The organism is Hyphomonas atlantica corrig., from assembly GCF_000682715.1.
Lineage (GTDB): Bacteria > Pseudomonadota > Alphaproteobacteria > Caulobacterales > Hyphomonadaceae > Hyphomonas > Hyphomonas atlantica.
Map to the genome: position 1 here is coordinate 52,617 of NZ_AWFH01000056.1, position 179,828 is coordinate 232,444.

Annotated in this window: 188 protein-coding genes and 1 tRNA gene (1 of these 189 only partly in view); 103 read left to right on the plus strand and 86 right to left on the minus strand. The window is 59.0% G+C overall.

All coding sequences use genetic code 11. The annotated features are described in order from the left end of the window. A protein-coding gene (locus tag HY36_RS14255) for a helix-turn-helix domain-containing protein (protein WP_035554240.1) crosses the window boundary here: on the minus strand, window positions 1-65 show its 5' end (the start). Its footprint begins 331 nt before the window's first position; only the first 65 of its 396 coding nucleotides appear in the window; the start codon lies at window positions 63-65; the stop codon falls past the left edge of the window. A gap of 290 nt (window positions 66-355) precedes the next feature. Then, a complete protein-coding gene (locus HY36_RS14260; protein WP_241764218.1) occupies window positions 356-1,285 on the minus strand; it encodes an N-formylglutamate amidohydrolase in 930 nt (309 codons plus the stop codon). Between the two features lie 150 nt (window positions 1,286-1,435). On the opposite strand from HY36_RS14260, the gene cpdR reads away from it, so the two are divergent. From cpdR to HY36_RS14280, 4 genes are all read left to right on the plus strand, one after another. Continuing rightward, window positions 1,436-1,795: a cell cycle two-component system response regulator CpdR gene (gene cpdR / locus HY36_RS14265; protein WP_035554241.1), complete on the plus strand. Its 360-nt coding sequence runs from the start codon at window positions 1,436-1,438 to the stop codon at window positions 1,793-1,795. Continuing rightward, window positions 1,795-2,115 (plus strand): hypothetical protein, encoded by a 321-nt coding sequence (locus HY36_RS14270; protein WP_035554243.1) that lies wholly within the window; start codon window positions 1,795-1,797, stop codon window positions 2,113-2,115. Before cpdR ends, HY36_RS14270 begins: the two co-directional genes overlap by 1 nt. Window positions 2,116-2,159: 44 nt before the next feature. Continuing rightward, window positions 2,160-2,234, plus strand: a tRNA-Val gene (locus HY36_RS14275). A gap of 65 nt (window positions 2,235-2,299) precedes the next feature. Next, complete coding sequence (locus HY36_RS14280) at window positions 2,300-2,575, plus strand: hypothetical protein (protein WP_035554245.1); 276 nt, start codon at window positions 2,300-2,302, stop codon at window positions 2,573-2,575. Window positions 2,576-2,584: 9 nt separating this feature from the next. Here the strand turns inward: HY36_RS14280 and HY36_RS14285 are convergent, their stop codons facing one another. From HY36_RS14285 to HY36_RS14325, 9 genes are all read right to left on the minus strand, one after another. Beyond that, window positions 2,585-3,877, minus strand: a complete 1,293-nt coding sequence (locus tag HY36_RS14285; RefSeq protein ID WP_035554247.1) for an adenylosuccinate synthase — start codon at window positions 3,875-3,877, stop codon at window positions 2,585-2,587. 156 nt (window positions 3,878-4,033) lie between these two features. Then, window positions 4,034-4,261 carry a hypothetical protein gene (locus tag HY36_RS14290; RefSeq protein ID WP_035554249.1) on the minus strand — a complete coding sequence of 76 codons (228 nt, stop codon included), beginning with the start codon at window positions 4,259-4,261 and terminating at the stop codon, window positions 4,034-4,036. A gap of 63 nt (window positions 4,262-4,324) precedes the next feature. Beyond that, window positions 4,325-4,504 carry a hypothetical protein gene (locus HY36_RS14295; protein WP_035554251.1) on the minus strand — a complete coding sequence of 60 codons (180 nt, stop codon included), beginning with the start codon at window positions 4,502-4,504 and terminating at the stop codon, window positions 4,325-4,327. A 69-nt stretch (window positions 4,505-4,573) separates the two neighbouring features. Then, window positions 4,574-6,073: an alpha/beta hydrolase gene (locus tag HY36_RS17915; RefSeq protein WP_051602825.1), complete on the minus strand. Its 1,500-nt coding sequence runs from the start codon at window positions 6,071-6,073 to the stop codon at window positions 4,574-4,576. Window positions 6,074-6,205: 132 nt separating this feature from the next. Beyond that, entirely contained in the window at window positions 6,206-7,675 is a 1,470-nt protein-coding gene (locus HY36_RS14305; RefSeq protein ID WP_035554254.1) for a flavin-containing monooxygenase, read from the minus strand. A gap of 81 nt (window positions 7,676-7,756) precedes the next feature. After that, the gene (locus tag HY36_RS14310; RefSeq protein ID WP_035554256.1) at window positions 7,757-8,338 is read right to left on the minus strand and encodes an acyloxyacyl hydrolase; all 582 of its coding nucleotides are present in this window, start codon (window positions 8,336-8,338) and stop codon (window positions 7,757-7,759) included. A gap of 64 nt (window positions 8,339-8,402) precedes the next feature. Further along, window positions 8,403-8,990, minus strand: coding sequence for a flavodoxin family protein (locus HY36_RS14315; protein WP_035554258.1), 588 nt, complete (start codon window positions 8,988-8,990; stop codon window positions 8,403-8,405). A gap of 114 nt (window positions 8,991-9,104) precedes the next feature. Beyond that, on the minus strand, window positions 9,105-10,700 hold the full coding sequence (serA, locus tag HY36_RS14320; RefSeq protein WP_035554259.1) for a phosphoglycerate dehydrogenase: 1,596 nt from the start codon (window positions 10,698-10,700) through the stop codon (window positions 9,105-9,107). A gap of 95 nt (window positions 10,701-10,795) precedes the next feature. Then, a complete protein-coding gene (locus HY36_RS14325) occupies window positions 10,796-11,959 on the minus strand; it encodes a phosphoserine transaminase (protein WP_035554262.1) in 1,164 nt (387 codons plus the stop codon). 90 nt (window positions 11,960-12,049) lie between these two features. Here HY36_RS14325 and HY36_RS14330 point away from each other — a divergent pair, with 90 nt between their 5' ends. After that, entirely contained in the window at window positions 12,050-12,931 is an 882-nt protein-coding gene (locus HY36_RS14330; RefSeq protein ID WP_241764219.1) for a TauD/TfdA dioxygenase family protein, read from the plus strand. Here the strand turns inward: HY36_RS14330 and HY36_RS14335 are convergent. Together HY36_RS14335 and HY36_RS14340 are read right to left on the minus strand one after the other, a co-directional pair. Beyond that, window positions 12,928-13,581, minus strand: coding sequence for a lysoplasmalogenase (locus tag HY36_RS14335; RefSeq protein WP_051602826.1), 654 nt, complete (start codon window positions 13,579-13,581; stop codon window positions 12,928-12,930). The genes HY36_RS14330 and HY36_RS14335 overlap by 4 nt on opposite strands. 4 nt (window positions 13,582-13,585) lie before the next feature. After that, window positions 13,586-13,987 carry a YkvA family protein gene (locus HY36_RS14340; protein WP_035554266.1) on the minus strand — a complete coding sequence of 134 codons (402 nt, stop codon included), beginning with the start codon at window positions 13,985-13,987 and terminating at the stop codon, window positions 13,586-13,588. Window positions 13,988-14,052: 65 nt separating this feature from the next. Here HY36_RS14340 and HY36_RS14345 point away from each other — a divergent pair, with 65 nt between their 5' ends. Continuing rightward, the gene (locus tag HY36_RS14345) at window positions 14,053-14,832 is read left to right on the plus strand and encodes an SDR family NAD(P)-dependent oxidoreductase (RefSeq protein ID WP_035554268.1); all 780 of its coding nucleotides are present in this window, start codon (window positions 14,053-14,055) and stop codon (window positions 14,830-14,832) included. A gap of 112 nt (window positions 14,833-14,944) precedes the next feature. Here HY36_RS14345 and HY36_RS14350 read toward each other — a convergent pair whose 3' ends face one another. Together HY36_RS14350 and HY36_RS14355 are read right to left on the minus strand one after the other, a co-directional pair. After that, a complete protein-coding gene (locus tag HY36_RS14350) occupies window positions 14,945-15,706 on the minus strand; it encodes a vWA domain-containing protein (RefSeq protein WP_035554270.1) in 762 nt (253 codons plus the stop codon). A gap of 197 nt (window positions 15,707-15,903) precedes the next feature. Beyond that, window positions 15,904-16,797 (minus strand): stearoyl-CoA 9-desaturase, encoded by an 894-nt coding sequence (locus HY36_RS14355; RefSeq protein ID WP_035554272.1) that lies wholly within the window; start codon window positions 16,795-16,797, stop codon window positions 15,904-15,906. A gap of 222 nt (window positions 16,798-17,019) precedes the next feature. Here HY36_RS14355 and HY36_RS14360 point away from each other — a divergent pair, with 222 nt between their 5' ends. Beyond that, the gene (locus HY36_RS14360) at window positions 17,020-18,225 is read left to right on the plus strand and encodes a hypothetical protein (protein WP_035554274.1); all 1,206 of its coding nucleotides are present in this window, start codon (window positions 17,020-17,022) and stop codon (window positions 18,223-18,225) included. A 256-nt stretch (window positions 18,226-18,481) separates the two neighbouring features. Further along, entirely contained in the window at window positions 18,482-19,039 is a 558-nt protein-coding gene (locus tag HY36_RS17920) for an acyl-CoA thioesterase (protein WP_051602827.1), read from the plus strand. On the opposite strand, the gene cdd is transcribed toward HY36_RS17920, so the two are convergent. Next, a complete protein-coding gene (gene cdd / locus HY36_RS14370; RefSeq protein WP_241764220.1) occupies window positions 19,036-19,443 on the minus strand; it encodes a cytidine deaminase in 408 nt (135 codons plus the stop codon). The two genes, HY36_RS17920 and cdd, sit on opposite strands and share 4 nt — an antisense overlap. Window positions 19,444-19,528: 85 nt before the next feature. Here cdd and HY36_RS14375 point away from each other — a divergent pair, with 85 nt between their 5' ends. From HY36_RS14375 to HY36_RS14385, 3 genes are all read left to right on the plus strand, one after another. Then, complete coding sequence (locus HY36_RS14375; RefSeq protein WP_035554278.1) at window positions 19,529-20,452, plus strand: nucleoside hydrolase; 924 nt, start codon at window positions 19,529-19,531, stop codon at window positions 20,450-20,452. Continuing rightward, window positions 20,449-21,285, plus strand: coding sequence for a ribokinase (locus HY36_RS14380; protein ID WP_035554280.1), 837 nt, complete (start codon window positions 20,449-20,451; stop codon window positions 21,283-21,285). Before HY36_RS14375 ends, HY36_RS14380 begins: the two co-directional genes overlap by 4 nt. 88 nt (window positions 21,286-21,373) lie before the next feature. Continuing rightward, window positions 21,374-22,177 (plus strand): S1/P1 nuclease, encoded by an 804-nt coding sequence (locus tag HY36_RS14385; protein ID WP_035554281.1) that lies wholly within the window; start codon window positions 21,374-21,376, stop codon window positions 22,175-22,177. 2 nt (window positions 22,178-22,179) lie between these two features. Here the strand turns inward: HY36_RS14385 and rpoN are convergent, their stop codons facing one another. The 6 genes from rpoN to HY36_RS14415 all read right to left on the minus strand — a co-directional run bounded on the left by rpoN (window position 22,180) and on the right by HY36_RS14415 (window position 26,932). Continuing rightward, window positions 22,180-23,670: an RNA polymerase factor sigma-54 gene (gene rpoN / locus HY36_RS14390; RefSeq protein ID WP_081806212.1), complete on the minus strand. Its 1,491-nt coding sequence runs from the start codon at window positions 23,668-23,670 to the stop codon at window positions 22,180-22,182. Between the two features lie 20 nt (window positions 23,671-23,690). After that, window positions 23,691-24,425 carry an LPS export ABC transporter ATP-binding protein gene (gene lptB / locus HY36_RS14395; protein ID WP_035554283.1) on the minus strand — a complete coding sequence of 245 codons (735 nt, stop codon included), beginning with the start codon at window positions 24,423-24,425 and terminating at the stop codon, window positions 23,691-23,693. Window positions 24,426-24,523: 98 nt separating this feature from the next. Continuing rightward, complete coding sequence (locus HY36_RS14400) at window positions 24,524-25,048, minus strand: LptA/OstA family protein (protein WP_035554285.1); 525 nt, start codon at window positions 25,046-25,048, stop codon at window positions 24,524-24,526. Further along, on the minus strand, window positions 25,032-25,715 hold the full coding sequence (locus HY36_RS14405) for a hypothetical protein (RefSeq protein WP_035554291.1): 684 nt from the start codon (window positions 25,713-25,715) through the stop codon (window positions 25,032-25,034). The genes HY36_RS14400 and HY36_RS14405 overlap by 17 nt, the downstream gene beginning before the upstream one ends. 88 nt (window positions 25,716-25,803) lie before the next feature. Next, the gene (locus HY36_RS14410; protein ID WP_035554295.1) at window positions 25,804-26,418 is read right to left on the minus strand and encodes a ribonuclease D; all 615 of its coding nucleotides are present in this window, start codon (window positions 26,416-26,418) and stop codon (window positions 25,804-25,806) included. A gap of 55 nt (window positions 26,419-26,473) precedes the next feature. Continuing rightward, window positions 26,474-26,932 carry a YaiI/YqxD family protein gene (locus HY36_RS14415; RefSeq protein WP_035554297.1) on the minus strand — a complete coding sequence of 153 codons (459 nt, stop codon included), beginning with the start codon at window positions 26,930-26,932 and terminating at the stop codon, window positions 26,474-26,476. A 96-nt stretch (window positions 26,933-27,028) separates the two neighbouring features. On the opposite strand from HY36_RS14415, the gene HY36_RS14420 reads away from it, so the two are divergent. Together HY36_RS14420 and HY36_RS14425 are read left to right on the plus strand one after the other, a co-directional pair. Further along, window positions 27,029-27,967, plus strand: coding sequence for an NAD(P)H-dependent flavin oxidoreductase (locus HY36_RS14420; RefSeq protein WP_035554299.1), 939 nt, complete (start codon window positions 27,029-27,031; stop codon window positions 27,965-27,967). Window positions 27,968-28,033: 66 nt separating this feature from the next. Then, window positions 28,034-30,229 (plus strand): M3 family metallopeptidase, encoded by a 2,196-nt coding sequence (locus HY36_RS14425; protein ID WP_035554301.1) that lies wholly within the window; start codon window positions 28,034-28,036, stop codon window positions 30,227-30,229. A gap of 80 nt (window positions 30,230-30,309) precedes the next feature. Here the strand turns inward: HY36_RS14425 and HY36_RS14430 are convergent, their stop codons facing one another. Both HY36_RS14430 and hpf read right to left on the minus strand, forming a co-directional pair. Further along, the gene (locus HY36_RS14430; protein WP_035554302.1) at window positions 30,310-30,780 is read right to left on the minus strand and encodes a PTS sugar transporter subunit IIA; all 471 of its coding nucleotides are present in this window, start codon (window positions 30,778-30,780) and stop codon (window positions 30,310-30,312) included. 23 nt (window positions 30,781-30,803) lie between these two features. Continuing rightward, on the minus strand, window positions 30,804-31,397 hold the full coding sequence (gene hpf / locus HY36_RS14435; RefSeq protein WP_035554304.1) for a ribosome hibernation-promoting factor, HPF/YfiA family: 594 nt from the start codon (window positions 31,395-31,397) through the stop codon (window positions 30,804-30,806). 311 nt (window positions 31,398-31,708) lie between these two features. On the opposite strand from hpf, the gene HY36_RS14440 reads away from it, so the two are divergent. The 3 genes from HY36_RS14440 to HY36_RS14450 are packed head-to-tail and all read left to right on the plus strand — an operon-like array spanning window position 31,709 to window position 33,855. Continuing rightward, window positions 31,709-32,299, plus strand: coding sequence for a PAS domain S-box protein (locus HY36_RS14440; RefSeq protein ID WP_035554306.1), 591 nt, complete (start codon window positions 31,709-31,711; stop codon window positions 32,297-32,299). Beyond that, window positions 32,242-33,480 (plus strand): HWE histidine kinase domain-containing protein, encoded by a 1,239-nt coding sequence (locus HY36_RS17925; RefSeq protein WP_155841948.1) that lies wholly within the window; start codon window positions 32,242-32,244, stop codon window positions 33,478-33,480. Before HY36_RS14440 ends, HY36_RS17925 begins: the two co-directional genes overlap by 58 nt. Window positions 33,481-33,489: 9 nt before the next feature. Next, on the plus strand, window positions 33,490-33,855 hold the full coding sequence (locus tag HY36_RS14450) for a response regulator (protein WP_035554308.1): 366 nt from the start codon (window positions 33,490-33,492) through the stop codon (window positions 33,853-33,855). 10 nt (window positions 33,856-33,865) lie between these two features. Here HY36_RS14450 and pspF read toward each other — a convergent pair whose 3' ends face one another. After that, window positions 33,866-34,954 (minus strand): phage shock protein operon transcriptional activator, encoded by a 1,089-nt coding sequence (pspF, locus tag HY36_RS14455; protein ID WP_035554310.1) that lies wholly within the window; start codon window positions 34,952-34,954, stop codon window positions 33,866-33,868. 209 nt (window positions 34,955-35,163) lie between these two features. Between pspF and HY36_RS18840 the strand changes: the two genes are divergently transcribed. The 5 genes from HY36_RS18840 to HY36_RS14475 all read left to right on the plus strand — a co-directional run bounded on the left by HY36_RS18840 (window position 35,164) and on the right by HY36_RS14475 (window position 37,101). Beyond that, window positions 35,164-35,295, plus strand: coding sequence for a hypothetical protein (locus HY36_RS18840; protein ID WP_273013136.1), 132 nt, complete (start codon window positions 35,164-35,166; stop codon window positions 35,293-35,295). Between the two features lie 29 nt (window positions 35,296-35,324). Next, on the plus strand, window positions 35,325-36,017 hold the full coding sequence (pspA, locus tag HY36_RS14460; protein WP_035554312.1) for a phage shock protein PspA: 693 nt from the start codon (window positions 35,325-35,327) through the stop codon (window positions 36,015-36,017). A gap of 113 nt (window positions 36,018-36,130) precedes the next feature. Further along, a complete protein-coding gene (gene pspB / locus HY36_RS14465) occupies window positions 36,131-36,388 on the plus strand; it encodes an envelope stress response membrane protein PspB (protein WP_035554314.1) in 258 nt (85 codons plus the stop codon). 11 nt (window positions 36,389-36,399) lie between these two features. Next, window positions 36,400-36,846 (plus strand): envelope stress response membrane protein PspC, encoded by a 447-nt coding sequence (gene pspC / locus HY36_RS14470; protein ID WP_035554315.1) that lies wholly within the window; start codon window positions 36,400-36,402, stop codon window positions 36,844-36,846. Between the two features lie 45 nt (window positions 36,847-36,891). Next, window positions 36,892-37,101: a hypothetical protein gene (locus HY36_RS14475; RefSeq protein WP_035554317.1), complete on the plus strand. Its 210-nt coding sequence runs from the start codon at window positions 36,892-36,894 to the stop codon at window positions 37,099-37,101. Here HY36_RS14475 and mnmC read toward each other — a convergent pair. Continuing rightward, window positions 37,081-38,931 carry an FAD-dependent 5-carboxymethylaminomethyl-2-thiouridine(34) oxidoreductase MnmC gene (gene mnmC / locus HY36_RS14480; RefSeq protein ID WP_035554319.1) on the minus strand — a complete coding sequence of 617 codons (1,851 nt, stop codon included), beginning with the start codon at window positions 38,929-38,931 and terminating at the stop codon, window positions 37,081-37,083. The two genes, HY36_RS14475 and mnmC, sit on opposite strands and share 21 nt — an antisense overlap. 137 nt (window positions 38,932-39,068) lie before the next feature. On the opposite strand from mnmC, the gene HY36_RS14485 reads away from it, so the two are divergent. The 4 genes from HY36_RS14485 to HY36_RS14500 all read left to right on the plus strand — a co-directional run bounded on the left by HY36_RS14485 (window position 39,069) and on the right by HY36_RS14500 (window position 40,364). After that, on the plus strand, window positions 39,069-39,254 hold the full coding sequence (locus HY36_RS14485; protein ID WP_035554322.1) for a CsbD family protein: 186 nt from the start codon (window positions 39,069-39,071) through the stop codon (window positions 39,252-39,254). Between the two features lie 104 nt (window positions 39,255-39,358). Beyond that, window positions 39,359-39,646, plus strand: coding sequence for a GNAT family N-acetyltransferase (locus HY36_RS14490; protein WP_035554324.1), 288 nt, complete (start codon window positions 39,359-39,361; stop codon window positions 39,644-39,646). Continuing rightward, window positions 39,643-39,918: a GNAT family N-acetyltransferase gene (locus tag HY36_RS14495; protein ID WP_035554326.1), complete on the plus strand. Its 276-nt coding sequence runs from the start codon at window positions 39,643-39,645 to the stop codon at window positions 39,916-39,918. Before HY36_RS14490 ends, HY36_RS14495 begins: the two co-directional genes overlap by 4 nt. Then, window positions 39,897-40,364 carry a YcgN family cysteine cluster protein gene (locus tag HY36_RS14500; RefSeq protein WP_035554328.1) on the plus strand — a complete coding sequence of 156 codons (468 nt, stop codon included), beginning with the start codon at window positions 39,897-39,899 and terminating at the stop codon, window positions 40,362-40,364. The genes HY36_RS14495 and HY36_RS14500 overlap by 22 nt, the downstream gene beginning before the upstream one ends. On the opposite strand, the gene gcvA is transcribed toward HY36_RS14500, so the two are convergent. Beyond that, the gene (gene gcvA, locus HY36_RS14505; protein WP_035554330.1) at window positions 40,361-41,293 is read right to left on the minus strand and encodes a transcriptional regulator GcvA; all 933 of its coding nucleotides are present in this window, start codon (window positions 41,291-41,293) and stop codon (window positions 40,361-40,363) included. The two genes, HY36_RS14500 and gcvA, sit on opposite strands and share 4 nt — an antisense overlap. 107 nt (window positions 41,294-41,400) lie before the next feature. On the opposite strand from gcvA, the gene cysG reads away from it, so the two are divergent. From cysG to HY36_RS14535, 6 genes are read left to right on the plus strand one after another with little or no spacing between them, the layout of a single operon-like run. Next, window positions 41,401-42,807 (plus strand): siroheme synthase CysG, encoded by a 1,407-nt coding sequence (gene cysG / locus HY36_RS14510; RefSeq protein ID WP_035554562.1) that lies wholly within the window; start codon window positions 41,401-41,403, stop codon window positions 42,805-42,807. Next, entirely contained in the window at window positions 42,804-43,109 is a 306-nt protein-coding gene (locus HY36_RS14515) for a DUF2849 domain-containing protein (protein WP_035554332.1), read from the plus strand. Before cysG ends, HY36_RS14515 begins: the two co-directional genes overlap by 4 nt. Then, window positions 43,109-43,738 carry a glutathione S-transferase family protein gene (locus HY36_RS14520; RefSeq protein ID WP_155841950.1) on the plus strand — a complete coding sequence of 210 codons (630 nt, stop codon included), beginning with the start codon at window positions 43,109-43,111 and terminating at the stop codon, window positions 43,736-43,738. The genes HY36_RS14515 and HY36_RS14520 overlap by 1 nt, the downstream gene beginning before the upstream one ends. Next, window positions 43,738-45,396 (plus strand): nitrite/sulfite reductase, encoded by a 1,659-nt coding sequence (locus tag HY36_RS14525; RefSeq protein WP_035554333.1) that lies wholly within the window; start codon window positions 43,738-43,740, stop codon window positions 45,394-45,396. The genes HY36_RS14520 and HY36_RS14525 overlap by 1 nt, the downstream gene beginning before the upstream one ends. After that, window positions 45,383-45,871, plus strand: coding sequence for a DUF934 domain-containing protein (locus HY36_RS14530; protein ID WP_035554336.1), 489 nt, complete (start codon window positions 45,383-45,385; stop codon window positions 45,869-45,871). The genes HY36_RS14525 and HY36_RS14530 overlap by 14 nt, the downstream gene beginning before the upstream one ends. A gap of 5 nt (window positions 45,872-45,876) precedes the next feature. Then, window positions 45,877-46,620, plus strand: a complete 744-nt coding sequence (locus HY36_RS14535) for a phosphoadenylyl-sulfate reductase (RefSeq protein WP_035554338.1) — start codon at window positions 45,877-45,879, stop codon at window positions 46,618-46,620. On the opposite strand, the gene HY36_RS14540 is transcribed toward HY36_RS14535, so the two are convergent. Next, window positions 46,617-47,429, minus strand: a complete 813-nt coding sequence (locus tag HY36_RS14540; protein ID WP_035554339.1) for a TrmH family RNA methyltransferase — start codon at window positions 47,427-47,429, stop codon at window positions 46,617-46,619. The two genes, HY36_RS14535 and HY36_RS14540, sit on opposite strands and share 4 nt — an antisense overlap. 242 nt (window positions 47,430-47,671) lie before the next feature. Here HY36_RS14540 and HY36_RS14545 point away from each other — a divergent pair, with 242 nt between their 5' ends. Continuing rightward, window positions 47,672-48,271 carry a hypothetical protein gene (locus HY36_RS14545; RefSeq protein ID WP_155841954.1) on the plus strand — a complete coding sequence of 200 codons (600 nt, stop codon included), beginning with the start codon at window positions 47,672-47,674 and terminating at the stop codon, window positions 48,269-48,271. A 9-nt stretch (window positions 48,272-48,280) separates the two neighbouring features. On the opposite strand, the gene rpoH is transcribed toward HY36_RS14545, so the two are convergent. Then, window positions 48,281-49,195, minus strand: coding sequence for an RNA polymerase sigma factor RpoH (gene rpoH, locus HY36_RS14550; RefSeq protein ID WP_035554343.1), 915 nt, complete (start codon window positions 49,193-49,195; stop codon window positions 48,281-48,283). Between the two features lie 282 nt (window positions 49,196-49,477). Here rpoH and gntA point away from each other — a divergent pair, with 282 nt between their 5' ends. The 4 genes from gntA to HY36_RS17930 all read left to right on the plus strand — a co-directional run bounded on the left by gntA (window position 49,478) and on the right by HY36_RS17930 (window position 53,163). Then, window positions 49,478-50,173 carry a guanitoxin biosynthesis heme-dependent pre-guanitoxin N-hydroxylase GntA gene (gene gntA, locus HY36_RS14555; protein WP_035554345.1) on the plus strand — a complete coding sequence of 232 codons (696 nt, stop codon included), beginning with the start codon at window positions 49,478-49,480 and terminating at the stop codon, window positions 50,171-50,173. Continuing rightward, a complete protein-coding gene (locus HY36_RS14560) occupies window positions 50,170-50,763 on the plus strand; it encodes a DUF1989 domain-containing protein (RefSeq protein ID WP_035554347.1) in 594 nt (197 codons plus the stop codon). Before gntA ends, HY36_RS14560 begins: the two co-directional genes overlap by 4 nt. After that, window positions 50,763-51,311, plus strand: coding sequence for a DUF421 domain-containing protein (locus HY36_RS14565; protein ID WP_206741210.1), 549 nt, complete (start codon window positions 50,763-50,765; stop codon window positions 51,309-51,311). The genes HY36_RS14560 and HY36_RS14565 overlap by 1 nt, the downstream gene beginning before the upstream one ends. Before the next feature lie 136 nt (window positions 51,312-51,447). After that, window positions 51,448-53,163 carry a putative bifunctional diguanylate cyclase/phosphodiesterase gene (locus HY36_RS17930; RefSeq protein ID WP_051602829.1) on the plus strand — a complete coding sequence of 572 codons (1,716 nt, stop codon included), beginning with the start codon at window positions 51,448-51,450 and terminating at the stop codon, window positions 53,161-53,163. A 76-nt stretch (window positions 53,164-53,239) separates the two neighbouring features. On the opposite strand, the gene zapE is transcribed toward HY36_RS17930, so the two are convergent. From zapE to HY36_RS14585, 3 genes are all read right to left on the minus strand, one after another. Further along, window positions 53,240-54,367, minus strand: a complete 1,128-nt coding sequence (zapE, locus tag HY36_RS14575; protein WP_035554349.1) for a cell division protein ZapE — start codon at window positions 54,365-54,367, stop codon at window positions 53,240-53,242. A 150-nt stretch (window positions 54,368-54,517) separates the two neighbouring features. After that, window positions 54,518-55,123, minus strand: coding sequence for a rhomboid family intramembrane serine protease (locus HY36_RS14580; RefSeq protein ID WP_035554352.1), 606 nt, complete (start codon window positions 55,121-55,123; stop codon window positions 54,518-54,520). Between the two features lie 101 nt (window positions 55,124-55,224). Continuing rightward, entirely contained in the window at window positions 55,225-55,659 is a 435-nt protein-coding gene (locus HY36_RS14585) for a response regulator transcription factor (protein ID WP_035554354.1), read from the minus strand. Between the two features lie 241 nt (window positions 55,660-55,900). On the opposite strand from HY36_RS14585, the gene HY36_RS14590 reads away from it, so the two are divergent. Beyond that, window positions 55,901-56,803 (plus strand): GNAT family N-acetyltransferase, encoded by a 903-nt coding sequence (locus HY36_RS14590; RefSeq protein WP_035554570.1) that lies wholly within the window; start codon window positions 55,901-55,903, stop codon window positions 56,801-56,803. A gap of 2 nt (window positions 56,804-56,805) precedes the next feature. Continuing rightward, window positions 56,806-57,495, plus strand: a complete 690-nt coding sequence (locus tag HY36_RS14595; protein WP_035554355.1) for an SOS response-associated peptidase — start codon at window positions 56,806-56,808, stop codon at window positions 57,493-57,495. Here HY36_RS14595 and HY36_RS14600 read toward each other — a convergent pair. The 4 genes from HY36_RS14600 to HY36_RS14615 are packed head-to-tail and all read right to left on the minus strand — an operon-like array spanning window position 57,492 to window position 61,517. Beyond that, complete coding sequence (locus HY36_RS14600) at window positions 57,492-59,039, minus strand: GNAT family N-acetyltransferase (RefSeq protein WP_035554358.1); 1,548 nt, start codon at window positions 59,037-59,039, stop codon at window positions 57,492-57,494. The two genes, HY36_RS14595 and HY36_RS14600, sit on opposite strands and share 4 nt — an antisense overlap. 30 nt (window positions 59,040-59,069) lie before the next feature. Next, the gene (locus tag HY36_RS14605; RefSeq protein WP_162176005.1) at window positions 59,070-60,365 is read right to left on the minus strand and encodes an ATP-binding protein; all 1,296 of its coding nucleotides are present in this window, start codon (window positions 60,363-60,365) and stop codon (window positions 59,070-59,072) included. A gap of 4 nt (window positions 60,366-60,369) precedes the next feature. Further along, on the minus strand, window positions 60,370-61,053 hold the full coding sequence (locus HY36_RS14610; protein ID WP_035554362.1) for a response regulator: 684 nt from the start codon (window positions 61,051-61,053) through the stop codon (window positions 60,370-60,372). Continuing rightward, window positions 61,050-61,517 (minus strand): MarR family winged helix-turn-helix transcriptional regulator, encoded by a 468-nt coding sequence (locus tag HY36_RS14615; protein ID WP_035554363.1) that lies wholly within the window; start codon window positions 61,515-61,517, stop codon window positions 61,050-61,052. The genes HY36_RS14610 and HY36_RS14615 overlap by 4 nt, the downstream gene beginning before the upstream one ends. Window positions 61,518-61,573: 56 nt before the next feature. Here HY36_RS14615 and HY36_RS14620 point away from each other — a divergent pair, with 56 nt between their 5' ends. From HY36_RS14620 to HY36_RS14640, 5 genes are all read left to right on the plus strand, one after another. Beyond that, window positions 61,574-62,452, plus strand: a complete 879-nt coding sequence (locus HY36_RS14620; protein ID WP_035554365.1) for a branched-chain amino acid aminotransferase — start codon at window positions 61,574-61,576, stop codon at window positions 62,450-62,452. Between the two features lie 68 nt (window positions 62,453-62,520). Further along, the gene (locus HY36_RS18685; protein ID WP_051602830.1) at window positions 62,521-64,341 is read left to right on the plus strand and encodes a hypothetical protein; all 1,821 of its coding nucleotides are present in this window, start codon (window positions 62,521-62,523) and stop codon (window positions 64,339-64,341) included. Between the two features lie 56 nt (window positions 64,342-64,397). After that, window positions 64,398-64,853 (plus strand): dUTP diphosphatase, encoded by a 456-nt coding sequence (dut, locus tag HY36_RS14630; protein ID WP_035554366.1) that lies wholly within the window; start codon window positions 64,398-64,400, stop codon window positions 64,851-64,853. Window positions 64,854-65,018: 165 nt separating this feature from the next. Further along, window positions 65,019-65,210, plus strand: a complete 192-nt coding sequence (locus tag HY36_RS14635; protein ID WP_035554368.1) for a hypothetical protein — start codon at window positions 65,019-65,021, stop codon at window positions 65,208-65,210. A gap of 84 nt (window positions 65,211-65,294) precedes the next feature. Continuing rightward, a complete protein-coding gene (locus tag HY36_RS14640) occupies window positions 65,295-65,525 on the plus strand; it encodes a hypothetical protein (protein ID WP_051602831.1) in 231 nt (76 codons plus the stop codon). Here the strand turns inward: HY36_RS14640 and HY36_RS18455 are convergent. The 3 genes from HY36_RS18455 to HY36_RS14650 all read right to left on the minus strand — a co-directional run bounded on the left by HY36_RS18455 (window position 65,522) and on the right by HY36_RS14650 (window position 67,768). Further along, window positions 65,522-65,695 (minus strand): hypothetical protein, encoded by a 174-nt coding sequence (locus tag HY36_RS18455; RefSeq protein WP_155841958.1) that lies wholly within the window; start codon window positions 65,693-65,695, stop codon window positions 65,522-65,524. The genes HY36_RS14640 and HY36_RS18455 overlap by 4 nt on opposite strands. Window positions 65,696-65,782: 87 nt before the next feature. Beyond that, a complete protein-coding gene (locus tag HY36_RS14645; protein WP_035554371.1) occupies window positions 65,783-67,123 on the minus strand; it encodes an ATP-dependent DNA helicase in 1,341 nt (446 codons plus the stop codon). A gap of 117 nt (window positions 67,124-67,240) precedes the next feature. Further along, a complete protein-coding gene (locus HY36_RS14650; protein ID WP_051602832.1) occupies window positions 67,241-67,768 on the minus strand; it encodes a GcrA family cell cycle regulator in 528 nt (175 codons plus the stop codon). Between the two features lie 275 nt (window positions 67,769-68,043). Between HY36_RS14650 and HY36_RS14655 the strand changes: the two genes are divergently transcribed. Both HY36_RS14655 and HY36_RS14660 read left to right on the plus strand, forming a co-directional pair. After that, window positions 68,044-68,880 (plus strand): ABC transporter permease, encoded by an 837-nt coding sequence (locus HY36_RS14655; RefSeq protein ID WP_035554374.1) that lies wholly within the window; start codon window positions 68,044-68,046, stop codon window positions 68,878-68,880. Window positions 68,881-68,972: 92 nt separating this feature from the next. Next, window positions 68,973-69,587, plus strand: a complete 615-nt coding sequence (locus tag HY36_RS14660) for a hypothetical protein (protein ID WP_199285772.1) — start codon at window positions 68,973-68,975, stop codon at window positions 69,585-69,587. 115 nt (window positions 69,588-69,702) lie between these two features. On the opposite strand, the gene HY36_RS14665 is transcribed toward HY36_RS14660, so the two are convergent. The 7 genes from HY36_RS14665 to HY36_RS14695 all read right to left on the minus strand — a co-directional run bounded on the left by HY36_RS14665 (window position 69,703) and on the right by HY36_RS14695 (window position 78,778). After that, a complete protein-coding gene (locus HY36_RS14665; protein WP_155841960.1) occupies window positions 69,703-71,817 on the minus strand; it encodes a caspase family protein in 2,115 nt (704 codons plus the stop codon). Between the two features lie 105 nt (window positions 71,818-71,922). Then, window positions 71,923-72,897 carry an endonuclease/exonuclease/phosphatase family protein gene (locus HY36_RS14670; RefSeq protein ID WP_051602833.1) on the minus strand — a complete coding sequence of 325 codons (975 nt, stop codon included), beginning with the start codon at window positions 72,895-72,897 and terminating at the stop codon, window positions 71,923-71,925. 648 nt (window positions 72,898-73,545) lie between these two features. Then, on the minus strand, window positions 73,546-74,598 hold the full coding sequence (locus HY36_RS14675; protein WP_051602834.1) for a DUF262 domain-containing protein: 1,053 nt from the start codon (window positions 74,596-74,598) through the stop codon (window positions 73,546-73,548). 1 nt (window position 74,599) lies between these two features. Then, window positions 74,600-75,202 carry a hypothetical protein gene (locus HY36_RS14680; RefSeq protein WP_162176006.1) on the minus strand — a complete coding sequence of 201 codons (603 nt, stop codon included), beginning with the start codon at window positions 75,200-75,202 and terminating at the stop codon, window positions 74,600-74,602. A gap of 77 nt (window positions 75,203-75,279) precedes the next feature. After that, window positions 75,280-77,478 (minus strand): excinuclease ABC subunit UvrB, encoded by a 2,199-nt coding sequence (uvrB, locus tag HY36_RS14685; RefSeq protein WP_035554382.1) that lies wholly within the window; start codon window positions 77,476-77,478, stop codon window positions 75,280-75,282. Window positions 77,479-77,535: 57 nt separating this feature from the next. Beyond that, the gene (locus tag HY36_RS14690; RefSeq protein ID WP_155841962.1) at window positions 77,536-77,919 is read right to left on the minus strand and encodes a hypothetical protein; all 384 of its coding nucleotides are present in this window, start codon (window positions 77,917-77,919) and stop codon (window positions 77,536-77,538) included. Further along, window positions 77,888-78,778, minus strand: a complete 891-nt coding sequence (locus HY36_RS14695; protein WP_162176007.1) for a ParA family protein — start codon at window positions 78,776-78,778, stop codon at window positions 77,888-77,890. Before HY36_RS14695 ends, HY36_RS14690 begins: the two co-directional genes overlap by 32 nt. A 504-nt stretch (window positions 78,779-79,282) precedes the next feature. Between HY36_RS14695 and HY36_RS14700 the strand changes: the two genes are divergently transcribed. The 3 genes from HY36_RS14700 to HY36_RS14710 all read left to right on the plus strand — a co-directional run bounded on the left by HY36_RS14700 (window position 79,283) and on the right by HY36_RS14710 (window position 82,255). Next, window positions 79,283-79,609, plus strand: a complete 327-nt coding sequence (locus tag HY36_RS14700; protein WP_273011696.1) for a nuclear transport factor 2 family protein — start codon at window positions 79,283-79,285, stop codon at window positions 79,607-79,609. Window positions 79,610-79,675: 66 nt separating this feature from the next. Continuing rightward, window positions 79,676-80,032 (plus strand): hypothetical protein, encoded by a 357-nt coding sequence (locus HY36_RS14705; RefSeq protein WP_035554388.1) that lies wholly within the window; start codon window positions 79,676-79,678, stop codon window positions 80,030-80,032. A 762-nt stretch (window positions 80,033-80,794) separates the two neighbouring features. Continuing rightward, the gene (locus HY36_RS14710) at window positions 80,795-82,255 is read left to right on the plus strand and encodes a sigma-54-dependent transcriptional regulator (protein WP_035554391.1); all 1,461 of its coding nucleotides are present in this window, start codon (window positions 80,795-80,797) and stop codon (window positions 82,253-82,255) included. Window positions 82,256-82,321: 66 nt separating this feature from the next. Here HY36_RS14710 and HY36_RS14715 read toward each other — a convergent pair whose 3' ends face one another. After that, on the minus strand, window positions 82,322-83,293 hold the full coding sequence (locus HY36_RS14715) for a bifunctional helix-turn-helix transcriptional regulator/GNAT family N-acetyltransferase (RefSeq protein WP_035554393.1): 972 nt from the start codon (window positions 83,291-83,293) through the stop codon (window positions 82,322-82,324). Between the two features lie 97 nt (window positions 83,294-83,390). After that, window positions 83,391-84,290 carry a hydrogen peroxide-inducible genes activator gene (locus HY36_RS14720; protein ID WP_035554579.1) on the minus strand — a complete coding sequence of 300 codons (900 nt, stop codon included), beginning with the start codon at window positions 84,288-84,290 and terminating at the stop codon, window positions 83,391-83,393. 119 nt (window positions 84,291-84,409) lie between these two features. Between HY36_RS14720 and HY36_RS14725 the strand changes: the two genes are divergently transcribed. The 12 genes from HY36_RS14725 (at window position 84,410) to murG (ending at window position 97,393) form a co-directional block, all read left to right on the plus strand. After that, entirely contained in the window at window positions 84,410-84,970 is a 561-nt protein-coding gene (locus tag HY36_RS14725) for a peroxiredoxin (RefSeq protein ID WP_035554395.1), read from the plus strand. 229 nt (window positions 84,971-85,199) lie between these two features. Further along, window positions 85,200-85,742, plus strand: coding sequence for a carboxymuconolactone decarboxylase family protein (locus HY36_RS14730; RefSeq protein WP_035554397.1), 543 nt, complete (start codon window positions 85,200-85,202; stop codon window positions 85,740-85,742). Between the two features lie 421 nt (window positions 85,743-86,163). Next, on the plus strand, window positions 86,164-86,676 hold the full coding sequence (locus tag HY36_RS14735; RefSeq protein ID WP_051602835.1) for a division/cell wall cluster transcriptional repressor MraZ: 513 nt from the start codon (window positions 86,164-86,166) through the stop codon (window positions 86,674-86,676). Continuing rightward, complete coding sequence (gene rsmH, locus HY36_RS14740; protein WP_035554398.1) at window positions 86,676-87,704, plus strand: 16S rRNA (cytosine(1402)-N(4))-methyltransferase RsmH; 1,029 nt, start codon at window positions 86,676-86,678, stop codon at window positions 87,702-87,704. Before HY36_RS14735 ends, rsmH begins: the two co-directional genes overlap by 1 nt. Beyond that, the gene (ftsL, locus tag HY36_RS14745) at window positions 87,701-88,042 is read left to right on the plus strand and encodes a cell division protein FtsL (protein ID WP_051602836.1); all 342 of its coding nucleotides are present in this window, start codon (window positions 87,701-87,703) and stop codon (window positions 88,040-88,042) included. Before rsmH ends, ftsL begins: the two co-directional genes overlap by 4 nt. Beyond that, complete coding sequence (locus HY36_RS14750; protein WP_035554400.1) at window positions 88,039-89,670, plus strand: peptidoglycan D,D-transpeptidase FtsI family protein; 1,632 nt, start codon at window positions 88,039-88,041, stop codon at window positions 89,668-89,670. The genes ftsL and HY36_RS14750 overlap by 4 nt, the downstream gene beginning before the upstream one ends. Beyond that, window positions 89,667-91,106: a UDP-N-acetylmuramoyl-L-alanyl-D-glutamate--2,6-diaminopimelate ligase gene (locus HY36_RS14755; RefSeq protein WP_051602837.1), complete on the plus strand. Its 1,440-nt coding sequence runs from the start codon at window positions 89,667-89,669 to the stop codon at window positions 91,104-91,106. Before HY36_RS14750 ends, HY36_RS14755 begins: the two co-directional genes overlap by 4 nt. Further along, the gene (locus HY36_RS14760) at window positions 91,103-92,536 is read left to right on the plus strand and encodes a UDP-N-acetylmuramoyl-tripeptide--D-alanyl-D-alanine ligase (protein WP_035554403.1); all 1,434 of its coding nucleotides are present in this window, start codon (window positions 91,103-91,105) and stop codon (window positions 92,534-92,536) included. The genes HY36_RS14755 and HY36_RS14760 overlap by 4 nt, the downstream gene beginning before the upstream one ends. Further along, on the plus strand, window positions 92,536-93,729 hold the full coding sequence (gene mraY / locus HY36_RS14765; protein WP_035554405.1) for a phospho-N-acetylmuramoyl-pentapeptide-transferase: 1,194 nt from the start codon (window positions 92,536-92,538) through the stop codon (window positions 93,727-93,729). Before HY36_RS14760 ends, mraY begins: the two co-directional genes overlap by 1 nt. 10 nt (window positions 93,730-93,739) lie before the next feature. Next, window positions 93,740-95,155: a UDP-N-acetylmuramoyl-L-alanine--D-glutamate ligase gene (murD, locus tag HY36_RS14770; protein WP_035554407.1), complete on the plus strand. Its 1,416-nt coding sequence runs from the start codon at window positions 93,740-93,742 to the stop codon at window positions 95,153-95,155. Between the two features lie 38 nt (window positions 95,156-95,193). Then, window positions 95,194-96,303 (plus strand): peptidoglycan glycosyltransferase FtsW, encoded by a 1,110-nt coding sequence (locus HY36_RS14775; protein ID WP_035554586.1) that lies wholly within the window; start codon window positions 95,194-95,196, stop codon window positions 96,301-96,303. Continuing rightward, window positions 96,296-97,393, plus strand: coding sequence for an undecaprenyldiphospho-muramoylpentapeptide beta-N-acetylglucosaminyltransferase (gene murG / locus HY36_RS14780; protein WP_035554410.1), 1,098 nt, complete (start codon window positions 96,296-96,298; stop codon window positions 97,391-97,393). Before HY36_RS14775 ends, murG begins: the two co-directional genes overlap by 8 nt. Here murG and HY36_RS14785 read toward each other — a convergent pair. After that, on the minus strand, window positions 97,390-97,878 hold the full coding sequence (locus HY36_RS14785) for a DUF3291 domain-containing protein (RefSeq protein WP_035554588.1): 489 nt from the start codon (window positions 97,876-97,878) through the stop codon (window positions 97,390-97,392). The two genes, murG and HY36_RS14785, sit on opposite strands and share 4 nt — an antisense overlap. 190 nt (window positions 97,879-98,068) lie before the next feature. Here HY36_RS14785 and murC point away from each other — a divergent pair, with 190 nt between their 5' ends. Both murC and HY36_RS14795 read left to right on the plus strand, forming a co-directional pair. Beyond that, window positions 98,069-99,493, plus strand: coding sequence for a UDP-N-acetylmuramate--L-alanine ligase (gene murC, locus HY36_RS14790; protein WP_035554412.1), 1,425 nt, complete (start codon window positions 98,069-98,071; stop codon window positions 99,491-99,493). Window positions 99,494-99,585: 92 nt separating this feature from the next. After that, window positions 99,586-101,088 (plus strand): MFS transporter, encoded by a 1,503-nt coding sequence (locus HY36_RS14795; protein ID WP_051602838.1) that lies wholly within the window; start codon window positions 99,586-99,588, stop codon window positions 101,086-101,088. Window positions 101,089-101,100: 12 nt separating this feature from the next. Here the strand turns inward: HY36_RS14795 and HY36_RS14800 are convergent, their stop codons facing one another. The 3 genes from HY36_RS14800 to HY36_RS14810 form a co-directional block, all read right to left on the minus strand. Further along, entirely contained in the window at window positions 101,101-101,706 is a 606-nt protein-coding gene (locus HY36_RS14800) for a TadE/TadG family type IV pilus assembly protein (protein ID WP_035554413.1), read from the minus strand. 5 nt (window positions 101,707-101,711) lie between these two features. Next, window positions 101,712-102,269 (minus strand): TadE/TadG family type IV pilus assembly protein, encoded by a 558-nt coding sequence (locus HY36_RS14805; RefSeq protein WP_035554590.1) that lies wholly within the window; start codon window positions 102,267-102,269, stop codon window positions 101,712-101,714. Window positions 102,270-102,388: 119 nt separating this feature from the next. Continuing rightward, window positions 102,389-102,829 (minus strand): pilus assembly protein N-terminal domain-containing protein, encoded by a 441-nt coding sequence (locus HY36_RS14810; RefSeq protein WP_081806214.1) that lies wholly within the window; start codon window positions 102,827-102,829, stop codon window positions 102,389-102,391. Window positions 102,830-103,134: 305 nt separating this feature from the next. On the opposite strand from HY36_RS14810, the gene HY36_RS14815 reads away from it, so the two are divergent. From HY36_RS14815 to HY36_RS14855, 9 genes are all read left to right on the plus strand, one after another. Further along, a complete protein-coding gene (locus tag HY36_RS14815; protein ID WP_035554415.1) occupies window positions 103,135-103,314 on the plus strand; it encodes a Flp family type IVb pilin in 180 nt (59 codons plus the stop codon). 141 nt (window positions 103,315-103,455) lie between these two features. After that, entirely contained in the window at window positions 103,456-103,971 is a 516-nt protein-coding gene (locus HY36_RS14820; RefSeq protein ID WP_035554417.1) for an A24 family peptidase, read from the plus strand. Window positions 103,972-104,071: 100 nt separating this feature from the next. Further along, window positions 104,072-104,914: a Flp pilus assembly protein CpaB gene (cpaB, locus tag HY36_RS14825; RefSeq protein WP_035554419.1), complete on the plus strand. Its 843-nt coding sequence runs from the start codon at window positions 104,072-104,074 to the stop codon at window positions 104,912-104,914. Between the two features lie 2 nt (window positions 104,915-104,916). Beyond that, window positions 104,917-106,476, plus strand: a complete 1,560-nt coding sequence (locus tag HY36_RS14830; RefSeq protein WP_051602840.1) for a type II and III secretion system protein family protein — start codon at window positions 104,917-104,919, stop codon at window positions 106,474-106,476. A gap of 10 nt (window positions 106,477-106,486) precedes the next feature. Further along, window positions 106,487-107,197 carry a CpaD family pilus assembly protein gene (locus tag HY36_RS14835; RefSeq protein ID WP_035554423.1) on the plus strand — a complete coding sequence of 237 codons (711 nt, stop codon included), beginning with the start codon at window positions 106,487-106,489 and terminating at the stop codon, window positions 107,195-107,197. Between the two features lie 27 nt (window positions 107,198-107,224). Beyond that, window positions 107,225-108,619 (plus strand): AAA family ATPase, encoded by a 1,395-nt coding sequence (locus HY36_RS14840; protein WP_035554430.1) that lies wholly within the window; start codon window positions 107,225-107,227, stop codon window positions 108,617-108,619. A 19-nt stretch (window positions 108,620-108,638) separates the two neighbouring features. Continuing rightward, on the plus strand, window positions 108,639-110,153 hold the full coding sequence (locus tag HY36_RS14845; protein WP_035554432.1) for a CpaF family protein: 1,515 nt from the start codon (window positions 108,639-108,641) through the stop codon (window positions 110,151-110,153). 3 nt (window positions 110,154-110,156) lie between these two features. Next, on the plus strand, window positions 110,157-111,188 hold the full coding sequence (locus HY36_RS14850) for a type II secretion system F family protein (protein WP_051602841.1): 1,032 nt from the start codon (window positions 110,157-110,159) through the stop codon (window positions 111,186-111,188). 9 nt (window positions 111,189-111,197) lie between these two features. After that, the gene (locus HY36_RS14855; protein ID WP_051602842.1) at window positions 111,198-112,220 is read left to right on the plus strand and encodes a type II secretion system F family protein; all 1,023 of its coding nucleotides are present in this window, start codon (window positions 111,198-111,200) and stop codon (window positions 112,218-112,220) included. A gap of 72 nt (window positions 112,221-112,292) precedes the next feature. Here HY36_RS14855 and HY36_RS14860 read toward each other — a convergent pair whose 3' ends face one another. Continuing rightward, a complete protein-coding gene (locus HY36_RS14860; RefSeq protein WP_035554434.1) occupies window positions 112,293-113,255 on the minus strand; it encodes a hypothetical protein in 963 nt (320 codons plus the stop codon). A gap of 120 nt (window positions 113,256-113,375) precedes the next feature. Here HY36_RS14860 and HY36_RS14865 point away from each other — a divergent pair, with 120 nt between their 5' ends. Together HY36_RS14865 and HY36_RS14870 are read left to right on the plus strand one after the other, a co-directional pair. Next, window positions 113,376-114,737, plus strand: a complete 1,362-nt coding sequence (locus HY36_RS14865; protein WP_035554436.1) for a leucyl aminopeptidase family protein — start codon at window positions 113,376-113,378, stop codon at window positions 114,735-114,737. 19 nt (window positions 114,738-114,756) lie between these two features. Continuing rightward, on the plus strand, window positions 114,757-115,668 hold the full coding sequence (locus tag HY36_RS14870; RefSeq protein WP_035554439.1) for an alpha/beta hydrolase: 912 nt from the start codon (window positions 114,757-114,759) through the stop codon (window positions 115,666-115,668). 9 nt (window positions 115,669-115,677) lie between these two features. Here HY36_RS14870 and HY36_RS14875 read toward each other — a convergent pair whose 3' ends face one another. After that, window positions 115,678-116,358 carry a tetratricopeptide repeat protein gene (locus HY36_RS14875; RefSeq protein ID WP_051602843.1) on the minus strand — a complete coding sequence of 227 codons (681 nt, stop codon included), beginning with the start codon at window positions 116,356-116,358 and terminating at the stop codon, window positions 115,678-115,680. A gap of 62 nt (window positions 116,359-116,420) precedes the next feature. Between HY36_RS14875 and HY36_RS14880 the strand changes: the two genes are divergently transcribed. Next, window positions 116,421-117,275: an SDR family oxidoreductase gene (locus HY36_RS14880; RefSeq protein ID WP_035554441.1), complete on the plus strand. Its 855-nt coding sequence runs from the start codon at window positions 116,421-116,423 to the stop codon at window positions 117,273-117,275. A 47-nt stretch (window positions 117,276-117,322) separates the two neighbouring features. Here HY36_RS14880 and HY36_RS14885 read toward each other — a convergent pair whose 3' ends face one another. Further along, the gene (locus HY36_RS14885; RefSeq protein ID WP_035554443.1) at window positions 117,323-117,901 is read right to left on the minus strand and encodes a type 1 glutamine amidotransferase domain-containing protein; all 579 of its coding nucleotides are present in this window, start codon (window positions 117,899-117,901) and stop codon (window positions 117,323-117,325) included. Between the two features lie 135 nt (window positions 117,902-118,036). After that, window positions 118,037-118,795: an alpha/beta hydrolase gene (locus HY36_RS14890; RefSeq protein ID WP_035554445.1), complete on the minus strand. Its 759-nt coding sequence runs from the start codon at window positions 118,793-118,795 to the stop codon at window positions 118,037-118,039. A 55-nt stretch (window positions 118,796-118,850) separates the two neighbouring features. On the opposite strand from HY36_RS14890, the gene HY36_RS14895 reads away from it, so the two are divergent. The 3 genes from HY36_RS14895 to infC all read left to right on the plus strand — a co-directional run bounded on the left by HY36_RS14895 (window position 118,851) and on the right by infC (window position 121,700). Further along, a complete protein-coding gene (locus HY36_RS14895) occupies window positions 118,851-120,011 on the plus strand; it encodes a glycosyltransferase family 4 protein (RefSeq protein WP_035554446.1) in 1,161 nt (386 codons plus the stop codon). 17 nt (window positions 120,012-120,028) lie between these two features. Continuing rightward, on the plus strand, window positions 120,029-121,063 hold the full coding sequence (locus tag HY36_RS14900) for a glycosyltransferase family 9 protein (protein WP_051602844.1): 1,035 nt from the start codon (window positions 120,029-120,031) through the stop codon (window positions 121,061-121,063). Window positions 121,064-121,160: 97 nt separating this feature from the next. Beyond that, window positions 121,161-121,700, plus strand: a complete 540-nt coding sequence (gene infC / locus HY36_RS14905) for a translation initiation factor IF-3 (protein ID WP_081806217.1) — start codon at window positions 121,161-121,163, stop codon at window positions 121,698-121,700. 317 nt (window positions 121,701-122,017) lie between these two features. On the opposite strand, the gene HY36_RS14910 is transcribed toward infC, so the two are convergent. Continuing rightward, on the minus strand, window positions 122,018-123,529 hold the full coding sequence (locus HY36_RS14910; RefSeq protein WP_035554448.1) for a S10 family peptidase: 1,512 nt from the start codon (window positions 123,527-123,529) through the stop codon (window positions 122,018-122,020). 229 nt (window positions 123,530-123,758) lie between these two features. On the opposite strand from HY36_RS14910, the gene rpmI reads away from it, so the two are divergent. From rpmI to pheT, 5 genes are all read left to right on the plus strand, one after another. Beyond that, window positions 123,759-123,962 (plus strand): 50S ribosomal protein L35, encoded by a 204-nt coding sequence (rpmI, locus tag HY36_RS14915; RefSeq protein WP_035554449.1) that lies wholly within the window; start codon window positions 123,759-123,761, stop codon window positions 123,960-123,962. Window positions 123,963-123,999: 37 nt separating this feature from the next. Then, complete coding sequence (gene rplT, locus HY36_RS14920) at window positions 124,000-124,362, plus strand: 50S ribosomal protein L20 (RefSeq protein ID WP_027839517.1); 363 nt, start codon at window positions 124,000-124,002, stop codon at window positions 124,360-124,362. A gap of 124 nt (window positions 124,363-124,486) precedes the next feature. Next, entirely contained in the window at window positions 124,487-125,563 is a 1,077-nt protein-coding gene (gene pheS, locus HY36_RS14925) for a phenylalanine--tRNA ligase subunit alpha (RefSeq protein ID WP_035554451.1), read from the plus strand. Window positions 125,564-125,573: 10 nt separating this feature from the next. Further along, window positions 125,574-126,194 (plus strand): hypothetical protein, encoded by a 621-nt coding sequence (locus tag HY36_RS17940; protein WP_051602845.1) that lies wholly within the window; start codon window positions 125,574-125,576, stop codon window positions 126,192-126,194. Between the two features lie 3 nt (window positions 126,195-126,197). Next, complete coding sequence (gene pheT / locus HY36_RS14935) at window positions 126,198-128,591, plus strand: phenylalanine--tRNA ligase subunit beta (RefSeq protein ID WP_035554453.1); 2,394 nt, start codon at window positions 126,198-126,200, stop codon at window positions 128,589-128,591. A gap of 47 nt (window positions 128,592-128,638) precedes the next feature. Here pheT and bfr read toward each other — a convergent pair whose 3' ends face one another. The 5 genes from bfr to HY36_RS14960 form a co-directional block, all read right to left on the minus strand. Next, window positions 128,639-129,130, minus strand: a complete 492-nt coding sequence (bfr, locus tag HY36_RS14940) for a bacterioferritin (RefSeq protein ID WP_035554455.1) — start codon at window positions 129,128-129,130, stop codon at window positions 128,639-128,641. A gap of 232 nt (window positions 129,131-129,362) precedes the next feature. Then, on the minus strand, window positions 129,363-129,563 hold the full coding sequence (locus HY36_RS14945; RefSeq protein WP_035554601.1) for a (2Fe-2S)-binding protein: 201 nt from the start codon (window positions 129,561-129,563) through the stop codon (window positions 129,363-129,365). A 96-nt stretch (window positions 129,564-129,659) separates the two neighbouring features. Continuing rightward, a complete protein-coding gene (locus HY36_RS14950) occupies window positions 129,660-130,457 on the minus strand; it encodes a GGDEF domain-containing protein (RefSeq protein ID WP_051602846.1) in 798 nt (265 codons plus the stop codon). Between the two features lie 78 nt (window positions 130,458-130,535). After that, window positions 130,536-130,763, minus strand: coding sequence for a helix-turn-helix transcriptional regulator (locus HY36_RS14955; protein ID WP_035554457.1), 228 nt, complete (start codon window positions 130,761-130,763; stop codon window positions 130,536-130,538). A 2-nt stretch (window positions 130,764-130,765) separates the two neighbouring features. Then, window positions 130,766-131,188: a hypothetical protein gene (locus HY36_RS14960; RefSeq protein ID WP_035554459.1), complete on the minus strand. Its 423-nt coding sequence runs from the start codon at window positions 131,186-131,188 to the stop codon at window positions 130,766-130,768. A 349-nt stretch (window positions 131,189-131,537) separates the two neighbouring features. Between HY36_RS14960 and HY36_RS14965 the strand changes: the two genes are divergently transcribed. From HY36_RS14965 to HY36_RS14975, 3 genes are all read left to right on the plus strand, one after another. After that, window positions 131,538-132,317, plus strand: coding sequence for a hypothetical protein (locus HY36_RS14965; RefSeq protein WP_035554462.1), 780 nt, complete (start codon window positions 131,538-131,540; stop codon window positions 132,315-132,317). Between the two features lie 156 nt (window positions 132,318-132,473). Further along, window positions 132,474-134,066 carry a lysine--tRNA ligase gene (locus tag HY36_RS14970; protein WP_155841964.1) on the plus strand — a complete coding sequence of 531 codons (1,593 nt, stop codon included), beginning with the start codon at window positions 132,474-132,476 and terminating at the stop codon, window positions 134,064-134,066. 160 nt (window positions 134,067-134,226) lie between these two features. Continuing rightward, on the plus strand, window positions 134,227-134,565 hold the full coding sequence (locus tag HY36_RS14975) for a hypothetical protein (RefSeq protein ID WP_035554468.1): 339 nt from the start codon (window positions 134,227-134,229) through the stop codon (window positions 134,563-134,565). Between the two features lie 3 nt (window positions 134,566-134,568). On the opposite strand, the gene HY36_RS14980 is transcribed toward HY36_RS14975, so the two are convergent. After that, window positions 134,569-138,030 carry an indolepyruvate ferredoxin oxidoreductase family protein gene (locus HY36_RS14980; RefSeq protein WP_035554469.1) on the minus strand — a complete coding sequence of 1,154 codons (3,462 nt, stop codon included), beginning with the start codon at window positions 138,028-138,030 and terminating at the stop codon, window positions 134,569-134,571. A gap of 128 nt (window positions 138,031-138,158) precedes the next feature. Between HY36_RS14980 and HY36_RS14985 the strand changes: the two genes are divergently transcribed. After that, window positions 138,159-138,659, plus strand: a complete 501-nt coding sequence (locus HY36_RS14985; protein WP_035554470.1) for an Lrp/AsnC family transcriptional regulator — start codon at window positions 138,159-138,161, stop codon at window positions 138,657-138,659. A gap of 31 nt (window positions 138,660-138,690) precedes the next feature. Beyond that, window positions 138,691-139,794: a serine hydrolase domain-containing protein gene (locus tag HY36_RS14990; RefSeq protein WP_035554471.1), complete on the plus strand. Its 1,104-nt coding sequence runs from the start codon at window positions 138,691-138,693 to the stop codon at window positions 139,792-139,794. On the opposite strand, the gene HY36_RS14995 is transcribed toward HY36_RS14990, so the two are convergent. The 9 genes from HY36_RS14995 to HY36_RS15035 form a co-directional block, all read right to left on the minus strand. Next, entirely contained in the window at window positions 139,791-140,861 is a 1,071-nt protein-coding gene (locus tag HY36_RS14995) for a DUF2332 domain-containing protein (protein ID WP_035554472.1), read from the minus strand. The genes HY36_RS14990 and HY36_RS14995 overlap by 4 nt on opposite strands. Before the next feature lie 9 nt (window positions 140,862-140,870). After that, window positions 140,871-142,052 (minus strand): thiolase family protein, encoded by a 1,182-nt coding sequence (locus HY36_RS15000; RefSeq protein WP_035554474.1) that lies wholly within the window; start codon window positions 142,050-142,052, stop codon window positions 140,871-140,873. Window positions 142,053-142,176: 124 nt separating this feature from the next. Further along, entirely contained in the window at window positions 142,177-142,539 is a 363-nt protein-coding gene (locus HY36_RS15005) for a DUF1801 domain-containing protein (RefSeq protein ID WP_035554476.1), read from the minus strand. Window positions 142,540-142,549: 10 nt separating this feature from the next. Further along, window positions 142,550-142,780, minus strand: coding sequence for a dodecin family protein (locus HY36_RS15010; RefSeq protein ID WP_206741213.1), 231 nt, complete (start codon window positions 142,778-142,780; stop codon window positions 142,550-142,552). Window positions 142,781-142,884: 104 nt separating this feature from the next. Beyond that, complete coding sequence (locus HY36_RS15015) at window positions 142,885-143,253, minus strand: PilZ domain-containing protein (RefSeq protein ID WP_035554478.1); 369 nt, start codon at window positions 143,251-143,253, stop codon at window positions 142,885-142,887. Between the two features lie 109 nt (window positions 143,254-143,362). Then, window positions 143,363-145,585: a M13 family metallopeptidase gene (locus tag HY36_RS15020; RefSeq protein ID WP_035554481.1), complete on the minus strand. Its 2,223-nt coding sequence runs from the start codon at window positions 145,583-145,585 to the stop codon at window positions 143,363-143,365. A 72-nt stretch (window positions 145,586-145,657) separates the two neighbouring features. Then, window positions 145,658-148,879, minus strand: a complete 3,222-nt coding sequence (locus HY36_RS15025; RefSeq protein WP_035554482.1) for an efflux RND transporter permease subunit — start codon at window positions 148,877-148,879, stop codon at window positions 145,658-145,660. After that, a complete protein-coding gene (locus HY36_RS15030) occupies window positions 148,876-150,141 on the minus strand; it encodes an efflux RND transporter periplasmic adaptor subunit (protein WP_035554484.1) in 1,266 nt (421 codons plus the stop codon). The genes HY36_RS15025 and HY36_RS15030 overlap by 4 nt, the downstream gene beginning before the upstream one ends. A gap of 17 nt (window positions 150,142-150,158) precedes the next feature. Continuing rightward, on the minus strand, window positions 150,159-151,613 hold the full coding sequence (locus HY36_RS15035; RefSeq protein WP_051602848.1) for an efflux transporter outer membrane subunit: 1,455 nt from the start codon (window positions 151,611-151,613) through the stop codon (window positions 150,159-150,161). A gap of 677 nt (window positions 151,614-152,290) precedes the next feature. Between HY36_RS15035 and HY36_RS15040 the strand changes: the two genes are divergently transcribed. Then, window positions 152,291-153,208 carry a sensor histidine kinase gene (locus HY36_RS15040; RefSeq protein WP_370265338.1) on the plus strand — a complete coding sequence of 306 codons (918 nt, stop codon included), beginning with the start codon at window positions 152,291-152,293 and terminating at the stop codon, window positions 153,206-153,208. Here HY36_RS15040 and HY36_RS15045 read toward each other — a convergent pair. Beyond that, window positions 153,205-153,510, minus strand: a complete 306-nt coding sequence (locus HY36_RS15045; RefSeq protein WP_035554486.1) for a hypothetical protein — start codon at window positions 153,508-153,510, stop codon at window positions 153,205-153,207. The genes HY36_RS15040 and HY36_RS15045 overlap by 4 nt on opposite strands. Before the next feature lie 123 nt (window positions 153,511-153,633). On the opposite strand from HY36_RS15045, the gene murI reads away from it, so the two are divergent. Beyond that, on the plus strand, window positions 153,634-154,506 hold the full coding sequence (gene murI, locus HY36_RS15050) for a glutamate racemase (RefSeq protein WP_035554488.1): 873 nt from the start codon (window positions 153,634-153,636) through the stop codon (window positions 154,504-154,506). Here murI and HY36_RS15055 read toward each other — a convergent pair. After that, complete coding sequence (locus tag HY36_RS15055) at window positions 154,452-155,645, minus strand: type III PLP-dependent enzyme (RefSeq protein ID WP_035554490.1); 1,194 nt, start codon at window positions 155,643-155,645, stop codon at window positions 154,452-154,454. The two genes, murI and HY36_RS15055, sit on opposite strands and share 55 nt — an antisense overlap. 269 nt (window positions 155,646-155,914) lie before the next feature. Between HY36_RS15055 and HY36_RS15060 the strand changes: the two genes are divergently transcribed. Next, window positions 155,915-157,021 carry a substrate-binding domain-containing protein gene (locus tag HY36_RS15060; protein WP_035554491.1) on the plus strand — a complete coding sequence of 369 codons (1,107 nt, stop codon included), beginning with the start codon at window positions 155,915-155,917 and terminating at the stop codon, window positions 157,019-157,021. Window positions 157,022-157,027: 6 nt separating this feature from the next. On the opposite strand, the gene HY36_RS15065 is transcribed toward HY36_RS15060, so the two are convergent. Beyond that, window positions 157,028-158,134 (minus strand): glycosyltransferase family 4 protein, encoded by a 1,107-nt coding sequence (locus HY36_RS15065; protein WP_035554493.1) that lies wholly within the window; start codon window positions 158,132-158,134, stop codon window positions 157,028-157,030. Between the two features lie 226 nt (window positions 158,135-158,360). Here HY36_RS15065 and putA point away from each other — a divergent pair, with 226 nt between their 5' ends. Together putA and HY36_RS15075 are read left to right on the plus strand one after the other, a co-directional pair. Further along, entirely contained in the window at window positions 158,361-161,495 is a 3,135-nt protein-coding gene (gene putA / locus HY36_RS15070) for a bifunctional proline dehydrogenase/L-glutamate gamma-semialdehyde dehydrogenase PutA (RefSeq protein ID WP_035554495.1), read from the plus strand. Window positions 161,496-161,507: 12 nt separating this feature from the next. Continuing rightward, entirely contained in the window at window positions 161,508-162,377 is an 870-nt protein-coding gene (locus tag HY36_RS15075; protein WP_035554497.1) for a DUF3298 and DUF4163 domain-containing protein, read from the plus strand. A gap of 24 nt (window positions 162,378-162,401) precedes the next feature. Here HY36_RS15075 and HY36_RS15080 read toward each other — a convergent pair whose 3' ends face one another. Genes HY36_RS15080 through HY36_RS15090 form a run of 3 tightly spaced genes read right to left on the minus strand, consistent with a single transcriptional unit; the run spans window position 162,402 to window position 163,810 of the window. Beyond that, window positions 162,402-162,860 carry a DUF6265 family protein gene (locus HY36_RS15080; protein ID WP_035554500.1) on the minus strand — a complete coding sequence of 153 codons (459 nt, stop codon included), beginning with the start codon at window positions 162,858-162,860 and terminating at the stop codon, window positions 162,402-162,404. Between the two features lie 30 nt (window positions 162,861-162,890). After that, entirely contained in the window at window positions 162,891-163,331 is a 441-nt protein-coding gene (locus HY36_RS15085) for a PaaI family thioesterase (RefSeq protein WP_051602850.1), read from the minus strand. Next, the gene (locus tag HY36_RS15090) at window positions 163,331-163,810 is read right to left on the minus strand and encodes a PaaI family thioesterase (RefSeq protein ID WP_051602851.1); all 480 of its coding nucleotides are present in this window, start codon (window positions 163,808-163,810) and stop codon (window positions 163,331-163,333) included. The genes HY36_RS15085 and HY36_RS15090 overlap by 1 nt, the downstream gene beginning before the upstream one ends. A gap of 91 nt (window positions 163,811-163,901) precedes the next feature. Here HY36_RS15090 and HY36_RS15095 point away from each other — a divergent pair, with 91 nt between their 5' ends. From HY36_RS15095 to HY36_RS15130, 8 genes are all read left to right on the plus strand, one after another. Then, window positions 163,902-165,233, plus strand: a complete 1,332-nt coding sequence (locus tag HY36_RS15095; RefSeq protein WP_035554502.1) for a flavin-containing monooxygenase — start codon at window positions 163,902-163,904, stop codon at window positions 165,231-165,233. A 32-nt stretch (window positions 165,234-165,265) separates the two neighbouring features. Continuing rightward, window positions 165,266-165,958: a M23 family metallopeptidase gene (locus HY36_RS17945; protein ID WP_162176008.1), complete on the plus strand. Its 693-nt coding sequence runs from the start codon at window positions 165,266-165,268 to the stop codon at window positions 165,956-165,958. Between the two features lie 17 nt (window positions 165,959-165,975). Continuing rightward, a complete protein-coding gene (locus HY36_RS15105) occupies window positions 165,976-166,575 on the plus strand; it encodes a hypothetical protein (protein WP_155841966.1) in 600 nt (199 codons plus the stop codon). After that, window positions 166,572-167,258, plus strand: coding sequence for a DUF6498-containing protein (locus HY36_RS15110; protein WP_051602853.1), 687 nt, complete (start codon window positions 166,572-166,574; stop codon window positions 167,256-167,258). Before HY36_RS15105 ends, HY36_RS15110 begins: the two co-directional genes overlap by 4 nt. Before the next feature lie 60 nt (window positions 167,259-167,318). Beyond that, window positions 167,319-167,945, plus strand: coding sequence for a TetR/AcrR family transcriptional regulator (locus HY36_RS15115; RefSeq protein ID WP_035554511.1), 627 nt, complete (start codon window positions 167,319-167,321; stop codon window positions 167,943-167,945). A gap of 73 nt (window positions 167,946-168,018) precedes the next feature. Next, the gene (locus HY36_RS15120) at window positions 168,019-169,053 is read left to right on the plus strand and encodes an alpha/beta hydrolase (RefSeq protein WP_035554513.1); all 1,035 of its coding nucleotides are present in this window, start codon (window positions 168,019-168,021) and stop codon (window positions 169,051-169,053) included. Continuing rightward, window positions 169,050-170,024, plus strand: a complete 975-nt coding sequence (locus HY36_RS15125; protein ID WP_035554515.1) for an NADPH:quinone oxidoreductase family protein — start codon at window positions 169,050-169,052, stop codon at window positions 170,022-170,024. Before HY36_RS15120 ends, HY36_RS15125 begins: the two co-directional genes overlap by 4 nt. A 26-nt stretch (window positions 170,025-170,050) precedes the next feature. Then, window positions 170,051-171,187: a zinc-binding dehydrogenase gene (locus HY36_RS15130; protein WP_035554517.1), complete on the plus strand. Its 1,137-nt coding sequence runs from the start codon at window positions 170,051-170,053 to the stop codon at window positions 171,185-171,187. A 6-nt stretch (window positions 171,188-171,193) separates the two neighbouring features. Here HY36_RS15130 and HY36_RS15135 read toward each other — a convergent pair whose 3' ends face one another. After that, on the minus strand, window positions 171,194-171,934 hold the full coding sequence (locus HY36_RS15135) for a type I pantothenate kinase (RefSeq protein WP_051602854.1): 741 nt from the start codon (window positions 171,932-171,934) through the stop codon (window positions 171,194-171,196). Between the two features lie 75 nt (window positions 171,935-172,009). Next, the gene (locus HY36_RS15140) at window positions 172,010-172,912 is read right to left on the minus strand and encodes an SDR family oxidoreductase (protein ID WP_035554518.1); all 903 of its coding nucleotides are present in this window, start codon (window positions 172,910-172,912) and stop codon (window positions 172,010-172,012) included. A 61-nt stretch (window positions 172,913-172,973) separates the two neighbouring features. On the opposite strand from HY36_RS15140, the gene HY36_RS17950 reads away from it, so the two are divergent. Then, window positions 172,974-173,399 (plus strand): DUF2147 domain-containing protein, encoded by a 426-nt coding sequence (locus tag HY36_RS17950; protein WP_051602855.1) that lies wholly within the window; start codon window positions 172,974-172,976, stop codon window positions 173,397-173,399. Here the strand turns inward: HY36_RS17950 and HY36_RS15150 are convergent. The 4 genes from HY36_RS15150 to HY36_RS15165 all read right to left on the minus strand — a co-directional run bounded on the left by HY36_RS15150 (window position 173,389) and on the right by HY36_RS15165 (window position 176,614). Then, complete coding sequence (locus HY36_RS15150; RefSeq protein WP_162176009.1) at window positions 173,389-173,760, minus strand: DUF6460 domain-containing protein; 372 nt, start codon at window positions 173,758-173,760, stop codon at window positions 173,389-173,391. The two genes, HY36_RS17950 and HY36_RS15150, sit on opposite strands and share 11 nt — an antisense overlap. An 18-nt stretch (window positions 173,761-173,778) precedes the next feature. Beyond that, window positions 173,779-174,615: a mechanosensitive ion channel family protein gene (locus HY36_RS15155; RefSeq protein ID WP_035554519.1), complete on the minus strand. Its 837-nt coding sequence runs from the start codon at window positions 174,613-174,615 to the stop codon at window positions 173,779-173,781. A 26-nt stretch (window positions 174,616-174,641) separates the two neighbouring features. Further along, window positions 174,642-175,784, minus strand: coding sequence for a mechanosensitive ion channel family protein (locus tag HY36_RS15160; RefSeq protein WP_155841968.1), 1,143 nt, complete (start codon window positions 175,782-175,784; stop codon window positions 174,642-174,644). A 62-nt stretch (window positions 175,785-175,846) separates the two neighbouring features. Beyond that, complete coding sequence (locus tag HY36_RS15165; protein WP_035554521.1) at window positions 175,847-176,614, minus strand: hypothetical protein; 768 nt, start codon at window positions 176,612-176,614, stop codon at window positions 175,847-175,849. Between the two features lie 116 nt (window positions 176,615-176,730). On the opposite strand from HY36_RS15165, the gene HY36_RS18235 reads away from it, so the two are divergent. Next, window positions 176,731-177,210, plus strand: a complete 480-nt coding sequence (locus HY36_RS18235) for an HU family DNA-binding protein (protein ID WP_081806221.1) — start codon at window positions 176,731-176,733, stop codon at window positions 177,208-177,210. 127 nt (window positions 177,211-177,337) lie between these two features. On the opposite strand, the gene HY36_RS15175 is transcribed toward HY36_RS18235, so the two are convergent. Beyond that, on the minus strand, window positions 177,338-178,951 hold the full coding sequence (locus HY36_RS15175; protein WP_035554523.1) for a cisplatin damage response ATP-dependent DNA ligase: 1,614 nt from the start codon (window positions 178,949-178,951) through the stop codon (window positions 177,338-177,340). Window positions 178,952-179,001: 50 nt separating this feature from the next. On the opposite strand from HY36_RS15175, the gene HY36_RS15180 reads away from it, so the two are divergent. Then, window positions 179,002-179,616, plus strand: coding sequence for a glutathione S-transferase family protein (locus tag HY36_RS15180; RefSeq protein WP_035554525.1), 615 nt, complete (start codon window positions 179,002-179,004; stop codon window positions 179,614-179,616). Between the two features lie 29 nt (window positions 179,617-179,645). Here the strand turns inward: HY36_RS15180 and HY36_RS18690 are convergent. Then, window positions 179,646-179,828: hypothetical protein (locus HY36_RS18690; RefSeq protein WP_206741214.1), on the minus strand; the 183-nt coding region annotated here is incomplete at its 5' end.

Below are 179,828 nucleotides of genomic sequence, written 5' to 3' on the forward strand. Positions count from 1 at the left end.
ATGCCCAGAAGGCGGCGGCGGCGGCGAAGGCGCTTGCCTACGTGAAGGTCTGTTTCATCAGCCATATTCAGCTCCTAACGGATGGGACCGGTATCAGTCCCAAAACGGGATAGTTTGGCTGGAGCGACGCAAATGGTGTGCCGTTGGGCACAAATGCCCATTTTTTGGCCTGTAATCTCAAAATGCAGAGAAATCCCGATTCAGTGGTTGCGTTTTGTGCGGCGCAACATAAACCTGTCCTTGCACTCCGGTGCAGACGCCTCTGGCGTTTCCTCCCTTTGACCTTGGCCGCGCTTTCGTAGCGCGGCCCTTTTTTTTGAAAACAAGGTCTTGAGGTTGAAGTGCGTGTGTTGCCTCAGCGGGACGTGATGAGGTCGGCCACGCTCAGGATCTCGGTGACAACGTCGGACAATTTTTGCTGCAGCGGCTCAAAGCCTGCGCTCTGCGTAACCGCATCCTCATTCATATAGAGACCGCGATTGATCTCGATCTGTATCGCGTGGAAGCCGCGCTTGGGCCGGCCATAGCGACGGGTTGTATATCCACCGGCATAAGGCGCGTTGCGTGCGACGCTCAGCCCGAGCCCGCGGAACGCCCGTTCTATCCGGCTGGTCAGACGCGGATCGCAGCTTGATCCGAACCGGTCTCCAAGCACGATATCCGCCAGATTGCGTCGCCCGGGTTGTGTGCTGGGCATGGAGTGGCAATCGATCAGGAAGGCTTGACCGTGTCGCTCCTTCAGGCTGGCAAGTTCGGTGGCCAGGCACTGATGATAGACATCATGAATGCCAGCCAGGCGGGCTTCGCCCTCCGCCCGGGTGAGGAGGCGTGCATAAATGGCTTCGCCGCGGGCAGCGACCCGGGGCAGGCACCCCAGCCCTGCCTCAACTCTTGCTGTCGGCAGTCCGCAAGCGCGTGGTACGCCGTCACTGAACATGCCGGGATCCAGTTCTCTGGGATCGCGGTTCAAATCTGTGACAGTCCGCGCGTATTTTGCGGCAATCAGCAGGCCACCCTGTCCCGGAACGCTCGAGAACAACTGGTCCACGAAGGCATCTTCGGTGCGTCTGACGAGCGCAAGCGGCACGCAAAGGGCCGATTGCATGTCTTGCGGATAGAGGTTTCCGGAGTGCGGGGAGGCAAAAACAACAGGTGCACGCATTTTTTCTGGCGGCTCTAGCCGGAATGGTATGGCGTATCTTGGCAGGCCACGCGTGTTGCCTTCTGGCGTTTGCGAGGTCTGAAAATCCTCAGCCCTGTCAAGAAATTGCGGAGCATCTGTCATCCGGCGCATCGTTTCCCTGTTTGCTTGAAGGTCAAGCCTTTTCGCTGAGCTGCGCCAATATTTGAGCGGTGGATCCTGACAATATTCACGCCTGATTTACCGAACTGCGTCTTTATGCTTAGGGTTATATTGAGAAGAGGGACATTCAGCGTGACCAAGATTCTGCTGGCTGAAGATGATGATTCCATGCGCATGTTCCTGGCCGCCGCCCTGCGCCGGGCGGGACATGAGATTCAGGACTATGCCGACGGCGAAAGCGCCCTGTCCGCGCTGGAGCGTGAAGTGTTCGACCTTCTCCTCACCGATATCGTGATGCCAGGCCTTGATGGCATTGAGCTGGCGCGCCGCGGCGCTGAGCTCGATCCTGCCATGAAAATCGTCTTCATCACCGGGTTCGCCGCTGTTGCCCTGTCATCCGGTGCGCCGACGCCTGCGGGCGCCAAGGTCCTTTCCAAGCCCTTCCATCTCCGCGAAATCGTGGATGAGGTGGACAAGGTCATGGCTGCCTGATGGACCGGGGCGACTCCAACGAGACGCCCAAACTGCTGAAATCTGTGTCGCGTGATGCCGGGCGTCATTTCTTTGATGCGCCCGCCAGAATGAATCTGGATGATTGTATTCTTCGGCTGAAAGATCTCGCCGGCCTGGAGATCATTTCTCTCACGCCGTCCGAACTTGGCCACTGGCTATCTTTTCGGTTTGAGGGGCACGCCTTTTCCGCAAATGATCCATTCGGAGAGGTCTGGTTCTTTGCTGAAGATCCCGAGACGCCGGATGCGCTACTGCAGAAAATTGCACTCTGCGTGGTTACAACGACAAAGCCGTCTTGACGCCGGGCGCTGAATTATCCATTACCCCTGCTTCCGACTGGATCGGGCGGTTAGCTCAGTGGTAGAGCACTACGTTGACATCGTAGGGGTCACAAGTTCGAACCTTGTACCGCCCACCATTTTCCAAAAGCTGTGAAACAAATTCCTGTCCGCTGCGTAGGTTGCGAAAACAGCGGGTTTTCTCATGCTTGATTCCGACTGGCCTCAGTCAGACATGTTTATCGTTTACTACAAGGGCGGCGACGTGCTGGAGGCGGAAAACGTCTCTCATTCGGCGCGCAAGCTGGAGGATCGTCTGTTTCTGGTGTCCACGCCGGAAACCCAGTCAAAGCTCTATCACCACGTTAAACGGCTGGCTCAGCCGGATGCGCTGTTCGTCGGGCGGTTGGCAGCCTTGCCCAAGTTCAAGGGCATGAAAGCCGGTACCACGAAATGGGTCGGAAGCCTGATGAGCGCCTGAGCGAGACCTCTAGGCCTCAAACGGGTCTTTCATCAGGATCACGTCTTCGCGCTCTGGCGAGGTGGAGACGAGGGCGCAGGGCTTTCCGACAAGTTCTTCTAGACGGCGAACATATTTCACCGCTTCGGCCGGCAGATCGGCCCAGGAGCGTGCGCCCTTGGTCGAATCTTTCCAGCCGGGCATGGTTTCATAGATCGGTTCGACAGCGGCCTGGTCGGTGAGGCCAGCAGGATAGTAATCGATTTCCTTGCCGTTCAGCTTGTAGGCGACGCAGACCTTGATCTCGTCAAACCCGTCCAGCACGTCCAGCTTGGTCAGGGCGAGGCCGTTGACGCCGGAGGTGGCGCAAGCCTGACGGACCATGACGCTGTCAAACCAGCCGCAACGACGCGCACGGCCCGTGTTCACGCCAACTTCGCGGCCGATCGTGCCGAGGCGTTCGCCAATCTCATTGTCTTGTTCTGTGGGGAAGGGGCCCGCGCCGACGCGGGTGGTGTAGGCCTTTGCGAGGCCGAGAACGTAGGAGATTGCGCCGGGGCCGACGCCCGATCCGGCAGATGCGTTTCCGGCGACCACGTTTGAAGAGGTCACAAAGGGATAGGTGCCGTGGTCAACGTCCAGCATCACGCCTTGAGCGCCTTCGAACAGGATTCGCTTTCCAGCGCGGACTTCCTCATCCAGCAGTTTCCAGACCGGCTGTGCGTAGGACAGGACCTTGTCAGCAATTTTCAGCAATTCAGCCTTCAGCGCCGGGCCGTCTGGCTCTGGCAGGCCAACACCGGCGCGCAGTGGGCGGTGGTGGGCGAGCAGGCGCTCGATCTTCAGGTCCAGTGCGGCCGGATCTGCCAGATCTGCGACGCGAATGGCGCGGCGGCCAACGCGGTCTTCATAGGCCGGGCCGATGCCGCGCTTTGTCGTGCCGATCTGGCCAGCGCCGAGCGCGCCTTCACGGGCAGCGTCGATGTCCTTGTGCCAGGGCAGGATAAGGGAGGCATTGTCAGACAGGATCAGGGTTTCCGGCGTCACATCAACGCCTTGCGCGCGGATGCCGTCGATCTCTTCCAGCATGTGCCACGGATCAACCACGACGCCATTGCCAATGACGGAGAGTTTGCCGCCGCGCACGAGGCCGGAGGGCAGCAGCGCCAGCTTGAACGTCTTGCCGTCAATGACCAGCGTGTGGCCGGCATTGTGGCCGCCCTGAAAGCGCACCACGACATCGGCGCGGCTGGATAGCCAATCGACGATTTTGCCCTTGCCTTCGTCGCCCCACTGGGCCCCGACAACCACTACTCCGGCCATGATTCCTGCTCCTGAAAGTCCGCCGGGACTTGGGCAGGATTTGAGCGGCAATTGCAAGGGGAAGAGTGAAATACCTTTGTCGCAGGTGGGAGCGGATTCTCCTGTGACCGGAGACGCGGTGTGCGTTCCGGCAGGGTGGGCGCATTGTCGGCTGGCTCAGCCGGAATCAGTCCAGGCCGATATCAGCCTTGCGTTCAGCAGACCGGGAAGGGCGGTCGAGAGTGCGCCAAGCTCGGCGTTGAGGCGAAACGCATTCGGCGCAGGACCCGCCACCGGGCTGGGGCGGCCCTTTGCCTTGAGGCGCTGGAAGCTGCGGGCGAGACGTTTGGCGGCAGCTTCAGGAGATTTCAGGAGGCGATGAAGCGCCCGGACGCGGGCGAGCAATCTGGCCGTGGAGACCGGGCCGGCACGCGCACAACCATTGCGTGCAATTTCTGGAAACGGATCTTATAGGTTGAGTTGTTGTGAGGCTGGCAGGAGGGTGAGATGATATTCCACCGCGCCGGGAAATATGACTATCTCCACGCCGTCCGGCAAATCTGGCGAGGGCGCGCGTTGTTTCGGCGGTGCAAAGACAACATGCAGGCCGAGCGCCATCATGGCGATGAAGGAGGAATCCTTGCTCATGCCACCAAGTGTGGAAGCAGGACGTCTCAGACGGATAAGGCGCGGAACTGCGTGCTGGGATCTGCCCGGTTATGCGATGCCTGAAAGGCCTGCTTCGGCGAGTTCCAGCTGCATGAACTCCCGCCATCTGGCGCCGACCCGCAACATGTCCGCCGTCTTTGCATGGAGGATTGCGGGCGAGAGGTCGAGCGGGGTGTCGCGCTGGGCCGCTACGCGATGATCCCAGAAGGGATGGAAGATTGCCATGTCGCGGCACGTGGACCATGCCCTGATCAGGTGCGTACCATCATCCTGCGGTGCCAGGTCCGGCAGGTCTTCATGATGGGCTGGCGGTACGGCGGCGGTCGCTGTGTTTCCGGGGATTTTGCCAGCGATGGCGCCGCCGAGGCCACGGCCAGTGAAGCCGGCATGGTCGAGCCCAGCAGATTTCAGGCCGAGCTGAATGTAGGTGGCGAGCGTGTCCAGGCTGATCGTTCCACCTTCAGGCAGATCGAATGAGCCGCCATGATGGGGCAGGTCAATCACCCAAACCGGGCGGTCCTTTGCCAGCTCCGCGGCCTGCCCCAGCATTTGCCCGCCGGATTGCCCCGCAGCATGCAGCAGGACCAGGGGCGTCTGACTGCCACCGCCAAGGCGGTAGGCGTGAAGCTGGCCGAAATTCGTACACAGATAGGTTCGGCGGAGATCTGTCGACGGGTCAGGTTTGACCAGCGAACCTGCGTTCGTAGACGGAAGGGCCTGCGTCGCGATCTGTTGTTTCAGGGCGTCTGCCTGAACACCGTAGCGCGCATCAAGACCAGCGCCAGCATGATGGACCGTGATGCACTCAGGCAGGCCCATGTTTATGAGGTCATCCGCAATGTTCTTTACCGGGCTTCCTTGCCAGCGGGTCATGATGGAGGGGACATTCAGCCCATCAAGATGCGCTCGCTTCTCGGAGTGGAGCGCAGCCTTGTACGCTTTGGCGTAATCTTTCCCCGCGAGCAGGTATCGCAGGAATATCGCATGCGTCATGTCAGCCGGCGCAAGGTCCAGCCCCAGGCGTTCGGCCGGATCATCCGAGTTCCACGGGAAAGAGAAGAACAATTGGCGACACATGTCCCAATAGGTCAGCAGGTGGCCGCCATCCCGGCGCGGCGTAACATCCGCGAAATAGCCATTGTCGATCAGGCGCGTCGCCATTTCATCGGAGATGTGGCCGTTGGAATCCAGCATCACGAATCTGGCGCGATCCGGATAGAGCTTGCCGAGTTCTGCCGCAAACTGCGCACCTGTGGCGGCGCCGTAGACAAAGTATCTGTCAAAGCCGAGCGCCGTCATCACGTCATTGAGCACGACGGCGTAGTCGGAAACCGTGGGCGTTTCCAGCGCGATCGCATCCGACCAGCCATAGCCGGGCGTATCCATCGCGATACAGGTGCAGAGCGGGGAGAAGGCGTTGAGGGCGGCGCCCATCGCCCCGGAATGCTGCGGCGAAGGGTGCAGGACGAGCAAGGGCGGGCCGGAGCCTTCGGCGCGGAAGTGAATCTGGCGCCCATTGGGCAGGGTTACATATCCACAATTCGCCATTCACGCGTCTCCGATCTCGCTCGAACTCATATTGTTATATGAATATATCAATTGAGCAGGAATGGCGACACGGAATTTTGGCGGGCTTTATGTACGGCGATGCCCGTGATTGGGGCCCAGTGACCGGGGCCCTTATGGCACCAGCTCATAATCCTCCAGCTTCACCTCCGCGACGGCGTCGGCGTAGGCGCGGGTGTGGCCGGACCAGTTCTGGGTGATCTTGCCGGTGCCGGTCTTGTACCAGCTGTTGCAGGCCGGGTCGGCCCAGACCGTCTTGCCGAGCTTTTCCTGAAGGTCAGCATTGTAGGCGGCCTGTGCGGCTTCGGTCGGCACAAGCGCGGCGGCGCCTTTTTCGTCGAGCGCCTGCAGCGCCTTGAGCGTGTATTCCACCTGGCGCTCCAGCATGAAGGTGATGGAGTTGTGGCCGAGATTGGTGTTCGGGCCGTAGAGGACAAAGAAGTTCGGGAAGCCCGTCACGGTGATGCCGAGATAGGCTTCGGGGCCGTCTTCCCAGGCGTCGGTGATCGACTGGCCATCGCGGCCGATGACATCGACCGACCAGCGCCAGCCTGTGGTTTCGAATCCGGTGGCGAACGCCAGCACGTCGTATTTGTAGGTCTTTCCGTCCACGGTTTTGATGCCGTCCGGCACAATCTCTGCGATGTGATCCGTGATCAGGTCGACATTCGACTGCATCAGTGTGGTGAAGTAGTCGTCCGAGATCAGGATGCGGCGGCAGCCGACAGGATAGTCCGGCGTCAGTTTCTTGCGCATCTCTTCATCCGGCACTTGCTCGTGCAGATGATCCGTGGCGAGGCGCGTAAAGTGCGCCCGGCCCTCCGGTGTCCATTCAAAGGCCTGCCAGAAGAAATAGTCCGCATTCTCATAGATCAGCTTGCGGTTCATTTCTGCGAATTCCATCGCCTTGTCCGGAATGGTGAACATCAGCGCCATCTCCTCTGGCGAGATGAAGCGGTCATTGCGTGGGATGACCCAGTTGGGCGAGCGCTGGAAGACCCCGACATTGGCGCAGGTTTTCGCGACTTCGGGGATAATCTGCACGGCGCTGGCGGCCGAGCCGATAATGCCGATCCGCTTGTCATCAAGTTCAACCGAATGATCCCATTCGGCAGAATGCATGATGGCGCCCTTGAAACTGTCCTTGCCGGGAATATCCGGCCAGAAGGGGCGGTTCAACTGGCCCAGCGCGCCGATCACCGCGTCAGCGGTCAGCGTTTCACCCTTGGAGGTGGTGATGGTCCACATCTTCGTCGCTTCATCCCAGACAGCCTTTTCTGCGGCTTCATTCAGGCGGAGGTTCGGGCGCAGCTGGTAGCGGTCCGTGATCTCTTCGGCATAGGCCTGGATTTCAGGCTGTTGTGGATACACGCGGGTCCAGTTCATCGACTGGGCGAATGAGAGCTGGTAGGCGGCCACAGGCACGTCGCAGGCGCAGCCCGGATAGGTGTTTTGAGCCCAAGTGCCGCCGACACGGCCCGCCTGTTCCAGTATTGTGAAGTCGTAGCCGGCTTCCTGCAGCTTGATGGCGGCGGTCAGCCCACCAAGGCCAGCGCCGATAATGACAATGTGCTTGTCCGGCATGCGTGTTTCCTCCCATTATTTTTATGGGAGGAAGAGTGTCACGACGCCTGCGTTTCACAAGGGGTTCCGCAGCGGGAGGGCTTAATTCCCGAATGCGTAGGTGGCGCGCAGCCCGATATTGTCGATGCCCTGATTGCGGCCATTGCCGAGGATCTGACCGTGGCTGAGGTGCTCGTAGAGCAGCTCCGCCCCCCAGGTCTCGTTGATCTCGTAATGAAGGCCGAATGTCGTGCGGAACAAATCCCGCGAGCCGAACAGGACGTGTTCCTCGGTGAACGCGTCGCCGCGCGGGTCGCCTTGAGGGAAGGGGCTGGCCAGTTCGCCATCATGGATGACATAGCCGACGCTCGGCTCGAAGGTCCATTTGTCGGCAAAATCGAACGACCAGTGCAGGCCGAACCCGCCGAAGCTCGTGTCGCCCTGCGTGTTCAGGCTGCCCATCACATAGGGCTTCGGGCTCCAGATCAGGTCGAGAAAGTCAGGAGAGGCGAAGAGGAGCTCGGCGCTGATGTTCTGGCCGGGCTCCTTGTTCGCATTGTCGCAATCGAGGATGCAGATATTCTCCTGCATGACGCCGAAACGCGCTTCACTGAGAATGTCGGCGCTAGCGGCACCTGAAGCAAGAATGGACGAGCAAAGCAGGAGCGAGACGGCGCGTTTCATATGTTAACCCTATGTAATTTTCCCCAATGAAGGGAGCGAACGCCGCGCCGTCAACTCCGTTCCGTCAGGCTGCGCCGCGAACCCAGCGCAGGGTGGCATTTGCGACACGCTCGCCAAACAGCTCGGCTGTCTTCAGGTCTGAGGCGTCGGGGCCTTCCTCAGCGGACAGGTCAGTCATCGCCTGGGTTGCAAGTCCGTTATAGAAGCCGGCACGGTTCAGGGCGCCGGCGAAGTCGTGTCCGGAGGCGTTGAATCCTGATTTCAAACCGAAATTCACCCAGACCATGCCATGCTGGGCGGCGATGGTGGAGAATTGGTTCAGCGTGCTGGATTTGTCACCTGCGAGCGAACCGGAATTGGTGAAACCAGCAGCAATCTTGTCTTTCCAGGCGTCGGTGAACCATGCCTTGGAAGTGGCATCGAGGAATTGTTTCATCTGGGCAGAGGCCGAGCCCATATAGGTCGGCGCACCGAAAATGATGCCATCTGCGGCGTTCAGCTCATTCCAGGGGCCTGATTCGGGGGAGGCGAGATCTTCGGCTTTGTAGAGCGTGACCTCCGCACCGGTGCTGGCAGCGCCTTTCCGGACGTGTTCGGCGACCTTGGCTGTATGGCCGTAGCCTGAATGATAAACGATGGCGATCTTGGCCATTTGAGAACTCCTTTGCGTGTTGAAAGGAGCAAATAGGGCGGGCCGATCCGCCGATCAGCCCGCCCTTGAAGCATAGTATCTATGCGCTGCGCGTATGAAACGCGCCGCTCTGGCTTAGAATGTCAGCGCTTTCGCATAACGAACTTGCGGCAGCGCATCGAGCTTCTCGATCATGTCGGTTGGCGGAACAGCGTCTACTCCGACCAGTGCGATCGCTTCTTCTCCAGCAGCTGTGCGGCCGAGATGGAAAGTGGCGATGTTGATGTTGGCTTCGCCCAGCATCTGGCCCAGCGCACCGATGAAGCCCGGCGTGTCCAGATTGTTGATGTAGAGCATGACAGGCGAGAAGTCGCCTTCCAGCGCCATGCCCTTCACTTCGACGATGCGCGGCTGTCCGGCGATGATCGTGCCGGCCAGTGTCCGCCAGCCGCCTTCGGGGGCGTTCTTGGTCGCTTTGGTTTTCACCTTGATGCGGATCAAGCTGTCATAGACCGGGCTGTCCTCAGTCTTCGTCTCGGTCAGCTTGACGCCGCTGTCGGCCAGTATGGCCGGGGCGGAGACCATGTTCACATCGCCGCGGGAGGCGCGCAGCAGACCTGCGAGCAGGGCGGCCGTCAGCGGCTTGCGGTTCAGGTCAGCCACTTCGCCTTCATACTCGATGACGACTTCGTCATAGCCGAAGTCAGAGATCTGACCGGCGAAGCTGCCAATTTTTTCGGCCAGCGTTGCGAACGGCTTGATGCGCGGGGCTTCTTCAGCGGTGATGGACGGCATGTTCAGCGCATTCGTGACCGCGCCGGAAAGCAGATAGTCGGCCATTTGCTCCGCCACCTGAAGGGCGACGTTTTCCTGTGCTTCAGTCGTCGCCGCGCCAAGGTGCGGCGTAGCAATGAAGTTTGGCGTGCCGAACAGGGCGTGCTCTTTCGCCGGTTCCTCGGCGAATACGTCGAAGGCTGCAGCAGAAATATGGCCGCTTTCCAGCAAGTCTTTCACCGCGAGTTCGTCGACCAGGCCACCCCGGGCACAGTTGACGAGGATGACGCCCTTCTTGGTTTTCTCAAGCGCCTCTCGGGACAGGACATTACGGGTTTGATCTGTAAGCGGAACGTGCAGCGTGATGACATCTGCGCGGGCGAGCAATTCTTCAAGCTCGACTTTCTCAACGCCCAGTTCAACGGCGCGCTCTTCCGTCAGGAACGGGTCATGTGCGGCCACTTTCATCTTCAGGCCAATGGCGCGCTCCGCAACGCGGCTGCCGATATTGCCGCAACCGATCAGGCCGAGCGTCTTGTAGGAAACTTCCGTTCCCATGAAGTCTTTCTTCGGCCATTCGCCAGCTTGTGTGCGGGCATTGGCGGCCGGGATCTGGCGGGCCGCAGCAAACATCATGGCGATGGCGTGTTCTGCCGTCGTGATGGCGTTGCCGAATGGCGTGTTCATGACCACCACGCCTTTGGCGGTGGCGGCTTTGATGTCGATATTGTCGACACCAATTCCGGCGCGGCCAATGACTTTCAGATTGTCAGCGGCGGCAATGACATCTGCATCCGGTTTACAGGCAGAACGAACGGCAAGGCCGTCATATTGTGGAATGATCTCGATCAGCTCTTCTTTTGAAAGGCCAACCTTGATGTCGGTTTCGATTCCGCGCGCCTTGAAAATATCGACGGCGGCGGGGCTGAGTTTGTCAGCGATCAGGACTTTGGTCATGTGTCTGTCTCTTCATGAGCATTGAGGGCTGCGTCCCCCATCCTCAGCAGGGCCGAGGATGAGAGAGGGCAGGAAAAGCAAGTCTGGACGTGGCCTTACAGTGCCGCGACTTCTTGAGCGAAGGCCCAGTCGAGCCACGGTGTCAGCTTGGCGACGTCGGATGGCTCAACAGAGCCGCCACACCAGATGCGCAGTCCCGGAGGGGCCTTGGCGTAACCGGCAGCGTCATAGCATGCGTTCTCAGCTTCGAGCCGTTTCATCATCGCCTTGACGAAGGCACGCTGGCCCGCTTCGTCCAGACCGGCAACGCGCGAATCCGTGATTGTCAGTGTAACGCCTGTGTTCGAACGAAGATCCGCATCCGGACAGAGGAAATCGATCCAGTCGGTTTTCGCGACCCAGTCCGTCAGATGGGCAAGGCTCTCATCGGAGCGAGCCTTCATGCCCGTCCAGCCACCAAGGCTCTCGCACCAGTCGAGCGCCTGAAGATAGTCTTCCACGCATAGCATGGAGGGCGTGTTGATTGTTGCGCCCTGGAACAGGTCTTCGTTCAGCTTTCCGCCCTTGGTCATGCGGAAGATTTTCGGCAGCGGACGGTCTGGCGTGTAGGTTTCCAGACGGCGGACGGCATTCGGTGACAGGATCAACATCCCGTGAGCTGCTTCACCGCCCAGACATTTCTGCCAGGAATAGGTGATGACATCGAGCTTTTCCCATTCGATGTCCTGTGCAAAGGCAGCAGAGGTCGCGTCGCAGATCACGACACGGTCCGGGTTTGGCTTGATCCAGTCGGCATTGCGCACGCGCACGCCGGACGTGGTGCCGTTCCATGTGAAGATGATGTCGGCATCGTCGCGTGCCTTTTCGAAAGGCGGCAGCTCGCCGTAATCGCCGACATAGGTGTTGCAGTCAGCAAGCTTCAATTGCTTGGTCGCGTCGGTAACCCAGTCCTGGCCAAAACTTTCCCACGCGAACACGTCCACAGGCTTTGCGCCCAGCATGGACCACATGCACATCTCGACCGCGCCCGTATCGGACGCCGGCACGATGGCCACGCGATAATCATCCGGAATGCCCAGAATGCTTTTCGTGCGATCGATCGCGGCTTTCAGCTTCTTCTTCGCATCGGCAGAGCGGTGCGAACGGCCCAAGGCGGCGGTTTCAAGATTTTGAAGGGAAAATCCGGGACGCTTTGCGGTCGGTCCGGAAGAAAAATGCGGGCATGCTGGCAGCACGCCGGGTTTGGCGACATCGGTCATCTGTTTTACTCCTATCCTCACAGATAGGCTGAGCGCCGTTGGGGGCGCCTGGCCCGCCGCGTCTGTCTCACATTTCCTTGGCGGGCGCAAATGACAATATTGCGTCGTGTGCAGGTCGGTGGTTCAGTAGAGCGCATGACCCTGACCATTCAGCCATTGTCGGGCACTCTCGGCGCCGAAATCTTCGGGGCAGACCTTCTCAGCGGCCTGTCGAATGCCGAGTTCGATGAGATCCATCAGGCATTTCTCGATCACAAGGTGATCGTTTTGCGCGGCCAGAACGGGCTGACGCCGGACCAGCAGAAGGATTTCGCGCGGCGGTTCGGCACGCTGAATATACACCCATATGTGAAGGGCATGGACGGCCATCCGGAGCTGCTGGAAATCATCAAGGAACCGGACGAGAAAACCAATTTTGGCGGCGGCTGGCATTCCGACATGAGCTTTCTGGAGGAGCCGGCCCTAGGGTCTGTGCTGCACGCCATCGAAGTGCCGCCCTATGGTGGGGACACGCTGTTTGCCGACCAGCAGGCGGCTTATGATCGCCTGTCAGATGGGCTCAAGGCGACGCTGGAGGGCATGACGGCGATCCATACGGCCAGCAAGGAATACGGCGCCGATGGGTATTCGGCGGCGGTGCGCCAGTCGATGGACGCGAAATCAGCGCCCGATGCGCCGGAATTCGAACATCCCGTGATCCGCACCCATCCGCAGACGGGCCGCAAGGGCCTGTTTATCAATCCTGCCTTCACGCTGCGCTTTGCGGGCTGGAGCCGGAAGGAAAGCCGGCCGCTGCTGACCTATCTGTTCGACCTGTCCCGCGAGGAGCGCAATACATGCCGCGTGCGCTGGCAGGCGGGGGATGTGACCATGTGGGACAATCGCTGTGTCTGGCACTACGCTTTGAATGATTATCACGGCTATCGACGCCACATGCGCCGCGCCACGATCAATGGCGACCGACCCCGCTAATCGAGGTTGCTGAGCACGCCCCAGGCGATCAGGGCCTGACCGCCATAATAGAGAAACCAGAGTGCGATGGAGGGCAGGGCGCGTTTCGGCGCATCTGCTGGCCTGACAAACAATTGAAACGACAGGATCACATCTGACGCGATGAACATGAGCGCACCCAGCAGGACGGGAAGATAGGCGGGGTCTAGCCGAAGCGCTGCTGCGCCCATCATCAGGATGATCGCGCCATATCCGATGACCGGGAAACGCATGTCTTTCGTTACCCATGGCGCGAGCCAGCGGATAAAAACGACGCCGCAGGCGATAAGGCCAATCTGTGCGGCGAGGATCAAGAGCGTCCGATCAGCCTGTGGCAGGGCCCAGAACAGCGCAATATAGGCAATATGCGCCGCGAAGAAGGCGCCCATGCCGGGCAGCAGGAATTTGTCGTTCTCATCAGCCTCAAGGAAGAAATCGCCAAGCGCGCTCAGAGCCAGCCCAGCCACCAGCAGGACCGGGCCGCCAAGCAAATATGCCCACAGCGCGAGCAGGGCGGTGGAGCCGGTTTTCACAATCAGTTTGAGCAGGCTGTGCGGACGCCAGCAGAATGCAACGCCGTACAGGGCGCCGAGAGCGATCGATGCGAGCAGGACGCCGGTTGAGAGTGTCACTGGATCAGTCTTCGCGTCTGACTGGTTCGGGCATGCGCAGCAGGCGGCGCGCCATTCCGCGATGTACGTCCTTCACATGCATGCCCACAATGCCGAGCGCTGTGGCGAGCACGGTTGCGTCGTCCGTAAAGCCAAGCCCAGCCAGGAAATCCGGCATCAGATCGATTGGCATCACGAAATAGGCCGCCGCTGCAAACAGAACGCCTTTTGCCTTGAGTGGCGTGTCCGGATCGCGCGCCGCGAAATAGGCTGCCGCTAGGTCATCCGCAAACGGTATCTTTCCGGCGACTTTCAGCAATTTCGGCACGAGGCCTTTCGCGCCGCGCTCCATACGCTCCACCGATTGCGGCGTGAACCGGCCATCGGCGTCCTGCACCATGTTTATTATTTCCGCTGCGTCAGACATTGCGAACTCCTGTCAGCACTATAGACCAATAGTGTATCAACAAAAACAAGGGAGGGCAGCAGCCCATGGAACTGAACTCTAACATCTCTGCAGTCATCACCGGCGGTGCGTCTGGTCTCGGCGCAGCGACAGCCCGCAAACTGGCCGCACAAGGCGTCAAAGTTGCCCTGTTCGACCTGAACGAAGAAAAAGGTGAAGCTCTCGCCAGCGAGCTTGGCGGCGTTTTCTGCAAAGTGAACGTCACCGATGAGGCGTCTGTTGATGCCGGCTTTGAAAAGGCTCGCGCGGCAAACGGCCAGGAGCGTATCCTTGTGAACTGCGCCGGCACCGGCAACGCGATCAAGACCGCCAGCCGCAACAAGGAAACCGGCGAGATCAAGCATTTCCCGCTCGATAAGTTTGACCTGATTATCCAGATCAATCTGGTGGGTACCTTCCGTTGCATCGCCAAATCTGCCGCTGGCATGATGTCGCTGGACCCGATTGACGGGGAGCGCGGTGCGATTGTGAACACCGCATCTGTCGCGGCTGAAGACGGACAGATGGGGCAGGCTGCCTACTCTGCCTCCAAGGGCGGCGTGGTTGGCATGACGCTGCCGATCGCACGTGACCTGTCGCGTGAACTGATCCGTGTGAACACGATCCTGCCGGGCATCTTCGACACGCCGCTCATGCAGGGCGCACCGGACAATGTGAAACAGGCGCTGGCCGCTTCCGTGCCGAACCCGGCCCGTCTTGGTAATCCGGACGAGTATGCCTCGCTCGCCTGCGAAATGATCAAGAACGGCTACTTCAACGGTGAAGACGTCCGCCTCGACGGCGCGATCCGCATGTCGCCGCGCTGATCGGCCAAAGCCCTTCAGGAACGCTTCAAGGCCCGCTCCCGAAAAGGGGCGGGCCTTTTTAATGGAAGCGGGCCGCGAGGAAGACAGGGAGCCCGGCTCCCGGTCGTCCCCGTTACTGTCCCTTGCGTTGTTTCACGCCTTCCTCATCAGCAATCGCACGATCTTCTTCGTCGAAGATGATTTCTGCTTCTTCTCCCTTGCCATAGGCCCGCGACTTCTTCGCGAGCGCAGACATGGACTCTCTCATCGAGCCCTGTCCAACGGCCATGGTCTTGGATGCAGATACGCCGACGGCCTCTGCATCATCGAACCGGGCGAATTCTGCGCCCAGGAAAACGACTTCCCAACCCTTGGCCTCGGCGCGATCGAGCGCAGCTTTTGCGCCATCCCTGGTCAGTTCACGGGAAGAATTCTCAAGGCCATCGGTCATGATTACGATCACGGCCTTTTCAGGATTGTCTGCCTCGGCGCGGGAGACGATGCGTCCGATGGCATCGAACAGGGGGGTCATGCCGCGTGGATTGGCTTCGTCGTTTGTGACGTTTGTCCAGTTTTCTGCCGTCACCTTGTCGCGCAGCACGTCAAACTGCATGCCATCCTGATAGTCAAATATGGCGAGCGTGACATCTGTCTTGATGTCATCGCCTTCGATCTCTCCCTCGTCGGCTTCGCCAACGCTGGCGGCGTAGGCGTTTACAGAAGTGAGCGCTTCATCCCAGATGCTGCTCATGGAGCCGGTTCGGTCCAGCAGGATGTAGGAATGCACCGCCCCCGGATCATCTTCGGGTTCCGGTGCGGGTATCTTGGCGGAAGCCTGTCCCATCAAGGAGATGGCGGCTGCGCCAGCGGCGAGCGTGGTGATGAGCTTTTTCATGCGTGCGTCCCTTCCCAGTAATCAACGATCTGGCCACCCGGCCTGATGTAGATCAATGTCTGGGCGAAATCAGGCACACATGTGGCATTAACGCGTTGTTAGGAAGGTAATCGGGTGCGAATGATGGTCCGCACCCGGTTAATATGACTGACTGTTCATTTTCAGCAGCCAGCGTCTCCCGATGTTGATAGGATTGATCAGGCGAATTGTGGCGCGATCTTCAGATTTCGCACCCAGCCGATCTTTTCCATCGCGAGCAGGATGGTGCCGTTATAATCGACAATCCGGTTCCACAGGCCGCGGCGCGGGCGGTGCAGCGCACTGACCGGCTGGTCGTGGTGATGATCGTGGAAGGCTTCCCCGCCGGTGAGCAACCCGATGACGTGATCAGCCCAGAGCGGAGTCTTCAGGTGGCCGAGCACATTGATGCCATAAACGGTGGCGTGGAACTGAATGGCGCGACCGATCACGACCGAGGCGTGGATCAGCGCGGTCAGCAGGAGCGAGCCACCGGCGGCCCATACGACGAGATAGATCGCCGCCGGGATGACGAGGTGCACCACCAGGCTGATCTCATTATAGAAGCGGTCCATCCAGACGACGGCTGGCTGGTTCTTCAACCACATGGCCAGCGGGCGCTGTGTGTCCTTCTTGTCGCGCCACAGGATCCAGCCAACCCACGCCCAGCGCTTGGACTCGAAGGGGTTGTGCGGGTCGCCCGGCTTGTCGGAGAAGCGGTGATGCTGCGAGTGATAATTCACCCAATCCTTCACATTGCCCTGCATGGCGATCACGAGATTGATCATGGTGACAATCTGGCCCGGCATGGCCAGTTCGCCGGCCCGGTGCTGCAGGATGCGGTGAAGCGGCCCGATGCCAGCATTACAGACAAAGATCGACGCGCCGATTACGGCAACGGCCAACGGAATGTACCACCAATGGAAGGTCAGCTGGGTCAGGGCGAGGCCCAGCACGATCATGGTGATGAACAGGGCCAGGCCAAGCGCGGGATAACCGAAGGCCGAGAAAAAGCTCGCATAATTGAAATTTTTCCATGTCTTTGGAATGGCGAGCGAGCGGGGCAGCGTCATTGAGTTCCTCCAGTGAACCCGCCTGAGGCGGGCCGTGTTTTATAGAAGTGTCCGGCAATGCGGATTGCTAAAGACTTAAGGTGAGGGGGCCACCCTCGTAAAGGTGTAACAACATCGCTGGCGCAAACGTTATCGATACGTGTGGTGTGGGGGTGACGAACCGGCCTCGGATTGGCTAGAACACGTGGGGAACATGTGCCGGGAACCTGTAGGAGGCGCTGCATGGCGGACGATCGTCGCCAATTTGACTTGCAACGGCTCCGGGAACTCGGGCTCGATCTTGATTCCAGTCAGGATGAGGCAGAGGTAAAAAGCACATGCCGCCTGACGCAGGATTGCATCGAGGCAGGAGACAACAGCCTGACTCTTAACCAGGTCAGTGAGCAATTCAGTTGCAGCAATTGTGGCGCGTCGGGTTCGTTCCGGGAATTGGTTCGCGCGCTTGAGACGGGAGAGCCTGCTTCTTCGCCCGTGGTTCGGGACATTGTTGATACAGATTATTCTGTCGCCCCTATCCGCGCCACCCGCGCAGTCGTGAAGACCGAGCCCAGAGTGGTTCATTTGGGGGAGGGGCAGCGTGTCCGATCACAGGGCGAGCTACGGCGAGAGGCCAAAGCGGCGCGCAAGACAGCGCGGCAAGGGCGCCACACCGGCGAGAAGATCATCATCACTTTACTGGCGCTTGTGTTTCTTGGCGCTGGTCTGGCTGCGGCTGGGCTGTCGGGCTTTGCGAACTATCAGGCCTTTTCCAGCTCGGTCGCCGACCCATTGCAGTCTGGCGTCTGGGGCTGGACCGGTGTGATTGCCGCGGTCATCTCCTTTGGCGGATTTACCTTCTTCTATTGGCACTCTGCCAATGGCCGGATGAAGGAAGGCATTCGTGCCCTTCTGTTCGCCCTGGCGGGGGGCGGCACGTCCATCGTCGGCACGCAAATGTATATTGCTGCCAATAATCGCGCAGCCGAAGCCGAATTGGTACAGGCTGGATCAAATCGGGACGTGCTGGAAATGCAGATCACCGATTGGCGGCGACAATTGGAGGGGATTCCCCCTGAGACGCGCTCGGTTGAGGGGCTGGAGGCATATCTGGCGGAAGTTGAACGCGTGGGGCGTACGCATCAGAAACCCTATCGTGATGCGCAGAACGAACTTGGCCTTGCCCGTCGCCGCGATGACCTGCAGGCGCGGATTGATGCAGCCAATGCAGAATTGCTTGGCACAGGCAGCGGCGACATCCTTGTTCAGGCCCAAACGCGCACCTCCATTCCGGGCTGGTTCTTCGCATTGATGCTGGAGCTTTTTTCCAGTCAGGGCACGTCAATCGGGCTGGTTGCCCTGCTGATACTGTACGGGCGCAACCACGTTAACGCGGCAGCTGATAGCGTTAACTCATTATCGCAACAAAAATTCGAACGATTTTGGATCTGATGCATAGAGTCGGTGAAGCAACGCTCTGGTGCTTCTCCATCTGAACTAAGTCGGCACAGAATGTGCCGGCTTTTTTCGTGCTTCCTGCAATATTTACTACAATTCTGGCCCGCGTCTTGCGGATGCTCTCCTGTCCAGCTGAATGACTGACAAGCGGCGGAGTATTCCGGAGGGGTACTGTCACCGCGCGACCAGCCATCGACGCTGAAAGAGTCTGGTTACCTTATGCTCCATAATGCGGGCAGAGAGTTGTTGTATGAATCTGTTCTTCCGGTTCCTCCGCATATTCCTACCGGCGTTCTTCACGAAGAAGCGCACTGGGCTGATGGATGTGCACACGATCCGGTCTTCGGTCTGGATCGGGGACCAGGATCCGCTCGGTCACATGACCAATTCGCGCTATTCGTCTTTCACTGATCTTGGCACAATGAACTATATGGGCCGGACCGGTGCGCTGATGACGTATCGAAAGCGAGGCTGGAGCCCGATCGTCCAGCATGAATCCATCACATTCTATCGAATGATGAAGTTTCCGCAGAAATTCGAACTGACAACGCAACTCGTCGGGTGGGAGGATTGCTATATCTGCTTCCGTCACCGGTTTCACAGCAAGGGAAAGCTGATTGCGGAAAGTCGCATGGTGGCGCGCCTTGTCGGTCGGCGGCGACAAAAAGTGACAACGGATATGGCGCTGGAGGCGATGGGGCTGGACCTGACGAGCCCGCCGCTCAGCCAGCGTTATCTTGATGCGATTGCAGATTTGCAGGCCAAAGACCGCGAGCGGGACGCAGAACAAGCTTCCAAGCAGGACTAACGGTCAAATTCGAACGCATGTGGCAGAAGGTCTGCCATCTTCCATTCCTTGAGTATGGCTCCGTCGGCCGATACCGCGGATACGACACAATCAGATGTGCACAATTCAGCGATACGCTGACGACAGCCGCCGCATGGTGACAGATCACCATCTCCGCCAACGATCAGCACATGCGAACAGGTCTTTCCACCAGCTGCGATCATCGCACCCAGCGCCACCGCCTCGGCGCAGGTGCCGAGCGGATAGGCAGCATTCTCCATGTTGCATCCCGCAAAAATCCGTCCCTGATTATCCAGTACGGCTGCACCGACCTTGAACCGGGAATAAGGCGCATGCGCGTTCTCGCGTGCCGCAATAGCCGCCGATTTCATTCTGTCTTTCAGGGGGATTTGAGCGTCAGTCACGGAACAATCCTCTGGCCAAGGGCAGGCTTCATGCTTAGGCATTGTCGTCTGTTTTGTCACTCGATAGCCTGTGTTGCGGAGCCTGATGTCCACTCTTCCCCTGATAATTGACTGCGATCCCGGCGTGGATGATGCCGTCATGTTGATGATGGCGCTGGCCAGCCCTGCGCTGGATGTGCGGGCCATCACAACGGTCGCTGGTAATGTTCCGCTGCATCTGACCAGCCGGAATGCACGGATGATGTGCGATCTTATGGGACGCGAGGACGTACCGGTCTTTGCCGGATGCCCGAGGCCCATATTGCGACTGCCGGTAACGGCTGAGGATTTTCACGGCGAGAGCGGCATAGCGGGTCTCGACCCATTCGACCCGGAAACCCCTCTTGGTTCGTCTCATGCCGTCAACGCCCTGATCAGCACTCTTCGGGCGGCCGGGCCGAATGAAATTTCGATCATCATCACCGGGCCGATGACCAATGTGGCGACAGCGCTGGTCATGGCGCCGGACATCGCGCACCATATCCGGCAATTGGTGATCATGGGCGGTGCAGACAGTGAGGGCGGCAACATCACGCCCTTCGCGGAGTTCAACGTCTTTGCCGATCCGCATGCGGCGGAAATCGTACTGAGCAGCGGTGTGCCCGCGATACTGCTTCCTCTGGATGCTACCCATCAGGTGCGCGCGCATGATCGGTATGTAGATCGCCTGCGGGACATACCAGGCGAACGACCAAAGATCATGGTGCATCTTCTGGAAGCGGCGAACGTTCTGGAAGAGAAGTGGAAGGGTAAGCGCACGCCGATGCATGATCCGTCTACAATTGGCTTTATGCTGGCCCCCGAACTTTTCAGTGGCTATCGCGCCAGGGTTTCGGTCGAGACCGAAGTGGGGGAGCAGTTTGGTCAGACACGGCCTCGGAAGATGGAGTCGGGGCCGCACACCTGGATCAGCCACGCGGATGCGGATGGCTTCTTTGACCTTCTTGTCAGTTTGATGGAGCGTGCATGATAACCGTCGTCGGATCGATCAATCTTGACATCGTTGCGACCGGCTCCGCGCTGCCTCGACCGGGAGAAACGGTGACCGGCGCAAAGCTCGCCCGCCATCCCGGCGGGAAAGGCGCAAACCAGGCTTTGGCCGCGCGCCGCCTCGGCGCGGATGTGCAGCTTGTCGGCGCAGTCGGCGCAGATGATATGGCCGATGAAGCTTTGAAACTCCTGCAGTCAGGCGGAGTAGACCTGTCCAGCGTTCAGCACGTGAATGGTGAGACGACAGGTGTGGCTTTGATTGCGGTGTCTCGCGATGGCGAAAACCAGATTGTTGTTTGCCCCGGTGCAAATGATGTGCTTCGTCCGGACGATGTCGCGCACATACCCATCGAGCATATGATGGGTGTGCTGGAGGTTCGCGCGGAAACTCTGCTCGCAGCAGCTCGAAAGGCGACAGGCTTTGTTAGCCTGAACCTTGCACCTGCCATGCACGTGCCGGACGCTTTACTCGCGAAGGCTGACCTGATCAGCGTGAACGAAACCGAAGCTGCGTTCTACGGCGATGCCTTGCACAAGCTTGATGCCTATATCGCGATCTCACTTGGCGGAGATGGCGCGGCTCTCTGGCGTGGTGGATGGGAAATCGCGCGAGTTGCGGCGCCAAAAGTGATGGTCGTCGATACGGTCGGGGCAGGGGATACGTTTACCGCTGCGTTGACGGTTGCAATGATTGAAGGAAAATCTCCCGAAGCCGCGCTTGCTTTTGCGGTGGCGGCTGGCGCGGTGGCATGTACCCGTCCCGGAGCCCAGCCAAGCCTACCAAAGCGCGCAGAGCTTCAGCCCTATCTCTGAAGAGATAGAAGGCATGGCGCGTCACGTGGTTGACGTATCTTGGCGCTAGGGCTTTCTGGTGTCCTGTTTCCGATCTGGAGGTATTCCCATGTTTCGCACAATCGCGCTCGCTTGTTCTCTCGCCGCATTGGCTCTGCCGGCGTCGGCGTGGGGGAAAACCGGTCATCGGATTGTGGGTGAAGTTGCCACGGAATACCTTAGCGAGCCGGCCGCGCAGGCTGTGGAGGATATTCTGGGACCGGAGGGGCTCGCCGAGGCTTCTGACTGGGCGGATTACATGCGCTCCAATCCAGACGCTTTCTGGCGATCTGAAGCTAATCCCTGGCACTATGTGACGATACCCGAGGGGATGCGCTATACAGAGACGACCCCGCCAGAGGCTGGGGATGCGATTACGGCGCTCACCAAATTCCGGGCGATCGCGATGGATGAGGGTGCAAGTCTGGAAGACCGTCAACTTGCGCTGCGCTTCATTGTGCACCTTGTCGGTGATTTGCAGCAGCCTCTTCATGCTGGAAATGGCAAGGACCGGGGCGGCAACTGGGTCGACGTCGTCTTCTTTGAAGAGATGTCCAATCTCCATGAAGTCTGGGATGAGAAGCTGATCCAGTATGAAGAATTGTCTTATTCGGAATGGGCGAATTGGCTGATCCAGAAGATCACACCGGCAGATCTCGGTGAATGGGGGAAAGCGACCCCTGCGCAATGGGCCGATGAAAGCGCTGCCATTCGCGACACGATTTATCCGGAGTCGGAAATCCTGTCTTATGACTACGCTTATATGGCGCGGCCGATCCTCAACGAGCAGATGAGCAAAGGCGGAGTGCGCTTGGCGGCCTATCTGAATGCGATGTTCGATCCTGCGCCGACTGACGCATCAGGCACAAACTAGGGTCAGGCGCTGGCGCGCAGGATGCGGCGGCGTTGGACACTGGATGGAATGTTGAGGCTTTCGCGATACTTTGCGACCGTCCGGCGGGCAATATCGACACCATAGCCCGTCAGGATTTCGACGATCTGATCATCCGAGAGCACATTGTCGGGTGTTTCATTGTCGATCAGGGTCTTGATCCGGTGACGGACAGCCTCAGCGGAGTGCGCTTCACCTCCGCCTGTTGCCGGGATTGCTGCTGAGAAAAAGTATTTCAATTCAAACAGACCGCGCGGTGTGGACATGTACTTGTTCGTGGTCACGCGGCTGACGGTCGATTCATGCATTTCAATGGCATCAGCGACTTGCTTCAAGTTCAGCGGGCGCAAATGTGCGACACCGTGTGCAAAGAAGGCGTCCTGCTGGCGTACGATTTCGCTGGCCACTTTCAGAATGGTCCGGGCGCGCTGGTCCAGAGACTTGATCAGCCATGTGGCGGACGCGGCGCATTCGGAGATAAATTCCTTCTCCTTCTCGCGCATCGGCAGAGCCGTGACTTCGGCATAATATGCCTTGTCCATCAGGACACGGGGCAGATTCTCAGAATTCAGTTCGACCGCGAACATCCCATTCGGCAGTTCCCGGACGAAGACGTCTGGTGTCACAGCAACGGAGGCATCGCTGGCAAAGCTGGAGCCTGGCTTGGGTGACAATTGGCGCAGCTCGCTCATCATGTCGAGCAGGTCTTCCTTGTCGACACCACAGATATCGGCAAGGCCTTTCAGATCGTGCTTCGCAACCAGTTGAAGGTTTTGAACCATCGCTTCCATGGCGGGGTCGTAACGGCCGAGCTCTTTCAGCTGCAGGCCGAGACATTCCGGAATGGAGCGGGCCATCACACCAGTCGGGTCAAAGCCCTGGCAGACCGACAGCACAGCTTCGACATTGGCCGTGTCGGCACCAAGTGCGACAGCGACTTCCTCGATATCTGCGCGCAGGTAACCCGTGTCGTCCGTTTCGTCGATCAGGCGCGACGCAATCAGGCGGTCTGCCGCCGACAGGGGCGCGAGATTCAGCTGGGTATGAAGATGTTCGTGCAGGGAAACGTCTGAGCTCAGATTGGCTGTATAGTCGAAGTCTTCGCTGGAGCCGCCGCCACCAACGCCAGACCAGTCTGCCTTGGCAGATGGCCCGCTGGAGCCAGCGGGCGTCGCAGTGTCTGAGCCCGTGCCGGGTTCATAGACATCCTCGCCCGGCGCATCCAATTGATCTCGCGCAGCACCGAGACCAGAAGATTCATCGAGCGACAATTGTTCCCGGTTGTCCGACTGCGCGCGTTCGGAATCACCGGACGAATCCTCCTCACCCTTGTTCAGAAGCGGGTTGCGCTCGATCTCGGCTTCAACGAACTCGGTAAGTTCCTGATTGGAAAGTTGCAGCAGCTTGATCGCCTGCTGGAGTTGCGGCGTCATTACCAGGGACTGGCCCTGGCGCATGTCGAGTGACTGTTTCATTCCTAAGCCCGCGCCTTTCCTCAAGCGGCGAACTGTTCACCCAGATAGACCCGTCTGACCTCTTCATTCGTGAGCACGTCTTGCGGCGTACCGTCGAAGAGGACTTCACCTTCATACATAACATAGGCCTTGTCGACGATTTGTAGCGTTTCGCGCACCTGGTGGTCCGTGATCAGGACCCCGAGGCCGCGTTGCTTCAGGTAGCGGACAAGTTCGGAAATGTCGGAAATGGCGAGTGGGTCGATACCGGTGAACGGTTCATCCAGTAGCATGAAGCTCGGACGAGAGGCGAGTGCACGGGCGATCTCTACGCGGCGACGTTCGCCCCCGGAGAGGGAGGTCGCCGCCTGGCCACGTAGATGTTCCACATGCAATTCGCTGAGCAGGCTATCGACTTGTGCCATTCGTTTCGCGCGGTCCTTTTCGACAAGTTCCGCAACGGCCATGACGTTTTCTTCCACGGTCATGCCCCTGAAAATGGAGGCTTCCTGTGGAAGATAGCCCACGCCGAGGCGTGCGCGCTGGTACATGGGCAGGCGGGTCACGTCTTCGCCGTCAATCGAAATTGATCCGGAATCCGCGCCGATGAGGCCCATAATCATGTAAAAGCAGGTCGTTTTGCCGGCCCCATTGGGTCCAAGCAGGCCGACAATTTCACCCCGTTGAAGGCTTAGAGATACGTCCCGCACAACCTGTCGCTTGCCAAAAGACTTGGCAATATTGCTTACGACAAGGCCTTCGGCCGGATCCGCCATCTCTGTTCACTTCCCTCAATCTACTGGTGTTTGCCAACCCGGAGGATGGCTTATCCCGACATACTTAAGATCGGCTTCACGCTTGCGCTAAAATTTGTTCAGTTCGCCGTTTGATTGTCGGGCTCAAGGACCATTCGCGTGCGTCCGTCGCCGCCATCCAGTGTGGTGCGCCGGTTGCCGATTTCCACCCGCAGCACTGCGCCTTCAGCAACGTCACGTTCACGCATCAGGGCCACATTACCGGTCATCGTGATGACGTCACTGGCCGCATCATAGACGCCGCGGTCGCCTTTCGCTTTCATGTCTGCCGTGATGTAGAAGACGTTACCTTCCGCGATCATGGTCTGAACCTGACCAAAACCGCCGCCAACTGTTGATGACTGCGTTGCACCGGCAGGCCGCTCAGCGAAAATCATCGTAACCGTGTCAGCTCTCAGGCGGGCATCGCCCTGCTGGATATCGACATTGCCAATCAGCAATACCTTGCGTTCCAGTTCCAGGCTCTCTGTGCGCTCGGAATTGATATAGATCGGGCCGCCTTCGGACGAGATCTGCGCGAAAGCCGGCATGGCAAACGCAATCAGAGCCGTCAGCGTTACAAGAAGCTTATTCATCAGAGCCATCGGCCTCACCTTCAGTCGTCTCAGGTTCCGACGGTTCTTCGGTCGTCGGATAGAGCACCGTTTTCACATTGCCTTTACAGATGACGCGGTTGCCATCTTCCAGAACTTCATACGAGTCACAGCTGATATCGCCAAGGGGGCCTCTGCCTTGCAGGGGAGAAAGCCCTTCAATTCGCCCCTCGTTTACGAAGACGCGCGCCCCTGAAGTCATGAAGGTGAAGCCGTTCGAGTCGAGAATGCGAACGTCCTCATACAGTTCGAGAATCCCAGCATCGCGATCATACATTCCGGACGGTGCGCGGATTTCACTGCCGGTCTCGTCATGCATTACAGGATTGACCAGATCGACGAGCATTTCCGTCGCTTGGCGACGCCTTGCTGCGTCTGCGACGATCTGGAAACTCTGCCCTACGGAGTCACGGCCGGAAAAGCGCGGGTTCACCATGGTAACGGCTTGGCCTTGGGAAACCTGAACGGGCGTCGCATCCTTCGCAATCGCGCTGCGCACAATGTAACCGAGAAACAGGCCGATCGCGACAGCTGCACACGTGGAGAAGCCGAGCCGCAACAGGAGAACGCCCTGAGATCGTTTCCGCGCCTGGGCAAGCGTGAGCTGGCGCCGGGGCGCCCACAATGATGCCGGGTCGTGATGCTTGACGGCGTCCATGAAAACTAAATGGCCTGCTGGAATGAGTGGATAAAACGTTTAGCGGCCCAACCTTGGAAACAAAAGCGGCGAAGGCATGACGGTTTCGTTAGCTGTGTGCGAAGATGTCCACATCGTCCCAACCAGACAGGTCCAGCGTCGCGCGAATTGGCAGGAAGGCAAAGCAGGCTTCCGCCAGCTCCAGCCGCCCCTCGCGCTTCAGCATGGCTTCAAGGCCGTCCTTGATCTTGTGCAGGTAGAGAACGTCAGACGCGGCGTACTGCAACTGGGCGTCTGTCAGCTCGGCTGAGCCCCAGTCAGAGCTCTGCTGTGCCTTGGACATGTCCGCCCCGGCGATTTCGCGGGCGACATCTTTCAAGCCGTGGCGATCTGTGTAGGTGCGCGCCAGCTTGGAAGCGATCTTGGTGCACCAGATCGGCGCGCAATCAATGCCCATCCAGCGCTTCATCATTGCAACGTCAAACCGGGCAAAATGGAACAGTTTCAAAACGTTCGGGTCGGTCAGAAACTGTTTCAGGTTCGGGCAGTCATAATCCCGGTCGAGCTGGACGAGATGAGCTGTGCCGTCACCGGAGGAGAGTTGCACGAGTGTGAGATTGTCGCGAAGCAGGTTGAGGCCCATCGCCTCTGTGTCGACTGCCACAACCGGGCCAAAGTCGAGACCAGCGGGCAGGTCGCCCTTGTGAAGTGTAATGCCGTTCATGGCGAGGCTGTAGCACTTCAGGCGTTAAGGGCAAGTGTCTCGCGACCCCGCCGGGTCAGTCCCGTGTTTTCTTCAGGGCCACCACGGCGGCGTCCAGCGCATTCAGGAAGCGTGAACGGTCTGCTTTGGAGAAAGGCGCCGGGCCCCTCTGGATGCCATCCCCGAGACCAGCGCGCAAATCGGCATGAATGGCACGCACAGCGACGGCGCTACCGATTGAGGCGTCGGTAAATGCCTTGCCATTGGGTGCAAGTACGCGTGCACCGGCTTTCAGAGCCCGGTCAGCCAGCAGGATGTCTGCCGTGATGACGATGCTGCCGGGTCCTGCGGCTTCGGCGATCCAGTCGTCTGCTGCGTCGAATCCGTCTGAAACGATCTTGCGGCTGATCAGGCGGTGCTCCGGAATGCGAATATAGGAATTGGCGACGATCAGGACCGGCATTTCATGCCGAAGGGCAACCTTGTAGGTTTCTTCCTTCACGGGGCAGGCGTCGGCATCGACAAGAATTTGCAAGAGTCTCGCTCTCCGAAGTGTGATCGCTGACGCAAGGCAAGGTCTTGCGAGCCTCGCGTTTCCTGCGTCTTGTAGCGGCAAAATGGAGGAAGTCATATGGCAGCTGCACCCGTAAAAACCCGCATCACCGACATGCTGGGTATCGAGAAACCGATTATTCAGGCTGCAATGGGCTGGATCGCCCGCGCACCGCTTTCCTCGGCGTTTTCGAATGCCGGCGGCATGGGCATTATCGAGACCTCGTCTGGAGAACTGGACGTGATCCGCGACGAAATTCTCAAGATGAAAGACCTGACCGACAAGCCATTCGGCGTAAACGTCGCGCAAGCCTTTGTGCGCGACCCGAATATTGTCGATTTCATCATCGATCAGGGGATTAAGTTCGTCACAACGTCTGCGGGCGACCCCATGAAATACACATCCATGCTGAAAGAGGCCGGTCTGACCGTTTTCCACGTGGTGCCGTCGCTGCAGGGGGCGTTGCGCGCGATTGAGGCCGGCGTGGACGGCTTGATTGTTGAAGGCGGGGAAGGGGGAGGCTTCAAGAACCCCAAGGATGTTGCGTCGATGGTCCTCATTCCGCTCGTTTGCGAGCATGTGAGCGTGCCCGTCGTGGCGGCTGGCGGTATTACGGATGGTCGTAGCATGGCCGCGGCTTTCGCGCTCGGCGCCGAAGGCGTGTTGATGGGCACCCGCATTCTGTCTTCCGAGGAAAGCCCGGTGCATCAGAACTGGAAGGATGCTATTTTTGCGGCTGACGCCACCGATACGGTTTTTCTCAATCGGTCTGGTCCTGGTCCAGCTCTGCGCGCCCTGCGTACGGAGCGTACGGAACGCATTCTGAATGAGGGTGTGGAGAATATATTTGGAGAGTTTGCGGGCACGCAGAAAGTCTATTTCGGAGGGGACCTCGAAGCCGGGATCGCCCTGACTGGACAGGTTGCCGGACGGATCACGGGGGCAAAGCCTGTCGCTCAAATTCTGGACGAGACGATTATGGAATATTATAACGTCGTTGCGCGGCTCCCAAAATAGTCTCAAGCCATCTGGTTTTTGCCCGAAATTATCGCTAAACGACAATTCTTCACCTGAGAGGACCAAATGACCAGAAAATCTTTGCTCGTAGGCAGCGCCGCAGCGCTTGCTCTTGTCGTAACGGCCTGTGGCGAGAAGCCCGATGCTGCGAATGCGGAGGCTGCTGCCGAGGCGCCTGCCGAAGAAGCGAACTTGCCTGAGATCTCCGTGAGTGACGCGGAACTCGAGGGCAATCCGTTCCGTCAGGAGTGGGATACGCCCTATGGCGTGCCGCCTTTCGCAGAGATTGAAGATGCGCACTATATGCCAGCCACCAAGAAAGCCATTCTGGAGCTGCGCGCCGACATTGATGCCATCGTCAGCAATCCGGAGGAACCTGACTTCGAGAATACGATTGTCGGTCTTGATACGGCTGGTGCGTCCCTGAACCGCGTTCTGGGTGTCTTCTCAAACATCACAAACACAGACACGAACGACACGCTGAGCGAGCTTGAAGCTGAAATCTGGCCGATGCTGACGCGCGAAACAGATGCGATCAGTTTCAATGATGCGCTCTTCACCCGCGTGAAGGCTGTCTATGATCAGCGTGATCGTCTGGGGCTCGATGAGCAGGATGCGCGCCTTCTGGAACTGACGCATCGTGAGTTCGTGCGCAACGGCGCAGCGCTTTCTCCCGAGGTGAAAGCTGAGGTTGCTGCGATCAATGAAGAACTCTCCGGCCTGACGACCAAGTTCGGCCGCAACCTGCTCCTGTCTACCAAGGCATTCAAGATCGAGATCACGGATGAGGCCGAGCTTGCCGGCTTGTCTGATGACTTCAAAAGTGCGCTCAAAGTCGACGGTGAGGACAAATGGGTTCTGACAGTTGACCGGTCAGTCTACGAGACCTTCATGACGCAGAGCGAGAACCGTGAACTGCGCGAAAAGATGTTCGATGGTTATCGCCTTCGCGCATCTGAAGGCGAGTACGACAATGGCCCGCTCGCTATCAAGATTGCCCAGCTTCGTGCCAAGCGTGCCGAACTTATGGGTTATAAGTCTCACGCCCACTACCAGCTTGAGCCCCGCATGGCGAAGACGCCGAAAGGCGCAGAGGAGTTCCTGCTGAAAGTTTGGGAGCCAGGGCTGGAGCGTGCAAAGGAAGAGCGCGCAGCCATGCAGGAAATGGTTGGCGACGAGTTTCAGATCGCCGGGCATGACTGGTGGCACTATGCCGAAAAGGTCCGCCAGGATTTGTACGCGTTCGACGACAATGCGCTCAAGCCATACTTTGAACTCGGCGCGGTGCGTCAAGGTGCGTTCGATGTGGCTTCCCGCCTCTTCGATATCACGCTTGAGCCGGTGGAGGTGGACGGCTGGAACCCCGTTGTTACGGCGTATGATGTGAAGGATGCGAACACCGGCGAGCATCTTGGCCTGTTCATGATGGATATGTACGCCCGCGATTCAAAGCGTGGTGGCGCGTGGATGAGTTCATATCGCAACACATCCAACATTAATGGCGACAATGTCCGTCCGATCATCACGAATAATTTGAACCTGATTACGCCTGCTGAGGGTGAGCCGACATTGATGCGGTTTGATGAGGTGGAGACTCTGTTCCATGAGTTTGGGCACGGCCTGCACGGCCTGCTGACGCAGATCCGCTATTCCACCTTCTCCGGTGTGGATGGCCCACGCGACTATACCGAGTTCCCGGCCCAGATTCTGGAGCATTGGGCGGGCGCACCGGAAGTGCTTGCCGAATACGCCAATCACTACGAAACCGGCGAGCCGATCCCGATGGAGCTCATCGACAAGATGAATGCGGCCGCAACCTTCAATCAGGGCTTCAAGACGACCGAATTTATCGCGGCATCTCTGCTGGACCTGCGCTGGCACATGCTGACCTCGGAAGAGGCGGCCGAAATTACCGACGCGCGCGAGTTCGAACGCAAGGTCCTGGAAGAATACGGCCTGCTGCCCGAGATCGAGCCACGTTATCGCAGCCAGTATTTCAGCCATATTTTCGCAGGCGGCTATTCTGCCGGCTATTATGCGTATCTCTGGTCCGAGATCCTGGATGCAGACGGCTTCACGGCGTTCCGTGAGACGGGCGACATTTATGATCCGGAACTGGCGGCTCGCCTGAAGAAGTGGGTCTATGAGGCGGGTGGCTTGCGCGAAGCGGATGAGCTTTATCGCAATTTCCGCGGGTCCGACCCGACCATTGAGCCGCTGCTCAAGCTGCGCGGGTTCGCAGAGCAGCCGAGCGAAGGCTGATCTCCTTCAATTCAACTGAAAAGCCCGCCGGATACGTTCCGGCGGGCTTTTTCGTGTTGGTTGCTTGCTGAAAGGTCAGATCAGGCGGATTGTTCGGCCGCTTCACGGCATACGATCGCCTTTACCTCATCTTCGGTCTTGGCTTCTCTCAGGGCGTCGCGGATGGCGCTCTGACGGAAGGTGCGGCTGACCTGGGCCAAAGCCCGCAAATGGTCAGCGCCAGACGATTTGGGGGCCAGCAGCATGAAGACCAGATCGCACGGTCGGTCATCAATGGCTTCAAAGTCCACGCCTTGAACAAGCCGTAAATAGCCGCCGATAGGCGCTTCGATGCCATCCAGTCGCGCATGTGGAATGGCAACGCCTTCACCGACGCCGGTCGATCCGAGGCGTTCGCGCTCCATCACGGCATCCTCGATTTCACGAAGGCCAAGGCCGGTCGCAGCCGCCAGCGCTTCAGCGAGAGCGTGAATGGCTTGCTTGCGGCTCTTTGCCTCGAGCGAAGGGATAATCACCCCGTTTTCAAGCAGGGACGTCAAATCTGTCGCCATGAAGTTACTTTCCGTCTTCCGGATTAGTTCCTCGGGACGTTCGCAGGATCCACCCATCCAATGTGACCGTCTGGTCGGCGGTAGACCATATTAAGCCCGTCATGGCCAGCATTTCTGAACATGAGTGCCGGGACTTCCTGCAGTTCGAGCTGCATAACGGCCTCAGATACGCTCATTGTCCGAATTGTGTGCGACGTCTCTGCGACGGTCAGGGGCGTGTCATCTGCCTCTTCTGCGAGTTCTTCTTCATGCGCATCCTGGCCATTTGCACGGAATACGGATTCCGGGACCAATTCGCTCGGCATGGGGGCTGAATTTCCAGAATGGTGGTCTTTCAGGCGACGTTTGTAGCGGCGAACCCGCTTTTCCATCTTGTCGAGGCTGTTTTCCAGAGCCGCGTAGGGGTCTTCAGCCTTGCCCGTTGATTGAAGGATGATTCCGGATGGTAGGTGCACATTGCAGTCCACTTCAACAAATGGGCCCTGCTGCGATACGAATACGCGCGCGTCACCACTTCGGTTGAAATATTTACTGACTGCCGCCTCAAGTCCGTCTTCTATTCGGCTCCGCAGAGCTTCTCCGAGATCCATATGCTTGCCAGTAATCTGTATCTGCACGGGCGGTCTCCTTTGTTTTTTCAGGATTCAAGTATGGCGCAGAATTGCGACCGAGGCGAATCCAATTCCTCATCTTGATGACTTGGGAGCGGCTTTGGCCTGCCTCAAGAGCCCGGGCGCGAAATTGGGGCAATGCGTTGATAGCGTCTGTTGACCTGAAGCATTGCCTGCAGTTTCGCGGGTTCGCATTCTCATCCAAAATACAGCCAAGAGAGTTTTAAGTTTCTTCGATTTGTTTGGCGGTAACTTGATCTATACTTTCAGTGACGCAGTCTAGTTAAGTTCCATTCATCGAGGACTACCCCTAGCGTATGGCGACCGACGACCCGGAAAAAATGCCTGGTTCCGACCGAACGCTCGCTGAGCGGGAAGCCATGTATAGAAGCGCCTTTGAGCAGGCGAGTGTGGGCATTGCGCATGTCGGTCCGCAAGGGGAGTGGCTCAACGTCAATCGCCGTGTTTCGGAAATCGTGGGCTATTCGCCTTCCGAGCTTTTGACGATCACCTTTCAAGACATCACGCATCCCGATGATCTCGATCTCGACGTAAATCTCCTGAATGAAGTGCTCGATGGCACAAGAGACGGGTATCGGATCGACAAACGCTACTTTCACAAGGCGGGGCGCATTGTATGGGTCACGCTGTCTGTCAGTTGCGTGCGGAAAGCGTCCGGCGAAGTCGACTACTTCATCTCCGTTCTGCAGGATATTACGGAGAAGAAACGCATTGGACAGGCATTGCTGGATAGCGAAATCCGCTTCCGGGCCGTTCAGGAAACCAGCCCTGACGGGTTCATGATTTTCCATAGTCTCAGATCGACCGATGGTGAGATCGAGGATTTTGTGTGGGAGTTTTCAATCCCGCCGCAGAGCAACTCACGGGGCGCGTCAGTCAGGCCCTGATTGGCAAACGTTTGACCAAAGAGATGCCGGAAGTCAGCACTTATGGACTGTTTGAAGTGTTCTGCAATACCGTTCAGACTGGTGCGCCTTGGCGACGTGAGGTTTATTATCCGGGGCGGGATCGTCGACGATGGTTCAATTTCACGGTCGCGCGGGTGGGTGATGGCTTTGCGGTGTCATTTCAGGATGTCACGGCGCGAAAGAATGCAGAGCTTCAACTGCAGGCCAGTCAAAAGCGCCTTCGGACAATTCTCAACGGGGTGATGGCTATCATCGGGTTGGCGAAACCCGATGGCAAATTGCTCGAGGTGAATGAAACGACCCTGCGCCTGACAGGCGTACGGGAAGATGAAATGTTGGGGCACCGAATCTGGAACCATCCCGCCTGGTGTCAGACGTCGGAATCGCAAGATCAATTGGTCAAGGCATTCGAGGAAGCCAAGGTCGGAAAACGCATGCGCTTTGATACAGAGATTCGCGGATCTGGCGGGCAGTCGATTCCGGTTGACATGCAGCTCTCCCCGATCTTCGACGAGTTCGAGCAGGTAACGGAAATCGTTCTGTCCGCTGTGGATATATCCGAACGCAAACGGTCTGAAGCGCACCGTGAAATGCTTTTGAGCGAGCTCAACCACAGGGTAAAGAATTCCCTGGCCACAATTCAGGCAATCGCTGCCCATACGGTGCGCGAGGCGACTGATTTGGAGGGGTTCCGTCGCGCCTTCACCGGGCGCCTCCGTGCTATCGCGGCCAGTCACGATTTGCTGGTTTCTTCAACTCGCGAGTCTGCGGACATTTCCCGACTTATTCGAGAGCAGATAATGGGATATGCTCCCGAGGAGGCTAGCCGGCTTGAACTGTCAGGTCCGCCATTGGTGCTTGGCCCGCAAGGTGCGCATGCGTTTGGCCTGATCCTGCATGAGCTGGCAACCAACGCGTCGAAATATGGTGCGTTCTCGAACGAGCGTGGCTGCCTCAGGATTGGTTGGCGTCTGGAAGGGGAAGATGTCGTTGTGGAGTGGCTGGAAAGGGGCGGGCCAACCGTTGTGCCCCCAACGCGAAGAGGGTTCGGCAGCGCGTTGATAGAGCAAAGTTTGTCGCACTCCCTTGGGGGACGTTCAAAATTGGATTTCAATCCAGAAGGGTTGAAGGCGGAATTTCAGTTTCCGGTTCGGAAATAGGAGGATTGGGTGGGGGACAAACCAAACATACTTCTGGTCGAGGACGATTTTTTGATCGCCTACGATATGAAGTTGCAATTGGAAGAGGCGGCATTCGTTGTTGTCTGGACAGTTAGTAGTGCGGAGGACGCGCTTGCATTGCTGGAAGATACCTCGGTTTGCGCTGCTGTGCTGGACATGGACCTTGGGGGCGTATCGTCATTCCCAATTGCACATCGCCTGAACGAAATGCGGATCCCATTCCTGTTTGTGTCAGGCAATGATGGGGGTGAGCTGCACGGTGATCTGGCGGGCAGCCCGATAATGACCAAACCTGTCAACTATCCCCGTTTGATCAGTGTACTTAGAGGATTGCTAGGCGCGCAAGGTACTTGACCGTTGCGGGTCACATACCGCGTACTGGCCCCTTGATGGGAGTTTCGCGTTCTGTTGCGGCCGGCTTACCAGCATTGCGTCCGTAGTCGTGCTTTTTAAGTAGTCCGCGAAACTGGTGATATGTTAAGCTGAGCATTTCCGAGGCTTTGCCCTGATGGCCTTGTGACAGGCTGAGGGCTTCATCTATCAGGCGCATTTCAAATGCGGAGACCTGTGCCGTGAAGTTTGCAGCGACTGTCTCTGGGGCCTGAGGGCCGGCGGCAGGAGTGACTGCTGCGCTTGCTTTCCCGGACTTTCCAGCGCCCTTCGGTCGCCAAGGGGAGGCAAATGGATCCAGCGCGGACGGGTCGAACAAGACAGGTTCGTCCGGCGCCAGCAACATCGCTCTGTGCGCAAGTCGCTGTGCGAAGTTTCGCAATTCACGCACGTTTCCCGGCCAATCATGCGCTTCGATGGCGGCAATAGTGGATGGCGCAAAGCCGGGAAAGTCCTGCGCCATTTCAATCGCCATCCTGCGGGCAAAATGATCTGCCAGCAGGCTGGCATCGCCTGGGCGCGCCCGCAGCGGCGGCAGGGTGATCACGTCGAAAGCGAGCCGGTCCAGCAAGTCTGCGCGGAACTCGCCTGCCTCGACCATCGCGGGGAGGTCGGCGTTCGTCGCTGCTACGATACGTACATCAGTGGTGAGCACTTTGGAGCCGCCAACGCGCTGGAACTCTCCATACTCTACGATGCGCAGCAGTTTTTCCTGTACCTGATTACTTGCTGTGGCGATCTCGTCCAGAAAGATCGTGCCGCCATCGGCAAGCTCAAATCGGCCACGGCGCATCTCTGTTGCGCCAGTGAAGGCTCCGCGCTCGTGCCCGAACAATTCAGAGTCCAGAAGCGTTTCTGAGAGCGCGGCGCAGTTCACTTTGACGAACGGGCCGTCCCAGCGACTGGAAAGGAAATGAAGGCGCTCGCCTATCAGTTCTTTGCCCGTGCCGCGTTCACCAATGACGAGAATGGGTCTGTCCAGCGGGGCGACGCGGGAAACGTGCTCCTGCGCACTAAGCCAGGCGGGTGCCTGACCCAATAATTGGGTATTTTGACCGATCATGGGGTAAATTTAGCTAAAAGAGGGAGTAAAATCTACAAAAAATTTGGCGAATTTCACCAAACTCAATGTGGGGTGTGCGGGAAAATGGATAAAAAACTGAATAAAAACATCGGTTTGTAAAATTAATTCTGAGTTGGCACGCTCCTTGAAATGAGTGAAGGGCTCAGAGCGACAGGGCGTTGCTCACACTCAAGAAGGACAAAACGATAATGGACGATCGCTACAACACTACGGAAGCCCGCTCGGATGCTGGCCGTTTCGGTCGGTGGCTTGCGACACGCCCCGCGGAAAGCTGGATGTTTTTCGTGGTCGGCGTCTTCTTCGGCGGCTTGTTCTTCTAATTCCCCTCCAGACACGAAAGGACACCAAAATGGGTTTGTTTTCCCGACTCGGTGACATCATCAATTCCAACATCAATGCGATGCTCGACAGCGCAGAAAATCCGGAAAAGATTGCCCGGCTGATCATCCAGGAAATGGAAGATACGCTGGTTGAGGTTCGCACCGCTGCGGCACGTGCGATGGCTGACAAGAAAGAAATGGAACGCGAGATCGCGCATTTCTCCGCTACCCGCGACGAGTGGGCGGCAAAGGCTGAGCTGGCCATCGACAAGGGGCGTGAGGATCTGGCCCGAGGCGCTTTGGTTGCAAAGCAAAAGGCCGAAGGTGAAATTGACCGCCGCAAGGTGGCCATGGACGCCGCTGAAGAAGCTTTCGAAAAGCGTCAGGACGATCTGGCCAAACTTCAGGCCAAGCTGGACGAAGCCAAGGCAAAGCATCGTGCCCTGATGATGCGCCGTGAGGCCGCGGAACAACGCATCCGCATCCGCAGCCAGGTTTATGATGGCAAAGTGGATGATGCGCTGGCCCGCTACAACAACATCGAACGCAAGGTCGATGAGATGGAAGCCTACGCTGACACCATCAAAGGCCGCGAGCCGAGCCTCGAAGCCGAGTTTGCTGCGCTGGAGCGTGACGAAAGCGTCGAGAAGGAGCTTGAGGCTCTCAAGGCCAAGCGTGCCAAGTCTTCGGCGAAGTCTTCGAGCAAGAAATCGGAGGAATAGTCGATGTTGTTTTCGCTCGCCTGCCTCGTTGGCTTCATGACGCTTGTTTGTGCACCTGGCCTGATCGCTCAGGCCCGTGCTGAGCGCCGCGCAACCACGAAAGAGGCCGCCTGATGGACGAAATTCTCATCCCCATCGTAGCGATTGTTGCGCTTTTCATAGTCTTTCCCGGCATGATTTTCCACTACATTACTCTGTGGCGGAAGCAGAAAACCCTGATGCCGGACGATGAGCGCATGATGGAGGATCTCTGGCGTTCGGCCCGCGCGATGGAGCGCCGGATCGAGACGCTGGAATCCCTCCTTGAACAGAGCGAGGCGGATAGCCCCCGCCGCCCGCCGCGCTCTTCCCGCCCCACTTTTGACGACTAAGGACCAACCCTATGACCCGCCATTCCCGCCCGTATCGCGACACTGAGTCCGGTGAAGACCGGTACGGATCTCCCAACCCAAAGCGCTTTTATCGCTCGCGTCGTGACAAGGTGATCGCCGGTGTCTGCGGCGGCCTGGCTGAACGTTTCGGCTGGGAGCCAATTCTCGTTCGCCTACTCGCTATTCTGGCTTTTTTCTTCATTGCAGGACCGATCGCGATTATCGCTTACATCGTTGTCTGGATGATTACGCCGCGGACACCGCTGGGCGGTCGCTCCATCTCACCGGAAGAAGACGCATTCTGGCGCAGTGTGAATGACCGCCCGAGAGCCACGTTCGGGACGCTGAAATATACTTTCATGGATCTCGACGAACGTCTGCGGGATATCGAACGCAAAGTCACATCTGACGAGTGGCGCTTGCGCAAGGAATTCCGAGATCTGGAGCGCGGCAACTAGACTGCGCCCACTCACCCCAACACTCCGACAAGAAGGACCGGAAAAATGCGTAAGGGGACGCTACTGACAAACAACTGGCTGCTTGGAGGCATTTCTGTCCTCATCCTGATGATGACACTGTTTGTTTCCAGCCTGCATGGTGACACGGCTCTGGAGTTCGGCGGGCTTCAGATGACCTTTGCGCCGCACGAGGAGGGGGGCGTTCGCCTGAGCATCGCCCGCTCTTTCGGCCAGTCAGATTTCACCGCGCTTTAAGGCGCGCAGGATAAGGCGCGAGGGGCTGATTGCTTCCAGCGCCGAAACCTCGGCGGCAACTGGTCCGCCCAGACACATGGCTGCGAGAATTCGTCCCGCCCAGGGACCCCAGGTAAACCCTCGCGCGCCAAAGCCATTCACCAAGAATATTCCCGGCAAAAGAGGTGCATCTGTTTCGGCGGCGCGCCCTGTTCTCAGTCCGGAAAAGGCTTCAAGCATCGCTTCAAGGTTTGGTACGGCACCGATCAGGGGCAGACGGTCGGCGGTAGTGGCGCGAATTGCTGCACGTGATGTGACCTGATGGTCTTTCGCGTCGCGTCGCCACCACGGGGAGAGCTTTTTTAGGGCTTCAGCATTATCTTCTCGCGCTGTGTCGCTTGTTGTCGCGTCGGCATCCTGCGGAATTTTTTCGAACGTCGCGCCCCATAAGCGCTCATCGTTCAGGGCAAGGGCGTAGTGTCCGCTGGCCAGAGCATCTGCCTCAACGCGTGTTGCGCCGGTTACAAACTCTACCTGGCCAAGCCTGCCTTCCAGTTTCAGCCAGTCGAACTGCTGAATGGCGGACATGGCATTGGCCATGATGATTGCATCAAAGGTCTCGCCATTTACGGTCCGGTTGCGGAGGTCGATGTTCACGGTCCCGATCTGTACCCGGACACCTTCGAGAAGGCTCGCGACAATTTTCTGCGGCTCAAGAATCATTGCGCGTTTGTGCAGAAGACCGCCGCCTGAAATGGCCTCGAGGTCTTCCAGCGGCAGAGGTGGGTCAGCGAGCAGTTTGGCAAAGCGGCTCAATTCTGCCGTGTCTTTCGGCATCTGACGAACACTGGTTTCATGCGCGCCATCCATACTTGAATAGGTTTGCCGAGCGGCAAGATAGGCGTCGATCAAAAGGCGCGCCTGAACCGTGTCGCCGGCATCAAGGCGCGGCATCAGCAAGGCGAGAGGGTTGCCACTTGCGCCGCTGGCGATGCCTGCTGGATCAAAGACGGTGACATTCGCTCCACGCACGGACAGCGCATGCGCCGCGCTGGCGCCAGCAATTCCCGCGCCGAGGATGGCGATTCTTTTCGCGGTCGAAGCGCTTCCACGAAGTCCGTATACATCTTGAGCGGAGGTGGAGGGCTTGAGTAGCGTGGCTTCCAGTCGTTCTCTCTTTCGCCCATGCCCTTGTGCCTTGGCGACATTGAAGCCCTCATCCGCCAGTCCGCGGCGAACAGCGCCTGCGACGGTGAATGTGCCGATGACTGCGCCCGGTTTCGATCGCGCCGCGATCCGGCCGTAGAGTTCGGCGGCCCACATATCTTCATTTTTTGCGGGGCTGAAGCCGTCAAGGAACCAGGCATCGGCTTGAAACTCGCTTTGTGGCAGCGTGTCGTGAATATCGCCCAGATGCAGCGTGAGCGTTATGCCCAGATCTTGCCAGACTTCATGATGCACACGGCGGATGGGCCCGGGCCACGCCGCAAGCAGGCGATCTGCATAAGGCTTCAGTTCCGGCCATGTTTTCAACGCTCTGGCAGCGTCGTCGCGGGTGAGTGGGAACCCCTCAAAGCTGACAAAATGAAGCCAGGCATCCGGATGTGGGCGGTTTGCCTGCCACAATTCGCACAGGGCCAGGAAGTTCAGTCCGGTCCCAAAGCCTGTTTCGGCTATTGTGAACTCGTCCCGGCCGGTCCAGGCCTCTGGCAGGCCGCATCCCTTCAGGAACACGGCCCGCGTTTCTGCCAGACCGTCGCCAGCCGTGAAGTAAACGTCACCTGCCTCCCGCGCGACGGGTGTGCCATCGTCTTTCCAGTCGATAGTGGGGTGGGTCAGCAGGCGTGTCATTGCACAGCAGGTAGCTGGGCAGGGGGCGTTTGAACAGACCTCGCGCGCCGCGTGCAACCTGTAGAGGATTTAATCGGATCGCTCTGCCTTCACGTGCGTTGATTGGATGACCGCACTCACGCGGCCGAACACAACCCATGAAGGAGATTGAAATGGACAAGGAGCATGTCAAAGGCGCCGCAAAGAAAGCCGAAGGCGAAATCAAGGAAACTGTCGGCGAGATGACAGATAACAAGAAAATGCAGGCCGAAGGCAAAATGGACAAAGCCGAAGGCGAAGTCCGCGACACCGCAGGCGATGTAAAGGATGCCACGAAAAAATAGGCTGGCATTTCCTGAACTGAGAAAGCCGCCCCGAGAGGGGCGGCTTTTCCTTGCGTACCGGCTATGCGCACGCCACATAGGGGTCAAAGCAGAAGGTGAACGGGATGACCGAGATCAAGATCACGCGAGAGGACGGAAAGTCCGGAGGACGTTATGTTGCTGTCGTGAACGGTCATGAGGCCGAAATGACCTATTCCAGAGCAGGCACAGAGCGGATCATCATTGATCACACCGGCGTCCCAAGAGAGTTGGGTGGGCTTGGTGTCGGGGTGGCATTGGTCAAACAAGCGGTTGAGGATGCCCGGCGCGATGGAATCAAGATCATACCACTCTGCCCCTTCGCGAAGGCTCAAATTCAGAAACACCCTGAATGGCAGGACATTCTTGCATGAGTGCGATTACCCACGACGAGAACCATATGCGCTACAGCCACTACGAGGACGGGCTGGAAGCCTATCTGACCTATGAGCGTCCGCGCACAGGTCATCGACATATCACGCATACGATCGTGCCCGGCGAATTGGGTGGCAAAGGGCTTGGCAAGCGTCTGGTGACGGCTGCGATGGAAGATATCATTGCGGCGGGTGAAACGGTTTCATCATCCTGCTGGTTTGCCACCGCCTTGATCGAGAAAACGCCCGAATGGGCAGCGCTCCGCGTATGACGCAGCCTTTCTGGCAGACGAAAACCCTCGCCGAAATGTCGTCGGAAGAGTGGGAGTCCCTCTGCGATGGCTGCGGTAAGTGCTGCTTATTGAAACTGGAAGACGAAGACACCGGTGAGATAGCGTATACCCGTCTGCACTGTCGCCTTTTTGATGGTGAGACTTGCCGGTGCGCGGACTATCAGAACCGGAAGAAAATCGTCGAAGACTGCGTGATCCTGACCCCGCAAAAGGTCGAGGAGATCCGCTGGATGCCGCAGACGTGCGCCTACCGGCTTGTTCATGAAGGCAGGGATTTGCCGGAGTGGCACCATCTGGTCTGCGGGGATCGCGAGCGCATTCACGCTGAGGGCCATTCCATCCGGGGACGCACGATTTCCGAAGACACGGTTTTCGAAGAAGACACTGAAGACTGGATTGTCGACTGGGAAGGCAATGAGCCCTAGACGCCCACAACTTCGCTGTTCGTCGCTTCCGCTTTGAGCCATTTGATGAAATTACGTACATCCGGGGTCAGGTGACGCCCTTTCGGATATACAATCCAATAGCCGAAATCGATCAGGTGTGAGCCGTCCGCAAACGGTGCAACCAGGCGCCCTGAAGCAAGGTCTGCGGCGGCGATGGCGCGTTTTGCGAGCGCGACCCCGCGCCCGGCGGCTGCGGCTTCGATCACAAGGATTGCCTGATTGAAGCGCGGCCCTCGACTTCCATCCGCGTCGGTTACATTGCGCGCGCGCAGCCAGCTTGCCCAATCCGGGCAGGAAGGATCATTTTCGTTGCTTTCATCATGGATCAGCGTGTGATGGCGCAAATCGGATGGCTTGCGGATGGCGTCAGGGCCGTCCAGCAGGGCGGGGGAGCAAACTGGCAGGACCGTCTCGTCCATCAGTTTTTCTGATTTCAGCCCGTCATAATTTCCGCGACCGTAGCGAATGGCAAAATCGGCATCGGCAGTGGTGAAATCAGTCAGCCCCATATCTGCGCTGATCCAGGCTTCCACGTCCTCATGGTCCCGGTGAAACCCATCAAGACGCGGGGCCAGCCATTTGGCGGCGAAGGAAGGTGCCGAGGAAACCATGACCCGGCCTTTTCGCGCAGGCGCCTGCATGATGCGGCCAGCTTCAGAAATTCTCTCAAATGCGTCGCGCACAAGGGGCAGGCTTGCCTGAGCGGCATCTGTCAGCAAAACTGAACGGCCGGTTCGTTTGAACAGTGGCGTTCCGGCGTATTCCTCCAACTGCCTTATCTGTTGTGAAATGGCGCCGGGCGTGACATTCAGTTCCTCGGCAGCCTGCGTGAAAGACAGGCGCCGCGCGGCAGCTTCAAAGGCTCTCAGCGCATTCAGGGGAGGCAGTCGGTCGGTTGGATCTGACATGGATAGTTTCTCTAAAGGATCGCTGTAGGGGTTCATGGTTGCGTCCGCCGCGTCAAGAGCCATTTTGACATTCGACTGATCAGCTAACCTAAATGAGGTCCGCCCGCATGCGCCAGTTCCCGGCTTTCTTCAACATGGATGACGCGCGCGTCGTCGTGTTTGGCGGCGGAGAAGAAGCGCGCCGCAAGGTGCGCCTGCTCGCAAAGACGCCAGCGCAAATCACTGTAATTATTGGCAAAGATATCGATCCAGGTTTCGCCGAGGAATTTGCGGGGCGTATCACGATCGCGCCTCAGAGCGAGGCTGGCCCGGCACTGGATATTGCCCGCTTTGCGATTGTCGCCTGCCGCATCGACGAAAATACAGAACGATCGATCACATGGGCGCGCCAATATGGGGTGCCTCTGAACGTCGTCGACCGCCCTGAATTGTGCGATTTTACCGTTCCGTCCATTCTGGACCGGGGTGAGATTGTCGCGGCTGTTGCTTCCGGTGGATCTGCTCCTGTGCTCGCAAAATCAGTGCGCGCCAAGCTCGAAGGCCTGCTGCCGGCACGGATCGGTGATCTGGCTGAACTGGCGGGTCGGATGCGAGACGAAGTGAAGGAGAGATTGCCCAATGCTGGCGAGCGCCGGCAGTTCTGGGAATCTGTGCTGAATGGCAAGGCCGCTGAGCTTGCCTATGCGGGAGAAATTGAGGCTGCTGAGCAGGCTATGCGAGACGCACTCAATGGTCGTCGCGCACAGGGCGTGGTGCATTTGGTCGGGGCCGGTCCGGGTGATCCGGAATTGCTGACATTGAAAGCGCTACGCCTGCTTCAGGAGGCCGATATCGTCTACTTTGACCGGCTGGTGAGTGACGAGATTCTTACTCTGATCCGCCGGGATGCGGACCGTGTGCCGGTTGGCAAGAGCAAGGGCGATCACTCCGTACCCCAAGAAGAAATTCACGAGATGCTGATCCGCTCTGCGCGTGATGGCAAGCGTGTCGTTCGCCTCAAAGGCGGTGATCCATTCATTTTCGGTCGCGGCGGCGAGGAAATGGAAGCTGTCCTGGCCGCGGGTGTTGAGGCGTTTGTCGTGCCAGGCATTTCGTCTGCGCTTGGCTGCGCAGCGCAGGCGGGCGTGCCGCTTACCCATCGCGATCATGCGCAGAGCCTGACCTTCGTGACCGGACACGCAAAGTCTGGCGGTGTGCCAGACCTCGACTGGGAATCTCTCGCCAAACCGAACCAGACCGTGACAGTCTTCATGGGCGTTGGTACAGCCGCCGCGATCACAGACAAGCTGATCGAAGCCGGGCGCGCGCCTGACACGCCTGTTGCTGTCATCGAGAATGGCACGCGACGCGATGAGATTCAGGTTTTTGGAATTCTGGCGGAATTGCCGGACCTCATCACAGATAACGGCATCAAGGGGCCGGCCCTGCTGATCATTGGCAAAGTGGCAGGTTTGCCATTCGCCAGCGGCACAATCGCTCAGGCTAATCCGGTCCAGCAGGAGACTTTCGCATGACATCCGTCCGCCCGAAACTTAAGCCAGAGACACCGAAGGCAGTAACCGCCTGGGAAACGGCCACAGGTGAAAATGTCTGGATGACCGCCGATGGGGGCTGGACCAAGGATCCAGCCCAGATCGGAGCGTTCACAGGTGAGGAGGCCGAAGCCCGCCTTGCTGATGCGCAAGCCCAGGAAGGGCAGGTTACCGACCCTTACTTTATGGAAGTCACGGAAACCGGTGGTATTACAGGCCGGGAAACGTTGCGCGAGACCATTCGTGCGACCGGGCCGACCGTTGCATACGGGGACGCTGGCTGATGCCAAATCGCGAGATTACGCGTTTGACCCTTTACGGAGACTCCATCTCCGGCAATTGCATGAAGCCGAAATGGACGGCCGACTTGCTGGGCATTGCTTATGACTGGGTTGAGGTAGACATTCTTCAAGGCGGCACGCGCACGGAAGACTTTTTGTCTGTGAACCCGGCCGGTCAGGTGCCATTGGCGCGCTGGCCGGATGGCCGCGCTTTGCCGCAGTCCAACTCCATCATGCTTTACCTCGCCGAAGACGCTGGCAGCGAGTTGGTACCTGCGGACTCATTCAAGAAAGCACAGATGATGAGCTGGCTGTTCTGGGAGCAGTATTCGCATGAGACAGCGATTGCCGTGCGGCGATTCCAGAAACACTATCTCAAGACACCTGAGGACCAGATCGATCCGCAGCTCATGGCCAGAGGGCGACGCGCCCTCGGAGTGATGGAGCTGCAACTGACTTATACGGACTGGTTGGTCGGTGATGCGATGACACTCGCAGATATCGCGCTGGTCGCCTATACGCGCGTCGCGCATGAAGGCGGCTTTGACCTGAGTGAATTTCCCTCCGTCGAACGATGGGTCAGCCGCACAGAAGCGGCGCTTAATATCCCGCATGCAAAAGAGGCTGCGTAATGTATCGTTATGATGAATTTGATGCTCGGATCGTGTCCGAGCGTGTCGCGCAATTCCGGGGGCAGGTGGAACGCCGCCTGGCTGGAACGCTGCTCGAAGATGAATTCAAACCGCTGCGCTTGCAGAATGGAGTGTATCTCCAGCTACATGCCTATATGCTGCGTGTTGCCATTCCCTATGGCCAGTTGAGCGGTCGTCAGCTGCGCCAGCTCGCAGTTGTCGCGCGGGACTATGACCGTGGTTATGGCCACTTCACGACCCGTCAAAACATTCAGTTCAACTGGGTTGCCCTGAAAGATATTCCCGATGTGCTCGCGAAGCTCGCGGAAGTAGAGATGCACGCAATTCAGACCTCGGGGAATTGCATCCGCAACGTGACGTCTGACCATTTTGCGGGAGCGACAAAAGATGAGTTGATGGACCCACGTCCGTGGTGCGAGATCATCCGCCAATGGAGCACATTTCATCCGGAATTCGCTTTCCTGCCACGGAAATTCAAGATTGCGGTCACGGCCGCCGAGCATGACCGGGCCGCGATCCGCGTGCACGATATTGGCCTGCACATTCGCAAACGCGGCGACGTCGTCGGGTTTGAAGTGCATGTCGGTGGCGGGCAGGGGCGTACGCCACATCTGGCGACGCTCGTGAACGAATTCGTGCCTGAAGCCGAACTGCTCGACTATCTCGAAGCAATCATGCGCGTGTACAACCGCTTCGGTCGCCGGGACAACAAGTACAAGGCGCGCATCAAGATCCTGGTGAGTGAGCTGGGTGAAGGCGAGTTCCGCCGCTTGGTGGAAGAAGAATATGCGGCGCAACGCCCGCAGGAGAAAATCGATCTTCCGCAGGCGGAGATTGATCGGATTCACGCCTATTTCGCGCCTCCGGCCCTGGCTGAAAAACCTGCAACGTCTGATGCATTCGAGGCGCTCAAGGCCGAAGATCCGGAGTTTGCGCGCTGGGCGCGCGTGAACTTGCATCCGCACAAAACAGATGGTTACGCGTCTGTTACGGTGAGCCTGAAGCCGGTTGGCGGTCTTGCCGGGGACGCGACGGATGCGCAGATGATGACGGTCGCGCATCTGGCTGAGACCTATGCGTATGATGATATTCGCGTTAGTCACGCCCAGAACCTCGTCCTGCCGCATGTGGCGCTGGATGACCTGCCGGATGTGTACCGCGAGCTGAAAGCGGCTGGCCTTCACACTGCCAATGAGAGCCTGATTACGGACATGATCGTCTGCCCCGGCCTCGACTATTGCAACCTTGCCAATGCCCGGTCCATTCCGGTTGGTCAGGCTGTCCAGCAAGTCTTCGCTGATCCTGATTATCAGGAGGATATTGGCCGCCTGCACATCAATATTTCCGGATGTATCAACGCTTGTGGCCACCATCATATCGGCCATATCGGCATTCTGGGCGTCGATAAGAAAGGTGAGGAATTCTATCAGATCACCTTTGGCGGCCGCGCCGATGAGAAGGCCGCGATCGGCTCGATTGCCGGGCCGGGCCTGAAAGCCGATGATGTTCCGAGCGCGCTGAAACGCGTCGTGGATACCTATCGCGACCTGCGCTCCGACAAGAGCGAATTGTTTATCGAGACGTTGGCCCGCCTCGGCCATGATCCCTTCAAGGAGGCACTTTATGCCGCTGATTAAGAACGGCACGGAGATCGACGATATCTGGGCTTATGTCCCCGATGAAGGAGAGCTGTCCCCTGGCGGATGTATTACAGTTTCGCTGGCACGTTTTCGCAGCGAGACGGACGTGCTGCTTGCACGAAATACCGATATCGGCGTGCGTCTGGAGCCGGGCGATGATCCTCATGAGCTGGAGGAGCATCTGGAGCGTCTCCAGCTGATCGAGATCAGTTTTCCTAAATATACCGACGGGCGTGGATACTCGCAGGCGCAGCTACTACGCCGTCGCTTCGGATATTCTGGAGAGCTGCGCGCCGTCGGCCACGTCCTGCGGGATCAGATATTCTATATGAACCGTTCAGGCTTTGATGCTTACGAGACCGACCGCGCTGACCTACATGAAGTGCTGAACGCATTGAATGAGTATTCCGAGGTCTACCAGCCCGCAGCGGGTGATCGGACGCCGGTCTACCGGAAGAGACACGAAAGCTGACCCTTATGCCTTATGGCGACAGCCTGATCCGCAAGAACGAGACGTCGGACGCCCGGCTCGCACGCTTGAATGCCGAGCTGCGGGATGCGTCCGCGCAGACGATCTTGCGCGTTGCCATGATCCGTGAATGGCGCGATGGCTTGACCTATGTATCCAGCTTTGGCGCGGAAAGCGTGGCCATGCTGGCGCTGATCGCTGAAGTGAAGCCGGATCTGCCGATCATCTTTCTTGAGACTGGAATGCACTTCCCGCAAACGCTGGACTACAAGGACGAGCTGATCGAAAAGCTGGGCCTTACAGGCGTGCGCGAAATTCCGCCAAGCGAGACAGAGCGCAAGGTGCTCGATCCTAAAGGCATGCTCTGGAAGACTGATCCTGATGCGTGCTGCGCCCTGCGCAAGGTTCGCCCGCTGGAGCCTGCTCTGGAAGGCTTTGATGCATGGATCACCGGCCGCAAACGCTTCCACGGCGGCGCCCGGATGAGCATGCCGGTCTTCGAGTTTGCAAATGGTCGCTACAAGGTGAACCCGCTGGCAAACTGGACGCCTGAAGATGTTGAGCTGCTCATCAAGCAGCGCAACTTGCCGCGTCATCCGTTGGTGGCGCAGGGCTATCCGTCCATCGGCTGCTGGCCGTGCACGAAGCCGTCTGACAATCCTGACGATCCCCGCGCTGGACGCTGGGCTGGTCAGGAAAAGACCGAATGTGGCCTCCATGTCGACAAGACAGAGCGCCCGCGGGTTTTCTAGACGGCTGCAGTGAACACATGTGACAAAGTGATCGCTCCGGCGGTCGCCACGTTCACACTGTCAAAGCCTTCTGACATCGGGATACGCACCGCCCGGCAGGCTGCGATCACTTCGTCTGGCAGGCCGGGGCCTTCTGCGCCTAGCAGGATCGCAAGCCTTGCCGGAACGGGCAGGGAGGTGAGCGATGCCGCGTCCGTGCGGGGCGTCATCGCCCAGACTTCATAGCCCGCCGCTTTCGCCGCGTTCACCATGTCCAGGCCCGTCCCGCCTTGGGCATAGGGCAGCCAGAGTGTGCTGCCGGACGAAACGCGGATGGCCTTGCGATAGAGCGGGTCGCAGCATTGCGCGTCCATCAGCACGGCAGAAGCGCCAAAAGCAGCAGCGTTGCGAAAGCAGGCGCCGATATTGTCGTGGTTTGACAGGTCCGACAGCAGCAGGAGAGTCGAGGCTGCCGACACGCCGCTCTCCAAAAACGCGGCCGGGTCCGGAATTTCCCCTTTCAGCCCACAGGCCAGCACGCCGCGATGCATCGGGAAGCCAGTCACCTTGTCCATCACACTCTGAGGCGCCGTATAAACCGGCACGTCTGCTGGAACCCGCGCCAATAGTTCCGCCAGTGGCTCGATACGGCTATCGGCAATGAAGATGCTTTCCAGCGCGAACCGGCCCCGTCGTACCGCAGTTTCGAGTGTCACTTTGCCTTCTATAATGAAGCGTGCGCCGTGACCTGAGGTCAGATCCTTTTCCCGGATTGATGTGTACGCCGCAAGTCTAGGGTCGCCTTCGTTATCGATTGGGATGGGGGGCATGTTTCAGACGAGCTTTGGACAGGGAGAAGACTGGAGGGTTTCGGGGCGATGTGCGGGAGGAATGACCGCTTGTCAAAACGCAAATCCGCAGGTCGCCTTCCTGCTGCGGGTGCTTCAGAGCAATAAATTCCCCAAACAGGAGAAAAAATTCAATCTCAACTATTGAGAGCGCAATCATAAATAGATAGAAGACGGGCTGTTATTCGATTCTGCCGGCTGGGATGGGGGCAGGGATGAGTGTGATGATGAAGTCGTTGATCGTGCTGTGGGAGCATCGTTTTGCGCTCACATTGATTGTGCTGGCGATGGCATTCCTGACGATTACTGCGGGGCGGCAGTTGCAGCGTTACGGAGATTACAAGGAGGTGGTGCGTCACCAGGGCGATCAGAACGCGCAATTGGTGAATTGGGCCATAAGTGGAGAGCGCCCCGTTCTCCTGGATCAATTGCTGGCATCGGATGCCGACAGGTTTGTGTCGCTTAACACGGCAGAGATGAAATTTGCCGTGTCCGATCCTGTCTGCCACCCTCATAGACCGCGGTCGTTCATTGGCTCGCGGCCTCATCCAACCATGTGTCCTCATACATTGCATACTGGAGAGGAGACGAACCCGTCGGACTATGTGTGTGAGACGGCTGTAAGCTGGTCACCAAGAGACCAGAAAAAAGCGGTCCCCGAAAAGGAGACCGCCTGTTTGGTTACAATCTGGACGCCGGAAAAGCAGGGCTACAAATCAGTAAAGGCAACGATGTTCTGGCCTGCGCACCTGTCCTCCGGAACCGATACGGCAGCCGAGTCCGCTCGTTTAGAGGGCGTAAAGTCAGCTTCCGCAGATCACTAGCAGGACAGTTTATGCTGTGCCGGCCGCAGACGCTGATGCCAGCCCCTGTTCTTTCGCCATGCGTTTCATGGCCTTCTGCAACTTCTCAAACGCACGCACCTCGATCTGACGAATACGTTCGCGGGATACGTTGTAAACTTCCGACAATTCCTCAAGTGTTTTTGGCTCTTCCGAAAGACGACGCTCCGTTAGAATGTGGCGTTCGCGCTCATTCAGGTCTTCCATGGCGGACGTTAGCAATTCCATCCGCGCATTGAATTCCTGTTTGTCTGCGAACTCTTCAGCCTGGCCCTGATCATCGTCAGCCAGCCAGTCCTGCCATTCCATATCGCCATCCGTGCCCATCGGCACGTTCAGGGACGCATCTGAACCGGACATCCGCCCGTTCATCGAGTAGACCTCATTCTCGGTCACGTTCAGCTTCTCGGCGATCAGCTTGGCCTGTTCTGGCTTCAGGTCACCCTCGTCGAGCGCCTGCATCTCGCCTTTCAGCCGGCGTAGATTGAAGAAGAGCTTCTTCTGCGCAGCAGTTGTGCCCAGTTTTACCAGACTCCAGCTACGCAGGATGTATTCCTGGATCGCGGCGCGGATCCACCACATGGCATATGTTGCAAGGCGGAACCCCTTATCAGGGTCGAATTTCTTCACGGCCTGCATCAGGCCGACATTCCCTTCGGAGATAACTTCGGCCATCGGCAGGCCATATCCGCGATAGCCCATCGCGATCTTCGCGACGAGGCGCAGGTGAGAGGTCACCATCTTTTCGGCTGCTTGCGTGTCTTCCTGCTCACGCCATTGACGCGCAAGCATGAATTCCTCGTTCTTCTCAAGCATCGGAAATTTGCGGATTTCCGTGAGGTAGCGGCTCAGGCCCTGTTCAGGGCTAAGGGTCATGCTCGTACTGGCGGCAATCTTGTTTGCCATAGTCAAATCTCCTCCTTTGCAGACCAACCCCGCGTCGCGGCGATCGTTCCGGCATTCAGGTGTATTGGGTGTTTAGCCCTGCTTTGCAGCGGCGTCGTCCCGTATTGTCCGCATGAATGTCATCGCGGATTAACATAAATAAGAAGGCCTTCCCGGAATTTGAAGGTTTTTTTGGTGGCGGGCTGTCTCTCGAATTGTTGTCTGCAATCTTCCACTCAAAATTGGGGAACCGCATCGCAATCCGAAGGGTTCTTTGAGCGATAACAACTCAGGAACACACCCATGAATACCACATTCAAGGATAGACAGGAAGCGACTGTCACGCCGACCGAGGCGTTTCGGAAATTCGTGAAGTCTGACGAGTTCCCTTGTATCGGCGCGAAGTCCGCCATGGTCCGGGATAAATTGATGATTGCGGAGTTCGGGGAGATCGACTCCGCGGCTGGTGATATCAAGTTGCGATTGGCGCTGGAGACGTTCATCGACCAGCTCGATTTCGACTCCCCGGTCGTTCAGTCGTTCGTCGCGATATTCACCGGGCCAAACGATTTGCTGGAAGATGAATTCGAGCACGCGTTGTGGAACCGTCTCCAATCCCTGCATAATCTTGATGTGGTGGAGGGCAGGGGATGGGCGGAGAACGCCGACAGGGACCCTCAGTCTGCGCATTTTTCCATGGGATTGCTTGGCGAAGCCTTTTTTGTGATTGGCCTGCACCCGAATGCTTCGCGGCCCGCGCGACGATTTCGGTATCCAACCCTCGTCTTCAACTCGCATGAGCAGTTTGAGCGGCTTCGCCAGGACGGCCGGTTTGAGAAAATGAAACAGATCATTCGGGCGCGTGACGAAGCGCTTGCCGGGTCCGTCAACCCGATGCTGGCCGACTTCGGCAGTGGATCGGAAGCCGCGCAATATTCCGGTCGCGAAGTCGGACCAGACTGGAAATGCCCATTCACGCCCCAGGAGCCCATCAAATGATCCAGCGCATTCCCCCGAAATCCGGCGTAGCCTTCATCCTCCGCAAAGGCCAGCGCCTGACCGTGACAGATCCGGAAGGCGAGCAGGTCAGTGATCTGGTCGCCTACAATCTCGATGACCGAAAGGAAGTCATCTCTTCCGGGCGTTCGCTGGACTATGCCGGGCGCATGTTCCTAACCACCGGTGACGTACTGTACTCAAACCGTAGTCGTGACATGCTGAAGATCGTAAAGGACGAGGTTGGGCGACATGACTTCACGCTTACGCCATGTTCGAAGGACACATTTCGCAAGCTTTACAATGAAGCAGATCCGCAAGGCGGATGTCAGGAAAACCTGGAAGCTGCTCTGTCTGAATACGGTATTGGGCCAGACGATATCCCCATTGCGTTCAATATCTTCATGCATGTGGCGATGGACCCCGAAACCGGAAAGATCAGCGTTCTGCCACCCTTGAGCAAGGCTGGACAATCGATCGTTCTCGAAGCCTGCATGGATTTGGTAATCGGCATGACCAGCTGTTCCGCCGGCGAATCCAACAATTTTGTTTACAAGCCCATAGACTATCAAATCGGTTCGGGTGTGGCCTGATGGATATTTCGGCAATCTTCTATGATGGTTGGAAAGACCTGGTAAGGATCGTTCTGGCGGCGCCCGCCATCTATTTCACCATTATTGTGTTTATTCGATTGGCGGGAAAACGGTCCACGTCCCAGATGAATAATTTCGATTGGGTCGTCACCGTGGCGCTCGGGTCTATTGCTGGTGCGGGTATCACCAGCAACTCGGTGACAGTATTTGAAGCATTGCTGGCCATCGCGACGCTGCTTACCATACAATGGGCGTTGACTTTCATGATCGCGCGCTCAATCGGTGTCGAAAAGCTGGTCAAATCCAGCCCACGGCTTCTGGTGTATCGGGGCAACTATCTGGACGACAATATTCTCGACGAGCGACTTACCCGATCCGAGATACTCTCTGCCCTGAGAGAACATGGATTGACGCAAGTGGAGCAAGCGGAAACGGTTGTGCTCGAAACCGACGCATCATTCAGCGTTATTGCTCGTGACGCCGGGAAGGTCTCTGCAGATGTCCTGCGCAGATCGGTTGTCGGGGTGCCAACGTCGGACACGCGCTGAGTGCAACGTCTGTCACAATAAATTCACATAAAACAATGCGTTGTAACCTGCTGTAAACATTGTTGGTTACCAAGTTTTCAGAATGTCCTGTTAGCACGATACCCAGAGTGCCTTGGGTGGGGCAAATGGGTTTATTATGAAGTTTCGCTCCACGTCCTGGAAGCATTTTCCGCCTTTGTCGGTGGATGACAGCTTTGATGCGCTGTCAGCTTTTTTCGTTAGTAATCCTGAGGCCACGCTGTGTCCGGTTGTTGACCGGCGCGGTCGGCCGAACGGGTTTGTTTCCCTTCAGGCGTTTCAGCGCATCATATCCAATCCCTACGGGTACGCACTGAATCAGAAGAGGGGGTTGGCCGCGATTCTGGACCGAAACCCGCTTGTCCTGGAACTCAACGATGACACGGCATCGGTTTTCAGCAGTATTCGAGACAAGTCAGATCTCCTGACGAACGGGTTGATCCTCGTGCATGACGACGGTGTATATGCAGGGTGCCTGAATGCACTCGGCGTCTTTCATGCGCTTACCGAAATACATGCCAACATGCTCTCTGATCTCAAGGCAGAGATAGTCGAGCGCGAACGCGCCGAGCAAACGGTTCGCCAACTGGCCGATACGGATCCTCTGACTCGCATCCTGAACCGTCGTGCCTTCATTCGTGAAGTCGAGGCACTGATCCATGCACAACAGCCTTTCACCTGCGCGCTGGTCGATCTGGACCGTTTCAAGCCACTGAACGACCGGTATGGCCACGCAGTTGGCGATCATGTGTTGAAAGAGCTGGCGCGGCGACTGTCCGAGGCTGAGGGGTGCAGACTGGCCTGCCGTCTGGGCGGAGACGAATTTGCATTTATCATCTGTGATGCCGATGCCTCCGAGATTGCAGCGCGAGCGCAGAGTGCAATTGTTTCTCCTGTGGAGACCGATTTGGGGCTGGTCTCGGTCGGTGCCTCAATTGGCCTTGCGTCCTATCCCGATGACGCTGTTGATGAAGTCAATCTGATGTATGCCGCCGATAAGGCAATGATCCGTATAAAGTCTGAAGGAGGTGGGATCGCTGTCTTCGACAGGCGTATGGATTTGTCAGACATGGACGCGCAGGAGTTTGACAAAACAATCATCAGCGCCGTGAAGGACAACCGCTTCCAGCCGGCGGTCCAGCCCATCCTTGATCTCCGGTCCCATTCCGTGGCCGGATACGAAGTCCTGGCACGCTGGCCAAATAGTGGCTTGAAGCGGCAACCATCGCCGAAGCAGTTCATGCCTCCGGTGGAGCGTCTCGGGCTGATTGACAGCTTCTTCTGGTCGATGCTGAATCAGGCTCTACGGTGGCTGCCCGATGGCCGGAGCTTCCTGTCCTTCAACGTGTCGCCCTCGCAGCTCACCTCGCTGGAATTCTCGGATCTCTTCCTCAACGCGCTACGACGTCACAAGGTCGAGCCGTCCCGCATTGAACTTGAAATTACCGAGAACGTCCTTTTCCGGAATATCGATACCAGCAAGCAGGTGCTCGGAAAGATTGTCGATGCCGGTGTGTCATTGGCTCTGGATGATTTTGGCACGGGATACTCGTCTCTTTCCTTGCTGGAAGAATTGCCGTTCAAGAAAGTGAAGCTCGACAAGAGCCTGCTAGGCAAGAAGAGTGATTCCGGTGTCCTGCCGAAGGTCCTGACAGGCAGCCTGAAGATGTGCCGGGAAATGAACCTGATCAGCTGCGCAGAAGGCGTCGAGACAAGCTGGCAGCTTGAGCAATTGGCCGCACGCAAATGCGATCTGGTTCAGGGGTTTCTGATTGGTCGTGCCGTATTGTGCAAGGAATTGACGTCGCCATCGGTGATTACACAGGCGTCCTGACAGGCTTCAGCCATCCGTTTCAACGGGCATCATACATGGGTCGTTGAAAGGCGAGGCATCCAGCTCTCCGCTGGTTCTATTCCGCCTCGATCTCAATTCGTTCTTCGGCCAGGTAATCCGTTGACCGCATTTCATGAAGTCGGCTGACGGTGCGTTCGAATTCAAAGCTGCCGTCGCCTTCGGGGTAGAGTTCTTCCGGTTCAGCGGCGGCGCTGGCCACGAGTTTGACCTTCGCCTCGTAAAACGCATCAATGAGCGACACGAACCGGGCTGCCTCATTGCGGTTTTCTGGTCCGAGCGTCGGAATGCCGGATAGAATGACGGTGTTGAAATTTGCAGCAATGGCAAGATAGTCCCGCGACCCAAGCGGACGGGCGCAAAGCTCCTCGAACGTGAACCGCGCAACGCCGGCAGCTTCGCGGTGGACCTCCAATTTGCGGCCCTTGACCGTCAGCACACAATGCTGCGGCTCAGCGCCCAGGGTCAGCCGGTCCCAGGCCTGATCCAGAGCCCTCTCGGATTCTCCGCCCAGAGGCGCGTACCAGACCGGCGCCTCAATCAGACGGTCCAGTCGATAGTCCCGCTCGGAGGCCAGTTCCATCACGTCGCAATTGGCCTTCAGGTGCTCGATGAAGGGCAGGAAGAGGGGACGGTTGATGCCATCCTTGTAGAGATCGTTGGGGTGACGGTTTGATGTTGCAACGACGGTGACATGGCGCTCGAAGAGGGCCTCGAACAACCGGGCAAGCACCATGGCGTCAGCAATCTGGGTTACCTGGAACTCATCGAAACAGAGCAGGTTCGCCTCGGAGGCGATCTGTTTCGCCACTGGCGCGATCGGGTCGTCGCCAGCTCCCTTCACACGCCACTCGGACCGCTTGCGTTCATCTTCGGAAAGCTTGCGCCATGCATCCAGCCGGTCATGAACTTCGGCCATGAACTCATGGAAGTGAACCCGGCGGCGGGCTTCGACCGGTGCATGCTCGAAGAACAGATCCATCAGCATGGATTTGCCGCGCCCTACGCCGCCCCACATGTAAAGGCCCGTCACGCTCTCTGCCTTTGAAAACCATCCACCGGTCTTCCGGTTCGCCAGTCGATGGGCAAGATCATCCAGCGCAGTGGCGGCTTCGGCCTGCACCGGGTCCGGCATCAATTGTCCGTCATTGATCCGCGCCTCGTAGCGCTCAATCACATAGCCCATTCAGAGACGCCCATGCAGGAGTGGAAACTTGCCCGGCACCGTCTAGACGGCTTCAGGCTGCTGGTGAAACTTATACAGTCAACTCGATTATTGGAAATGCGTTCCGCTGAGAGAGTATGGCACTGCGTCACCGTGCTGGCCGCTGGGGGGTCAGCCCAGTCTCTCTGCCACTTGTGTGATCAGGCGAGACCAGGATCCCGGAACCAGCAGGAAAGTCAGTGCAGCCCCGGCCAGTGCGCCGCCCAAATGCGCGCCGTGCGCAATCATCGTGTTCGGACGGCGGGACAGGAAGAAACTGACGGAGATGAACAAGGCGGCGGCCACGATTGCCCACATCGGAATGATGAAGAACAGGCCGAGCAATGCGAAAGGGGCGAGCACGCTGAACGACAGGATGACGCCGGACGTCGCGCCCGACGCTCCAACGGCCCGATAGTCCGGCTGGTCCTTCTTGTCGAAATACTCCCACAAGTTTCCGCCAAGCAGCGAGCCCCCATAGATGATCAGGAATGTTGTCGCGCCGAGGCTGCGCTCCAGAACGCGGCCAAATTCCCACAGAACGTACATATTGATCAGCAGGTGAGTCAGGTTCACGTGCAGAAAGGCTGACGTCACGAACCGCCACCATTGCCGCCCGTCCCGGATCGGGGCGATCCAGAAGCTGTTGTCAGTGAAGAAGTCGCGATTTGAGAGGCCGATCAGGCTGACCAGCACATTTGCCACGATCAGGCTAATCGTTACCGGGAATTCCATCATCGTCTGGCTGCTCTCCTGTTATGCCGCCAGCAAAAAAGCCGCCCGGACGTGTCCAAGCGGCTTAGCAAGGGGAAGGGGCGCTTCGCAAGCGCCCGACAGATTTAGGCGGCGCGGACGGCGGCGGTCTCGGCGGCTGGCATCAGGTCCATCAGGAAGTCTTCGAAGGCATCCGGGCGCTGGATGAAACGGTTGAAGGGCAGGTTGGCCTTGAAGATCGCCTCGGGATGGATGTTTGCGCCGCAGCGAAGCGCGGATTCGACGGCCTGGTCACGCACATCCATGGAGGACACGACAGCGATCCGGTATTTGCCCATATTGGCCACCCGGGCAATCGTCATGTCAGGGTCGAAGGAGTCTGGCAGGCCAAGGTCAAGCACGACAAGATCAAAGCGCTCAAGGCGAAGGCGGGACTCTGCGAGCATCAGGGTTGGCGCCATGACGAGGTCGATCTGGACACGAGAACGAGCTGCCTTGTCCGCAGCAATTGCCAGCATGTCTCGAACTGGCTCGTGATCTTCAACCCAAAGAACTTTCATCTACTCGTATCCCGATTAATTTGCCCGCGAAGGAAAGGCTTAAGCCAACCCCCCTGTTGCGTTCACAATGGCACGTGGCTCTTACGTCTTGGTAAAGCGAAACTTTCCGAAGTGTTTATTTTTCAACAGAGTGCGGCAGCTGAGCGGTAAGCTTCCCGCCTCTGTCTCATGCGTTTCACGCTTTCAGGGAATCGCCCGAACCCCTATGTATCTAAAGGGAGATTGGAGTGGCCGTGACACCATGAGTGACGAGAGCCTGACAGCGAAAACACCCGCCTTGCGGGCGTCTGCGTTTCTGGACGCAGAAAAAAATAATGACCAGCATATCGTTGATACGTTGATCGAGGAACGCTGCCCGCAACTTCGCTCAAGCTGGAGCTGGCCGCTTGTCCGCCCCGTTCTTTACAAGATGCTGGGATACAGTCGCGCGCGCGAGATGGCGGATACGATCATGCAGCTCAATGGCCGGGACTCATTCGATCATCTGTCAGCGCAGCTCGATTTCTCGCTCGACATTGAGGGGCTGGAGCGTCTGCCTGAATCCGGGCGTGTTATTATCGCGGCCAATCATCCAACCGGTCTGGCCGATGGGGTGGCCGTGTGGGATTTGCTCAAACAGATCCGTCAGGACATCATCTTCTTCGCAAATGCAGATGCCATCCGGGTCAATCCGCGTTTCCAGGATGTCATCATCCCGGTGGAGTGGGTGGCGGAAAAGCGTACTCCGGCCAAGACACGCGAGACCCTTAAGCGGGCGGGGCAAGCATTCTCCGAGGAGAAGTGTGTGGTGATCTTTCCGTCAGGCCGTCTGGCGAAGAAGGAGGATGGCCGACTCGTCGAGAAGGAGTGGTTTTCCACCGTGGTCGGGCTCGCCCGCAAGCAGAACGCACCGATCCTGCCGCTCAATCTCGATGCGTGGAATTCCTGGCTGTTCTACTTTTTCAGCGAGCTGAATGGCGAATTGCGTGACATAACCCTGTTCCACGAATTGCTGAACAAGCGCGGCGCCAATGTACGGATGACATTCGGCCAGATGATTCAGCCGGATCAATTGCAGGGCGACGTGAACGAGTTGACCGAGAAACTGAAACACCACGTCGCCTACGATCTCGGGCGCGACAACACTGCTGTGTTCCGGCCTTAGCCATGTGTGGTCGCTTTTTCCGTCATGGGGTTTCGTGGGAGGAATACCACAACGCGCTGAACCTGATCCATCCAAATGGTATTCAGCCGCCAGAGCCGGCCTACAATATTGCGCCCACACAATATGCCCCCATCATACGCATGGCCCCGGAAGGGGAGGATGTTCCCCGCCATGCGATCCAGATGGCGCCAGCGATGTGGGGGCTTGTGCCCAGTTGGTGGAAGAAACCACTCAGTGAAAAGAAATTCTCCACCTTCAATGCGCGCAGCGAAGGGTTGGAAGCTTCCAACACATTTCGTGGCCCGTTTCGGCATCATCGCTGCCTGATTCCGGCGAGCGGCTTTTACGAATGGACGGGGCCGAAAGGGAAGAAACAACCTTATGCGATCGGCTTGCGCAATCGTCGCTGGTTCTGTTTTGCCGGATTGTGGGACCGGGCCATGATCGACGGATCGGAGATCGACACATTCACCATCCTGACGACAAAGCCAAATGACCTCATGGCAGGGCTGCACACGCGTATGCCGGTGATCCTCCATCCGTCAGACTATCGGACATGGCTGGACGCGGACAATCGCAAGGTCGAGCATCTCTACGAACCATTCCCGACGGCGGACATGCACGCATGGCCGGTCAATCCGGCAGTCGGCAATGTCCGCAATCAGGGGCCGCAACTGATCGAAGAGGCCTAGTTCTTCTTCCAGGCCACCTGATACAGGTCGAGCCGTCGATCCTTCAAATTCTGCACCGCACCCGACTGGCGAGCTGTCAGCAGGTCGGAAATCGACAGATCTGCCAGCGCAATCGTTTCGGTGTTCGGCGCAGTGTCTGCCGCCACGCCGTCGCGCGAGAACGGGAAGTCAGATGGTGTCAGAATGCAGCTCTCCGCATAATGAATATCCATGTTCTCGACGTTTGGCAGATTGCCGACGACGCCCGACATGGTGACATAGCACTGATTCTCGACGGCTCGCGCCTGACAGCAATACCGTACACGCATATAGCCGCGGCGCTCGTCCGTGCAGAAGGGCACGAACAACATCAGCGCGCCCTGGTCGACCAGGTGACGCGCAATTTCGGGGAACTCGCTGTCATAGCAGATCATCACGCCGATTGGGCCGCAGTCTGTCTGGATGACGGAATTGCCGCGTCCGCCCTGGATGTTCCACCAATGGCGTTCCGATGGGGTGGGGTGCAACTTCTGTTGAGTGTGAACGGATCCATCGCGCAGGAAGACATGCGCCACATTCAGGATCTCGCCGTTCTCCATCTGGCTCGGATGGGTGCCGCCGATAATGTTGATATTGTAGGAGACAGCCAGCTTCTCCATGAATTCAACAAAGCGCGGCGTGTATTCCGATATCTGAGCGATGGCGTCGATGGGCCCCAGCGGGCGTTCAGCAAGCGACAGCAATTGCAACGTCACCATTTCCGGGAACACGACGAAATCGCTCTTGTAGTCGGACGCGATGTCCACCCAGTATTCCAATTGGCTTTCGAACTCGTCGATGGAGGTGATGCGGCGCATCTGCCATTGCACGGTCGCGATACGGACGCTTTCGGGCAGCGATGTGTCGCCAAAACTCGTATTGGTCTGGATCTTCTCCTGCGCCAGCGGGTTCTCCCAGAACATGTGCGTGGCATGTCCCATGGAATCCGTGTCTTCCGGCAAATAGTGGCGTAGCACGCCGAGCGGCTCGTATCCCTGGTTCAGCTGGAAGGTGATGACCGGGTCGCGCAGTTTGGACTCCCGCACGGCCTTCACATAATCTTCCGGTCTGGGATACTGCTTCGCCTTGCGCGCATAGCCGGGCATGCGGCCAGCGAAGACAATGCCTTTCAGCTCCAGCCACTGACACAATTCGCGGCGTGCCTTGTAGAAGCGCTGCCCAATGCGCAGGCGGCGATAGTTGGGGTCGACCGCCACATCCATGCCGTAGAGCACATCCCCTTCAGGATCATGCCGCGCAGCATAGCCGCCGCCGGTGATCTGCATCCAGGTGTGTGGCCCGAAGGCGTGCTCGGAGGCGATCATGAAGGTCGCGCAATGGCCGACAATCGTGCCTTCATACTCGGCCACGAACTGGCCGTCGGGAAAGCGGTTGATCTGCGCCATGAGGTGGTCGCGGGAATACTCCTCGCCCTCCCCATAGACTTTTGCGGAAAGGGCCTGCAGGCCCGGAATGTCATCCGGCGTCGCATTGCGGATGATCAGCTTGGCTTTGCTATTGCTCATGGCGAAGAAATGCCTCTGGAGGGATATGGTTCAATGCGGCAGGCGCAGGCTGGCCCTGAGGCCGCCAAGGGGGCTGTCGCTGAGGCGGAGGTCACCGCCATGTGCGCGCGCCGTATCCCGGGCGAGTGTCAGGCCGAGCCCTGTGCCCGGCGTGTTCTGGGTTCGGGCCTCGTCCAGCCGCATGAACGGCCTGAAAGCGTCCTCCCGGCGCTCTGGCGGTATGCCCGGTCCATTGTCGTCGACATGTATATCAGCCGCATGCGGACCGTCCACAAGTGTGATCTGCACATCGGTGGCAAATTTCATGGCGTTCGAGATCAGATTGCTGACCGCCCGCTTGATGGCGAGCGGACGTCCATTGACCGCAATCTCATCCGGACCGTTCACAATGATATGCGGTCCAAAGCCAGCGGCGGCCTCCCGCACCAGCTCAGACAAGTCGAGATCGCTTGCCTCGTCGCCTTCCTCGCCGCGCGCAAAGGTCAGGTATTCGTCCAGCATCATCGACATGTCATCGAGGTCCGAGCGCGCCGCCCTGATGTCGTCAGTCTCCTCCATCATGGCAAGGGCCAGTTTCAACCGGGTGAGGGGGGTGCGCAAATCATGACTGACGCCCGCCAGCATCGCCGTGCGTTGTTCGGTAAAAGCGGTCAGACGGTTCTTCATGTCGATTACGGCGCGCGCCGCTTCGCGCACCTCATTGGCCCCCGAAGGCCGGAAGTCGGGAGCGTCGCGCCCCCGGCCAAACGCGCGCGCGGCTTTCGACAGGCGCAGGATGGACCGGACCTGCTGGTTCAGGAACGCAATCGCCAGTGCGATCATGAACAGGGAGAACAGGATCACCCAGACAATAAAGATGTGTGCATTGGCGACGAATACGCGCTTTCGCTCGACAATGATCTCCACTGTGCGCGGCCCGGACGCGAAACGCAGGTGCAGCATGGAGTCTCGTGGATTGAGCGCCGTCTCCACCGGCACGCCCAACCGCGTCTCCAGTTCATTGTCCAGCGTGCTGCTATAGGCAAACCGGTCCAGATAGCTGGACGATGCCAGCGCCTGTTCCGGGCTTTTGCAGGTAAAGGTCAGGTCCAGCCGTTCATCAATGGTGCGATGAACCGAAGGCGAGTCTTCGCGGCGATCACAATAGGCCTGGATCAGGCTGGCATCCCGCGCGATAGACTGGGCTAGCTTGCGGTTCACCTCGGCAATGTGGCTGTCGTAATAATACCAGGTCATCAGTGACAGGATCAGCACGACAGGCGTAATGACCATCAGCATGCTGCGGGCATACAAACCGCGCGGTGTGATATCCCTCAGGCGAAACATCATCTCAGTCCGGCATCAGGCGATACCCGATACCGCGCACAGTCTGCAAATGTATCGGTTCGCGGGGATTGGGTTCGATCTTCCGGCGCAGGCGCGTGACCTGAACATCGACAGAGCGTTCCATGCCGGCGGAGGTCAGCGACGCCAATTGTTCGCGGCTGACGGGTTCGCCGGGGCTGCCGGCCAGCACGGTCAACAATTGCAGTTCGGCTTCCGTCAGCCGGATACGCTTGTCGCCTTCCTTCAGTTCGCCGCGCTCTGCATTGAAGATCAGGCCTGACATTTCGACCTCGGCAGGGGGCTCTGCCTTGTGAGAGCGCCGCAGGATGGCTGCACAGCGCAGGGATAATTCCTCGGGTTCGAAGGGTTTGGCCAGATAATCATCGGCGCCATGCTTCAGTCCTTCGATCCGACTGGAGGCCTCGCCCTTCGCGGTCAGCAGCATGACCGGAGTCTCGCGGTTGCGACCTTCGCGCATGGATTTCAGCAGGGAGAGGCCATCTTCGCCCGGCATCATGATGTCCAGCACGGCAAGATCGAATTCCATCGCCTCCATCATCTTGCGCGCGCCGGCAGCGTCAGGCGCAGATGTCACGCGGTAGCCTTCACGCGTCAGGTAGCGCTTCAACAGATCGCGAATCCGGTCGTCATCATCGACAACGAGAATATGGGCGACATCTTGAGTCATCGTGTGAGCGAATCCAGAACCTTGCGAGCACCTTCAACCGCATCCGGGCCTGCGGCGCGATAGGCCAGTCGCAGTCGTTCTCGCAACACAATGGTGATCTGCGTGGTCAGCGTGGTGCCGACGTCCGACAGGGTGAGCGTCCGGCGGCGCTTGTCGCTGGCTTGTTCTCGCTCGCGTTCGATCAGTCCGCGCTTGTCGAGTTCGCCAATGATACGGGCGAAAGTCGGCACCGTCATGCTCAGGGAATCCCGCAAATCGCCCACCGTCTGGCCGGGCGCGTAGCGTATAGCCATGAGAATTTGCAGCTCTGGCTTGCTCAGCCCAGCCTTGTGTCGCGCCTCTTCTGCGGCTCTCATCAATTCCGCACTGCCGGCCAGCAAGAGTCCCACGCCGCGGTCAAGCTCCTGATCCATAAGGAAAAGGCGCGGATCGAACGGTCTATTCAGGTTGACGTCAGGGGCCATGTTCTGAAATGAACGCAAAAAATGCTATAAGTGCAAGCGAGGAGCGCTGAACTATTATGTCTGCATATGACGATCGCGACGGTTATATCTGGATGGATGGCGAATTCGTGCCGTGGCGGGACACGAAAGTTCATGTGCTGACCCACGCCCTGCACTACGCCTCTTCGGTATTTGAAGGCGAGCGCGCCTATGGCGGCAAGATCTTCCGCTCCCTCGACCATTCCAAACGTCTTCACAATTCCGCTGAGATCATGGGGTTCGAAATCCCGTTCTCGGTTGAACAGCTGGAGCAGGCCAAAACCGAAGCGCTGGCGAAATCCGGTCTGGAAAGCGCCTACGTCCGCGCTGTTGCCTGGCGCGGGTCTGAAATGATGGGCGTTTCGGCTCAGAACAACACGATTCATCTGGCGGTCGCCGTCTGGCATTGGGGCGATTACTTTGCGGACAAGATGAAAGGTATTCGTCTGACGCACGCCAAATGGCGTCGCCCGGCGCCGGAAACCGCGCCATGCCACGCAAAGGCTGCGGGCCTCTACATGATCTGCACCCTGTCCAAGCACGCCGCTGAGCGTGATGGCTACGCCGACGCCCTCATGCTGGACTATCGCGGGCAGATTGCCGAAGCGACCGGCGCGAACATCTTCTTCGTCCGCGACGGCGCCCTGCATACACCGACACCCGATTGCTTCCTGAACGGCCTGACCCGTCAGACGACGATCAAGCTGGCGAAGGAACGCGGTATTGAAGTGATCGAACGGGCCATCTTCCCGGACGAGCTATCGACCTTCAGCGAATGCTTCATCACGGGCAGCGCAGCGGAAATCACGCCTGTCGCAGAGATCGGCGAGCATGTGTTCAAACCGGGCCAGATCTCCGAGACTCTGGTCAATGATTATACAGCCCTGGTGAACGGCAAGCTGGAGCTGGCGCTATAAGGGCGCCAGCGCAAGCTGTACGAAAAGTAACTGAGGCCCTGAAGGGCTGGCTGGTAGGGCTTTCACCCATGGGGGGAGCCTGGAAACAATTCGCACGGGAACGACTGCCCTATGTGGCGGGATCATTGGGTCTCAATGGCCTGATGCTGTTCCTGTTCGCGCTTGCCTTCGGACATAAACTGCAACCCGCGCCGCCGCCTGAAGTTTTTGAGGTGGACATCGTCGAGTTGCCGACAATACTCCTGCCAGAGCCAGAGCCAGAGCCAGAGCCAGAGCCAGAGCCAGAGCCAGAGCCAGAGCCAGAGCCAGAGCCAGAGCCAGAGCCAGAGCCAGAGCCAGAGCCAGAGCCAGAGCCAGAGCCAGAGCCAGAGCCAGAGCCAGAGCCAGAGCCAGAGCCAGAGCCAGAGCCAGAGCCAGAGCCAGAGCCAGAGCCAGAGCCAGAGCCAGAGCCAGAGCCAGAGCCAGAGCCAGAGCCAGAGCCAGAGCCAGAGCCAGAGCCAGAGCCAGAGCCAGAGCCAGAGCCAGAGCCAGAGCCAGAGCCAGAGCCAGAGCCAGAGCCAGAGCCAGAGCCAGAGCCAGAGCCAGAGCCAGAGCCAGAGCCCGAATTACCGCCGACTCCGGAACCTGAACCCGTCATCGAGCCGGTTGAGATTCCCGAACCTGAACCGGAGCCGATTCCGCTGCCGGATCCGGAACCATTGCCGGAAATCGAGCAGGTTGCTGATGAGCCGTTGCCGCCTGTCGAAACGCCAACGGAAATCGTGATCGAGGATCCAGTCCCGGAGCCCGAACCTCTCCCCATCGCGGTGGAGGAGGAGACCCTGCCGGAGCCAAGCCCCGGACTTCCGGTAGAAGAGGCGCCGGAAGAGCCTGCCTTGCCAGAAATCGAGGAGTTGCCAGAAGACCTTCCCGACACGCTCGAAACGCCGGTCGAGGATGCGGAACCGGACCTGGAGACCGAGCCCCTTCCGGATGAGCTGCCCGAACTGCCGCCGGAAATGCCGGTGGAGGATCTGCCGGAGACGCTTCCCGAGGAAGAGCCCGAAGATCTCCCAGAAGAACAGCCGATCCCCGTCGAGCCGGAGTCCGACCCGCCTGAAGAAGACCTGCCCATCGCACCGGAGTTGGAGATTGAACCGGCCCCAGAACCGGAGCCTGATCCCGAACCTCCTGTGGTGCCAGTTGAGGAGCCTGTCGAGGATGCGCCGCCGGAAGAGCTGGAACCTGAAATTGAACCAGAGCCGGCCCCCGCCGAGGAGGCTCCGCCCGAGGTCGACCTGCCGGATGTTGAGTCGCCTGAGCCGGACCCCGAGGAGGCGATCATCCTGCCGGAGCCTGCGCCGGAGGCAGCCCCGGTACCTGCGCCAGCCGACGACATATTGCAGACAATCGCGCCACCTGTGCGACAACCGGCGACAAGTGCGCGACCTTTCGCGACACCGCGCGACACGGGGCGACGGCCTGCGCCAAGTATTCCCGGCATAGAATTTGCCCTGCCACCCCCGGCAATGGGGGGCGGAGGCGGGGCCCTCAGCGCCCTGATGTGTCATAAACTGACGGAAGAACAACGCATTAAGGCGAAGTGCGACCTTGAGGCGACCCGCGAGGCTTATCAGGATGCCGCCAATGCCGGGCTAGACCGCGACGAGCAGAGCCGCCTCGACGGCGCCTACGACACCCAGCTCCGCTCAACCCTCCCCAACGACACCGCCTTTGAAAGCTTCCTGAAGCGCAATGACGGCGTTCAGAAGTACATGCTGGACGGGATAGACAACACAATCTTCATGGATCGCAAGCCCGAGTCTGAACGCCAGCATGACCAATTGATGCGCGGCGACAAGATGGATTGGGAAGACGAGGTCTTTGACGCCCACAATGACGAGGAATAGGGCCTGAAGGTCTATCGGCTTGACTCAGATGTGCGACTCCGCCAACGGCTGAATTCATGAAGAAAGTTACCGTCTCTGTCCGCCCGCTGGCGCATTTTGAAGGGCTGGAATTGCCCACTTATGAAACGGTCGGATCGGCCGGAATGGATGTGCGCGCAGCCGTGCCGGAAGATGACCCGATCCTGTTGCAGGCGGGTGAGCGGGCCATGATCCCGACCGGCCTGTCAGTCGCCATTCCGCAGGGCTACGAGATCCAGGTGCGCCCCCGTTCAGGGCTAGCCGCCAAGCATGGCCTGACCTGCCTGAACACGCCTGGTACGATCGACAGCGACTATCGCGGCGAGATCAAAGTGATCCTCATAAACCTCGGCCAGTCTGCCTTCACCATCAATCGCGGGGAACGGATTGCCCAATTGGTGCTTGCCCCTGTAACGCAGTTGGCGTGGGAAGAGGTGGACGCGCTTGACGAAACCGAGCGCGGCGAAGGCGGCTTTGGGTCAACTGGCAAATAAATCCGGTTTCTTCTTGAACAAGCATTCATCGCTCCTTACATATTGAATATCGATAAGTTCAGGAGAGCGGTGCATCCGGCGAATTGCGGATCCATCCAATAAACGGGGGAGCTCCAAACGACTGGCTTTCGACAAGATTGCTGAGTCAGAAAAGGAGCCCAAACCGTGTCATTCTTCGCTTTTATCCTGTTTGTCCTCGTGATCATCATGGTCGCCCGGTCGGGGCGCTCGAACGCGCCACAGGCACGTGCGGAAGATGATCGCATTGGTGAACTGGCCGAACGGGTCAGGACGCTGGAGGCCATCATTCTTGACCGCGACCGTCGCCTGCGCCGCGAGATTGACGGTTTGAGGTAAAGGAGGGGCACCAGCGGGAGAAGATATCTCCTGTACGGCCTGCCCAATGCTTAGTATTCAAAAGACATTTAGAGGAGTGCCCCAATGGACCCGATCTTGATGGTCGTTCTTATTGTGCTGATTTCGGTCGGTGCCGGTGTGGTGAACAATTACCTGAAACTGAAGGCAAATTCGGCGTCAGACATTGCGTCAGATGCTGATTTTCAGAAGGTTCTGGGTGAGGTCGACCGCCTGAAAGAGCGTGTGCGCGTCCTGGAAAAGATTGTGACCGATCAGGAGCGTCAGCTGTCAGAGGAAATCCGGAAACTGGCCTAGTTTCCGCCGCCGCCAGGAATGCGCATCTTGCGGCGTTGGGCTGCAATCTGAGCTTGCGTCTTTTTGGTGGGCGAGCTGCCGAGATCGGAGCGGAGCAAGACCCTGCGCTGACGGCGTTCGTTGATGGCTTGCATGGCGCTCGCCCTTTCGGTTGGTTTCTGAATGCTCATCACACGGAAACAATGCGTCAGCTTTATGATCGTTTCGTTAACGCCGCATTAGGGGATTGGATTACGATCAGGCCATGATGCAGACGGTCAAAGCAACTGGTCTTCGGCTGTCGCGAACTTGGCGAGCAGGTAAGCGTCCGTATCCTCAATCGTGTCGAGTTTTCCGAACGCGAAGGCGTCGCGATCAAGGACCAGGTCCCGAGGGCGTAATTCCCGGCTGATAGATAATCCATCCAGTGAGCGTGCGCGGGAAAACGCGACATAGGCCTGCCCATGCGCGAACATGCCGGAGTCGAAATCAATGAACACCTTGTCCAGCGTCAGGCCCTGCGCCTTGTGGATGGTAACGGCATAGGCGAGCCGAAGCGGCATTTGCTTGAAGGTGCCGACAACTTCACGTTTCACCTTCTTGGTTTCGGGGTCCAGTTCGTAGCGGTATTTCTCCCACGCGGTGGGCTCGATCTCATAGACATGATCATCGATTTCCACGATGACGCGGCTGCCGGAAAAGCCCGCGACCGTTGCCAGCGTACCGTTTACCCAGCGTCCTTCGGGATCATTCTTGATCAGCATGACCCGCGCGCCTTCCTTCAGTTCAAGGTCGGCTTCGGTCGGGAAGGCCTTCTCCTCGAACTGCCCCTGCACATCGGCTTCGAAAATTTGAGAGCGTGTGTTCAGACCCTCCAACCTCGCTTGGTTGATGCGGTAGGCATTGGCGTTGTTCGGCGTCAGCACGACATGGGTTTCGGATGCCTCGACAGCAGATTTCGAACTGACGAGACCGCGCAGAACCGCCTCATCATTCGGGGTGACGCGGCCCGTGCGCAACGCGCCAAGGAGAGCCAGGAAGCGGGGTTCGGCCTGCCGGAAGACATGTTTCAACGCCAATAGCGAGAATTCGGCGTCCTTGAAGGCCGGGGCGTTGAAGAAATAGCTACCGCCATATCGCTCCCGGAGAATTGGTGTTTCTTGGCCGGAAACAACCGGGGGCAATTGGTGAAGATCGCCCGACAGGATCATGCGCACGCCACCAAACGGGCGCTTAGAGGCGCGGTTCAGCTTCAGGCTCTTGTCTATGGCGTCAAGCATGTCCGAACGAACCATCGAGATCTCGTCAATGATCATCGTGTCGATCGCTTTCACCAGCCTGGTTGAGCGCAGGCGTTTGATGTCAGTCGGTTCGATCAGGCGTGGCGGGAATTTGAAAAACGAATGGATGGTCTGCCCGCCAGCGTTCATCGCAGCCACACCGGTCGGGGCCAGAACGATGGCCTTTTCGCCAGCGCCAGCCAGAAACTTGCGAAGCATTGTGGTCTTGCCCGTTCCGGCCCGGCCAGTGAGGAACAGGTTGCCTTGGGCGCCCGTGCCGGAGGCGACCCATTTGGCGGGCGCAGCATAGATGGAGTCGGGAGTGTTCTCGGTGGTCACGTTTCTGGCTTAACGGCGTTTTACAGGGAAGGCGAGGGCAAGCGCTGCCGGGAAAGGAAAAGCCCCCGAAGAATGACTTCGGGGGCTTCCTGTCAGCCATAAAGGTGCGTGCCGGGCTTAGCCAGCGATACGGCGGACATAATCATATGCGCCCTTGCGGCTCTCACGCTTGCGCGCGGGCTGGAACGCCACTTTCGCATGCTCAGAGCAGTATGGGCCGCAGTCCGCCTTGCGGCCGCAGAAGGCGAATTTCGGATCCGCAGGATCACCGATTGGCCATTTGCACATGGAATCCCGCAGCGTGAGGATGGAGGCTGGCTCGCCGTCGGCCTGTTGCAGCGGCGGCAGGGGAGCCATGACTTCGGTGCGTTCAGCAGCGGGACGCACTTCCGGCGTCTCCGGTGCGGCCGGCGCCGCGACCTTGACGCTGCCGTCTGGCAACACGCGTGGTTTTGGACGGGCCAGGCGCGGCGGGCGTTTGACGGGGCGCGACGGTGTTGCGCGACCCGACAGGCCCAGACGGTGGACTTTGCCGATCACCGCATTGCGGGTGACGCCCCCCAATTGTTTGGCAATCTGAGAGGCTGAATGGCCCTCTGCCCAGAGTTTCTTCAGCACGCTTACCCGTTCTTCGGTCCAGGACATGGTTGGTCTCTCCCAGCTCGGATCAGGATCGTTAACACTTTCGATCCATCAGCCCCAATATATTGAGATGGCTTGGTACGCGCCATCCGCTCAGCACCTAGATATCGTATCAGGAGCGTAACGAAACACAACATGCTGAGAAGGCTTTCCACAGGCTTTCTACATCTTGTGGTTAACTGCGTCAGCCTGTGGACAAAGTTTGTGCATCGAAATTTGCGTGCTTTTTCCGAGTCTTGCCCCTCGCAGACTCAGGCAAAGACGCCTAAATACCGCGCATGACAGATACTGCGACCGAACAGACTTCCGCCCGCCGCCAGGTTCGCCAATATGGCCAGTTCAACGGTTTGGGCCTGTGGACCCTGTTCAAGCGTGAGATTGGCCGCTTTCTGAAAGTGTGGATGCAAACCGTGTTTGCGCCTGTCGTGACCACGCTTTTGTTCATGACCGTGTTCAAGCTGGCGTTCGGTGACCGCGGTCGACTGATGGGTGACTTTGAAGGGCTCAACTACATTGAGTTCCTCGCGCCGGGCCTGATCGTCATGGCGATCCTTCAGAATGCCTTTCAGAATACGAGTTCCAGTCTGGTGCAGGCGAAGTTCAATTCCACCTATGTCGACTTCCTGATGCCGCCATTGTCGCCGATGGAACTGACCATCGGATTCATCGGTGGCTCGGTTGTGCGCGGCCTTCTGGTGGCCCTGATCTCGGCCATCGGCATCCAGTTGAGCGGACTGGCCGACCTGACCGTCGTTCATGTCTGGCCGATCCTCTGGTTCAGCATCACATCCGCGATTGCCCTCGGCGCGCTGGGCGCCATTGGAGGCATCTGGGCCGACAAATTCGATCATCTGTCCGCCGTGACGAATTTCGTGATCGTCCCGCTCACCTTTCTGTCGGGCACCTTTTACGACATCAAGGTGATGTCCGAGCCATTCTACACGATGGCGCTGCTGGACCCCTTCTTCTACATGATTGACGGGTTCCGTTATGGTTTCCTCGGGGTTGCCAACAGCTCTGTCATTGTGGGGGTCTGGGTAACCGGATTGTTGGCGCTCGCTGGCATCCTCGCTGTCTGGCTCATGTTCCGGTCGGGGTACAAGCTCAAGGCATAGCGACTCCCCTCAGGCGGGAGCGGCATTGACGCTCCACTTCTGCCCCCCTTGAATAAAGCCAAAATTGGCTGGGGCCAGAAATGGAGACCATAATGGGTAATGGAAAAATCCTCGCAGGGGCCGCCTTGTCGGCCATGATGCTGGCAGGTTGCCAGATGATACCGGCGGAGCAGACCGTCGCGCAGTATTGCGCGGATCCTGACAAGGCCACTGAGGCCGTCTGCAAGCTGAAGCTGGAAATCGACGGAAACACGACCGCGCTTGCCGATACGGACATGCGCCTCTCACAGGCCCGTTCAATGGCCGATAATGCGACCGAGGCCGCTGCGCGTGCGCAGGCCAGCGCTGATGCCGCACAGGCGCAGGCTGATGCAGCACTCGCAATGGCAGAGGAAGCCAACAGCAAGGAAGTGCAGTGCGAGACGCGCACCATCCAGAATTCTGACACGGGTTCATGCCGGCCGGGCTATGCGCTGACCAGCTGTACGCAGACGCGCTACACCTACCGGGCAGGGGGCATGTCCATCCTGCGTGAGATCAATGACGAGCAGTGCCGGTTCAATAGCCGTGTGCTCGAGATGCAGGTGCGTTGCTGTGCTGTGTCCGGCTCAGCCCCTGAGCCGGAAGATACGCTGGTCGAGAACGAAATTCCGCCGCAGCCACCTCAGCCAGAAGCGCCAAAAGAGCCTGTGCCGGTTAGCCCATAGTCGGCGCGACAGCCTCAAAATGATGACGCCGCCAAGACCTGTCTCGGCGGCGTCGCTGTTTGGCGCGCTATGTCGCGTATTGTCACTGATCGTCACATAGTGTCGCCGGATGTCGCTATTCGTCGTCCTGCAGGAAGTAGAAGTCGCCACCCGTGGTGCCATCGGTATAGACCGGTCGCTGTTTCTGACCTGTGCGGGCAGCCACCGCATCCTGGACCCGTTTGAAGACGACGTTTGCCGGGTCATCGAGCGTGCTGATCAAATTGGCGAGTTCTTCGGAATAGATGCCGTCATCGGCCGCCGTCTTGCCGGGTTCCGTGGCGAACGCCTGGAAGACGCCGGATGCCCAGCCGACCGGACTGTAGGCGCGCATCAGGCCGCGGCTCTGATCATCCATGACTGTCCGGCAGGCATCAAAGACGATGAAGGAAGTCGGCGCAACAGTTGTCGATACGCGGTTGAAGATCTGTTCGAAGCTGACGCCGAAGTCACGAATATCCTCCGGCGAGGCGCCCGGAATGTCGGTGGGCAAGATGAAGTTCGTGCCCTCAACATTCACGCCATGGCCGGAATAGTAGAAGAAGGTGACCGGGTAGGCACCGGCATCCTTGCGGGCTTTCGCCATGCGCCCGAGAAGGCTGAGCGCGCGCACCGTTTGTCGCTGGCCAAGGTCTTCGCATTGCAGGACCGAGAAGCCGACATCCGTCAGCGCGGCGGTGATGCGGTCGCCATCCTGATGCGTCACGCTGAGGCGACTGACGGGAGGCGAATAGGCCAGATTGCTGAGCACCATGGCCTGCCGGTCGGGGTTCGGCCCGTTGATCCATGTGCAGCCAGCGATTTCCGTATCCGGCAGCAAGCCGCTCGCAGCGTTTGCGATTTCTGCCGCGCTCATCGCGGACGCATCGCTTACCCCCGTCGGCGGGGCAGACAATGTGCTGGTCAGGGGCGCAACCGGATCGCTGTCGCTTTCAACGGATCTGTGCGCGCTGATGCTCGTATCCGGATCAGGGCCGGGATCGGCAAGAAGCGTATCCAGCGAGACGACCTTGATTGACAGCGGAATGGTCTTCACGGCCTTGGCCATCTTCTGGCCATTCACCTCAACCTGCTGGGACACTGTGAAAGTGAGGTCTGGCGAGCCTTCCTGAGTGGGAACGACTTTCCATTGCCAGAGTGTTGGCTCGCCCGGAATGAGCGGCTGTTCCTCCGGCGTTGTCGCTGTCAGGTCATATCCGTCGCCGACGATGGATGCCATCATCACGCCACTGGCGCGCACCGTATCGAATTCCAGCGACAGTGCGTCCTGTGTGCTGTCAGGCGCGAGACCTGTGCCCATGATGGAGCGCAGAGATTCATCAATCTCTGCCTCGCTCGTGTCGCGCTGGATCGGTTGAATGGCCACTTCAAGGAAATAGGGCTGGCCCAGCACCATCTGCTCTGGTGCGTGATGGGCGATCCGGCCACTGTCAAACGCATTCGCGGACTCGGCTGCCAGTTCCGAATAGCGATAGTCCCATTCCGGGCAATTCATGACGAATGCAGAATCGTCGATTTGGATGGTCTCGCTCCAGAAACAGAGCTGCTTGTCCATCAGTCCGGCTTCGAAGCCTTCGCCGGCAAGGTCCTTGGCCAATGCGTCCAGCGTCTCCGTCAAATTGCCCTGGATGCGATGGGTTGCCTGTTCGAACTCGCCAGAGCCGCCCTTGTCACATGTGATCAACAGGGTGCGCGGCGCAGAGATTTCCGCCTGGCATATTTCGACATTCTCAGCGCCGGCGGCCGTCTCGAGGTCGCTCAGATCGCCGCCTTCGGCCAGTGCGTCGAGCCATTCCAGCATGTCCGGGTCGTCGGCATGCAGCTCGCGCAGTTCGTCGAGATCTGTCTCGCTGCCAAACTCCAGCGCGAGACCTGGCTCTTCTTCGGCATAGTCGTCGCCTCGAACCGGATCAGGTTGATCCCGGCCGGGTCGGACAGGGCGGCCGGGATTTGGGCTGGAGCCGGGGGCGGCCGCTCTGGGCGGTTCGGGCTGGACCTGAACGGGTGCAGGTGCGGGCGGAGGCGGGGGGGCAGGCTCCTGGTCGATCGGGGCGGGCTCAGGCGCTTCCACCGCTGGTTCGGGTGGCGCGCCGGCGGGCTCATCCATCGCATCATATTGGGCGCTGCAGGCGGCGAGGAGCGCGGCCAGCACAATTGCGCCGAGGCCTGTCATGAATGAGTTGATCCGCATCACCATCCCCTTGGTTCCTGTGGTTAACAGGAAGTTACACGGGATTGGATGGCCTGCCAATTGAATGCGGGTTCAACCGGGTGGCGCAGGGCGCAGGCGGGGCGATCAGGCGGGCGTCAGCTGGAACCGGTACAGCATGGGATAATGATCTGATCCGCAGGGGCGCAGGCGGTGGATGCCCAGCAATCTGAAATCATCCGTGACAAAGGCATGGTCCAGCGGCCAGGCCAGAAACGGGTTTTGCGCGCCATAGGAATTGTAGAGGCCGCGTCCGCGTTTCGGATCGCAGAGGCCGGCATGTTGCTTGAACTCCTTTACCATCCAGGACCAGCCGACCTCGTTGAAGTCCCCGATCACCATGGCGGGGCGGTGTTGCTCGCGCAGTTCATCGGCGACGATCATCAGCTCGTCATCAAGGTGCTGGGTGTCGTCGCGCGGGCGGGGCGGGCGCGGGTGGATGCAATAGAGGCGCACTTCGCGGCCGTCCAAATCCATGTCCACGGTCAGGGAGGGGACATGGTCCTGACAGAAATACCGTTCCTGCACTTCGCTGACGGGATAGCGCGAATAGAAGAGGAGGCCGTTATGGGCTTCCTTGTCGAGAAGGTATGTATGGGGATAATCTGCCTCCAGCGGAGAGAGGGCCTCTCGCCAGCGGGCATTGGTTTCCGAGAGGAAGACCACATCGGCCTCACTGTCACGGATGCGGGCCAGCACGGCGGCATGGTCTTCATTCTCCTGCAGCACATTGATCAGCAGCACGGAGAGCGGCGTGCCCGGCATGCCCGGCCGGGCGCGGCGCAGTTCGCGTTTTCGACCGGGCAGGTAGGGCCAGATATCCAGTGCACAGATGACCAGCGCGACCGCATAGGTCATCAGCAGGGTGGCATTGCCGATCTCGCCTGCCGGATACAGCGCCAGATAGAGCAGCAGCGCGGCGAGCAGGATGAGGCAGGTTTGCAGGCGGCCATAAATCCAGACGCGCATCCACCAGATTTCGGTGCGCAGCTTTGGCGCGATGGCGGCAAACAGGCCCCACACGCCGATCAACACAAAGACAGGTTCGATCAGGGCGAGCATGGGGAAGGGGCCTTTCCGGGCGGCGTGTGACGGGGTGTGTTGCCCTATCTACGCGTGAGACCGGAAGAGAGTTGCGTGCCCGCCGCACGATCCGGGGGCAGATCACGCAGGTGTGATCTGTGTTCCCGTCAGCACAAACATCCGGACTGGCGCACGCCATCCGGGTATCCCGTATTCCCGGCCCCTGATGGAACCGACAGCGCGGCGGGCGCCGTGGCGCTCCGCCTGATGATTTGTAGATGGCTACGGAGTGGAGCGTTACCGCCCGCCGCGCCGGAGATGCGGAAATGAGGAGAGTTTGTCATCCCGGAAAGCGCCTCGCGCTTATCCGGGACCCACCCCGCAAGAAGGCACCCATGCTGCTGGGTCCCGGATATTTGCTCACGCAAATTCCGGGATGACAGGCACGGGAACCCCGTGGGGCGGGTCATGACCCGCCAGCCCGCCCTACCGATTGCTGAGCGCGCGAGGCGATCACCACGCTGACCCTGCAGGGCCATCACGCCCTTCGCCGACAAGGTCGGCGGCTTTCTGAAGGCCGAACAGGCCGCCCTCCCGACCCTCATCCAATGGTGCCACGCGAACGGGTATGGGTATTATGGTGATGTGTAGGGAAGGAAGTCAGAATTCCAAGAACACTTAGTTTATTCAATCAAACAACGGGAGGGTGGAATCGTCTTTTGTTCTGATATTTGTTTCGATCTCCTCTCCGATGATTATGGCTCGAAGGATTTCACCGCGTCGAATTCTGTTTTTCCGGTCGTTTGCAGCTTGAACAGAAGCGCGATCGAAAGCTTGAGCCATTCGGCTGTTCTCAAACATTCTGGTTGAATCTAGAGTAAGAAAAAAGTCGTCTAAACGCTCGTAGACAAGGTTGGGATTTAGTTGAATTGCTTCGAGGTTCAACAACTTGTCGAGTTCGACAATTACGTTCAGAAGATTGTTTTGCTGCCAAACTTTACTAGTTTCAGCAAACCCGCAGCTCTCAATAAATTCTACCACATTTTCGAACCGATTTCGAATTTCTGCCTCGTGAGGAAACTCATCGTTGTATATCTCTAAGTACTCTTGAAGCCGATCATCTCGGTTGAAGTATCCCTGCATCATTGTGATGATCAGAGTCAGAGCATAGCGTACATCTCCCATTCGCTTTAATTGTGCCGGTTTGAAGAAGCGTCGCGTTGCGAAAATATCGTTGAGAACTAATTGCTCTGCAAATGTCTTCAAAGGGCCGTCGTAGATCGCATTATTTATTTCCATCGCATTGAGGTTGTAAGAGGTGATGTTAATACGGCGGAATATTTCTACGATTTCCTTCAAAGGCGTATCTCCAAGATTTCTCACCACAACCGGGTACTCCAGAAATGCTCGTTTCTGGCTGTCGGTAAGATCTTTGTACGGAGGTAAGTCTGGAGGCAGTTTGAAGTCTGATGAGTCAGAAAAGTACTCAACGATTGTGGAAACTCGTTGTTGGCCGTCCACGATCATCGTCGTGCCTTTGCCCGTGGCGGTATCAATTTCGCCGTTGCAAAAATAAATCTCAGGAAACGGATAACCGAGTAAAATTGTGTCGATAAGTCGAGCTTTGTCTTTCTGTGACCAGACCTTCCTCCTCTGAAATGCAGGCTTCGGGACTAAGCTGCCATCCTGCACATCTTTGATAATTTCATGAATTCTCTTACTTGATGTCACGATGTTCATATTAGTATCCACTCATCATGGTGTGTTTCGTGCCTTCCAGCTTTCTCTTCATAAAATAGTCGTTACGAAAAAGAGCGACAGAAACTTCAAGCTTTGATCCTATTGCATAGTCAGAAATTGCTACACTTTTCTCGCGCCATCGACGATACCATGGGTGACGGAAGGGTATTTGGTCTGCTCTCATCCAGCCACGATACAGGAATTCACTAAATTGGGAGAAGTCGCGAAAACTATATTTCCGAAAATACGGAAATCGGTCGTAAACGTCTTGCCAAATCGTATCGAACAGCTGGGTAGATATGATCGTGATATCTACATCGGATTCTTCGGAGAAGGGGCGCCCCGGGAGCTTTATGATCTCACCGTTCAAGAGCTTAGGGGTCGGAGAGAAACCATATCTTGCAGATCCCATAATGTGTACGCAATCTTCGTCAACTCCAAACTGTCGGGCGGTTTCAGAAACCAGCTCATCACGCTCTTTACCGAAGATTCCAACGTCGCGGTGATTAATTGTCCATTCAAGGAAATCAAAACCTTGATCGGAGCTGATCACTTCCTTCAGCGATGAATAGGAAATTAGGGCCTCGATTGGGGTAGAAAACAAGATCGGCAATTCGTTCGACTTTAAAATGGCATATTAGATGGCAACGATGAAAAGTCGAAAACAGGATTTACCAACATCTACAGCCCCAGCTCCTCTTCCCTGAGCCGCTTCACTTCGTCCCTCAGACGCGCAGCCTCTTCGAACTCGAGGTTCGCGGCGGCTTCGCGCATTTGTTTTTCGAGGTCCGCGAGGACGGCTTTGAGGTTGTGGCCGGATTCACCTGCAAGTGGCAAGGCTTTTGTTTCCGCGACGCCGCGCGTCTTGCCTTTGGCCTTGTCCTTGCCGCGGCCGCGCGCGCGGGGCGTGTCGGATTTTTCGCCGAGCTCGCCGAGGATGTCGGCGACGGCGCGCTTGATCGTGGTCGGCGTGATGCCGTGTTCCTCATTATAGGCGATCTGTTTGGCGCGGCGGCGTTCGGTCTCCTCCATCGCGCGCTGCATGCTGCCCGTCACCTTGTCGGCATAGAGCACGACGCGGGCATCGGCATTCCGCGCCGCGCGGCCAATGGTCTGCACCAGGCTCGTCTCTGAACGGAGGAAGCCCTCCTTGTCCGCATCGAGGATGCCGACAAAGCCACATTCGGGAATGTCGAGCCCCTCGCGCAGGAGGTTGATGCCGACCAGAACATCAAACTCGCCAAGGCGCAGATCCCGGATGATCTCGATCCGCTCGATCGTGTCGATGTCGGAATGCATGTAGCGCACCTTCACGCCATGCTCGTTGAGGAAGTCGGTCAGGTCTTCCGCCATTTTTTTCGTCAGGGTCGTGATCAGGCTGCGATAGCCCTTGGCGGCGACATCCTTGACCTCTGCCATGACATCATCGACCTGGTTGGCGCCATCCTTCGAGACGGGGCGCACCTCGACCGGCGGATCGATCAGGCCGGTCGGGCGGATCACCTGTTCCGTGAACACACCGCCGGTGCGGTCCAGCTCCCACGGGCCGGGCGTCGCCGAGACGTGCACCGTCTGCGGGCGCATCGCGTCCCATTCCTCGAATTTCAGGGGGCGGTTGTCCATGCAGGAGGGGAGGCGGAACCCGTATTCGGCCAGTGTGGATTTGCGGCTGAAGTCGCCTTTGTACATGGCGCCGATTTGCGGCACGGTCTGGTGGCTCTCATCGGTGAAGACGAGGGCGTTGTCCGGCAGGTATTCGAACATGGTGGGCGGCGGGTCGCCCGGCTTGCGCCCGGTGAGGTAGCGGGAATAATTCTCGATGCCGTTGCAGCTGCCCGTGGCGGCGAGCATTTCGAGATCATATTGCGTGCGCTGCTGGATGCGCTGGGCCTCCAGCAATTTGCCGTGCTTTTCGAAATGGTCGATCGTCTGCTTCAGCTCCGCCTTGATCTTCTCGATCGCCTGGTTGAGCGTCGGGCGCGGCGTGACATAGTGGCTGTTCGCATAGATCTTGATCGCAGGCAGCTTCTGCATGGTGCGGCCAGTGAGGGGGTCGAACTCGGTGATGCTCTCCAACTCGTCGCCGAAGAAGGAGAGCTTCCAGGCGCGGTCCTCGAAGTGGGCAGGGTAAATGTCGACCACGTCGCCCTTCACGCGGAATGTGCCGCGGACGAAGTTCATGTCATTGCGCGTATACTGGTTGGCGACGAGCTGTTCGGCCACGGTGCGCGGGTCAATGCGCTGGCCTTCTTCCAGTTTGAACGTCATTGAGGTGTAGGTCTCGACCGAGCCGATGCCGTAGATGCACGAGACGGACGCCACGATGATCACGTCGTCGCGCTCAAGAATGGCGCGGGTGGCGGAGTGGCGCATCCGGTCGATGGCCTCGTTGATGGAGGATTCCTTCTCGATATAGAGGTCAGAGCGCGGCACATAGGCCTCGGGCTGGTAGTAATCGTAGTAGGAAACGAAATACTCGACCGAGTTCTCGGGGAAGAAGGATTTGAACTCGCCATAGAGCTGGGCGGCGAGCGTCTTGTTCGGCGCGAGGATCAGGGCCGGGCGCTGGGTCGCCTCGATGATCTTGGCCATGGTGAAGGTCTTGCCCGTGCCCGTCGCGCCGAGCAGCACCTGGTCGCGCTCGCCCGCGCCGATGCCCTCGACGAGTTCGGGGATCGCGGTGCGCTGGTCGCCCGCCGGCTCGTAGTCGGAATGCACCTTGAAGCGCTTGCCGCCCTCCAGCTTGACCCAGTCCCGGTCAGGCCGGTGCGGGGTCCAGTTGTCAGACGGCAGGGCGCCCGCAGCATCGCGCGCGAACCCATCAAGCGAAAACACGCTGGGCGCTTCAGAAACGCCTTTCGGGGGAGGGGGAGGAGCCATGCCGCCAGATATGGGGCGAGCGAGGGGAGGTGTCTAGGGTGTTCTTGTTGTGTTCGGCTATGCGGAGGCGAAGTTTGCATCACGGCGCCGTTGCCGTTTTATGCGTTCCAGCATTTCGGGTTTGGTCAGCTTAGCTGGCAAAGTAGAGCGGGTTTCAAACAGTTCCTTGAAGATTGCCTGAAGGTCTTGCTTAGTGACTTTGCGGGCAAGAGCATTCAATTCGGCGTCGAACTTTGAGGGCTCTGCTTTCAGTTCTTTCAACTTTCGGGTCAAACTAACATAGTCTTTCGCAGCAGAAGGCAGCTTCTGCTTCTTTAGGAATGCGCTGAACTCCAAGATAGACATTGCGCCAAACCTCTTAAGTGCTTTCTCAAGAGCCTCAGCGTCAGCTGTACTGATTTCTAGAGTGTTAATCTTTCCAATCAGTTCTGTAATTTTCATCTTTTAGTCTCCGCAGAAGAATACCAGTAGCACGTTTGAAAACGCGTCTTGCTTCGCCGCTGACATAGTAGGCGATTTGGTCAGAATGCTGTGAGATAGATGACCGGTCTGGGATTCGTGCATTTCTAAGAACGAGTCCTTCTCTATGCCATGTATCTGAAACGGCATCTTCCACTGCCTCCAACTGCTCCAGTTCGGAGGGTTTGAACTTTGGAACTCGTCTGTTCGGTGGGTCTTGATCTATCATCGTGGGAATAACTCCCAAAAGGTTCAGGTAGGGGAAGAGTTCTGCGCGGTGTTCCTCAAACTCCTTTGATAGGTACCCGACAGCCTGCGCCGAGGGCTCATCTAATATCACTGGTATCACAACGTGCGTGGATGCGCACAAGGCGTTTATGGTGCTCGTGGTAAATCTGGGGCCGCAGTCAATAATTATGATATCCCAGTCATTCTGACAAAGGGGGTCGTGCAAAATCCGCTTCATCGCGAAACGAATATCGTAGGAGGACCCATCGGCTGCCCAATTTGCAAATAACTCCATCTCATCACGGAATAAAATGTAGTGAGCAGCCAATAGGCCTATGTTGGGGTGGCCGTCGAAACGGTGAATGTGCTGTCGCACCTCGGAGTAGGGGCGATCTTCCAACAATAGATACGAGTTTGCATCCAGGCGATCTTTATTCATTGAGGAGGCTACCATTAAGGAAAGCGTGCCTTGGTAGTCGAAATCTACGAAAAGTACTCTTGCGCCTTTGGTTTCAAGGTGAGCTCCCACGTTAGCGGCTACAGTAGTCTTTCCTACTCCCCCCTTCATGTTGATGAATGAGATTATGGGTGTGGAAACATCCGGCTTTTCCATTGGTTCTATGGAGCCCATACTCCGTTCGCGCAGCCAAACTTCTCTAAGTACTCGAGCCCGTTTTGGTGCGAGCACACTTGATCGCGTTTTGGTTCCAAACAGGCTTTTGAAAAAGCTTGTGAATCCGAACCAAGCGGACAGGATCCTTTGCAGTAGACCGCCAACAATAAGTATAGCTGCTAGAGACAACGATATAATGGGCCAATAGGACTCTGGAATGAAAGATGCGTACTGTTCGAGAAATTGAATTATGTTGTGCTGAATATCTTCCATATGCTCCCCCACTAGAGGTAGATAAGCATCAAGAAGAGTTCTCGTGAAGTACTCTGTGTAGGTGAAAGAGTATGTTTCGAACTCGCCTGATGGCGATTACACAAAATTGAGGCGAGCTAAATGCCCCCCCTCACTCAATCCCGTATCGAGACTGTCCGTCGTCATATGGCGTTGGAGGTGACGCATGACTGGGACGCGGTTTTGGAGACGTTTTAGCATCTGCGGTATGAGATGCATGGGGGCGGGCAGGTGTTTGACGGGGCGGAGGCCGTGCGTCGCTATTTCGAGCTGTCGCGCACGCCCTTCCCGGACCAGGACAATGAAATCATCTCGATTGCCGCCGATGAGGCGGCCGACACGGTGCTGGTCGAATTCTGGTTAACCGGCACGCATACCGGCCCATTGAGGGTGGGGGACCGGGTGATCCCGCCCACCGGGCACAACTTCAGGGTGCGGATGGCGGCCTCGTTCGAGTTCGCCCCTGGCAGCGACAAGATAATTTGCGAAAGACCCTATTTTGATCAGGGCGCAGTTCTACGTGGGCTAAAGCTTGCATAAGTAACTATGCCCTGTACACATTCGTTAAGGGCTGGAAACCACTATAACGTCAAGCGTTGGACCCTGATGACCGACTTCGCAAATTTCAACCCTGACTTCGGTCGGGGCCTTCCTGAATTGCCACACAATGATGTTGTGCAGGATAACGTATCCGCCTGGATCGTTCTGGACGACTACACACAGGCCCGCAGCGTGCAGGTGCGCGATATCTGCGCAAAGGGCGCGTGGCTGCAAGTCGGGGGCTGGGGCAACCTTCCCGACACGTTTTACCTGCTCGTGAAAACCACACCGGGCGATGCAAGTTTCCGCGTCGAGTGCGTTCAGCACTTGCGTCAGGATGAAGTGGTGGGCGTGAAGTTTCGCCGCCCCCTGTCGCCGGCATTGCTGGCCGGAGTGGTGCGGCAACAGCCGGAAGACCTGTAGCAGGACAGGCGAGGGCCACGCCCTGCGAGGCGGCGCTTATGCGCCGTCTTTCTTGGCCTTTTCCTTCTTGCGCAATTCCCGCATGAGATCTTCCAAACGCTGTGATGGCGGGGCTTTCAGGCTGTCTTCAAAGGATTTTCTCAGCGCTTCGCGCAGAATCTCGTCCGAGCGCGAACGGCCCGTGCCATCACTATCGAAGTGGCGATTTCTCTTCGTCAGGATGAGTCTCTTCCCCGAGTTTCTTGCGCTCCCCCAAAGGGATACCCTACGCCAGATGAAGCTCAGCTGACTAGAAAGTTTTCAAAGCTTTGTCGATGCGGGTTTGCGGATTTTTTTTCCGGCTCTCGCAATTGTTATGCTCGACGGCTGAAGGCGGTCTCTCGTTGCAAGCGCACTGGCGCGCATGCGGTCGCGCGAGGGGCCTCGAGGTTCAGACTCGGTAAGCTTTGTGTTCTGTTTTGGTTACTACAGAACACGTACTTTCCAGAATTGTGATTCAACTGTCAGGGGACGGTTAAAGTAGAGGTTCCCCTAACACGCGAGTTGAAACGTTCGGACACAAAGCGTGAATGATGTTCCATATGCCCGGGGCTGGAAAATTTTGCATCAAATTTGACCGATCCATTCAACGGGACTTCCACCTCAGTGTGTCAGAACGGGGCGTAACGATACGGGACGAACCTGTTCCGCTTTGTGTCAGACAGTGAATTTCACGGACCGACGAGCAGGTCGGGACGGGGGCATGGAAGGGTAGTATTTGCTATGGCAAAGACGGTTTTGGTAATTGATGACGATCCAACCCAGCGGCGGCTTTTACAAGCAGCAGTTGAAAAGGCCGGCTTCGCGTGTCGCACGGCTCCGGACGGTGAAGCGGGGCTTGCGCTCGCGTCGGATCCGAAGGACGGCATTGATGTGGTCCTGCTGGACCTGACCATGCCGGGCCTGTCGGGCATGGACACGTTGGAGCGTCTTTCGGCCAAACGGTCGGACCTGCCGGTGATCATGCTGACCGCCACGAGCGGGATCGACACGATTGTCCAATCCATGCGTCGCGGTGCGGTCGATTTCATCGTGAAGCCCGCCAACCCCGAACGCGTCGTTGTCTCGATCCAGAATGCGCTGAAGCTGCAAACCTTGTCGGGGGAGGTCAAGCGCCTGTCCCGCAAGGCGGAAGGCGGCATGAGCTTTGACGACATGATCGCCAGCGCGGCGCCGATGCGTCAGGTAGTTCGCCTGGCTGAACGCGCAGCGAGCTCTGAGATTCCGGTCCTGATCCTGGGGGAAAGCGGTGTGGGTAAGGAAGTCGTTGCCCGCTGTATCCAGGGCGCGTCCGGCCGGGCCGGAAAGCCTTTCGTGACGGTGAACTGCGGCGCCATTCCGGAAAACCTGGTTGAGTCGATCCTGTTCGGCCACGAGAAGGGGGCCTTTACCGGGGCTGTATCAAAGTCGCTCGGCAAGTTTGTCGAGGCCGATGGCGGCACGCTGTTCCTGGACGAGGTCGGGGAGCTGCCGCTGGATGCGCAGGTCAAACTGCTCCGTGCCCTGCAGGAAGGGGAGGTGGACGCTGTTGGCTCTCGCCGCCCGACCAAGGTGGATGTGCGGATCATCTCGGCCACGAACCGAGACCTGTCGCAGCAAGTGTCCGAAGGCACGTTCCGCGAAGACCTGTTCTATCGCCTCAATGTGTATCCGATCGACATGCCGGCGCTGCGCGAACGGCGCGATGACATTCCGGCGCTGGTCGATCATTTCGTCAGCCGCTTCAATGCCAGCGAAGGCGCAAAAGTGTCCGGCGTTGCCGACGACACGATGAAGATGCTGTACGCCTATGACTGGCCGGGCAACGTCCGCCAGCTGGAAAATGCTGTCTTCCGTGCAGTGGTGCTGTGTGATGGCGATCAGCTGCGCCCGCAGGATTTCCCGCAGATCTCCGGCCAGATGCCGGATGTGTCCATGTTGCCGCAAACGCCTGCCGGCGTCATGCCAGCGGCTGCCGATACGGTGCCCCAGACCGGCGGTAATGGTCCGGTTGCCATTCAGGATGAGGTCGGAGAGATTCGTGCGTTGAATGATATCGAGCGCGATATCCTTCAGTATGCGATTGATTTCTATGAGGGGCATATGAGCGAGGTGTCACGTCGCCTGGGCATCGGGCGCTCAACGCTTTACCGCAAGGTACGTGAGTATGATCTCGACGTGCGGGACGAGCGCAAGGCAAGCTAGGCCAAGGTGCAAAGGGAGTTTCCGGCCAAGACCGGACGGAAAGCCTCGCCACATCGGCGGGGCTTTTTAGTTGGGGGTTGGCATCGCATAGGACATGGTCACATCGCAGCGTTCATAGCGGTGGCCATAGCGGCGCATGATTTCCGCGTCATGCCGAAAGCCGTACTTCTCATACAGGCGGATGGCCGCCTCGCATTTTGAATTGGTCAGCAGGAACAGGTCCTGCACCTTCATTTCGCGGGCGCGTTTCAGGATCTGGCGCATCAGGAAGTCTCCGGCGCGGCGCCCCCGCGCGGAACTCAGGACGCCCATCTTGGTCAGTTCCACGCCGCCATCTTCCATAGGCATCAAGGCGCAGGTGCCAATGATGCCCAACTCCGGGTCGCGGACAAAGAGAATGGTACCGCCCTTGTCGATCACTTTCGCGCGCGGATTTTCGATCATGGCGATGTCTTCGGCCTCCAGCCGGAACATCTCTTCCACCCATTCGCGCGAGATGCGGTCGAAATGCGGGGCGAGGTCATCCGTGAACTCCACGATTTCCAGCCCAGCGGGGTTGGCGACATGCTCGATCCGGGCAGAGAGCGGATGCTCGGCAAGGCGCGATTCCACGAGGCTGATTTCGGCAAGCAAGTCATGGTCCGGAAACGCGCAGAGCTGCTGCGCGGCGTCGCGTACGGCGGGCCAGAAGCTGGCGCGCATTTCGGCGATGAGCGCCTGACCAGCGGGTGTAAGGAATATTTCCTTCTGGCGATTGTCGCCCTCAACGGCTCGCGTATCGGTCAGGCCCATGCCCTGCAAGGCATTGTGAATGCGCGTAATGGCGGGCTGGCTGACGCCGGTGGCCTCCACTGCGGCGGACACGCTGAGCGGCCCGCTCGCCTCCAGTGCGGCGATCAGGGGAAAATGCGTGGTCTGGATCGGATAGGCGCGATTGTCGAACACGCTGACCGCTTCGGCCTGTAGCCGGTCGGCGAGGCGTTTCAATCGGCTGGCCAGACCCAGATAGCCAACCTGTTCCAGAATATCTTGCGACATCGAGTTAATCCATAATCAGTTATATAACGCGTTATCTAATAGCCCCCGTGCCAGGAGGCGTCAATCCTTACGCCGTGACGAAAACTGGGGCAGGGGACTAATGGTGCGTGGCGGCTTTCACGATTTCGCCGATCTTCCGGGCGTCGGCCTCTCGGGGACTGCCGGTGCGCCAGGCGATGCCGATCTGTCGCCCAACAACAGGGTTCACGAATTCCCTGAGCGCCACGTCTGGCCCGATATTCAGGCCATTGTTGGTCGCCAGCTTTGGCAGCAATGATACGCCGAGGCCGCCCGCAATCATGTTGACGAGGGTGCCGAGCGATGTTGCCGCAACCTGTTCGGTCGAGTTGCCCGTCTTCATGCGGCAGATGGACAGCGCATGGTCGCGCAGACAGTGCCCGTCTTCCAGCAGCAGCATGTTCTCGCCAGACAGGTCTTCAGGCGACAGTGCATTCTTGTGTGCCAAAGGGTGAGAGGCGGGCGCGGCAAACAGGAACTCATCGTCGAATAGCGGCAGCATTTCGATTCCCGGCACGTCCCAAGGCAGGGCGATCAGGGCCGCATCCAGCGTGCGGGTCCGCAATTGGTCGATCAGGCGCGGGGTCTTCTCTTCGTGCAGGTACAGTTTCAGGGCGGGGAATTGCTCGCTGAGGGCCCGCACCGCTGCGGGCAGCACGAAAGGCGCAATCGTCGGGATGGCGCCGAGATGGAAGGGGCCTGTCAGCAAGGCGCCAGCGCTCTGAACGGATTGCACGAGGGAATGCGCGTCATTGATCAGAGCATTGGCGCGTGAAACGGCGAGTTCACCTGCATGGGTCAGCTTCGCGCCGCGAGGTTCGCGTTCGGCCAGTTTCACGCCGAGCAGGTCTTCCAATTCCTTGATGCCAGCCGACAGGGTAGGCTGCGTCACATGGCACGCTTCAGCGGCTCTGGAGAAGGATCCGGTCTCTCCAAGGGCCACTAGATACTGCAGTTGGCGGAGTGTGGGTATAATCATAGATTCCATCTATACCGGGAATGGAAATTATCAATTTTTCTTTTTGCCGCATCTGCGTAAAGGCAGCCCAACCGGGCCCACCGTCCCGGCAGCAAAAAATCTTACCCAGGAGAATCACTATGCTTGGCATTGGCGAAAAGCTTCCCGAGTTCACTGTCACCGGCGTAAAGCCGAAATTCATGCAGCATGAGCAGAACGGCGAGAGCGCGTTCGAGCCGATCACGCAGGATTCCTTTGAAGGCAAGTGGAAGGTCATCTTCTTCTACCCGAAAGACTTCACTTTCGTTTGCCCGACTGAAATTGCTGAATTTGCCCGTCTGGCTGGCGACTTCGAAGACCGCGACGCGGTTGTGCTCGGCGGTTCGACTGACAACGAGTTCGTGAAGCTGGCATGGCGCCGCGACCACGCAGACCTCGCAGAACTGCCAATCTGGCAATTCGCTGATACGCGCGGCGAGCTGGTTGACGGTCTGGGCGTGCGCGAGCCGTCTGAAGGCGTTGCCTATCGTGCGACCTTCGTTGTCGACCCACACAACGTCATCCAGCACGTTTACGTCACCAATCTGAACGTCGGCCGCAGCCCGGCAGACACGCTTCGCGTGCTTGACGCCCTGCAAACTGACGAGCTGTGCCCATGTAACCGCCCGGTCGGCGGAGAAACTTTGGAACCAGCTGCCTAGTTCGCGCATATAATGAGCGCACGCTGATACTCCCGGGAAGATGCTCCTCTCCCTCCCCCACCCCTAGGAGCGTCTTCCCATCAGCGTGACGCATGGCCCGGCAGGCCCATCGTCCACCCAGTTCCACGGACGTTGGCACTCCCCTCCCACCCAGCCTTACAGGCTTGTCGGGCCACTTCGCTCCCGTCACATCGAAATCTAATTACTGATCCCGGAAGGATGAGGATTCATGTCTATCGAGTCCCTGAAATCTTCGCTGCCTGACTATGCGAAGGACCTTAAGCTCAATCTCGGTTCGTTGATGAACGAGCAATTGCTGAGCGACCAACAGAAATATGGCTGCTTCCTGGCCTGCGCCCATGCCGTGGGCGAGCCGCAGACGCTGACCGCGCTGCAGGCCGAAGCGGAAGAGAAGCTGAGCCCCGAAGCGATCAAGGCAGCCAAGGCGGCCAGCGCCATCATGGGCATGAACAATGTCTATTACCGCTCGATCCACCTGATCAGCGCACCGACCTACAAGACCCTGCCAGCCAAGCTGCGGATGAATGTGATTGGCGCGCCGGGCATCGAGAAGGCAGACTTCGAGCTCTATTCGCTGGGCGTGTCGGCCGTGAATGGTTGTGGCATGTGTCTCGACGCGCATGAGGCCGAGTTGCGCAAGCATGGCTTGTCGGCGGAGCAGGTGCAGGCAGGCATCCGTATCGGCGCGGTGGTAAATGCCGTGGCGCGCGTTCTGGCTGCAGAAGCTGTTACAGCGACCGCGCCAGCCTGATCTCAGTCAGGACGCTTTTGCTGATTACTTGAAGGCCTCGAAGCATTGCTTCGGGGCTTTTTCAATGAGGGCAAGCATTGCGCGAGTGAAAAGAGGCCGGTGTGCCCGATATCAGGTCGCTTGCGAAACGAACTGTGGAATTCATCAAAAAATGACATATCCGGCGTGATCAGGTCTGGCGGACCGGGCAGGGGGCTTCAGGAACCTGATTCACAACGGAAATTTTCGCAAAGCCCATACTGGCCCATCCGCAGGTTCTGATTTGTTCTTCTAATATTTGTTATTTGTTCCTGCGCTTAAGGTGTGTGGATACTTCGATTCATCCACAGCGCCCATTGAGGCCCATACTGTCCCATGATACTCCACGTTAATACATGGTTTACCCATGTGGGGTTGAGGCATTTCAAGACAGGGTTAGCGGGTGTTTGTTTCCACCTATGAAAGCGCAATTGATGCTAAAGGACGGGTGTCCATACCCGCACCCTTTCGCGCGGCGCTGGGTGGCGGAAATCGCATCTTCCTGTGGTCGGCACTGGATGGTTCAGGCTGTCTCGAAGGCGGCGGTGAAGCCCTGATGGCGATGTATCGCGCCACGCTGACGCGCCTTGCGCCCCACTCCCCCGCACGCAAGGCCCTGGTTACCCGCATCATCGCCGGATCGGCTGACCTCAAGATGGATGACACCGGCCGGATCAAGCTGACGGAAGAACTGATCAAGGCGGCTGGCCTCGACGGCCGCGTGAAGTTCGCCGGCAATATGGATAGTTTCCAGATCTGGAATCCGGATCGCCATGCCGAGCACTTCGACGCGATGGCTGCCGAGGCCGCCAAGGAAGACACGCTTGAGGCGTTGGGCCAGGCCTATTCCGAAGTGCTGATGCAGCAAGCCAATGGCGGTGCAGCATTGAAGCTTGTTGATGGGGGAGAGGGCTGATGGCGTCAGATTCCCCAACCCTCCCTGCGGCGGACAGTGGCCACAAGCCGGTCATGCTGGATGAAGTGGTCGAATGGCTCGCGCCGCGCGATGGTGACGTGATCATTGATGGCACATTCGGTGGCGGCGGGTACAGCCGCGCCATCCTGACCGCCGCGAACTGCACCCTGCTGGCGATTGATCGGGATGAAGACGCCATTGCCCGGGCCAAGGCGCTTCAGGCGGAAACGGAACGACTCGTTCCGTTACTCGGATGCTTCGGTGACATGGATGAACTGGCCGAGGCGGCAGGTCATGAGGCTGTCGACGGCGTGGTGCTGGACATTGGCGTGTCCAGTTTCCAGATCGACCAGGCTGAGCGCGGCTTTTCCTTCATGAAGCATGGTCCGCTGGATATGCGCATGGGGGCAATCGGCCCGAGCGCTTCGGACGTGGTCAATCAGATGGCTGAGCGGGATCTCGCCAACATCATTTTCCGTCTGGGCGAGGAAAAGCAGTCCCGCCGCATTGCGCGGGCCATTGTTGCGCGCCGCGCCGACGCGCCATTCGAGACAACAACGCAACTGGCTGAAACGGTCGAGATCGCTGTGGGCGGGCGCAAGGGCGCGCGCATCCACCCGGCGACGCTGACCTTCCAGGCGATCCGCATGTATGTGAATGACGAGCTGGGCGAGCTGGCCCGCGCGCTGCACGCTGCAGAGCGGATTCTGCGCCCCGGTGGGCGGCTGGTGATCGTCACCTTCCATTCGCTGGAAGACCGCCTCGTCAAGCAATGGCTGAAGAACCGCGCCGGCAAGGCGGGCGGCGGGTCGCGTCACATGCCGGTCGCTGAGCAGGGGCCGGGGGCGACCTTCGATCTCCCGGTGTCAAAGGCGATCCTGCCCGGTGCTAACGAAGTTGAAGGCAATCCGCGCGCACGGTCTGCCAAGTTGCGGGCCGCGATCCGGACCAGCGCGCCTGCCATTGAGGATGAAGCCAGCGACGGCATGAATTTGCCGCCCATCTCGGATCTGGAGGACGCCCTATGAGTCGCCGCGCATTCCTGTTTGGACTGGTTGTGATTGGCCTGCTGATTGTCAGCCTCTATCGGGCAAAATACGGCGCGAAGGATACCGCCGCCGAATTGATGGCCATTGAAGCCCAGATCGAAGCCGCAGAATCCGAAAAGGCGCTGCTTGAGACGGAGCTCTCTCATATGAGTCGTCGCGAATGGATTGAAGAATACGCCCGCACCGAGCTGGGCATGGCGCCGCCGAAGCCGGAGCAGATGGCCTCTGAGGGCGATCTCGACGCGCTGGTGGGCGAGCCCAACAGCCTGGCTGTGAAGCCCCCTGAACCCGATCTGGACGGGGAGGCGCCCGAGTGAGCGAAGCCTCCCGGAACCGGACACGGCTGGTTGGTCTTGCGATCGGCGCGCTGTTTGTCGTTCTGGCTGGAAAGGCCGGCTATCTCTCGCTTGCGGGCGAGAAGGCCCCTGCGCGCGGCGAAGGCCTGAAATCCGAGCGTGTGGTGCGCGCAGATATAGTGGACCGAAATGGTGAGCTGCTGGCGACATCTGTTAGCGCCTATTCGCTGGTCGCCAATCCGAAACTGATCTGGGACGGGGCTGAAGTCGCTGAGGCGCTGGCGACCGTGTTGCCGGACCTGGACGTCGAGGACATGACGCGCCGCCTGTCCGATCAAAGCCGGGAGTTTGTCTGGGTCGAGCGCGGCCTGACCCCGCGCCGCCGCCAAGCCGTTTTCGATCTGGGCCTTGAGGGCCTTCGCTTCGAAGAGGAAAGCCGCCGGGCCTATCCGCGCGGCACGCTGGCCGGTCAGGTGCTCGGCTATACGAACATCGATGGCGTCGGCGCAGGCGGCATCGAATACAGCCAGAATGAACGCCTTGCCGCCGGTGGTGAGCCGGTACGCCTGACCATCGACAATGGTGTGCAGGCCGCGGTGGAAGCGGAACTGGCAATATCTGCCGTAGAGCATGAGGCCGAAGGCGGCGCGGCGATCCTGATGGATGCGCAGACCGGAGAAATCCGCGCGATGGCCAGCTGGCCGCCCTTCGATCCGAACCGATCCATCGACATCTCCATGACGGACCCCTCCCGCCTGAACCGGGCAACGGGCGCCGTCTATGAGCTGGGCTCGATCTTCAAGCCGTTTACCGTCGCCGCCGCGCTCGAAGCGGGTGTGATCCATCCCAAGGAGATGTTTGACGTACGCAAGCCGCTCGAAATTCGCGGCTACAAGATCGAGGATGACCACCCGCTCTATGGCGATGCGGATGTCACGCACATTATTTCCAAGAGTTCGAACATCGGCACGGTGCGGATCAATGAGAAGCTCGGTCCGCGCCGCCAGCAGGATTTCCTGCGCCGTGCTGGCCTGATGGAACGGGCAGCCATCGAACTATCCGGCAGCTCGGCGCCCATCCTGCCGGAACGCTTCGATGATCTCTATTCTGCAACCGTGTCCTATGGACACGGCATTGCCGTGTCGCCCATGGCGTTCCTTGCGGCCTTCTCATCCTTTGCAAATGGTGGAGAGCGGGTTCAGCCGACCCTGATCATGGATGCCACGCGCGAACGGCCTGAGCCTGTGCGGGTCATGTCCGCCCTGACGGCAGAAATTGTGAACGTGATGATGCGCGAAGCGGTGGTCACCGGCACTGGCAAGAATGCCGAAGTGGCCGGCTATCGCGTCGCCGGAAAGACCGGCACCGCAGAGAAGCCGGTTGATGGCGGATATTATGATGACCGCAATGTCACGAGCTTTGCGGCAGTCTTTCCCTATGATCGCCCCCAATATGCCCTGATCGTCACTCTGGATGATCCGAAGGCCGGATCGGAGATCGGCGCGACGGCGGCGTTCAATGCGGCTCCGGCAGCGGGACGGATGATCGAGCGCGTGGCTCCGCTTCTTGGGCTGGCCCCACGCTTCGAGGATATCCGCCCGGCTGGCGCAGCCCTCCGCTCCGGCGAGGAGAAGAGGAGTTCCTTGTGACCAGTTTGAAAGACCTTTTCCCGCTCATCGAGCAGGGCGATATCGAGATCAAAGGCATGACGGCAGACAGCCGCCGTGTCGCGCCGGGCTATCTGTTCGCCGCGCTGAAAGGCACTGTGTCGGATGGGCGGGACTACATCCCGCAAGCTATCGAAAAAGGCGCCGTGGCAGTCCTGTCCGAGGGCGGTGTGGATGTCGCGGGCGCAGCGCACGTTATTGCAGACGAACCACGTCGGGCGCTGGCGCTGGCGGCGAAACGGTTTCATGCCGCGCAGCCGAAGACGATTGCCGCCGTGACAGGAACGAATGGAAAGTCGTCCACGGTCGATTTTTGTCGCCAGATCTGGGCCAATGCTGGGCTGTCTGCTGCCTCGATGGGCACGCTCGGGGCCATCGGCCCGAAGGGCAAGATTGATGTTGGCCACACAACACCAGACCCGGTGACCATTCACGAGACCTTGTACGAACTGGTCGGGCAGGGGGTGAGCCATTGCGCGATGGAGGCCTCCAGTCACGGCCTGGAACAGCATCGCCTGGATGGTGTGGACTTGTCGGCAGTGGCGTTCCTGAATTTCACGCAGGACCACCTCGATTATCATGCGACGATGGAGGAATATCTCGACGCGAAGCTGCGCCTGTTCCGTGATTTTGGCGGTCAGGGTATGCCGGCCATTGTCAATGCAGACAGCGACCATCGTGACGTGTTCGAAAAGGCCGCGACAGATCATGGCCTTCAGGTTGTGTCGTTTGGCTGGCGCGGGGAAGACCTCTGGATTGACGAGATCATGCCGCGCGCAACCGGACAGGTGCTGAACCTGTTCTGGCGCGATGTGGAATGGAAGCCATTTGAACTGCCCCTTATTGGAGAATTCCAGGCGCTCAACGCGCTGGCGGCGGCGGCAATCTGCCTCTCGCTCGGCATGGAGCCGGAGCAAGTGGTCGACGGGCTGATGAAACTTAAGCCCGTAAAAGGCCGGTTGGAACTCGTCGGCAAGACCGAGGCAGGCGCGGGCGTGTTCGTGGATTATGCTCACACGCCGGATGGGCTTGACGTATTGCTGCGGGCTGTTCGTCCGCATACGGCCGGGCGCCTGAAAGTGATTTTCGGCTGCGGCGGGGACCGGGATGCGAAGAAACGTCCGCTCATGGGCGAGATCGCCGCGCGCCAGGCCGATGATGTGATCGTCACGGATGACAATCCCCGCTCCGAAGACCCGGACCAGATCCGGCATGCCATTCTCGAAGCTGCGCCGGACGCGCGCGAGATTGGTGATCGCGGCGAAGCGATCCGCACGGTGATCGCAGAACTGCAAAAAGGCGACACGCTTGTCATCGCTGGCAAAGGGCACGAAACCGGCCAGGTCATCGGTGCGGACGTGATCCCGTTCTCTGATCAGGAAACGGCGCTTGACGCCCTGAAGGGAGTTGCCGGATGAGTGCGCCGCTCTGGACATCTTCAGACATTGCGCTCGTGACGGGCGGCGCTGCGACAGATCCCTTCGCGGTGACCGGTTCTGTGTCGATCGACACGCGCAGCCTGAAGCCGGGCGATTTGTTCGTTGCCCTGACGGACCAGCGCGATGGCCATGACTTCGTTGAAGCGGCGTTTGCCGCCGGGGCGGCGGGCGCGCTTGTTTCGCGCCGGGTCGGTTTGGGGCCGCAAGTCGTGGTCGAAGATGTGCTTGCTGCGCTGGAGCAGATGGGCGTGGCCGCGCGGGTACGCTGCGGCGCCCATCGCACGGCGGTAACGGGCTCGGCTGGCAAGACCAGCGTCAAGGAAATGTTGGCGCAGATCTATCGTGCCTTCGGCCCGGCGCACTGGAATGTCAAAAGTTTCAACAATCACTGGGGCGTGCCACTGACGCTGGCGCGCATGCCGGAAGAAACCACCCGCGCTGTCTTCGAGATCGGCATGTCGACGCCGGGTGAGATTGCGCCGCGTAGCCAGATGGTTCGTCCGCACACCGGCATCGTCACCTGCATCGCCGGGGCGCATCTTGAGGGGCTTGGTTCACTCAGCGCCGTGGCGCATGAGAAGGCCGACATTTTCAGCGGGCTGGAAGCGGGCGGCACGTTTATCCTGCCCGCGGATGACGAATTTTTTGAATATCTGGCCGGGCGCGCGCGGCGCTTTTGCCCAACCGGGAATCTCGAAAGCTTTGGCCGCAGCGCCGAGGCCACGGCTCGCGTCGTCGGCTATGAGACCGATGGCAATGAAAGCCGCATCCAGTTGGACATCGTCGGCAAGCCGGTTCTGGTCACCATCAACGCTGTCGGCGAGCATTGGGCGATGAACGCGGCGGCAGCCGTGTTGGCGGCCAGCCAGTCCGGGCTTGCGGTCGAGGATTGCGCAGAGGCGCTGACAGGATACACGCCGCCCCCGGGGCGCGGCACGGCCGAACAGATTACCCTACCACAAGGCGGTGCGGTCATGCTGATCGACGATGCCTATAATGCCAACCCGGCCAGCATGCGCGCCTCGCTGTCAGCCCTCCAGCGGCGCAGTGGCGGACGACGCCTGATTGCGCTCGGCGAGATGCTGGAAATCGGCGATACATCGGATGCGGAGCATGCAGGCCTGGCTGATCCGGTGGCAGATACCGGGCCAGCTGCCATATTCCTGTCAGGCGACAAAATGACTCATCTGGCGGACTCACTTCCGCCCCAGTTCGAGCCGATCTGGGCACGCAATTGGGAAGAGCTGTGGAATCCTCTGCAAAATGCACTCCGAGATGGAGATGTGCTCTTGATCAAGGGCTCGAATGCGTCCGGGATGGCGAAACTAGCTGACCGACTTCGCCAATGGAGCGAGTTGGCAACGGGTAAGATGGAAGGCGGGGCAGAAGGCACCGCGAAGGTTGGGTGATGCTGTATGAGTGGCTGGCCGCAGACAGCGGTATATTCAATGTTCTGAACTATATCACCTTCCGCTCGGGAGCCGCCGTGGTGACGGCGTTCCTTGTGACGGTGATGTTCGGCGACGCGATGATCAACTTCCTCCGTGCCCGGCAGGGTAAGGGGCAGCCGATCCGCGACCTGTCATTGGAAGCCCAGCTCTCGAAGCAGGGCACACCAACCATGGGCGGCTTCCTGATCTGGTTCGGCCTGGTCATTGGCGTATTGCTCTGGGGCAATCTGAAAAATCCGTACATCTGGGTCACCCTGTTCGTGACCCTGTCCTATGCCTTTCTCGGCTTCCTCGACGATTTCGCCAAAGTTTCCAAACAGACCGATGCGGGCGTCTCGGCCAAGCTGCGCCTACTGGTCGGCTTCGGCATTGCGGCGCTGGCTTGTGCCTTCATCATGGGGCTGCACGGCGCACACACACCGGCGGGCCATGCCGAATGGGGCCCGCTCAACGATCTGGCAAAGACCATCGCCAGCCTCGCGCCAAAGACAAGCGTTGAGCCTGCTGACCCGGCCTTTGCAGGCGGTGTGGCCGTGCCCTTTGTGAATGACTATTTCTTCCCGCTTGGCGCCTTCTTCATCCTGTTTGGAATGATCGTTGTGGTCGGCAGTGCGAACGCCGTGAACTTCACCGATGGGCTCGACGGGCTGGCCATTGTGCCGATGAGCTTTGCCGCCGCCTCCTATGCGCTGATCGCCTACCTGACGGGTAACTTCGTGTTCGCTGATTATCTCGGCATCCAGTTCACGCCCGGCACCGGGGAACTGGCCGTTCTGCTTGGCGCCATGATTGGCGCGGGCATGGGCTTTCTCTGGTACAATGCCTACCCGGCCAAGGTCTTTATGGGCGATACCGGCTCGCTGGGCCTCGGCGGCATGCTGGGCGTCGTGGCGGTCGCGGCCAAGCATGAGTTCGCGCTGGTCATCATCGGTGGCCTGTTCGTGCTCGAAGCCTTGTCGGTGATGATGCAGGTCGGCTGGTTCAAGATCACACGGAAACTGACCGGCGAAGGCAAGCGCATCTTCCTGATGGCGCCGCTGCACCACCACTTTCAGAAAAGGAACTGGCCAGAGACGCGCGTCGTCGCCCGGTTCTGGATACTGTCCGTCCTGTTCGCCCTCGCGGGCCTCGCAACCCTGAAGCTGAGGTAAGTGGAGACTTATGATTCCGATTACTGAATATGCGGGAAGAGATGTTGCAGTGTTCGGCCTTGGCCGGACAGGCCTCTCGGCTGCCAAGGCTCTGAAGGCTGGCGGCGCGCGTGTTCATGCCTGGGATGATAATGAAGAGACCCGCGCCAAGGCAGAGGCCGCCGGCCTGACCTTGTCGGACATCAACAAACGCGACTGGCAGACCTTCGCGGCGCTCGTGCTGTCGCCGGGCGTGCCCTACAAATTTCCTCAACCACACCGCATCGTGCGCATGGCGGAAATGACCAATGTGCCAATTGTCGGTGACATGGAGTTGTTCGCCCGCGCCGTGCAGGCATTGCCGGAACGCGGCCGCCCGAAGATTGTCGGCATCACCGGCACGAATGGCAAATCGACCACGACGGCGCTGATCGGACATATCCTGAAGCAGGCAGGCCGGGATGTGCGCATCGGCGGAAACATCGGCACCGGCGTCCTGGACCTGGCGCCCCTGCATGCCAATGCGGTCTATGTGCTGGAGCTGTCGTCTTACCAGCTGGATTTGGTGAAGAGCCTGCATTGCGACGTGGCCGTCCTGATGAACATCACACCGGACCATCTGGATCGTCATGGCGGCATGGAAGGCTACCAGGCCGCGAAGATGCGCATTTTCCAGAACCAGACAGAACGCGATGTCGCTGTTATCGGGTTTGACGATGTGATTACCCAGTCCATCGCCATCGGTCTGTCGGCAAATGGCCCGGCGCGGGTCCTGCAGGCCTCGTCCACCTATGCGCTTGGCCGAGGCGTCAGCGCCGTGGACGGACGGCTTTACGATAGTTGCAACGGGCAGGCCCAGTACATTGGCAATCTGCGCGACTGCATGGCCCTGCCCGGACGCCACAACCATCAGAACGCTGCGGCGGCCTATGCGGCCTGCCGGTCGCTTGGCCTGGACCAGCAGGCGATCATGGACGGCCTGCGCACCTTCCCTGGTCTTGCGCATCGTCTGGAAATGGTCGGCGAGATCGATGGCGTGAAATTCGTCAACGACTCCAAGGCAACCAATGCCGAGGCAGCCGAGCAGGCGCTGAAGGCCTACAAGAACGCCTACTGGATCGCTGGCGGCGTGCCCAAGGCCGAAGGTATCAAGCCGCTCGCGCCCTTGTTCCCGAACATTACGAAAGCCTATCTGATCGGTGAGGCCGAGGAGCCATTCTCTGCCACGCTGAGAGGGCAGGTTGCTGTTCAGTCCTGTGGCTCGCTCGAAAAAGCAGTCGCGGCTGCATTTAAGGATGCAAAAGCGGTCGGAGACGAAAATCCGGTCATTCTTCTTTCACCTGCCTGTGCGAGTTTCGACCAGTTCCGCGATTTTGAACATCGCGGAGATGTGTTCCGGAGCATCGTTCAGTCCATGATGCCGCAGGAGATAAAGGAGTTGGCTTGACCTACGTATCGTCCACCCCACTGCTCGCACGCTCGGATATGTCCTGGCTGACCGAGTGGCGGCGGACGCTCGATTGGGGCCTGCTCGGCGGCGCATTCTTTCTCATGGCAATTGGCCTGCTCCTGTCGCTCGCGGCCGGGCCATCGGCGGCGACGCGCATTGGCTATGACGATCCCTATTTCTTTGTTCTGAGGCAGGTCTGTTTTGTCGGGCTGGGCGCGATCATCATGGTTGCGGTCAGTATGCTGGACCGCGCCTGGGCCCGGCGGTTTGCCACATTCGTATTCGTCGCCAGCCTCGCCTTGATGTTCTTCATCCTGCTCTACGGGCATGAAGCCAAAGGCGCGCAGCGCTGGCTGCGCATTGCCGGCTTTTCGCTCCAGCCGAGCGAGATGGTGAAGCCGGCCCTGATCGTTCTGGGTGGCTGGCTATTGGCGCAACGTGAACAGTATCCGGATGGTCCCTGGGCGGTAACGGCTTTCCTGTTCTATGCGGTCACGCTCGGGCTCTTGCTGTTGCAGCCGGATGTCGGCCAGTCGGCCCTTTTGACGGCGGCCTTCGTGGTGACTTTCTTCGTCAGCGGGCTTCCGTGGAAATGGGCGGCCGGGTTCGCCATCGGTGGCTTGGGGCTTGCGACGTCCCTTTACACTTTGCTGCCGCATGTGCGGTATCGGGTGAACAGTTTCATCGATCCCAGCTCCGCAGACACCTACCAGATCGACCGGGCTGCAGAGGCCATCGGCCGGGGGGGCCTGTTTGGCGTCGGTCCGGGGGAAGGCCAGGTGAAGATCCATCTGCCGGACGCGCACACGGATTTCATCTTCGCGGTCATGGTCGAGGAATTCGGTCTTGTGGCTGCACTCGTGCTGATGGCCATTTTCGTGTTGCTGATCCTGAGAGGCTTCCGCGCCAGCTCTCGTCTGCACGATGGGTATGCACGGGCGGCAAGTGCCGGACTCTTCACGCTATTTGGCCTTCAGGCTGCCATAAATATCGCGGTAAATCTGGCTCTGATACCGCCAAAGGGCATGACACTGCCTTTTGTGTCCTATGGCGGCTCGTCCATGATCGGGACGGGATTGACACTGGGCCTTGCGCTGGCACTTGTGCGCGGACAAGGTACGCGCACAAGGGGCCGGTATGGCTGACACGAAAGACAAGCTCGTCATCATCGCAGCAGGGGGAACCGGGGGGCACATGTTCCCCGCACGCGCCTTTGCGGACGAGATGCGCGCGCGCGGCTGGCGGATCGGCCTGATCTCTGACAAGCGCGGCGCGAAATATACCAAGGACTTCCCGGCAGACTGGCTGGAGCAGGTGCAGGCCGCCTCTCCGAACTTCCGCAAGCCCTGGACGTTGCCGAAGGCGGCCATGAAGATCAATGCGGGCATTAACCGCGCCAAGAAGCTGATGTTCGAGTCGCGTCCGATGCTGGTGGCAGGGTTTGGCGGGTATCCGGCCTTTCCAGCACTTGCAGCGGCGCGGCGGATGAACGTGCCGATCATTATTCACGAACAGAACGCTGTCCTGGGCCGGGTGAACCGGCGCTTTGCGCGGCAGGCCAAACTGGTGGCAAGCGGGTTCGAGCGGCTGGACAAGCTGCCATCCTGGAGTGCGCATCTGGCGGTCGGTAATCCGGTACGAGAAGCCATTCTCGCGCGGCGCGATGATCCGTTCCCGTCTACGGACGACAAGCTGACCATTTTGATCACTGGCGGCAGTCAGGGATCAAAGATCATTGGCGAGACAATTCCGGCGGCGATTGTTGATCATATCCCGCCACCGTTGCAATCGCGCCTGCGCGTGATCCAGCAGGTTCGCAAGGAGCAGTACGCGTTTGTCGGCAATATGTATCGCCGCGCGAAGATCGAGGCGGAATTGTCGCCATTCTTTTCCGATATGCCGGAGAAGCTGTCGCAAGCGCATCTCGTCATTGCACGGTCCGGCGCGGGGACGGTGTCGGAGATCGCGGCGGTAGGTCGGCCCAGTATCCTGATCCCGCTGGCCATTGCCATGGATGACCACCAGGCCGCCAATGCCGAGGCGCTGACAGAGATTGGCGCGGCAGACATGGTGCTGGAAACCAATCTCTATCCGCAATTGCTGGGCGGGCTGATCACAGCGCGCTTGCAGGATACGGACGAACTGAAACAACGCGCAGCCAAGGCGAAAGCGTCGGCAAAGATAAATGCGGCCAAGGAACTTGCCGACATGGCAGAGCGGGTGGCGGAGCTTTAGGCCACCCGAGGGGCGCAGGCGTGCGTCCTGTGCATCTTCGCGTCGCGCAGCCATTCCCAACCGAAAGCGGTGTCGGAATCGCCATGCTCGCGGCGATGCGCAAGGCGCTCCATCGCTTCGTCCAAGGTTGGCTGGTGGCCTTCCGGCACCCACCACATCACGAAATGCATATCCCGCATCATCTCGAACCATTCAGTCCGGCGCTCATAGAATTTGCGGTGAATGGTGCCCCAGACGAAGGTTTCGAGGCTTTTGACGTCTTCCCAGACGGTCAGGTTGGCGACGAACTGCGGGTCGTCGCCGATTTTCGCCTCGGTGTTGCCCTGGCCGGGCTCGCCTGAACCTTCCATCATCCAGACGAAACCCGGCATGGATTTGCCGATCCCGTTGACGAGGTCGAGATTGTCCATGAACTCCTTGACGCGTGGATCATCAGTCGGGGCGGCGAGGCGGCCGACATTCAGCTGGGCCAGATGCATGTTCATGATTGAGGCTCCCAAACCGTTGAAGCACTCGAATCGCGCCTCATTCCAGTCATGTTGGGACTGCATCTTCTGGGTTCAAGAATATCGCTGGCAGGTTTCATGAATGCGTCGTGCAGAAGCAGCGCTTGCTTCCCGCTCCCGCGTCACGGTATCGCTAGGCGTTCCCGCTTTCTTATCTGGACGATCACGCATGACCTCTCCCACTCCTTTTGACCTTGGCCCGGCGCATATTGTTGGCATCGGCGGCATTGGCATGTCCGGCATTGCGGATGTGATGATCACGATGGGCTATGAGGTTCAGGGTTCGGATATTCGTGAATCCGACAATATCCAGCGTCTGAGAGAGCGCGGCGCAAAGATCTTCATTGGCCACAAGGCCGAAAATGTGAAGGGTGCCGGGACCGTCATCATCTCCACGGCGATCAAATCCGGAAATCCCGAAGTGGACGCCGCCCGCGCTGCCGGCATTCCGGTTGTGCGCCGTGCCAATATGCTGGCAGAGATCACGCGCCTGAAATACACGGTCTGCATCGCCGGAACGCATGGCAAGACGACGACGACCAGCATGGTCGCGGCGCTGCTGGATGGTGCGAACATCGACCCGACCGTCATCAATGGCGGCATCATCCATGCCTATGGCTCGAACTACAAGGCGGGCGAGAGCGACTGGATGGTGGTCGAAAGCGACGAAAGCGATGGAACCTTCGCCAAGCTGCACCCGACCTGCGCCGTGGTCACGAATATCGACCCTGAGCATATGGACCATTATGGCAGCATGGAAAAATTGCGCGAGGCGTTTGATACCTTCGTCGAGAACTTGCCTTTCTACGGATTTGCCGTCCTGTGTACGGACCACCCGGAAGTGCAGGGGCTGGCCGCGCGGGTGACAGACCGCCGGCGCATCACTTATGGCTTCAACCGCCAGGCAGATGTGCGGGCCATCAATTTGAACACCGACCTGTCCGGCGCGCATTTCGATGTCGCCCTGCGTCGTCCGGGCTCGGCACAGCCACGCATGATTGAAGGGCTGACCCTGCCGATGGCGGGTGAGCACAATGTGCAGAACGCCCTGGCAGCTGTGGCCGTGGCGCTGGAGCTGGGTGCGACGGATGAACAGATCCGCACTTCGATGGGCCAGTTCGGCGGGGTAAAGCGCCGCTTCACCCAGGTTGGCGAATGGACGCCCGTCGAGGGCCAGCCACCTGTGCGCATCATCGACGATTACGGGCACCACCCGGTCGAGATCTCAGCCGTGCTGAAGGCCGCGCGCGCGATGCAGGGGCAGGGCCAGCTGATCGCCGTGTGCCAGCCGCACCGCTATACGCGCCTGCGCGACCTGTTCGAGGATTTCTCGCGCTGCTTTGACCAGGCCGACCATGTTCTGGTCGCGCCGGTCTATGAGGCGGGTGAAAGCCCGATCGAAGGCTTTGACCATGAAACGCTGGTCACCAGCATTGCACGCAATGGGCATCGCGGCGCTGCAACGATCGAATCTCTCGACGCGCTGCCGGCAGTGCTGAAGGGTGTGGCAGAGCCCGGCGCAATGGTGGTTTGTCTCGGCGCAGGCGACATCACCAAATATGCTGCAGACCTCGCAGAAAAGCTGTCAGGCTGACGCAGCGACAGCCGCAAAACCGCTTTCCCTTCCCGCTCGAATGTGCACGCTAGGCGACAGATGCCGGGAAACGGCACTTGGGAGGACAATTCATGACCGAGACATCCATTTCGCCGGGGCAGGATGAGGAAGCTGCAATTGTGGCAGCACAAGGCACCCACACGGCAGGGGAAGGTGGAGCGCTCGGAAAGACCGGATTTGCCTGGGCCTGGTTCGAATGGGCGCGCAATCCGTACTACATCCTGATCATCATCTATGTGTTCGCGCCATATTTTGCGCGAGACATTATCGGCGCGGACATTATGGCCAGTGGCGAGCTGGAGGGCATGGACCCTGAGACCGCGCGGCAAGTGGCCGGAGCGAAGGGGCAGGCGGTCGTCGCGTCCCTGTCGAAATGGGCTGGCGCCATTGCAGCGCTGACGGCGCCCTTCCTCGGCGCGGCATTTGACCGGGGATTGCGGCGAAAGCCCTTGCTGGTCCTGTTCCTGGGCACGTTGTCTGTGCTCAGCTTCCTGCTCTGGTGGGCGGTGCCCGGCGAGGCGGGCTTCTCCACGGGCACGGTCATCGCCATCCTGATTGCCGCTTATGTGACCTATACGTTCAGTGAAGTGACCCACAATTCCATGTTGCCGGATGCGGCGCGGCCCTCTGCGTTGCCAGCGGTGTCAGGGCTGGGCCTGGCGCTGGGCAATGCAGCGGCGGCGCTGTTGTTCGTGGCGGTCATCGGCATGTTCGCCCTGCCTGACATGTTAGGCTGGCCGTTCGCTGAACCGCTGTTCGGGATCGACACTTCGAAGTATGAGCATTTCCGCATCGCCGGTCCGATCTGCGCCGTGTGGCTCGCCGTGATGATTATTCCTTTCTTCCTGTATTCCAAGGATACGGGCGTGAAGGGAACACCTTTCTTCCCATCGGTGAAGCAGGGGGCCTTGGGCGTCATTCGAACTGTGCGAAAGGCCGCGCAGTATCGTGAAGCGTTCAAATTCCTGATCGCGCGCACGATCTATGCTGACGGCATGTTTGCGTTGCTGGCATTGGCGGCTGTGTATGTCAGCCTGTTCCTCGGCTGGGGCATCGTCGAGCTGACGGTATATGCGATCTGGGCGTCTATCTGGGCTGCAGTTGGCGGGGTGGCCGGCGGATGGTTCGACTCGAAGCTCGGCCCGAAGAATGCGCTTTTGATGGAGTTGATTGCCATCGTGATCATCTTGCTTTTCGGCTTGTCTGTCACGCGGGAGTCCATCCTGTTCGGCCTGATTGAAAACCGCGAGCTGTGGAACGCTCCAGTCTTTTCCAGCCTGTCGGACGTGACGTATCTTCTGAATGGTGCCCTGATCGGTGTGTTTGCCACGGCGAACATCTCTTCCAGCCGCTCCATGCTGGTGCACATTGCGCCGACGCATATGCGGGGAGAATTCTTCGGCCTCTACGCGATTGCCGGCACGGTCACAGTCTGGATCGGACCCTTGCTGATCGAACTGTTTACGACCTGGTCAAACAGCCAGCGTGTTGGCATGTCCGCCATTGGCTTGCTGTTCTTCCTGGGCTTTGCCGTGCTGACGACCGTGCGCGTGGGCAAGGCACCCGCGGATTGATGAACCCGGGGGCTAGCTGGTCGGCCCGAACGAGTCGCCCCCGCCATCCGTGACGCGCGCGATCTCGTTCACACGACGCGGGCGCAGATAGAATTTGTCATCAATGGTCACGTCAGATTTGAGGATGCCGCCAATCTGGCTTTTGTAAGTGTAGACCACTTCCGCCATGATCACTGACCCAGGAGAGGATACGATACCGTCCGGTACCGTCACCCGATCCCCCTTTGCATAGGCGGGCATCAGATAGGAATCCGACCAGTCTACGCGCGTCCGGCCATCGCCATTGTCGACGATACTGGTGATGCGCATAGTGGCTTTTTCCGCGTCGTAGGGTTGCATCATCACGACAGCTGCCGCGAACATCTCTTCCATATCGTCATCGGTCACCGTGGCGAGACGTGCCGTTAGATCTCCCAATCCAGCCGTGGTAGATGTGACGCGGCGGTCCACACGCATCAGCAGGCTGAGCTCGACCGCGCCGAGATAGATCAGCAGCAACAATGGCGCGATCAGCGCGAACTCGACAGCGGACACGCCTTCTTGGTTATAGCGAATGCCGCGCACGCCGCGCCATTTGAGACGGGGGTTAAGCCGGGAGAGAAGTGTTTTTCTCGACATCGTGATCAATCTCCAAAGGGCTCGTTGCGGAAGACGGCATTGGCCTGAAGCAGGTGGCGGTTGTTTGGAAGCGTGGACAGCGGCGCAGATACCCACGGCGTCATAAGTTTCCATTCGTACATCACACGCACGGCGACTACGTCATTGGCCGCACCCGGATCGTATTTGAAGTCGCTGTCATCGATCTCACCATCCCCATCGAGCGGGGAGGTAAGGTCTGCCGCGCTGAAATTGTCCAGCGACCGGACGTCAATGTAGAGTCGTTCGTCGCACTCCAGCATGTTGTAGAAGTTCGAACAGACCTCATTGCGGAATTCGATTATTGTGAACCGGTTATCCTGTGCCTGACCTGTACGGATCTTCCGGGCCGCTTCGCCCAGCGCGTGTTCCAACACGGTGGACAGGATGAAAACCATGCAGACTTCCATCAAACCGAAGATGAGAAAGAAGAAGGGAGCGGCCACAATGGCAAACTCCACTGCTGTAGCTCCGCGCCGATCCTGACACCAGCGTTCAAGCTTCGCGCGCAGGCGCGGTGCAAATATTCCGTGTTGCAAAGCCATATTCATCACCCGGACAGGCCCCCTTGTCAGAGGGTACCTATACAGGAGTTCGGTTTGCACGCTGTTGATCAGAAAGATCGAATTTTATCGATTTCGTCGAGGGGCGCGAGTTCGGACTATCAATCGTCAGTGATTTGCTTGACGCCTATGCGCTGCTGGATCTGCTCGTCGAAGTGTCCAGAATCGTCACCGACGCTGATTGTCGGGCGACAATTGGGCACGCAGTCATATGTGAAATTTGATCCGGACCGATTGACCGTAACGAGGTTGGCCTCATCAGCAACCACGACAATGTTAGATGAATATATCTGGCGACCGGCCTTATCAAAGACGAGCAGGTTGGTCGTGCCAAACGATTTACCTGTCACGAAAAGCAGGTTCTCGTCATGGACGGCGACATCGGCAATAGAGGGACTGCCCAGCACAACGCTTGCGGCGGTTCCGCGGAGGTGGACCGGAATGGTTTTGTTGAGTTCAACCGACAATGGGCCGGCAATCGCCGCCTGGCCGAGGCCGATGGCGACCACGGACAAAGTGCACATTTTCGAAAACATTCTCATTCGCCGACTCCACGGTTTTCAGCATGGGCACATTAGTATGAAGAAGGTTGCACGTTTCCTAACTAGGTTACCGCCGTGTTTGTATTCTATATATATAGTGGTTACGCGCGACCCGAACAAACGGAGCGCGAATCAGAAAAAGACCAATATTTGCAGGTCTTCAGAAGGTTAATAGTTCCCTCATTCGCCTTCACGGATTTTCTCTTTTCTTTCATGTGATGTTGAGAATGGTCGGGTAGGGTTGATCATGTTCCGGGTAGAGGATTTTGCCGGGGCAAAAACAATTGCATGATGGGAGTTTCCAAATGTTTGCACGTTTTCTGAAAGACGAGTCTGGTGCTACGGCTATTGAATACGGCCTGATCGCTGCTCTGATCGCAGTCGCTATCATCGGTGGCGCTACTGCTCTTGGTACGTCGGTCAACGACAAGTTCACCAACGTTTCCGGCAGCATCGACGGTGCTGGTGCAGAAGCTTCAGAATAATAATTTTCTGCGCTTTCTTTAATTAAACGAAGCCGCTGGGACGTCCCGGCGGCTTCTTTTATTCTTGAGGCGGATTGTCTCAAAACTTCCTTCAGCCTTTTGTGTCACAAGGCCTGCATACAGAATTGAAGGAAGCCCTCCATGATCCTGGCCATTCTTTCCAGCGCATTCCTGGCCCTCTGCGTCTTTGCAGCGATGCACGACGTCAACCGGCTGACCATTCCCAATTGGCTCAATTTGACGCTTGCCGGCATGTTTGTTCCGGCCGCGGCGGTGTCCGGCGTTCCAATGGAGATCATTGGTGGACATGCTATGGCAGCGGGCTGCGCGTTCCTGATCGCCTTTGGGCTCTTTGCCTTCAATATCTTTGGGGGAGGGGATGCCAAGATGATTCCCGCCGTGATTCTCTGGCTTGGGCCAAATGCAACGATTCCGTTCGTATTCATGATGGCTGTGGCGGGTGGCGGCTGTGCACTTCTCATCCTTGCGGTAAGAAAATATATGCCAGCCGAGGCGCTTCCGGGGGCCATTCGCGCGCCGTTCGAAGAGAAGGCGGGTGTGCCTTACGCAGTGGCCATTACAGCGGGCGTGTTTGCAGCGGGAGGCAGTTCTCCATTCCTTTCGGAAATCTTAAACCGGATCGGTCTTTTCAGTTAACGATGCTTTAGTGGCCTTGTGAAAATGTCCGCTCTGACCGGGTGAATCTGAATGCGTCAGATCATCCGAGGTGTCTTGAATTCCGGAGGAGTGGGGCCTCATGTCACCAGTTCGGCTGATTATCCTGATCGGCGCTGCCATCGCCGCCATTGCAGCGGCGTTTCTTGTCAGAAACCTCGTTGATGCAACGCCATCGCAGCCAGTCCAGTCGACTGTGGTCGAGACGGTCGAAGTTTCCGAAACGAAGGTTCTTGTGGCAGCGCGAGACCTGATGATCGGTGATGTTGTGACCGTAGATGATCTTGAATGGGCTGACTGGCCTGAGGACAATGTCGTTGAAGGGTACCTGACCGAAGAGTCTTCTCCCGAGGCGATCGAAGAGTGGGCCGGTACGGTAGTGCGTATCCCAATGTTCGAGTTGGAACCCATCCTGACGAAAAAACTGGTAGCCAAAGGTGACACCGGAACGATGGCCGCGCTCGTCAAGCCGGGCATGCGGGCGATATCTGTCGAGATTTCTACCGAATCCGCTTCGGGCGGATTCATCCTGCCAAATGATTATGTCGATGTGATCATGACCTACCAAATGACCTTTGTGGGCCCGGATGGCGCGCCTGCCGAGCAAACGACCAGTGAGACAATACTCCAGAACGTACGGGTGCTGGCTATAGACCAGATCCACACCAAGGACAGCGAGACAGAAGGGCCCTATCAGGTCGGGAACACTGCAACGCTGGAAGTGAACAACAAGGAAGCCGAACTGATAGCCCTGGCCGAGCGAAAAGGGCGTCTGACCCTGTCGTTGCGCCCATGGTCTGATGTTGGCGACACATTCGAGCGGGATGCGCGGGTCGACCTGCTCGAAACGGGGGGAAGCAGCAATGGCGGTATCAAGATATATCGTAGTGGCAAGGCGACCAGCGCCGGGCCAGGGGGTAGCTGATCGTGGGTAAGCGGAGTTACATTTCAGGTATTGCTGCGCTGACTCTGGCGATCGCACCTTCAGCAGTTGCTGCGCCAGAATCAATCGGGGCGAACATCACCTATCCCGGTGAGTCAAACTATAGTGAGCGCGTCACACTGGGCCTGAACAAGTCCATGATAGTCGAGCTGGACAAGCCAGCCGCAGACGTTGTGATTACCAATCCCGAAATTGCAGATGCCGTTGTGCAGACTGCCAAGCGCATCATCTTTCGCGGGGTCAATTTCGGCCAGACAAATGCATTCGTCTTCGACCGGGCAGGAAACCAGATCCTGAACCTGGAAATCGGTGTCGAGATGGATATGGCCAGTCTGGAGCAGCTTGTCGCGCGCCACGTTCCGGATGCGAGAGTGCGGATCGAAGGTGTGAATGGCAGCGTCGTGCTGACCGGCACGGCCGACAGTCTGTCTGCATCGAATGCGGTAGAGCGGCTGGTCTCTGCCTATGTTCGGGCGGGTGACGAAACGCAGGTCATCAATATGATCAACATTTCCGCGAAGGACCAGGTCATGCTGGAAGTTCGCATCGTGGAGATGCAGCGCAACGCGGTCAAACAGCTCGGCATCAATCTGACCGGCTCGCCTGGTTTTGGCGATCTGTCGCGTCTTGTGGAGCGCCAATTGTTTACGGACAATGGCAGCGGGACCGTAGTGGATTCGGGCACAACGACGCTGGCGCCTGGCCTGCCATATTCTCTGAATGCTGACATTGGCAGCTCGCTCAGCTTCCCGGTGCAGGGCCAGAGCCTTGGTGGTTTTGGCGGCACCATAGGTTACCAGAATTACGTTGGATCAGATCTGCAATCGAGTATCGGCGCAGAGATCAATGCGCTGGAGCGCGTCGGAATCGTTCGGACACTGGCAGAGCCAAACATCGTTGCCATGTCGGGTGAAAGCGCCAAATTCCTCGCGGGCGGTGAGTTCCCTGTCCCGGTCGGGCAAGACAACAATGGTCGCATCACGGTTGAGTTCAAACCCTATGGTGTCGGCCTTGGCTTTACGCCGGTTGTCCTCTCCGAAGGGCGGATTTCACTGAAAGTGTCGACCGAAGTTTCCGAACTGACATCTGAAGGCGCGTTTCAGGGCACCAGTTCCACGACGACCGATGCGGATGGCAATGTCTACACGGTAGAAGGCGCAACTCTGCCCGCTCTGTCTGTGCGGCGTGCGGAATCAACCATCGAGCTGCCGTCCGGCGGATCCATGATGATGGCCGGCCTGATCCAGACCCGGTCGCGCCAGACGCTGGACCAGGTGCCTGGTCTCAAGAAGTTGCCCATTCTGGGTGCGTTGTTCCAGTCACGGGACTTCATTCAGTCGGAAACGGAACTGGTTGTGATTGTCACGCCATATCTGGTGGATCCGACATCGAAGAATCAGTTGCGGACGCCTGCGGATGGCTTTGCAAACAGCTCTGACGCCAAGACGATCTTCTTCGGCAAGCTGAACGAACAGTATGGCAAGAACGGCGCGAAAGTGGATGCAGAATCCTATCGTGCGCCTGTTGGCTTCATTGAGGAATAGGGGACCGGGAATGACCAGATTGAAGACATCTTCTTTTGCATTTGCCGCCATTGTCGGCGTGGCAACTGTCACAGCCTGCGCGAGCCAGGCCCCGACCGCAGTGCCAGCGTCCTATCTTCAGGGGACGCCGTTGGACCGAAACCAGATCGGTGTGGCAAAGCGAACCGAGTTTCTTGAAATCGATATTCATCCGGCAGCCAGTGAGCTGAGCCTGAGCGACAAGGCGCGGATCCAGAATTTCGTTGCGGCCTATCGGTCCGCAGGACACGGACCGCTGATCATGTCATTGCCGGAATCCTCACAGAATCCTCAGCTGGCCGTTACGGCCGTTGTTGAGGCTCGCGCGATCGCCTGGGAAAACGGGGTCACTTATGAGGAAATGTCCGGCAGCAGCCATGGCGCTGACTCAGAGATTTCCGAGCCGCTGATCCTGGCGTTCCAGGCCTATGAAGCCATTGCACCGGATTGTCCGTCGCTGGCCAGCCTGGATATGGCAGACATTTCTTCGAACAATGAACTGCCGACGTTGGGCTGTGCGATCCGCACGAATATGGCGGCAATGATTGCGGACCCTGCTGACCTGCTCGGCCAGAGGCCGCTTGAACAAGGTGACGCGCTGCGTCGCAACACGATCCTGACGAAGTTCCGGGCCGGGGAAGCAACCGGAGCAGAGCGCAGTGAGGATGAGTCCGGCCAGGTGTCGTCTGCGGTTGGCAACTAGGGCTGAGGGAAGAAGGTTTGGTAGAGCATGTCTAACGAAAAAGCACTGTTTGACGAAGACTTTGAAGACGTCTTTTCTGACGATCCGCTGGCTGATCTTGTAAGGCCGTCTGCGGCAAATGACGCAACGGATGAGCAGGATGCAGTCGCTGAAGATGCTGCGTCCGGGGCTGCGCTTCACAATCCGGTCGAGCAGGACCTCAGCGCGTTCGGCCACGGCGAGCCTTCGGGTGGCGACGTGATGCTGCCGGCCATCTCCATCAAGCTGTTCTATGAGCGTGAAGAGACACGCGGCATGCTTGAAGTGTGTTCCCACGATCGGCGCATGGGGCGCGCAACGGTCGAGTGCATTCCTGGCGGCATTCCGGCGGCGATCGCCTATATGAGCGAAAACCCGACGCCAAACCTGCTTCTGATCGAGTCCTCGGATTCGGCAGCTCAGGTCTTGCGCGAAATTGATGCGCTGGCGGAGCATTGCGACGAGAACGTCAAAGTGATGGTGATCGGTGCTGTAAACGACATCACGCTGTATCGTCAGCTGATCGCTCGGGGCGTTAGCGAATATCTTGTTCCACCCTTCCAGCCACTTCAGATCATCCGGTCCATCGGCGAGTTGTTCGTCAATCCGGAGTCGCCGTTCATCGGCAAGCAGATCTCCGTGGTAGGTGCCAAGGGCGGGGTAGGGGCCTCAACCATTGCGCACAATCTGGCCTGGGCATTGGCCGAGAATGTGAAGGTCAATACGACGCTGGTAGATCTGGATCTGTCATTCGGGACCACGGCGCTGGATTTCAATCAGGAGACGCCTCAAACGGTAGCCGACGCCTTGTTGGCCCCGGAGCGCGCAGATGAATCCGTCATCGAGCGCTTGCTTGCCAAGCCGACAGACCGGTTGTCCCTCTTCACGGCGCCGGCCACGATCAACCAGATCATGGACATTCCGGATGAAGCTTATTCCACGGTAATTGAAGGCGTGCGCCGCAATGTTCCGTATCTCGTGCTGGACCTGCCGCACATGTGGTCCAGCTGGATGATGAGCACGCTGATCGCATCAGATGAAGTTATCATTGTTTGCCAGCCGGATCTCGCATCGCTGCGCAATGGCAAGAACATGATCGACCAGATGAAGGCCAAGCGCCCGAACGATCATCCGCCACGCCTAGTATTGAACATGAGCGGTGTGCCGAAGCGCCCGGAGATTCCCGCCAAGGACTTCTCCGCAGCGATCGGCGTAGAGCCGGACGTAATTTTGCCATTCGACCCTGAACTGTTCGGCACAGCCGCGAACAATGGCCAGATGATTTCCGAGACAGCGCCTGAATCCAAGTCATCTCAGGCCATCGATCATCTCGCCTCTACGCTCAGCGGACGCGCTGTCGTGCCTCAGGAAAAGTCATTCCTTAAGAAGTTGCTGGGAAAGTGATCCTGGGGAGATCTCTCGTATGGCCTTTGGAAAACGACCTGCCAGCAGTCAGACGCTGACGCCAACCTCAACACCTGCGCCCAAGCCGACACCGAAACCGGTGCCAGTGGCTGAGGCGAAACCCAAGCCTGCGCCGAAGAAACCTCCGGTACCGGAGCCTGTGCCGGTAAAAGGCGCGCCCAAGCCGATTGCGAAGTCGAAACCCGCAAGCCCACCGCCGGAGCCCAAGCCGGAACCCGTGCGCAAGGTCAACCAGCAGACAGATCAGTACTATGCGACGAAGATGACCATCTTCAACGCGCTGATCGACACGATTGACCTGTCACAGCTCGCGCAGCTTGACGCCGAGAGCGCGCGTGAGGAAATTCGCGACATCGTTGTCGAAATCATCAGCATCAAGAATGTTGTGATGTCGATCTCAGAGCAGGAACAGCTGCTCGACGATATCTGTAACGATGTGCTCGGCTATGGTCCGCTGGAGCCATTGCTGGCGCGGGACGACATCGCCGACATCATGGTCAACGGCGCCGACACCACATATATCGAAGTGAACGGCAAGATCGAGCGGACGAATATTCGCTTCCGCGACAATGCCCAGCTGATGAATATCTGTCAGCGTATCGTGAGCCAGGTGGGTCGCCGCGTGGACGATTCCTCACCCATATGTGACGCGCGCTTGCTGGACGGCTCACGGGTGAACGTCATCGCGCCGCCATTGGCGATTGACGGTCCAACCCTCACCATTCGTAAGTTCAAGAAGGACAAGCTGCGCCTGGACGATCTCGTTAATTTCGGGTCGATCTCCGAAGCTGGCGCTGAAATTCTGCGCATTATCGGTCATTCGCGCTGCAACGTCCTGATCTCTGGCGGTACGGGTTCAGGAAAGACAACGCTGTTGAACTGCCTGACCGGCTTCATTGACCCGACCGAGCGCGTCATCACGTGCGAAGACTCTGCGGAACTTCAGCTCCAGCAGCCGCATGTCGTGCGCCTCGAAACGCGCCCGCCGAACATTGAAGGTTCTGGCGAAATCACGATGCGGGATCTGGTCAAGAACTGTCTGCGTATGCGTCCTGAGCGGATCATTGTGGGCGAGGTGCGTGGACCGGAGGCATTCGACTTGCTGCAGGCCATGAACACGGGCCATGACGGCTCAATGGGAACACTGCACGCCAACAGCCCGCGCGAAGCCCTGAGCCGGGTTGAATCCATGATCACTATGGGCGGCTTCTCGCTGCCCGCGAAGACGATCCGTGAAATGATCGTGGGGTCTATTGATGTGGTTGTGCAGGCCTCTCGCCTTCGGGATGGTTCCCGCCGGATCATGAACATCACTGAGGTGATGGGGCTGGAAGGGGAGACCATCGTGCTGCAGGATGTGCTGAAGTACGAGATCGAGGGTGAAGACGAAGACGGAAAAGTCGCAGGCACGCACCGCGGCACGGGCGTGGGTCGTCCGCGCTTCTGGGAGCGGGCGTCCTATTACAATCTTGAGCGCGACCTGGCTGTGGCTCTCGACGAGCTGGGGTCCTGATAGATGGATAATTCACTCATCATCTATGCAATCGCCGGGCTTGCCTTCCTGACCATTGTCGGCGTGGGCCTCGCCTTGACAGGCGATAGCGCCGACGCGGCTGCGAAGAAGCGCGCCAAGGCGATCGGCACCGGCGGGTCCGGGGCTGGCAAGCGCGGGAAGGCGATGGACGAAACCGCCAAGCGCCGCCAGAAAACCCAGGAAATGCTGGACAATATGCGCAAGCAGGACAAGGAGCGGCGCAAGGCGATCCGACCGCAGAACTTGAAGTCCCGCTTGACGCAAGCCGGGATGGATATTCCCGTCGCGGCGTTCTGGATGCTGTCACTCGTGCTGGGCCTCCTGATTGGAGGTCTGGTTTACACGCTTGGTTTCGATGGCCTCGTGATTGGCGGCGTGTCCCTGAAGAGCCGTCCGATTCTGGTTGGCTCGGCATTCTTTGTTGGCGCCGTTGGCTTGCCGCGCATGATCCTGAATTTCATGACCAATGGCCGAAACAAGAAAATGATCAACCAGTTCGCTGATGCGCTGGATATTATCGTTCGGGGTGTGAAGTCCGGTTTGCCGTTGAATGAAAGTGTCCGGATCATCTCTCGGGAATCCCCTGAGCCACTGCGGACTGAATTTGCTATGCTGTCAGACAACCTGGCCATGGGGGCAGGGCTCGAGCGGTCGCTGAACACATTCTACAAGCGTGTGCCGCTTCAGGAAGTGAACTTCTTCATGATCGTGCTCATGATCCAGTCCAAGGCAGGTGGTAACCTGTCTGAGGCATTGGGTAATCTGTCGAGCGTCATTCGTGCCCGGAAGATGATGCGCGAAAAGGTAAAGGCCATGTCGTCCGAGGCCAAGGCCTCGGCCATGATCATCGGCGCGTTGCCCTTTGTGGTCGGTTTCCTCGTTTACATGACCACGCCCGCCTATGTGATGCAGCTGTTCACGACGGATACGGGCCATCTCTTCCTGACCATTGGCGTGGTCATGATGATGATGGGCGTTGCCGTTATGCGCAAAATGATCAACTTCGACATGTAGGGGCGACAGATGGGAGATATTCTTACATCACTCGCCAAGCCTGATGCGATTGCGGCTCTTCTGGTCGCACTCGCCGTGTTCGCGACCGTGATTTCTGTCCTGCTGCCATATCTGCAGACGGACAAACTGGAAACACGCCTGAAGGCGGTCACGGAACAGCGCGAGAAACTTCGCAAGCAGAGCCGCGCCGCACTGGACAATCCGAAAGGCCTTCGCCGGACGGATGATTCCATGGTCGGCAACATTTCGTCGAAGCTGAATCTGGCCAAGGCGCTGGAAGACCCGAACATTGTCGACAATCTGTCCAAGGCCGGTCTGCGGGGCCCGGGGCCATTGTCAGCCTTCTACTTTGCGCGGATGACGCTGCCTTTCGCTGGCGCGCTGCTGATGTTCTTCTACATCTTTTTCGTCAATGATCACGGCTTCTCGCCGATGCTGAAATATGGCTCGCTGCTGTTTGGTGCCGCAGCAGGTTTCTATGCACCGAACCTCTATGTTTCGAACATGGCCCAGAAGCGCCAGCAATCAATCATGCGAGCCTTTCCGGATGCGCTGGACATGCTGCTGATCTGCGTTGAGGCGGGTATGTCGATCGAGCTTGGCTTCTCAAAAGTGAGTCAGGAAATCGGATCTGCATCACCGGAGCTGGCGGAAGAGTTCGGCCTGACCGTGGCGGAACTGTCTTACCTGCCAGAGCGTCGTCAGGCATATGAGAACCTCGCAAAGCGTACCGGGAATGACGGTATCAAGGCGGTCTGTATGGCGCTGGGACAGGCGGAGCGCTACGGTACGCCGCTCGGCGACGCCCTGCGCATCATGGCCAAGGAAAACCGCGACATGCGCATGGCGGCTGCTGAGAAGAAGGCGGCCGCACTGCCTGCGCAGCTGACGGTTCCGATGATTCTGTTCTTCTTGCCGGTTCTGTTCCTCGTCGTGCTGGGGCCAGCCTATATCGGGTTCAAGGCATCTCAGGAAAAGAACCAGGCATCGGCGCCGCCGGCAATTGAGACAACGCATTCAGACTGGGGCTGAGGTCCGGGTGACTTCAGAAGGGGCGCTCATCGGCTTTGGCTGATGGGCGCTTTTCTTTGTGCGGCAGAAGTATCAGCCCGGTGTCCGGCGAAGTCTCAGGCCAGCCTGTGCAGGGGCAGGGGTGTCTTCCTCCGCTTCGGAGGGGCCAGCAAGGCCGACAGCGGACTGATCGACGGGCTGCGTTGGGGCGGCTTTCGGCGGCTCTGCCAATTCAGCGGGCGGTTGAGCTGGCACGGAGGAGTCCTCCTCGAGCGCTTCCCATGACCGCACGGGCTGTATCATCTGTTGCAGCAGCGCCGTGTTCTTCTTCACGATGCTCTCTGGTGCAAAGCGGCTGGAAACGGCGGCCATCTCATCATAGCGGCCCTGAAGCCCCAGGATCAGCGCGAGGTTCTCGGTCACTCGCAAGTCTGCATTCGGTTGCTCGGCTGCAAGGCGCAGTTTGGCCTCGGCGGCGGGCAGATCACCCTGCAAGGCCAGCGACAGACCATAATTCGCCAGCGTTGACGTGCGTGTCGGCTCCAGCGCCAGGGCCTTGTCATAGGCCGCTTGCGCCATGTCATGGCGTTCCATCTTGTCCAGAGTGATGCCGAAGGCAGACCAGGCTTCGGCCCGGTCAGGCGCGACAATGGCCGTCTTCTCGAACGCGCGTGCCGCGCCCATCAGGTTGTTCTCGGCGGAAAAGACCCGTCCCAGCGTCATCAGCACGTCCGGATTGTCCGGATGCACGATCAGGGATTGCGACAGCACTTCGATGGCGCGTTCATTCGAGCCGATGCCTCTGAGCGCAGCGACGAAGGTCAATGCAACGTCCAGGTCTTCGGGGCGTTTGGTGTATTCATTCGCCCAGAAATTGGCCTTGGTCAGCGGATCTGAATTGTTGGCCGCTTCAATTTCTTCTGCCGTGGCAGGTGTCATCGCGTCTTCGATGGCGCGTGCCAGTTCGGCCTGAGCCTCCGCCTCCGGGTCCGGCGTCGTCGCGCAGGCTCCCAGTGCGAGGCACAGTGCAGTCAAAGACGTTTTGGCTCTGGACATGAGCGGGCTCCGGGTCAGTATCTGGCCTAATCCTGCGTGAATCTTGCCGACAGGGCGTCAAGGATCGGTTAACGCCCCGGCAGATTTCATTAACTCTTCGCCTCGAAAGGCCCGAATTCCATGCATAAGAGCTTCACCGCCGACCCAAAGGGCGCCGTTGACGTCTTCCTCTACACAATTGCTGCCTTCAAAAAGCTGGAGAACGATCCGTTCCCATCTGCGCGAGCGCTGGCCAAGGCACAGGAATTCACAGGAGCGGCCGGTCAGATCGTGCTGGTGCCGGGGGAGATGGGAGAGCTGTCACGCGTACTCTATGGTTTGGGCAAGGGCACGGATGCGCTGGCTGTTGCCGGCCTGTCGGCGAAGCTGCCCAAGGGGTCGTATTCTGTCGCCGAAAGTGGCGGCATGCCTTTCAAGAACATCGCTGCTGGCTGGGCTGACGGCGCGTACCGGTTTGACCACTACCTCAAGGACAAGGCGACCCCACCAAAGCTCGTCATGCCGGAAAGCGAGGATGCCGACGCGCTGAGCCGTGAGGCGGATGCCTGCGCTTTGCTGCGCGATCTGGTCAACACGCCTGCGGCCGACATGGGCCCACAGGATATTCAGGCGACAATTTCCGACATGGCTGAACGCTTCGGCGCGAAACTGACGACGATTATTGGCGACGATTTGCTGGCCCACAACTATCCAATGGTCCACGCTGTGGGCCGCGCCGCTGTGTACGAACCGCGCTTCATGGAGCTGGAATGGGGCGACCCGTCTCATCCGAGCGTGGCGCTGGTCGGCAAGGGCGTCACCTTCGATTCCGGCGGTCTCGATATCAAACCCGGTTCCGGCATGCGCATCATGAAGAAGGATATGGGCGGTTCCGCGCATGTGATCGCGCTGTCGCACCTGATCATGAGCGCGAACCTGCCGGTGCATCTGAAGCTGTATGTGCCATCGGTCGAGAACGCCGTTGCGGGCGACGCTTTCCGCCCGGGAGATATCCTGTCCAGCCGCAAGGGGCTGACCGTCGAGATCGACAATACGGATGCGGAAGGCCGCCTGATCCTGGCGGACGCACTGACACGCGCCTGCGAGGAAAAGCCGGATCTGCTGATCGATTTCGCCACTCTGACCGGCGCAGCCCGCGTGGCGCTGGGGCCGGAACTCGCGCCTTTCTATACTGATGACGAAAGCCTGGCCGAAGGCATCGAGGCGGGCGCAAAGGCAACGGGCGACCCGGTCTGGCGCATGCCGCTCTGGGACCCATACCTCGCTGATCTCAAGAGCCCGATTGCCGATCTTGTGAACTCCGGCGGCCGGTTTGCCGGGTCCATCACGGCGGGCTTGTTCCTGAAACAGTTCGTCGACGCGCCGAGCTGGATGCATTTCGATGTCTGGGCCTGGCGGCTCGGAAAATATGGACGGCCAGAAGGCGGCGCACCTTGCGGCCTGCGGGCGGCCTGGGCCATGCTGCAATCGCGTTATGGCTGATCTCTGAAAGGGGCCCCTCATGATCCGGACCTGCTTATTCGCACTCACGCTGTGTGTCGCCGCGATCCCGGCTACTGCCCACGGGCAGGGCATGACCCGTGTTCCTGCGCAAGTGGACGAGGGGGCGATCCCGCTCATTGATCCGGAGGCGGTCGGTGCGAATACGGAGATATGGACGAGCATCGGCACAGAGCGCTGGGTGCGCAACGTCAATCATCCCACATTGCTGCCTGTCCTGCCGGACCCGGAGAAAGCGAATGGCGCGGCGGTGATTGTGGTGCCCGGCGGTGCATTCCAGTTCGTGTCCATCGACAATGAGGGCTACCCCATAGCGGAATGGCTGGCAGAGCAGGGGGTTGCGGCCTTCGTTCTGAAATACCGCACAATGCAAACGCCGGTACCTGAGGAGGAGCTCTCGGAACATATCCAGCGTATCTTTGCGCCGACACCGGATATGGAGCCGATTGATGCCATGCAGGGCATTCCAGCGGCCGTGGAGGATGCGCAAGCGGCGTTGCGATTGGTCGAGGCCCAAAGCGAAGACTGGGGCATCGATACAGACCGTATCGGCATGCTCGGCTTCTCAGCCGGGGCGATCACGACGATGGCGGTCACCCTTGATGAAAGTGACGCGCCCAAGCCAGACTTCATCGGGCATATTTATGGACCGATGACTTCGGTCGATGTGCCGGCAGACGCGCCGCCGCTGTTCACAGCTCTGGCGGCGGATGATTCCCTGTTCGGGCGGCAGGGCTTTGGTCTCGTCGATTCATGGGTCGCCGCAGGCAAGCCGGTCGAGCTGCATTTCTACGAAAATGGGGGACACGGTTTCGGGTCGTACAAGCGCGGCTCAACAGCGGACGCCTGGTTTGACCAGTTCGTGGGATGGATGACCGCCCGGGGCCTGATGGCTCTGCCAGAGCCGGAATAGGACTGAAACTCAGTCCACAATATCCGGGCTGAGTACACGCACTTCGGACAGGCGAATGGCCTCGCGCACACGCCCACGCAGGACCAGCGTGTCGATGTTTTCCGGATCGGCAGCCATGGCGGCGTCTATATCCGTCATGGCGAGGTCCAGCTGGTCGAGATTGAGATGCGCTTCGGCGCGAAGCTGGCGCGCAATGGCCATGCTTGGCGCGCGTGACAGGGCGCTGTCGAGATCAGATTTGGCATCTTCCCAATTGCCGAGCATCAAATGCGCGCTGGCGCGGTCGACCAGAAGGTCCGGCACGCCGGGCTTCAGTTTCAGTGCGTTGGTGAACGTCACGATGGCCGCTTCCGGTGCGCCGGCCTGAAGCCAGGCATTGCCCGATTGGGTCAGGTATTCGGCGCGTTGCTCTATCGTTCCGCCATCCACGGAGTTGGCGAGTTGTTCAAGGCGCGCCGCCCCCTCATCCTCACGGCCCAGCGCGATCAGGGCGAGGGCGGTGCACTGGCGCGCGCCGGGGCGGTTGCCCTGATAGGTCCAGGCGAGCCCATCCTCATAGGCTTCTTCAGCGTCCACCTCGATTTTGGCGACACACGCCTTCAGCCGTTCTGCCTCGCGCGTGTCGACTGTGGCGCTGGCTGCAGATTGCGACAAGGCGAAGGAAGCAACGGCCAGGGCAAGGATGGACATGGATCAAAGGCTCCGGAAACTGTAGTACGGGGTCTTAGACCCGACAGGAGCGGCCAGCGCAAATGACAGATACGACATCTCTGCTTTTTGTTTTCGGGCTGGGCTATAGCGCCCTGAAGCTGGCAGGGCGGCTGAAATCCCGTGGAATTGGCGTTGCGGGCACCGTTCGCAGCGCGGAAAAGGCGGCGGCCTTGAAAGCAGATGGTATCGCCGCGCAGGTCTGGGACGGGCAGGGCCTGCCGGACATTCTCGAAGGCGCGCACTGGCTGGTCACCTTGCCGCCGGATGCAGACGGCTGCCCCGCCGCGCGTGCGGCGACCTACGCTGAGCCCGGCGCGGCCAGCGTTGCCTATCTCTCCACAACGGGTGTCTATGGAGACCTCAATGGCGGCTGGGCGATGGAGTGGAGTCCGGTCAATCCGGGATCTGACCGCGCCCGCGCGCGCGTTCTGGCAGAGCGGCAATGGATGGACGCGACGGACGGCGCGGCGCGGATTGTCCGCCTGCCGGGCATTTACGGGCCGGGGCGGTCTCCCTTCCAGAAATTGCGGGACGACAAGGCGCATCGTGCGGTGAAGCCGGGACAGGTGTTCTCTCGCGTGCATGTCGACGATATTGCGAGCGGACTGGACGCGCTGTTTGAACGGCCGAATCTGCACGGCATCTTCCATCTGTGCGATGATTTGCCTGCGCCGCCGCAGGATGTGACTGCCTATGCGGCCGAATTGATGGGCATCGCGCCGCCCCCGGAAGTGCCATTCGAAGAGGCGGGGCTGAGCCCGATGGCGCGGAGTTTCTATGCGGAATGCAAGCGCGTTTCGAATGCGCGGGCGAAGTCTGCGCTTGGCTGGCAACCGGCATTCCCGACCTATCGGGAGGGGTTGGCGGCCGTCTGGAAATCAGAGGACGGAGCATAGAAAAGCCCCCTCATTGAGAGGGGGCAGGTCAAGGGGATTCGTTTCTGTTATGCGGTGACCGAGTCGCGCTGGCGCTCGTGCTTGCCTTCACAGATTTCTTCAACGATCTTCGCGTTGAAATCTCCCAGATCGTCCGGGGAGCGGGAGGTGACCAGTCCGCCATCGACCACGACGGATTCGTCTCTGACGATACCGCCTGCGTTCTTCAGATCCTGCTGGATCGCCGGGAATCCGGTGACCTCGCGGCCATTGACCAAATTCGCTGAGATCAGGACTTGTGGGCCGTGGCAGATGGAGAAGACGGGTTTCTCCTGGTTGAAGAAGTCCGATACAAATTGCTTTGCCGTCTCGTTCGTGCGCAGAGCGTCCGGGCTGAACAGGCCGCCGGGGATAAGCAGCGCGTCGAAGTCTTCCGCTTTGGCCTCGTCCAGCGAGAGGTCAACTTTGTATTTGTCGCCATGCTCGCGGTGCTGGTTGGCGTGGATGAAGCCTTTTTCCATCGATACGATTCTGGTTTCACCGCCTGCGGATTCAATGGCTTCCTTCGGGCTGGTCAGCTCGATTTCCTCAAAACCGTCTGCGGCGAGGATTGCCATTTTTCGACCTTGTGCGCGTTGGTTTGACATGAAGCATGTCTCCTTGATCTTGTGTTGCAACCACGCTGCGACCCGTGGTGAGGGAGCGCGGGCGGACGGATCATCCCGTCCTGCACAAAATCAATGTTTGGCCGCGGCCATTGTTCCGATTAACTCGGGGAAAGGTCAGTCGATGAGGGCCGCCGCAATATCGCCGCATGTCGCTTTCAGTCGCGCAATGTCCTGAGCGCGTGACAGGCGGTGGTCGCCATCCTTGATCAGGGTAAAGACGAGGTCGTCGCTCGTGATCGCGGTGACCAGCCGTTCGGCATGTTTCCACGGAACATCCACATCCTGCATGCCCTGGAGAATGCGTACCGGCACATTCAGTTCGATCGGCGCGTCCAGGATCTGCCAGGTGCGGCCATCCTCGATCAGGGCGCGGGTGATGGTGTAGGGCTCGTCATAATCGGACGGGCGCAGCGTGAAACCTTTTTCCATGATCTCGGCCTGCGCCTCAGCGGAGAATTCCGGCCACATCAGTTTTTCGGTAAAGTCCGGCGCGGGCGCGATCAGGACGAGTCCCGCCACGCGGTCCTTGCGGGCGAGGGCAGAGAGCAGCGCCATCCAACCGCCCATACTGGAGCCGACCAGAACGACCGGCCCGGCGCTGTGCGCGTCGATTGCGGCGAGCGCATCGGCGCGCCAGTCAGAGATGGTGCCGTTCTCGAATGCGCCATCGGACTCGCCATGACCGGAATAGTCAAAGCCGAGAAAGCCGTGTCCGGCTTCAATGGCCCAGCTTTCCAGCTCGGTGGCCTTGGTGCCGCTCATGTCGGATTTGAAGCCAGACAGCCAGACAAAGGTGAGACCGGATCGGGAAGGGGCCGTGGCGCGATAGGCAAGGCGTCGGCCTTCGGGTGAGGTGAAATAGGACGTTGTCATTCTTCTCCCGTTCCTCCATCTGTTTCGCCTGTCAAGCGAGTGGAGGGAATTCGCCTTGCCCGATTTTCCGGACCTGACCGGCAAGACCATCCTGCAAGTGGCCCCCGAACTCTCTGCCGGTGGGGTAGAGCGGACTGTGCTGGAAGTCACCGAAGCCATCATTCAGGCGGGCGGGCGCGCGTTGCTGGCCAGCCGGGGCGGACGGCAGGAAGCGGCGTTCGAGGCGCTGGGCGGGGAACTGATCCGGATGGACGCGAAATCCAAGAATCCGATCACGTTGAAACTGAATGAAGGCAAGTTGAAGCGCCTGATCGCGCAGGAGCATGTGGATCTGGTCCATGCCCGCTCGCGTGCGCCAGCCTGGAGCGCCTATTGGGCTGCGCAGGCGATGGGCGTGCCCTTTGTCACCACCTATCACGGCGCCTATTCCGGCAAGACCAAGCTGAAGAAGCGGTACAATTCCGTGATGGCGAAGGGGGATCTGGTGATCGCGAATTCGCAATGGATTGCCGAGCATGTGAAGACAGAGCATGGCGTGCCGTTTGAGAAGGTTGTCACCATTCCGCGCGGCGTGGACCTTGAGGCATTCGACCCGACCGCGGTGCCGGTGGCGCGGGTGAAGGCTATCCGCGAAGGGCTCGGCCTTGTGGACGATCCACGCATGATCCTGTTGCTGCCAGGACGGCTGACGGAATGGAAAGGCCAATTGGTCGCCATTGAGGCGTTGGCGATGCTGGCGCCAGACGAGCGGGAAAAGCTGGTGCTTGTGCTGGCGGGTGATGCACAGGGGCGCAAGGGCTATGTCGAGCGGCTGGAACAGGCTGTGGTCGCGCATGGGCTCGACCGCGGTGTGATCATGTCGGAGCATATTTCGGACATGCCGGCGGCCTATCTGGCGAGCGATATTGTGCTGGCCCCCTCCGTGCGGCCTGAAGCCTTCGGGCGTGTGGCGGCGGAGGCGTCTGCGATGGCAAAGCCGGTGATCGTCTCAGATCATGGCGGCGGGCGCGAAACAGTGATCGAAGGGGAGACCGGCGCGCGGGTCGAGCCGGGCAATGCGCAGTCGCTGGCAGGGGCGATCCGGGCGCTGTTGTCGGTCGGTCCGCTGGCCCGGGACGGCATGGGACGGGCCGGTCAGCAGCATATTCGGCAACATTACTCAAAACGGGGGCTTCAGGCCGCGACCCTCGGGGTCTATAAGACCTTGCTGGAATAGGGGAAATCGAGGCCCGAATGGCGAAATCGGTCAAATCGGCCAGTCCGGTCAATCCGGGCGAGGCTGCCGAGAATGTTCTTGTGATCAAGCTCAGCGCGCTGGGCGATTTCGTGCTGGCCCTCGGCGCGATGAAAGCTGTGCGTGAGCATCACCCGAAAGCGCGCATCACGCTGCTGACCACGCCCCCCTACAAGGGATTTGCCGAGCTTTGCCCCTATGTCGATGCCGTGGAGACGGATGGTCGCCCGGAAACGATGAAGGCCACGGCGGCTCTGATCTCGCGCATTCGCAAGGCAAGGTACGATATCATTTATGATTTCCAGACCAGCGGCCGGACGAAGAATTATTTCACTGCCCTGAACAAGACCGGTAAGGCACCGCTCTGGTCCGGCCATCATGAGAAGGCGGCCTTCTTTCATGACAATGCCGAGCGCAAGACGATGCACTCAATTGACCGTCTGGCCGAGCAGCTGGAAGTGGCGGGCGTCGCACCGGATGGCCGCTGGCTGGGCAATAGCGCGCCCAAGCCGGACCTGTCCTGGGTGCGCCCGAAGCTGAGAGATGCGCCGCGCCTTCAGCCGGCCTATTTCAGCCTGGAAGAACCCTACATGCTGCTGATTCCCGGCGCTTCCGCCCATCGGGAGGCAAAGCGCTGGCCGGTCGAGAACTATGCTGAACTGGCGAAACGGGTTGCAGATGCGGGCATCACGCCGGTCATCATTGGCGGCAAGGCCGAGGGCCAGCTGGCCCATGAGATCGTGCGCAAGGAACCGCGCACCAAAAGCCTGACCACGCGCACGGACCTGTTCCAGATCGTGACCCTTGCGGAGAAGGCGCTGTTTGTCGTGGGCAATGATACCGGCCCGATGCACATGGCCGCAATTGCCGGGGCGCCCGGCGTCGCCCTGTTCGCCCTGACAGAGAGCAATCCCGACCATGCCGCCCCGCGCGGCGCGAAGACGATCATCATCAATTCCGCGCCGACGCTGGCCGAACTGAGCGTGGATGATGTGTGGCAGTCGGTCCGCGCGCTGGGTGTGCTGCCATCTTGACGTGGCGGCTGAAGTGTAGAATGGCCGTTCGCCTTGAAGATCCCAACAATAATGGGCATATTCAGCATAACTGAAACAGCGACAAAGGAGATTCGCCATAGCTCGCAGACCAGACACCGGGGGACCACAGAAGTCCGCCGGCCCACGTATCAATGATGACATTCGCGCCGCCAAGGTTCTCTTGATTGATGAGAACGGTGAAAAGCAGGGCGTGATGCCCCTGACGGCTGCGCTGGACGCAGCCCGGGAAGCCGCAATGGATCTCGTGGAGGTATCTCCCAACCAGGAAGTGCCCGTCGTCAAGATTCTCGACTATGGCAAGCTTCGGTTCGAAGAGCGCAAGAAGAAGGCCGCTGCGAAGAAAAAGCAGAAGTCTTCCGAACTCAAAGAGATCAAGATGCGCCCGAATATCGACACGCATGATTATGGCGTGAAGGCTAAAGCGATGGCGCGCTTCTTCGAGGCCGGCGACAAGGTGAAAGTCACCCTGCGCTTTCGCGGACGTGAAATGGCGCACCAGCATCTCGGCATGGAATTGCTGAACCGGGTGAAAACCGATTTCGAGGAAACGGCGAAAGTGGAACTGGAGCCGAAACTCGAAGGCCGTCAGATGACCATGGTGCTCGCACCACGCTGATTGCCGCTGACACAAACCAGCACGAAAAGCCGGACGGGCCACCAGCCCTCCGGTTTTTTTGTGTGTTGCGAGCGGAGAGACGAGGCCGCGAAACAGGAGGTAGTCAGGAAGTATACAGGTAGCGACCCTGTCTCTTCCGCTCACCGGGATTCGTCAAATCCCCATTCCGATGACGCCAGGCACCGGAATGACGGGGACAGAATGCACGACGCGAATGGCTGTCGGATTGGGAAGGCGGGATCGCCGGTGACGCTTGCGTTCAGGCCGGGGACAGGCAGGCAGCCCATCCCCGGTCTGACGCGCATTTCCCGCCTGGACTACTGACCGGCGCGGATGAAGTCCCGCACGTCATCGGACAGTTTCTTGCCGTCGCTTTCGGCGAGATACATCATGTGGCCGGAATCATAATAGTCGAACTCGACCCGATCGAGCACGACGCCATTCTTGCGCAGGGACATTTCTGCTCCGAAGAATGGCGTGGCCAGATCATACCAGCCGGAGGCCAGCAGGACGCGCAGATCGGTGTTCTCCCGCATGCCCTTGCCGAGCCAGGGGGCAACATTGACATAGGATGGCCAGCCCTGCTGGTTGACGCTCCAGTTCCACTGGGAGCCTGGCTCGCCTGTCAGCACCTTGTACGGACGGGTGAAGTCCACTTTCAATTCACGGGTCAGATAGTCATTGATCGCGGCGACATAGGCGACATCCATGCCGTAGCCGGACGGATCATTCTCTGGCGTCTCGCCCGTGCCTTCGCTGTCCACGCCCTTGTAGCGGCTGTCGAAGCGGCCAACCGTATAGCCTTCGCGGCGCAGGAGTTCCTTGCGGAAGCGATGCGGATCAACGCGCAGATTGGCAAGGCGAATCCATTCCGGTGACAGGCCGATGAAATCGCTCATTTCCTCCGCGATGCGAATCTCGTCGGCTTCGCTCAGCGTTGAGCCACGGATCAGGGCAGGGGCCAGCGTATCGGTGGCATAATTGCGCGCGTCTTCGATGAAGGTGTCGAAATCATTGTTCCACTTGGCCTTGTTGGCCTTGCCATGATGCCAGGCGGTGGCGGCTTCGGTGGGGAAGAAGGCGAGGTGGGCGGTGTCATTGCCCGGCGCAAAACGGGCGGTCTGGAAATCCAGGATTGCGGAAATCAGGATCACGCCGTTCAGGCCGATGCCGTTCCAGCCGCCTTGCAGCTTTTCGGTCAGTGCGGCGGCGCGCGTGGTGCCATAGCTTTCGCCGGCGAGGTATTTCGGGCTGTTCCAGCGGCCATTCTCGGTCAGCCAGATGCGGATGAATTCAGCGATGCTCTCGGCATCCTCATTCACGCCGTAGAATTCCTTGCCCTCCGTCTCACCCAGTGGGCGGGAATAGCCCGTGCCGACCGGATCAATGAAAACGAGATCGGTGACATCCAGCAGGGAGTTTGGATTGTCCCGCATCGTGTAGGGCGGCGCGCCCACATCAGAGGCATCTGACGGGGTGAGGACCTGTTTCGGCCCGAAGGCGCCCATGTGGAGCCAGAGCGAGGCAGATCCCGGCCCCCCATTGAACACGAAGGTCACCGGGCGCTGCGCAGCACTGGTCGTGCTGGTGTCGACATAGGCGACAGAAAAGACAGAGGCCGTCGGCTCGTCCTTTTCGTTGCGCAGATAGGTTTCGCTGGCGACGGTCCTGTATTTCACGGTTTTTGAGCCGAGGCGCAGCGAGTGGTCAGACGTGAACACCTGCGCGTCCGGAATGTCGGCAGGGTCTGTCTTGCCATTGGCGGTGTCGTCGGCAAGGCCCGGCAAGGCGAAGACCGCCATACAGGCGGCGAGGAGGAGTGTGCGCATGAAATCTGCCCCTGAAACTTTATAACAAGGGTGGACCTTACGGTTGCTGGCAAGTTGCGGCAAGCCATATGCGAAAGCCCCCGCAGTAACAGCATATTGGCCTCTTGATTCTCCGGTCCTGATCCGTCATAAGCCGCCTCTTCCGAGCGGTTTGGGCGAACGGCATGCCCTCCAGCTCATGAACCTTGGGCCGCCTTTACGGTGAGAGCTCGCATACAGGAGACATGAAATGCCGAAGATGAAGACCAAAAAGGCCGCTGCAAAGCGGTTCAAGATCACGGCAACCGGAAAGCTGAAGCACGGCGTCGCAGGTAAGCGTCACCGCCTGATCAGCCACAATTCCAAGTACATCCGCCAGAACCGCGGCACGAAAGTCGCTGCGAAAGCTGATGTGGCTCGCGTTGTGAAGAAATTCCTGCCCTACGGCCTCTAGGCCCGTTTCCGTTCAGATCTTGATTTAGGAGGCCTAGATGCCCCGTTCACGTAACAAAGTTCCCGCCCACGCCCGCCACAAGAAAATCCTGAAGCAGGCAAAGGGTTTCCGTAACCGCCGCAAGAATACGTTCCGCATCGCGCACCAGTCTGTCTGGGAAGCCGGTCAGTACGCCTATGTCGGCCGCAAGGTGAAGAAGCGGAAGTTCCGCTCGCTCTGGATCCAGCGCATCAACGCCGCTGTGCGCATCCATGATGACGAGATGAACTACTCCCAGTTCATCAACGGCCTGACGAAAGCCGGCATTGAGGTCGACCGCAAGGTCATGGCCGATATTGCCGTGCGCGAGCCGGAAGCATTTGGCGCCCTGGTCAAACAGGCCAAGGCTGCCCTCGCTTAACCTGCCTTAAAGGCACAAGTGACAAAGCCCGGCCGTCAAAGCCGGGCTTTTTCTTTAAGGGCGTTTGCATGCGCCGCCGAAGCGCCTAAAAAGCCCGCTCGAACAGTAAAGGGAAGCGACCCCAGTGTCCGATATCACGACGATCGAGAAAGAGGCGCTCGCCTCAGTTGAGGCAGCTGCCGATCTTGCCGCGCTGGAACAGGTGCGTGTGGCCGAGCTTGGCAAGAAGGGCAGGGTGTCTGGCCTGATGAGTTCCCTGGGCAAGATGAGCCCCGAGGAGCGCAAGGAGAATGGCCCGAAGCTGAACGCGCTGAAGACTCGCGTTGATGCCGCGATCCGCGCCCGCAAGGAGACGCTGGAGGCCGCGGCGCTTGAGGCCCAGCTGGCGAGCGAGACGGTTGATCTGTCCCTGCCACCGAAGGCTGGCCCGGTTGCCGGCGCGCTGCACCCGGTGATGCAGGTGTTCGAGGAAATCGCCGCCGTGTTTGGCGATATGGGCTTCACCGTCGCCGAAGGGCCGGACATTGAAGACGACTGGCACAATTTCACCGCGCTGAATTTTCCGGAAGGCCACCCGGCGCGCGAGACGCACGACACCTTCTTCATGCATGCACTGGAAGGCGATGAGGCGAAGGTTCTGCGCACGCACACGTCTCCGGTTCAGATCCGCACGATGATGAGCCAGAAGCCGCCGATCCGTATTCTGGTGCCCGGCCGGGTCTATCGGAATGACTGGGACGCGACCCACACGCCGATGTTTCATCAGGTCGAAGGGCTCGTGATCGAGAAGAACATCCATATGGGCCATCTGAAGGGCTGCCTGATCGACTTCGTGAAGGCCTTCTTCGAAGTGGATAATGTCGAGGCGCGCTTCCGCCCGCACTTCTTCCCCTTCACCGAGCCATCGGCAGAGATGGACGTGAAATATACCCGCAAGGGCGAGACGATCGAGATTGGTGCCGGCGACAGCTGGATGGAGATCCTCGGCAGCGGCATGGTGCATCCGAACGTACTGCGCAATTGCGGCATCGACCCGAACGAATATCAGGGTTTTGCCTTCGGCATGGGTGTCGACCGCCTGGCCATGCTGAAGTACGGCATGCCGGACCTGCGCCCATACTTCGAGGCTGACCCGCAATGGACGCGCCACTATGGCTTTGCGCCGTGGAGTACGCCGAGCGTCAGTGGCGGCTTGAGCTGAGGACACGTCCATGGGCAATGGCAACAAGGTTGAGATGCTGATTGCGATTTGCGCGGTGCTGACCAGCGCGATTGCCGTCTTCATCGCTTGGGACCAGGGCCGCGTGATGCGCGCGCAGCAGCATGGCGCCGTCTATCCTGTCGTACAGATCGAGGGTTTTGTGTCATCTTCCCCCGAGATGGTCTCAATGGGGCTACGCATATCGAACAGCGGGGTTGGCCCGGCTTTGATCGAGCGTGTTGATGTGTCGAAGGGCGGGGTGCCCGTCAAAAGTCTGACCCCGTATGCAGACAAGTTTCCATCTGGATACCAACAATCCTGGTCAAGCCTGATCGGCAGGGCCATAGCGCCGGGTAAAGAAGTGATCCCTCTGCGGGTGGACTGGTCTCGCGAACGCGTATCCGTCGCCGACCGCGATGCGGCCGCGTTGGCCTGGAGCGCGCTGGATGTGGAGATTTGCTATTGTTCGGTGTTCAACAAATGCTGGACCGCGACCGGCCTGAACATGGGGACGACCATGTCGCGCGCCGAGCCTGTCAAACGCTGCGAACGCAGCGACGAAGATGTCTTTGAGGCGTTGGCGAATTACGTGCCCAAGCCCGAAACCGATATGACCGCTGAAGTGGAATAGACGATGAAATTCACCCTTTCCTGGCTGAACGACCACCTCGCCACCAAGGCGACGCTGGACGATATTCTGGGCCTGATGCTGAAAGCCGGTCTCGAAGTGGAAGAGGTCGAAGACCCCCGCGAGAAGCTTGCCGCCTTCACGGTTTGCAAGGTCAAGGCTGCTGAACCCCATCCGGATGCGGACAAGCTGCGCGTGTGTACGGTCGACACGGTCGATGGTGAAAAGCAGATCGTCTGCGGCGCGCCGAATGCCCGCGCTGGCATGACGGCAATCTATGCACCGCTTGGCACGTTCATTCCGGGGCTCGATTTCGCGCTGGACAAGAAGCCGCGCAAGATTCGCGGCATCGAAAGCTACGGCATGATGTGTTCCACCAAGGAGCTCGAAGCCGGGGAAGACCATGACGGCATCGCCGATCTGGACGAGTCCATCGCGCTGGGCACGCCTGCCGCAGATGCGCTGGGCCTGAATGATCCGGTGATTGATTTTGAGGTGACGCCAAACCGTCCCGACTGGCTGGGCGTACAGGGCATCGCACGCGATCTGGCCGCGGCCGGGGCAGGGCGCTTCCTGCGCACGGAGCTCAAGAAAGTTGTTGGCACCAAGCCATGCCCGGTCGAGATCCAGCTGGACGCGCCGGAGGCTTGTCCGGTCTTCGCGGGCGCCGTGATCGTGGGCGTCAAGAATGGTCCGTCACCGGACTGGATGCAGCAGCGTCTCAAGGCCGTTGGTATTCAGCCGAAATCCCTGCTGGTCGATGTGACGAATTACATCTCGCTTGATCGGGCTCGTCCGCTGCATGCCTATGACGCCGCGAAGCTGTCAGGCCCGGTCGTGGCGCGTCTTGGCCGCAAGGGCGAAAAGCTCGCCGCGCTGGATGGCAAGACGTATGACATCTCCGAAGAGATGTGTGTCATCGCAGATGATAGCGGCGCCATCGGTCTGGGCGGCGTGATGGGGGGCGAGTCCACCGCCGTGTCGGATGAGACGGTCGACGTGTTCATTGAGAGCGCATGGTTTGATCCGCTGCGCACAGCCCGCACGGGCCGCGCAACCGGCATTCATTCCGATGCGCGCTATCGTTTCGAGCGCGGCGTAGATCCGCATAGCTGTATGGACGGGCTGAACCTCGCCATTGCGCTGATCGTGGAGTATGGCGGCGGCGTTGTGTCGAAGCCGAACCTGGCTGGCGAAGCGCCGGTCAACACCAAGAAAGTCACCTTCTATCCAGCAGATGTCGAGCGCCTGACAGGCCTCAGCGTGAAACCGGCCGATATGCGGCGGATGCTGAAGGATCTGGAGTTTGGCATCGAGGATGCGGGAGACGCCTGGTATCTGACGCCGCCAACGTTCCGCTTCGACATGGAGCAGTCTGCGGACATTGTGGAAGAAGTGGCTCGGCTGGTCGGGTTTGACCAGTTGCCGACAACATCGCTGCCAGCGCCTGAAGGCGGCGTGAAGGCGATCACCACACCGATGCAGGCCCGCGTGCGTGCGGCCCGGCGGGTGATGGCATCCCGAGGCTTCCTTGAGGCGGTCAGCTGGAGCTTCATGGCGAAGGATGATGCGGCGCTGTTTGGCAAGACAAGCGATGCGCTGGTCGTGGCCAATCCTGTCGCCAGCGATCTCGACTATATGCGCCCCTCCGTGCTCGGAAATCTGGCCAAGGCGGCGCAGCGCGCGGCCAATCATGGTGAGCGCGGTGTGCGCCTGTTCGAGGCCGGGCCGATCTATCTGGGCGATGGCCCGAAAGACCAGCGCACCGTTGTGGCTGCGCTGGTGCGTCCGTTCAATGAGCGCCACTGGCAGGGCACGCCGGCGGCCTATGATTCCTATGCCGCGAAGGCGGATTTGTTCGCGGTGCTGGATGCGCTGGGCCAGCCGGGTGACCGGTTCCAGGTTGCCGCGCCCGCCCAGCCGCACTGGCATCCGGGGCAGGCGGCGAGCCTGAAGCTCGGCCCGAAAGTGACGGTGGCGCATTTCGGTCAGTTGCATCCCGGCGTGCTGAAGGCGCTGGACGTGGATGGGCCGGTCTATGGTTTTGAGCTGAATTTGAACGCGCTGCCGCAGATGAAGGCGAAGAACACGAAAACCAAGCCGGTATTCGAGCGCGCCGAGCTGACGCCGATCCGCCGGGACCTTGCCTTTGTGGTCGACCGTGCCGTGCCGGCCTCAGACCTGGTGCGCCATGCGCAGGGCGCGGACAAGAAGCTGATCACCCGCGTTGACGTGTTTGATGTCTATGAGGGCACAGGCGTGCCGGAAGGGCAGAAATCGGTCGCGTTCGAAATGACGCTGCAGCCGCAGGAAAAGCTGAAGGATGAAGACATCCAGGCCCTGATGGACAAGGTCGTTGCCTCGGTCGCCAAGGGCACAGGCGGCGTTTTGAGAGGGTAGGAGAGGCAAGGCGCTGCTTCCCGCAAGGGCGCAGCGCCTCGGCCTGACTAATCCTGCGCCTTCGAGCCGTTGGCTTCGGACTGGAGCATTGTGTAGCGCTCGATGCCGATGCGCTCGATCAGGTCGAACTGGGTTTCCAGATAATCGACATGTTCTTCCTCATTGTTGAGGATCTTGCCGAACAGGTCGCGGCTGCCATAGTCGCGGACGCTTTCGGCATATTCCATTGCGTCTTTCAGCAGCGGGATGGCGTCGTTTTCGAGTTTCAGGTCGCATTCGAGGATTTCGTGGACCGATTCCCCGATGCGCAGCTTGCCGAGATCCTGCAGATTCGGCAGGCCGCCGAGGAACAGGATGCGTTCGATCAGCCAGTCGGCATGCTCCATTTCTTCAATGGATTCCTTGTACTCATAGTCGCCCAGCTTGCTGACGCCCCAATCGTGCAGCATGCGCGAGTGCAGGAAATACTGGTTGATTGCCGTCAGTTCGTTCTTCAGGCACTTGTTTAGGAAGTCGATGACCTTTGGGTCGCCTTTCATGGGGGAGCTCTCCTGCGTGGATTATGTTTATGGGCCAGCACCTAGGGTGATTGTGCCACCGGATCAAGAAAAAATCCAATAAAAACAATTGCATGTGAAAGTGCGACACAATTGCAGCGTCCTGTCATGCGCTGTCGCGGGGCGTGTCTGCAGGCGTCGCCGTATGTCGCATCGTGTCGCGATCTGTCGCGCGATGTCTAAAAGCGTAGCGATTTCAAAGGCAGGTGTCGGTCTATTCCGCGGCGATCAGGGCCGGGGCGACCGGGCGGCGGTCCATCTCTTCGGAGATGATTTCACCGATCGAGCAGCTGCATTTTCCGCACTGGAATTTGCACCCGTGATGCGCCTGCACAGCCTTTGGGCTGCGCGCACCGGCGTCCACGGCGGAGCGGACGCTTTTGCAGTTGATACGGTTGCAGACGCAAATGATCATGCGAACCATTTGCACGAAGATGCGAATGAATGTCAATCAGGTTTTTGCGCTTTGTTGCACATGCGGAATGGCCCGTGCGCCATGCCGCGAACTGACTCAGGCTGCGCTGTCCAGAATGACCCGGTTGCGGCCAGAATTCTTGGCGCGATAGAGCGATTTGTCGGCGCGCAGGATGACATCCTCAATCGGACTGCGCGGCAGGGCAATGGCGACCCCGATACTGGCGGTAATCGCGTGCAGTTTGCCTGGCTCGGGTTCAAAGCGAATGGCGTGAATGCCCTGGCGTATGTCTTCGGCGCGTTCCTGCGCGGTTGTCTCATCCATGCAGCCCGTCAGGAAGACAGCAAACTCTTCGCCCCCAAGCCGCCCGACAAGGTCTGTTGGTCGCGCTTTACTGGCCAGAGCCTTTGATATTGCGCGCAGGGCATCATCGCCGGCGCCGTGGCCGAAGGTGTCATTGATCGTCTTGAAGTGGTCGACATCAATCATCAGGATCGCGCCGTGCGTTTCCAGACGGTCTTCGACCTCAGCCAGGAATGCGCCGCGATTGAGCAGGCCGGTGAGCGCGTCCACGCGAGAGCGATGGGCCAGTTCGGCATGGGCGGCCGCCAATTCGTCCAGTGCATCCTGCAACTTGATACGCCCGCGTTGCAGCAGGATGGCAATCGGAAAAGAGACAACGACCGGGATGACCGTGGAGGAGAATGCCGTCCAGAACCAGAACTCGTTCAGAATCGCCTGGTCGATATGATCGTAGGTTGTGCCGAACGGGTTCGCCAGGATCGAAAACCCGGTCACCGCCCATGTCGCGAGCAGCGAAATGAGCGCGACCATGGCCGCATTCGCATAGGAAACCCGGTTTCCCGCTGGCTTGTTGATCCCGAGAAAGCTCATGCCTGAACGCTACCGCATCTTGGTTTCGGCGCGTCTAAATGGATCGGTGAAATTTGATCTTTGTGTCCCGAGGGGTGGTCAGCTTTCGGCCGTTTCGTCCCATTGGAACACGTCATCGAGGCTGACGCCGAAGACCCGCGCGATGCGGAAGGCGCTTTCGAGGGAGGGGGAGTAGCGGCCCTGTTCGATGGCGATCACGGTTTGCCGCGTCACGCCGATCTCTTTGGCCAGGGCCGCCTGGCTCATCCCGTCATGGGCCTCTCGCAGGGCCTTCACACGGTTCAGGATAGGGGGGCGTTTGGCCATGCTTACACGCCCCGGCGATAGAACAGGATGGTGAGAGCATATTCGGCCACTTGCGACGCGATCAGGCTGGCCACCGCGATGTGGAACAGCATGTTGCCATCGGCGAGGAAGTAATAGTGCCAGAGGCCCGCGAAGATGCCGAAGCCCAGCACATAGCCGGATATATTGCCCGCGCGGCGCAGCACCTGCTTGTCGCGCTCATCCTCTACGTCATTGGCCTCTTCCGGGCTGCTGGCCGCGATGATGATGTGGCTGATGATGGCGCCGAAGACCAGCATGCCGGTCGCCACGGCGATCAACACGATGTTGGGGCCAATGGTCTCGCCCAGCGCCTCTGACCGGCTCCACACCTGATTGATATACCAGAGCCCGGTGAGCGAGAGCAGCAGGCCCATGATCCAGGCCGATTTTTCGTGAAAGGACATTCGATGTCTCCATGTCAAAAATTTCTTACATGACCCATATGGTCAAAAACTTTTGACATGTCAAATATTTTTTACTTCCTTGGGATTTCGGTGTACTGATCGAACACGATTGTGATTTTTATGTAAAAGCAAGCCAGCAAAGTGATACGTCGTGGAATACATATCCTGCATCGACACTGGAAGAGCTCGTAGAAGACAACAAGTGGCATAAAGAGCGAAGTCTTCGCATATAGGCTGCGCTACAACGTAAATGATCTGAGCACCGACGAAGGAAGAGCAACTTTCAACGGAACAAATTCAAACGAATCGTGCTAGTCAATGGTAGAATAAAAAGAAGCGATAAAGTGGAATGCCCAGCGATATTGCCGTTGAGTTTGCTCCTGCGGAGGAATCCATTGAGTGGGCGAACCGTGCAATCGCTGAGTTGGGCGATCAAATTAGTAAGTTTTTTTCAGGTGGTGTCGCAGAAGTTGTCACCCATACCAATGCAGACACAAGCCAAAACGTTCAGAAGCTGAAGTTGACGACCGATATCCCAAAGGACTTTAGGCGCAAGGCGACCGAAGCTCTCAACAATGCAAGGCATAGCTTTGATCAAAGTGTTTTTGCTGCCCGCAACATACTGGCAACTAAATCGAACAAAGGGATAAACTACCCTTGGGCTCGTGATCCCGATGATTTGGATCAACTCTTGGATCGGCGCAAAATTGATTCGCGTCTCTGGGACACTATCAAGTCTCACGAGCCATACCGCACTTCAGACAAGTATTCCGGGGGCAATGATTTGATTCGATTGCTCGCGACTATCGCAAACAACAAGCACACAGTCGGCCTTACGGTTGATGCGGTGATCGCTAGAACTAGGTATCCCACCATCACTGGTGGCCCGATCCAGAAGCTAGAAGTGCTTCGGCCCGTGTGGAATGCGCGTACAAAGGAAGCCGAACTCATAAGGTGGATCGGCGAAGCAAAAATTGAGGGTGAATACGAATTCAACCTATTGATGTGTCTTAAAGATTCTAGGCTGCCTCAACCAGTAAGTGCTGTGGACGCGCTTAGTGACTTTACAAAACATGCAACGGATGTGTGTGAGAGCATAAAAGCTAAGTGTGTGGAACTGACTCAATGACGAAGCGAGATGCGTCTGGCGTCCAGATTCACACGCCTGTGTTGTGCTGCACAACGCATCAGATATTGCACTCATCCACTCCCCAGCTTGACCGCGCCCCCCGTGGCCTCTAGGTCCGGCGGACCTGTTTTCACTCAAGCATGACTGACATTCCCGATGACCGATCTTTCCGCGCTCGCCCAATCCGCAAAGGCCTGGCCGTTCGAGCTTGCCCGCAAGCTGGAACAGCGTGTGGAGCAGCAGATCAAGGCCGGCCAGCGCACGGCGGATGACCCGGTCACGTTCGAGACCGGCTATGGCCCGTCGGGCCTGCCGCATATCGGCACGTTCGGCGAAGTGGTGCGCACGACCATGGTGCGCCACGCGTTTGAGGCGCTGACCGGCGGCAAGTACACAACGCGCCTGATCTGTGTCTCCGATGACATGGACGGGATGCGCAAAGTGCCCCCGACCGTGCCGAACCCGGAAAGCCTGGAAGCCTATCTGCAACAGCCGCTGACGGCTGTGCCGGACCCGTTTGGCACGCACGCCTCCTATGGCGCGCACATGAATGCGCGGCTGTGTGCCTTCCTCGACCAGTTCGGCTTTGAGTATGAATTCCTGTCGGCCACGGAATGCTACAAATCCGGCCGGTTTGACGACATGCTGCGCGAGGCCGCGCGCAAGTATCAGGACATCATGGATGTGATGCTGCCGACGCTGGGCGAGGAGCGGCAGGCGACCTACAGCCCGTTCCTGCCCATCCATCCGGAGACGGGGGAGGTGCTCTATGTGCCGATGAAATCCGTTGACGGAGAGAAGGGCACGATCACGTTTGACGATGAAAGCGGCAAGGAATTCACGCTGCCGGTGACGGGCGGCCATGTGAAGATGCAGTGGAAGCCCGATTTCGGCATGCGCTGGGCCGCGCTTGGCGTCGACTTTGAAATGTTCGGCAAGGACCATCAGGCCAATGCGCCGATCTATTCCAAGATCACGCGCATCCTGGGCAAGCGCCCGCCGGAGCAATATGTCTATGAGATGTTCCTGGACGAGAAGGGCGAGAAAATCTCCAAGACCAAGGGCAATGGCATCTCGGTCGAGGACTGGCTGAAATATGCCCCGGATGAGAGCCTCAGCCTGTTCCAGTTCCAGAAGCCGCGCGTGGCGAAGAAGCTGTATTTCGATGTCATCCCGAAGGCCGTGGATGAATATCTCACCTTCCTTGAGAAGTATCCGGCCGAAGCGCCCGAGCGGCAGATCGAGAACCCGGTCTGGCACATCCATTCCGGCAAGCCGCCGGCAGAGACGACGCCGGTCAGCTTTGCGCTGCTGCTGAACCTCGTCGCCGTGGCGAACCCGGAAGACCGGAGCCAGCTCTGGGGCTTCATCTCGCAATACGCGCCGGAAGCCTCACCGGAGACGCACCCGCTGCTGGACCAGCTGGCGGGCTATGCGATGAGCTATTATCGCGACTTCGTCCTGCCACAGAAGACCTATCGCGCGCCCTCCGATGCCGAACGCGCCGCGATGGAAGACCTTTCCGCGCGGCTCAAGGCCTTTGACGGAGAGCGCACGTCTGAAAACCTCCAGACGCTGACCTTCTCTGTCGGGAAGGATCATGAGTTCGAGAATCTGCGAGACTGGTTCAAGGCGCTGTATGAAGTGCTGCTCGGCCAGAGTCAGGGCCCGCGCTTCGGCAGCTTCGCCGCGCTCTATGGCGTGGAGAACACCGCGCGGCTGATCGACGAGTCTCTCGCGCGGGGGTAGGGCCTTTTTTGATCGCTCATCTCGGATCCGGCTGGGTCCCGGCCTGCGCCGGGATGAGCGGATATGTTGTAGGTCCGGCGCGCAATGAGCTGACCAAACCGTAACCTCGCTTCAACACTCCTCTGGTTTAACATGGCGCGAGCCTTGAGGAGATTTCGCCATGCCTGTCCTTCGTTTTGTGCTTGTTGCGGGCATGATTGCCACCCTGCCAGCCTGTCTTGCCACCAAGGTCGTCACCGTGCCTGTCGGCGTGGCGGGCGATGTGGTCGAGGGCACGGCCAAGGGCGCCTACAAGGTCGGCTCCGGGGTGGTGAGCGCCACGGGCGATGCGCTGGACGGGCCGGAACGCGACGTGAAGCTGACCGTCAAGGTGAAGAAATTCAGTGGCGGCACAAAGACCTATACGCGCACGGTCGAGTCCGACGACATCGAGAAGACGCTCGAAAAGCTCGGCAAGAAAGGCACGATCATTGATGTGCGGGTGGACGAAGTAGACTAGGGTCTACTCCGCCGCCGCGATCAGCGTGGTCTTTGCCTTGGGCATAGTGCCCTCCGGCCAACCGGCCCAGAGCTCTGCCTCTTTCGCCTTCGCAACATCGACCGCCGCGTCCTTGACGTGGCCATAGCCGCGGATCTCGTCCGGTATTTCGGCGAGCGCGATGGCAAGGGTATGGTTCTGTGCGGTAAGTTCCTGCGCAATGCGGGCCAGGCCGGCGAGATACTCATCGCGCAGCTGGCGCTCCATGCGGCGTTCTTCCGTGTAGCCGAACAGGTCGAACCGCGTGCCGCGCAGGCCCTTGAACTTCGCCATCAGCTTGAAGACGCGGAACATCCACGGGCCGAAATGCTTCTTCTTCAGATGGCCTTCGGCATCCTTCTTGGCGAGGATCGGCGGGGCCAGCATGAGGCGCATCTTGCCGCCCTTGAACTGGCTGGCGACATAGTCGGCGAACTTGCCATCCGTGTAGAGACGGGCGACTTCGTATTCATCCTTGTAGGCCATCAGCTTGTAGGCATAGGTGGCGGCGGCGCGGGTCAGCTTCTCACCCAATCCTGCGGCATGTTCTGCGGCGCGGACCTGCGCAACGATGCTGCGGTATTTTTCCGCATAGGCGGCGTCCTGATAGGCGGTCAGGCGGCTGGCCCGATCCTCGATCAACTCGTCGAGGGTTTTTTCCTCGATATGGCCGCGCGGGTCTGTCTGGGGCAGAAGACGGTCCGGATCAGCGGCGGCGATACGGCCAATGTTGAAGGCGGACATGTTGTCTTCCACCTTCGTTCCGTTCAGGCGGATCGCGCGGTAGAGCGCCCGCAGGCTGATCGGGACCTGGCCTTTCTGCCAGGCGTATCCGACCATGATCATGTTCGTATAGATCGCATCGTGCAGGTAGCCGACAGCCAGCGCCTCGGCATCAAATGCGCCGAAGTCACGGGCCTGACGCTTCACGCGCGCGGCCAGGAGGTCGCTCTCGAAACGCTTTGACCGATCCCGGATGAACTCGCTGGTCGGGGTGACGTCAGAATTCGCATAGGCGGCGGTGCGGCCAACATCCATCAAATTCAGCGCGTCCCCGCCCGCCGCCACGACAAGGTCGCAGGCGATGATCAGGTCTGCGCTGGCCGGAGGAACCTTGCCGGTGGAGATCATCTCCGGCTCTTTCGCGAAGCGGATATGGCTGAGCACCGGACCGCCCTTCTGGGCAAGGCCGGTCATGTCCAGGCTGGAGGCGGCGTTGCCATCCACATGCGCGGCCATTGCCAGCACGGCGGCGACGGTGGTGACGCCCGTACCGCCAACGCCAGTGAACAGCACGTTCCAAGGCTCCGACAGTCCCGGCGTTTCGGGCAGGGGCAAGCCCGCATCGTCAAACTCCGGACGCGGCTGGTCCTGCCAGGCCGGCTCGCCATCCTGAATGGTCACGAAGCTCGGGCAGAAGCCCCGCAGGCAGGACAGGTCCGTGTTACAGGTTGACTGGTTGATCCGGCGCTTGCGGCCAAGTTCGGTCTCGACCGGCTCAACCGACAGGCAGTTCGATTTGATCGAACAATCACCACAGCCTTCGCAGACTTCGGTGTTGATCACGACGCGCGTGCGGTCCGGTGCGCGCAGGCCGCGCTTGGAGCGGCGACGTTTTTCCGTGGCGCAGATCTGGTCGTAGATCATGACGGAGACGCCCGGCGTTTCGCGCAACATCTTCTGGACCTCGTCCAGCTCCTCGCGGTCGTAGATCTTCACGCGGCGCGGAATGTATTTGACGTTGGCGTAGCGGGTCGGATCTTCGGTGACGATGACAATGGTTTCGACACCTTCGGCTTCGACCTGCTGGGCAATCTGAGCCGGGGTCTGGCCGGATTCCACATGCTGGCCGCCGGTCATGGCGACGGCGTCATTATACAGAATCTTGTAGGTCATGTTCGCGCCGGAGGTGACCGCGGCGCGGATGGCAAGGCTGCCGGAATGGGAGTAGGTGCCGTCGCCGAGATTGACAAAGACGTGCGGTTCGTCCGTCGCCCAGTGCTGGCCGACCCAGGCGATGCCTTCGCCGCCCATCTGGCTGGTCATGTCGGTTTTCCGGTCCGGCATGAAATTCGCCATATAGTGACAGCCAATACCTGCCAGCGCGCGCGAGCCTTCCGGTACGACGGTGGAGGAATTGTGCGGGCAGCCGGAACAATAGTGCGGTGTACGGAGGGTTTCCGTCGCATTGGTGCGTGCGGCTTCCCCGGCGCGGCCGATGCGGTCGAAATAGGCATTGGCCCGTGAGGTATCCCAGCCTTCCGGCAGGATCTTCATCAGTGCTTCGGCCATTTCCGGGATGGAGATGGAGGCAATGTCGGAGAGGAGGGGGCGGCCTTCGCGGTCGCGCTTGCCTTCCACCGTCGGGCGCTGGCCATCTGGCAGGTCATACAGCACAGAGCGCAACTGGTCTTCGATCAGCGGGCGCTTGTGTTCGATCACGACCACGCGTTCCAGACCTTTGCAGAACGCCCGGATCCCTTCCGGTTCCAGCGGCCACGGCATGGCCACCTTGTACACGGAGAGACCCAGGCGTCCTGCATCCTGCGGTGACAGGCCGAGCGCCGCGAGTGCCTCGAACACATCGCGGGCAGCTTGTCCTGTCACGACAACACCGACACGGGGTTTCGGCGAAGGCAGGATGACCTGGTCCAGCTTGTTGGCGCGCACATAGGCTTGTGCTGCGGGCAGCTTCACCTGACGCAGGCGGCGTTCCTTGTCGAGCGGGCTGTCGCCGCGCCGCAAATGCACGCCGTCTTCCGGCAATTGGAAGTCGGGCTGGATGAAATTGAAGCGGTCGAGATCGACGCTGACGACCGAACCGGAATCCATCGTGTCAGCGAGGGCTACGAGGCCGGTCCATGCGCCGGAAAAGCGGCTCATCGCCCAGCCATGAATGCCGTAATCCAGCACATCCTGGATCGAGGCCGGGTTGAGGACGGGGATTTCGGCGTCCGCCATGGCGTATTCTGACTGCGAGGGAAGAGTCGAAGACTTGCAATTATGGTCGTCGCCGATGATCGCCAGCACACCGCCATGATCGGAGGCGCCGGCAGCGTTGGCATGTTTGAACACGTCACCTGTGCGGTCGACACCCGGGGCCTTGCCGTACCAGATGCCGAACAGGCCATCATATTTTGCGCCGGGGAACAGGCCGAGCTGCTGGCTGCCCCAGACGGCAGTTGCGCCAAGGTCTTCGTTCAGGCCTTCCCAGAACTTGATATCGTGCGCGTCGAGCCATTTTTGCGCGGCACGCAATTGCTGGTCGTAGCCGCCCAGCGGCGAGCCGCGATACCCGGAAATGAAGCCGGCCGTGTTCAGATTCTGACGCAGATCGAGACGTTTGCGATCAAGTGGTAGGCGGACCAGCGCCTGAATGCCGGTCATGAACGCTTTTCCCTCGACAAGCTTGTATTTGTCGTCCAGCGTAACTTCACGATGTTGCATGATATGCCTATGAAATGAGGGTTTAGGCATATTATTGGGTAAATTAAGTGAAATTGCTTGCCTATCTTGCGCGATATTTGCTATTGCGGGGTTAAATTTACCAAGATACGCAAGAAAGTGAGCAAAGATTGCCCCAAGAACTAGATGCCGTCGACGCGCGAATCCTGGACATTGTTCAGCATGACGCCGGCCTGTCCGTTGCCGAGATCGCCGACCGCGTAGGCCTGTCTTCATCACCCTGCTGGCGCCGCATCAAGCGCATGGAAGAGGCGGGCTTCATCACGGGCCGGGTGACCCTTCTGGACAATTCCTCGCTCGGACTCAACTTTGAAGTGATGGCCAGCGTCAAACTGGCGTTGCCGAGCCGGGAAAACCTCGATGCGTTCGAGCAAATGGTTCAGGCGTGGCCCGAAGTGATCGAGTGCATGACCGTGACGGGCGCGGTGGACTACATGATCCACATCATCACGACAGATATGCACGCTTATGACAATTTCCTGCGGGACAATCTGCTCGGCTCGGCGCTGGTGTCAGATGTTCAGTCCCGCATCGTAATTCGCGTTGCAAAACGCACAACGGCGCTGCCGCTGGACCTGGTTGAGGATATCAAGAAACCGACCTCAGCCTGATTGGCGGTGCGCGCATGCGGAGGTGCGCGACATGCTGAAATGCCTGGTCTCATTCTTGTTTGCGCTGGCATTGGTGATGCCTGCCTGGAGCGAGTCGATGTCGCCCGAAGACCTGACTGCGAAGCTCGAAACGGTGCGCGACAAGGCGGGTCTCGTCGCGCTTGGCGCAGTGGTTGCGGATGCGGATGGGCAGATCCTTGCGCTCGCCGTGACGGGCGATCGCGTCCGGGGCAAGGGGGCCGCAGCGCAACCGGATGATGCCTGGCATATCGGCTCCAATACCAAGATGCTGACCGCTTTGCTTTATGGGCGTCTCGTTGAGCGAGGGGAGGCCAGATGGGGCGCGACGCTGCCGGAATTGCTGCCGGACCTGGCTGATGAAATGGATGCGGCGTGGTCGGACATCACAATTGAAGACCTGTTGGCGCATCGCAGCGGGATGGCCGCCAATCCGGGCGTGACCTGGTTCCTGACCAGCCGGGCGTCTTCAAACACGGTGGAGGCGCAACGGACCAGTTTGGCAAGGGCTGCACTCGCCAAACCGCCCAAGACCGAGCCGGGCAGCTTCACCTATTCCAATTACGGATACATGGTGGCCGGCGCGGCGCTGGACCGTATCGCTGAGCGCATGGGACATCAGAATTACGAATCCCTGTTCCTGGCAGAGCTGGTTCCGTCTGGCGAGGGATGGGGCTTTGGTCCGCCGCCAGAGGGCATTGAAGGCCACCGGAAAGGCCTGTTCGGCGGGCTGAAAGGGCAGGGCGCTGGTCTGGATGCGGACAATCCGCCTGCGCTGGCCCCGGCGGGCACGTTGCATGTACCATTGGAGGCGCATGCACGGCTGCTCAGCCGTTTCCTGACGCCGGATGAAACAGTAGCGAAGCTGCTCATGCCCTATCCGGACGAGGCGTCGGACTATGCGCTGGGCTGGGGCGTGGTTTCCGACAGTCCATCTGGCGCTGCGCTTGGGCACAGCGGGTCAAACACGATGTGGCTGTCTACGGTGAGGCTCTACCCGGATGCAGGAGTGGTCGTGATCGTCAACACGAACAGTTTCAGCGAAAAGGGCGTGCAGGCCCTGAATGGTCTGGCAGAGGATCTCGCAGCGGCCTATGGCGCAGCCTCGCAGGACTAGTCGCCCACAACGTCAATATAGGTGACGTGACCATCTGATTCGTTCAGTGTACGTGCGCTGCCATCCGGCCAACTCTGAAGCCGTGTTTGCATGCGCGGGGACGTGCGATCGCCTCCGAACAGGGATTCCGGTTCGAAACATAGCCAGGCGAGCGGCGCGTCTGCCGTGGCCGCCGCGCCCGCCTCCTCGATCAGCCGCATGATGCGGGCGATGTCCTCCTTGGGCGGATAGACGAGGAAAACGGAGTGATAAACGACGGTCAGCCCTTCCGCCGGGCGGTTTGCGAGTCGATCCGTCAACCAGTCGACAGCGTCGGCCTGTTCGATCCGCACGCCCCTCTGGCGGGCAAGGTCGGCAGCTGCATCGAGCCGCGCAAGACGCCCGGCCTGGTCCGGCCAGGTATAGGATTTCAGGCGCAGATAGGCGGCTTCATCAGACACATCTATCGGGTTCAGATCGCATCCAGCGCGGGATTGGATCAGGGGCGCTGCTTCAAGGTGGGCAGGGGCGGGGCCGTTCCAGACGGTGGAAATGGTAACATCGCTGGGGCCGGGCTTTTGCCACGTGCCGCCATCATAGGTGAACCGATCCCAATTCTGGTTCAGGCCCGCGCTGGCGCCCAGTTCCAGCAGGTGCATGGGCATGCGAAATTTGGTGGCCAGCTCCAGAAAGCCGGGCAGAAGCGCGATGGACCGGCGCGTTTCATTCGTCTGCGGAGGGCTCTTCAGATAGGTGCGCGCATCCTCCGGATAGTTCTCCAGCCACGTTCTCGCCTCTCGCCAGACCGTATCCATGTTCCAGTCAGGTGACGCGGCGGGATAGGTGGCAGCGAGCGCCTTCGCCGTACCTGTCAGGACGGCGTGGTGCAGGTACCCGGTCAGGCGCAGGCCGAGCGCATCCTTGCGGGGATTGCCGCTCCAGTCGCCGCAGATGTCTGCAACGGGGCCGCCTGCGTCGAAATCGTCTGCAAACCGCCGGAGCAGCGCAGCGGTAAACGGTGACCCCAGATCCTCGCACCAGCGCGCCTGCTCGGCGAAATGGTCGAGGATCCGGGTTTCATCCAGCATATGGCCGCCCTAGTAGCGTTCCAGCGCCATGGCGATGCCTTCGCCGCCGCCGATACAGAGGCTGGCCATACCCTTCTTCAGGCCACGATCTTCCATCGCGGCCAGCAGGGTGACGATCAGGCGTGCGCCGGAAGCGCCGATTGGGTGGCCCATGGCACAGGCGCCGCCATTCACGTTCAGCTTCTCGTGGGGAATGCCCAGCTCTTTCATCGCGATCATCGGAACCACGGCGAAAGCTTCATTCACTTCCCAGAGTTCAACTTCGTCGATGCTCCAGCCAGCCTTTTCGAGCGCCTTTTTCATGGCGGGCACGGGCGCGGTGGTGAAGTATTCCGGCTCATGCGCATGGCTGGACGAGGAGACGATCTTGGCGAGCGGCTCAAGGCCGCGCTTCTTCGCTTCGGATTCGCGCATCAGCACCAGCGCTGCCGCACCATCGGAAATGGCGGAGGCGTTGGCCGCGGTCACTGTGCCGTCTTTCGAGAACGCCGGACGCAGGCTCGGGATCTTGTCCGGGCGGGCTGTGCGGGGCAGTTCGTCAGTGTCGACAACCGTCTCGCCCTTGCGGGATTTGATCGTGACCGGGGCAATCTCGCGCTTGAACTTGCCGTTTGCTGTCGCTTCCTGGGCCCGCTTCAGCGTTTCCAGCGCGTAGGCGTCCTGTTGCTCGCGGGTAAACTGGTACTCTCCGGCAATCATGTCGGCGAACTCGCCCATGGGGCCGCCCTTGTAAGCATCAGACAAGCCGTCCAGCGCCATATGGTCTTGTGCGGCCATGGTGCCATATTTGTGGCCCTTGCGGACCTGCATCAGGTGCGGGGCGTTGGTCATGGATTCCATGCCGCCAGCGATCACGATGTTTGCATCGCCTGCGAGAATGGCATTGCGTGCCATGACAGCGGCCTGCATGCCGGAACCGCACATCTTGTTGATCGTGGTGGCTTCAAGGCCCTTGTCCTGACCGGCCTTGAACCCGGCCTGACGGGCAGGGGCCTGTCCCTGGCCGGCAGGAAGGCAGTTGCCCATGATGATTTCATTGGCTTCGCCGGGGGCGAGCTTGGCTTCGCTGACGGCCTTCTCGATCGCGATGGCGCCCAGTTCGCTGGCTGTCAGGCCAGCAAGGTCGCCGAGCAAACCACCCATGGGCGTGCGGCCCATACCGACGATAACGACGGGATCTTGATCAGACATGGAGTTTCCTTCCGGTTCGGTTTTTTGCAGTTGCGAACACAAAGCGCTTCCGGGCCGGACTCGTCAAGAGGATCGCGAAGACGTGGTGTTCGACGGATATCAATTTTGCGAGATGGCGTTCCGGTCAGCGCACGCGTTGCGGGTTGGTTGCGTCCAGCCGGATTGCTTCGGCAACGATCTGCTTCACTGTTTCATCAACGTCTTCGACCGACCGGACCTTTACATGCCGCAGGGCCTTGCCAGTGCCTTCGATGCGATCTGGCGATGTGTTGGTGAGCTGCGCGCCATAGAAAAGCTGCAGATTGCACCGGTCCTTGTACGCGGCGATCGAGAAGATTCGCTCATTCCCGCTCCAGCATGGAAAACCCCATGCCAGCTGGCAGGACAGGGCAGGGCCTGTCTGTTCGATCAGGGCCTTGAGCGCGTTTGCGATTTCGCGCTGTTGAGGCTCAAGGCCCTCGAACCAGGATTCAACGGTTTTTGCCAAATGGGCTGCGTTACTTCTTCTTGCGCTTGGCCTTGTCGTCAGCCTTCGGCGGCATGACTTCGAACGTCATCTGAAGATTGACGCGGTATTTGTCGATCTTGCCGTTCTTGATGGTGGTGTACATCTCGTTGACATAGGCCGAGGCCAGACCTTTGACCGTGGCGTCAAATCGCGTGACGGCAGTCTGAATCGCATCCTCGAAGGATTTGGTCGATTCCGACATGATCTGTTCTGATTTCATGATAGCCATTTTGCGTCCCTTTCCTTTGCGGAAAGGGCATTGAAGACCCTGAAATCAGGTTTGCCAAGGGATTCCGCCAAATTGGCGCGAAAGAGCTTGGGCGATCAGACCAGCTGAAAACCGGCCTCAGAGCCCTTTTGCCATACGACCCGGGCGGGGCCGACAATTCCAACGCCAATGGCGTTGAGTGTTACAAATTCGGGCATGCCCTCATTCGTGGGAAAGCGAAGGCGCACGCCTGTATCAGAATGATCCAGTACGATGCCGCGGCGCTTGTAGCCTGTGTCATAGACGACATTGGCCTCGCGATAGACCGATGCGCGCGCTGGCCGGGGCCGTTCGCGGGATGGGGCAACCATTCGCTCAACGCGCTCAGCCGCAGGGGCAGAGGCAGCAGATTTCTTCGATTTGAACAAATTGTTGAACATGTTTTTCCCAGACAGGATTTCTTCAAGAACACCGATGCAACCCATGTGCCAGTTTCGGCGCTAACACGGGTGTACCGGAAAAATCCTTCAGAACACGTAAATGGCGGCGCCCGCAGGCGCCGCCAACTGTAATAAAACCTACGGTTTACGAGATTTACCAGATCCGGATGCGTTGTTCCGGTGGCAGGTACATTTCGTTATCCTCGGTAACGTTGAAAGCGTCATACCATTCGGCGAGGTTACGAACCACGCCATTCACGCGGTAGACCGGCGGAGAGTGTGGGTCGGTCAGCAATTGGCGACGCGTGGCTTCCTCACGGTATTTGGAGCGCCAGACCTGTGCCCAGGACAGGAAGAAGCGTTGATCGCCGGTCAGGCCGTCGATCACGGGCGCTTCCTCTCCTGCGCTGATTGTGCCGTCGCCATCGGTGTCCAGGCTCAGCTTGTAGGCCTTGTAGGCCATGGAGAGGCCGCCCAGGTCGCCAATGTTCTCGCCGAGGGTAAGGGAGCCGTTGACGCAGGTTTCGCCCTCGTCCAGCGGGCAGAGCGCGTTGTACTGTTCAACCAGCGCACCGGTCTTGGCCTTGAAATTGGCCTCGTCTTCGGCGGTCCACCAGTTCCGCAGCGTGCCATTTCCATCAGATTTGGCGCCCTGATCATCAAACCCGTGACCGATTTCATGACCGATCACGCCGCCAATGGCGCCATAATTCACGGCAGGATCTGCCGTCAGGTTGAAGAAGGGAGGCTGAAGGATTGCGGCCGGGAACACGATCTCGTTGCGGTTCGGCGAATAATACGCGTTGACCGTTTGCGGCAGCATGAACCATTCGGTGCGGTCAATCGGCTGGCCGAGCTGGGAGATCATGTCCTTCCAAGCCCAGTCATTGACGGCCATATTGTTCGCAAACGCGTCGGGGCCGACATTCAACTGTTCATAGGTCTCGAAATTCTCGGGATAGCCGATCTTCGGTGTGAACTTCGCGAGCTTGTCACGTGCCTCGACCTTGGTTTCCTCGCCCATCCATTCGATCTCGTCGAGATTGCTGTTCATGGCCAGGCGCAGATTGGCGACGAGTTCGTCCATGGCCGCCTTGTTCTCGGCCGGGAAGAAGCGGTCCGCATATACTTTGCCAACAGCTTCACCGACGGAGCCTTCGACGGTGGATACGGCACGCTTCCAGCGCTCACGCTGTTCTTCCGCGCCGCCAAGGGTCTTGCCGTAGAATTCGAAGGTCGCCTCATCGAGTCGCTTGGGCAGCACGTCGGCATGGTCGATCAGGAAGTGCGCGGCAAGGTAAGCCTGCCAGTCTTCGAGAGGTGCCGTCTGCATGATCTCGAACAGGCCGGCAATGCCGCCGCCTGAAACCTTCTCGACCTGTTCCGGCGTCAGGCCGTTCTCCTCGATTTCTTCCGCCGTTGGCGTAACCTGACGTACGACGAACGCGTCTTCGCCGTTCAGGCCGAGATCCATCAGCATGGTTGCCAGCGGGAAGTCTCCGGCCAGGGCTTCAAGCTCGGCGCGGGTCATCTTGTTGTAGGTGAGGTTGCGATTGCGGCCAGCTGCGCGGTCCCAATGCGCCTCGGCCATGCGGGTCTCGAGCGCGATGACGCGATCGGCAGCCGCCTCGGGATCGTCGTAACCAGCCTCAGTCAGAAGCGTGGCCAGCATGGTCTTGTAAGCTGCGCGGATCTCGAGATTCTTCTCGCTATCTGTCAGATAATAATCGCGGTCTCCGATGCCGAGTCCGGATTGCGTGACATAGAAGATGTACTGGTCGGTCTGTTTGGAATCGACATCGACCCAGCCCGCAATCGGGGAGGAGTACCCAGTGGCGGCAAACAGCTTGGCGAGGTCTTCGCGGCTGGACAGGCCTTCAATCTTGCTGAGGTATGGCGTGGCAGGCGCCAGACCGGCGGCCTCAATCCCGCTTGTGTCCATATAGGCGTTGTATACGGACGCAACCTTGCCTTCGAGCGTGGATGGATCAGGCTCGGCTTCGGCAAGTTCCTGGATAATGTTCAGGACGCGCTGCTCGGACTTTTCCGCCAGCAGGGTGAAGGCACCGTACCGTGTGCGGTCGCCCGGGATGACAAAGCTGTCGAGCCATTTGCCGTTTGCGTATGTGTAGAAATCATCGCCCGGATCAACTGTTTCGTCCCGAAGGGTCAGGTCGACCCCCCAATCGCCCCAATAATCAGCGGCAGACAGTTCCAGCCCTTCGGGCGTCACATATTTTCCGTCTGCGTTGGGTGTTGTTGCAGATGTGGATGTCGCCTCCGTTGCCTCGGCGGGAGTGGCGGTTTCTTCCTGAGCGGCCGGGCCGCATGCTGCGAGCAGGGCGATCGATGCGGCCCCGAGCATGAGTTTCTTCATCAAGGTCTCTCCAATAAAAGGATGCGGCCCAGCGCGCATGCGGCCAGGCCCGTATCCAAGATTGATCCCAGTCTATTCGGCTGGGGCCGCGTGGCCAAGGGTGCTATCGCGGCTGGTTCCGATCAGTTCATCTTCGTCAATGGTGACCTGACCACTATAGGTTTCGCCAATCTGGCGGAAAGGCTTGCCGCCCCATGTCCACCGGAACACGCGCCCAATCTCTACGCCTACGGCATACAGTGTCGGAACCATGAGCAGGGAGACAAACAGGGCAAAGGCAACGGCAGAGCCAAGCGACACGACCATCGGTTTCAGGAATTGTGCCTGAACAGACTTTTCCGCAATCAGGGGCAGGATGCCGACGAATGTCGTGACTGATGTCAGCAGGATCGGACGGAACCGCGAGACGCCGCCATCGACCAGGGCCTGAACCGCGCCTGCGCCTTCGTCGCGCCGGCGGTTCACATAATCGATCAGCACGAGGTTGTCGTTGATCACGACGCCTGCCGCCGCAGCGATGCCAAAGAAGGAGAACATCGCCATAGGCGTGTTGAAGGCCCACAACCCAAAGACAGCACCAGCATATGCGAAGGGCAGGGCCATCATCAGCAGGAGCGGCTGGGCATAGGAACGGAACGCGACGGCCAGCAGGATATACATCGTGCCGATGGCGATCAGGATAAGGCGACCGATTTCGCTGAAGAATTTCTGTTCTTCCTCAAAGCCGCCCGCTTCGCCGCGTTGCACATCCGGGAACTGGCGGGCGAAATCAGGCCAGAATTCCTCTTCCATGGCGGACATGATCTGACCGCGCCCGCCTTCGCCCATCACTTCGGAATAGACGGATACGGAACGTGTGCGGTTGCGCCGGACAATGCGGTTGATGCCGGGGGCATAATTGAACTCTGCGACCTGGGTGATGGGGATTTCGCGGCCGTCAGATGTCCGGATGCGAAGAGTGTCGATGCTGTCGAGATCTTCCCGAGCCGATTCTGGCAGGCGCACCATGACGCGCACGTCTTCCCCATCTCGTGGCAGGCGCTGAACCTCTTCACCATAATAAGCCTGTCGGAGCTGGTCTGACACATCGGCTAGCGTGATGCCCAGTGTTTCGGCGCCGGGCTTCAGCGAGATACGGATCTCTTCTGCTGCGGACGAGAGATTGTCCCCGATGTCGTAGGTGTTAGAATAGGTCGCAAGCTGCGCCTTCACGGCTGCGGCGGCTTCCCTCAGGCGGTCAAGATCATTGTGGTTCAAGGCAAAGCGAACGCCGCTCTGTTCATCATTGAACGTGAAGTCGAAGCTGATTTCCTCGGCATCCTGAATTTCGCCGACATAGTTGCGCATCTGCTCGGAAATGTCCTTTGAGCGCACGCCCTGCGGACGTTCTTCCGGTGGCAGCAGGCCGACCCATGCCTGCACCCGACCATCCGCGGCAACAACAGAGGCGTCGGTGACAAGCCCGCCTTCAATGTCCGGATACTTCGCATCCGTGACTTCCTTGGTCTTCTTGATACCGGCCTGTAGCTGGTCCCGAATCTGGATGAGGCGGGAATAGGGGGTGCCGTCCGGCATATCGATGTCGACCTGAATGAGGTCAGCCTCGATTTCCGGCATGAATTTGAATGGCACAATGCCCTTTCCGGAGACCTGTGTTGCAAGGAAGAACAGGCAGAAGAAAAAGACCACGGTCGCATATCGGAACCGGATCGCGAGTTCGAGTACGGGTTTGTAGATGTTGTTCGCAAACCAGAGCAAACTGTCCGCAATGCGACGCTGGATTTTCAGGAAGCGCCCCGACGGCCCGTCAAACTTCTGCTGCTTCATGTGCGCCAGATGGCTCGGCAGGATCAGCATGCATTCGATAATCGAGAAGATCAGTGCTGCGACAACCACGAAGGTGATCTGCTGCGTGAACATGCGGGTCGGGCCTGTAATGAATGCCCAGGGCAGGAAGGCGATGATGGTAGTGAGAACACCGAAGATCACCGGTTTCAGGACCAGTTGGGTGCCAACAATGGCCGCATCTAGCCCTTCGCGTCGCCCGCTTTCGATCTCTCGGTGAATGTTTTCACCCACAATGATCGCGTCATCCACGATCACCCCGATCACCAGCAGCACGGCGAAGGTGGACAGGATGTTCCATGAGACGCCGAAATAGGGGAGGAGAAGAATGCCGCCCGCAAAGGCCGTCATGATTCCGATGGTCACCCACAGGGCAACAGTCGGCCGCAGGAAGAGGACCAGCACCAGCATCACGAGCACGGCGCCCATCATGGCGGATTCCGTGATCAAATCCATCCGCGCCTTGAATGCCTCGGAATCGTCCCAGAGAATGTCGATCTTCACGGCTTGCGGCAGGATGCCGTTGGATGGGTCGTTGGCCTGCTCGGTGTATTTCTTGAAATTGTCCGTATAGTCGACGATGTGCATCGTATCCGGCGAACGGATCATGACGAACGCTGTCGGGTCGCCATTGAACTGTGCGCTGAATTTGTCGGTCACGAATCCATCATCGATCTGAGCGACATCATCGACGCGGATCGTGCCGTCCTCGGTGGTCTGCCGGATGATGATGTTGCCGAACTGGTCAGCTGTATCGGCGAGCTGCCGCGCCGTGATCGACACATCACCTGTCGATGATTCAATGCGCCCACCCGACGAGTTCAGGGATGACCGGCGAATGGCATTCGCCACATCACTGAAGCTAAGGCCATAGCGACGCAGGGCGTCTTCGGACACTTCAATATTGACCTGTTCGGAGATCACACCCTGCAGTTGCGCCAACTCGCCGCCGGGAATATTCGCGATGTCGTCGCGCACATTGTCTGCGAGGCGTTTCAGCGTGCGGGGGTCAACGTCGCCGTGAATGGCGATCCCCATGAAGGCATTGCGCTGCTCCCAGCGTTGAACCTGAGGTTCGAAGGCGGCTTGCGGAAGGTTGTTGATCTGGTCGACGCGGAGTTTCACCTCGTCGAGGAATTCCTGCATGTCGATATCGTCGCGGCCTTTGATATTGACCACGCCCATGCCTTCATTGGCGATGGATGTGATCCGGTCGAGGCCGTTGATGTCGGCAACGGCTTCTTCGATCCGCGTGACAATCTGTTCTTCAACGTCTTGTGGTGACGCACCATTCCAGGAAACGGAAACCGATGCACCGGTGATGTTCACCACCGGGAACATTTCCTGTTCCATCTTGGTGTAACCGAAGACCCCGCCGACGAAGGCGACGATCATCAGGAGGTTTGCGGCAACCGCGTTGCGAGCAAACCAGGCGACAATGCTGCTCATTGCGCTGCTCCCTCACCGGTCGATGCGAGAGTTGGGGAATCGCCGGACATTGTCTCATCTGCCCGCTTGGGCTCGTAAACCTTGATCGTGCCATCTTCCATGCGCTGCATGACCGTAATGTTCATGCCGTTGAAGGGGGCCTGGATGGGACTGACAATGGCCAACTCGCCGGGCTCGGCACCGGAGGCGATATAGGCACCATCGGCATCTGAATAGATCAGGTCCACATTGCGGATGGACAGCTGGCCTTCATCCGGGAGGCCAATGAACAGGCGGTCCTGTCCGCGCAGGGCACCGCGTGGCGCGACCAGCACATCGTTCAGGGTTTCGCCCTGTACCGTGGCACTGACGAACAGGCCGGGGGCCATTGGCGCATCACCATCCGCACCCGCACCATAGGGATCCTGAAGTTCGGCAATCACATTGATCTGACGGGTCTGGGAGTTCACCGCCGCAGCCGTCCGGACAACCTGACCGTGCCATTCACGTTCCACACCGCCAACAGTTGCGCGGAAGGTGACATCCGGGCCCGGCTTCTCCTTCGTTGAGCTGAAGGCAAGTGGCAGGCCAAGGCGGCCCATTTCGGCGTCCTTCAGAGGCAGGGCAACTTCGACAACGTCATTGGCAAAGATCTGGCCCAGGGACTGACCGACTGACACGACTTGTCCGATGTCCACATTGCGTTCACGCACGCGGCCAGCAAACGGCGCATAGACGGCGGTCCGGTCAAGCGCGAGCTGGGCATCTTTCAGTTGTGCCTTGGCAGATTCGAGTGACGCGCGGGCTTCGGCCAGCTGCGGCTCGCGCCGGGCCAGGGGAGAGGCGTCCGAGATGCCGAGATCCAGAATGTCCTGACGGGCGAGTTCGGCCTCCGCTTCTTCGCGGGCAAGTGCCTGCTCGGCGCTGGCGACAGAAGACTGCGCGCGGACAACTGCAAGCTCATAATCCGCCGCTTCGACACGTACCAGAAGCTGGCCCTTGTTGATGAAGCCGCCATCGATGAAGTCTGGCGAGACATATGAAATGCGACCGGATATCTGCGGTGCGACAATGATTTCGCGGCGCGGTTTCACTTCGCCCTGGGATTCCACGACAAGCGTCAGATCCGTCCGGCGAACGGGTTCGGCAAAAACGTTGAGCCCGCCGCGCGCCTCTTCAGCCTTTTCCGGCTCCGGCTGGATGGCGGACAAGGCGATCATGCCGCCGACACCGACCACGGCGAGGATGCCGATTGGCAGCAGAACTGAAATGACGCGTCCCATAGTTTATTCTCCTGCCGCTATTCTGCGGCGTTATCTTGAGGGGCTTGTGTTGGAGTTGCGGCGGTTTGCACGGGGAGACCGCCGCCGAGGGCGAGGTGATAGGAAACCCGGTTCGAGGCACGTGACGCGCGGGCGGCCACGAGCTGGCTTTCAGACGTCAGCCTGCGGGTTTGGGCATCGATCAGGTTGAAGATGGTGATCGTGCCGCTTGTGTATTGGCGCTCGGCCAGCTCTTCGGCCAGACGCGCTTCTTCCAGCGCGCGAAGCAGGGCATCTTCCTGCTGGGCGATATACGTGTCCGCTGCGATGGCATCTTCCACTTCACCCCATGCCGTCAGCGCCGCATTTGCGTAATTGGCGATGGCAGATTCGGCTTGGGCGATGGCGGTGTCGCGCTGCGCATCCAGGCGACCGCCGGTGAACAAAGGCTGGATCAGGCTGGCGACTACGCGCGCGGCGATGCGTTCGGGGTCTACCATGTCAGCGAATTCGGATTCGCTGGTCGAGAACGTCCCCGTCAGGCGAAGGGAGGGGCGCAACGCAAGCCGCGCCTGTTCAGCCCTCAGGCCGGCGGCGACGACGTTGGCTTCGGCGCTGGCGACGTCCGGACGACGGGCCAGAAGGCGCATCGGATTGCTCTCAACGATCAGCGGGTCAAGCGCTGGCAAATCGGCAGTGGCCTCGATTTCAGTGGCCGGGTAGCGACCCAGCAGGATTTCAAGCCGGCGAGCGGCTTCTCCCGCCGCCTGGCGACGCTGGGCGATATCGGCCTCGGCGCCGGCGACGGTGCTGCGCGCGGTGCGGACATCCAACGCTTCGGCGAGGCCGCGCTGGAAGCGGCGCTCGGTCAGAATGCGAACGCGGTCCCGCGCTTCATAGGTCAGAACGGCGACGCGTTCCTGCGCGAGAGCAGCATTCAGATTGATCCATGCGGTAGCGGTTTGCGCGCTGATGGACAGTTCTGCTGCGGCGAGGTCGGCTTCGCTCGCGGCAAGGTCTGCTTCCGCGGCGGCGATGCCACGCCCGAGACGATTCCACAGATCGGCTTCCCAGCTGGCGTCGAGGCCAAGGCCGTAAATACCGTCGGTCGACCGCTCAAGATCGTTGCCGATCTCGAACGCGTTCGAGGTGACGCCGGTGCTGATCGTGCCGTCGACGCTGGGCAGGCGTTGTGAACGCGCCGTACGGATGGATGCTTCTGCGGCGCGCACAAGAGCGGCGCGGGATTCCAGGGTAGGACTGTTGGCGAGCGCCTCGCGGACAAGGCTTTCCATGATGGGGTCATCGAATTGCGACAGCCAATCACCTGTTGGCGCTGTGCCCACGACGCCGGTGTTCGCCCATTCCGCCGGTGCATCTGGCGCAACGGCAAAAATTTCCTCACGATTGCCGTCAATTCCGGGCAAATTTGCCTGTGAAGATGCGCAAGCGGTCAGAATTGCCGAGCTGATAAGAAGAATTGATCGTGTCATGCCGTCGGCATCGCTCCCTGTTCTGGTTGTCGGATACGCCTGCCCTAGTCGACTGTCAATGATAAATTATCGTTTTTCAATAATCTACTGTAGTTGTATAATGATCGCACTTCTTATCGATACGCGGCGAGGGGCTTGGCAGATCTCTGCGCGCGTATTAGCGGCTTCCGAACAATGTGTCTTTGGGCAGTTTGTTAACAGGAGTATGAATGAGCGACGGCCTGTCAGCGGAGGAAAAGCGGTCCACCCGTACGGCTCTTTCGCGTCGGGCACGGGACTTTGTCACTCTGGTTGGGTGCTTCTCCTTCATCCTGTTGCTGATGTGGATCACCGGAGCGGTCGGCCTCATTGAGGTGATCGCGGCGATCCTTGTGGTCGTGTCGGTTGCCACCGCCATTTTTGTGGGGACTGCGAGCGTACTTCCGCTCAGTCCACGACTGGCGGTTGAACCACTGTCCACAACGCCGAAAACGCCGGAATCAGCCATTTTGCTGGATGCTTTGCCCTTGCCGGCATTCGAGGTGGATGACGATCAACGCATCGTCACCATGAATGAGGAAGCCGAATTCATTTTGCGGCTGGATGGACGGGTAAATCCCCGTGCCAGCACCGTGATCCGTTCGCCGGGCCTTCTCTCTGCCATCGAGAACGCCATCGAAACCGGTACGGTCGAACCCATGACGGTCGAGGTTGAAAGTGGGCCGGATGAAACCTGGCGCGCGCATGTTTCACGTCCGGGCCGGGCCAAGCGGACGCTTGTGGTGCTTGAGGATCTGACACCTGTTCGCCGTGCCGCGCGGGCGCGATCTGACTTCCTTGCCAATGCCAGCCACGAATTGCGCACGCCGTTGACGGCTCTGTCGGGCTTCATCGAAACCATGCGTGGGCCCGCCAAGGACGACAAAGATTCCTGGGATCGTTTTCTGGCCATCATGGCGGGTGAAACGGAACGCATGTCGCGATTGATCGCCGATTTGTTGTCCTTGTCGCGTATTGAGTCCTCTGAACATGTGTCTCCGCGCGAGCGGGAAGAGTTTCGACATATCGTGTCGGATGCAACGCATGCCTTCAGCGCCATTGCGGCGGAGAAGGGGGTCAATCTGGTCGTTAAATCCGATGAGGGGCCGTTGCCCGTGATCGCCCACCGGGACGAGATGATCCAAGTGGTGGAAAACCTCGTTTCGAACGCGTTGAAGTATTCGAAGGCGGGCGGGCAGGTCACGCTCAGCTTCGGCATGGCGCCGGGCATGGCGGACGCGCGGATCAAGGCGGCTCAGAGCTGGGCCAGCAGCGAACGCATGACGCTGCTCCCTGCGGCGGGACGGCCGGGCACGCAAGAGCGGGCGATCTGGATGCGGGTCGAGGATCAGGGGCCCGGCATCGAGCGCGAACACCTGCCGCGCCTCGGCGAGCGCTTCTATCGCGCAGATCAGAGTCGCGGCGGCAAGATCACCGGCACGGGGCTCGGTCTCGCCATCGTGAAGCACATCATGGCGCACCATCGCGGCGGGTTTTCAGTTGAGACCCGGATCGGGGAGGGGTCTGCGTTCGGAGTCTGGCTTCCGGCCGCACGAGAAGACGAGCCGTCAGACTAGGGTTTGCCCGTGCCCCGGCGTGCGGCGTCGAACCAGTCTGTCACCATGTTGCCCGGCATGGCGTGCAGTTCATGCATCCAGTTTGGCAGGCGTTGCAGTGCGCCAGCCGTATCCTCCCAGCGGCGCAAGTTCACATCCGCAGCGATCTGGAACGCATCCCGCAGAGTGTCTTCAGTCACGGGGGTGGCCACGCCTTTTGGGGCCAGAATGGACGCGCTTTTCTGCGCAGCGATCATGGTTTCCAGCGTTGCGGCCGTCATGGATAGCCCGGCGCGCCAGGGAGTTAGCCAAAAATCAAGCATGATGTTTCCTTATGGTCCTGAACCAGACATACCCTTTCATGCTGCGCTGCACAACAAGACTCGTGCCAGAGCGGCTCCAACGCCCCGATTCCGCCACACCAACATGCCAACACCGAATACCTAATGGCCATTGATGCTCTCCCCCCGAACTTCGTTCCGTCTCCCGCGCGTGGGCGGGTGTTGGTGTTCGATTCCGGCATGGGGGGATTGACCGTTGTCGAGGAAATCCGGGCGCTTGGGCCAGCATTGGGCATCCATTACTCGGCAGACTCCGCCTTTTTCCCCTATGGCGACAAGTCGGACGATGCCCTGCGTGAGCGTTTGCCGAAGGTTGCCAAGGCATTGTGCGACCAGGTCCAGCCAGACGTTTTCGTCATTGCCTGCAATACAGCCTCAACGCTCGCATTGGCCGACGTGCGGGCGGTGTTGGATATTCCGGTTGTCGGAACGGTGCCGGCCATCAAGCCAGCGGCGCAATTGACCCAATCCCGCACCATCGGCCTGCTTGCAACGCCCGGCACGGTGCGGCGAGCCTATACGGCGGAGCTGATCTCTCAGTTCGCCCGGGATGTTGACGTTGTGATGCATGGCAGCATCGAACTGGTAAAGCTGGCCGAGGCACATGCGCGGGGCGAAGATCTGCCGATTGATGCCTTCGCAGCTGCGCAGGCGCCCCTGTTTGATGCAGAGGGCGGAGACCGGATTGACACGGTGGTGCTGGCTTGCACGCATTTCCCGCTCGTCCGAGCGCAACTTGTGGCGAGCGCGCCGCGACCCGTCAGCTACATTGATTCAGGCGCGGCGATCGCACGGCAGACGATCCGTGTTCTGCCTCCGGAGACCGAAGCGCGCGGGATTGGTGGACATGCCTGGCTGACCTCTTCGCCTGAAGACGTGCCGGATCTGGCGCTTGTCCTCAGGCGATACGGGTTTCCAAACGTTCAGCGTGTGCCGGACGCGCCGATCGAGATCACTTCTGCGCCAACCGCATTGTAGAGGCTCGGCCAAGGAGCATCATGGACGCGGGCAACTTCGGTTGCGCCGAAGCCATTGAAGCGGCTGGACATGGCGCGGCCATAAGCGCCGAGGTTTCCGAATTCGACATAGTCACCTTCCACGAGGCCGGCGGGCAGCCAGACCTTTGCCGGGAACTTGTCAGTCGAATCGCATGTCGGTCCGTAAACGGTGTACTCCACCAAGCGGCCAAGATTGCGTCCGTCACCGGGCAGGGCCCGCATCGGGAATGACCAACGTTCGTGCACAGCATCGTAGAGGGCACCATAGGAGCCATCATTGATGTAGATCGCGTCGTCACGAACCTGCTCGATACGGGTCAGCAGGCTTTCGGATTCTGCGACCAGCGCACGGCCGGGCTCACACCACAATTCAGCGTTTTCAAGAACGTACATGTTCTCGAAGGCCTGCTCCACCATGGCGGCATAGTCTTCCAGCGACGGGGGCGGATTGTCCGCATAGATCGATGGGAAGCCGCCGCCAACATCCACGATGTCGACCGTGACGGATGCCGCGATGATGATGCGGGAGACGTCCGCCATCGCGGTCCACCAGGCGGTGGGTTTCATGGCCTGGCTGCCGACATGGAAGGACACGCCCAGCTCATCCGCATAGCGGCGGGCTTCGCGCAGGATTTCTGTCGCATCTTCCGCGCTCGCCCCGAATTTTCCAGCCAGCGGCAGAGCTGCGCCATCGCAGGATACAGCAATCCGTACAATGATCGTGAGGTCTTTGGCGTAGCCGGTTTCCTCAAGAATCTTGTAGAGTTCCTGCATCGTGTCGGTGACGAAGATGCGTACGCCGAATTCATGATAGGCGCGCTGAATGGCGCGGCGATTCTTCACCGGGTGAAGGAACGCCATGCGGGCGCCCGGGAATTTGCGGTGGATCAGTTCGATCTCCGGCAGCGAGGCCGTGTCGAAACTGCGTACACCAGCTTCCCAAAGGGCTTCGAGCACATGCTCGCCCGGATTGGCTTTCACCGCATAGAACGGCTCGCCCGGGAATTTCTCCCGGAACCATTTCGCAGCAGCCGTTACACGCTCTGGGCGGAAGCACCACACAGGCAGGTCAGGCTGCTCATCGGCAACAATATTATAGGGAGTAGCATAGGAGTGCATGACACCTAACCTCCAAAGGGCTTTTAACCAGCTTTGGGCGTTAGTACAGGGGGCCCCCAGTTTAAGGGTTGGCCCAGATGTCCGCCACATCGATTTCGAAACGGGCATGTAGGGGACTCTTTTTCGGGACGCAAGAAAAAATTTTGTGTCGGCTGAAATTTCTGTCACCGACACATGCCATTGAACGAATTAGGGCCTTGATTTAAGGCCAGTACAGCCCCTCCTACGCGTTGTGGGGTCCTGCTTTTGCTACCGGAGTTTGTTCCCGAATGATTGCCAGATACGGCCACTGTCTTGTCGCGCTTTTGCTGGTCGTTGTGGCGGGCTGTGGGCGAACCGATCTCTCCGAGCTTGAGACCGGAGACGTTATCCCGCCGCCGCCGATTGCTGCGGACGGGACGCACAAGATCCGTATTGTGGGGTCGTCCACTGTTGCGCCGTTTGCGACGACTGTTGCCGAACGCTTTGGCGCCACGACGCGGTTCCCAACGCCCATTGTCGAAACAACAGGGACAGGGGGCGGCTTCAAGACATTCTGCCAGAAGATAGGGCCGGACCGGCCATCCATTTCGGATGCCTCCCGCTCGATCACGGAGAGTGAGCAGGCGCTGTGTGCGAGTAACGGGATCACGGATGTGACGGCTTTGTCCGTCGGATTTGATGGCATTGTGCTGGCGAATGCGCGGTCTGCGCCCCCGCTGGAGCTTTCCAAGAAAGACGTCTTCCTGGCGCTGGCGGCGGAGGTGCCGGATGGGCAGGGTGGTTTTCAGGCAAATCCCTATGAGAAGTGGTCTGCGATCAATCCCGACCTGCCGAATGAACCGATCATGGTGCTGGGACCGCCGCCAACGTCAGGCACTCGGGATGCCTTCGTTGAACTGGGCATGGAGCAGGGGGCGTTGGCCTTTCCTGATCTTGTCGCGCTGAAGCAGTCAGATCCTGATGCCTTCAAGCTGCGCAGCCATACGATCCGTACCGATGGCGCGTGGATTGATCTTGGCGAAAACGATACGGCGATCATCCAGTCTCTCATCAAGACGCCAACGGCCGTAGGCGTGCTGGGCTATTCATTCCTGGAACAGAATGGCGACCGCGTTCAGGCGGCCCGGCTGGATGGCGTGGAGGCTTCGTTCGAAGCGATTGCTTCGGGCGAGTATGGCTTGTCGCGTAGCATGTATATCTACGTGAAGGACCAGAATTTGCCGCTAGTTCCCGGCCTGGCGGAATTCGTGCGTGAGTTTGTGTCAGATCAGGCCATGGGCCCAGATGGGTATCTGCTGGAGAAAGGCCTGATTCCGCTCCCGGACGATGTACGTATCGCGCAACAGGAGATTGCCGAACAACTGGCTCGCAAAAGCAAGCGCGAGACACGTTAGCCCCTTTTAGATCGTCGGCAGGACCGGCTTCTTCTTCCGTCGCAGCCGCAATTTCTGCCAGAATCGTTTGCGGGCTGGCGCGGGCAGTGGCTGCAGGTTTTCGATGAAGGCTTCTGCGCAGGCTCGCCAACTATATGTCTCGGCATAGGTGCGGCAGGTTTCGCGGCTAAGCGCCAGGCACGCGACAGCGCCCTCGGAGAGATTTCCTCCAACGGCGGTAATCGTTCCGGCATTTGAGCCGGGGATCACATCGCGAGGGCCGGTCGCGTCGTAGGCTGCGACGGGTGTGCCCGATGCCATGGCTTCCAACACTACCAGACCGAACGTGTCTGTCAGGCTTGGGAAAACGAACACGTCTGCGCTTGCATAGCATGCGGCGAGTTCCTCGTTGAATTTCGCCCCCAGGAAAACAACGTCCTTGTAGCGTTTCTGAAGCTCTTCGCGTTGCGGGCCGTCTCCGATGATGACTTTTGTGCCGGGCAAATCCAGTTCGGCAAACGCTTCGATATTCTTCTCTACCGCCACGCGGCCGACATTCAGGAAGATCGGACGTTGCAGCCCTTCAAAAGGATCTCCAGGCTGGCCTTCCTCGATACGGCGAGACGGGTTGAACATCTCGGTATCGACGCCGCGGCTCCAGGCGACGAGATTTATGAAGCGTTGCGCTTCCAACTCTTTCACCATGGACGGCGTCGGCACCATGACCTTGCCCGAATACTTGTGGAACCAGCGCACAAACGAATAGCCAGCCTGTGTCGGGATCGGCAGACGCGCTGAGACATACTCAGGAAAGCGTGTGTGGTAGGCGGTCGAGAAGGGGTGTTTCACGGTCAGGCACATGGCCCGCCCTGCCATACCGAGTGTGCCTTCTGTCGCGATATGTATCGCGTCGGGTTCGAACTCGTGGAACCGATCCTCAATCCGGCGGCGGGCGAACAGAGCCAGCTTGATCTCCGGATAGGTGGGCAATGGCATCGTCCGAAACCCCTGGCCGGGATGCACGATCTCCCAGACATGGCCCATCGCCTCGGTTTCCTGGATCACGCGCTTCATGGTGCGCACGACACCATTAACCTGCGGATCCCAGGCGTCGGTTACGAGCATGATGCGCATGAGCGCTCCTTCAACAGCCCCAGCAGTCGGGCGCCAATGTGACCGCGTTGGCCGACTGCGTAAAGAGGCGCCTCTGCGTTGAACTTCTCTCGCATTGGGACATTTGAAAAGATATACAAATTTCTGAGTAGGCTCGGATCAGGGCAGAACTTGCCCGGTTTGTGTCGATTCAGGCTGAAAATTGATCTCTCGCCCAAAGGCTCACACGAACTGAACCGGATTCTTTATGGCTGACACGCTCGCGCTAGACAAAATCGACTGGCACTCCCTCGACCGTATCAAGTTTGCTGACGAGGAGGCCCTGCTGGAGGACCTGCTCAAACAGGTGCCACTCTCAGACGATTTGCGACAGGCGACGATGCGTCGGGCGCTTGAACTGGTTGAGACAGCGCGCGCCCGCGGCCGTGACAAAGGCATGATGGAAAGCTTCCTGGAGGAGTTCGGCCTGTCCAATGCGGAAGGCCTCGCGCTGATGTGTCTAGCCGAAGCCTTGCTGCGCGTGCCGGACGCCGAGACGCGCGACGAACTGATTGCCGAGAAGATCCGTTCCGGCGACTGGAGCGCCCATCAGGGGCAGTCGGAATCCTGGCTGGTGAATGCCTCCACATGGGGTCTGATGTTGACCGGGCAGGTGATTGGTGTGCCCGCCAGCCTGAAAAAGGGACCAGCAAAATTCATTCAGGGACTGATCCGCGAAAGCGGTGAACCGGTAATCCGCGCCGCCATGATGCAGGCAATGCGCATCATGGGCGAGCAATTCGTACTCGGTCGCACGGTGAAAGACGCTCAGAAGCGCGGGCGCCGGATGGTGAAGGCCGGGGATGCTGCGCATTTCAGCTTTGACATGCTGGGGGAGGGTGCGCGCACGGAAGACGATGCGATCCGGTATCTGAAAGCTTATCAGAATGCGATTGACGGCGTGGCCGCTGACAAGGACCCGTCAACGCCGCCCGAACAAGCGAATGGCGTTTCCGTTAAAATGTCCGCGCTTCACCCACGGTATGAAGCGGTGAACCGGGCCCAGATCATGGATGAAATGTATCCATCCGTACTCGAATTGTGTGAACGTGCTGCGAAGGCGAATATCAATCTCTGTCTCGATGCAGAGGAGGCAGACCGTCTGGTTCTCAGCCTGCAAATCCTTGACCGACTGGCGCGCGAGCCATCACTGAAGGATTGGAATGGTCTTGGTCTGGCCGTTCAGGCCTATCAGAAGCGTGCGGGCGATGTAATCGAACGTGTGAAAGATCTGGCCGCCCAGACAGGGCATCGCTTTATGGTGCGCCTGGTTAAAGGGGCGTATTGGGACAGCGAAGTCAAGCATGCGCATATCGAGGGGTATGCGAACTTTCCGGTCTTCACAACGAAGGCGGGCACGGACTTTCATTTCCTGGCCTGTGCGCGAAAGATGCTGGAGGCGCAGGATGCGATTTATCCTCAGTTCGCAACCCACAATGCACACTCGGTTGCAGCAATTGAGATGCTGTCGGAAGAGATTGGCAATTCGGCGTTTGAATTCCAGCGCCTGCATGGGATGGGCGAAGCGCTCTACGGCGCGGCCGGACTTGGTCGCCGTGTACGCGTCTATGCGCCGGTCGGAGCCCACAAGGATCTGTTGCCCTACCTCGTACGGCGCCTGCTGGAGAATGGTGCCAATACCAGCTTCGTTCATTCCTTCCTCGACCCGGACGTGCCACCGGAACAGGTTGTCGCCGACCCGATTGTGAAGGTTGAAGTCGGGCCCCGGCGCCATCCTCGCATTCCAACTCCGCCGCGCCTCTACGGTGCCGAACGCCGCAACTCCTCTGGCCTGGATCTCAGCCAGCGCAGCGTGCGAGATGACATGGCCGCAGCGATCAAGAGCTTCCGCGACAGCCCTGCCATTGCCGCTGGCCCGATCGTTTCCGGAAAAGCCGTGACCGGCGGCGGTGATATGGTCCGTGTGCCGTTTGATACCGAAACGGTTCTAGGCAGCTGCCGAGAGGCGCAGGAAGACGATATCGACAAGGCACTGGACACTGCGGTGAAATTCCAACCGGCTTGGGACGCGCTTGGAGGCGCCGAACGAGCAAAGCATCTGCGCGCGATGGGGGATATTCTTGAAGAGAATGCCGAGCGCCTTATCGCGCTCATGGCACGCGAAGCAGGCAAAACGCTCGCTGATGGAATTGCCGAAGTGCGGGAGGCCGTCGATTTCTGCAGATACTACGCCATGCAGGCTGAGGCCGAGTTTACCACTGCCCAGAAACTGCCGGGACCAACAGGAGAGACGAACCATATCTCCCTTCACGGCAGGGGCGTCTTCTGCTGCATCAGCCCCTGGAATTTTCCTCTCGCCATTTTCACAGGGCAGATAGCGGCGGCGCTCGCGGCAGGAAATTCGGTCGTTGCGAAACCAGCAGAGCAGACCCCACTGATCGCGTTTGAAGCGGTGAAGTTGTTTCAGAAGGCTGGCTTGCCTGTTGAAGCGCTGCACCTGTTGCCGGGCGGCGGTGAGAGTGTGGGTGCAAAGCTGATCAGTGATCTTCGCGTGTCGGGCGTTTGCTTTACGGGCGGAACCACGACGGCGCGCATCATCAACAAGACATTGGCAGACCGTGACGGCCCGATCATTCCGTTGATTGCAGAGACGGGCGGTCTCAACGGCATGTTTGTGGACACCACCGCGCTTCGCGAGCAGGTCATCGATGATGTGATCCAGTCAGCTTTCGGTTCAGCTGGCCAGCGTTGCTCGGCACTCCGCATCGTGTTCCTCCCGGACGATACCGCTGATGAGCTGATCAAGGGACTGATCGGTGCGATGAATGAGCTGATCGTGGATGATCCCGGGTTGCCCCGCACGGATCTTGGGCCAGTGATCGATGCCGAGTCACGTGCATCGCTGCAGGCCTATGTTCAGACGATGAAGGAAGAGGCGACCGTTTTACACCAGATTCCGGCCGGAAAGATCGGCGAAACGGGATATGGCTTCGGCCCGGCCTTGATCGAGCTGAAATCCATCGACCAGATTTCCGAGGAGAAGTTCGGACCGATCCTTCACGTGCTGCGCTACGACCCGGACGATATTGCTGAGGTTGGCGCTGCTCTGAAAGGGAAGGGCTATGGCCTGACACTTGGTGTCCACTCGCGTCTCGAAAGCTTCCAGCGTGAAGTGCGCGAAGCGTGTCCGGTCGGCAATACATATGTGAACCGCACGATGACAGGCGCAGTTGTGGGTGTTCAGCCATTCGGCGGCGAGGGGCTCTCTGGCACAGGCCCGAAAGCGGGCGGCCCTCACTACTTGCATCGGTTTGCAACTGAGCGCACTCTGACGGTAAACATCACCGCGCAGGGCGGAGATGCCGAACTGCTCAGCCTTTAACGGAGGTCCCGCATGAAGAAGCTTGTTCTGGCAGCACTGACAGGGGCTGTCCTGCTGACGGCGGGATGCCAGAAGAAGGTTCGGGATCTTTCGGATGTGTCCGAAACTCAAGATGGCCCAGGTGAGGCTGGCGGAGATGATGCGTCGCTCGACGTGGCGACCATTGCATCGGTCGATGATCTGCCGCGTGAGATTATCGTCGAGGAAGATTTTCTGCTGGCCGAAGTCGAGATTGATGAGGCGGCCTTTGCGAAGGCGCCTGCAATCGGAATGGATCTGGTCGAAAGTGCCCAGATCAGGATCGAGGCCATGTCCGAAGACGCCAAGGCTTATCGTGAAGCCGATCCGGACTATTTCCGGGCCTATGGGCTCCGCATAAAATGGGATGTTGTTGCCGAAGCTGGAAACATCATGAGCCTTGAAGGGTTTCATTACACATTTACCGGCGGCGCCCATGGCAACTATTTTACCGATGGCCGACTGTATGATGCCACGACGGGGGAGCCGATGCGCCTCAGCCGTTTCTTCCAGAAACCGCAGGCCGCCATTGAGGCTCATATGCCTGTCGTCTGGCAGGAGATCGCCAAGCAGAAGGCCGCCAAGAGTGGCAGCGTGTCACAGCTTGAACGTTTTGAGGCCGAAGCGCGGGAGTTGGTCAGTGCAGATATGGTTCTGGCCGGTGAGACAAGCTTTGTGCCTTCCGACAAGCCCGGAAAATTTGGTGGGTATGCCGTTCACTTTGCGCCCTATGATATAGGGTCGTATGCGGAGGGCGCTTATCATGTCACCATTCCGCAAAACCTGTTCCGGGATACGCTAAAGCAGCAATACATGGCCCTGTTCGATGGTGAGCCGGTGAAGGTAGAGCGTCTCGGCGACTAAGAGCCAGACCCGCCGGAATTTTCGTCAATTCAAACAGGACTGATAGGCAAAATCGCGGCGGTTGGTGCCATCCTCCAGCGCGATGTGGGCGTGCAGTTCGTCCCCCAAGCGCTGGTAATGAATCAATTGGGGATAATCGTGCGCGCCGTTGATGAACGTGATGGATTGGTCGCCTTGAAGGCTTTCGACGAATTTCGAGGGACCGATCCCCTTGGGATAAACATTCAGCACATAGAGCGGACCGGGCTGGATGCGCATCTGTTCGAAGAAACTGACGCCTCCCTCTTTAAGCGTAACCGCATAGCCGAACAGATACCCCGCTTCGGCCTCTGACCAAACCTCTTTGGCCGCGCCGCTTTCGCTGATCCAGCAGTCGGTTATCCACTGAAGCGGGTGGTCTGGAGGAGCGGCCGGCGAGGCAGCCTGCAACTGAGTGGATGTGCATCCAGCACTAAAGGCGAGCGCTATTAGCGCATGTTTCATGACCAGTTCGCCCTTCGCTTCTGATGCACCCTAGTCTCCTGATACCATGAAATGCGCCATCAGGGTGGTGACGGGTTTCGAGCGCTCATCCTGCCATGCTTCGGCACGGACGGAACACATGCGGCGGCCCATCTTGGTGATCTCTGCACGGGCGTAGAGATCCTTGGCGTGGCCCTGGCGCAGGTAATCAATTGTGAGATTGATCGGGCGAGGCGGGCGCAGCAGATGCTCTGTTACGAGGAAAACCTGGGCCTGAGACGTGATCTCAAGGAACGCTCCGATAGCGCCGCCATGAATGGCCTTGATCATGAAGTTGCCGATCAGTTTTTCCTGATACGGCATGATCATCGTCATCTCATCGCCCATCACTTCACAGCGCAGGCCCATTTCCTGCGCCAGCGGTGTGCGTTCCACGAAAGCGCGGACTTCGTCTGCCCGGCTGGCTTCGGTCAGCTTCATATCCTCCGCCATCACATGGCCCTCATACTGTCGAGCGAACGCGGCTTGTTGATTGCAAACGCGCCTGCGGCTGTGGCGATCACCCGGTCGCGGCTCTCATGATAGGCCCAGGCGCGTGTGAAGCAGATATTGCGGGTCTGGTGGTAGCATTCGGCCTCGCCGATGATGTCCCGACCCTGTTCGGCAGGGCGCATATAGTCGATCCGCAAATCGAGCGTGGCGACAAAGCGCGGTTTGGACAGCGCCGAGCTGGCGGCGGTGCCGCACAGATTATCGAGGAATGCCGTAAGGACACCGCCATGAATAACGCCCGTATCCGGATCGCCTACCAAGCGCTCTTTCCAGGGCTGAATCCCCCATGAGTGCCCTTTTTCGATCTTGGTGAAGCGGAAGCCCATGCGCCGTCCCCACGGGATACCGCCGCTCAGCATTTCGATGTTCTCTTGCATCAGTTCCCAAGGTTCGGGAGGTGACGTGGCGTCATCGCTCATATTGGCCCTCATTCATTTGACGAGTCGTTCTGCCCGGATAACATCATCAGGAAAAGAGCGAAAACAAAAGGCTCACCTGGAGGAAAATGAGATGCCATTCGACGGAGCTACAAAGCCAAAGACCTGTATCATCGGAGCGGGATGTTCCGGGTTTACGATGGCCAAGCGCCTCAAGGATTATGGCATCCCATATGACTGTTTTGAGATGTCGGACGATATTGGCGGGAATTGGTACTACAAAAACCCCAATGGTGCGTCGTCCTGCTATCAATCCCTGCATATCGACACGTCCAAGTGGCGACTGGCCTTTGAGGACTATCCGGTGCCGGAGGATTGGCCGGATTTTCCGCATCATGCGCAGCTGCTTCAGTACTTTCACGACTATGTCGATCATTTTGGTTTGCGGGAGACGATCACGTTCAACACGGCCGTAACCGATGTGGAGGATTTGCCGGGCGGACGCTGGAAGGTGACGCTGTCGACCGGCGAAAGCCGGGAGTATGATGCGGTAATCGTGGCAAATGGCCATCACTGGGATCCGCGCATGCCGGAATATCCCGGAAGCTTCGACGGGTATCAGGTCCATTCCCACAATTACACGGATCCATTCGAGCCTTTCGACTTCCGCGGCAAGCGGGCCATGGTGGTTGGCGGTGGAAATTCCGCCATGGATATTTCCTCGGAACTTTCCCAGAAGCCGCTCGCGGATAGGTTGTTCATTTCAATGCGCCGCGGCGTATGGGTGATGCCGAAATACATGGATGGCCAGCCAGCGGACAAGGCCGTGCTTCCGGCATGGTTGCCATCGAAAATCGGGCGGGCGCTTGCCCGCAAGAAGATCAAGAAGACGATTGGCATGATGGAAGACTACGGACTTCCGAAGCCGGATCATGAACCGCTGGATGGTCACCCCTCCGTATCCGGTGAATTCCTGACGCGGGTCGGCTGTGGAGACATTTCTCCGAAACCGGGTATTGAACGCCTTGATGGCGATGGTGTTGTGTTCACGGATGGTACAAGAGAGAAGATAGACGCGATTGTCTGGGCGACTGGCTACAATGTGACCTTTCCATTCCTGAAGCAGGATGACCTGACGCCTAAGGAAAACGTCTTCCCCCTGTTCAAGCGGATGGTGAAGCCGGGACGGGAAACCATCTTCTTCCTGGGTCTCGCACAGCCGCTGCCGACACTCGTGAACTTCGCTGAGCAACAATCCAAGCTCGTCGCGGCGGCGCTGAATGGGGATTACGCATTTCCGTCAGAATCGGAGATGGACCGGATTACCGAAGAGGACGAGAAGCAGCATCTTGGTCATTTCTACGACAGTCCGCGTCATCGGATGCAGGTCGATTTCAACCTTTATTGTCGTGACCTGATGAAGGAAATCGAGCGGGGCGCGAAGCGAGCCCGCGTCGTTGCCTGATGTTAACCGGTTTCAGGGCATAAATGGTGTCCATGACCCGTTTGCCCCTGATTTCTGCGACGCTTTTCCTGGCTGCCTGCGCATCTCCGGCGCCGGTAAAGGTGCATTACCCTTCTGAATCCACGGTTTCGCGCCCGCAGCCTGCGCCGGCCCCTGCGGCCGGAGCAGCCGCACAAGGGCCGTTTGAGCCGAACGCGTATCTGCGGGCCTGCTATGGCATTCGTGTCTCCAATTCACCGCTCGTGGATGAGGATGGCTGGGTGATAAACTACAAGCCTATTGTGGTGGTGAACGGTGTACCGCTGGCTGCGGCGCCCGCGAATGATGTTTGCCTGACATCGGGTTTCGGCCAGCGGTTCGGGCGTCGTCATGACGGGATTGATCTGCAGTCGCGTCCGGCGAGCACAATCTACGCGGCTGCACCGGGGCGGGTCATCGAAGCGCGGGTCTCAACCGGTTATGGCAATATGGTGCTGATTGATCATGGCAAGGGCGTCTACACGCGCTACGCCCATCTCGCTTACATTCAGCCCGGCGTTCAGAAGGGTGGAGAGATCGGCTTTGGTCAGCCCGTAGGTTTCATGGGATCCAGCGGCAACGCGACAGCCATCCATATCCATTACGAAATCCTGACGGGCAATTACAACAATCCCAGGGGCTCCAAGGGTTTGTCACCGCGCGACCCTTTCACATTTCCTCCCTATGAGTATGCTCAAGCCTATTAGGGACGGGGAGACGAGACATGAGGGGACTGTGGATAGCCGGAGCGGCATCTGTGATGATGCTGGGTGCATGCGCGACGGCCGAAAACCCTGCAGCGGCGCCGGTTTCAACAAGCGCTCCGATCATTGAAGACAGTGCGATCGCCAGCGAGTTCGGCATGCTGGCCAGCCTGGTTGGCACGCGCTGGTATGGTGAGCCGGGTGACGCCGACAAGGCGCAGGGACAGCCTGCTGATTATTCTGAATGGAATTGGGATCTCGGCGGCTCTGTTCTGGTGAATCGCCATGTGCTGGCCGATGGGTCCTATGGTGGGGTCACCTATGTTCAGAAGAATCGCGCTTCGGGCGAACTGGATTATGTCTACATTACCAGTGCCGGCTTCAGGACGTCCGGCAGTTTCACGCTGAACGACGATGGTAGCTGGACGGCATACGAGACGGTCACCGGCCTGAACGACATCATCGGCGTACGCTCGACAGGGCGTCTGACGGAGGATGGGGCGCTCGTCTCGGTCTCGGAGTTCGAGACACGTGATGGCTGGAAGCCGGGGCATGAGTTCCGCTACGAGCCGACGATCGAGCCGATGCCTGAACTTGTTCCGAGCCTTGAAATCGAGTGAAATTTTTCTTCGATCCAGACCTGATCGCGCGGACCTATCGCGACCCTCTGGCGGTGGCGTCACTGGTCGTTGACCTGTTGCCGATTGTCGCCGTTCTGGTCTTTGGCTGGGGGGCGACGCCGCTTGTCGCGCTCTATTGGCTGGAGAATCTGGTGATTGGATTGTTCACCGTGTTGCGAATTGTCGCCACCGGCTTTGCGAATGTCGCGAATGTATTCGGCGCAATCTTCATGGTGCCGTTCTTCACCGTTCACTATGGCATGTTCTGTTATGGCCACGGCGTGTTCCTGCGCGCCTTTGCAAAGGATGGCGGTGTGGGAAGTCCTGGCGTCGGTGACTTGATTTCCTGGGCCCTCGGGTCCGGGCAGGGGATGGCGTATTTCGTGCTCGCAATCCTGATCATGAATGGCGTGTTCTATGTCAGCGATTTCCTGATACGCGGCGAGTATCGCAATGCCAATCTGGCGACAGAAATGTTCTCTCCGTATGGGCGTATCGTCACGCTGCACGTCGCCATCATTCTCGGCGCGTTGCTCGCCTTTGGCTCGGATGAGCCGCTTTTTGGGGTGCTGTTGCTGATCCTGATGCGGGTCGTGTTCGGCATCGCCTTTTCTGCCTATCGCCAGCACAGGCGAGACCGCGAAATCGGTGCGGGAATGGATGAGCTCGGCTCAACTGTCTAAAAAGTTGACGCGTGATGACGCCTTGGCCATGATGCGGGGCTTCCTCAAGGAAAAGCGTGTATGACATCGATTGCAAAACCCCTGTCCGGCGTGTCGGGAAAACGTGCCCGGTCCAAGGCTGCAAACCGCCGGGCGATTCTGGAGGCCGGGCGCCGTGTATTTGCGCGGATCGGGTTCGAGGCAACGACGGTGCGCGACATCATCCGTGAAACCGAGCTCGCGGCGGGCACCTTCTACAATTACTTCAAATCCAAGGAAGAAGTATTCGAGGCGATTGCCGAGGATTCCACTCATCGGTTCCGGTCCCGGCTGCAGGATGTGCGGGCCTATGCGACGGATTTCGAGACCTATGTCCATGACGCCTACCGGGCCTATTTTGGGTTTATCGCCACAGAAAATGAAGAGCCGATCCGCAATGGCGCGCCACATCTGGCGCTGATCGGTGTTCGGGTGGACACGCCGGAGATGCTGGCGGTCGCAGATGAGATCCGGGCCGATCTGGAGCATGTCCTGTCTGGCGAGGGCGGCCCGAAGATCGACACTGCGTATCTTACGGCGGCTGCTATCGGGATCGCGCGCGAAATGGGCGAGCATATGCTCATGCGACGCCCTGTGGACGTTGATGGTGCAACACAGTTCGCTACCGCCATGCTGCTGGCGGGGGTACGGGAGATTGCCGCAAAGTAAGGTCAAACGCCCCTTGGCGTGAACCGGCAGACAGGTCTAAGCTCCCGCCGACGAGACAGGACGGGAGGCGACCATGAGCCTGCAGCAATTGATCACCAAATTCATCTTCAAGCTTCCGGACGGATTGCTGGTACGCATGGCAGGCGGCAAGCCGGTCGAAGTGCGCGGCCGCGTATTGGAGCCGCAATTGCAATTGGTCGCCTGGAATGGGCGCAATGCGCCGCCCATGTCCTCTCTGGATGCAGAAACCGTGCAGGCCGCCGTGCGAGACCAATTGGCCATGATGGCTGCGCCGCTGGAGCCTGGCGTTTCGACTGAGGACTTCACCATTCCGGGTCCGGACCGGAACGAGATTCCCGTTCGCCTGTATAAACCCGCCGGACAGGATGCGACGGTCCCTCTGCTCGTCTACTATCATATGGGCGGCGGCGTCGTCGGCGATCTGGAAACCTGTCATGCCTGGTGCTCTATCCTTGCATCGGTCGCGCGTGGGCCTGTCCTGTCGGTTGATTATCGCCTGGCACCACAGCACAAGTTTCCGGCCGGGATCGACGATGCCATCGCGGCCTATGAATGGGGCGTTCGCCACGCCGGCGACTATGGTGCGCCGGAAGGTATGGCTGCCGTGGGCGGGGATAGTATGGGTGGCAATTTCTCAGCGATCATCTCGCAGGAAATGCAGCGAGAGCACAAGCCGCTGCCGGTCTACCAATTGCTGATCTATCCAGCGGTCGACATGGTCGAGGAGCTGCCGTCAAAAACCGAGTTTGGCGAAACCTTTTCCCTCAGTACCGACACAATGAACTGGTTCATGGAGCAATACCTGCCGGATGATTTCGATATGGCAGATCCGTTGCTCTCTCCGGGCCAGACGGCGGAGCTTGACGGTCTGCCGCCCGCTATCCTGATCACTGCGGGGCATGATCCGCTCTGTGATGAGGGTGATGAATATGCCAAGCGTCTTGGAAAGGCCGGGGTTCCGGTCGTGCACAAACGCTATGATACGTTGCCGCATGCGTTCACCGCTTTCACGGGTTTCTCTCCCGGTTCGCGCAAGGCCTGCCTTGAGATTGCAAGCATGGTGAAAGACCTCGTCTCCAAACTATGAGAGCGCTCGTCTGTGATACGCTGACGGACGACTTTTCAGGCCTGTCCCTGAAAGACATTCCGGTTCCGGAGGTCGGAAAGGGGGAGGTGCTCGTTCGCGTCTCTGCGGCGAGTGTGAACTTTCCCGACCTCTTGATGAGCCAGGGCAAGTACCAGATGAAGCCCGAACTGCCCTTTACGCAGGGCATGGAATGCGCAGGTATTGTGGAGGCGGTTGGCGAAGGCGTTACTGAGTTTGCGCCCGGCGATCGCGTCGTGGGCGGCAACAAGACAGGTGCTTTCGCGGAACACGCTGTGCTGCCGGCGGCGGGGCTGTCCCGTGTTCCAGAGACAATGGAACTTGCAGAGGCAGCGGCCTATCCAGCGGCATACCTGACCGCTTATGTGGCCCTGGTACGCCGGGCAAACTTGCAGGCAGGCGAAACATTGCTCGTGCACGGGGCAAGCGGCGGTGTAGGCATGGCGGCGGTGGATGTGGGCAAACTGTTGGGCGCAACGGTGATCGCCACATCAGCTTCGGACAAGAAGCTCGATACCGTGCTGGCACACGGCGCTGATTATGTGATCAATGTCAGCCAGGGGTTTCGCGACAAGGTGAAGACATTGACTGCTGGGCGGGGGGCAGATGTTATCTTTGATCCCGTCGGGGGCGATGTGTTTGATGAGAGTGTACGCTGCATCGCATTTGACGGGCGGCTTCTGGTGGTTGGTTTCACATCCGGACGTATTCCGGAGGTGAAAGTGAACATGCCGTTGATCAAGGGGTTCTCCGTGGTCGGTGTAAGGGCGGGTGAGTATGGCCGTCGCTTCCCGCAGCGCGGTAAGGAGAATATGGAAGCGATCTGGAAATGGGCGGCAGAGGGCAAGACCCGGCCACGCATTCACGCTGAATTGCCATTGGAGGAGTGGCGCGAAGCCTACCGATTGCTCACGGACCGTGAGGTCGTGGGCAAAGTCGTTTTGCGTCCCTGATAAACTTAGAAGGAAGGAAACTGGATATGTCGACATTGCCTGAAAAAGGGCTGCAAATTCGCACGCTGATCAAGCCGGAGGGCGAGTTGGAGCTGTCACTGGCGGAAGTGGAGATTCCTACGCCGGGCCCGACAGATATCATCATCAAGGTCGAAGCCACCCCGATCAACCCGTCGGACCTTGGCCTGTTGGTTGGGGCGGGTGATATCAGCACGGCTGTGCAAAGCGGCACTGCGGACCGCCCGGTCATCACCGCGAAAGTGCCGGAAGCTGGCATGCGCGCCATGAAAGCCCGGATCGGTGAGTCTCTACCGGTTGGAAACGAAGGCGCGGGCACCGTGGTCGCGGCAGGAGAGTCCGAAGCGGCTCAGGCCCTGTTGGGCAAGCGCGTTACCGGGCTCGGCGGGGAGTTCTACGCTGAATACCGCATGCTGAATGTTGCGCAGGTGATGGAGCTGCCAGACGGCATTTCAGCCGAGCAGGGCGCCTCTTGCTATGTGAACCCGCTGACGGCGCTGTCCTTTGTCGAGACGATGCGGAATATGGGGCATGAATCTCTGGTCCATACGGCGGCGGCGTCCAATCTGGGACAGATGCTCAACAAGATCTGCCTCAAGGATGGCGTCCCGCTGGTCAATATCGTCCGCAAGGAAGAGCAAGCCGAAATCCTGCGGGGCATTGGCGCGAAGCATATCGTCAACTCGACCTCACCGACGTTCATGGAAGACCTGATCGCAGCGTTGATGGAAACGGGCGCGACACTCGGCTTTGATGCCATTGGCGGCGGGCCACTGGCTGGTCAATTGCTGATCGCCATGGAAGCGGCCGCAAGCCGCAAGATGAAAGAGTATTCGCGCTATGGCTCCGGTCAGGAAACGCAGGTCTTCATCTATGGTCGCCTGGACATGTCGCCGACGCTCGTGCCGCCGGGCGTGGGCTTTGCCTGGAATCTCAGCGGATACTTGCTGACACCATTCCTGCAGAAGGCTGGCAAGGAAGTTCGTGCGCGCATGTACAAGCGCGTGATTGACGAACTGACCACGACCTTTGCCAGCCACTACACCAAACGCATTTCTCTGGCCGAGGCCCTGAATCTCGATACGCTGAAAGCCTACGACGCCAAGGCCACCGGCGAGAAATACCTCATTACGCCGAACGCATAGAAAGCCCTAGCCGATCCTGTCATGCGTGATGCGTATGGCATGATCGGCATCTTTCAACACGATGATATCGGCAGTCTCTTTCAAGGGGGCGATATGATCGCGCAGGTTTGGCAGATTGATCCGATCCCAGACCGATGTTGCAAACTCTACCAGCTCTGTCTCTGACATGTGCAGGAAGTTTGCGTAGAATGAAGTCGGGTCATCTTTTGCGGCGTGCCAGAGGCGCTGAAAGCGCTCCAGGTACCAGTCGAGCAGGTTTTCCTCACTGGCATCCAGATAAACAAGGTAATCCGGCTCGCGCGCTGAACGGGGGGGTGCTGAGAGGGGCTGAAAGCCGAGGCCTTCGAGAATAAGAATGTCCGGCTGGGTAATCGTCTGCGTCAATGCAGGGTCTATGTCATAGGTAACATGGCTGTAGCCGGGAAAGTCTGCTGCGCCATTGGAGAGGGCTTCGATCGCATCTCCCAGCGCAGCGACATTGTACGTCTCCGGAAATCCCTTGCGTAGCGTCAGTCCGCGCGCCTCCAACACATCATTCGGAAACAGGAACCCGTCCGTCGAGACGGTTTCCACGGCGTGCGCGTTCGCCAGAAACGACGCGACCTTGTTGGCCAGCGTCGTCTTGCCTGATGCGACGGACCCAGTCAGTGCAACAACTGCGCCCTCATGTTGGCGACTGAGCTCGGAAAGTCGTGCGCCGAGCGCCGTAATTCCAGGCGCATGGGGGACAGTGGGGGAGTCGGGCATGATCGGCTGGCTCCGTGAAGGAAAGAGACTGCCCGGAGCCTAGCCAAGTCACCATGCCTGTCCAGTTGAAACGAGTCAGACCGTGCGCTTTGCCTTGTCTTTCGCGTTGGTGGCCTCAATCGCATCGCGTGCGGCCTGCCACTCGGCATCGCCCCAAGCGGTCAGCTGCGCAAAATTGCCACCGGACGCATTGTACATCGCGCCGTCGATGGCGATGGTCTGGCCGTTCACATATTCCGCGCCCGGCGCGATCAGGAAGACGGCGAGATTGACCAGTTCGTGCATTTCTCCGACACGGCCCATCGGGTTTGCAGCGCCGGAATCCATACGCTTTGCCCCCTCAGCATCCGGAGCGAGCCGTTTTGACATGCCTTCGGTTGGGAAGGGGCCGGGGGCGATGGCGTTGAAGCGCAGGCCGTAGCGTCCCCATTCGACTGCGAGCGATTGCGTCATTGTGTTCACAGCGGCCTTGGACATTGCAGACGGCACGACAAACGGCCCCCCATTCCAGACCCAGGTCGTCAGGATCGAGCAAACGTTTCCGCGATGGCCTTCCTTGATCCAGCGTTTGCCGATGTCGTGCGTCATGTAGAACGTGCCACGGAAGACGATATTGGAGATAGCATCGAAGCCGCGGATCGAAAGGTCTTCGGTCCGGCTGATGAAATTGCCTGCAGCATTGTTGATCAGGCCGGTAAGCGGCCCGTGCTTTGCCCAGATGTGATCATTCATGTCAGTGATCGCTTCGGCCACGCGGATGTCGCAGGCATGCGGTACGACCTTGCCGCCATGTTTTTCCATCAGTTCACTGGCGGTATCTTCGCAGACTTGTCCGCGTCGCCCGCAGATATGGACCTCTGCGCCCAGCTTCAGGAAGCCTTCCGCCATCTCCTTGCCGAGGCCCGTACCGCCGCCGGTTACCAGAACGCGCTCGCCCGCCATCAGGCCGTCGCGGTACATCAGTTTCGTCGTGTCCATGTGATTCCTCCCATTGTGATTTTCTGGTAAGAGTATAGGGCGCTGGAGGAGGGAGGCACCCATGAATCGTTTGCTTTTGTCGATTGCCGTCGCGGCATTCTGCACGGGAGGGGCTCAGGCGGGTCCATTGGACGTGTTCGGCACATTCGTGACGCAGAAGGAGGGCTCGCACATCCGCATCTCTGACTGCGGTGACGGGACGCCTTGCGGTGTCATTGTCTGGATCGATCCTGATAGCGTTTCCGAGGGTATGACGCCGGAGACGGCCACCGATGCGAAGGGTGACAAGATCCTTGGCCTGACCATGCTTGAGGGCTTCAAGCAAAAGGCCAGTGGCTGGACCGGCGGAACCATCTACAATCCGAAAGAAGGCAAGACCTATGGGTCGAAGATCCGCTTGCTGGAGGATGGAGTGCTGGAGGTGAAGGGCTGTATCGGTCCGATCTGTCAGACCCAGCTCTGGCCACCTGCCGACGCTACTTCCTGAATGGCAGGCTGACGAGCCGCCACAGAATCCAGATCGGCATCACGACGGCCGCGCCGGCCAGTGCTGGTTTCCAGAAGTTCTGCATTGCCCATCCAAGAGCCGCCAGGGCGGTGCTGGCGACATTCGCAATTGCTGCGCCCATGTCCACGTCCGGGTTGGCGGGATTGAATTGTGACGCCAGCACGAAGAAGCCCACGAGAATGCACAGCGCGAGCAGTTTCAGTGACCCCCATATCGAGATGCCAAACAGGCGCACCAGAAGCGGTCGGGGCGGCACTTTCACCGGCGCCCGAGGCGGAGGGGCCTCGGGTATCGGCTCAACCTTGACTTCTGGCAGCTCTGAATTGGGATCTGTCGACATGGTGATGGGGTCGGCCAACTAGTCGTTGGCAGCTTGCTTCTGGATTTCGACCTGGTGCGGATACGGAATGGAAATTCCCTCGCGATCGAAAGCTTCCTTCACGGCTTTGGTGAGATGGAATTTCACATCCCAATAATCGGCGGCCTGCACCCAGCTGCGGCTTGCGATGTCGACGGAGCTGTCGCCCAGATTGACAACTTTGACGAATGGCTCGGGATCGCGAAGAATGCGGCTGTCGGAATCGATAACTTGGCGGATGATGGCGATGGCCTTGTCCATGTCGTCATCATAGTCGATGCCGAAGGTGACATCTGCACGCCGCGTGGGGTAGCCGGAATAGTTTTCGATCACGCCATCGATCGCCTGGCTATTGGGGACCAGAACCTTGACGTTGTCCGGTGTGGCCAGAACCGTCTGGAAGAGATTGATGTCCTTCACCGTGCCGCCAACGCCGGCGGCCTCAACATAGTCGCCCAGCTTGTAGGGGCGAAACAACATGATCATGACGCCGGACGCGATGTTTCCGAGCGCGCCCTGCATCGAGAGACCAATGGCCAGCGTCAGGGCACCGAGTACAGCCACGAAGCTGGTCGCCTGCACGCCAAACACTTGCAGAACGGCGATGAGAACTGCCGCCGTAATGGCCCAGCGAACAATCGAGGCGAAGAAATTTCCCAGCGTATCATCAATGCCTTCGCGCTTCAGCGCTTGGGTGCGTACCAGGCCGGCAAGCCACCCTGCGATGCGAAGACCGATGATCAGGACCAGCAGGGCGCCGAGCACTTTCACACCGAATGAGATGATGAAGGGGCTGTATTCGCTCCAGATGGTTTCGAGCGTCAGGTCTTCGGGCATGTAGTGACTCCTTTTGTGTGGAGGGATTAGTCTTCAGTATCTGTAATGTCTGATTGTGACGCCTGTTCCGAGGTGTGCTGCGCTGGCGGGCGGTAGGCCATGTTGACCTGATGCGGAAAGGGAATGCTGATACCTTCACGATCAAAGGCCTCTTTAACGCCTTTTGTGATGTCCGCACGGACCTGAACGAACTCTGGTGTGGCGACAAACGCCCTTAGGCGGAGACGCACGCTCCAGTCCGCTAATGCGTGTACCCCGACCCAGGTTTCGTCCTTGGCCAGCACACGCGGATGACCATTCGCGACGCCCAGCAGGGTTTCCAACGCGTGGTCCATATTGTCGTCATAGGAAATATCGAAATAAAGATCGAGACGCCGCCTTGTCTGGCGTGTGTGGTTGACCAGAGGATCGCCCCACACCTTGTCATTCGTCACAGACACGACCTTGTTGTCGATTTGTTTGAACGTGGTGCGGAAGGGCGTGATGTCGGTGATCTCACCTTCCATACCTGAGAGCGTTACGTAGTCTCCGATACGAAACGGTCGGAAAATCGCCAGCATTACACCAGCAGCGACAGCTTTCAGCGTGTCCTGAAGCGCAAGACCAATGGCGAGCGCCGCGCCGCCCAGCAAGGCCGCGAGCGACGCCGTGGGAAAGCCAAGCTGCGTCAGTGCCAGTACAATTGCAATTGCGAAGATGACGTATTTCAAGAGGGAGGCAGAGAAGGCGAATAGCGTATCGTCCGCGCCGTGCCTCATATGCGCCTGATTGCCCATCTTGCGCATGGATCGTGCGACCCAATTTGCGAACAAGACCGCGATAACAAGGATGGCTATTGCCGCGAAAGCGCCCGGCCCACGCCGATTGATGATGGCTTCCCAGTCATAGCCGGCAAGGCCCAAGGGCAGGGGCGACAAAAAGATCAGCGCAAAGACGCGCGCGACCGAGCTTGCAATATCCCAGCTTGAGCCTTCGAAAGACTTGTCCTTTGCTGTGACGCGCTTTCCGAATGCGACGACCAGTTTCTTGACCAGGCCCGATACGAACCAGACCAGCATGCAGGCGAGAAGGACCAAGCCCCATTTTTCGATGAAGGGCCAAGACGCGGCCAGCCAGACGGGCCAGTTCGTCGTATCTACATCCGGCAGGGTAATGTCGTTGAAGTCCATGTCGAACCGCTCATCCACTGTTGTGCAAACAGAGCGTCAGTTTGCACGCCCTGTCCAGCTGTTCAGACCGGTATGACCGATCCGTCTGCCCCGCGAAAGAGGCGGAGGCAGATTGTAATCGACAGAACAATTGCGCTCATGATCGCCAGCCAGTGCATGCCGGTGACAAGCCAATTGTTGAGAACGATACCCATCACACCCCAGGCCAGAGCGATAAAATACCACCAGCTGCGGCTGATATAACGGGCAAACATCCATGCCGCGAGGCATGCTGTGACAAGCGTGATCCAGAGCATCTGCCACGGGAAATCCGTTGCGCCGATATCGGTAAAAGTTCGAAGGGTCAGGGGAATGGAAATCGCGACGGCGACAGTGATCCATCCCGACAGCATGGCTGAAGCAAAATCCGCAAGCGCTTTCTTGGGGCTCCACCCCATTTCGCGCAAGCTATCCGCCCGCCACGCGGCTATCCAGGCTGCGATTGCAATTGGAAACAATAGCAGGAAATCCAGGGGCTGAGATGCGATGAGCTGCGCACTGAGCATCCAGACAATGTTGAAAAGACCAGCCCAGGCAAGCGGAATAGCGATTCGGTCCATCCAGGGTTCGCCAGCCCGCCAATAGGCGAGTCCAAACAGAAAATAGCCCAGAAAAATCACGCTCCAAATGGAAAAGAATACAGGAAGCGGCTGTTCCGGCAGGGTCATGTCCCGGGTGGCGTTTCCAATAGGAGTGCCAATACCCAGTGCAGGCGCAAGCGCTCCGGATAGTGGCTGAAGGATTCCGAACAGAAGAATGATCAGGGGCAGATGCTTTTTCATGCGTCTCATATGAGGCCTTTTTCAAATGGGGCAAATTGGCGGCGTATGAAAAAAGTGGGATGCAGCCTGCATTTTTCGCGTTATAGGGCGCGGTCTCTGCGGAGACTCACAAGAGGAATTTGCTCATGGCAAAAGCACCTGCGGCCAAGAAGGCCGCTGCAAAACCGGCCGCCAAGAAGGCGACCACTACGGCCCGTAAAACCACTGCAGCAGCGAAAAAGCCTGCTGCAAAGACCGCTGCCGCGAAAAAGCCAGCCGCCCGCAAGGCAGCTGCGCCGAAAACCGCTACGCGTTCTACGGCTGCCCGCGCGACCGCTGCAAAGACACCAACCACGGTGACGATGCGCCAGCTGTCCGCTGAAATGGCAGAGGCTCACGGCCTGACCAAGAAGCAGTCGGAAGAGATCTTCTCCGATCTGGCTGACCGGATCACGAAGCGCCTGAAGAAGGGCGAACGTTTCCGTCTCAACGGTCTCGGCACGCTGGAAGTGCGCAAGCGCCCGGCACGCATGGGCCGCAACCCGGCAACGGGTGAATCCATCAAGATCAAGGCGTCGAAGAAAGTTGCTTTCCGCGTCTCCAAGGAACTGAAAGAGTCCGTCTAGGGATTTCCTGTTCCAGTGAATTTTGAAGAGGCCGGGTGCATGTCATCCGGCCTTTTTTGTTTTTGCTCGAGGCTGTTCTCGGCTTTCGCCGCGGCCTCTGCGCCTGCGCCTTGCTTGTGGAAGCGCTCTATTCCTGCAACATGGCCTCAAGTGTCTCCAGGCGGTCCGCCTCGTCTGCGGGCTTGTCCCATCGGATACGGTTGATCCGGGGAAAGCGCATCGCGATGCCGGATTTGTGACGCGCAGACCGTTGAAGCCCTTCGAACGCAACTTCCAGCACGAGAGACGGTGTCACCGACCGAACCGGCCCGAAGCGCTCAATCGTGTTTTCACGGACGAATTTGTCAAGTTGCTTCAGTTCGTCATCGGTGAATCCGAAATAGGCCTTTCCGACCGGGGTTAGCCGGTCTTCGCCGTCTTCATCGCGCCAAACCGCAAAGGTGAAATCGGAATAGAAGCTGGAACGACGGCCGTGTCCGCGCTGGGCGTACAGCAATACGGCGTCGACGAGATAGGGATCGCGCTTCCATTTGTACCAATGCCCCTTCACCCGGCCGGGCAGATAGGGGCTGTCCCAGCGTTTCAGCATCAGGCCTTCAATCTCCGGCGCCGGGGGTGCCATGCGCTGGGCGTCCAGGTCCTCCAGCGTTGTGACCGGGACAAGGGGAGAGAGATCAAAGCGCGGGCTGGCTGTGGCGGCGATAAACGCCTCAAGTCGTTCGCGCCTTTCCCGAAAGCTCAGCTGGCGGACATCCTCATCTCCATCCTGCAGCAGGTCGTAGGCACGGATAAAGGCCGGGCGCGCATCCATCTGTTTCTTCGAGACGGTCTTGCGGTTCAATCTCTGTTGCAGCGCATTGAACGGTGCCACGCTTTCCCCGTCTTCCGCGCGTACGAGCAGTTCGCCATCCAGCGTGCCTTCGAAATCCATCCCCGCCAGTACGTCCGGGAAGGTGTGGGAGATGTCATCTCCCGTCCGCGTATAGATGCGCCGGACGCCGCCCTCGCTGCTGGCCTGCACGCGGATGCCGTCATATTTCCATTCGGCGGCAAAGGCGTCTGACGTGATCAGTGCAGGGTCCACCGCATCCGGATTGTCCCGCTCCGCCTTGGCGACCAGCGGATGCGCCAGCATGACCGGCCGGAAGGGCGCGCGAATATCCGGTTCTGGCCTGCCGGTCTTGCCCTCCAGCCAGGCAAACAGGCTGTCATAGGGCGGGGCGAGGCCGTGCCAGATCTCCTCGATCTCTGTCACATCCACATCGCCGAAATCCGCAAGCGCCAGCTTGGCGAGGCGCGCCGAGACGCCGATCCGCATGCCGCCCGTGATCAGCTTCAGCAGGGCCCAGCGTCCGGTCGGGTCCAGCCCATCCAGCCAGTTCGCCACCAGTCTCTGCGCCTCTGGCCGGGTTGTGCCGTCCAGCGCCTCGACAATCTCCGACAGGGGCGGGGGGCGGTTCGCGCGCCGCTCGCCCGGCCAGACGAGGCTGACGGTTTCGGCCATGTCGCCAACATAGTCATAGGACAGGCGGAAGAGTTCCGAATCCATCCGGTCTGTCACCAGTTCCCGTATGGCGGCGGGCTTGATGCTCTTCAGGTCCAGATCCCCGGTCAGCGCGCCGAGGGCATAGCCGCGGTCGGGGTCTGGCGCGCTGCGGAAATAGGAGACAATCAGGCGTAGCTTGCCGTTACGCGAAGGCGTTAGGACAAGACGGTCAAGAAGCTCTGCGAAGGCCTGCATGGGCCTAAGATAGAGTCGCCACGCGAAGAATCCATCAAGGGAGCCCCACCATGAGCCTGAAACTGCACCACCTCAACGCCTCGCGCTCGCAGCGCATTGTCTGGCTGCTGGCCGAGCTGGGCGTGCCGCATGAGATTGTCCACCACAGCCGCGACCCGGAAACCCGGCTGGCCCCGGCGGCGCTGCTGGAGATTCACCCGATGGGCAAGTCGCCCCTGCTGGAGGATGGCGACACGGTGATCGCCGAGACAGGCGCGATTGCCGAATATTTGCTGGCCAGGCACGACCCGGACCATGCGCTTCACCCGCGCGCGGATTCGGCTAATTTCCCGCGCTATCTGGAGTGGGTCCATGCGGCCGAGGGGGCGATCTTCCTGCCGGGCCTGTTCCGCTTCTACCTGATGAATGCCGGCCTGCTGGACACGCCGCTGGCCGCCGCGATGGAGGGCGAACAGGCCAAGGCGATGAAGACGATCGAGACCCATCTGGCGAAACACGCCTATTTCGCGGGCGAGACCTTCACCGCCGCCGATTGCCTGATGGCCTTCCAGGTCCAGTCCGCCGCCGCCGCGGGCGCGCTGGAGGCCATGCCCGCCACAAAGGCCTGGCTCGAAAAAGTGCAGGCCCGCCCGGCCTACAAGGCGATGCTGGAGGTGGGGATTTAGGGGGCAATTCTCCCCCGCCCCGTCGCGGCCTAGGTGATGGCCATGCCATCGCGATCCCCCTCCAGCTCCCCCTTTGCAAGGGGGAGAACGGCCCTCAAGCAAGGCGGCTGCTGTCTGCGTTCCTCCCCCAGCAAGGGGGAGGACAGGTGGGGGTCTGCGATGTTCCCGCCAGCACAAATATCCGGACTGGCCGCAACCATCCGGGTATCCTG

Bases quoted from the DNA above. Each gene is read 5' to 3' on its own strand.
- HY36_RS14260 (WP_241764218.1), bottom strand. From the start codon at position 1,285: ATGACAGATGCTCCGCAATTTCTTGACAGGGCTGAGGATTTTCAGACC.
- HY36_RS14270 (WP_035554243.1), top strand. From the start codon at position 1,795: ATGGACCGGGGCGACTCCAACGAGACGCCCAAACTGCTGAAATCTGTG.
- HY36_RS14280 (WP_035554245.1), top strand. From the start codon at position 2,300: ATGCTTGATTCCGACTGGCCTCAGTCAGACATGTTTATCGTTTACTAC.
- HY36_RS14285 (WP_035554247.1), bottom strand. From the start codon at position 3,877: ATGGCCGGAGTAGTGGTTGTCGGGGCCCAGTGGGGCGACGAAGGCAAG.
- HY36_RS14295 (WP_035554251.1), bottom strand. From the start codon at position 4,504: ATGAGCAAGGATTCCTCCTTCATCGCCATGATGGCGCTCGGCCTGCAT.
- HY36_RS17915 (WP_051602825.1), bottom strand. From the start codon at position 6,073: ATGGCGAATTGTGGATATGTAACCCTGCCCAATGGGCGCCAGATTCAC.
- HY36_RS14305 (WP_035554254.1), bottom strand. From the start codon at position 7,675: ATGCCGGACAAGCACATTGTCATTATCGGCGCTGGCCTTGGTGGGCTG.
- HY36_RS14310 (WP_035554256.1), bottom strand. From the start codon at position 8,338: ATGAAACGCGCCGTCTCGCTCCTGCTTTGCTCGTCCATTCTTGCTTCA.
- HY36_RS14315 (WP_035554258.1), bottom strand. From the start codon at position 8,990: ATGGCCAAGATCGCCATCGTTTATCATTCAGGCTACGGCCATACAGCC.
- serA (WP_035554259.1), bottom strand. From the start codon at position 10,700: ATGACCAAAGTCCTGATCGCTGACAAACTCAGCCCCGCCGCCGTCGAT.
- HY36_RS14325 (WP_035554262.1), bottom strand. From the start codon at position 11,959: ATGACCGATGTCGCCAAACCCGGCGTGCTGCCAGCATGCCCGCATTTT.
- HY36_RS14330 (WP_241764219.1), top strand. From the start codon at position 12,050: ATGACAATATTGCGTCGTGTGCAGGTCGGTGGTTCAGTAGAGCGCATG.
- HY36_RS14340 (WP_035554266.1), bottom strand. From the start codon at position 13,987: ATGTCTGACGCAGCGGAAATAATAAACATGGTGCAGGACGCCGATGGC.
- HY36_RS14345 (WP_035554268.1), top strand. From the start codon at position 14,053: ATGGAACTGAACTCTAACATCTCTGCAGTCATCACCGGCGGTGCGTCT.
- HY36_RS14350 (WP_035554270.1), bottom strand. From the start codon at position 15,706: ATGAAAAAGCTCATCACCACGCTCGCCGCTGGCGCAGCCGCCATCTCC.
- HY36_RS14355 (WP_035554272.1), bottom strand. From the start codon at position 16,797: ATGACGCTGCCCCGCTCGCTCGCCATTCCAAAGACATGGAAAAATTTC.
- HY36_RS14360 (WP_035554274.1), top strand. From the start codon at position 17,020: ATGGCGGACGATCGTCGCCAATTTGACTTGCAACGGCTCCGGGAACTC.
- HY36_RS17920 (WP_051602827.1), top strand. From the start codon at position 18,482: ATGAATCTGTTCTTCCGGTTCCTCCGCATATTCCTACCGGCGTTCTTC.
- HY36_RS14375 (WP_035554278.1), top strand. From the start codon at position 19,529: ATGTCCACTCTTCCCCTGATAATTGACTGCGATCCCGGCGTGGATGAT.
- HY36_RS14380 (WP_035554280.1), top strand. From the start codon at position 20,449: ATGATAACCGTCGTCGGATCGATCAATCTTGACATCGTTGCGACCGGC.
- HY36_RS14385 (WP_035554281.1), top strand. From the start codon at position 21,374: ATGTTTCGCACAATCGCGCTCGCTTGTTCTCTCGCCGCATTGGCTCTG.
- rpoN (WP_081806212.1), bottom strand. From the start codon at position 23,670: ATGAAACAGTCACTCGACATGCGCCAGGGCCAGTCCCTGGTAATGACG.
- lptB (WP_035554283.1), bottom strand. From the start codon at position 24,425: ATGGCGGATCCGGCCGAAGGCCTTGTCGTAAGCAATATTGCCAAGTCT.
- HY36_RS14400 (WP_035554285.1), bottom strand. From the start codon at position 25,048: ATGGCTCTGATGAATAAGCTTCTTGTAACGCTGACGGCTCTGATTGCG.
- HY36_RS14405 (WP_035554291.1), bottom strand. From the start codon at position 25,715: ATGGACGCCGTCAAGCATCACGACCCGGCATCATTGTGGGCGCCCCGG.
- HY36_RS14410 (WP_035554295.1), bottom strand. From the start codon at position 26,418: ATGAACGGCATTACACTTCACAAGGGCGACCTGCCCGCTGGTCTCGAC.
- HY36_RS14420 (WP_035554299.1), top strand. From the start codon at position 27,029: ATGGCAGCTGCACCCGTAAAAACCCGCATCACCGACATGCTGGGTATC.
- HY36_RS14425 (WP_035554301.1), top strand. From the start codon at position 28,034: ATGACCAGAAAATCTTTGCTCGTAGGCAGCGCCGCAGCGCTTGCTCTT.
- HY36_RS14430 (WP_035554302.1), bottom strand. From the start codon at position 30,780: ATGGCGACAGATTTGACGTCCCTGCTTGAAAACGGGGTGATTATCCCT.
- HY36_RS14440 (WP_035554306.1), top strand. From the start codon at position 31,709: ATGGCGACCGACGACCCGGAAAAAATGCCTGGTTCCGACCGAACGCTC.
- pspF (WP_035554310.1), bottom strand. From the start codon at position 34,954: ATGATCGGTCAAAATACCCAATTATTGGGTCAGGCACCCGCCTGGCTT.
- HY36_RS18840 (WP_273013136.1), top strand. From the start codon at position 35,164: ATGGACGATCGCTACAACACTACGGAAGCCCGCTCGGATGCTGGCCGT.
- pspA (WP_035554312.1), top strand. From the start codon at position 35,325: ATGGGTTTGTTTTCCCGACTCGGTGACATCATCAATTCCAACATCAAT.
- pspB (WP_035554314.1), top strand. From the start codon at position 36,131: ATGGACGAAATTCTCATCCCCATCGTAGCGATTGTTGCGCTTTTCATA.
- pspC (WP_035554315.1), top strand. From the start codon at position 36,400: ATGACCCGCCATTCCCGCCCGTATCGCGACACTGAGTCCGGTGAAGAC.
- HY36_RS14475 (WP_035554317.1), top strand. From the start codon at position 36,892: ATGCGTAAGGGGACGCTACTGACAAACAACTGGCTGCTTGGAGGCATT.
- mnmC (WP_035554319.1), bottom strand. From the start codon at position 38,931: ATGACACGCCTGCTGACCCACCCCACTATCGACTGGAAAGACGATGGC.
- HY36_RS14485 (WP_035554322.1), top strand. From the start codon at position 39,069: ATGAAGGAGATTGAAATGGACAAGGAGCATGTCAAAGGCGCCGCAAAG.
- HY36_RS14490 (WP_035554324.1), top strand. From the start codon at position 39,359: ATGACCGAGATCAAGATCACGCGAGAGGACGGAAAGTCCGGAGGACGT.
- HY36_RS14495 (WP_035554326.1), top strand. From the start codon at position 39,643: ATGAGTGCGATTACCCACGACGAGAACCATATGCGCTACAGCCACTAC.
- HY36_RS14500 (WP_035554328.1), top strand. From the start codon at position 39,897: ATGGGCAGCGCTCCGCGTATGACGCAGCCTTTCTGGCAGACGAAAACC.
- gcvA (WP_035554330.1), bottom strand. From the start codon at position 41,293: ATGTCAGATCCAACCGACCGACTGCCTCCCCTGAATGCGCTGAGAGCC.
- cysG (WP_035554562.1), top strand. From the start codon at position 41,401: ATGCGCCAGTTCCCGGCTTTCTTCAACATGGATGACGCGCGCGTCGTC.
- HY36_RS14515 (WP_035554332.1), top strand. From the start codon at position 42,804: ATGACATCCGTCCGCCCGAAACTTAAGCCAGAGACACCGAAGGCAGTA.
- HY36_RS14520 (WP_155841950.1), top strand. From the start codon at position 43,109: ATGCCAAATCGCGAGATTACGCGTTTGACCCTTTACGGAGACTCCATC.
- HY36_RS14525 (WP_035554333.1), top strand. From the start codon at position 43,738: ATGTATCGTTATGATGAATTTGATGCTCGGATCGTGTCCGAGCGTGTC.
- HY36_RS14530 (WP_035554336.1), top strand. From the start codon at position 45,383: ATGCCGCTGATTAAGAACGGCACGGAGATCGACGATATCTGGGCTTAT.
- HY36_RS14535 (WP_035554338.1), top strand. From the start codon at position 45,877: ATGCCTTATGGCGACAGCCTGATCCGCAAGAACGAGACGTCGGACGCC.
- HY36_RS14540 (WP_035554339.1), bottom strand. From the start codon at position 47,429: ATGCCCCCCATCCCAATCGATAACGAAGGCGACCCTAGACTTGCGGCG.
- HY36_RS14545 (WP_155841954.1), top strand. From the start codon at position 47,672: ATGATGAAGTCGTTGATCGTGCTGTGGGAGCATCGTTTTGCGCTCACA.
- rpoH (WP_035554343.1), bottom strand. From the start codon at position 49,195: ATGGCAAACAAGATTGCCGCCAGTACGAGCATGACCCTTAGCCCTGAA.
- gntA (WP_035554345.1), top strand. From the start codon at position 49,478: ATGAATACCACATTCAAGGATAGACAGGAAGCGACTGTCACGCCGACC.
- HY36_RS14560 (WP_035554347.1), top strand. From the start codon at position 50,170: ATGATCCAGCGCATTCCCCCGAAATCCGGCGTAGCCTTCATCCTCCGC.
- HY36_RS14565 (WP_206741210.1), top strand. From the start codon at position 50,763: ATGGATATTTCGGCAATCTTCTATGATGGTTGGAAAGACCTGGTAAGG.
- HY36_RS17930 (WP_051602829.1), top strand. From the start codon at position 51,448: ATGAAGTTTCGCTCCACGTCCTGGAAGCATTTTCCGCCTTTGTCGGTG.
- zapE (WP_035554349.1), bottom strand. From the start codon at position 54,367: ATGGGCTATGTGATTGAGCGCTACGAGGCGCGGATCAATGACGGACAA.
- HY36_RS14580 (WP_035554352.1), bottom strand. From the start codon at position 55,123: ATGATGGAATTCCCGGTAACGATTAGCCTGATCGTGGCAAATGTGCTG.
- HY36_RS14585 (WP_035554354.1), bottom strand. From the start codon at position 55,659: ATGAAAGTTCTTTGGGTTGAAGATCACGAGCCAGTTCGAGACATGCTG.
- HY36_RS14590 (WP_035554570.1), top strand. From the start codon at position 55,901: ATGAGTGACGAGAGCCTGACAGCGAAAACACCCGCCTTGCGGGCGTCT.
- HY36_RS14595 (WP_035554355.1), top strand. From the start codon at position 56,806: ATGTGTGGTCGCTTTTTCCGTCATGGGGTTTCGTGGGAGGAATACCAC.
- HY36_RS14600 (WP_035554358.1), bottom strand. From the start codon at position 59,039: ATGAGCAATAGCAAAGCCAAGCTGATCATCCGCAATGCGACGCCGGAT.
- HY36_RS14605 (WP_162176005.1), bottom strand. From the start codon at position 60,365: ATGTTTCGCCTGAGGGATATCACACCGCGCGGTTTGTATGCCCGCAGC.
- HY36_RS14610 (WP_035554362.1), bottom strand. From the start codon at position 61,053: ATGACTCAAGATGTCGCCCATATTCTCGTTGTCGATGATGACGACCGG.
- HY36_RS14615 (WP_035554363.1), bottom strand. From the start codon at position 61,517: ATGGCCCCTGACGTCAACCTGAATAGACCGTTCGATCCGCGCCTTTTC.
- HY36_RS14620 (WP_035554365.1), top strand. From the start codon at position 61,574: ATGTCTGCATATGACGATCGCGACGGTTATATCTGGATGGATGGCGAA.
- HY36_RS18685 (WP_051602830.1), top strand. From the start codon at position 62,521: ATGGGGGGAGCCTGGAAACAATTCGCACGGGAACGACTGCCCTATGTG.
- dut (WP_035554366.1), top strand. From the start codon at position 64,398: ATGAAGAAAGTTACCGTCTCTGTCCGCCCGCTGGCGCATTTTGAAGGG.
- HY36_RS14640 (WP_051602831.1), top strand. From the start codon at position 65,295: ATGGACCCGATCTTGATGGTCGTTCTTATTGTGCTGATTTCGGTCGGT.
- HY36_RS18455 (WP_155841958.1), bottom strand. From the start codon at position 65,695: ATGAGCATTCAGAAACCAACCGAAAGGGCGAGCGCCATGCAAGCCATC.
- HY36_RS14650 (WP_051602832.1), bottom strand. From the start codon at position 67,768: ATGTCCTGGACCGAAGAACGGGTAAGCGTGCTGAAGAAACTCTGGGCA.
- HY36_RS14655 (WP_035554374.1), top strand. From the start codon at position 68,044: ATGACAGATACTGCGACCGAACAGACTTCCGCCCGCCGCCAGGTTCGC.
- HY36_RS14660 (WP_199285772.1), top strand. From the start codon at position 68,973: ATGGGTAATGGAAAAATCCTCGCAGGGGCCGCCTTGTCGGCCATGATG.
- HY36_RS14665 (WP_155841960.1), bottom strand. From the start codon at position 71,817: ATGCGGATCAACTCATTCATGACAGGCCTCGGCGCAATTGTGCTGGCC.
- HY36_RS14670 (WP_051602833.1), bottom strand. From the start codon at position 72,897: ATGCTCGCCCTGATCGAACCTGTCTTTGTGTTGATCGGCGTGTGGGGC.
- HY36_RS14675 (WP_051602834.1), bottom strand. From the start codon at position 74,598: ATGAACATCGTGACATCAAGTAAGAGAATTCATGAAATTATCAAAGAT.
- uvrB (WP_035554382.1), bottom strand. From the start codon at position 77,478: ATGGCTCCTCCCCCTCCCCCGAAAGGCGTTTCTGAAGCGCCCAGCGTG.
- HY36_RS14690 (WP_155841962.1), bottom strand. From the start codon at position 77,919: ATGAAAATTACAGAACTGATTGGAAAGATTAACACTCTAGAAATCAGT.
- HY36_RS14695 (WP_162176007.1), bottom strand. From the start codon at position 78,778: ATGGAAAAGCCGGATGTTTCCACACCCATAATCTCATTCATCAACATG.
- HY36_RS14700 (WP_273011696.1), top strand. From the start codon at position 79,283: ATGCATGGGGGCGGGCAGGTGTTTGACGGGGCGGAGGCCGTGCGTCGC.
- HY36_RS14705 (WP_035554388.1), top strand. From the start codon at position 79,676: ATGACCGACTTCGCAAATTTCAACCCTGACTTCGGTCGGGGCCTTCCT.
- HY36_RS14710 (WP_035554391.1), top strand. From the start codon at position 80,795: ATGGCAAAGACGGTTTTGGTAATTGATGACGATCCAACCCAGCGGCGG.
- HY36_RS14715 (WP_035554393.1), bottom strand. From the start codon at position 83,293: ATGTCGCAAGATATTCTGGAACAGGTTGGCTATCTGGGTCTGGCCAGC.
- HY36_RS14720 (WP_035554579.1), bottom strand. From the start codon at position 84,290: ATGATTATACCCACACTCCGCCAACTGCAGTATCTAGTGGCCCTTGGA.
- HY36_RS14725 (WP_035554395.1), top strand. From the start codon at position 84,410: ATGCTTGGCATTGGCGAAAAGCTTCCCGAGTTCACTGTCACCGGCGTA.
- HY36_RS14730 (WP_035554397.1), top strand. From the start codon at position 85,200: ATGTCTATCGAGTCCCTGAAATCTTCGCTGCCTGACTATGCGAAGGAC.
- rsmH (WP_035554398.1), top strand. From the start codon at position 86,676: ATGGCGTCAGATTCCCCAACCCTCCCTGCGGCGGACAGTGGCCACAAG.
- ftsL (WP_051602836.1), top strand. From the start codon at position 87,701: ATGAGTCGCCGCGCATTCCTGTTTGGACTGGTTGTGATTGGCCTGCTG.
- HY36_RS14760 (WP_035554403.1), top strand. From the start codon at position 91,103: ATGAGTGCGCCGCTCTGGACATCTTCAGACATTGCGCTCGTGACGGGC.
- mraY (WP_035554405.1), top strand. From the start codon at position 92,536: ATGCTGTATGAGTGGCTGGCCGCAGACAGCGGTATATTCAATGTTCTG.
- murD (WP_035554407.1), top strand. From the start codon at position 93,740: ATGATTCCGATTACTGAATATGCGGGAAGAGATGTTGCAGTGTTCGGC.
- HY36_RS14775 (WP_035554586.1), top strand. From the start codon at position 95,194: ATGTCCTGGCTGACCGAGTGGCGGCGGACGCTCGATTGGGGCCTGCTC.
- murG (WP_035554410.1), top strand. From the start codon at position 96,296: ATGGCTGACACGAAAGACAAGCTCGTCATCATCGCAGCAGGGGGAACC.
- HY36_RS14785 (WP_035554588.1), bottom strand. From the start codon at position 97,878: ATGAACATGCATCTGGCCCAGCTGAATGTCGGCCGCCTCGCCGCCCCG.
- murC (WP_035554412.1), top strand. From the start codon at position 98,069: ATGACCTCTCCCACTCCTTTTGACCTTGGCCCGGCGCATATTGTTGGC.
- HY36_RS14795 (WP_051602838.1), top strand. From the start codon at position 99,586: ATGACCGAGACATCCATTTCGCCGGGGCAGGATGAGGAAGCTGCAATT.
- HY36_RS14800 (WP_035554413.1), bottom strand. From the start codon at position 101,706: ATGTCGAGAAAAACACTTCTCTCCCGGCTTAACCCCCGTCTCAAATGG.
- HY36_RS14805 (WP_035554590.1), bottom strand. From the start codon at position 102,269: ATGGCTTTGCAACACGGAATATTTGCACCGCGCCTGCGCGCGAAGCTT.
- HY36_RS14810 (WP_081806214.1), bottom strand. From the start codon at position 102,829: ATGAGAATGTTTTCGAAAATGTGCACTTTGTCCGTGGTCGCCATCGGC.
- HY36_RS14815 (WP_035554415.1), top strand. From the start codon at position 103,135: ATGTTTGCACGTTTTCTGAAAGACGAGTCTGGTGCTACGGCTATTGAA.
- HY36_RS14820 (WP_035554417.1), top strand. From the start codon at position 103,456: ATGATCCTGGCCATTCTTTCCAGCGCATTCCTGGCCCTCTGCGTCTTT.
- cpaB (WP_035554419.1), top strand. From the start codon at position 104,072: ATGTCACCAGTTCGGCTGATTATCCTGATCGGCGCTGCCATCGCCGCC.
- HY36_RS14835 (WP_035554423.1), top strand. From the start codon at position 106,487: ATGACCAGATTGAAGACATCTTCTTTTGCATTTGCCGCCATTGTCGGC.
- HY36_RS14840 (WP_035554430.1), top strand. From the start codon at position 107,225: ATGTCTAACGAAAAAGCACTGTTTGACGAAGACTTTGAAGACGTCTTT.
- HY36_RS14845 (WP_035554432.1), top strand. From the start codon at position 108,639: ATGGCCTTTGGAAAACGACCTGCCAGCAGTCAGACGCTGACGCCAACC.
- HY36_RS14850 (WP_051602841.1), top strand. From the start codon at position 110,157: ATGGATAATTCACTCATCATCTATGCAATCGCCGGGCTTGCCTTCCTG.
- HY36_RS14855 (WP_051602842.1), top strand. From the start codon at position 111,198: ATGGGAGATATTCTTACATCACTCGCCAAGCCTGATGCGATTGCGGCT.
- HY36_RS14860 (WP_035554434.1), bottom strand. From the start codon at position 113,255: ATGTCCAGAGCCAAAACGTCTTTGACTGCACTGTGCCTCGCACTGGGA.
- HY36_RS14865 (WP_035554436.1), top strand. From the start codon at position 113,376: ATGCATAAGAGCTTCACCGCCGACCCAAAGGGCGCCGTTGACGTCTTC.
- HY36_RS14870 (WP_035554439.1), top strand. From the start codon at position 114,757: ATGATCCGGACCTGCTTATTCGCACTCACGCTGTGTGTCGCCGCGATC.
- HY36_RS14875 (WP_051602843.1), bottom strand. From the start codon at position 116,358: ATGTCCATCCTTGCCCTGGCCGTTGCTTCCTTCGCCTTGTCGCAATCT.
- HY36_RS14880 (WP_035554441.1), top strand. From the start codon at position 116,421: ATGACAGATACGACATCTCTGCTTTTTGTTTTCGGGCTGGGCTATAGC.
- HY36_RS14885 (WP_035554443.1), bottom strand. From the start codon at position 117,901: ATGTCAAACCAACGCGCACAAGGTCGAAAAATGGCAATCCTCGCCGCA.
- HY36_RS14890 (WP_035554445.1), bottom strand. From the start codon at position 118,795: ATGACAACGTCCTATTTCACCTCACCCGAAGGCCGACGCCTTGCCTAT.
- HY36_RS14900 (WP_051602844.1), top strand. From the start codon at position 120,029: ATGGCGAAATCGGTCAAATCGGCCAGTCCGGTCAATCCGGGCGAGGCT.
- HY36_RS14910 (WP_035554448.1), bottom strand. From the start codon at position 123,529: ATGCGCACACTCCTCCTCGCCGCCTGTATGGCGGTCTTCGCCTTGCCG.
- rpmI (WP_035554449.1), top strand. From the start codon at position 123,759: ATGCCGAAGATGAAGACCAAAAAGGCCGCTGCAAAGCGGTTCAAGATC.
- rplT (WP_027839517.1), top strand. From the start codon at position 124,000: ATGCCCCGTTCACGTAACAAAGTTCCCGCCCACGCCCGCCACAAGAAA.
- HY36_RS17940 (WP_051602845.1), top strand. From the start codon at position 125,574: ATGGGCAATGGCAACAAGGTTGAGATGCTGATTGCGATTTGCGCGGTG.
- pheT (WP_035554453.1), top strand. From the start codon at position 126,198: ATGAAATTCACCCTTTCCTGGCTGAACGACCACCTCGCCACCAAGGCG.
- bfr (WP_035554455.1), bottom strand. From the start codon at position 129,130: ATGAAAGGCGACCCAAAGGTCATCGACTTCCTAAACAAGTGCCTGAAG.
- HY36_RS14945 (WP_035554601.1), bottom strand. From the start codon at position 129,563: ATGATCATTTGCGTCTGCAACCGTATCAACTGCAAAAGCGTCCGCTCC.
- HY36_RS14950 (WP_051602846.1), bottom strand. From the start codon at position 130,457: ATGAGCTTTCTCGGGATCAACAAGCCAGCGGGAAACCGGGTTTCCTAT.
- HY36_RS14955 (WP_035554457.1), bottom strand. From the start codon at position 130,763: ATGGCCAAACGCCCCCCTATCCTGAACCGTGTGAAGGCCCTGCGAGAG.
- HY36_RS14960 (WP_035554459.1), bottom strand. From the start codon at position 131,188: ATGTCCTTTCACGAAAAATCGGCCTGGATCATGGGCCTGCTGCTCTCG.
- HY36_RS14965 (WP_035554462.1), top strand. From the start codon at position 131,538: ATGCCCAGCGATATTGCCGTTGAGTTTGCTCCTGCGGAGGAATCCATT.
- HY36_RS14970 (WP_155841964.1), top strand. From the start codon at position 132,474: ATGACCGATCTTTCCGCGCTCGCCCAATCCGCAAAGGCCTGGCCGTTC.
- HY36_RS14975 (WP_035554468.1), top strand. From the start codon at position 134,227: ATGCCTGTCCTTCGTTTTGTGCTTGTTGCGGGCATGATTGCCACCCTG.
- HY36_RS14980 (WP_035554469.1), bottom strand. From the start codon at position 138,030: ATGCAACATCGTGAAGTTACGCTGGACGACAAATACAAGCTTGTCGAG.
- HY36_RS14990 (WP_035554471.1), top strand. From the start codon at position 138,691: ATGCTGAAATGCCTGGTCTCATTCTTGTTTGCGCTGGCATTGGTGATG.
- HY36_RS14995 (WP_035554472.1), bottom strand. From the start codon at position 140,861: ATGCTGGATGAAACCCGGATCCTCGACCATTTCGCCGAGCAGGCGCGC.
- HY36_RS15000 (WP_035554474.1), bottom strand. From the start codon at position 142,052: ATGTCTGATCAAGATCCCGTCGTTATCGTCGGTATGGGCCGCACGCCC.
- HY36_RS15010 (WP_206741213.1), bottom strand. From the start codon at position 142,780: ATGAAATCAGAACAGATCATGTCGGAATCGACCAAATCCTTCGAGGAT.
- HY36_RS15015 (WP_035554478.1), bottom strand. From the start codon at position 143,253: ATGGGTTGCATCGGTGTTCTTGAAGAAATCCTGTCTGGGAAAAACATG.
- HY36_RS15020 (WP_035554481.1), bottom strand. From the start codon at position 145,585: ATGAAGAAACTCATGCTCGGGGCCGCATCGATCGCCCTGCTCGCAGCA.
- HY36_RS15025 (WP_035554482.1), bottom strand. From the start codon at position 148,879: ATGAGCAGCATTGTCGCCTGGTTTGCTCGCAACGCGGTTGCCGCAAAC.
- HY36_RS15030 (WP_035554484.1), bottom strand. From the start codon at position 150,141: ATGGGACGCGTCATTTCAGTTCTGCTGCCAATCGGCATCCTCGCCGTG.
- HY36_RS15035 (WP_051602848.1), bottom strand. From the start codon at position 151,613: ATGACACGATCAATTCTTCTTATCAGCTCGGCAATTCTGACCGCTTGC.
- HY36_RS15040 (WP_370265338.1), top strand. From the start codon at position 152,291: ATGACGGTCGAGGTTGAAAGTGGGCCGGATGAAACCTGGCGCGCGCAT.
- HY36_RS15045 (WP_035554486.1), bottom strand. From the start codon at position 153,510: ATGCTTGATTTTTGGCTAACTCCCTGGCGCGCCGGGCTATCCATGACG.
- murI (WP_035554488.1), top strand. From the start codon at position 153,634: ATGGCCATTGATGCTCTCCCCCCGAACTTCGTTCCGTCTCCCGCGCGT.
- HY36_RS15055 (WP_035554490.1), bottom strand. From the start codon at position 155,645: ATGCACTCCTATGCTACTCCCTATAATATTGTTGCCGATGAGCAGCCT.
- HY36_RS15060 (WP_035554491.1), top strand. From the start codon at position 155,915: ATGATTGCCAGATACGGCCACTGTCTTGTCGCGCTTTTGCTGGTCGTT.
- HY36_RS15065 (WP_035554493.1), bottom strand. From the start codon at position 158,134: ATGCGCATCATGCTCGTAACCGACGCCTGGGATCCGCAGGTTAATGGT.
- putA (WP_035554495.1), top strand. From the start codon at position 158,361: ATGGCTGACACGCTCGCGCTAGACAAAATCGACTGGCACTCCCTCGAC.
- HY36_RS15075 (WP_035554497.1), top strand. From the start codon at position 161,508: ATGAAGAAGCTTGTTCTGGCAGCACTGACAGGGGCTGTCCTGCTGACG.
- HY36_RS15080 (WP_035554500.1), bottom strand. From the start codon at position 162,860: ATGAAACATGCGCTAATAGCGCTCGCCTTTAGTGCTGGATGCACATCC.
- HY36_RS15085 (WP_051602850.1), bottom strand. From the start codon at position 163,331: ATGGCGGAGGATATGAAGCTGACCGAAGCCAGCCGGGCAGACGAAGTC.
- HY36_RS15090 (WP_051602851.1), bottom strand. From the start codon at position 163,810: ATGAGCGATGACGCCACGTCACCTCCCGAACCTTGGGAACTGATGCAA.
- HY36_RS15095 (WP_035554502.1), top strand. From the start codon at position 163,902: ATGCCATTCGACGGAGCTACAAAGCCAAAGACCTGTATCATCGGAGCG.
- HY36_RS17945 (WP_162176008.1), top strand. From the start codon at position 165,266: ATGACCCGTTTGCCCCTGATTTCTGCGACGCTTTTCCTGGCTGCCTGC.
- HY36_RS15105 (WP_155841966.1), top strand. From the start codon at position 165,976: ATGAGGGGACTGTGGATAGCCGGAGCGGCATCTGTGATGATGCTGGGT.
- HY36_RS15115 (WP_035554511.1), top strand. From the start codon at position 167,319: ATGACATCGATTGCAAAACCCCTGTCCGGCGTGTCGGGAAAACGTGCC.
- HY36_RS15120 (WP_035554513.1), top strand. From the start codon at position 168,019: ATGAGCCTGCAGCAATTGATCACCAAATTCATCTTCAAGCTTCCGGAC.
- HY36_RS15125 (WP_035554515.1), top strand. From the start codon at position 169,050: ATGAGAGCGCTCGTCTGTGATACGCTGACGGACGACTTTTCAGGCCTG.
- HY36_RS15130 (WP_035554517.1), top strand. From the start codon at position 170,051: ATGTCGACATTGCCTGAAAAAGGGCTGCAAATTCGCACGCTGATCAAG.
- HY36_RS15135 (WP_051602854.1), bottom strand. From the start codon at position 171,934: ATGCCCGACTCCCCCACTGTCCCCCATGCGCCTGGAATTACGGCGCTC.
- HY36_RS15140 (WP_035554518.1), bottom strand. From the start codon at position 172,912: ATGGACACGACGAAACTGATGTACCGCGACGGCCTGATGGCGGGCGAG.
- HY36_RS17950 (WP_051602855.1), top strand. From the start codon at position 172,974: ATGAATCGTTTGCTTTTGTCGATTGCCGTCGCGGCATTCTGCACGGGA.
- HY36_RS15150 (WP_162176009.1), bottom strand. From the start codon at position 173,760: ATGTCGACAGATCCCAATTCAGAGCTGCCAGAAGTCAAGGTTGAGCCG.
- HY36_RS15155 (WP_035554519.1), bottom strand. From the start codon at position 174,615: ATGCCCGAAGACCTGACGCTCGAAACCATCTGGAGCGAATACAGCCCC.
- HY36_RS15160 (WP_155841968.1), bottom strand. From the start codon at position 175,784: ATGGACTTCAACGACATTACCCTGCCGGATGTAGATACGACGAACTGG.
- HY36_RS15165 (WP_035554521.1), bottom strand. From the start codon at position 176,614: ATGAGACGCATGAAAAAGCATCTGCCCCTGATCATTCTTCTGTTCGGA.
- HY36_RS18235 (WP_081806221.1), top strand. From the start codon at position 176,731: ATGGCAAAAGCACCTGCGGCCAAGAAGGCCGCTGCAAAACCGGCCGCC.
- HY36_RS15175 (WP_035554523.1), bottom strand. From the start codon at position 178,951: ATGCAGGCCTTCGCAGAGCTTCTTGACCGTCTTGTCCTAACGCCTTCG.
- HY36_RS15180 (WP_035554525.1), top strand. From the start codon at position 179,002: ATGAGCCTGAAACTGCACCACCTCAACGCCTCGCGCTCGCAGCGCATT.